Here is a 169858-nt window from a genome sequence, read left to right as displayed (position 1 = left end):
CGACCACCTGCGCATCCCCATCCCCGACGAAGCACTCGAAGCCGACCTCTACAACGCGCCCTACTACCACCCCGGACCCGACTCCCCCGAAATCAAATACCTCCTGGACGGGCGCCGTGCCCTGGGCGGATTTGTTCCTGAACGCCGTACCGAGGCGGCGGCACTGGAGCTGCCGGGGGACAAGGCGTACGAGGTTGCGAACCGTGGCTCGGGGAAGCAGCAGGCCGCCACAACGATGGCTTTCGTCCGCCTCCTGAAAGATCTCATGCGGGAGAAAGGGCTGGGGTCCCGGATTGTCCCCATTGTTCCGGATGAGTCCAGAACCTTCGGCATGGACGCCTTTTTCCCGACAGCGAAGATCTACAACCCGGACGGCCAGAACTACCTCTCCGTTGACCGGGAGTTGGTTCTCGCGTACAAGGAATCGATTCAAGGCCAGATCCTGCATCCGGGGATCAATGAGGCCGGTGCGGTGGCTGCCTTCACGGCTGCGGGTACCGCCTATGCAACCCACGGTGAGCCGCTGATTCCGATCTACGTGTTCTACTCAATGTTCGGATTCCAGCGCACGGGAGATTCCTTCTGGGCAGCAGGAGACCAGATGACCCGCGGGTTCATCATCGGCGCCACCGCAGGCCGCACCACCCTCACCGGCGAAGGCCTCCAACACGCCGACGGACACTCACCCATCCTTGCCTCCACCAACCCCGCCGTCATCACCTACGACCCGGCCTACGGGTATGAACTCGGCATCATCATGCGTGCAGGACTGGAGCGCTTGTACGGCGCGAATTCCGACGATCGAAACGTCATGTACTACCTGACCGTCTACAACGAGCCGATCATCCAGCCGCCGCTTCCCGCCGGGTTGGATGCCGACGCCGTGGTGCGCGGCGTGTACAGGCTGAAGCCCGGCAACGACGACGGCGGCCGGCCGAAGGCGCAGATCCTCGCCTCCGGCGTGGCCGTCCCGTGGGCGCTCGAGGCGCAGGAACTCCTGGCAGACCACTGGGGTGTTTCGGCCGATGTGTGGTCGGTGACTTCGTGGACGGAGCTGCGGCGTGACGCACTCGCCGCCGAGGAGGAGGCCTTCCTCAACCCCGATGCAGAGGCCCGCGTTCCCTTCGTCACCCAGCAGCTTGGGGACGCACCCGGACCGATCGTGGCCGTCACCGACTACATGAAGGCTGTTCCGGATCAAATCCGCCAGTTCCTGCCGCAGGACTTCGCCACACTCGGAGCGGACGGGTTCGGCTTTTCCGACACACGCGCCGCAGCCAGGCGGTACTTCAAGATCGACCCAGCCTCCGTCGTCGTACGCACTCTTCAGCTCCTCGCGAAGCGGGGAGAAATTGACGCGGACGCACCACGCCAAGCGATGGAGAAGTACGCACTCCTCACCCTCCCCTGACGTTTTTGTCGCCTAGTTGCGGCCTAGAAACACTTTTACCTGCAACTAGGCGACAAAAACTTCTGCAACTCAACGGGTGGATTACATGGAACGTCATCTTCGTGCGGCGTGATACTCCTGTGCCTACACTGGCCGTGGTCATGAGTGCCAGCACCAAGCCCCGGCTTGCTGGCCAGCAACCCTCCAGCTGCGGTGGGGTGCTCCGGGTGAAGACCTGGCCGCCCGGCACCAGCCGGACGGCAAGCGCGGCCCGCGGTGCTCCCACCATGCCGGGCCCATGCCAAAGGAGCCTTGAATGTCCAACCAATGGTCTTTCGAAACCCGCCAGATCCACGCCGGCCAGGAACCCGACAGCGCCACGGGAGCCCGCGCCCTGCCGATCTACCAGACCACGTCGTTCGTCTTTCCCAGTGCCGAAAGCGCCGCCAACCGGTTTGCCCTTGCCGAACTGGCTCCCATCTACACGCGGATCGGCAACCCCACGCAGGATGCTGTTGAGCAGCGGATCGCCAGCCTTGAAGGCGGGCTGGGCGCGCTGCTGCTCAGCTCAGGTCAGGCGGCGGAGACCTTCGCGATCCTGAATGTCGCGGAGGCCGGCGATCACGTCGTCGCCAGTCCGAGCCTGTACGGCGGAACCTACAACCTGCTGGCCCATACGCTGAAGAAGTTCGGCATTTCGGTCACCTTCGTGGCGGATCCGGACAATCTGGACCAGTGGCGGGACGCTGTGCAGCCCAACACCAAGCTGTTCTTCGCGGAGGTCGTCTCCAACCCGCGGCAGGACGTACTCGACATTGAGGGCGTGTCCCGGACCGCTCACGACGCCGGTGTGCCGCTGATCGTGGACAACACCCTTGCCACCCCTTACCTCATCCGGCCCCTGGAGTGGGGCGCGGACATCGTTGTCCACTCGGCCACCAAATACCTGGGCGGCCACGGTACGGCGATCGCCGGCGTGATCGTTGACTCGGGAAAGTTTGATTTCGGCAAGGATCCCAACCGTTTCCCGGGCTTCAATACGCCGGACCCGACATACAACGGTCTGGTGTACGCACGGGATCTGGGTGCGGATGGTGCCCTCGGGGCCAACCTGTCCTACATCCTCAAGGCCCGGGTCCAGTTGCTGCGGGACCTCGGCTCGGCGGTATCCCCGTTCAACGCGTTCCTGATCGCCCAGGGCCTGGAAACCCTGAGCCTGCGGATGGAGCGGCATGTCTCCAACGCGGTCGACGTGGCTCAGTGGCTGGAAGCGCGTGAGGATGTCGAGTCGGTCGCCTATGCCGGGCTGCCCTCGAGCCCCTGGTATGAGCGCGGCCGCACGTACGGGCCGAAGGGGATCGGCGCCATTGTGTCCTTCAACCTGGCCGGCGGCGCCGAGGCCGGCAAGCGCTTCGTGGATGCCCTGGAACTGCATTCGCATGTGGCGAACCTCGGCGACGTCCGTTCGCTGGTGATCCACCCGGCGTCGACCACGCATAGCCAGCTATCGCCTGAGCAGCAGGCCATTGCCGGTGTCACACCCGGCCTGGTGCGGCTCTCAGTGGGTATTGAACACATTGATGACATTCTGGCGGACCTTGAATCCGGTTTCAGGGCAGCCAAGGAATTCCTGGACGCCTAGAGTTCGGGAAGCTTTCAGGAGCGCGCCCAGGCGAGCAGCTTGTCCAACGGCCACGTCGTAATGATGCGGTCCGCCGGCACGCCGTTCGCCTCGGCGCGCTCCGCCCCGTACTGGAGGAAATCCAGCTGACCGGGGGCGTGCGCGTCGCTGTCGATGCTGAAGAGACATCCGGCTTCGAGTGCCAGCTGGATCAGGTCATCCGGCGGATCCTGCCGCTCGGGACGTGAATTGATCTCCACCGCTACGTTGTTCTCGGCACAGGCGGTGAACACCTTCCGGGCGTCGAACTCGGACTGTGGACGCTGGCCGCGGGAACCCTGGACAAGACGGCCCGTGCAGTGGCCAAGGACGTTGGTATGGGGATCGCGAATGCCGCCCAGCATGCGTGCGGTCATGGTGCGGCGGTCGGAGCGCAGCTTGGAGTGGACACTGGCGACAACGATGTCCAGCTCATCGAGCATCTCCGGCGACTGATCCAGTGTTCCGTCTTCAAGGATGTCCACCTCGATGCCCTTCAAAAGGCGGAAGCCGTTGCCGCCGTCGTCGTTGTTGATCTGGTCCACGATCTGGAGTTGCTCCGTGAGGCGCTCCGCGCTCAGGCCGTTCGCGATCTTCAGGGTGGGGGAGTGGTCCGTGAGCACCAGGTATTCATGATTGAGCGCACGCGCGGCGTCGACCATGAGCGGGATGGGACTCCCGCCGTCGGACCAGTCGCTGTGACTGTGCAGGTCACCGCGGAGGAGGGCCCTCAGCTCCGAGCCGCCGCTGGCCAGGGCTTCTTTCGAGCGCTCGCGGAGGTCGGCGAGATAGGCCGGCACTTCACCGTTGAGCGCTTGGGTGATGACCTCATGGGAGCGCGCTCCGATGCCCTTCATTCGCTTGAGCCGGCCGTCGCGGGCGCGTTGTGCGAGTTCGTCGGGCTCCAGCTCGGCAATGGCCGCTGCGGCCTTGCGGAACGCCTGAACCTTGAAACTCGGAGCCAGTTCCCGTTCCAGCCAGAAGGCGATCTCATTCAATGCGGCGGTGGCATCCATAGGCCCATCTTCCACCATTTACGCGGTGGTGGCCTGGTGCAGGGAAGCAGCTCTATCATGTGATCCAGGTAACGCTTGACAGCTACCATGTGATCAGGGCTACAATGAAATCGGAATAAAAATTCCACCATATAGAAACTGAACCAGAGCCACACGGTTCCTGGACTGTCGCCGGAAACATCGAGTCAAATCGAATTCGTTCGAGGGTAAGGGTGTTCAGCGCTGGCGATAGCGCTTCATAGAAAGCTGACACCCATGCCTCTTGCAACCCTCAATACCTGTACCCCCGAAGTGGCCGCTGCCCAACTCACGCCATGCGTTGACATCCCGCGCTGGGTTGAGGCCATCGTGGACGCGCGGCCCTTCTCCTCGGAAGCCGACCTGATTGCGTTCGCCGAAAAGGCAGCCTATCCCTGGACGGAAGCCGAGATCGACGGCGCCCTGGCGCATCACCCGCGCATCGGCGACCGGGCGCAGGGGAATACCACTGAAGCCACCATGTCGCGTGGTGAGCAGGCCGGCGTCAGCACCGCCGTCGAAACCCAGACCGCGCTCCAGGCAGGCAACCGTGCCTACGAGGAGAAGTTCGGGAGGGTTTTCCTCATCCGGGCCGCCGGTCGAAGCGCCGAGGACATCCTCGCCGCTCTCGATGAGCGGCTGCAGAATACGCCCGCGCAGGAGCTGGAAATCATCGCCCAGCAACTGCGTGAAATCGCCATCCTTCGACTCAAGGGGGTCCTCGCAGCATGAGCCGCAGCCACATAACCACCCACGTGCTCGACACCGGTACGGGACGTCCCGCCGCCGGCGTCGCTGCCGCACTGCACCGGCTGGGTGCGGATGGTTGGGAGGACATCGGGGAGGGAAACACCGACGACGACGGCCGCATCACCTCCCTGGGCCCTGAAGCGCTGGAGGCGGGCACTTACCGGATTGACTTCCAGACCGGCACCTACTTCGCGGCGACCGGCACGGAAACATTCTTCCCCTCCGTCTCACTGATCTTTGAACTTACCGACCCAGCGCAGCACTATCACGTGCCGCTCCTGATTAGTCCCTTCGCCTATTCCACCTACCGAGGAAGCTGACAATGACGACACCGACCATCGAAACAAATGCCAACACCAACGAGAACACCGCAGGTAACAGCGGCCGCATCGTCCTGGGCCGGAACCAGTACGGCAAGGCCGAATGCAGGCTCGTGAAGATCACCCGCGACACTGCGCGGCACCAGATCGAGGACCTGAACGTCACCTCGCAGCTGCACGGCGACTTCGAAACCGCCCACACCGAGGGAGACAACTCACACGTTGTTGCCACTGACACGCAGAAGAACACGGTGTACGCGTTCTCCCGCGAAGGTATCGGCTCTCCTGAGCAGTTCCTCCTGCGCCTCGGCAAGCACTTCACCGAAAGCTTCGACTGGGTTTCCGGCGGACGCTGGGAGGCGGAGCAGTACTTCTGGGACCGCATCAGCGACCACGATCACGCGTTCTCGCGCAACAAGTCGGAGACCCGCACGGCTGTGCTGCTCATTGAGAACGGCACGCGGCACATCGTCGCCGGCATCGAGGATCTCACCGTCTTGAAGTCGACCGGTTCTGAGTTCCACGGGTTCCCGCGGGATCAGTACACCACCCTCCAGGAAACCACCGACCGCATCCTTGCGACCGATGTGACCGCCCGTTGGCGCTACGCAGCGGACACCACGGACATCGACTTCAACGCGGTGTACGCCAGCGTTCGCAAGATCTTCCTCGATGCTTTCGCCCAGACCCACTCGCTCGCTCTGCAGCAGACCATGTTCCAGATGGGCAAGCAGGCGCTGGAGGCGCATCCGGAAATCGAGGAGATCAAGCTCTCCCTGCCGAACAAGCACCACTTCCTCGTGGATCTCGAGCCGTTCGGCGTCGACAACCCGGGCGAGGTCTTCTTCGCGGCCGACCGGCCGTACGGACTGATCGAGGCGACCGTAGAACGCGAGCGCGCCGAAGGATCAACCAACGAAGCAGCAATCTGGGCAAACATCCCCGGCTTCTGTTGAGAAAACGGTTGGGAACGGGCGCCTGCGCGGCAGGAACGCCGTCCTAACCGTGAACGGCCGGACACCTGCACGTGCCCGGCCGTTCAACCAACCACTCATGTGAGACAAGGAAGTCATACTCATGAAAGCAGTCAGCTCTATGAAACATCAGGCCAAACCCCAGCGCCCCGAGGATGAACGGCTGCCCCTCGGACGATCATTCGCCTACGGGTTCCAGCACGTCCTCACCATGTACGGCGGAATCATCGCCGTTCCGCTCATCGTCGGAACTGCCGCCGGCGTATCCCAGGACGACATCGCCGTCCTGATTGCCTCCTGCCTCTTCGTGGGCGGCGCAGCAACGATCCTGCAGAGCTACGGTGTGAAGTTCTTCGGCTCGCAGCTCCCGTTGGTGCAGGGCGTCTCCTTTGCCGGCGTTGCCACCATGACTGCGATCATCAGCGGCGGTGGAGGACTACAGACCATTTTCGGCGCAGTCCTCGTGGCCTCCGTGATCGGTCTGGTCCTTGCGCCGTTCTTCGCGAAGATCATCCGGTTCTTCCCGCCGGTGGTGACTGGCGTCATCATCACCACCATCGGCCTGACCCTCATGCCTGTCGCTGCCAACTGGGCAATGGGCGGAAACCGGACCGCTGACAACTACGGCAGCCTCACGAACATCGGGCTGGCCGCCGGAACGCTGGCTCTGGTTCTCCTCATGAGCAAGCTGGGCAGCGCGGCAATCTCCCGCCTGTCGATCCTGCTCGCCATTGTGGCAGGAACCATCATCGCGGCGCTCCTAGGTCTCGCTGACTTCTCCAACGTCGCTGAGGGCGCCATCTTCGCCTTCCCACAGCCGTTCGCCTTCGGCTGGCCTGTCTTTGATATCGCTGCGATCATTTCGATGACCATTGTGATCCTTGTCTGCATGACCGAAACCACGGCAGACATCCTCGCCGTCGGTGAAATCGCCCGGACCAAGGTCGACTCACGCCGTATCGCCGACGGCCTCCGCGCCGACATGCTCTCCAGCGCCATCGCCCCGATCTTCAACTCCTTCCCGCAGACTGCCTTCGCACAGAACGTGGGCCTGGTGGCAATCACTGGCATCCGCAGCCGCTACGTAGTGGCCGCAGGCGGTCTCATCATGGTTATCCTTGGGCTCCTGCCCATCCTGGGACGCCTGGTTGCCGCGGTTCCGACGCCGGTACTCGGCGGAGCTGGAATCGTTCTCTTCGGCACCGTGGCAGCGAGCGGCATCCGCACGCTGGCAAAGGTCGACTATGAGGGCAACATGAACCTCGTGATCGTTGCAGTGGCGCTCGCCTTCGGCACGATTCCCGTCGTTTCGCCCACCTTCTACGATGCCTTCCCCACCTGGTTCGGTATCATCTTCCACTCGGGAATCAGCTCGGCGGCCATCATGGCGGTGCTGATGAACCTGCTCTTCAACCACCTCAAGACCGGAAACAGCAAGAATTCCTCCGTCTTTGTTGCCAGCCCACCCCGCATGGTGCGGCAGGACGAACTCACCGCCCTCCAGGACGGCGACAGCTTCCAGGGCGGCAAGCTCGTGGCAGCTGACGGCACCGAGATCCCCGTGGTGACCGCGGCGCAGTACCACGTGGTCAAGGAAAAACTCGATAACGGCGAGATCAGCTGCGTCGAGGACATTCGCAAAATCTGCGACGAGACCCCCGGCCACCTGCACTAAATTCGAGCCCTGCCTGCCTTCGCGAGAGTCAGGGCAGGCAGGGACGAGAACCTGGATCAGCAGACAGGACCACTGAGCTGACGGCACACCCCGCCGTCATGCCGGTGGTCCTGTGCCGTTTCGTCCCCCTCGAACGTGATCCCCTGACAATCACGGAACGGAAATCCGATTATGCAACGCATCTGGTTACGCGACCCGCTCGCCATCTTTACCGCCAACGATTCCGACGCCGGCGGCGGGCTCGTGATCGAAGGCGCCACCATTATGGAACTGGTCCCGACGGGAGCAATGCCGGCCGAACGGTACGACTCCGTCTTCGACGCCCGGAGCCACGTGGTACTGCCCGGGCTCATCAATACGCACCACCACTTCTACCAGACGCTCACGCGCGCGTGGGCACCCGTGGTCAATGTGCCGCTTTTTCCCTGGCTGGTGAACCTGTACCCGGTATGGGCGAAGCTCACGCCTCGCGATCTAGAACTGGCGACGACGGCGGCGCTCGCTGAGCTCCTCCTCTCCGGGTGCACCACGGCAGCTGACCACCATTACCTGTTCCCGGGCGGCATGGAGGAATCCATCGACGTGCAGGTGTCCGTGGTGCGCAGGCTCGGCATGCGCGCCACACTGACGCGCGGTTCCATGACATTGGGGGGGGACGACGGCGGCCTGCCGCCCCAGCAGACCGTGCAGGACCCGGAAGTGATACTCGCCGACAGTGAGAGGCTCATCGAGCAGTACCACGAACGCGGTGCAGGCGCCCGGATCCAGATTGCGCTGGCGCCGTGTTCACCATTCTCGGTCACGACGGAGATCATGAAGGCCAGCGCGGCCCTGGCCGACCTCCATGACGTCCGGCTGCACACCCATCTCGCTGAGACGCTCGACGAAGAGGACTTCTGCCGGGAGCGGTTCGGCATGAGGACGGTCGAGTACCTCGACAGCGTCGGCTGGTTGGGGCCGAGAACCTGGCTGGCCCACGGCATCCACTTCGACGACGGCGAGATTGCCCAGCTCGGAGCCGCGGGGGTCGGCGTGGCGCATTGCCCCACATCGAATATGCGCCTGGCCTCAGGGATCTGCCGGGCCATCGAACTGGAGGAGGCCGGCGTAGCGGTGGGCCTTGGTGTGGATGGGTCCGCCTCCAACGATGCTTCCAATCTGATCCTCGAAGCGCGCCAGGCTCTCTATATCCAACGGCTGCGGTACGGCGCCGAGCGTGCCACCCCTTCCCGTGCTCTGGGGTGGGCAACGCGCGGATCGGCCGCCGCGTTGGGACGGAGCGACATCGGGGAACTGGCTGTGAGCAAACAGGCTGACCTTGCGATGTTCCGGCTGGATGACCTTCGATTCTCGGGCAGCCACGACCCTCTGTCGGCGCTGCTGCTCTGCGGTGCTGACCGCGCCGACCGGGTGATGATCGGTGGTCAATGGCGGGTGGAGGACGGCGCCGTTGTCGGGCTGGATCTCGAATCGCTGATCGCTGAGCACTCGGCAGCAGCAAGGCGGCTGGTTGGCTGAAAGCTGCAGCACCCCTGATCCTGGCAGGCGCATGCAGTGCATGCAGAGGATGCACTTTTCCGGAAGACCTTCCGCCTGCCAGGGCGGTTCCGGTGCTTGCGACTCGCCGTTCAATCGCTCTATCATCTGTTTCTCATCTGCGCTTCCTAGGCTGGGACAAGACGTTTCCCGCCTATCGGAAGGCCGTGTGGACACGCAGCCCAGAATTGATGACGCTTCACACGCGCAGCGCCGTGCACTGATCGTCAGCACATCCCGTGACCGCGGTGCGCTCGCGGCCGCTCGTTCGCTGCGCGCAGCCGGTTGGACCGTGGGGGTGGGCACGCCTGAGGGAAGGGGGATGCTCTGCTCCTCACGCGCCGTCGCCGTCTGTCACACAGTTCCTCGTCCCCGAGGCGACGGTAAGGCCTTCATCAACGGAGTAGCGGCCGCGGTGAAGGCCGGCGGGTATGACGTGGTTTTCGGCGGCGGCGACGACTGGATGGCTGCGCTCGCAACCTACCGGCACCAGATCCCGACGACGGTGGCACACCCTTCCCCGGACGCGGTCGAGCGGGCGCTGGACAAGGTCCTGCTCGCGGAGAGCGCCGGCCGGGTGGGAATGGCGGCGCCCCGCACAGTGCCTGCCACGCCGGAGGCGATCGCTGACTGGGAGGGTCCCGTTGTGGTGAAGTCGCGTGCGCACTGGTCTCCGGGGCAGACGAGGCCGCACCGCATCGAGGCGCGGTTGTTCGACAGCATGACCGCCGCCAAGGAACGCGTCAACCACATGGAGGAACTCGGCGCTGAGCCGCTCCTCCAGGAGCCCATACGAGGACAACTCGGTGCGCTCATCGGCTTTTTCCGCGACGGCCGCCTTGAAGGAAGGGTCCAGCAGGAAACGCCGCGGCTCTGGCCCACACCCAACGGAGCGTCAGCTCGTGCACGGACAGTCGCAGTCGACGCGGTGCTGGCGCAACAGGTTGACGCGCTGCTTACGGAGATCGGCTGGTGGGGACTGGTGGAGTTACAGTTCTTGACAGACGACGACGGCGTTTCCCACCTGATCGACTTCAACGGCCGGTTCTTCGGGTCCATCGCTCTCACCAATGCAGCCCGCCCCGGCCTGGCCGACGCATGGGGCAGGCTGGCTCTGGGCGAGACGGTGCCGCATCTTGCGGACGCGCCCGCCGGCTTTAGGTACGCGTGGACTGCGGGAGATTTACGCCGCGCGCGCATCGAGCGGCGGGGCGGGCTTGCCGCGGACCTCATCGACACCGTCCGTTGGGCAAGCCGTGCACAGCACAGTGTGTGGGACGTGAAGGATCCGGGCCCCACCCTGAACCTGATTTTTGCGCGGTTCACGCGGGACAAACCGGTGACGCTTCGCCCGTCCGCCGCATAAGCAACAGCGTCTAGTAAGCAACAGCGTCGAAGGCAGCACCCCCGCTCAGCGGCGTCGTGCCGCCCGCAGCATGTCGAGGGGCACCCGGCCCTCCGGAGCACGCAGCACAACCAGCCCGAGCGCGTAGGTGCCGCACACCCCAAACACCACGACGACGGACGTCATCAGCGCCGGACCGGCAACGAGGCTCGCCAGGACAACCCCGACAGCACCGGCAACAGCCGCCAACAGGGCAGCGCGGAGAAGGAGGACGAAAGCCTCGCGCAGGTTCACGCCGTCGTGCCTGCTTCTGAGAAGCCACGCATTCGCAACGGCGGCGAGGACCAGTGAGGCGCTGGTGGCCAGCGCAATGCCTGCGACTCCCATCACCGGTGCCAGCAGAATGTCACCCACAACGTTGACCACCATGGCCAGCACGGAGATCACTACGGGAGCCCTGGCGTCGCCCAGGGCGTACGCGGTACTCACTACTACCTGGCGGATGCCCAGGGCCAGGAGTGCCGGCGCGTACCAGAGCACTGCGGTGGCGGTGGCCTCGATGTCCTCCGGGGAAAAGGCGCCACGGCCGAAGGCCACTTCCACGAGCGGCTCCGCAGCGACCGCCAGGACAACGCAGAGTGGAACCAGGATGGTCACAGTCACTGAGAGGCCGCGGTTCACGAGCCGCCTGAGCTCTGTAAGGTCGCGCACCGAAGCGCTGATCGCCGGATACAGCGGCACGAGCAGGGAGGCGATCAGCAGCTGTTCGGGGAGGTTTACTAGCCGCCAACCGTAGGACAGCGCAGTGATAGCGCCCTCCTCAAGCGTGGAACCCACCGCCCGGTCCACCAGTGTGTTCACATTCCCGACGGCGCTGCCGACCAGCATTGCCGGGACCAGTACGGCGATCTCCCGGAAGCCTGGATCCTTCAGCTGCAGGCGGGGGCGCACCCGTGTGCCGAGGCTGCGCAGCGGGGGCAGTTGCAGCAGGAGCCGTGCGCCGGAGCCCACAACGAATCCCACGGCGAGAGCCGCAATGCCGTAGCGGGGGCCGAAGAGCCCGGCCGCCGCGATCATGATCAGGTTGAACGGGACGCCCTGGAGGGATGCCCAGGCGAAGCGTCCGTGCGATTGAGCCAGCGCGGCCAGCAGATCGGTACCCGCCACGAGCACCGTTGCCACCAGCACGATGCGCGTGAGCGTGGCAGCTGCGGCTGTGGTCTCGGCGTCGAATCCGGGTGCGAGCAGCGAGGCCACAGGACCGGCGAAGATCGCCATGACCACGCCGCCAATTCCAAGGACAACCATGGTGAGTGTGAAAGCAACGTCGAACCCGGTGTGCCCCTTGCATCCGTTGTCCTCTGCGGCCGCTTCGCGGGAGACCGCCGGTGTAGCTGAACGGGCCATTGCGTAGGCAACGAGCCCCAGCACGATGTTCATCAGGCCCTGCGCTACGAGGTAGGCGTCCAGCTCGGCGCCTGCGCCGAAAACTGCTGCGATGACGACGTCCCGAAGGAATCCGAGAAGCGTGGACACCGCGGTGAGACCGGTGACAAGCACGGCGACCCTGGAGATCGACTTACCTCCGGGTCTGGCCACGGGATCCCACGCTATCCTGTCTGCGCGGTGAAGCGCTGCATCCACGCCCGTTCCGTGCACGATTGGCGGGATACGAAACCGCTGTGTGCAGGTTTGCTGGCCAACGCCCCCTATCTTCGGCGTGTCTTGGAGGACACGCCGTACCAGCGCTCCAAACCTGCATGGAATGGTATGTGGCCGGCGATGCTTCCGCAGCAGCTTTGCGGCGAGGGGGTCAGGTGGCGCCCTGCTCGGCATGCCGGGCCGCCGTTTCGATCCGTTCCCAGTGCTCCGACCACTCCTCGGCGCTGCGCTGCGGCATGTTCGGATCATCCGGGCCGCGGCCGGTGGCGCCGTCGAGCTGTTCACGAAGGATGTCAGCGTGCCCGAGGTGCTGGGCCGTCTCAACGCACATGTGCACGAGCATCTGCTGCAAGGTCACCTGCCGGCGCTCAGGTGCCCACCATGGGACCTCCCCGACGGCGTCGAGCGGCAGTGCCTCGATGGTGGCGTCAGTGTGCGCCGCGGAGAAGTGGTGCAGCTCAATGATCTCCTCCGGGGTCTCCTCAGCGGTGAGCCACAGATCGGCTTCCGGGGTGGCGTCGTCGTCGAACCACGGCAGCTCCCGGCCGCTGGGCCGGTTGAAAACCTCACCGAAGTAACCCAGCTGCACGCTGGCGACATGCTTCACGAGGCCCAGCAGGTTGGTGCCCGTGGGGGTCAGCGGCCGGCGCGCGTCATAGTCGCCGAGGCCGTCCACTTTCGCGAGCAGGTCAGCGCGGCGCAGGCGCAGGTAGCGGTGCAGAACCTCTTTGTCATTCATGGGTGGCACTCTACTGGCTGCACCTAGCTTGCGAGGTTGAGGTCATCCGAGATCGCCTGCGCCGCGGAGCGCAGCAGTGGAATGGCCTTGTCAGCGAACCCTTCGTCCACGCGGGAGATTGGTCCTGAGACGGAGATGGCCGTAGGGGTGGGAGCGTTGGGCACGGCCATCGCGAAACAGCGAACCCCCAGTTCCTGCTCCTGCTCATCAATGGAGTAGCCGCGCTCGCGGATGTTGTCGAGTTCGGAGAGGAGCTGGTCCACGGACTTGATGCTCTTCTCCGTGGGCGTGGGCATGCCAGCCCTGGTCACGATGTTGCGCACGGTCTCATTGTCGAGCTGGGCCAGGATGGCCTTCCCGACGCCGGTGTCATGGGTATGCGCCCGGCGCCCCACTTCGGTGAACATGCGCATGGAGTGCGACGACGGCACCTGAGCAATGTAAACGACCATGTCGGAGTCGAGCACCGCCATGTTCGAGGTCTCGCCCAACCGGTCCACGAGCATTTTCAGCTGGGGACGCGCCAGCGCGCCGAGCTGCTTGTTGGCGCCCTCACCGAGACGAATCAGGCGGGGGCCGAGGGCGTAGCGTCGGTTGGGCAGCTGCCGGGCGTAGCCCTTCATCACCAGGGTGCGCAGGAGCCGGTGGATCGTGGGCAGGGGGAGATCCGTAGAGGAGGAGAGCTCGCTCAGCGTGACCTCACCGCCGGCGTCGGTAATCAACTCCAGCAGTTCGAACACGCGCTCCACCGACTGGACGCCGCCACCTGCAGCCTTCTCGGCCATTTGGCTCTCCTAGCTAGAAACTATCCGCACAGCGGAATAACTTCTCCAAAGATACCCTACTTCCGCAGAGTGGAAACTGGCGTTGGGGCCGCGGGCTGTGTGCCCTCAGCGCAGAAACTGCTCGCAGGCGCAGCCCCGCCGGTTCGAAGCGGCAGTCCTGCACCTCCGGGCCGTTTCTATGCTCCGGCCCCAAGGCGCCCCGCTTGCAATTCCACTTAGTAGATAATAATATCCACAATACGAAATAACTTATCTGGAGGATCATCAATGGCGAGTCCTAGCCCCGGTTACTCAATCACCCTGCGCGTTCAGGCGCCGTCGAGCTTCACAGCTACTGCTGAGCTGGCCGCCGCTGTCGGCTCCGCCGGTGCATCGATCACTGCGCTCGATGTCACTGAGTCGCACCATGACAGCATCGTGGTGGACGTCAGCTGCAACACCACCGACGCTGCTCACGGCGAGCGCGTCCGTGACGCCCTCAACGCCCTCGACGGCGTGAACGTGAAGAAGCTGAGCGACCGCACCTTCCTGATGCACCTCGGCGGGAAGCTGGAAGTTGTCCCCAAGGTTCCCCTGCGCAACCGTGACGATCTCTCCCGCGCCTACACCCCCGGCGTCGCACGCGTCTGCATGGCAATTGCAGAAAACCCCGACGACGCCCGCCGCCTCACCGTCAAGCGCAACACCGTCGCTGTGGTGACGGACGGCTCAGCGGTGCTCGGGCTGGGCAATATCGGCCCCGCCGCCGCACTGCCCGTCATGGAGGGCAAGGCCGCACTCTTCAAGCAGTTCGCCAACGTGGATGCCTGGCCGGTCTGCCTCGATACCCAGGACACCGAAGAAATCATCAGCATCGTCAAGGCACTCGCGCCCGTGTATGGCGGAGTGAACCTCGAGGACATCGCTGCTCCCCGGTGCTTCGAGATTGAGAACCGGCTGCGCGAGGAGCTGGATATTCCCGTCTTCCACGATGACCAGCACGGCACCGCCATTGTGACGCTGGCCGCGCTGACCAACGCCCTCCGCGTTGTGGACAAGAAGATCGAGAACGTGCGGATTGTCGTTTCCGGCGTCGGCGCCGCCGGTTCGGCCATCATCCAGCTGCTGCAGGCCCAGGGTGCGAAGAACATCGTGGCGTGTGACCGCAAGGGCGCCATCCACAGCGGGCAGAACCACACCGACGAGCACCGCCGCTGGATTGCCGAGAACACCAACCAGAATGCTTTCTCCGGGACGCTGCATGAAGCACTGAACGGCGCGGACGTCTTCATCGGTGTCAGTGCTCCGAACCTCCTCGGTGAGGAGCAGGTGAAGTCCATGGCTGACAAGGCGATCGTCTTTGCCATGGCCAACCCTGACCCGGAAATCGACCCCATCGTCGCTGCCCGGCACGCCGCGGTAGTGGCCACCGGCCGCAGCGATTTCCCGAACCAGATCAACAACGTGCTCGCCTTCCCGGGCTTCTTCCGTGGGCTGCTCGACGCAGGGGCGTCCGACATCACGCCGCAGATGCTGGTTGCCGCAGCGGATGCAATCGCCGCTCGGGTGGACGATGATGAACTCAATGCCAGTTTCATCATCCCGAGCGTGTTCGATCCGCACGTGGCAGGTGATGTGGCAGCAGCGGTTGCCGCAGCGGCGCACGCCGCTCATCAGGGTTCAGCCGCAGAATCAGCAGAGTAGGAGCAGGACATGTCGATTGAAGTCACAGATACGACGCCGGCACCCGGCGCGGAGGCCATCCTCACCACAGAGGCGCTCCAGTTCATCGAGAAGCTGCACCAGCAGTTCCGTGACACACGGAACGAGCGCCTGGCCGCGCGCGGCAAGCGCCGCGAGGACGTGGCCCAGAGCGGCCGCCTCGATTTCCTTCCCGAAACGGCCGAGATCCGCGCAGGCGACTGGACCGTCGCCGAAGCGCCTGCCCAGCTTCAGGACCGCCGCGTCGAAATGACCGGCCCGGCGTCGCCCGCCAAGATGGCCATCAACGCTTTGAACTCCGGCGCCAAAGTCTGGCTCGCCGACCTCGAGGACGCCAGTACCCCCACCTGGCACAACGTCATCGACTCACAGCTCAACCTCCACGGTGCCGCCCGTGGCACACTCAGCTACACCTCACCGGAGGGCAAGGAGTACGCGCTGCGCACGGACGCACCGCTGGCTGTCGTTGTTGCCCGTCCCCGTGGCTGGCACCTGCCCGAGAAGAACATCACCATTGACGGCGAGCCGGCCATCGGCGCCCTGGTGGACTTCGGTCTGCATTTCTTCCACAACGCCAAGCACCTGCTGGAGAACGGCAGCGGCCCGTACTATTACCTGCCCAAACTGGAGAGCCATCTCGAGGCCCGGCTGTGGAACGACGTTTTCGTGTTCGCGCAGGACTACGTGGGAGTTCCGCAGGGCTCTATCCGTGCCACCGTGCTCATTGAAACCATCCCTGCCGCCTTCGAGATGGACGAGATCCTCTACGAGCTTCGCGACCACGCCTCGGGCCTGAACGCCGGCCGCTGGGACTACCTGTTCAGCATCATCAAGTACTTCCGTGACGGCGGGGAGTCCTTCATCCTCCCGGACCGTGCGTCCGTGGTGATGACGGCACCGTTCATGCGGGCGTACACCGAGCTGCTTGTCAAGACCTGCCATCGCCGGGGCGCTTTTGCCATGGGCGGTATGGCGGCGTTCATTCCCAACCGCCGCGAACCTGAGATCACCGCCCAGGCCATCGATAAGGTCCGCGCGGACAAGACCCGCGAAGCCAACGACGGATTCGACGGCTCCTGGGTTGCGCACCCTGACCTCGTGCCCGTGTGTCGCGAAGTGTTCGACGCCGTTCTGGGGGATAAGCCGAATCAGATCGACCGGCAGCGGCCTGAGGTTGAGGTGACCGCCGAGCAGCTGCTCGACGTCGAATCCGCTGACGGCGATGTCACCGAGGTGGGATTGCGTGCCAACCTCTATGTCGCCGTCGCGTACGTGGCGGTGTGGCTGTCGGGTAATGGAGCTGTTGCCATTCACAACCTCATGGAGGATGCCGCGACGGCTGAGATCTCGCGCTCGCAGGTCTGGCAGCAGATCCGGAACAAGGTGGTGCTCGCGGACAGCGGCAACACGGTCACGCCGGAACTGGTGAACTCGATCCTCGCAGAGGAAACCGAACGGCTGCGCGGCGAAGTCGGCGAGGAAGCCTTCGCGAAGTTCTACGAGCCGGCCAGCCGCCTCATCGCGGACATCTGCGTCTCAGACGAGTACACGGACTTCCTGACTCTTCCCGCCTACGAGCTGGTGAGCTGAGTGGAGTTCGCTCTCGGTTTCGACGACTACGCCGCGATCGATTCGAAGCTCGCGGATACCGACCAGCTTCTGCGCTTCAGCTATCCCGGCGACAACGGTTCGCGCCAGCCGGTTCACACGGTGTACGTACCGGCGGACCGGTACCAGCCCTCGCTTCCCGGTGACTGGGGCAGGGAGGCGGCTGCCGCCGTCGAGCGCTCCGGTGGAATGAATGCGCTCTGCGCTGCTCTGGGCGTAAGCGACGACGTCGGCACGCTGGTGAGCGCGAAGCTCACCGCTGAGCCAATCGAGGACCTGCGCCTGGACTTCGAGGATGGTTACGGCAACCGGCCCGACGACGAGGAGGACGCCGACGCTTCCCGCGCGGCAATCGCGGTGGCCCGGGCGGTGCGCGACGGGATTGCGCCGCCGTTCATCGGCATCCGGTTCAAGTGCTTCGAGGAGCCCACCCGCCGACGCGCGCTGCGCACGCTGGATCTCTTCGTGGGCGGCCTGCTGGCTGAGGGTCCGCTGCCAGAGGGGCTGGTGCTCACGCTGCCCAAGGTCTCCACGGTGGCGCAGGTTGAGGCGATGGTCTTCGCCTGCCAGCGGCTTGAAGCGGTGCACGGACTCGCGCCGGGCAGGCTGCGTTTCGAGGTGCAGATGGAAACGCCGCAGCTGATCCTGGCCGCGGATGGCACCGTACCCGTGGCGCAGCTGCTGCACCGGGCCGAGGGCCGTGTCTCTGCACTGCACTACGGGACGTATGACTACAGCGATTCGCTGCAGATCGCGGCGGAATACCAGTCCATGGAGCACCCCGCTGCGGACTACGCCAAGCAGGTCATGCAGGTGGCGGTTGCAGGCACCGGCGTTCGGCTGTCTGACGGGTCAACGAACATCCTGCCCGTCGGCAGTGATGCCGAGGTATCCGCGGCGTGGGCGCTGCATGCCCGGCTGGTTCGGCGCTCGCTGGAGCGCGGCTACTACCAGGGCTGGGACCTCCATCCCGCCCAGCTGCCGAGCCGGTTCATTGCTACGTATGCGTTCTACCGCGAGGGCCTGCCGGCAGCGGCGCAGCGCCTTCGTAACTACGTGCATCAGATCGAAAGCGCAATCCTCGACGAGCCCGCAACGGCCCGTGCGCTGGCACGCTTTGTCCACCGCGGAGTGCTTTGCGGCGCCGTGACGGAGGCTGAAGTGAACGAGATGGCCGGCATCTCCCTTCCTGACCTGGACGCGCTCGCACACCCGCGGAAACTTCCTGAAAAAGCTGAAAACATCTAAGGATTGAACGTTGAGCAATTACTACGCACCTGAAACCGTCCTGCCTCCGCAGACAGATCTGCTGACCGGACGCGCAGTCGTCACCGAGGCCTATACGGTGATTCCGCGCGGAGTCCTCCGCGACATTGTGGTGAGCGAACTCCCTGAATGGACCGGTACCCGCACCTGGGTCCTGAACCGGCCGGTAGCAGGCGGAGCGACGACCTTCGCGCAGTACCTGCTCGAGGTCTCGCAGGGAGGCGGCTCTACCAATCCCGAGCCCGAAGCCGGGGTTGAGTCCTTCGTGTTCCTCCTAGAGGGCGCTTTGACCATCAAGCTCGAGGGTGAACTCCACGACCTCACCCCGGGCGGCTTCGCCTTCATCCCGCCGGGCGCTGAATGGGAAGTGTCCAACTCCGCGCCGGAGCTCGCCAAGTTCCAGTGGATCCGCAAGGCATACCAGCCGCTGGCCGGGCACACGCCGAAGGCCCGCGTTGGCAACGAGAAGGACATCGAGCCCGGCGCCATGCCCGGCACCGACAACAAGTGGCGCACCACCCGCATGCTGCCCACCGATGACATGGCGTATGACATGCACATCAATGTGGTCACCTTCGAGCCGGGTGCCGTCATCCCCTTCGCTGAAACCCACGTCATGGAGCACGGGCTCTATGTGTTGGAAGGCAAGGCCGTCTACCGGCTGAACCAGGACTGGGTGGAGGTCCAGGAGGGCGACTACATGTCCTTGCGCGCATTCTGCCCGCAAGCCTGCTACGCCGGCGGGCCGTCCAACTTCCGCTACCTGCTGTACAAGGACGTGAACCGTCAGATCAAGCTGACCTAAGCGGCTCAGGCTTATGGAGGGCCTGTCAACAAGTGTTGACGGGCCTCCTCGACGTCAACTAATGTTGACGTCGTGGAGGTGGAGCGAATGAAAACACTGGTGGCATCAATGGATGGGAAAGGTCCCGCCGACGCACTGCGTGCTGTCGCGGAGCTGCAGAAGGAAGTCTCACGGACGGAAGCGTCCCTGGTTCGTGCGGGGCGGCAGGCCGGCCTGTCCTGGGAAGCTATCGCGCTCTGTCTCGGCGTCAGCAAGCAGGCAGTGCACCGCAAGTACGGCAAGCGCTAACGCCTTCCCAGTTGGTCGCGCAGCTCGCGAACATCGGCTCCCTGCCCGAAAGCGCCAGACACCACCGCACCGCCCATCAGCGCTAGCCCAGCAAGGGCGGGGTAGGGAACCCGCCGGGTTCCTTGCCCCACTTCGGGAATTCTATGGGTTCGCGGTGGCAGCCTCCTCCGCAACATCGCCCAACCTTTTGCGGACCGCAGTTGGGGCTGACGTATGGGCCGTTATCGGCATCGCTCGAATTCCTAATCAGGGAGTGCAGACTTACCCTGTTTGGACGGGAGTTGATGGCCAGATTCGACCAGCGCAGCAACGACCCGTATGCCGAATACTGGTTCGCCGAGGGCCTTCTAAATCTGGTCGGAACTAAATCGGTCGGACCGCGGTAAGGCGGAAAGGGAACGGCGGGATCCAGTAGCACTCGCCATTGATCCGGGGAAGCTTGGTGCTCCGCCGTTCTCGCACCCAGTGCGGTAGCAGTGTGGGTAGCAGAGTCGAGGTCTTCTACAGTGACATCCAAGTACATCTGCTGATGTTATGGTCCTTCCGGCCAGGACGGGGCAGCGTAGTTATCGACGCGCATTAGCTGGTGCGGGGTCGACGCTAAGATCCGTACTGCACAGCAGTGCCGCGGTATTGACTATCGCGCCGATCGCGCTACAAACCGTCGTTGGAGGTTGCGTTCCATGAGTGGGCATAGATTTCGTGGTGAGTACTTCGCTTCTGCTGGGAGATCCTAAGACTCGAACGGCTGTTCGGCCTCATTGGAGCGTCCCGCCGTGGACCGACTGTGCCGCGCCGAGGAGGAAGATCAGCTCGCTCAAGATGTTGATCCCGAAGTCATGGTCGATCAGCTATGGGGTGCCTGCTATCACCGGCTCTTGATTCCGGATGAATCGCTGACCGGGGTTTTCGCAGATGCATTGACAAGGAACATTCTGCGCAGCGTCACGCCGAGGGAACGCCCGGCGCCCGGCACCCGGTGCCGTTGACGCCGAGACGTGACGCCGGGTGGCTGCCCAAAAAGTTGTCCAGCGTTTCCGCACCGGGGTTTTTGGCACGGTGGAAGGGCCCGGCGGGAATAGGACCATGCTATGGGCAGGCTATCGCTGCCTCGTTCGCGCCGATGGAGCTTGCGGACGGGGTTCCGCGCGCTGGTGTCCTTTGTGTAGGAAATGGGCTCTGGTTTGGTTCTGATCCCGACGCAACGGCCCTTCATCGACCTGCGGGCTGGAAGGGGCTCTCCTAGATAAGCCTGAGGCCGGCACTGGCCAAGGCGCCGAACGCGATCCCCCACAGGACGATGGAAATGCTCTGCCACAGAATGACTTTCTGTTTAGACGCGCCAGCGGTGACCATGAGCATCGAGGTGATCTGGCTGGGCAGGATTGCCTGACCAAGCAGGCTCACTCCGGCCACCCCATATTGGTCGAATCGGCGCATGAACTTCTCATGTCTTGGTGACGGCTTTGTGCGTTTTTTGGACCACCAGGAGTAAATATTGTGCCCAAAGGAGACCAGGAGAAACATGCTGATAAAGTTCCCCAGGACCGCAGCGCCCAGCGCGACCACGAACGGGAGCCCAGCAACAAGCCCCAACACCGTCCCAAAGTAGGACTCAACAAAGGGTAAGGCCCCGGCCAGGAATATTATCGTCCATTGAAGCAAAGGCGGCACACCGATGGTGGCATCCTGCAGTCCGTCGATCAGCTCTTGCACTTGGTCCCCTTCACTCAGCTTCTTGGTCCTCTTCATGAAATATTTTAGAAGTGCTAAAGTCAACTTATGAATCGTGACTACGAGGAGGCACAGGTGTCTTCAAATGAGCAGCCAGTCAGCCTGCAGGAACGTCAGCTCTACTCTGTTCAGCGCTCTCAATACCGCCTCACGAGGTGGTTCGGCGTATGGATGTGCGTCGTGGGTTTTGTCCTCATTCCCTCCGGTTTCGTGCTTCCGTGGCCGCTCGAACTGAGACTTCTCGTCATCGGCGTAACGATGGTTGTCCTATGGGCGGCTTCTTTGTTTTTCCGCGCACGCAAGGTTATTCCTAATTCCTGGCATGTAGGGCTGGCCATCGTGTTGTGGGTCTTGCTGTCGATAGCTCTCGATGTGCTGGTTCCGGCGAACTCCTCTCTTGCCGTTGCGGTTTCCGCTGCCGTCGCAGCGACGCTGCCCTTCTACGTGATCGGTTCCTACTTCCTTATTCGCCGGCCGGCAGGTAACCATGACACATACACGGCATGAGATAGATCCGGTTATCCATTCGCCGGTGCGTTTCTCCATAGTGGCGTTCCTCATCGGGCTTGATGAGTGTGAGTTCAGTGCGCTTCGTGATGCCATCGAGCTCAGCGACTCGAGCCTGTCCCAGCACCTGACGGTTCTGGAAACTGCGGGTCATATCGAAATTTCGAAGCGGAAGGTCGGCCGCCGTTCGCGCACATATATTCGTTGCACCGATGGTGGCCAGGGAGCCTTTCGGAAGAACCTGCAGGCGCTGGCTACCATCGCGTCGAGTAACGCGGAATCCCTGTCGGCGCAGAGTTAGGTATGGGTGCGCTTGAAGGCAGCGACGAACATGGCCGTTGTGAACTCGTCGTAGGGCGAGCGAGACCAGTCGCCGTAGAGGCCGGATAATTCGAGTCCGTTCTCCTGCACGATGCTTGAGATGATGTGTGGGTCGATGAGGTGAACCTGTTCGAGGAAGTTCCGGTCACCGCCGCCGTCGCTCCATGTGTGGTCCAGTGTTACCGACAGCCGATTATCGTCCAGTTTCCCTAGTGAGTGCAGCTGGGCGGCAGCATGCGGATATTCGGCTCTGGCTTCGAAGGAGGGGACCTGATCGAATACCCGGAGCAGCGGTGGAGGGTTGTAGGACTCGATGACTAGGTGTCCTTCGTCGGCCACGTTCGCGCAGGCCCGGATCAGGGCTGCCCGCTGCTGGTCCAGGGTGGGTAGGCAAGCGATGCTGCCTAGCACCGAATAGACCAGCTCAAATTTTTCCTCCCCTAGGGGTTCCCATGTGGCCATGTCACCGAGGTGTACCTCGACCGCGGACGTGTCAAACTCCGTCAGTTTTTCCTGCAGGACATCCAGCATGCCTTGTGAGGCGTCAACTCCGACTATGGGATGGCCTTTGGCGGCAAGGCGCAGGGCTACCCGCCCTGTGCCGATTCCGAGTTCCAGCGCTTTTGCCGAGTGCTCGGGCATTAGAGCGCCCAGGAAGTCCGCTGTGGAGCGCGCCATGTCTTCCTGGTGGAAAATCTGGTCGTACACGTTGGCGTAGTGCCCGTCGTAACTCATGCGTAGCTCCGCTCGAACGGTAAGGAGGGCTGTGGCGGGATCATGCGGCGATCCGTAGCGTTTGGTGTTCGCGCTGCACAGCTCGGCTGCTTTCGCGCGAAACGAACAGGACGCTCGGGCGGATGGTTTCGTCGTACCCGCCGGAGCCGACTATGCAGAATTGGTAGCGGTCGAAGCGTTCTATTTCGCTGGCGGATTCAGCCTTACTGAGAACGTAATCTTCGAGCACCCTGTAGGCGCTCAATTTGTGGATGGATTCTCCATCTACGTAAGGGAAGGCCCGCAACAGATCGGCCATGACGTCGAACATCCCTTTCTCTGTTCGATGTTCGGGGTGCCAGATCAGTTGTAGGGGTCGTCGTTGGCCGACTTGGTGGACGTCCACCCATCCAGAGAGCTCCTCGTCGTTCACGCCACGGCAGAAGAGGTGGTAGTCGGATCGTGCCGGTGTCGGCGCGAAGAACCTCCAGCTGGGCACGAGCGAGAAGAAATCGTGCGATTTCATCCTTGAGAACGCGTCGTTGGGGAACTGGGCCAGAAGGGTCGTGACAATATGCCCGCCCAAAGCGGCTGCTAGGACGTGCCGTACCGGTATGTTCATGCTGCTGTCTCCTCGTTCGTCGTTTGCGGTATCGCGGTGATGAACTCGTGAATGTGCTGAGCACATTTCAGGGAGTGTGCCCGGTTGCTGAGCATGGATTCGTGCGTGACGTCATCGACAACGACATGGCGCTGACCGGCGAGTTCCTGGTGGAGCCGGTCAAGGACACTGTCCGAGGTGATGGTCCGGCCAGCGGATATGACCAGGCTGGAATCGATCGTTGCGACTTCCGACGCGTCGTCGGGCATTTCTCCCAGCACAGCGTTCCACTCCATTTGGCCGCCGTACCAGAGAGCAGGGTCCGCGTACTGATCAAACGCTTCCTTCTTGACCTGGTCGGGAAGGGTTCGTACCCAGTCCGGGTGTACGAGAAATTCGCCGAGCCGCGCCGTGATCAGCGAACGAAAGAGTACAAGGTGGTCGGTGAAAGTTTGCTTGCTGCCCGCCTGAAGGGCCGAGGCGCGGAACTGATTGGGATGGGTGGGGTCCAACGCCACCGTCCCCACAACGGATTCGGGTGCTCTCAAACCAGCGCGCCTGATGAGTTCAGCGCCGAAAGAATGGCCGATAAGGATCAACGGGCGACCCTCCCGGCGACTCCGGACGTGCTCGATAACATCGACCAGCTCATCGACCGCATGATCAATCTGGTAGTGGCCCTGGGCTGTGCCCGCATCGGGAAGATATGCGGCACGGATGTAGGTTGCGCTGGATACGCCGCGGCTGTGGAGATCTTGCTGGATCCAGTGGAACTGTTCGGGCAGGCCAAGCAACCCGTTTTCGAAGACCACAACCGGACCGGTCCCGGTGTCAGCAGTCAGCTCAAGCGGCAAAACATTCCCGTGACGGGTTGCTACTTGCTCCCTCTTGGCCAGAACGTCCCGCAAGCGGCTCCGACGCCGCCCGTAACCTACCCATCCCATGGTGAGCGCCGCCGCCATTCCGGCGGTACAGTAAGCAGCCAGGGTGCGCAACGCCTCCCGCCGCGGGCTGCCTTCAATGGTATACCGCAGGGCGGGATGAAGGGATCCGAACGCGAAAGCAAACCGCCACAATCCCATGGCCGGACCGTTCACGATATGGAACAGCATGCCCGTAGCTGAGAAGGCCCGCGACAGGGGAGTGGGCAGGAAGTATATCGCCGGGAATGCGCACTCCCACACGAGGACTCCGTAATTGGCGGCCTTGGAGATCAGCGGGTGGCTTTCAAGTAGCTTCCAGAGCCCCTCATGGCCGTACGTCTTAGTTCGCACAATGTCCTTGACCGCGCTCCCGTCGCGCCAGGGCCTGCCACACATCTTGGCCCACCCGGCCACCGCGTAGGACATGGTGCACTGGATGGATTGGAACCACAGAATCACATCGCGGGATGCGTCATCGCTGACCAGGCGCGCAATCGCGTTCGTGCCCTGGGTGACGGTCGTGGCCTGGTCCGCGCCATCGGCCCCGTATCGGTCGATCGGAGAAAGCAACCCCGAAATGAGCGTGGAAACAACACTGGCCGCGGCCCGCGAACCGTTGTTGGTTGCGGTCGGCCAAGATGGCCCGGCTAGGAGGAACAGGTTCGCGCTGGCGCGCACCACGTGCAGGATGGTGTTCACTGTGGGTTGCGCAAGAGGATTCAGGACGGATACCAACCGTGGTGCCCGGACCGATTCGCTCTCTCGGCTGATCTGCCACGCGCCGATATTTTTTCGCTTCGTTGCACGGTTATACAAGACCTCACAGCTGGAGGCCAGAGCCGGTATGGCACCGATCCGCTCTGAAAGTGTTAAGACGCTGTTGTGAGCCGGGCTCACCACAAAATTGGGTATGGTCACGTTTCCCCCATGGGTGACATTGATATTCGCTCGATGCAATGATGGAACGTGAGCGGCCCAAGCGTTGACCAGGACCGCTCACGTCGTGAGTGCTTCCTAGAAGCTGGCCGAATTATCCCGTGCGGCCGCGTTCGTAGGCCTCCACCAGGAGGCAAATGACGCCGTAACCGGCAAAGACCGCGGCCGGGCATCCAAGAACCGGGTCCGTGCTGGCCTGCTCGGGCAAGATGCGGCTTTGCCCTCCGGTCCTCTGATCACCGATTCTCTGCAAGGACTGCGCAAGTACGCTTCCTGCTGTCAGTGAATCCCGCTTGTGGCCCCCCATGGAATGACGCATTCCGCTGCCTTTCATCCGTACCACCGTCCAATCTCCTCCGCGGCGGCGACCAGAGTCATTCCGCCCCAGAACGCCAGCCCGGGCGTTGCCATCTTCGGACTTGCTTCATCGACATAGATCTTCGAATGAACACCTGGGCTGAGGCGTTCGGGCGCCAGCTCCCCAAGGTAGCTCACGATCGTTCCTGACATATTCCCCCCTTGTTTGAACCCTGAACGGGTTGAGACCGACTCAGTCTCCGGTCAGACGGCTGATCAGGTCGCAAGCGACCATGCCGAGCGCGAATAGGGCCGGGTATCCAAGTTTCGGTTCGACCACATCCATTTGGATGCGCGAAGCTCCGGTCGGACGCGGAATCCCTGCTAGCTCGGTACCTAAGGCAGCATTCATTTACCTATCTCCTCTCAAAAATTGGATCCATAGGCCGATTGCCTATGCCCATTCAATTCGAACCGCGCCCCACCGGCCCGTCAATGGGTACCTCGCTGAAATGATTTAGTGGTTATAAAATCGTTACATCATGGGGGATCGCGGGACGGTTTCTGCCGCTCTAGTCTGGAAGCATGCTCACCACTTCACCGGAGATCCTCGTCTACGATGCCGACTGCGGATTTTGTAAACGTTCAGCGTCCGCGATCGCCCACCCCGGCATCGTCGAAACCAAACCATGGCAAAGTATCCGCGACCTTTCTGCGCTCGGCCTTCCTACCGAAACCAGCTGCTCAGCCGCCTACTGGATTCCCCCTCAAGGGCAGGTTCGGCGTGCAGAAGCGGCGATCTCGGCCGCGCTCGTCGCCCGAGGTGGGCTGTCCAGGATCCTCGGCGCTGTCATTGGCGTGAAACCGCTGCAACCGTTGGCCGCGTCCATCTACCGACTGATCGCGCGGCACAGACACTCCCTTCCTGGCGGTACAAACGCCTGCCGCCTGCCATGAAAACTGCCACGATCAGGAGTACGACAAGAGCCCTGGCATCGAAAGTCGTGTCGGTGCTGGGCGCCCTCAGCTGGCTTTGACGATGGGCAGTTCAGACTACTCGGTGGCGTAGCGGGGGATTGTTGTTTGCGACTTATGGTCCAGTCCGGTGGTTTGAGCAGGCCTGCGGTCCCTAAGTCGATGCTGGTAGGGCCGTACTTGTCTTTGATTTCGCCCATGAGGTTTCCGATTTCTCGGCGTTCGTGGACGGTGACGAATTCTCGAACAGGTTGCTGCCGGGTTCGATGGGAACTTCGGTCCCGGCATCGATGAGGTCAGCGCCTGTGTGTCGTTGAGGCCGTTGAAAAGGCTGATTCCCCGGAGCTCGTTGACGTCCATCAGATTGTCCCCAGATACCGGTGCACCAAATAGACGGACATTGCGCCCTCGCCGACCGCTGACGCCACCCGCTTCATTGAGTCGAGCTGCACATCTCCGGCCGCGAAGACGCCGGGGACACTTGTCTCGAGCGCGAACGGCGCCCGCGTCAGCGGCCAGCGCTGGGGATGACCGGCGTTGAGCAGGTCATGCCCAGTGACCACGAAGCCTCTGCTGTCGCGAACGACGTCGTCGCCAAGCCAGCTCGTGCGCGGTGAGGCACCAATGAAGATGAAAAGCCAGCTTGAAGCGACCTCCTCAGTCAGCCCGGTGTCCCTGTCCGTGATCTCCAGGAATTTCAGGTGTCCGTCCCCGCGAACGGCCCTCACCTCGCTTCGGTAGCGGACCTCAATGGTGGGCGAGGAGGTGATGCGCTGAATGAGGTAGGAGGACATCGTTGCCTCAAGAGTGCCGGATCGGACCACGAGCACTACCCGTTTTGCGAAGCGGGCCAGGTTCAACGCTGCCTGTCCGGCGGAGTTCGCGGCACCGACTACGTTGACATCGTCGCCCTCGCACTGGCCGGCTTCGCTCGCGTTCGCGCCGTAGTAGACGCCTCGTCCGCTGAGCGTCTCCAGGCCTTCAGCTTCAAGCCGACGGTAGGACACTCCGGTCGCGATGATGAGCGCCCGTGCCTCGATATCCCTGGAGCCGAACAGCACGGCGCGTACCTGGCCCCGGGATTCGAAACCCACCACGTCGTTAGCGAGCACCACTTCCGCTCCGAACCGGGACACTTGCGCCATGGCACGCTGGGTGAGGTCGGAGCTGCTCAACCCCTTCGGGAAACCGAGGTAGTTCGACTTCCAGTGCTTCAGCGCCCGACGACGCCCGCAGGATTCTGAACTCGGCCCATACCTGCTGCGGAGGTCCCGGGCGACCGCCGCGGAAACCTGCGGAACGTCGTCGACCGTCAGGATGCTCGGCTTCGTCATGACCGACGGTCCCTGGTACCAGCCATGTGGCATGACCCATCTGCTCAGGAGACCTAACGTGAAGCCTATCCAGAGCAGTTCCGCGAGTCCATGACTCTGTCCGTCTTGTTTGCAGGTCCCCTTACGGGATCATGCCGGCTGATAGACGGGATAGTCCGTATAGCCCTCGGCGCCGCTGGTGTAGAAGGTAGCCATGTTCGGCTCATTCTCCGGCAGACCCTCCTTCCAGCGGTACACCAGATCCGGATTGGCAATGGCCGCACGGCCGACGACGACGGCGTCAGCCAGGTCATTCTCGACCAGTGAGATGGCCTCATCCCGGGTAGTCATGACGCTGAAGCCGGTGTTCAGGAGGAATGGACCGTCAAACTGCTCACGCAGTTCCCGGACCAATTCACCGGCAGGCTCGTTATGAAGGACGCTGAGGTACGCCAGTCCCAGCGGTGAGATGGCCTGGGTCAGGGCGGAGTAGGTCCGGCGGAGATCCTCGCGGTCCAGCTCTGTTGCGCCCTGGACATTGTGCTCGGGTGAAACGCGGATGCCCACCTTCTCGGCTCCGACTGCCTTAGCGACGGCTTTGACCACCTCAACGACGAACCGCGCGCGGTTCTCCGGTGAGCCGCCGTACTGGTCCTCGCGCTGGTTTGCCGCGGGAGACAGGAATTCGTGCAACAGGTAACCATTGGCGCCGTGGAGTTCAACGCCGTCGAACCCTGCCCTGATCGCATTCAGTGAGCCCTGAACAAACTCCTCAATAACTCCGGGAAGCTCGTCTTCCGTAAGCGCGTGGGGGACCGGATAGGGCTGCTTTCCCTTGTAGGTGCGGGTCATGCCGTCGATCGCGATGGCGCTCGGTCCAACGACCGTGCGGCCTCCGTTGGTGTCCTCGTGTGTAACCCGCCCGGCATGCATGACCTGGGCAAAGATGCGACCGCCCTCGGCATGGACGGCATCAGTGACCTTGGTCCAGCCTTCGATCTGCTCGTCCGTCACGAGCCCTGGCTGACCTGGGAAGCCTTGGCCGGCGTGGCTCGGATAAGTTCCCTCGCTGACAATCAAGCCGAGCGACGCGCGCTGGCGATAATGCTCGACGACGATAGGTCCCGGAATGCCGTCCTGGCCGGAACGGCAGCGGGTGAGCGGAGCCATTACCAAGCGGTTGGGCAGTTTCAGTTCGCCTACGGTGATCGGGGAGAACAGCATGGGGGAGTCCTTTCGCGGAAGCTTTCACTGTGAAAGCGCAGTTGCCCCGGCAACTATTCCGAATGGGACGTGGATCACATGCTGTCCGTGGTCACCGCAGAACGACCGTGCGGTTGCCGAGCAGCACGATCCTTCCCTCACAGTGCCAGCGCACCGCATTGCGCAGCGCGGCGCATTCGGCGTCGCGGCCCACGGCAACCAGGTCCTCCGGCCCGTAGGTGTGGTCCACCTCGATAACCTGCTGGGAAATGATCGGGCCCTCGTCCAGTTCCGCATTGACGTAGTGGGCGGTGGCCCCGACGGTCTTTACGCCCCGCTCGTAGGCCTGGTGGTACGGCTTGGCGCCCTTGAAACTCGGCAGGAAGGAGTGGTGAATGTTGATGACCCTGCCCGCCATCCTGTTGGAGAGCTCATCGCTGAGGACCTGCATGTAGCGGGCAAGGACCACCAGCTCGACATCGAACTGGTCGACGATGTCCAGGAGCCTTGCCTCGGCCTCCGGCTTGGTGTCCTTTGTGACGGGCACATGGAAGAACGGAATTCCATGCCATTCGACCAGTCCTTCCTGGTCACGGTGGTTGGAGACGACGGCGACAATCTCTACCGGGAGCTCGCCCGTGCGGGTGCGGTAGAGCAGGTCATTGAGGCAGTGGCCCATCTTTGACACCATGACCAGGACACGGCGTTTGCGGCCCTGCGGCTCAAGCTGCCAGTTCAGCTGCCACTGTTCGGCCACCGGCGCGAAATCGCGGTGCAGGTCCTCCGTGGTGAAGGGGGCCGTGGCGACTGCGTCAGTTTGGGATCCAGAGGACCCGAAGGAGAAGTGGACGCGCATGAAGAAGTGCCGCTGCGCTTTGTCCCCGTACTGCTTGATGTCGAGGATGTCGCAGCCGTGCTCGAACAGGAATCCCGAAATGGCGTGGACGATGCCGGGGGACTCGACGCAATCGACCGTGAGGACATGCTCTTCCTGGGACGGCGGGGTTTCAGTTAGCACGGGATGCTCCTTTGATGTCTGACCCATGGTCAGTGCCGGAGGGCGTCGGATCAAGGCTGTTGAAGCTGTAGAGATGGATACCGGCGAGCCTCGCGGACTGGCTTTTCAGCTCGGCTATCAGGCTCTCCGGCGCATAATGGTCACCGACCAGCAGCTTGCGGGCCAGCGGCCCTTTGCGGCTGAGGAACTTCAGGGAGCTCCCGACGCCGATCTGCGCCGCCAGCGACACCAGGCGGGTTCGCGGAACCGCTCCTGCCACGCCGGCCCAGACGGGCAGCTGCACTCCTACCCGGCGCAGCAGTGCGACATAGTCAAGGATCCGCGGAGCTGAGAAGCACATCTGCGTGACTACGTGGGACGCAAGGTGCTGCTTGGCCAGCAGGGCATCCACGCCCGCCCCCGGATCGAGGAAGGGGTGGCCCTCAGGATAACCCGCGATTCCCGCCCGGATCAGGCCGCTTGAATACTGCTCGATGTCTTCCAGCAGTGGCAGCGCCGAGTCATACGGGCCGGCAGGATGTTTCCGGTCCCCGCCGATGACAAACACTTCCCCGATACCGGCGTCGCTGCAGTTCCGCAGGATCCCGGTGAGCTCCGCCCTGCTCTGAACGCTTCGCGCGGCGAGGTGCGGGATCGCCGTGTACCCGAGACCAGCCAGCTGCGTCGCGGTGCGAACCGTCCGTCCAACGCCGTGATGCGGAAGACAGGTCACGGTGATCGGGGTACTCGGGGCCACCGCAGCGGCAACCCGCTCAACAATTCCCTCGGAAGGGATTATTTCAATTCTGGTGGGGAACATCATTGGTCCTCTCAGTGCATCAGGATCCGGCTGGAACTCAGCCGTGTGCAGCCAGCAGGGTGCTGGCTTCCTGGCGGGTACTGCCGGAGCTTTCAATGTGCGCGAGTTCGGCGGGGATCTCCCACCCCTTCTTGCGCATCGCGGTGGCCCAGAGCCGGCCGGCGCGGTACGAAGAGCGCACCAACGGCCCGCTCATGACCCCGAGGAAGCCGATCTCGTCCGCTTCCTGCTGGATGTCGACGAACTCCTGGGGCTTGACCCAGCGGTCCACCGGCAGGTGGCGTTCGCTCGGACGCAGGTACTGCGTGATGGTGATCAGGTCGCAGCCGGCCTGGTGCAGGTCGGAGAGCGCCTGCGAAATTTCCTCCCGGGTTTCGCCCATGCCCAGAATGAGGTTGGATTTGGTGACCATGCCGAGATCCCGACCCTGCGTGAGCACGTCGAGAGAGCGCTCATAACGGAACGCCGGCCGGATCCGCTTGAAGATGCGCGGCACGGTCTCGACGTTGTGGGCAAAGACCTCGGGCTTGGAATCGCAGATCGCCTGGATGTTTTCCGGCTTGCCGGAGAAGTCCGGAATCAGGAGCTCGACGCCGGTGCCCGGGTTGAGTTCGTGGATCTTGCGGACGGTCTCCGCGTAGAGCCACACGCCCTCATCCTCGAGGTCGTCACGGGCCACGCCGGTCACAGTGGCGTAGCGCAGCTGCATGGCCTTGACCGAGCGAGCCACCTTGGTGGGCTCGAACCGGTCCACCGGGGAGGGCTTGCCCGTGTCGATCTGGCAGAAGTCGCAGCGCCGGGTGCACTCGGAACCGCCGATGAGGAACGTCGCTTCCTTGTCCTCCCAGCACTCGAAGATGTTGGGGCAGCCGGCCTCCTCGCACACGGTGTGGAGGCCTTCCTTCTTCACGAGGTTCTTGAGCTGGACGTACTCCGGACCCATCTGGACTTTTGCCTTGATCCAGTCCGGCTTGCGTTCCACCGGTACTGCAGAGTTGCGCTGTTCTACGCGGAGCAGCTTGCGGCCTTCTGGTGCCAGAGTCATGGGTTCTCTTCCTTCGACTTCCGATTCAGCATTCGACGACGTTCACGGCAAGGCCGCCGAGTGCCGTTTCCTTGTATTTGGAGCTCATGTCCTTGCCGGTTTCCCGCATGGTCACGATGACTTCATCCAGAGATACCCGGTGCGAGCCATCTCCCCAAAGAGCCATCTTGGCAGCATTGATTGCCTTCGCGGCAGCAATCGCGTTGCGCTCGATGCACGGCACCTGAACCAGTCCTCCGATGGGATCGCACGTCAGGCCGAGGTTGTGTTCCATGGCGATTTCCGCCGCGTTCTCAACGTGGGAAGGAGAGCCGCCCATCACCTCAGCGAGGCCGGCCGCTGCCATGGACGACGCCGAACCAACCTCGCCCTGGCAGCCCACCTCCGCTCCCGAAATGGAAGCCTGCTCCTTGTACAGCACGCCGATGGCGGCGGCTGTCAGCAGGAACTTGATGACGACGTCGTCCCGGTCCTCCTGCGTTGCGTTCTCCATACCGGGCGCGAAGTGGAGCGCGTAGTAGAGCACGGCGGGAATGATGCCGGCGGCTCCGTTGGTGGGCGCGGTGACCACCCTGCCGCCTGACGCGTTCTCCTCGTTGACGGCGAGGGCAACGAGGTTGACCCACTCCTGCCAGTACTTCGGATCCCGGTCCTTGTCCTCCTTGAGCAGCCGCTCATGCCAATCCGGAGCACGACGGCGGACCTTCAGACCGCCGGGAAGCAAGCCTTCTCGCTTGATCGCGGAGTTCTTGCACTCCTCCATCACCTGCCAGATCTGCAGCAGGCCGTCGCGGATTTCCTCCTCGGAGTGCGTTGTCTTCTCGTTGAGGAGCATGATGTCGCTGATCCCCAGGCCGGTGTTGCGGCAGTGCTCCAGCAGTTCAGCCGCAGTGCGGAAGGGGTAGGGCAGTTGTTCCTTCGACTCCTCGAGCTGTTCCGCAGCGGCATCTTCCTCGCCTTCCCGCACGATGAAGCCGCCGCCCACCGAAAAGAACGTTGCCTCGTGGAGTACCTCGCCGTCGTCGTTTTTCACCTGGAAGGTCATGCCGTTGGTGTGGCGGGGCAGCACGGTCAGCGGACGCAGCACCATGTCTTTCACGCCGTAGGGCAGGGAAGTGCCGCCGGCCAACTGCAGCATGCCGGTGTCGGCGATGGCAGCCAGCCGTTCCTCCACCTCGTCCGGCAGGATCAGCTCGGGGTGGAAGCCTTCGAGCCCGAGGAGGACGGCGGTCATGGTGCCGTGTCCGCGGCCCGTTGCTGCGAGGGACCCGTAGAGGTCCACCCGCAGTGACGCCGCCTCCGCCAGCCTGCCGGAGGCCTTGAGCTCCTCCGCGAAAACGGCGGCAGCCCTCATGGGGCCGACGGTGTGCGAGCTTGAGGGCCCGATCCCGATGGAAAAGAGGTCAAAGACTCCAACAGCCATTGGTCATTCCTTACTGCTTGGAAGGTCAGAACTTTTGTCCAGATATGGAGACCTAAACGTCTCCGAACTCTCGTTACCTGGACAAAAGTTCAGAGGTCAGGCGAGGTCGGCAACGTCGGGGTAGAGGGGGTGCGCGGCGGCGAGTGCTTCCACACGGGAGCGCAGGCCGGAGAGATCAGCGCCGGCGTCGGCAATCAAGGCCTCGGCAATGATGTCCGCGACCTCCGCGAAGGCTTCCTCGCCGAAGCCGCGGGTAGCCAGTGCGGGCGTGCCGATGCGCAGACCGGAGGTCACCATCGGCGGACGCGGATCAAACGGCACCGCGTTGCGGTTCACGGTGATATCGATTTCCGCCAGGCGGTCCTCGGCCTGCTGGCCGTTGAGCTCGCAGTTGCGCAGGTCGACCAGGACGAGGTGCACATCGGTTCCGCCGGAGATGACGCTGATCCCCTTCGCGGTGACGTCGGGCTGGACCAGTCGTTCGGCCAGGATCCGGGCGCCGGCAAGGACGCGCTCCTGGCGCTCCTTGAATTCCGGCGAGGCGGCGATCTTGAAGGCAACCGCCTTGCCCGCGATGACATGCTCCAGGGGCCCGCCCTGCTGGCCCGGGAAAACGGCAGAGTTGATCTTCTTGGCGATGTCGGCGTTGTTGCTCAGGATGATTCCGCCGCGCGGACCGGCGAGGGTCTTGTGCGTGGTGGAGGTGGTGACGTGTGCGTGCGGCACGGGGGAGGGGTGCAGCCCGGCGGCGACGAGGCCGGCGAAGTGCGCCATATCCACCATGAGGTAGGCCCCCACCGAGTCGGCGATCCGCCGGAACTCGGCGAAGTCCAACTGGCGGGCGTACGCGGACCAGCCGGCAACGATGAGCTGCGGCTTGTGTTCCTGTGCAAGGCGCTCCACCTCGGCCATGTCGATCCGGTGGTCATCTTCGCGGACCTGGTACGGAATGACGTTGTACAGCTTGCCCGAGAAGTTGATGCGCATGCCGTGTGTCAGGTGACCGCCGTGGGCCAGGTTCAGGCCCATGATGGTGTCGCCCGGCTTGATCAGCGCGTGCATCACCGAGGCGTTGGCCTGGGCGCCGGAGTGCGGCTGCACGTTGGCGTACTCAGCGCCGAACAGGGCCTTCAGGCGGTCGATCGCCAGCTGCTCGATGACGTCCACATGTTCGCAGCCGCCGTAATAACGCTTGCCGGGATAGCCCTCGGCGTACTTGTTGGTCAGGACGGAACCCTGTGCCTGCATCACGGCAGCGGCGGTGTGGTTCTCCGATGCGATCATTTCCAGACCGGTGCGCTGGCGGTTCAGTTCGTCGTCGATCTTCGCTGCGATCTCCGGGTCAAGGTCGGACAGCTGGGCGTTCAGCGACGGCGCCGCAACCTGCTCGAAAGCGATCGTGGCCTCGCTTGTGCCTGCCGGGCTCACAGCTCGCCGCCGTTGGCTGCTGCGTACTCTTCAGCTGACATCAGCGGGCCCTCTTCGGTCACGCTCACCTTGAACAGCCAGCCGTTGCCGTACGGATCGCTGTTGATCAGCTCCGGATTGTCGACGACGTCGGCATTGGTTTCGGTGACCTCGCCGCTGACCGGCGCGTAGAGGTCTGACACGGACTTGGTGGATTCCACCTCGCCGCACGTCTCGCCGGCTGTGACGGTGTCCCCGACCTCGGGAAGGTCCACGTACACGATGTCGCCGAGGGCGTCAGTGGCCACGGCGGTGATGCCGATCGAGACCGGTCCGGAGCCGTCGCCGGCGATCCATTCGTGCTCGGCGGAGTATTTCAGGTCGGCAATAACCTTGCTCATCTTGTTCTTCCTTTACAACGAGAAATCTATGGGTAAGAGAACTCCGGCAGAGCCGGCGTTTTCGAAAGCGTGCGTTAAGCGAAGCAGCACGCGTGAAAATGCCGACTCTAACGGAGGTGCCGCAGGGCTACTTTTCGCGCTTATAGAACGGCAGCGCGACGACTTCGAACGGCTCTGCTTTGCCGCGGAGGTCGATATCCAGCGCCGTGCCCGGTTCAGCGTGCTCGACGTCGACGTACGCCATGGCGATCGGGTAGCCCAGGGTGGGGGAGGGCTGGCCGGAGGTCACTTCGCCCACCACGTTGCCGTCTTTCAGGACGGGATAGTGGCTGCGGCCTGCGCGGCGTCCGAGGCCCTTGAGGCCTACGAGCTTGCGGCCGGTGGTGGAACCGGCGCCGGCGGCCTTGAGTTCGGCCAGCGCGGTCTTGCCGATGAAGTCGGATTCCTTGGCCAGCGAGACGACCGGGCCAAGACCTGCGGCGTAGGGGTTGCCCTCGCGGGAGAGTTCGTTTCCGTACAGCGGCATGCCTGCCTCAAGGCGCAGGGAGTCGCGGGATGCGAGTCCGGCGGGGATGAGGCCTTGCCCGGTCCCGGTCTCCAGCAGAGCCTCCCACAGAGCCGCGGCATCCTCGTTCGGTACGTAGATTTCGAAGCCGTCCTCGCCGGTGTACCCGGTGCGGGCCAGCAGCAACTGCTTACCCTGAATCTCAACCTCGACCGCCGCGTAGTACTTGAGTTCGGTGACGAGTGAATGCTGTTCGGCGGGCACCAGCGTGAGCAGGATTTCCTCGGCTTTGGGTCCCTGGACAGCGATCAGTGACGTCTGGGCAGAGACGTCGTCGATGGTCACATCGAAGTTGGCGGCCCTTTCAAGCAATTCCGCGGCGACCACGGGCGCGTTGCCGGCGTTCGGCACCACCAGGTACTTCTCCTCCCCTCGGCGGTAGGAAATCAGGTCGTCGATGATGCCGCCGTCTTCCTGGCAGATCAGCGAGTACTTGGCTTTTCCGACTGCCACTGCTGAGAGCTTCCCGGCCAGTGCGTAGTCAAGGAAGGCCGCGGCGTCCGGGCCGGTGACCCAGACTTCTCCCATGTGGGAGAGGTCAAACAGCCCGGCCGCTTTGCGCACTGCGTGGTGCTCGGCGAGTTCGGAGCTGTACTTCAGGGGCATCTGCCAGCCGCCGAAGTCGGTGAATGAGGCGCCGGCCAGCTTGTGCTGGTCGTAGAGTGCTGTGTACTTCTCAGTCATCGCGGAATCCTTAGTCTTCGAAAGCGGTGAGGGGAGGGCAGGAGCAGACCAGGTTACGGTCTCCCGCGGCGCCGTCGATGCGGCCAACCGGCGGGAAGTACTTGTCCTGCCGGAGGGATGGGACGGGGAAGGCGCCCTGCTCGCGCGGGTAACGGCGCTCCCACTCTGAGGTGACGACGGCGGCAGCCGTGTGCGGTGCGTTGCGCAGCGGCGATTCCTCGATAGTGAAATCTCCGGCGGCGACCTGCTCCATTTCCTTGCGGATGGTCACCATTGCTTCGATGAAGCGGTCGATTTCCGCGAGGTCCTCGGACTCGGTCGGTTCCACCATCAGCGTGCCCGCCACGGGGAAGGACAGCGTGGGGGCATGGAACCCGAAGTCGATGAGGCGCTTGGCAACGTCCTCGGCCGTGACCCCCGTGCGCGCTGTGAGCTCGCGAAGGTCCAGGATGCACTCGTGCGCCACAAGGCCGCTCTCGCCGGTGTAGAGGACCGGGAAGTGTTCGGTCAACCGGGCGGCAATGTAGTTCGCTGCCAGGAGGGCGGACTTGGTGGCTTCGGTGAGGCCCTGGCCGCCCATCAGCTTCACATACGCCCAGGAGATTGGCAGGACGCCCGCGGAACCGAAGCGGGATGCGGAAATCGCAACACCGTGCCCTGCCTCATGGGCGGACTTGTTCGCGTCGCCCGGCATGAACGGTGCCAGGTGTGCCTTTGCAGCCACCGGCCCGACGCCGGGACCGCCGCCGCCGTGCGGGATGCAGAAGGTCTTGTGCAAATTCAGGTGAGAGACGTCCCCGCCGAACTTGCCCGGCTGGGCAAGGCCAACGAGCGCGTTCAGGTTTGCGCCGTCGACGTAGACCTGGCCGCCGGCCTCGTGCACCGCATCGCAGACTTCACGGACGTCGGCGTCGAACACTCCATGGGTGGACGGGTAGGTAATCATGATCGCCGAGAGGGCATCCCGGTGGGCTTCGATCTTCGCCCGGAGGTCCCCGTGGTCGATGGTGCCGTCCGAAGCCGTGGCCACCACAACGACCTTCATACCCGCGAGAACGGCGGAAGCAGCGTTCGTGCCGTGTGCGGACGCAGGAATCAGGCAGACGTTGCGCTGTCCCTCGCCGCGGGAAGCGTGGTAACCGCGGATAGCAAGCAACCCGGCGAGCTCACCCTGTGACCCGGCGTTGGGCTGGATCGAGACCTGATCGTACCCGGTGATCTCAGCGAGGTCGGCTTCGAGTCCGTCGATCAGCTCGCGCCAGCCTTCGGTCTGGGAATCCGGGGCAAAGGGGTGGATGGAAGCGAACTCTGGCCAGGAGATGGCCTCCATTTCAGCGGTGGCGTTCAACTTCATCGTGCAGGAGCCCAGCGGGATCATGGTGCGGTCCAGCGCGAGGTCGCGGTCCGAAAGCCTGCGGATGTAGCGCAGCAGCTGGGTCTCCGAGCGGTGCGTGTTGAAGACCGGGTGCTGAAGGTATTCCGAGGTGCGCACCGCGGCGGCGGGCAGCTCGAAGCCCGCGGCTTCCCTTACCTGACCGGCACCGAAGGCGGCGGACACGGCGGAGAGGATTTCCGGCGTCGTCGTTTCATCGACCGAGATGCCGACGGTGTCGGCGTTGACGAGGCGCAGGTTGATGCCGCGGGATTCGGCAGCGGAGACTACCTTGGCGGCGTCGCGCGGTACGCGGACGGTGAGGGTGTCGAAGAAGGAGTCGCTCGTCAGTTCCCAGCCGGCGGCCTTCAGGGTGGTGGCGAGCGCACGGGTGTTGCTGTGGACGTTCTGCGCAATGGCTTTCAGTCCGTCCGGGCCGTGGTAGACGGCGTAGAAGGAAGACACGATGGCCAGCAGTGCCTGCGCGGTGCAGATGTTCGACGTGGCCTTTTCGCGGCGGATGTGCTGCTCGCGGGTCTGGAGGGCCAGGCGGTAGGCGGTAGCACCGGCGTTGTCCTTCGAGACGCCGACGATGCGGCCTGGGAGGGTGCGTTCCATGCCGTCGCGCACGGCCATGTACGCGGCGTGCGGTCCGCCGAAGAACAGTGGAACACCGAGGCGCTGGGTGGAACCGACGGCGACATCCGCTCCCTGCTCACCCGGAGGGGTGATGAGCGTCAGTGCGAGGAGGTCAGCGGCGACCGTGACCAGCGCACCGCGCTCCTTCGCTTCTGCGATGACGGAGGTCTGGTCCCAGACACGGCCGGAGACGCCCGGCTGCTGGAGGACGACGCCGTTGATGTCGCCTTCCGGGAGTCCCTGCGAGAGGTCAGCGACCTCAACCTCGAATCCGAGCGCCTCTGCGCGGCCGAGGACGATCGCAATGGTCTGGGGCAGGCAGTCCGCGTCGAGGACCGTTTTGCCGTCCTTGACGGCCTTGTTCTTGTTGGCCCGGCGCATGAGCAGCACGGCTTCGGCCACCGCGGTGGCTTCATCGAGAAGGGAAGCGTTGGCCACCGGCAGGGCAGTGAGATCCTGCACCATGGTCTGGAAGTTGAGCAGCGCCTCGAGCCGGCCCTGCGAGATCTCGGGCTGATAAGGCGTGTAGGCCGTGTACCAGGCGGGCGCCTCGAGGATATTGCGGCGGATCACTGCCGGCGTGACGGTGTCGTAGTAGCCCTGACCGATCATCTGGACGGCGGTCTTGTTCCTGCCGGCAAGCCTTCGCAGTTCGGCCAGCACCTGGACTTCGCTGAGCGCGTTGTCCAGCCCGAGCGGGCTTTCCTGACGAATGGAGTCGGGAACGGCACTGCCAACGAGGCCGTCGACGGTGTCATAGCCGACAGCCTTGAGCATCGTGTCGATGTGGTACTGGCGGCGCGCACCGATGTGGCGGTCTGCGAACGTGGGGACGAATGACTGGACTGTCATATGAGGAACTCCATAACTCAGGTGGCGCAAAACACCACGATGACTTGGGTTCCTCCCCGCTCTGTATTGGACCTGAGAGTTTCCGTTTTTCCTGATGTTCTCAGGATCCACTTGCACCGTCGGTGAGCCCGGTTTCCCGGACTGCTTTCCAGAGTTGCCTCGCCGCGGCGGTACGTGGGCCTGAGAGATTCCTGGGGAGGATTTGCTCCTACGGCGCCTGCTGAACGTACCGGCAGGACTCTCCCGCCGCGGATCGAAAGCGTGCGTCACTGACAGGTGACGCGATTCACAGACTACCGGTTGGTTGAGTCTTCACGCAACTCCTGTACGACTGGGTCCGTCTAGTTCAGTGACTTCTCTACGTCAGCCAGTTCTGTACGCTCCCAGAGGGCAGTCTCGTATCGATGGCCAGCGGCACTAGCGCTCGATGCCGCATCCACTGCCTCCCTGAACTTCAACAACCGAAGTCGCCGCTCTTCCTCGGCAGCAGGACTTGTTGTGCTCAAAACTTTGCTCCTTTCTATCGCATGGTGGAAACGAAGTTCCGCTCGGTGGGTGTACGCTAGGTCACACCGAAACTACGTAACGAACAGTTTGACACGCTTCAGGCAGTTCGGTTGGCGCGTCGGTCCGGTTAGTACGGGAGCGTGAATGATGGACGGAATCAAGGTAACCGTCAATGGCAAAGTCCGGGACTGCAGCGGAACAAACCCCCACATTCGATTACTCGACTGGTTGCGGGATGAAGGGCTTACGGGCTCGAAGGAAGGCTGCGCTGAAGGGGAATGCGGTGCCTGCGCCGTCCTCGTAGCCCGCCCGGACGGATCCGATCGCAGCCGATGGACCTCGGTCAATGCGTGTCTCCCGCCGGCACTGGCCTTCGACGGCCAGGAAATCGTCACCGCTGAGGGTCTCGGGAACGTCTCTGATGCGTGCACGCCGGAGGACCTCCACCCCGTGCAGCGCGAGATGGCGGAGCGCGGCGGCTCGCAGTGTGGCTACTGCACCCCGGGATTTGTCTGCTCGATGGCTGCTGAATATTACCGACCGGAGCGCTCGCCCGCGCAGGAAGACAAGGAAACGGGAACCGCCGTCGTCGGTGAAGAGCACGCAACTGACCACGAATGCGGCCCCAACGGGTTTGACCTCCATGCGCTCAGCGGGAACCTGTGCCGCTGCACCGGCTACCGGCCGATCCGCGACGCTGCTTACGCGCTCGAAACACCTTCGGGCTCGGATCCGCTGCTCGAACGGCAGAACCGGCCCGCCCCCGCGCCGCAGCACACCCGTGTCAGCGGTGAATCGGAGTTTATCCGTCCGCAGTCGCTCGATGAGGTCCACCAGACATTGCGCGAGAACTCGGACGTGAAGCTGGTTGCGGGAGCGACCGACCTCGGCGTTGAGGTTAATCTGCGGCATTCCCGCCCGCCGCTGGTCCTCGCGATTGATCGGCTGGAGGAACTCCGGGCGCTGACGTTCGACGCCGATTCCATCGAGATCGGCGCCGCGCTGACACTCTCTGAAGTCGAGCGGGCACTCGACGGCCGCGTCCCGCTGTTGGGTTACCTTTTCCCGCAGTTCGCCTCCCGGCTGATCCGTAACGCCGCGACCTTCGGTGGGAACCTCTCCACGGGTTCGCCCATCGGCGACTCCGCGCCGGTTTTCCTGGCGCTCGACGCAAGAATTGTCCTCTCCTCCACAGACGGAGAGCGCGAAGTTCCGTTGTCCGAGTACTACACCGGCTACCGCCAGAGTGTTCGTCAGCCGCACGAAATGCTCCGCGCTATTCGCATCCCGTTGCCGCTCGCCGAAAGCACCGCGTTTTACAAGATCGCGAAGCGGCGCTTCGACGACATCTCAAGTGTGTCCGTGGCCATCGCACTGCAACTCAGCGGCGGCGTCGTAACCTCCGTGCGCATCGGACTCGGCGGTGTGGCAGCGACGCCAATCCGCGCTCTCGCGACGGAAGAGGCGCTCGTCGGTCAACCCTGGACGTCGGACACGGTGGCCGCCGCCGCCGTCGTCATGGCGGGTGAAGGAACGCCGATCGATGACATGCGGGCCAGCTCGCTGTACCGCTCGGCGATGCTGAGACAGGCGCTGCTGAGATTCCATGCTGAGAACGCTGAAGATCTGGAGGTGGCCAAGTGAAGTCGCTGTCGGATCGCCCAGTAAACCCCGTGGTCGGTGTCCCCGTATCCCACGAAAGCGCCGCAGCCCACGTCACCGGTACGGCTCTGTATACGGATGACCTGGTTGTCCGCAGCTCGAACGCGCTGCATGCCTGGCCGGTTCAGTCGGCGCATGCTCACGCCCGCATAGCTGGCCTGCGCACCGAGCCCGCGCTGGAGGTTCCGGGCGTCGTCAGGGTACTAACGGCGACGGACGTTCCAGGCGTGAACGACGCCGGGATCAAGCATGACGAACCGCTCTTCCCCAGCGAAGTGATGTTCTACGGCCACGCCGTGTGCTGGGTGCTGGGGGAGTCGCTAGAAGCCGCGCGCCTCGGCGCGGAGGCGGTGGAGGTCGATTACGAGCCGTTGCCGTCGTTGATCACTGTTGAGGAAGCCATCGCGGCCGAGAGCTTCCAGGGGAACCGCCCGACGGTTGCTCGCGGCGAGCCGGACAAGGCGCTCGAGGATGCAGCGCACCGGTTCAGTGGCGAGTTCCAGTTCAGCGGGCAGGAGCACTTCTACCTGGAAACGCACGCATCGTTCGCCTACATCGACGAGTCCGGGCAGGTGTTCATCCAGTGCAGCACCCAGCACCCCTCCGAGACGCAGGAAATCGTGGCGCACGTGCTGAACCTATCCAGTCACGACGTCACAGTGCAGTGCCTCCGCATGGGCGGCGGATTCGGCGGCAAGGAGATGCAGCCGCACGGCTTCGCGGCCATCGCGGCGCTCGGCGCCACGCTTACCGGCAGGCCCGTCCGGCTGCGGCTGAACCGCACCCAGGACATCACCATGTCCGGCAAGCGCCACCCCTTCCACGCCACGTGGGAGGCAGGGTTCGACGACGACGGTCGCCTCCAGGCGCTGAAAGCCACCCTCACGAGCGACGGCGGTTGGAGCCTCGACCTCTCCGAACCTGTGCTGCAGCGGGCGTTGTGCCACATCGACAATGCCTACTACATCCCGAACATCGAGGTGAACGGTCGGATCGCGAAAACCAATAAGACGTCGCAGACGGCGTTCCGAGGCTTCGGCGGTCCGCAGGGGATGCTCGTGATCGAGGATCTACTTGGCCGGTGCGCGCCGTTGCTGGGGCTGGATCCGAGTGAGCTTCGTCATCGTAATTTCTATGAGCCCGGGCAGAGCACGCCGTACGGGCAGCCGGTGCGGCACGCCGAACGCCTTCAGGCGATCTGGCAGTCGCTTTCGGACCGTGCGGACGTTGCCCGGCGCCGCGAGGAGATCGCGAAGTTCAACGCCTCGCACCCGAATGTGAAGCGGGCGCTCGGTATGACCCCGGTCAAGTTCGGCATCTCCTTCAACCTGACCGCGTTCAACCAGGCCGGCGCGCTGGTGCACGTGTATAAGGACGGGTCGGTGCTCATCAACCACGGCGGCACGGAGATGGGCCAGGGCCTGCATACCAAGATGCGGCAGGTTGCGGCGACTGCGCTGGGGGTGCCGCTGTCCTCCGTCCGGCTCGCGCCGACGCGGACGGACAAGGTGCCCAATACGTCGGCGACGGCGGCCAGCTCCGGAGCGGACCTCAACGGCGGCGCGATCAAGAACGCTTGCGAGCAGATCAGCGAACGGCTGGCGGAAGTGGCCGCGCGGAAGCTGAACATCCACCCCGACGATGTCCGGTTCGATGACGGAAAGGTCACCGGCATCGGCTTCCATGATTCGGCGATGACCTTCGCGGAGTTGGCACGTGACGCGTACTTCCAGCGAGTTTCCCTGTGGGCGGCCGGGTATTACCGGACGGAAGGACTGCACTGGGACAGCGCCCGCATGCAGGGCGAACCGTTCAAGTACTTCAGTTACGGCGCGGCGCTCGCCGAGGTGGAAGTGGATCGCTTCACGGGTGCTTACCGCCAGTTGCGCACAGACATAGTGCACGACGTCGGCGACAGCCTCTCTCCGATGATCGACGTTGGGCAGATTGAGGGCGGTTTTGTGCAGGGCGCGGGCTGGCTGACGCTCGAGGATCTGCGCTGGGATGCATCCGACGGCGCCAACCGCGGCCGGATCACCACGCCGTCCGCCAGCACCTACAAGTTGCCGAGTTTCTCCGAGATGCCCGAGGAGTTCAACGTGCACCTGTTCGAGCGGGCGACCGAGAGCGGTGTGGTCTATGGCTCGAAGGCCGTCGGTGAACCGCCGCTGATGTTGGCATTCAGCGTGCGGGAGGCTCTTCGGGAGGCGGTCGCCGCCTTCGGGCCCGGTGATGTCGAAGTGGAGCTCGCAAGCCCGGCCACCCCGGAAGCGGTGTTCTGGGCGATCGAGCGGGTGTCCGCGCCGTCGTCGTCCTCTTCTTCCTCGGGTTCCGGTGACCTTGTCACGTCCACGAGTTCAGCGCAGTGACATGGACTGGCTGGAGGCTTTGCAACGCCTGAGGTCAACGGGACAGCCAGGTGTGCTGGCGACCGTGTCCGAAGTGCGTGGGCATTCGCCCCGGGAAGCCGGGGCGAAGATGCTAGTGGGGTCGTCGTCGAGTTGGGGGACCATCGGCGGTGGGAACCTTGAGGCGACCGTGATCGATCGGGCGCGGGAGATGATGGCGGGCGGCGTTTCAGCTGCCGAGAACGTCGAGTTTTCGCTCAGCGAGCACGCGGTGACGCAGCACGGGAGGCAGTGCTGCGGCGGGAAGGTTCGGGTGCTGCTGGAGCCGTTCCTGTCGTTGCCCACGGTGGCGGTGTTCGGCGTCGGGCATGTGGGGTATGAGCTCGGGAGGGTGCTTTCGCGGCTGCCGATGAACCTGTACCTGGTGGACAGCCGCGCCGAGCAGTTGCTGCCGGAGCGGCTGGCGGATGTGACCTCGGGTGTGGCGACCGTGCACCCGGTGCATACGCCGGTGCCGGACTCGTTCCTGGGGGAGCTTCCCGCCGGTGCGCACGCGTTCATCATGAGCCACGATCACTCCGAGGACTTCCTGCTGTGCGATGCTGCGTTGCGGCGAGGTGACCTGGGGAGCGTTGGGCTGATCGGTTCGAAGGCGAAGTGGTCGCGGTTCCGGCAGAAGCTGGCGGCGGAGGGGTACGCCGAGGCGGAGATCGGGCGGATCCAGTGTCCGATCGGGCTGCCGGACGTCACTGGGAAAGCACCGGCGGTCATCGCCGTGAGCGCGGCGGCGGATCTGCTGCGGCGGCTGTCTCTCCCTGCAACGATCCAGACAACACTGATGAAAAGAAATGATTCGCATGACTAAGTTTTCAGCGTAGCTCCGGCATCCCGAGGTTGGCCCGGTCCAGCGTGGTCTTGAGGGTTCATCGTTTGCTGGATTTGCAGCGCGAACCAAAGTTGAGCCAAAGATGAGGTCTCAGCCATATCGAGACCGGTTAGTTCACCGATCCTGCGGATCCGGTAGATGATCGTTTGCCTGTGTGTGAACAGGGCAGCGGCAGTCTTCTGCCATGACCGCTGTTGATCCAGATAGGTTTCCAAAGTCTTGAGCAAGTCCGCGTCTTTTCCTTGCTCATACTCCAAAACCGGTCCGAGCAACCGTTGAACCAATGCTTGTCCCTCTTCCATGTTGGTCAAGCCAAGCCAGGATGGACCGCTTGCGTAGCGGACCAGCGACTGGCCTGATGCGCCGGCCGTTCCCAGCGCCCACAGCGATTCCTGCAGAGCACGCTGCAGCTGGGACGCGGTCGCGGGCCGGCTAATACCGATTGTGACTTGGTCTGGCAGTACATGCCATAGCAATTCATCGCCGCAGTCTGGCGGGAGCACAATATGCAGGGTATCGAACTGGCGGAGCGAAAGGTGCGCAATCCCGTGACGCCAGAACCCCACGTGGGTGGCAGTCAAGTGGGCTTCTTCAAGTCCGGAAACAGAGACCAGGACGAACTCCCCACTAGAAAAATCAAGCCTCGCGAGACGGCTCTCCAAGTCGGACAGAGCGTAACGGTCCTCGAAAGCCTGGCTCAGGAATTCGGCTCCCAGCCGCCGCTGGTCTTCCAAAGCGAGCATGGTGCGCGAAAGCTCCAACCCCAGTACGGACGCGGCATGCAATAGCACGACGGCGTCCGGGTGCTGGTCTTCCTGCGGCAGGACAATCAACAAAGCGTTCTCGTGTGTTGGCACGTCAGTCAGTAGCACGTGACGATCCTCGACACGATGCCATTGAAACTTTCTCCCCGCACCGGGAGTCATATTGATCAACGGTTCAAGTCGCGCGGCAAGCTCGGCTGGCAACAATTCCCCGCCTGGATGCCACGGATGAAAACAGCGGCGGTCGATTACGTAGATTAGGGAGCCCAATTGTGCCGCGACGCCTTGCACCAGGGCGTGCCATTGGTGAGCGAGTGGTCCAGCGAGCCGCAGAAGATCGTAGATCCTTGCTGTCTGGCGGAGCTTACGCGATTCCTCCAGTAGGGAGGATTCAGCGACCGATCGTGCAATGGAGATGAAGGGCAAGGGGTAGGGCACGTTGATGACCGGAAGAGGCAGGCGGTCGCACGCTTCCAGAAAGGCAGCGGTCAACTCCGGCGCATGCATTTTTTCCCCGATGGCCAGGGCGCTCGCGCCGGCTGTTACCAAGGCTTCCGCCAGTCCGACCTGACCCGCGGCATCCGGCGGGATGGAGAGTCCGTTAGTCATGATGATTTCACCGCCGGTGACCCATTCCCACAATCGGGGTAGGTCGGAGGTGTGCGCCCACGTAATCCGTTGGTGCAATCCTTCCGAACCGGCGATAAGGGTCAGTCCCAAGTGTGGTTCGGCTAGAAGTTCGGCGACAGTCATCGACATCTTGGTGCTCCCAGTCTGGACTGAACGGAGTCATCGACGCCGCTCATACATATGTCTAAACTCTCTCGCACTTTGTAGTCAATCAGCGGATGGTTGGTATGGCGCCGATCACAAACAATAGAGGTATCAGGATCGAGCTCAAAGATGAGCACTCACGAGAGAGGGCGGCCATGACTGCAACTAGCAATCTCATTGATGATGCCCCGCTTACTAGATTTCATAAGAAGCTGACGTTCTTTGCGTCCGGTGGTCCGTTCATCGATGGGTACGCTCTGTCGATCATTGGGATCGCATTTATCACCATGACGCCGAGCCTGCAGCTCACGACAGCAGAAATAGGGTTGATCGGGGCTGCGAGTCTCATCGGGATCTTCTTCGGCGGTGCCATCTTCGGATGGTTAACCGACAAAATCGGGCGCCACAAGATGTATATCGCAGACCTCATCGCGCTTGCCCTGTTCTCGTTGCTGAATGGTCTTGCGACTGAGGTGTGGCAGGTCGTTCTCTGCCGGTTCCTTCTCGGCATGGCGATTGGTGCTGATTACCCGATCGCGACCTCACTCTTGGCGGAGTTCCTCCCCCGCAAGGTGCGCGGTCGTTTGCTCGGCGCCACCTTCGTCGTCTGGGCCGTTGGTGCGGCCGCTGCTTTCGCCGTCGGATACCTGCTGCGGGATATAGGTCCTGACGCCTGGCGTTGGATGGTGGCAAGCCCAGCAATTTTCGCGGTCGTGACGCTGCTGTGCCGGCTGGGTACTCCGGAGTCTCCTCGCTGGCTGCTCTCTCGCGGTCGTCAGGACGAGGCACGAGCTGTCATCAAGAAGGTTTATGGGGAGCAGTATGACCTCAGCGACATCTCATCCGACGTCGAGGGAGAATCAAAGCAGGGCCGCTTCACGGACATCTTCAAGGGTGAACTCCTGAAGCGCACGCTCTTCGTCTCGATCTTCTGGACGGCGCAGGTGATACCGCTCTTTGCCGTATATACCTTCGCGCCGGACTTGCTGGCTTCCTTCGGTTTGACGGGGGACGCGAACCTTTATGGCGGATCCTTCCTGATCTCCATGTTGTTCGTAATCGGCGGGATACCAGGACTGTGGTTGGTAGAAAAGATCGGACGACGCAAACTGCTGCTGTGGTCCTTCGGGGTCATTGTTGTAGCGCTGGGTATTCCAGCGTTCATTCCGAACGTTCAAGCCGCTCCGCTGTTCATCGCACTTGCCATCTTCGCGCTCGCCTCCGGTGCGTCAAGCTTCCTCGAGGTCGTGTACCCGAACGAGCTGTTCCCAACAGAGATAAGGGCGACCGCGGTTGGTTTCGGTACAGCAATAAGCAGGGTCGGTTCAGCCGCCAGCACATACCTCATGCCCGTTGCCATCATCAGCTTCGGGGCTGCTGGATCGCTGCTCATCGGGGCACTGGTTTCCTTGGTGGGACTTCTGGCTACATTCCTGCTGGCGCCCGAAACTGCCAACAAATCCCTCCACGAACTCACTGGAAAAAAAGCGCCGGGCATGATGCCGGCGGAATTAGCTAAAGAAGGATCACCGCTATGACTATCAGTAACCCTATCGGCCCCGTCGATGCGACAAAGGTTCCTCGCTACGCAGGCCTCGGCACATTTGCCCGGCTTCCCCAAATTGATCGGGTGCAGGACTATGACATCGCCATCGTGGGAGTTCCTTTCGACGGCGGAACGTCATTCCGGCCAGGCGCCCGCTTTGCTCCGGCAGCTGTCCGTGAAGCATCCCGGCTGCTGCGTCCTGGTTACCATGTGGAGCTGGACGTCGAACCAGTGAACGAGAGTCAGGTTGTTGACGCGGGGGACATCGCCTGCACGCCGTATGACATCACCCGCGCCGTGCAGGAAATCGAAGAGCAAGCCTTTCCGCTTATGGGACGGGACCGGAGGCTCATCTCGATCGGGGGGGATCACACCATCGCACTACCGATGCTGAGGGCGGTCAATAAGGTACACGGACCGGTAGCCCTGCTGCATTTCGATGCGCACTTGGACACCTGGGATACGTACTTTGATCAGCCGGTCACACACGGCACCATGTTCCGCCGGGCATTTGAGGAAGGGCTGTTGGTGGAGGACCGGTCAATACATGTAGGAATCCGGGGCCCCGTCTACGATCGCAACGATTTCCTTCGCGACCACGAGTTTGGTTTCCAGATCCTGCGCTGCTCCGATCTAGATGTCATCGGGGTTCCTGGTGCAATCCAGCGCGTCAAGGAACGGTTAGGGGGCACGCCGGTCTACGTCTCCATCGACATTGACGTCCTCGATCCCGCGTTCGCGCCGGGAACTGGCACACCCGAGATGGGCGGTCTGCACTCCCGCGAGCTGCTCGCGCTGCTCCGGGGCCTCAATGGAATCAACATCGTCGGCGCCGACGTGGTGGAGGTTGCACCCGCCTACGACCACGCCGATGTCACCAGCCTCGCTGCCGCAACCGTGGTCTTCGACCTTCTGGCGCTCATGGTCAACCGCGATAAAGGCGCTACTTTCGATGAGGAAGAGTTGTTACTGACGGTTGATCACTGAGAATAATGAGTCGGGACGAAAGCACCTAAAGGTGCGTTCCTCCCGACTCATTGTTAATCCCGCACACCTCGACGTCTCACGCCGTGATGGACAGCTCAAGCCCACAGCGTCGCCGTCGTCGATCCCTTCATCCTCTATGACGAAGTCTTAATCGGCACAATGTATCCACCGTTCTTCGAGAACGTGGCAGTGGTCCAGGTGGTGCCGCCGATCGTCACCGCTACCGGAATCATTCTCCAGCCGTAGCTCACGATCTTTGATACCGCCCGGAGCTCAGCGCACTGCTCCTCCGGCACCGTTACGAAGTGGAACGGTGCCGCCGGGCCCCGCCAGTACCAGATCTCGCCCTGAAAGGTCAGCTTCACGGGTGAGCATACTGCCGAGGGGACGGTCACCCGCCCATCCATATCGTGATTGGGCCGCGAGCGAAGTAGACGAGGAACCCGGCTGCCACCACCCAGAGGAGCGGATGGATCTTGCGGCCTTTCCGGAGGAGGCCCGGATGATGACCCAGCTGATGAAGCCGGCACCGATGCCGTTGGCAATCGAGTGGGTCAGCGGCATGGTGACGAAGGTGAGGAACGCGGGCAGCGCGATGGAGAAGTTCCGGAAGTCGGTCTCGCGGATCTGCGCCACCATCATGGCGCCGACGACGAGGGCTTCCGCTGCTACCTCCGGGGGTACCACTGCCGTCAGTTTGCACATCGAGTCGGCAGAAATAACTAGGCCGTCCCGGCGGGGACAAACTGCACCCGCGGAAGCTGCTCGAACACGGGCTTCGCGAACCAGTAACCCTGGAACAAGCGGATGCCGGCGGCAGCCAGGCACCTGAACTCCGCCTCGGTCTCGACGCCTTCTGCGAGAACAGTTATGCCGAGCTCCCGAGCCATAGCCAGGATGCCGGTCACTACGGCTTGGCGGGACGGACTGTTGTCAATGCCTCGAACGAGTTTCATATCGATCTTGATGAGGTCAGGTTGGAATTCAACCAGTAGGCCCAGCCCGGCGTGGCCGGCACCGAAATCGTCGATGGCCGTGGTGAAACCGTGCTTGCGGTATTCAGTGACGATGTTGGTGAGGTGAGCGGTGTCCGTCACCTCCTCGTTTTCCGTGAATTCGAACATGATCGACGACGTCGGGAAGCTGTATCGCTCTGCTGCCCGGAGGGTCGCCCGGAGGCATGCGGCGGGTTCGTAGACTGCATTCGGCATGAAGTTGATCGAGAGTTTCAGGTCTTCGCCTGCAGGAAACAGCCGCGATGCGAGTTCTATCGCCTTGACCCGGCAATCCTGGTCAAAGCGATACTTCTGCTCCGCGGAAACTTTGGACAGGACCTCAAAGGCGCCCTCGCCCGATACCCCTCTGACGAGGGCCTCATATCCCCACACGCGATGCTCAACCGCGTCATAGATGGGTTGGAAAGCCATGCTGAAGTCAAGGTCGAGTTTCGATGATGTCGCGCAGCCGTTACATGCCATGCGGAATGGCCCCCTCACTGGTCCCGTCCACAATAAGACACCTAGAGGGACATGGCACTCAACTGACGCGCCGCCGGATGAGTCGGTGGCGGCTCCGGCTAACGGGCCTTGTATACGCTGGATCGTCGATGTTCGATGCGATGAACATACAGAATGTGCTCTTTGACGTCGAGGGTGAACAGCACGCGGTAATCCCCCCGGCGTGCGGTGCGCATACCTAGGAGTTCATTCGTGAGGGGCTTGCTCAGCCGGTGAGGATTATCGGCCAGGACTCCGGTGACGAATTCGACGATTGCGGTGGCAGCCTTTTCCGGCAGCTGACGAAACCCCTTCAATGTGGGACTGGTGACTTTAATCTTCCATCGGTCAGGACCGTTCGACCGTGCTTTACTCACCGGGCGGCAGCCCAAACTCACGCCGCAGTTCATCGCCGCTCACCGTGTTGCCTTCCGCGATGTCACGTTTAGCCTGCTCGAGGTCTTCTCTTATGCGAGGCTGCGAGAGCCAGAAGATGGTTTCCTGAAGGGACTCCAGATCATCAGCGGACATCAGAACGGCAGATGGACGCCCGTGCCTAGTGATGTGGATGATTTCGTGCGTCCTGTCCGCCTCGTCGACCAAGGACGAGAGTTTGTCTTTCGCTTCGCTCAGCGGCACCGTTCTCATCCCCTTATTCTAGCCTGAAGTCTGGCTAGATTAGGAGGATGAAGCAGCCGTGCGCTTAGCCCACTCCTCGCAGAGGATAACCTGCTCCTGCTCGCTGAGCGTGTCATAGGAGCGCGCGCCTGCAGTAAGACGGTTGGGCTGGCTGCTTCTCGTCATATGGGAAGGGTAGCGCCGCGCCCGACTGATCTAATACCCGCCCATCGCCCTTCCGTCGTGCACGGCCCCAGCGGTCAAGCACCTATCGACAGCACAACCGTCACCGTGTCGCCGTCGTCAATCCGTTCGTCTTTCCTCACGAAGTCCTTGATCGGCACAATGTAGCCGCCGTTCTTGGGAAACAGGGACGTGGTCCAGGTCGTCTTACCGATCGTCACAGACGCCGGGATCATCCCCCAGCCGTAGGTGACGATCTTCGACACCGCCCGGATCTCCACGCACTGAAGGTCCGGCACCGTCACAAAGTGATACGGTGCCGGACCTCTCCAGTACCAGATCTCGCCCTCGAAGGTCAGCTCCACGGGGTCAGCCTAGACCCGATTTACACGAGGGGAAGGTCTATCCGCCCATCCAGATCGTGATCGGGCCTCGCGCAAAGTAGACGAGGAACCCGGCTGCCACCACCCAGAGGAGCGGATGGATCTTGCGGGCCTTCCCGGAGGGCGCCCGGATGATGACCCAGCTGATGAAGCCGGCGCCGATGCCGTTGGCGATCGAGTAGGTCAGCGGCATGGTCACGATGGTGAGGAACGCGGGCAGCGCGATGGAGAAGTTCCGGAAGTCGATCTCGCGGATCTGCGCCACCATCATGGCACCGACGACGACGAGAGCTGCCGCCGCTACCTCCAGCGGCACCACTGCCGTCAGAGGAGTGAAGAACATGGCGGCCAGGAAGAGAGCTCCCGTCACCACTGAGGCAAGGCCGGTCCGTGCACCTTCACCGATGCCGGAAGCGGAGTCGATGAACACGGTATTGGAAGAGGCCGACGTCGCGCCGCCGGCAACCGCACCCACGCCCTCGATCACCAGCGCGGACTTCAGGCGAGGGAAGTTGCCGCGCTTGTCAGTCAGACCCGCCTGTTTGGCAAGCCCGGTCATGGTGCCCATCGCGTCGAAGAAGTTCGTGAACACGAGCGTGAACACCAGCATGGTCGCAGCCAGGATACCGATGCGGTCGAACGCACCGAAGAGGTCGAACGCTCCCACGAGGCTGAAGTCCGGCAGCGAGACGATGTTCGAGGGGATGACGGGAGCATTGAGGTGCCACCCTGCAGGGTTGTCCGGTCCGCCCGCACCCAAACGCAGCGACATTTCGACGATGATTGCGATGACCGTGGTGACGATGATGCCGATGAGCAGCCCGCCCTGGACCTTCCGGGCGATCAGGATGCCCATGGTGACCAGGCCGATGATGAAGACGAGCGTCGGCACGGTGGTGATGGAGCCGCCGTCGCCCATTTGTACCGGCGGGCCGCCGGCCGTACGGGTGACGAAGCCGGAGTCCACAAAGCCGATGAAGGCGATAAACAAGCCGATTCCTACGGTGATTGCAGCCTTGAGCTGGCGCGGTACGGCGTTGAAGATAGCGGTTCGGGCTCCGGTCACCGCGAGCAGGACGATCAGCAGGCCGTTGATGACTACGAGACCCATGGCTTCGGGCCAGGTGACGTCGCCTACCACCGAGACGGCGAGGAAAGAGTTGATTCCCAGCCCGGCGGCGATGCCGAAGGGTAGATTCGCGACCACACCGAAGAGGATGGTCATGACGCCGGCGGTCAACCCGGTGACGGCGGCAATCTGGGTGGCTTGAAGCCAGCCGCCTTCGACGTCGAGTGCCGCGGCGTCGGGGCTGAAGCCGCCGAGAATCAGCGGGTTCAGAAAGACGATGTACGCCATGGTGAAGAAGGTGACAAAGCCGCCGCGGACCTCGCGGCTGTTTGTCGAACCGCGTTCGGTGATCTTGAAGAACTTGTCGAGCGGGCTAAGCGTCCCGGGTTGTACGGGCCGGCGTACTGAACGGGAACCTCGGGGCTCAGGGTGGCCGCCGGTCTCGGTGAGGATTGCCATGGCGTGCTCCTTAGTAATCCACGCGGGCAACGAGGTTGCTCCACGCTTCGAAGGGTGCCAGAGCAGTTACTTCCGCCGAGGGCGTGAGTTCGTAGTGGCGCACCGGCATGATCCGGTCCTCCACAGGGGTGGCGAAGAAGTCGTAGAAGACGGCGTCGTCAAACCCGGCCTGCGCGGCGTCGTTCCGGTCTGCAGCGAAGACGACGGCGTCCACCCGGGCCCACAGCGCGGCCGAAAGGCAGAGCGGGCACGGCTCGCAGCTTGTGTAGAGGGTGCTGCCGGATAGGTCGAAGGTTTCTAGCGCTGTGCAGGCGTTGCGGATAGCCATCACTTCCGCGTGCGCCGTTGGATCGTTGGTGGCGGTAACCCGGTTGGCTCCTTCGAAGGCCCGACCGTCGAGCGTCACGATGAGCGCACCGAACGGGCCGCCGGAGTTGTGGACGTTATCAGTGGCCAGGGAAATTGCCCTGGAGAGGAACTGCTCTTCTTTGGTGGTGGTAGTCACGGTGATTCTCCCGAACGTGGGGCAGCAATCACTCGAGTCCACGGGCGCCAACGATTCAGCGGTGTTCTGCGACCAGACTGCTGCGGGGTATGGGGATTTGCAGGTCCACCTGGTAGATAGCTCCGATTGGAGCCCGCCGTTGGCTTCGTTGTACGACGTTAGCAGTCAAATGTGACTTGGGCCATAGTTTCGATGAAACTTTCTTTTCATCCAGCGGAATTAATCTCCCAATGCTGGGTCACATTCCGACACGACATGCCGCAGGGCGCCCGGGCTCCCCGGTTCGGGAGCAATCGGCTGTCAAAATTTTCTCGGAAGTACAGCAAATTTGAGAGGTCCACACATGAGTGCCCAAGACAACACAGCAGCCCGCCTGAAGGCCATCGTCCAGGTCCTGGCGGAAGAGCCCGGCACCCCGGTGAAGGGTAGCGATGTGCTGGCAGCCGCGGTTGCCCGGATGCCGCTCAGCGCGTGGGAAAGCGAAGTCCTCAGCGGCGGCGTTGCACGCGGCGTGAAGCGTCTGTCCGCAGCGACAGCCACGCTGGTCAAGGAAGGCCTGATCCTGAAGGGCCGCACCGGATGGACCATCACCGAAGAGGGCTCCCGCTATGCAGCCGCGCCGGGCGCCGTGGCGCTCGCCGGTAACTTCGGCCACCGACTGGGTGCCGAGGACTGGGCACCCGCAGCCGACCAGGTGCAGATGGCGTACAGCCCCGTATCCCAGAGCTGGGAACTCACCGCACAACTGCCCGCCGGTACTTACGAGTACAAGGTCGCCATTGACCGCTCCTGGGAAGAGAACTACGGCGCGTTCGGCGTCAGCAACGGTGCAAACCACGTACTGCAGCACGACGGCGGTGTGGTCACCTTCCGCTACGACCACCGCTCAAAGGACGTGGAAGTGACCGTCCTGGACGGCGCGCTGGTCTAGCTCTCCTCAGGCTCTAGCTTTCCTCGTCGCCGGGCTCGCGGGCCGGGTTCTCCCGGCCCATTTCGTCCCAGTGGCCCGAGTTATCGGCGGCGTCTTCCGGCTTGTCTCCGGGTTGGTCGCCGCCGACGAAGGCCGCAGGAACAGCACCGGCTGCGTGTGTTCCCTGTTCTTCGCGGATGTTTTCAGCGTCTCCTGCGCGTGGATCAGGTTCCAGGACCGCCTCGCGGCGGTCGTCGTCGTGCGCTTGGGTACCGTCAGTGGTGTTGTCCGTCATGAGGGCGATCCTTCCACCCTTGCGGTGGGCGCGCTAGCGTAGCCGTACTCCGGCACACGGATGCTTGAGTATCCTCCTACACACCGGAAAGAGAGCTGTCATGTCTGTGCTGCCCACGGCCGAATTGCATCTGCACATCGAAGGAACGCTCGAGCCGGAGTTGATCTTCGCACTTGCCGGGCGCAACGGTATTGAGCTGCCCTATGCGGACGTTGAGGAGTTGCGCCGGCAGTACCAGTTTGCGGATCTGCAGTCCTTCCTCAACCTGTACTACGACAACATGGCTGTCCTGCAGACGGAGCAGGACTTCGCGGACATGACGCGGGCGTACCTCGCCCGCGCTCAGGCAGCGGGCGTTCGGCACGCCGAAATCATGATGGATCCGCAGGCGCACCTGTCCCGCGGCATTTCGCTGGCCACCTGCGTCAACGGTGTCGCGTCGGCGCTTGCGGGCAGCGAGGAAGAGCTCGGCATCAGTACTGAACTCATCGCTGCGTTCCTTCGTGATGAGCCCGCCGAGGAAGCGCTCGCCGTGCTCGAACAGTTGCTGGCGATGGAGGCTCCGATCATCGGGATCGGGCTGGATTCCGCGGAGGTGGGGCATCCTCCGCGCGACTTCGTTGCCCTCTATGAGCGTGCACATGAGGCGGGGCTGAAGTGCATCGCGCACGCGGGAGAGGAAGGACCGCCGGAGTACATCCGGGAGGCGCTCGATCTGTTGAAGGTGGCGCGGATCGATCACGGCATCCGGTGCATGGAGGACGAGGAACTGGTGCAGAGGCTTGCCGCCGAGCAGACACCGCTGACGGTCTGCCCGCTGTCGAACGTGCGCCTGCGCGCTGTCGATACCCTCGCCGATCACCCGCTGCCCCGCATGCTTGAGCGGGGGCTGAACGTCTCGGTGAACTCGGATGATCCCGCCTACTTCGGCGGATATGTGGACGACAACTTCATCCAGCTGCAGTCAGTCTTCAGTTTCGACGACGACCAGCTCGCGCAGCTTGCCGCGAATTCCGTGCGGTCCGCGTTCATCACAGACGCGCGGCGCAGGGAGCTTCTTGCCGAGATAGAGGCGTGGCGGGCTGAGCGGCCTTAGCCTGTTTGCATGACGCTCAGGCCAGAACGTCCTTGGTGCTGAACCGGCCGTAAGCCAGGGCGCCGAACACCACCACATAACCGGCCTGAAGCAGGGCGTTCGCGGCGAACGAGTCCCACACAATCGGATCCCGCAGCAGGTCCGCGAAGCCCAGCCAGTACTGCGTCAGCAGCCACGGGTGAATCCACTCGAGCTGCGGAAGCTGCCCCATCACCTGGCTGACGACGGACGCCACGACGGTCGCGGCCATCGCGCCCACCGGAACGTCGGTGAGCGTGGACATGAAGAGCCCGACGGCGCACAGTCCGAGCAGCGACAGCGTCACGTAGAGGCACACCAGCGCAATGCGCAGCAGCGCTTCCGGCACACCGATGCTGGTGCCGGAGAGCAGGGTCACCGGCCCAATCGGAAACAGCAGCGCTCCCATGAGGGTGCCGACTATCGCTACCGTGAAGGTCGCAGCCAGACAGAAGACGACGGCGCCCACATACTTCACTGCCAACAGCCGCCCCCGCGCCACGGGAGACATGAGCAGGTACCGCAGGGTGCCCGTGCTTGCTTCACCCGCGACGGTGTCACCGGCAACCACTCCGACGGTCAGCGGCAGGAACAGAGGGATCGCAACGATGGTCGCGACAACGGCGACAAAGAGTCCATTCTGGCTCACCTGATCGAGGAATGCGGGCCCGCGCCCGGGTGAGGGACCGGAGGACAACCTCACGGCAACGGCGATGAGCACCGGTATCGCGGCAAGGGCCGCCAGCAGTGCCCAGGTGCGGCGGCGACGGAAAAGGACAGACAGCTCAGACGCCAGGAAGCGGCCTCCGGCACTCTTGCGAGGCGCTGAAACAGCAGTACTACTGGACAACGTCGAATCCCTCCCCGGTGAGCGCTACGAACAGATCCTCGAGCCCGGCCTGGTCCACGCTGAACCCGTTCACCCGCACGTCCGCCTCGACCAGCGCCCGCACTACCCGATCCGGTGCCAGCCCTGCCGGAAGCAGCGCGGTGACGCTGTGCGCGCCGGAGGTGGCGCCGTCGTCGTCCGGGGTTGTCCCCAGCCGGTGAAGCACAGCGTGCGTCTGCGGCACATCAGGGGTGATCACGCGGATGCGCGGTTCACCGGAACGGCGCAGCTCATCGAGGCTGCCCTGGGCCACGAGCGAGCCGGCGCTGAGCACCGCGGCGTGGGAGCAAATCTGCTCGACCTCCGTCAGCAGGTGGCTGGACACGAAAACGGTAGTGCCTTCCTCGGTGAGGGAGCGCACGAGGTGCCGGACTTCGCGGGTGCCCTGCGGGTCAAGGCCGTTGGTGGGCTCGTCCAGGACGATCAGGTCGCGTTGCGTGAGGAGCGCGTTGGCGATGCCGAGACGTTGCTTCATCCCGAGCGAGTAGCGGCCCACCTTTTTGCCTGCGGCCTGCGAAAGCCCCACCCGTTCGAGTGCGGTCTCAACACGTTGCCGGCGTGTGGAGGGGGAGACGTAGCGGTCAGCGGCGTCGAGGCGGAGGAGGTTCGCGGTACCGGAGAGGAAGGGGTAGAAACCCGGGCCCTCCACGAGCGCGCCGACCCGGGGGAGTACCTCCTGCAGCGCTCGCGGGATGTCTTGCCCGAGTACCCGGACCTCCCCGGACGTTGCTGACGCGAGGCCGAGCAGGATGCGGATAGTGGTGGTCTTTCCGGAACCGTTGGGGCCGAGGAAACCGAACACTGATCCGCGCGGCACCGCGAGATCGATGCCGTTGACCACGTCCCGGCCGCCCAACCGCTTGGTCAGGCCTGCTGTCTCGATGACGAGGTCGGCGGCCCCGCTCACTGTCCGGAAGCTACTGCCTGCAGGCGTTCAACGGTGACGGAGCCGGCGAGGATGCGGCCGTCGTCAGTGATGAGGACGTTCACCAGCGCGGTGGACAGGAGCTGACCGCCGTCGACTGCTGTGCTGAGCTGCATCAGTTCCGCTGGAATCTCCTGCTGACCGGCAGGAACAACGACGACGGCGTCCCATCCTTCGCCTACCACTGTCGGCTTTTCTGCAGCTTCCTTGTCAGCGTGCTCGCGCTGGTGCTCGGCTTTGTGATCGCCTGGATCCACCTCGGTGACCGTTGCGCCTTCCGGCGGGGTGAAGGCGAACAGTTCTGCTGACGGTTCCTCGTAGCTGATTTCGGTGAACGTGGAGCTGTACGCCGGGTCGGTGGAGCCGGCGGCAGCGACGGTGACCCCGAGGGCAAGGCCGGTTTCGCCGTCGACTGCGATGCTGACCGAACCCACGAGGGTCTCGGTGGAGCGCGGAGTCAGCACGAGATCGTAGACGGCACGCCCGGCGACCATGCGGTCCGAGCCGACGGTGACCTCGGTGGACGGGTCGATCTTCTCGAGGAAGTGGGCGGCGACGTCGTTCGGGGCGGACGTGGCGCCGTCGGGCTTTTCATGGTCATCAAGCGTCGCGTGAATGGCCTCGTTCTCATCCGAGTCGTAGTACCAGAGGTCATCTCCGTTGCGGACGACGTTGCGTTCTTCAAGCGGATCGAGCACCTGAAGGCGGGCCTGATCAGGACCATTGACGAAAACCTGGGCGGTGTGGGATCCGGTGATGAGCCCCATGGCGGCGCTGGCCGGGGAGGGTTCGCCGCCGTCGTCGTTAGTTGTTCCGCCTGTTGTCCCGCCGCCAGGACTCATCGCGCCGAGAGCGGAGAGGTCCGGAAGGCCGAGGTTTGAGCTTTGTTCCACGGTGCCGGAGAAGGCGTCAGCGTCTTTCTCCTGAACCAGCGCGAGGACTTCGGCGGCGGTCTTGTCAGGAAGATCAACCGCCGCGTTGGCACTGAAGGGGGCCACGAGCGCTGCGGCGCCCACCGCCCCGGCGGCAACGACTGCCGGCGTCCACTGACGCCATGATTTTCGCCCTGTACGAGTCATTGCGAACTTCCTCGTTCTGGTGGTGGTTTTAGGATGCGGTCCTGCGCGCCACGCTACACCCGTAACCTGAGAATTGCGTTGGAGTTTCCGCCCTTCTCCACCCGGAAGTTTTGTGCAGGTCCGGTGGGTCGAGGGCGTCGTGAAGTCGCCATAAATGCGCAAAAGTTCCGGGTTCAGCTAGCGTGAACAACCATGGACAACGAGACGCAAGGACGCGTCGACGCGACCGCCCGCCCCAACCCGCATTCAGTGACGCTGCGGTTCCTGGCCGCACCGACGGACCTCGGGCACAGCGGCTCCGTGGACGCAGGCACTGTGCTGGAGTGGGTGGACAAAGCGGCCTATGCTGCGGCCGTCGGCTGGGCCAAGAGCTACTGCGTGACGGCGTACGTGGGGAACATCCACTTCGCGGACCCGGTGAACATCGGTGACATGGTCGAGGTCGAAGCAACAGTCGTCTACACCGGGAGGTCCTCGCTGCACATCCGGACCGTCGTCTCCTCGGGTGAGGTCAAGGGCGGCGCGGCAACGATGCGCAGCCAGTGCCTCGTGATTTTTGTTGCCGTGGGACCGGACGGCAAGCCTGTACCAGTGCCACAGTTCGTGCCCGTAACAGCTGCGGAAACAGAGCTTCGTGACCAGGCGGTTGCCCGGATAGAAGTACGGGATTCGATCGTCGCCGCCATGAGCGGGCAGCAATATACCGGCGCCGGAACCGCCGAGCGCGTCACGCTGCGCTTCCTTGCGGCGCCGACGGACGTGAACTGGGGCGGCAAGGTTCACGGCGGAACCGTCATGGACTGGATCGACGAAGCGGCCTACGTCTGCGCCACGCGCTACTGCGGCCAGGACACGGTGGCGGTCTTCTCCGGCGGCGTGCGATTCTACCGGCCGCTGTTGATCGGAGACCTGGTCGAGGTGGAAGCACGCCTCGTGTACACGGGAAACAAGGGCATGCACATTGCGGTGCACGTCCGCTCCGGCAAGCCCACGGGACGGGACATGCAGCTGACCACCTACTGCCTCACGGTAATGGTGGCCCGGGATGAGACGGGCACCGCCGTCCCCGTTCCGCAATGGATTCCGGTCTCGGACGAGGACAAGCGACTCGCTGCGCACGCCCGTGAACTGCTCGAAATCCGGGGCCGGGCGCCGGGGAGCAGCCTTCCGAGCCACCTGTCCGGATAGCGCTGCCGATCGGGCAGGCATCAACCATTCGGTTGATCGGCACATCAACCGACGGACAAGCCGCGAATCAACCGGCCTCCCGATGTAAGCACACCCGAACTGGCCGAGAGTTGAAGAGGCAACAAATGCCGAAACTGCAACTCGAAACCAGATCGGAAGAAGTGATACGGGATGTATCTAGCTCTGCGGGATATCCGCTTTGCCAAGGGCAGGTTCGCCCTGATGGGATCGGTGGTGGCGCTGATCTGCCTGTTGCTGGTAATGCTCTCCGGTCTCACGGCGGGGCTGGCCAACCAGTCGACGTCGGGCATTGAGCAGCTGAACGCTACGACCATCGCGTTCGGCGCCCCGTCCGGTAACGAACCCAAGGCTTCCTACACCGAATCACAGGTCACCTCTGAGCAGGTGAACGCATGGGTGCAGGCTGATGGAGTGAGCCATGCAGAACCGCTTGGCATCACGCAGACCCGGCTGGAGTCCGGCGGGACCGCCAACGTGGCAGTTTTCGCTGCCGATCCCGAGGGAGAGCTCGCGCCCGCGGGCTTGGAGCGCGGCGAGGCAGTCATCAGCGCACAGGTTGCCGAAGATCTCGATATTGCCGTCGGCGACACGGCAGCCATCAGCGGCACTGAGCTGACCGTCACCGGGATCATCGAAGACCAGTGGTACAGCCATACTCCCGTGGTCTGGACCACTCTTGCGGACTGGCAGGACCTTGCCCACGTGTCGGATCCGGACGTCGTCGGCACTGTGATCACAGCAAATTACGACGACGATGCTTCCCAGGCGACTCCGCTCGCGGCGATTGACGCCGCCGCAGACACGGTCAGTATGACAAAGACAGGCAGCTTCTCCGCACTGGGTGCGTTCTCCTCGGAGAATGGCTCGCTGACGATGATGCAAGGGTTCCTCTATGGGATCTCCGCGCTCGTGATCGTTGCTTTCCTCACGGTGTGGACGGTCCAGCGGACCAGGGACATCGCCGTGCTCAAGGCGCTCGGCGGCTCTAACGGCTATGTGCTGAAGGACGCCATGACGCAAGCCGCCCTCGTGCTGCTCGCGGGTGCAGCGCTCGGCGGTGGGCTCGGCGTCATCGGTGGACTATTTGCCGCGCAGGCCGCGCCCTTCCTCACCACCGCAGCCACAACGGTATTGCCCATCACCGGCGTCATCGTGCTCGGACTGGCCGGATCCGCGCTGGCCGTGCGCCGGGTGACCAAGGTCGACCCGCTGATTGCGCTCGGCGGGAACTAATCAGCCGGCACCGGCTCGTACCACTCATCAGTTCAGTGAAGGACATGCCATGAACACCACTCCCAGCCCAGCCCTCACCATGCAGGGCGTCACCCTTGAATACCCAGACGGCGAGAACGGAACGCTCAAAGCGCTCGACAGCGTGAACCTGACCGCCGAGGCAGGCACCGTCACATCGCTGGTCGGTCCATCCGGCTCAGGAAAGTCCAGCCTCCTGGCCGTGGCGGCAACTTTGATCCGGCCGACCAGCGGGTTGATCACCATCGACGGGACTGACGTTACGGCCCTGGATGACAAGGCTCGAACCACGCTGCGCCGCGAAAACATCGGCATCATCTTCCAGCAACCGAACCTGCTTCCCTCGCTGACCGCCGTCGAACAGTTGGTGATCGGAGAGCACCTCCGTGGAAACGCCGGCAAACGCGCTACCTCCCGCGCCATGGAGATGCTCGACGTCGTTGGCCTCTCCGATTCCGGCGGACGGCGCCCCCACCAGCTCTCCGGAGGGCAACGCCAGCGGGTCAACATAGCCCGCGCCCTGATGGGCCAGCCGACAGTGCTGCTCGTCGATGAACCTACCGCAGCGCTGGACAATGAGCGCTCGGAGTCCATCGTGCGGCTGCTGTGCCGCATCACGCGTGAATTCAATGTGGCCACTGTCATGGTCACTCACGACACCGAGTTCGTGCCCCTCACCGACGCCGTTGCCAGCATGCGTGACGGCCGCCTCACCGATTCCCGTCTCATCGCGGCCTAAGTTCGACAACCTCATCTCAGCCACTACTTACAGGAGAAAGAAGCACCATGGACACCATCCTGAACATCCTCCACGTCGCTACGGCCGTTTTCATCATTGGTCCGATGGCCATACTCCCGATGACCGCTCTGCGCACCATCCGCACTGGGGCGGCCAGCCAGGTGACGACGCTCGCGAAATCGACTGCGCTCTTCACCTACCTGTCTCTAGCCGTGGCCTTTTTCGGCTTCGGGGTGCTGGGAATGGCGGACCCGCAGTACGACCTCTCCGTCACCACCCCGTGGGTGATGGCGTCACTGATCCTCTACGTCATCGCCTTCGCGCTGAATCTTGTCCTCGTTGTTCCCGGTCTGCGGAAAGCAGCTCACACCATGAGCGTGAACGGTGGTCGCGGCGCCACCTACCCGGCGGTTGCCGCCGGATCAGGTACGGTCGCGCTCCTGCTCCTTGCCACTGTTGTCCTCATGGTGTGGAAGCCCTGACCGATAGCGGTCAGCCGATAGGGTTGAGCGATGCGTCACTATACGGCGGAAAGCTATGTTCGGATGCCGTGGAAAAATGGCGCCGGCTTCACTACTGAGGTGGCGCGCTCCGGCCCGGTGGAAGGGTACGACTGGCGGCTCTCCATAGCCGACATCGCCACCGACGGGCCGTTCTCCTCCTTTCCGGATTATTGGCGAGTCATCACGGTGCTTGAAGGTGCCGGGATGCACCTGACGGTGGATGGTCAGCCAAGTGAAGCGCTGGGTCCCTTCGAAGCCTTCACGTTCGACGGCGCCGGCAGGACTGAATGCGCGCTGGTTGGTGGCCCTATTCGCGACTTCAACCTGATTTACCGGAAGTGCCGCATAGACTCCCGGCTCACCTGGGTCGAATTGTCGAATGCGCAGCACCTGGTCACGGACGCGCCGACGATCCTCATCTTCGCTGCGGCGGGACAGGCGGCACTTAGATGCTCCCAGGGAAGTGGACTTCTACTCGGCGAGCAGGAACTCGCAAGAATCGAGAACGGCACCGGCGCGATGCTCTCCCTCGATATCGAGGGAGAGCGCGGCGGTCACGCTGCTGTCATCGAGCTATGGACCCGGGAGGGCGAAGGCGGGAGTCTGCCGGAGGGTTAGTAGCTCACCGTGGGTCCATCGCCGTCGGCAGCGGGTACAAACTGTGCAGCTAGGGCCTCAGATCCCCTTGCCAGCAGGGCAACGTCAGCGCCGACCAGGATAAAACCGGCGCCGGCGTCCATGTAGTGTCGAGCGGTGTCGGGATTGAAGGCGTTCACACCGGCAGGCTTGCCGGCCTTCTTCGCCGCATCAAGACAGCGTTCGACGGCGGCGCGCACCTTCGGATGCTCCTGCTGGCCGAGCAGCCCCATGGAAGCGGCGAGGTCGGCGGGACCCATGAAGATCGCGTCGACGCCCTCCACCGCCAGGATGTCCTCCACAGCTTCAACAGCTGCTGCGGACTCGATTTGAACCGCCACGCTGACCGTTTCCCCGGCCCGGGCAAGGTAATCGGGAACGCGGTTCCAACGGGCCGCCCGCGCCAGTGCCGAGCCAACGCCGCGCACACCCTCCGGCGGGTACCGGGTGGCAGCCACAGCGGCCTCGGCCTCGGCCGCCGAATGAACCATCGGGATGAGTAGGTTTTGCACGCCGAGGTCCAGGTATTGCTTGATCAGGACAGTGTCATTCACGGGTGGCCGCACCATGGTGTGCACCGGGTAGCCGTGGATGGCCTGGAGCTGGGCGAGGATTGTCTCCAGGCTGTTCGGGCTGTGCTCGGCGTCAATCAGGATCCAGTCGAGGCCCGCTCCCGCGCACAGCTCGGCGATCAGCGGGCTACCGGAACAAACCCACATGCCGGCGAGCGGACGCTCGGCCGTAGCCATCACGTCGCGGAAAGTGGTGGTTAGTGGAAGTGGCATGTCACAGCTCCAAGTGGCCCGTAGTCGGCGTGCACGGTATCGCCCTTATGAACCCAGAGCGGACGGGTGAAGGAGCCGGCGAGAATGATGTCTCCGGCTAACAGACTGTCTCCGTGGGCGGCGATCTTGTTCGCCAGCCAGTGGACGCCCGCGGCAGGATGGTCCAGAACGCCGGCTGCTACGCCGGTTTCCTCCACCGTCTGGTTCTTATAGAGGATGGCGGAAACCCAGCGAAGGTCGACGGCGTCGGGTTTCACCGGACGGCCGCCCACCACCATCGCGCCCATCGCGGCGTTGTCGGAGATGGTGTCCACGATGGTCCGGCCCTCCATCTCTATCCGGGAGTCCAGGATCTCGAGGGCCGGAACCACATAGTCCGTTGCATTGAGCACGTCGAAAATGGTGCAGCCGGGGCCCTTCAGCCCGTCCTTCAGCACGAACGCGAGTTCCACCTCAACACGTGGATGGGTGTACTTGTCCCACTCCACCGAGCACCCGGTCTCCAGCACCATGTCATCGAAGATGGCGCCGTAGTCGGGCTCTGTGATCCCGGTAGCGGCCTGCATCGCTTTGGACGTGAGACCGATCTTGCGGCCTACGAGTTTGCGCCCGGCTTCCTCGTTGCGGCGCCGCCACAATTGCTGGACAGCGTAGGAATCCTCCACCGTCATGTCCGGGTAGCGTGCGGTCAGCAGGGGAACCGGGGTGCGGCTGCGGCCGGCTTCCACCAGTTCGTCGGCGATGGCCTCGATTGTTGCGTGATCCAGCATGATTACAGCTGCGCCCCGAGCTTGAACCCCTGCGGCTGGCTGTCCGCGCCGTCGTCGTCCTGCTTCCGGGTGTAGGAGAAGCCGTCGGCGCCAACGGTGACCGCCATCTCGCTCTTCTCCTCACGCTCAACCACTGGCTGGGGGTTACCGTCAAGGTCCAGGACCAGGGAGGCTTCCGTATACCAGGACGGCACAACCGGATTGCCCCACCAGTCGCGGCGCTGGTTGTCATGCACGTCCCAGGTGATGGTGGGATTGTCGGGATCCCCGGTGTAGTAGTCCTGGGTGTAGATCTCGATGCGGTGGCCGTCCGGGTCCAGGATGTACAGGTAAAACGCGTTGGACACGCCGTGCCGGCCGGGGCCGCGCTCAATCCGGTCACTGATGCGCAGCGCGCCCATCTTGTCGCAGATCTGGATGATGTTGTGCTTCTCGTGGGTCGCGAAGGCAACGTGATGCATGCGTGGTCCGTTGCCGCCTGTCAGCGCCGTGTCATGGACGGTCTGCTTGCGGTGCATCCACGCGGCGTAGGTGACACCGTCGGAATCCTTAATGTCCTCGGAGACGCGGAAGCCGAGGTCCTCGAGGTACTTGCGGCCGCGGGGCACGTCCGGGGTCACCTGGTTAAAGTGGTCCAGACGGACAAGCTCACCTGCGGAGTAGAGATCATAACGCTGGGTCAGGCGCTCCACGTGCTCCACATCGTAGAAGAACTCGTAGGGGAAGCCCAGCGGATCCTCGACTCGGACGGAATCACCGATGCCCTTGGTGAAGCCTTCCTTGCGGCGTTCGGTGCGGCAACCCAACTCCTTGTAGTACGTTTCCGCAGCGTCCACCTCAGCGGGGGACTTCACGCGGTAGGCGAAGGCGGCCACGGCGGCAATCGGTCCCTTGCGCAGCACGAGGTTGTGGTGAATGAACTCTTCGAGGGGTCGCAGGTAGATGGTGTTGTCGTCTTCCTCGGTGACGTGCAGGCCGAGGACGTCAACGTAGAACTCGCGCGACCTGGCCAGGTCGGTGACCACGATCTCCATGTAGGCACAGCGGACAATGTCCGGAGCCGGGGCGGCGGGCGTGGGAACGAAGTTGGTCATGATGTTCTCTCTTCTTCGAGCAGTGCAGGAAAGTTACTAGCCCTCGTTGGCGGCGGAGTCTTCGACGCTGCCGAACTTCGGGGTGTGGACGGCGCCAAGGGTGATGTGTACGGCTTGCTGGTCGGTGTAGAAATCGATGGAGCGGTAGCCGCCCTCATGGCCCAGGCCGGAGGCTTTCACCCCGCCGAACGGCGTGCGGAGGTCACGGACATTATGGCTGTTGAGCCAGACCATGCCGGCCTCCACGTTCTGGGCGAAGTTGTGCGCGCGGGTGAGGTTCTGGGTCCAGATATAGGCGGCCAGACCGTACTTCGTGTTGTTCGCGAGGACCAGCGCTTCGTCGTCGTTCTCGAAGGGGGTGATTGCTACAACCGGGCCGAAGATTTCCTCCTGAAAGATCCGTGCTTCAGGCGCGACGTCGGCAAAGACAGTCGGAGCGATGTAGTTCCCTTCGGGCAGATTTTCCGGACGACCGCCGCCGGCAAGGAGCCGGCCCTCGGATTTGCCGATCTCCACGTAGGAGGCCACCTTCTCGTAGTGGTCGGGGTGGACCAACGCGCCGACCTGCGTCTTCGGGTCATGCGGATCTCCGACGACGATGGTCTTCGCGCGCGCCGCGTACCTCTCGCAGAAATCGTCGTAGATGGCGCGTTCCACGAGGATGCGGGATCCGGCGGTGCAGCGCTCGCCGTTGAGGGAGAAGACGCCGAAGAGCGCGGAGTCAATGGCGGCGTCGAGGTCCGCGTCGGCGAAAACCACGCACGGTGACTTTCCGCCGAGCTCCATCGACAGGCCCTTAAGGTTGGCCGAGGCATTGCGGAAGATCGTTTGCCCGGTGGTGGTCTCGCCGGTGAAGGAAATCAGCGGAACATCTGGGTGCTTGACCAGGGCGTCGCCCGCTTCCTCGCCGAGCCCATTGACCAGGTTGAAGACCCCGTCGGGGAGCCCCGCGTCCTTGAAGATCTGCGCCCAGAGGGAGGCGGAAAGGGGCGTGAACTCAGCCGGCTTGAGTACCACGGTGTTGCCGGTCGCCAGCGCGGGGGCCAGCTTCCAGGATTCGAGCATGAACGGTGTATTCCACGGGGTGATCAGGCCAGCAACGCCGATGGGTTTCCGGTTGACGTAGTTGATCTGGGATCCGGGAACCTTCATGGCGTCGTCGAACTGGGCCACGATGAGGTCGGCGAAGAAGCGGAAGTTCTCGGCTGCCCGCAGCGCCTGGCCCTTGGCCTGGGTGATCGGAAGGCCGGTATCGAAGGTCTCGAGCTCGGCGAGGCGGGCTTCCTGCGCTTCCACGGCGTCAGCGATTTTGTTCAGGACGCGGGCCCGTTCGCGGGGCTTCATCTTCGGCCAGGGACCGTTGAGGAACGCATCACGTGCGGCGGAAACCGCGAGGTCGATGTCTTCCTTCTGGCCCGCCGCTGCGGTCGCGTAGTTTTTGTTGGATACCGGGTCCAGGACATCGAAGGTCTTGCCACTGAGTGAGTCGACGAAGTTGCCGTTGATGTAGTGCTGGATGTGCGTGGGCAGGTCCTTCGGCACGTAATGGGTCTCAGAAACGGTGGACGTCATTGTTCTCTTCCTGACTGCTGGAATCTACTGGGTGGTGGCGGGCGCTTGCGCGAGGTAAGCGTCGAGAGTGGCAGAGCGGTGTCTTCGCGCCGCGCGTTCAATGGTGTCGGCGTCGGCATCCGATTCGATGAGTTGGAGCAGGTCTTCGTGTTCGCTGACCGATTCGCGTGCGCGTCCGGGGACAAACCGGAACGTTGAGGACCGCAGCGTTGCGAGTCGATTCCAGCCCCGATGAACCAGATCAAGGATGTGCGGGTTGGGGCAGTGCTCAAACAGAACGCTGTGAAAGTCCTGGTTGAGCCTTGTGAAGCGCACGGGGTCGAAGTGATCAAGGCAGTCGTGCATTTCCTTGTTGACGGCCCGCGCCCGCGCGACCGCCGCGGAGTCAATCAGCGGCGCGGACAGCGCGGTGGCCGCCCCCTCCACAATGCTGAGCGTCTGCATTGTATAGAGGTACTCCGTAGGGTCGATCCCGGAGACTGTGGCGCCGACGTTGCGCTCGAACTTCACAAGCCCTTCGGCTTCCAGCCGCCGAATCGCTTCCCGCACCGGCACCACGCTGAAGCCGAGGTCCTCGGCGATCTTCGCCAATACGAGCCGGTATCCAGGGGAGAAGGTCCCCTCGACGATGCGAGCCTTGATTGAAATGTATGCCTGCTCGGATTTGCTGCCGGGCTTGATGTCACCGGCGGTCTGTACAACGACGGATGGCCCGAAGGCGATATCAACCACCTGATGCTCCTTCCGAAGCTGAGGCCGCCCACTCCTGGTATTTCGCTTTCCACTCCGGGTTCATCGGAAAAAGCCCGTCAACGCCGTTGCCCTGCTTGACCATCTCGAAGATGAAAGTCTCTTCCTTTTCCTGCTGGATGCAGTCCTCGACGAGGTCTTCGGCCAGGGCCGGTGGGATTACGATGATGCCGTCGGAATCAGCCACGATGATGTCTCCGGGCTGCACGGTGGCTCCGCCGCATGCAATGGTGATGTCCGTGTCCCACGGAATGTGCCGGCGGCCTAAGACCGCGGGGTGGGGATTGGCGAAGTAGGTTGGCATATCAAGATCAGCGACGGCCGAGAAGTCCCGGACGCCGCCGTCCGTGATGATGGCTGCCGCACCGCGTACCTGGGCGCGCAGGGCCAGGACGTCACCCACTGTTCCCGTGCCCTTCTCGCCGCGTGCCTCCATAACGATGATCTCGCCGCCGTTCACTGAATCGATGGCGCGCTTCTGCGCATTGAAGCCGCCCCCATGGGTTTTGAAGAGGTCTTCACGATTGGGCACAAAACGCAGAGTGCGGGCCAGGCCCACAACCCGGCGGTCCGGGCGCGTGGTCTGCAGACCGTCGATGCTGACGTTGTTCAGACCGCGCTTGCGCAGCTGGGACGACAGGGTAGCGGTGGCAACGCTTTCGAGTTTTTTCCTGAGTTCCGGCGACAGTGCCTGCCTGCTCGGTTCCAAACCGGCGGCCTCGCGTGATCCGTACGCCTCTTCACGCTGGGCGTCATCCGCCTTGGGCTGCGCGCCGAAGTCCGCGAACGGCGCGGTTCCCTCCACCACTCGGGTGGTGAGCTTGCCGCTGCTGTAGCTGCCGGCGGTGACCTCGATCTCGACGACGTCACCGGGCTGGGCGACTGACGCTCCGGCGGGCGTGCCGGTGAGGATTATGTCGCCCTCCTCCAAAGTGAGGAGCTGCGAGAGGTCCGCAACGAGCTGGGCAAACGGGAAGAGGAGGTCCTCGGTGGTGTCATCCTGCACCAGGTCACCGTTGTGCCAGGTGCGCACCCGCATTGCGGCGGGATCGACCTCACCCGCGGGGATGAGCTGCGGCCCGACGGGGGTGAATCCGTCACCGCCCTTGGAACGGAGATTGGAGCCTTTGTCTGCGTAGCGGAGATCATAGACGCCCAGGTCATTGCTTGCGGTGATCCACTCCACGTGGCTCCAGGCGTCCTCCAAGCCGACCCGGCGTGCCGGCTTGCCGATGATGAGGGCGATTTCCCCTTCATAACCGAGCAGTTCGCAGCCGGCCGGGCGTTCGACCGAACCGGGCGCTTCGGAGGATCCCACCGCGAGCGACGACGGCGGCTTGAGGAAGTAGGAGGGCTTCTGGGGGGTGCGCCCACGCTGCGCGGCGCGGCTCGGGTAGTTGATGTGGACGGCGATGACCTTGCGGGTGCGGGCAAGGAGCTGGGTGCTTGCTTCGGTGGTCTGTGACTCCGTTGTCATGCCGCGTACTCCTCATTAGATCCAGGCAATGTTTCGATGTACGAAATCGTATACGATAACTCTGTCTTGTGAAGTGCGGCACGTCAACCCCCGTTCACGTGTTCGGAACGGTTGTGCTGTGCATCATGTTCGTCGTACAGTTTTGGCACCGTCATTCGATTATAGAAATAGCTGTTCAGATAGTGAACACGGTGACGGGCATCCCCAAAAGTTTCACAAAGAAGTGAGTGAGGACAGCGCGTGCACTTCCATCATCATGGCTACGTCTCCGGTGATCCACGTGTCCAGGCGGCAGCCGGCGTCGGCGTAGATCGGCCCGAGGAGTTGCCGGAGGAGGTCGATGTCCTGATTGTCGGCAGCGGTCCGGCCGGCATGCTTGCCGCTGCGCAGTTGTCACAGTTCGCGAATATCACCACGCGTTTGGTGGAGCGCCGCCCAGGGAGGCTCGCAATTGGGCAGGCGGACGGTATCCAGGCCCGTAGCGTTGAGACTTTCCAGGCCTTTGGGTTCGCCGAGCGCATCATCGCCGAGGCGTACCGGATCACCGAGATGGCGTTCTGGAAGCCGGATCCGGCGGATCCTTCACGCATCATCCGAACGGCTCGCCCGCTCGATGACCCGACGGGCATCAGCGAGTTTCCACACCTCATCGTCAACCAGGCGCGGGTGCTGGACTACTTTGCTGAGTTCATGGCAAACGCACCTACCCGCATGACCCCGGACTATGGACTCGATTTCCAAAGCCTTGAGGTCGATGAAGGCGGAGAGTACCCCGTGACCGTCACCCTGCTTCACACCGCCGGGCCCCGCGAAGGGCAGGAGCGCACGGTCCGCGCCAAGTACGTGATCGGGGCGGACGGAGCACGCAGCAAAGTCCGCCAGGCGATTGGGTGCACGCTCGCCGGTGATGCGGCGAACCACGCATGGGGCGTCATGGATGTCCTCGCCGTCACCGACTTCCCGGACATCCGGCTCAAGTGCGCCATCCAATCCGGTACGGGCGGAAGCATCCTGCTCATTCCGCGCGAAGGGGGCCATCTGTTCCGCATGTACGTGGACCTCGGTGAGGTGGACGCGCACACCAAGGGTGACATCCGCAGCACCACCATCGAGGAGGTCATCGAGAAGGCCAACGCAATTCTGCACCCTTACACGCTCGATGTCCGCAACGTCGCCTGGAACAGTGTTTACGAGGTTGGCCACCGACTCACGGACAGGTTCGACGACGTCCTTCCGGAGGACATTGGAACCCGCACCCCGCGCGTCTTCATCACCGGAGACGCCTGCCACACACACAGCGCCAAAGCCGGCCAGGGCATGAACGTCTCCATGCAGGACGGCTTCAACATCGCCTGGAAGCTCGGCCATGTGCTGGAAGGCCGGAGCAAGGAAAGTCTGCTGTCCACCTACTCGGCGGAACGCCAGGTGGTTGCGAAGAACCTCATCGACTTCGACAAGCAGTGGTCCTCGCTCATGGCGAAGAAGCCCGAAGAGTTCGAGGACCCCACCGAACTCGAGAACTTCTACGTCCGAACCATGGAGTTCCCCGCCGGATTCATGACGGAGTACTCGCCGTCGATGATCGTTGCCGAGGCAATACATCAGGAACTGGCAACCGGCTTCCCCGTGGGCAAGCGCTTCAAATCTGCACCGGTAGTCCGGGTGTGCGACACCAACCCGCTTCACCTCGGCCACCATGCAACGGCTGACGGTCGTTGGCGGATCTACGTCTTCGCGGACGAGCCACTGCCGGGCAATCCATCGAAGGTAACCAACTTCGCCGAGTGGCTGACGAACTCACCGGAGTCACCGCTCGCTGCAACGCCCGAGGGAGCCGACCTCGACGCGTGGTTCGACGTCAAGGTGATCTATCAGCAGGACCACCAGAGCATCGACATCAACGCCGTGCCAGCGGTCTTCAAGCCGGAAGTCGGGCCGTTCAAGCTGAACTACCTGGAGAAGGTTTTCGGCACCGACCAGGCGGAGGACATCTTCGAGTTGCGCGGGCTGGACCGTGGCGGCGTCGTCGTCGTTGTCCGCCCGGACCAGTACGTGGCCAATGTGTTGCCTCTGACGGCGACGGCGGAGCTGGGCGAGTTCTTTGCGGGAATGCGGGCGGGCGTGCCGCGCTGAATGTTGTCGCTACTGCTGCAACCTACTGAGTAGATATTCGTGCATGTAGGGAAACTCGAAGTCGACGAAGGCTGAATCGTTTCCAGGTCGACGTTATTGCCTTCCTTATACCGCGTGGTCTGAATGTAAATTTTGAGGTACCCACGCTTTGTCTACCTGCGCGCGCACTGTCCCGTTGATCACGCGTTCCAGCTTAAGGTGAGTCGGGGGCCTGCGCGGCACCTGTTGGTTCGAGCATGCGGGCCGAGCGCTCGTCGTCGAACTATTCCCTCACTGATGCCAGCCGATATACACTACGCGCGGGGGAAGCAACCGGGCGTCCCACTGCCCGGAGTTCCCGGGGGTCTCACTCCGAGGAAGCCAATGAGCCGTCCCCGTCTTGTCCGTGCTACGGCCACCGTTGTCGCGGCACTGATCGCCAGCCAACTTCTCAGTCTCCCGGCTAACGCTGATTTCCTGCCGGCCGTCCCGCACCGGACCCTAGAGTCGGAAGCCCTCACCTCGCCGACACTGGTGCTCGAATCGAACGCCGGGCACGTAGTGAATTCCACGCTTACCATACAGCCGGGCGACTGGAGCCCCCTCCCTGCCGACCTCGCCTACTCATGGACACGCGACGGCCGCATCATAGACGGCGCCGCCAGCGCCAGCTACACGCTGACCGATGAGGACTTGCACAGATTTATTCAGGGCTTCGCCACGGGCAGAGACGAGAGCGGCACCTTGCTTGCCCGCGCGACTGAGCAGATTGGCCCGATAAGACCCGCTCAAATGCTCACCCACCGGGGCCCCGTAATCACCGGCATCCCGCAGGTAGGTTCCACTCTCGCGGAGGTTGGACCGGAATGGGGGCCGGCACCGGTTACACGAGCTCACCAATGGCTGCGGAACGGGGTGGAGATTCCGGGAGCGACGGAATCTACCTACATTCCGGTGGAAGCAGATATCGGCGCGAACATCAGTGTCCGAGTGACGGGATCGAAGCCCGGATATGTCACCGCGGTTCAGCAATCAAGCAGCACGGGCCAAGTGCAACCGGAAGGCTTTTCGGTAACGGTCCCGACGATCCTGGGCACTGCCAAGGTTGATCAAACACTGACCGTCGTACCAGGGATATGGTCCCCTGCACCGGAAACGTTCACTTATCAGTGGAACCGCAATGGCGTCCCGATCGCCGGCGCCACCGCAGAGAAATTTACGACGACGGCTGCCGACTACATGAAGTACCTCACCGTCACGGTGACTGCGACCAAAGAAGGTCTCCCGCCGACCTCGCTGACATCCGCTCACACAGGCATTCATCGCGGGGAATTTATCTCGCCCGTTCCCACCATCGCGGGAGCCCCTCGCGCCGGCAGTACCCTCTCGGCTATCACTGGCGACTGGACGCCGGGAGCGACTCTCTCGATCCAATGGCAGCGTAACGGGGCCGACATCACCGGGGCGATCAGCGCTGACTACACCTTGCAGCGCGTTGACATCGGAGCCGCGATATCCGTGAGAGTAACCGCCACCAAGGCGGCATACTTTCCATACTCGACATCTTCCAAGCCCACACCTTTCATTACCGGCACCCTGAAGGAGTTTTCCGGCGACGGCCATTCAGACGTGCTCGCGCGTGACTCCGCGGGAAGGCTGTGGCTGTATGCCGGAAACCCACTGGGTGGATGGAAGCCCCGGAAGCAGGTGGGTTCCGGCTGGAACGTTCTCACCAGCATCGTTGCACCCGGCGATTTCAATGGGGATGGCTTTGCGGACGTGCTCGGCCGGGATGTCAAAGGCGGCCTGCACGTATATCCCGGAAACGGTGCAGGCGGTTGGGAGCCGCCCGCCGCTGTCGGCTCCGGTTGGAATGCGATGACCAGCATCATTGCACCAGGAGACTTCGATGGTGACGGCAACGCTGACGTGCTGGCGCGTGATCGGCAGGGCGCTCTCTATCTCTATCCCAGTGACGGCTGGCACTGGTGGCTTCCGCGGGTGCAGGTTGGTACCGGGTGGAACGCTATGACTGCGATCCTCGGGCCGGGCGATTTCAGCGGTGATGGCAACGTGGACATCCTCGCACGCGACGCCAGTGGATACCTTTGGCTCTACCCGGGCAACGGAGCCGGTGGGTGGAAGACTCGTGTGAAGGCCGGTTCAGGGTGGAACGGATTCACCAGCATCCTAGTCCCCGGTGACTTCGACGGAGACGGGCATGTCGACGTGATGGCGCGCAGCTCCGACGGAGCGCTCTGGCTGTATCCAGGTAACGGAGCCGGCGGCTGGAAGGCCCGTTCCAAGGTCGGTTCCGGATGGAACATTTTCAGTACAATCCTCTGACCGGACCACGTCCACCCACCTGAATCGTCACCGCCACGGATCGATGATCGTCATCCCCGCGGGCTTGGCCCGATCGAACCCGGGCAACAGGAAAGCGGCCTCCGCGAGTCCAACGGTGCGTTCAATCAACAGGTCCGGCCGCAGCGAACCTTCCTCGATGAGCGCCATCATTCCCGGATAGTCGGCGGCGGCCATGCCATGGCTGCCCAGCAGATCAAGCTCCCACGCAATCACCCGTGCCATCGGAACGCGGGGATTGCCGCCAACTGGAGGCAGCAGCCCGATCTGCACATGCCGGCCCCTGCGCCGAAGACTCAGAATGGCGTCAGCGCAGGTCTGCTCACTGCCCACCGCATCAATGGCGACGTGGCTTCCGCCGTCGGTCAGTTCAGCAACAGCGGACGGGATGTCACCGCCGTCGGCCGTGAGAACGTGCTCCGCGCCGAGGGCGGACGCCACGGCAAGGGCCTCGGCGTGACGGTCAACGGCGATCACACGTGCGCCTACCGCGCGTGCGATCATCACCGCGCTCAAACCCACACCGCCCGCACCTACAACGGTCACCCACTCGCCGGGTCTAACCTGCGCGCGGCTGACCAGCGCGCGGTACGCGGTAGCGAACCGGCAACCCAGGCTGGCCGCCGTCGTGAAATCTATCCCTTCGGGAATGGCCACCAGATTGGTATCGGCAGCATACAGGCCGACGTACTCGGCGAAAGATCCCCAGTGTGTGAAGCCCGGCTGCTGCTGGTTGGGGCACACCTGGGCATTTCCGGTCAGACACCATTCGCACCGGCCGCAGCCGCACACAAAGGGGACCGTCACACGGTCACCGGCCTTCCACCGGACGACGTCGGCGCCTACCTCGGTGACGATGCCGGCAAGCTCATGGCCGGGAACGTGGGGAAACGCTATGTCCTCGTGGCCCGCCCAAGCATGCCAATCACTGCGGCACAAACCTGTTGCCATCACTTTGACCACGACGCCGCCCGGAGTGACCGCTGGAGCCGGTACCTCCCGAACATCGGGCCGGCCCTGAACCTGGTCGAAAACTACTGCGCGCATCCTCGGAGTCTAAGCGTGGAATCGCCCTTACTTGTCCGCAGAGCGGTCAGGCGGAACAGGCGGGTAGTACGGGAAGGTCGGGTAGGCGTATCCGGCGCCCCAATACGGCACGTATCCGTAGTACCCGTACACGTCCTCGTAGTAGGAGGCCTCGTCGACGAGCTCAGGATCATAACCTGGAGCTCCGGCGACCAGTTCGCGGGACTGGTCAATCGTGACCTCATCGGCAATACGCGTGATCGCCTCGACCGGGATGAACGACTTCTCCTTGCCGATCCCGAGGAATCCACCTGAGGCGACCACCAGGAAGCGAACCTTTTTCTCGGCGTCGTCAATCAGCAGTGCATCGATCTGCCCCAGATCTTCGCCGTCCTTGTCCTTGACGTTGAGTCCGCGGATGTCTTCCTCGGCGGTCACCGTCTGATCGCTGTCGCTTAGCTTGATCAGTTTGGCGGGGTTGTTCGTAGCCATGTGCCTCTCCTACTCTCGGTTTCCTCTATGGATTCGGTGAGTCGGAACCCGACCGGGGCTGTCAGCCCCACTTCCCACCGAATCACGGGCCGGAGGATCAGGCAAGGGCGCGGTCAGATGTATGGCACGTCTACGCACCACGGAGAATCCCGGAGTAGTCCAGCGAGGGGCGAAGCTTCGCTACTGGATAGCTACGTAACGTCCAGCAATCTCGCTCAGCGCCCTAGATGACGCCGCAGCTCCTGATGGATTTCGTTCCGCTCGTTGATGACAATCACAAGTATGAGTAGCTCGCCGCCGTCTACGCGGTAGCAGATCCTGTAGTTGCCTACTCTGATACGGAATATGCCGGAGTAGCCCTTGAGTTGTTCGCATCCGGGCGGATGAGGTGATTCCGCCAGGCTTTGAATCGCTTCTTCAATATTCTGCGCATCGGACGGCTGTTGTCTCACTAACTTGGACAAGAATTTGTCTGCTGAACGAAGGAGCGCAATGGAGTAAGTCACTATGCGGGGTTAGCGCCACTGCGGCGGATGAAGGGCACTCGCTCGTCCTTCCCGGAGTCAAGGTTTGCGAGGGCAATTTCAACGCTCCTCGCGTCGATAAGATCCTCCAGTTGTTCGAGCAACTCGGCAGATGCTGCCGGCACCACGGCTGCGGCGCGATGCCCGTGTTTGGTGAGGTAGGTGGTCTCGCCGCCGAATTCTGCACGAGCGGTCACGGCGCTGAGTGCAGCCCGGCCCTGACTTACCGTCATGTCTGTGGTCATGTACAAATTGTACATCGCCACGCTGAAACGAGATGGCCCAGGACTAGCCGGAGCTAACGACGACGACGGCCGAGCACGAACCCGCCGACGCCCGCCGCCAGCGCCACTCCGGTGCCGAGCAACACCCCTCCCATCGTGGGACTGAGCAACAGCGGCCCATTGCTCAGGACGCCGTTCGAGGTGATGTGGAATTCCTGGCCCTGCCCTCCGACAAAACCGAAGTCCTGCGTGGGAGCCGGCTGGGAACCGATCACCAGAAACACGCCAAGAACCACCAGCAGCGCTCCCACAGACAACACCGCGATCGCTTTCCGCCAACCGGAATCAGTCCGCATCCGGAGCCTCCCTCGCGAGCCGGCCGCCGTAGGCGCCGGCGCTGATCATCAGGCCGCCCAGCACCAGCAGGCCAGCGGCGGTGGTGAGCAGATCGGAGGAGGAGGCGCCGTCGTCGTACGCGATCACGAGCTCCGAACCGTACGCGATGCTCGCTTCAGACTGAGCGGTGGGAAGCGGGAGAGCGGCTGGCGGCCGGCCAAACAGCAGCGACACTCCGGCCAGTATCAGGAGCGCGGCGACCCCCAGCAGCGAGATCAGCAGCGGCCTCATGTGCCGCGCCGTCCCCGCAGGTAACCGAGGGCTCCGGCGCACAGGATGAGACCCGCTCCGGCGAGGGACGCTCCGAAGATTTCACCCGCAGTCGGGCCGGGTGCTACGACGGCGTTGTTTGCCAACGGTGCATAGGCGAACCAGCCGAACGTCGCAGGCGGCGCGGTGGCCCCGGCAACAAGAACGAGCACAAGCCCGACGACGGCGATGCCAAAACCGGCTGCAATCAGCCGGTTGGCGCGGATCCAGTTCATTTCCCCCCTCGGCGCCCCTCCACAAGGAGCGGACTGTTCCGAACAATAACGGGTGGGAGAGCGGATGACTACAACTGATCCGATAACAGTTTTGCCATCCGATAGCGGAAGGCCGCTATCGGATGGCAAAAAAGCTAACGGGAGGCGCGAACGGTATCGCGCGAAGGTGAAACTAGACCGCGAACCCGCCCACGAGCGTCCACGCCACAAGGGTGAGTAGGAAGCCGGCAACGCCGAGGATGGTCGTCAGCACGGTCCAGGTCCGAAGGCCATCCGCCACGGAGAGGCCCAGGAAGCGGGTAACAATCCAGAAGCCGGAGTCATTCACATGGCTCAAACCGAACGCTCCGAAACCAATCGCGATCAGGATGAGCGCCGTCTGCACGGGGGAGTAGCCGCCGGCCGCGACGGCCGCGCTGAGAAGTCCCGCCGTCGTGATGATGGCGACGGTTGCCGAACCCTGCGACGCACGCAGAACTGCGGCCAGGATGAACGCCATGATAATGATGGGCAGACCAACGGCAGCGAGACCCTCAGCCAGCGCCGTGCCGATCCCGGAAACGGTCAGCACCTTGCCGAAGACGCCGCCGGCGCCGGTCACGAGGATGACGATCGCGGTGGGAGCCAGCGCTGAATCCATGACCTCGCCGGTGTGCTGGGAGGACCAGCCGCGGCGGATGCCCAGGAAGTAGTAGGTCAGGCCAAGAGCCGTCAGCAGCGCGATCAGCGGTGAGCCGATGAAGCCGGCGAGGTCGCGGCCGAAGGTATCTTCGGGCAGGAGGATGGCGCCGACCGTCCCGACCATGATCATCAGGATGGGAAGCACGATCAGGGAGATGATCATCGCGGGGCTCGGCGCGGTGCGGACCTGCGTGGCAACTCCACCCGTACTGCCGGCGGCTGTGTCGCGCTCGACGTCGGACTCACCGGTACCGAAAAGCCTGAACTGGGCGGCGGTTGCGGGAAGCATCTCGTACTCGCGGCGGTTCAGTCTCTGCGCAACGAAGTAGCCCAGTACGCCGACCGGGATGCAGAGCAGCAGGCCCAGCACAGTGGTCCACCCGATATCCGCGCCGAGGATCCCGGCTCCTCCCACAACACCGGGGTGCGGCGGAACAACCACGTGGATGGCGAGCATGATGGCGCCCACCGGCAGGCCGAACTTGACCGGGTTCACGCCGGCCGCCTTGGCGAAACCGTAGATAATCGGCACGAGGATGATGAAGCCGACATCGAAGAACACGGGAATGGCCAGCAGGAACGCCGCGGAGGTCAACGCTGCAACCACGCGGCGCGGGCCGAGCACCGAGGTGAACTTGCCTGCAAGCGCTTGGGCGCCGCCGGAGATTTCGATCATCTTGCCGAGCATGGCACCGAGGCCCACGAGGATCGCGACGTTGCCGAGCGTTCCACCCATACCTTCAGTGACGGTGCTGACGATGTCGCCGAGCGGAATGCCCGCGACCAGCGCCACCAGCACGCTCACCACCAGCAGCGCGAGGAACGCGGGAATCTTGAACTTGATAACTCCCACGAGCAGCAGGGCAACGCCCGCTACTGCAATGGCGAGGAGAGCGAGAGGGCTCATAAGGGGGTGTCTCCTATGACATGGGGCGCCTCACGGTGAGGCTGCTGATAAGAACGACGACGGCGGGAGCCGCCTGGAAGCGCGAACGGTGCGGTTCCGAATGGTGCAGTGAGCGACGACGTCAGGCGCTGCGCCTCGTGGGCGCAACAACTCGGATGACGGCGGAATCATCCGCAGCGGCGAGGCCCTGGGCCTGACCGAGAAGGTAGAGCTGTTCAGCCGCGGCCGCGACCGGCGTCGCCAGCCCGGCGCCCCGCGTGGCTTTGCCGACAATCCCCATGTCCTTGACGAAGATGTCGAGCCGGCTCAGTACTTCGGCGCCGTCCTCGCTGTAGGCCTCGAGGATCCGCGGGCCGCGGTTGGAGAGCATGAAGGATCCGGCGGCTCCAGCCTCGAGGGCGGCCAAGGTTTTCTGCTGGTCGAGGCCAAGGGCGTCGGCCAGTGCCATCGCCTCAGCGGCAGCGGCAATGTGAACGCCGCACAGCAGCTGGTTCACCGTCTTCAGGGCCTGGCCGTCGCCCGGCTTGTCGCCGACGATGCTCAGCGTTGACGCCAGCAGCTCCAAGACCGGGCGGGCCGCTTCCACAGCCGAAGGGTCGGCGCCCACGACGATGAGCAGGTCCCCCTCCCCGGCCCGCTTCGGTCCGCCGGACAGCGGCGCGTCAACGAGGGCAACGCCGAATTCCGCGAGACGCGAGACAGTGCCGGAGATCGCCTCGGTGCCGACGGTGCTGGTAAGGATGACGACGGCGCCCGGCTTCAGCGCTGCGGCGACACCGTTTTCGCCGAACAGGACCTCGGTGAGCTGCTCGCCGTTACGGACGGCCAGCAGGAGGGCGTCGGCGCCGTGCGTCGCGTCCCGCCCGGAAGCGAAGGTGCGCACACCGGCGTCGTTCGCCAGCTTGAGCCGCTCCTCGGCGATGTCGAAGCCGTGCACGGTCAGCTGTGTTGCGAGTCGGGTTGCCATCGGCAGCCCCATCGCGCCGAGGCCGAGGACGGTGACCTGGTAATCAGTGGTGCTCATCTGTATCTCCATTGGTACGTGCTGGGTTGAACTGCGCAGTGAGAAAGCTGTCAGAAGGTGGCGCTGAGGGTGCGCGTCACGTCTGCAAGGGAGCGGTCGTCGCCGACGTTCCCGGCAAAGACGATGTAGGGGATGCCCTTGGCGGGGCCGTCAACGGGCGCCCAGAGGCTGACGATTCCGGGCAGCATGGGACCGCGCACAATCGCGTGGCGGATCTCGAGGCCGTGGGCTGCAACATCGGATGAGGTAATGCCGCCCTTTGCAATGACGAAGCGGGGAGGGAACGCCTTCAGCGTCCGGTTGACGACGTCGACGACGGCGGCAGAAACGGTGCGCGCGATGCGCAGGCTCTCGGCCGGATCATCGGCGCGCACCAGGAGGCGGCTGGTGTGCATAATGACGTCCGCGCCGTTGAGGGCGGTGCTGACGGTGTCCACGACCTCGTCGAGGTAGCGGTCCGCGTCCGCGGTGAACAGGCGCTCGACATCGATCTCCACAATGCGGGCTGCGCTGTGTTCAGTGGTCAGCACGTTCAACTGCCGTGTAGTCACGCCCACGTGGGAGCCGACAACAATAAGGCCGCCCGCAGTGCTCGGGCTGGTACCGGCGAACGCCTCATCGCTGGTGAGCGGCTCGCGGACATCCTGCCCGATGCGGGCACGCATGAACGGCGGGCCCACCCGGTACAGGAGGCGCTTGCCGCGCCGCTCAGCTTCGGCGAGGCCGAGCGAGAGCGCGCGGAGATCGTTCTCGGTGACGATGTCCGCAACGATCGGAGTGGAGCCGGTAGCGCCGTCGAGCGCGTCTGCGATGGCTGTCGCCGAGAGCTCCGGATTGCTGGTTTCGCTGCCCGCGCGAATGATGTTCAGGTCGAGAACGATCACGTCACCGGCGGAGAACCGCCCGCCGGACTTCTCCTCCACATACTTCGGCAGCGCGGAGTTCGCGAAACCGAAGGTGGCATCCTTCGCAAATTCGGTCTCGGCGACCGGAATGAGTTCGTCATCGCTTCCGCGCGTGTAGTGCACTCCGCCGATGGTGATGCGGCCGGCGTCGGGAAAGGCGGGGATGATGACGACGCCGTCGGTAGCTTCACCGGACATCTCGGCCACGGTGGCGGCAATAACGTCCGGCTCCAGCGGGTAGTGCCCTCGTAGGGTGGAGTCGCTGCGGCTGACGAAACTCACGCGAAGGTCGGATCCTAGCCGGGTAGCGGCGTCGAGCGCGTTGCGGACCACTTCGTCATTGCGGGCGGCGGCTTCCGCGGGATCAAGGCTTCGGGTGTTGGTCAGCACGTACACCGCAGGCTTTCCCTCGCCGAACGCCCAGGTGAAATCCTCGGTCTCCCAGCGGGTGAGGACCGGCAGATCCGAGACCGACTGCGTGCCGGTGGGGTCGTCGTCGAGCACTACAAAGATGCGGTTCTCAAGCGTTTGCGCCACCGCGTTGGCGGATACGGCGAGCTCGGCCGGGTAACCGGCGAGGAGGTTCGTCTCAGTAGTCACTGTGCACTCCGTTGTGTATAGCTAGCCTTTATTCTAAATGTAAGATGTCAGACATCTTGCATATCCATTAGTGTGACACAGGCCATGCAGACGCGCAAGTACACTGGGCTGGTTACTGGAAGAGGGGGAGCATGGCACGCAAATCGCTGGTCGATGAAGTTGCTGATGAACTGCTCGACCGCATTGTTGCCGGTGAATTCCCGCCTGGATCAGGTGTCCCCGGCGAACTGGAACTGAGCGCGCGGCACGAGGTCAGCCGCATGACCGTCCGGGAAGCGATGAAGACCCTCGTGGCACGTCGCATCCTCCGGGTGGAGCGTGGGCGGGGGACGTTCGTGAACCCGCTGAACCAGTGGTCGTCCCTTGAAGCTGTGCTGCGTGCCGCGTCGGAGGGCCAGGAGGATGCTGCGGTGGCCGTCCAGCTGATCGAGTTGCGACGCATGCTCGAAACCGGCGCCGCCGAACTCGCCGCGAGCCGCATCACCGCCGAGGAACTCACCGAGATGGACGGGCAGCTGGCGCAGATGCGCGCCGCCCATGAAGAGAACGACGTCGACCGCTTCGTCGCTGCCGATCTCGCCTTCCATGATCTGATCCTGCATGCGTCCGGAAACGTGTTTGTTGCGGTGCTGTTTGAGCCGCTGACCCGGATCCTTGCCTCCCGGCGCGCGCAGACCTCGAAGGTGGTCCAGATTCAGATCAACGCCATTGCCGAGCACGCCAACATCATGGACGCCATGCGCTCGCATGACACCGAACGCGCCCGGCTGGCGATGGACCGGCACATGGAGCAGACGCTCAATGATCTGTTGGCGTACGTCCTCGAGCCCTGACGTTGTTGCCCGGCGCGCGGAATGCGCTTACCGTCGAAACCATGCCCGCCCTGAAGATCTCCCACGTTGGCTGGGACGCTCCCGAAACCCGCCCGCGGATGGCCAACGACGTCGACGCCCGCCCCGGCTTAGCGCTCACCAACCGCAGCATTCTCCGGAACGGTGAACCGTGGATTCCCGTCACCGGCGAGATGCATTACAGCCGCCAGCCGCGCGAACGCTGGGCCGATGCGCTGCGGCTGATGAAGGCGGGCGGCATCAACGTCGTCGCCACCTACATCTTCTGGATTCATCACCAGCCGGAGGAACACGGCACTCCAAGCTTCGAGGGCAACCTCGACCTCGCGGCGTTCGTGCAGCTGTGTGAGGAGATTGGCCTCGAGGTCATCCTTCGCCTCGGCCCGTGGTGCCATGGCGAGGTCCGCAACGGCGGTCATCCGGACTGGGTGGTCAACGCGGACTACACCGAACGCACCAACGATCCCCGCTACCTCGACGCCGTCAGAACCTGGTTCGGGCAGATTGGCCGTGAGGTGGCCGGTCTCTGCGGCAGCGATGGCCCGGTGATCGGCATCCAACTTGAGAACGAGATCTACGACCAGCCGGACCACATCCTCGCCCTCAAGGACCTTGCCCGGGAGAGCGGGCTCTTCGCGCCGCTGTGGACGGCAACGGCGTGGGGCAGTGCGGACATCCCGGTGGGCGAGGTGTTCCCGCTCTACGGCGGCTACTCGGACGGCTTCTGGGTGGACACGAACCAGGGCTGGGACGAGAGCTTCCAGGCCCACTTCACCTTTTCCCACCAGTGGGATGATCCCGGAATCGGCAAGGACCTCGCGGGTGAGAGCTGGACCGGCGTCGTCGGCGCCAAGCATCCCGACTTCCCGGCCGCCACCTGCGAACTCGGCGGCGGAATGGCGAAGGCCTACCACCGGCGTCCGGCGCCTACCGCACGGGATATTGCCGCCGTCGCGCTCTGCAAGCTCGGCAGCGGGTCCACCTGGCAGGGCTATTACATGTACGTGGGCGGCACCAACCCGCGCAAGGGCTTGCAGGAGTCCCACGCAACCGGCTACCCGAACGACCTCCCGGAGCTGAATTACGACTTCGGCGCACCCATCGGCGCCCACCTCCAAATTCGGGACAGCTTCCACCGGTTGCGGAACCAGCACTCCTTCCTTGAGGCTTTCGGCTCCCGCCTCGCGGCGATGAATGCCACCATCCCGGAAAACGACGACGACGGCGGCCTGCGCTGGTCACTGCGCAGCGACGGTGCGAGCGGATTTGTATTTATCAACAACCACCGGCCGCATGAGCCGCTGCCCGCCCGGACCGGCGTGCAGTTCGAGATCGGATTGGATGACCAGAGTGTCCTGTTCCCGCACCGGCCGGTCGATCTCCCAGCCGGGGAGTTCCTGTCCTGGCCGGTCCAGCTGGAGGTGGCAGGCGTCGTCGTCCGGTGGGCCACGCTCAACGTCCTGACGGTGCTTGAAGCCGCAGGGGAGCCGCCGGTTCTGGTCCTCACCGCGAACGACGGCGTCGATGCCCACCTGGCCGTGCCGGCCGCGTACGCGGTTGAGGGCCACCCCAGTGTGCCGGTGGGCGGGGAGCGGGTACTCGAAGACCTTCGCCCGGGTTTCTTCACCCTGACCAGTGAGAGGGGTGGGCGGTTGCGCGTGCTGGTTCTTTCGGCGTCCCAGGCGCTGGAAGCGTGGACGCCCACTGTCAGCGGCCGTCGTCGTCTGGTGCTTTCGTCTGCCCCTGTGGTGGAGCGGGATGGCGGACTTGCGGTGTATGCGCACCAACCCGGCACCGTGGCCGTATTCCCTCCCACGGGAGAAGCGGACGACGACGGTTTCTCGCGCGACCCGTTCACCGTATCGTCCGAGGCGCACGAAGTGACGATCACGCGGACAGCTCCCGCATCCGCACCGCCGGCACGGCCCGTAACCGTACCGGGGCGCGCCTCCGCGCCGTCCCCCGATGACTTCGCTGCGCATGCCGCCCGCTACACCATCAGCGTTAGCGGCCAGGCGAAGGCAGGGGAGCGCTCCCTGCTGCGCCTTGAGCTGGTGGGTGACACGGCGTCGTCGTTGTTTGAAGGCCGCGAGGAAGACGTCTTCTGGGACGGTTCGGTGTGGGACATCGACATCACGCCGGCTCAGGACACCGACCGGCGGGTGGTCGAGGTGGCGGTGTTTCCGCTCGCAGCGGATACTCCCGTGTGGCTGCCGGCGGACGCTGACCGGATCAGGGCATCGCTCGTGGAGCCGGCGGCGCAGATCACGGGTGCATGTGTCCTTACCTTCGAAGCAACGCAGCTATCCGGTTTCGCTTAGCTTCTGCTTTTGAAGTGCGCGATATCGAACACAGGCGTCCAGTCATGAAATTGAACTCGGGTGCCGCGATTTTCGAGGCTGCAGGTCAAGAAGTGAGCCGGTACACCGAGACGTGGCTTCGGGATTCCGCGGTAAATGGGCTGCGGTCCCAGTCCGCCCACCTGGACTCGAGTTCGAAGCCGGCCAGCCTCGCCATGAGATCGAGTTCGCTGGGCCAGATGTAGCGGTGTGGCGTGCGCCCGATCTGCGCGTTCCGGCCATCAGCGAGCTCCGGGCCGAAGGTTACGTGGTGGGAGATCACATGCTGCGTGAGTACGTTATAGGTATCAATGAGGAGATACCCCGGCTGGCTCACCTCGACTGTCCCACTGTGTCCGGGCGCCAGTGAACGCAGCTGCGGCACCCAAAGTTCAACAACGAAGCATCCGCCGGGTGCCAGGTGGCGAGCAGCGTTGCGGAAGCATCCCACCTGCTCGTCCTGCGTCAAGAGGTTCGCGATGGTGTTGAACACGAGAAACACGAGAGAAAAGTTTCTGCCAGCCGACGCTACGGTCATGTCGCCCTGAACCACCGGTATCCGGTCCTCGCCAACCTTTTCCCGTAGCCGCGAAATCATTGCGTGTGACAACTCGATGCCGCTGACCTGAACGCCGGCCTCCGAAAGGGGAATGGCGACCCGGCCCGTTCCCACGGCGAACTCCACGGCGGGGCCGCTGTGGGCGAGCTCGGACAGAACCTCCACTGTCGGAGCCAGAACATCACCCGAGAACATTCCCTCCCCGGGGGTGTCGTACTTGCTAGCGGCCTCGTCGTCCCAGAGCTGCTGCTGGTTGATCATCCCGCCACTATTCCACGGTCGCTGTAGCAACGCAGGCGTGGACGCTGAGACGTCTGATAGAGCGCTCTATTGACATGTGACCCAGGTCATCTGTAGATTGACTGAACCGCCGATGGAGCGCTCCATCAAACTTTCGCACCATTCTCCACGCAGGCTAATCGCGTCCGTTTCCAGAAGGCCAGCCAGTGGAATCCAGCACGCCCTTTCCCCATCGAAGCACGCACACAAAGGAGTGACCGTGAGCCTTTCACGACGCACCAAAATGATCACCGCCCTCACCGGCACTATGACCCTGGCATTCGTTGCCACGGGCTGCGGCAGCAGCAGCGATGAACCGGCCAGCGCCGAGAACCCCATCGAGTTGTCCATCACCACCTTCGGCAACTTCGGCTATGACGATCTGTATGCCGAATACGAAGAAGCCAACCCCGGCGTAACCATCGAGGCCAACAACATCGACGGCAGCGCCAACGCCCGCGTCGATGCGTTCACCAAACTCGCAGCCGGATCGGGTCTGAGCGACGTCGTCGCCGTCGAGGAGGGCTGGCTCGGCCAGATCATGGAGGTGTCTGACCAGTTCGTGGACCTCAATGAGCACGGTGCCCAGGACATCAAGGAGAATTGGGTGGACTGGAAGTTCGAGCAGGGCACCGATCCCAACGGCCGCGTCATCGGCTACGGCACCGACATCGGGCCACAGGCACTGTGCTTCAACCAGGACCTCTTCGAGGCAGCAGGTTTCCCCACGGACCGCGAAGAAGTTGCTGAACTCTTCGGCGGCGACGACGCCACCTGGGAGACCTACTTCGACCTGGGCCGGCAGTACAACGAGGCCACCGGCAAAGCCTGGTATGACCAGTCTGCGTTCGTGTGGAACTCCATGGTGAACCAGATGGAGGAGGGCTACTACACGGCCGATGGCGCGCTGAATGTCGAGGGTAACGAGGCCATGCGCGCCAAGTTCGATCTCCTTGCAGCCGGCACAGCCGACGGGCTGTCCGCCAACCAGAAGCAGTTCGACTGGGGCAAGGGTAAAGCTTTCGTTGATGGCTCCTTCGCCGTCCATGTGTGCCCCGCGTGGATGCTCGGCACCATTCAGGAGCAGCTTGAATCCGCAGGCGGTGGACCCGAGAGCGGTTGGGACGTAGCTGACGTCTTCCCGGGCGGCGCTTCCAACTGGGGTGGAGCTTTCCTCTCCGTTCCTGAAAGCTCGGAACACCCGGCAGAGGCAGCCAAGCTGGCAGCATGGCTGACCGCCCCGGAGCAGCAGGTCAAGCAGTCCGCCGCGGCGAACAACTTCCCCAGCACCATCGAGGCACAGCAGCAGATTGTGGAAGACGCCGTACCCAATGAGCTTTTCAATGACGCTCCCTACGGTGCCATCTTCGCCTCGCGGGCCGAGGGCGTCGTCGCGCAGTTCAAGGGTCCGAAGGACTCGGTGATTCAGGAGAACGTCTTCGCGCCGGCACTGAAGATCCTCGATACAGGCTCCGGTACGGCTGACGAAGCCTGGAACGAAGCCGTCAAGCTCCTCAACGAGCTCGTCGTCAACAACTAGCACACCGGCCGTGGGGCCTCCGGAGTACCGGAGGCCTCCTCATGGACTGGAATCGTCATGACCACGACACTGAATCGACCGGCAGCCGGGACTCCCGCTGCCAGCAAGACCGCACCGACCTTCCGCCAGCGCCTGAATGTTTTCGATGTGAAGGCGTCGCCGTACCTCTATATAGCCCCGTTCTTTCTCCTGTTCGGGCTCGTGGGGCTGTTCCCCCTCGGCTACACCTTTGTTGTCTCCCTCTTCGACTGGCATCTGTTGAAGGGTCAGGGCGAGTTTGTGGGACTGCAGAACTTCGTCGAGGTACTGCAGGACAGGTTCTTCTGGAACTCACTGTTCAACACCGTGAGCATCTTCCTGCTCTCCACCATCCCGCAACTGGTGGTCGCAACCGCCATTGCGGCCGTCCTGGACCAGAATCTGCGGGCCAAGACGTTCTGGCGCATGAGCATCCTGCTCCCCTACATCGTTACTCCGGTAGCGGTTGCCATGATCTTCGCGAACATGTTCGGCGAGCAGTACGGGCTCATCAACAACATTCTGGCCAGCATGGGCATTGACCGGATCATGTGGATGAACGAGACCCTGCCCAGCCACATCGCCATTGCCACCATGGTGAACTGGCGCTGGACCGGCTACAACGCCCTGATTCTCCTCGCAGCCATGCAGGCCGTGCCGCGGGACATCTATGAATCCGCCGCCATTGACGGCGCCGGGCCGTTCCGCCGCTTCTTCAGCATCACCCTGCCGAGCATCCGCCCCACCATGATCTTCGTGGTCATCACCGCAACCATCGGTGGTCTGCAGATCTTCACCGAACCCAAGCTCTACGATCCCAGGAGCGCCGGTGGAACTGCACGTCAGTTCCAGACCACCGTCCTCTACCTGTGGGAAATGGCGTTCCAGCGCCAGAATTTCGGCAAGGCTGCGACCATCGCGTGGCTCCTGTTCCTCATCATCGTCCTGTTCGGCATCGTGAACTGGCTGATCTCGCGCCGCATTGCAACCACGGGAGACGAACGCGGCTCTCGCCGCGGGGCACTCAGCCGGCGCAGGAAGAAGTCCTCGGCTCCCGCCGTCGTACTCCCTGCCGTCGGAACGCAGCCGCCGGCACCGTCGGGGGAATCAGCGGCTGGAAACCCAGCCAGCACAGACGACGCGACCACAAGGAGTGGAAAATGACCGTCATCGACAGGACGCAGACCACCGATCGCAAGAAAGGTACGCGCCCGCCGGCTCTGCGGAGAAAGCTGCTCGGCAATGGGTACCGTCCCGGGTTCCTGACCTACGGGTTGCTGTTTGCCTTCTTCCTCGCCTCGGCGTACCCGCTGTGGTGGTCCGTCATCATCGGCAGCCGGTCCAATTCGGCACTCGCCGGAACCTGGCCGCCGCTCCTGCCCGGCGGCAACTTCTGGAGCAACGCCGGCGAAGTCTTGGACACCATCCCGTTCTGGCTGGCGCTGGGCAACAGCGTCCTGATCTCGGGAATCATCACCGTTTCGGTGGTGTCCTTCTCGACCCTTGCCGGCTACTCCTTCGCAAAGCTTCGCTTCAAGGGGCGCAACGGTCTGATGGTCGCGGTGATCGCCACCATGGCGATCCCCACCCAGTTGGGCATCATCCCTCTGTTCATGATGATGCGGACCCTGGGCTGGACCGGCGAGATCGGCGCCGTCGTCATCCCCACGCTGGTGACGGCGTTCGGTGTGTTCTTCATGCGTCAGTACCTGGTGGACGTCATTCCCGATGAGCTGATCGAATCCGCGCGCATGGACGGGGCATCCATGATCTCCACGTTCTGGCACGTGGCGCTTCCCGCCGCGCGGCCGGCCATGGCGATTCTTGGGCTCTTCACCTTCATGACCGCCTGGACGGATTTCCTCTGGCCATTGCTGGTGCTCGACGCCGGCAACCCCACCCTGCAGACGGCGCTGAGCCAACTGCAGGCCGCCCGGTACGTCGATTACTCGATCGTGCTTACCGGTGCGGTTCTCGCGACACTTCCCCTGCTGGTGCTCTTCGTCATCGCAGGCCGACAACTCATTTCAGGAATCATGCAAGGAGCAGTGAAAGGCTAATGCCACTCGACGCAACCCGCCCCCTACCCATCAGCGGTGAACCCGTGTCAGGAAGCGCGACCAGAACCTGGCCGGAGGGGTTCCTCTGGGGATCAGCCACCGCAGCAGCGCAGGTTGAAGGAGCAAGCCATCAGGGCGGTAAGGAAGATTCCGTCTGGGACGCCTTCGCACGTGTACCCGGGGCTATTGCCCACGGCGACACCCTGAAGGACGCGGTCCAGCACTATGACCGCATGCCCGAAGACGTCCGCATCATGAAGGAGCTCGGGCTGGGCTCCTATCGGTTCTCCACCAGCTGGGCGCGCGTCCGGCCGGGGGACCGTGGGCCAAACCCGGAAGGCCTGGACTTCTACTCCCGGTTGGTGGATGAACTGCTCGACGCCGGGATCCTCCCCTGGCTGACCCTCTACCACTGGGACCTGCCGCAGGCACTCGAGGAGAAGGGCGGCTGGGCCAACCGGGACACCGCGTACCGCTTTGTGGACTACGCGAATGACGTCTATTCGGCGCTGGGCGACCGGGTGCAGCACTGGACGACCTTCAACGAACCCTTCTGCTCCTCCCTGCTTGGATACGCTGCCGGAGTGCATGCGCCGGGCCGGCAGGAACCGAGTGCTGCCGTTGCCGCTATTCACCACCAGCACCTCGCGCACGGCCTCGCTGTCAACACCCTGCGCTCTCGGGGGGCCGAGCAGATCGGCATCACGCTGAACCTGAGCAACTCGATCCCGAAGGACCCAACGGACCCCATTGACCTCGATGCCGCGCGCCGGTTCGATTCCCTGCAGAACCGGATCTTCCTCGACCCGATCCTGCGCGGGGAGTACCCCGAAGACACCCTCGCGGACCTCGAGCAGTTCGGCATCCGGGACGTCATCCAGTTCGGTGACCTGGAAATCATCGGAACGCCGATCGACTTCCTCGGCGTCAACCACTACCACGACGACCTCATCAGCGGTCACCCGACCGGGGGCGGCGACGGCCACTCCGGCGGCACCACCCGCAAGACGTCCTCATGCTGGATCGGCTCTGAGGACATCGCCTTCCCCAGCCGCGGCCTGCCGCGCACGGCGATGAACTGGGAAGTGAACCCGGACGGGCTCCGGAAACTGCTGGTCCGCCTCGGCGAGGAGTACCCCACCCTCCCACCGCTGTACGTGACGGAGAACGGTGCAGCCTACGACGACGCCGTCAGCAGCGACGGCGCGGTGCATGATACCGAGCGAACCGCGTTCGTACTCGACCACATTGCCGCCGTCGGTGAGGCAATCGATGCCGGCGCGGACGTCCGCGGCTACTTCGTCTGGTCCCTGCTCGACAACTTCGAATGGTCGTGGGGCTATGGCAAGCGCTTCGGGATTGTCCGGGTGGATTACAACTCCTTTGAACGGACCGTCAAGGACAGCGGCCACGCCTACCGGCAGCTGATCAGCTCCGCGAGGGCCAATGGGGAGGTGGAACAGTCGAGGGTGCAGGGGCTCACGCCGTCAGGAGCCTGAGCCAACCTAGACTGGACCCACAGGTTCCAGCACCATGCACGGAGATGATTGTGAAGACAGACGCAAGCCGGTCGCGGCCCGCGCCGACCCTCGAAATGGTGGCCGCGCTGGCCGGCGTCTCACGATCAACGGTGTCCCGGGTGGTCAACGATGCACCGAACGTTGACCCGGACATTGTGAAGTCCGTCCAGAGCGCCATCTCCACACTGAACTACATTCCCAACCGCGCTGCCCGTTCGCTTGCGAGCAGGCGCACCAACTCGGTTGCAGTGGTGGTTCCGGAGTCCACCTCGAAAGTGTTTGCCGACCCGTTCTTCGCCACCCTGGTGGAAAGCATCGCGCAAACGCTGGTGGAGACGAAGTACACGCTGAACCTGATCGTCTCGTCTGAAGCAAGGCCTGAAAAGACCAGAAGCTACCTGCTTGGCGGCAACGTCGACGGCGCGCTGGTGGTCTCCCACCACAGCGGGGACCACTCCTGGACGAGAATCAGCGATTCGCTCCCCGTGGTCTTCGCGGGACGTCCTTTCCGGGGTGAGGGTGACAGCTACTACGTCGAGGTGAACAACCAGGCCGCTGCGGCACGCGCCGCACAACACCTGGTTGACGCCGGACGCACCTCCATCGCCACCATCGCCGGTCCGCAGGACATGTACCCGGGGATCGACCGGCTGCGCGGCTGGGAGACTGCCCTGCGATCAGCTCGGCTGGACACCTCGCTGGTGGAAGTCGGCGACTTCACGCAGGCTTCCGGCAGGGAGGCGATGCGGCGGCTCCTGGACCGCGGGCAACGGATCGACGGCCTCTTTGCGGCCAACGACCAGATGGCGGCTGGTGCCTGCTCGGTGCTCACCGACCGGAACATCCGCATCCCGGCGGATATCGCCGTCGTCGGCTTCGATGATGACTCCTTTGCCACCTCCGTAACGCCCGCCCTGACTACCATTCACCACCCCATCGTCGAAATGGGACACCGGATGGCCGAGATCCTCCTCGCACTGATCGAGGGGGAGCCGGCGGACCGCGTGAACCTGCTGCCCACCTCGCTGGTGGTCAGGGACTCCGCCTAACCTTCCAAGGAAACCCATGCGCCAACACATCCTGCCCGTTCCGCCCTGCGCTGAGCCCGGAGCTGACCCGCTGAAAGCCACCGGGAAGAACCTGCGCTGGGGCGTCGTGGCCCCGGGCACCATAGCCCGACGGGTTACTGCAGACCTGGCGCTACTGGAAGACTCAGTGCTGCACGCGGTGAGCTCCCGCAGTGAAGCGAATGCTGCCGGCTTCGCCGCCGACTTCGGCTTCGCAACCAGCTACTCCGACACGAAGGGCGTGAGCGGTTATCAGCAGTTGTTCAATGACCCGGATGTGGACGTGGTCTACGTTGCCACGCCGCATAGCCAGCACCGCGAGGTGGCGGAAGCGGCCCTGGCCGCGGGCAAGCACGTCCTGTGCGAGAAGCCTTTCACCGTCAACGCTGCGGAAGCCCGGGCGCTCGCCGACGTCGCAGCGGCCAAGGGCGTCTTCCTGATGGAAGCGGTCTGGACGCGCTTCCTGCCGAGCATCAACCGGGCGTGGGACATCATTGCCTCGGGGGAGCTGGGAGAGGTCCAGTGGGTCCAGGCGGACCTGGGTTTCGTGTCCGGTTACGACCGGAACTCCCGCCTCTGGGATCCGGCTGCCGGCGGCGGCGCGCTGTTGGATCTTGCGGTCTACCCGCTGACGTGGGCGCTCGGAGCGCTGGGGGTTCCTACCGGCGTCGCGGCCCAGGCAACCCTCACTGACGACGGCGTGGACATGCGGAACGCCCTGACGCTTTCCTACGCGAACGGGGCAGTCGCCCAACTGCTCACATCGATTGTTGCCGCCTGCCCCGGCACCGCTACAGTGAGCGGAAACGCCGGATGGCTGACGGCCTCCACCCCACAGTGCAACCCTTCGAGCCTCACCATCACGACGGCGGACGGACGCTCCCGCGTCGAATCCTTCGGCCAGGTGGGAAGCAACTATGTGTACCAGCTTCGCGAAGTCACCCGCTGTATCCAGGACGGACTCACCGAAAGCCCCACCATGCCGTGGGCTGACTCGGTCGCCACGATGCAACTTCTCGACGACGTCCGCGGGCAGATCGGCATGCGGTACGGAAGCGATCAGGTCACGGTGTAGCGGGCGGTCATCTGGAGCGCAAGGGAACGGCCCTCCAGATGAGCGTGGGCGACCGGCGAGTCCGCTTTTGACGATCGGCGATGCAGTCACCAGATGGATGTGCGCGCTCGGTGCCGGCCGGTCCTACTGATCCGGCAGCAAGCGTCTCGCAACCTGCTCCACAGTCGCGGCTACCGGCGTGTCGCTATACCGTTGCTGGCTCAAGGGGAACTTCCTCAGATTCCGCTCTCGTATTCGTGGTCTAATTCTTATCCCACGATGAAGTGGTGGTCGGGCAACTCATCGCAAATGGTGCGGGGGACAGCTCACCGTGGGTGAGACGCCGGCAAACTGGTATAGATCCTGTCGGGTGGGAGGTTGGGCGCCTGCTCGGGAGACAGTGATCGCAGCTGCAGTCGCCGCAAGCGAACCTAGTGCTTCCAGCTCCGCCAGATCCCTAGGAAGGCGCTTCGTCGTGGCCACTAGATTCAGAACCGCGGCCATATATGAGTCACCTGCCCCGATTGTATCGACCACGTCTATCGAGTCTGCTGGCATCCGGCAGCGGTTTGCTTTGGTTGCGAGGTTCGCCCCGGCTGCTCCCCTGGTGATGATGATGAGTCCCGGTCCCCGTGTGAGGAGTTTTTCGATTACGCCGTCTATAGCGATCTGGGGATACAACCATTCCGCGTCCTCGTCGCTGAGCTTCACCACATCAACATTCTCGACCATCATCTCGAACATTCCGACCGAGACGGGATGTGGGGGCAGCAGTTGAGGGCGTATGTTCGGATCGAAGCTCAGGAGCGCACCATCCTTACTTGCCTGTTGGAATATCCGACGGACACTTGCCGCACCAGGTTCCAGGAATGCCGCAATGGATCCGGTGTGTATGACGTCGAAGGCAGCGTCCAGGGGCCGCGCTGGGAGCGTCCATTCCACATCGAAGTGGTACTTTGCCGCCCGATCGTTCTGGAGAACTGCGGTGGCTGAGGAAGTCCGGGCGGCGTGGAGTGATGATGGCAGTAACTTAACGCCCTGGCTCTCGAGATAACGCCAGATGGTGAGACCCATGGCATCCTCGGCCAGCCCGGTGAGAAGTGAGACGTCGGACCCAAGTCGCGCCAATCCGACGGCCACGTTGGCCGGTGAGCCACCAGGGTGTCGGTCTAGTCCTTCTTCCCTGCTCACGATGTCCATGAGGGCTTCGCCGACCACCAGGATCCGGGACTGGGGCATCACGCTACTCATCTTTCCGTGAGAGTTGGCGGACGAGGACCGGTGCGGTGCTGTCTACTGTAACTTTTTGGTCGGCTTGAAGGCCTGATCCCAATGCGAATGTCCCACGCGAGGTGAATAGCTCTAGGATGGGCCCGTCGATGATCATTGTGACTCGACCGTGGGTGTGGTCGATGTGTTGTTCATCGCCCCCGGTTGCGATGTAGAGGGTGCCAGCTTTTCCGGTGACCGTGACCTGCTGCACGTCTTCTTGAATAAGCTGCAGACTTGCCTTTTCTGTGCCGTCCCAGGTGAGGATGTAGGCGTTGTCGGCGGCAAGGTGGAATTCGCTTCCCTGATCCGATGAACCCTCATAGGCGGCGAGGTCTGGGTGCGGTTCGCTGATGAGGGTGTTGCCGATCAGTCGCAACCTGTGGGGGATGCTTAGGGCGCTGGCGCGGCCGGCGGTTTCGTCAAGGTAACCGCGGATCCAGAAAATGAGCCCGGGCGCTCCGTCTTTGTCTCGGAAGAATGAGGGGGCATAGTAGCCAGAGCCGTAGGTGAGTTGTCCCCAGCTTTCGGCCTTGAATTTCCCGTCTTCGTATGTGCCGATGCCGTAGGCGACGTAGTGCAGTACGTCGTCTTCCCACACGGATGTCACTAGCACTGAACGGCCGTCGATTTCGAATATCTGTGGGCACTCCCATAAGGTTCCGGTCCAGACCTGTGAGGTTTCGGAGCCCGATCGTTGTGCTGCGAGCCCGTCGTAGTCCCATTTGTTGAGATCGGTCGCGGAGAAGGAGGTGGCGGCGGCGGTGCCACCGCGTAGACCGGTTCCGACCAGCATCCGCCACTTCTCTCCGTCACGGAAGACAAAGGGGTCGCGGAATGCGATGGTGTCGAGTTCGGCTGGCACATCAACGACGAAGTCGCCTTTTATCCAGGTGTTCCAGGTGTCGTCGGTGGGGAACGCTTGGCGTACCCGACCGATCCCGAAATCAGGGACCGAGACTGAGGTGTAGAACATGGTTGCGTCCCCGGTTTCGGGGTGGACGGCTATGGATCCTGACCAGATGCCGTCGTCCCCCTCCCCGGGGGCGATAGCAACTCCTTCTTCCGTCCAGCTCATCAGGTCGGTGGATGTTGCATGGCCCCAATGGCAGTTGGGCCCCCACACGGTCGAGCCGGGTACGTATTGGTAGAAGAGGTGGTAGCGGCCGTCCTTATAGGTGAGCGCGAGGGGGTCGTTGATCCACCCCTGGTGCGGAGTGAAGTGGAACTCGGGTCGCAGTGGAAGTTTGGACACGTTGGTCGTGCCTTTCGAGAGGTTCATGGGTTGTCTTGTGCTGGCAGAAGGTAACGGTCAGCTGTTCTTGCTGTTGATGGAGGCGCGAATCCGTTGGGCATGATCGCGGTTTCCTGCCTCCCAAATGTCCACTTCTTCCGACCGTGCCTCGCGGAGGGCATCCCGGGCAGCGGTGAACTTCTCCATCCTCTCGGCGGTGTCCCTCCGTGCCTTCTGCTGGTCCTCGCTGAGGTCCGGCAGCGGTGTCTCGATGACCCGATCGACGGGCCGGAGCGGCAGCCGCTCCTCGACCCCGGGGATGGTCAGATCGGGTGACGGGAGGCTTTGGTACCAGTAGGCGGTCGAAGACCAGTCGTCGGAGAGGTGGTTGGCGTGGCCGTGTTCGAAGGTCACTTTGATGCGTTTTTTGAATCGGATCGGGTCGGTGAGGTGGAAACGGTAGCTGTGGTGGAAACCTGGCACATCTTCTTCGTGGACGATCGTTCCGTTCATGGCGTACGCGTTGCGCTGCATGCCCCAGGCGTGTCCGAAATAGTCCTCCATGCCGGTGCCGTGCAGGCTGGGTGGCCAAGTATCGTCGTCGATGAAGATCATGTCGTCGCCCTCGCCCCACCATGAGCCTTGGAAGTGGCGCACGGCGAGGTTGCAGCCTACGTAATGGCCCTCGCCCTCAGTTTCCAGGACGACGTAGTTGTCTTTGCCATCAAGGTTGGGAATGGTGACCTCGATGCTGTTGGTCTGCAGGTCAGGACCCCACCCTTTGTTGGGGAGCTGCCGGCGCCAGTGGCTATGGAAGTAGGCAGTTTCCTCGGAGAGGGGCTGGGTGTACAGCTCGTAGTCGATGTAGAAGTACTGCAGGTACGGAACGTCATTCTGGTTTTCCACGACGACGCGGGCGCGCTTGTTGAAGGGCATAGCGAAGTAGCTGTTGAAAGCTGCGCTTCCGCCGAAAGTGTGCAGTTCGGCTTCTTTCGCCGACACCGACAAGGGCAGCGAATCGTAAGATCCGGAGAGGGAGTTCATCAGCCCGAAGAAGTCCCCCAGAGGGGCGATAACGCTTGGGGTTTCCTGATCGTCCCAGTAGATCTTCAGTACGATCTTTCGATAGTAATCGGGGTCTACGACTTCCCAGCTCACGCCGAGTGCGTTGTGGATCTCGAGCATGGGGACGCCGACTGCCGCCGGATCGATTTGGCCCGGCCCGGGCTGGAGCCGGCATGACTGGGTCATCCAGATATGGGTAATGCATCCGGGACCTTCGATGTCGGCGAGCACCCGTTCCTGGCCGGGCATGACGATCCAGTTGTCCCGGTTCCGCCCGGTTTGGTCCCAACTTGAAGAGCGGGCCGAGCGTGCGTCCTTGATCCTGACCAAGTCGGCGAGCGGCCCCTGGGAAGGACCGGCGGTTCCCGTCGTGGGCATGGGGGTCATCCTTTAACTCCTGATTGTGTGAGGCTCGCGATGATCCACCGCTGAGCAATGATGAAAACGATGAGCGCTGGCAGGATTGCGATCACGGTGGCGGCCATGACCAGTGAGAGGTTCCCGGCACCGTAGGGTCCTAGCAGCAGCACGAGTGCCAGGGGGAGGGTGGCGGTCGATGTGTCGTTGAGGAAAATCGACGGGGCGAAGTATGCGTTCCAGCTCCCCAAGAAGGTGATGATGCCCAGTGTGCTGATGCCGTTTTTCGCCAAGGGCAGGGCGATCAGACGGTAGACCGTCCACGCGTTCGCTCCGTCCAGCCGGGCAGCTTCGAGCATTTCTTCCGGGAGGGAGAGGAAGAACTGGCGCATGAGGAAGACGCCGAGCGCTCCGGTGATGCCAGGCAGGATAAGGCTCAGGGGATTATTGATCAGACCCCATTCGCTCATCATGAGGAACAGCGGGATGATCGTCACCTGCGGGGGCACCATAAGGGAGGCCAGCAGCAGGATGAAGATGATGTTCCGGCCAGGGAACCGCAGCCTGGCGAAGGCAAATCCTGCCATGGGCGCCGTGATGATCATCCCAATGCTGACTGCTATAGCGATCACTGCGCTGTTGAACATGTTGCGCAGGATCGGCACCGGACCGTTGACTGCATCCGGGTAGTTCTCCCACTGGAATTCGTTGGGGAACCAGAGAGGAGGCAAGTCGTATGCGTTGCCGGGGGAGCGCAGCGACGTTGTGAACATCCATAGAAATGGGGCGATCATGGCTATCGCGCCCAACGTGAGCAAGACGAGCGAGATGGCTTTGCCGATCGACGGGCGACGGCGCCCGCGACGGTAGTTCCGCCGGGCCGCAGTTCCCAGTTTGCCCGTGCCCGCACTGTTTAGATCTTTGTCGTGGGGTGGTGCTGGGAGTGGTCCGCCGAGAGTGGAAACGGTTTGGTTACTCATAGTGCACCCAGGACTTTCTTACGCGGAACTGAATGAGCGTGACGAGCAGGATCAGCATGAAGAGTGAGGTGGCGATCGCTGAGGCGTATCCCATGTCGAAGTCGTTGAAGGCTTTTTCGGTGAGGTACATGACGACGCTGCGGCTTGAGTCGCCTGGTCCTCCACGGGTCAGCACAATGATGGATTCGAAGATCTGGAAGGCACCTATGGTGGTCGTGGTGACGTTGAAGAAGGTCGCTTGGCTGATCATCGGAAAGGTGATGCTCTTGAACCGACGCCAGGGCCCGGCGCCGTCAACTTCTGCCGCCTCAATCATTTCCTTTGGAACTTCCTGGAGGGCCGCGACATAGATCAGCATTGCGAATCCGATATTGCGCCAGGTATCGACGATGATGACGGAGAGTTTTGAAACCTCCGGGCTGTTGAGCCAATCGATCTCTGGAAGGCCGCTGCTGGTCAGGTAGTAGTTGATAACGCCGGTATCCTTCTGGAAAAGCGCCTGCCAGATAATGGACACGTAGACCAACGCGACAAGGTACGGGAAGAAGTACGCCGACCGGAAGATCGTGTTGAGCCACTGCGGCATGTTCTGGTTGATCAGAACCGCCGCCGCCAGCGCGATCGTATTGATGAGGACTACGGCGGCACCGACATAGATAAAGGTGTTTCCGTAGCTTTGTAGCAAGCGCGAATCCGTGAACATTCGGACATAGTTGTCGATTCCAACGAACTCCGGCGGCCTGAGAATGTTGTATTTTGTGAAGCTCAACGCCAACGCCGCGACGAGAGGGCCGAGGATGAAGAGGAGGAAACCGACGACGGAGGGGCCGATAAAGGCGTAACCGGTGAGGGCTTCCCGGCGGCGCCCGCCGGAGAGCCGACCCCAAAGCCTTGCGGCCGGCCTCTCCGACGGGTTAGAGCGAATCTCAGTGCTACTCACGATCAAGCGCTTCCTGTACTTCATCGTTGGCTTCGGAGAGTTCCTTTTGGGGGTCTCCGCCGGCGAGGATCTCGTCCATTGCCCTCATGAACGCCGGTTCCAGGGTGTTGTAAACCCGGGGCGCGGCCACCGGCTCGGCGTAGGTGATGGAGTCGTAGTAGAGCTCGGCATGTTCGGGGTAGGCCAGGAAGCTTTCGGACTGGGCCGCGTCCTTGTTAGCTGGAATGGCGGCGCCGGCGGCTGCCCATTCCTGCTGCGTCTTGATGTCGGTCAGCATTTTGATGTACTCCCAGGCGAGGTCCTTGTTGTCGGACTGCTCGGAGACAGCAAACCCGCCGCCGCCGAACACCGTGGATTTCTCGCTGTTCTGTGGCCAGGGCAGGATGTCGTAGTCGGAGAACCCTGCGTCTTCAAAAGGACCGACGACCCAATGGCCGGCACCGGTCATAGCCACTTTGCCCGCAGGAAAGAGCTGGTACGGGTCTGCTCCCTTTGGTTGCGGTGCTACACCTTCTTCGGTGACCAGATCTCGGATCCAGGTGGCGGATTCGACGGTGGCTGGGTCGTCCAGGGTTGGGGTTTCCCCGTCTTCGCTCATCTGGGAGGCGGAGTTCGAGTAGAGCCAGGGTGTGAGTCCGAAGTTGAAGTACGGAAGGCCGAAACCATAAACCTTGTCTTCGCCTTCACCGGTGGTGAGCTTCCTGGAAATTTCGAGGAATTCGTTCCAGGTCCAGTCCTCGGAGGGACGTTCGATGCCCGCTTCTTCGAACAGTTTGGTGTTGTAGTAGATCAGCATCGAGTTCCAGGTGTTCGGCATGAGGTAGGTGCTGCCGTCTTCGGTGAACCCCTCGACCAGTGCCGGGTCGAAGCTGGCGATAAGCTTTTCCCCCTCAGGGTCGTTCTGGATGTAGCCGTCCAGCGGGGCGAAGAGCTCGTTGTGGAGGCCCAGATCCACACCCTCAGTGGCGATGTTGATGACGTCTGGCGCGTTTCCAGCAGCGACCGAAGAGACTAGTTTGTTGACATATTCGGTCCAGGTTGTGATGGGGGTGAAGTCATTGTTGACCGTGACGTTGGGGTACTGCTCGTTGAACCGCTCAGATACATCGTCGTAAATAGCCTCATCGCCGGGATCCCCCCAATTGGAGATGGTGATTTCGGCTGTGATGTCCGATGCCGGTGCCTCATATGGTCCCTCGGCTGCGGGGACTTCCTGATCGTTTGAACCTCCACATGCGGTGAGGAGGCTGAGTGAAAGTACAGCAGCCAGGCTCAGGCCGAGGCGCGAAGTGATGGGGGACATGGTGGTGCTCCTTTGCATCTGTGGTTTAGAAGTTCGAGGGCGTCATACGGACGGTGGTGCCGCTCGAACTTCGGTACTCAATCGTGGGAGATAGCCGTGTGGTTGTGGGGGCCAGGCGTACGGGGGAGGAGCCTCGCGCCTTGTCTGCTAGCCGGTGGGCCAGCAATTCGGCCGCTGCTACACCAACTTCGAAAGCTGGTTGCCTGACGGTAGTCAGTTGCGGTGTGAAGAGGTCCGAGTAAGCGAAGCCGTCAAAAGTTGCGAAGGCGATGTCGGTGGGTAGCTGCAGATTCCGGTTCTGCACTATTTTGAGCGCCCGTGCCGCCAGCACAGTGCTGCAGGCGATCAAGGCCGTCGGTCTAGGACCGGCATCCAGTGCCTGCTCCAACTGACCGTCAATGACGTCGAAGGCCGGCACATCAGCGATGATTGTCTGCGCGGACGCGTCAAGATTCAGCTGGGCCATCGCTTCGACAAAGGCATCGCGTCTCTCACGCAGGGTGGGAACCCTGCAATCGCCCGCGACGAAGACGAACCGTTGGTGCCCTTGATCGACAAGATGCTTCACCAGCTCGATAGTGGGGAGTCGGTTCTCGACTCCTACCTGGTCGACCCGCATCCCGCAGAGACGGTCCATAAGGACCAGTGGCGTACCCTCGCCTTGGATGCCGTCAACAACATCCTGGCGCGACCCTGCAGCCCGCGCCAGAATCAGGCCGTCAACGCGCCGTTCCAGGAGAGCTTCTACGGCCTGCGCTTCCCGGTCGGGATCCTCAGCGGAATTGGCCAACAGTAGTGTGAGTCCGAGTCTGGCGACTGCATGCTCAACCCCATGCACCATCTCCGCGAAGGCCGGCTCGCCCGCATCCGAGACAATCAGGCCCACGCTGTCCGTCTGCGACCGGCGCATAGCTCTCGCCACGGCGTCTTGGCGATAGGAAGTCGCCTCGATAGCCTTCAACACCTTCTCGCGCGTCTCCGGTTCAACGTGGCGAGTCCCGTTCAAGACGTGGGAAACCGTCGAAATAGACACACCCGCCAGACTGGCAACCATCGCCATTGTGGTCATAGAGGCTCCTCAGAAAATCGTTTGCGCGAACGATTCGATAGTAGGGTGTGAACTTCAACACATGCAAGAGCAAAAGGGGAAAACTTTGAGAAGACCTCAAACGGAAAAGTGGTCCCACCTGCCAGTCTGGCTTCGACGACTGACCTTCTCGTATACGTCAGGCCCTCGCGCATCCGAGGAAGCCGAAACCCCCCAGAAATCCGCCTACTCTGCTTCAATCTACCCACATCTCTGGTAGCGCGTTCGCTCCTGAAGTGTCCGCGGTTCTCTAGTCCTTGCGTCCTACGAAGCCACTATGACCCCAACCCTTGACAACATGGTGCAGCTCACACTTAGATGCTCGAAGTTACGCAATCGTTTTTCTCGGCGACTGATCTACTGTCCACGAGTAGTGAGACAGAAACACAGGGCCCTCGGAAAAAGCGGCAACTCGACTATCAGTGCTCGAGGCACTTGGAGGAGCTGCGGGCCTTCTCGCATGCACCTTGGTGCAGCCACCGCAGGCACTCGCCCGTTCTGTGGAGATGGAAGCCCGTGCTCAGCCTGCGGCGAACCCCACTGCTGACACTGGCGCGAGCATTGTCGGCGTCCTGTAATCAGGAACGCCCGGCAACTTCGGCACTGACGAACCGAACCCCACCCGCACACACGAGATAAGACAGACATGGCCCAAACTGTTTATGACGTGACCACTTGGACCGGCGCCAGCGTGTCCCCGTATACCGATATCGGGAAGGTGATGAACGAATCGTCGCCGACATTAAGGCCACTCAGACAAGCCAGACCACCCGTCCGGGCGCGGTGATATACAGTCCACCCGGGCACTTCGATCTCAGAACCCGCGTGTTGATCGACATCAGCTACCTGCAAATAAAAGGCTCCGGGCACGGGTTCCTATCAGAAGCGATCCGCGATGAGAGCGACTCATCCCAGTGGGTGGAAACACTGCCAGGCGGCAGCCACATTCGTGTAATGAACACGGACGGGCACGGCGAAGCCTTCCTTATCGCTCGTTCCGGCAGTCCCGCAACTGTCGGGCGCCTCAACTCAGTTGAGTTTCGGGACTTTTGCATCGACGGAGTCGAAAGCTCTAAGCCGTACATTCCGGGAAACGGGAAGACCGGCATCCGCGCTCAAACCGACAATGACGCATTCCGGATCGAAGGATTGGGGTTCGTCTACCTCACGCACGCCATCATCCTCCGCGGCGCGGACGCCCCATACATAACCAACAACTTCATAGCCGAATGCGGTAGTTGCATCGAACTCCTTGGCGCTTGGCAGGTAATGCGCGTTACGAACAACTTCCTGATTAGTGCGTGGGCGGGTTCCGCGGTCTTCGCTGAGAACGCGGAGGGACTCCCCATCTCGGGCAACTCGATCCTTTGGTATGGCTCCGTGCGCTTAGTCAACAGCAAACGCTGCTCCGTCACTGCGAATAAGTTCGTCAGTTCCTGGCCGGGGATGGTGATTTTTGAACCTGGAAGCGAGGAGAACCTGATCTCAAGCAATCAGTTCTTGCGCACAGACACCGAAAGCTCTATCGACAACGGAAAGGACGACTACTTCGGCATGGTGCACCTCAACGGGAGTAACAACACCGTGAGCGCGAACCACTTCTCGTATCGGGTGGCTACGCAGTTCATTCGGCCATTATCTCGCGTCGAATAACATCGTGAGCAACGTGCCCTCCCGTATCGTTTTCGAGTACCACCTTTGACGAGCATGATGGTCGGCACCGCGCCTGCGGCCAACGGCGTCTTCCTGATGGAAGCAGTCTGGACGCGCTTCCTGCCGAGCATCAACCGGGCGTGGGACATCATTGCCTCCGGGGAGCTGGGAGAGGTGCAGTGGGTCCAGGCGGACCTGGGTTTCGTGTCAGCTTACGACCGGAACTCCCGCCTCTGGGATCCGGCTGCCGGCGGCGGCGCGCTGTTGGATCTTGCGGTCTACCCGCTGACGTGGGCGCTCGGAGCGCTGGGGGTTCCTACCGGCGTCGCGGCCCAGGCAACCCTCACTGACGACGGCGTGGACATGCGGAACGCCCTGACGCTTTCCTACGCGAACGGGGCAGTCGCCCAACTGCTCACATCGATTGTTGCCGCCTGCCCCGGCACCGCTACAGTGAGCGGAAACGCCGGATGGCTGACGGCCTCCACCCCACAGTGCAACCCTTCGAGCCTCACCATCACGACGGCGGACGGACGCTCCCGCGTCGAATCCTTCGGCCAGGTGGGAAGCAACTATGTGTACCAGCTTCGCGAAGTCACCCGGTGCATCCAGGACGGGCTGACCGAAAGCCCCACCATGCCGTGGGCTGACTCGATTGCCACGATGGAGCTTCTCGACGCTGTTCGCGGGCAGATCGGCATGCGGTACGGAAGTGATCAGGTCACGGTGTAGCGCGGGCGATCCGCTGGAGCGGAACGGAGCGGCCCTCCAGAGCGACCCGCGCGCGAGCTAAGGCCTCCGCCTCCGCCTCGGCTGCTTCCAGGGCCAGGAGGCCCGCCCCCACGATCGGGGGCGCGGTCACCAGTTGCAGGTGGGCGTTGGGTGCCTGTTCCTCCAGACCTGACCCGATTCTGGTGAGGAGCCGGCTGTCATTTGCAGCGAGCACCCCTCCGCCCAGAACAACGGGCACCGGTGCGTTGAGCAGATCGAGACGCCGAAGCGCAGTGACCACCAGGACAACGATCTCATCGGCTTGGCGGTCAACCACTGATGCGGCGACGGGATCGCCGGCCGTTGAGGCTGTGAACAAAACGGGTGTGAGGTCAGCAACCGAACGTGCGGGGATGCGCCCGAGGTGGATGGCCTCGATAACTTCGCGCACGGAGCCCAGGTTGTAGGCAGCCGGAACCAGCTCGTCCAGGGACGTCCGTGGCCCTCTGCCGTCTTCTGACCTCGCCGCGTGCCAGAGTGCAGCTGCGCCGAGGTCCCCTCCGCCGCCCCAGTCTCCGGACAGCGCACCAAGCGCGGGAAACCGCGCCGTCCGGCCGTCAGTACTTACTCCCACTGCGTTGATTCCGGTCCCACAGACAACCGCCACCGCGTCGGGGGAGTCGGTCCCGGCCCTGAGGAGAGCAAACAGGTCATTGTCGACGACCGCGCGTCTCCCATCGGCTCCTCCTGCCCAGGCCGAGGAGAATTCCTCGATCTCGACCGGAAGGTCCATACCGGCAAGGTAGACGCTTGTCTGCAGCAGCGGCCGGTCCCCAATAACTTCGAGCGCCTCGGCAGCAAGCGCCCGGACCACCGCGACAGATGCGTCGAGACCCACCGTCTGGGGATTCGCGCCACCGCCACGCGCGTGAAAGACCACCTCGCCCTCGAGTGAAAGAACTGCGAGGTCTGTCTTGGAACCGCCGCCGTCAACCGCGATGACAACAGGGCAGCCGGGCTGGTTCAACGGGCCCACGCCAGGTGGTCACGGTTGGCGGCAAGCAGCGCATCGGTGAGCTTCTCCGCCTTATCGAACTGGCCAACCAGCGGATGGGCGAGCATCGCCCGAAGCACGCGCTCACGCCCACCGTGCAGCGCAGCGTCGAGGGCCAGCCGTTCGTAGGACGCCACGTGGCTGATCAACCCGGCTATCTCCTCCGGGATCGTACCGATCGGAGGCACAGTCAGCCCGCCGGGCCGAATGACCGCGGGGACCTCGATCACGTGATCGTCAGGCAGGAACGGCAGCGTGCCGTCATTGCGGACATTGACAACCTGGACATCGCCCCGCCCGGAGATCAGTGACGACATGAGGTCAACCGCTGCTTCGGAATAGAAGGCGCCGCCCCTCAGGGACAGTTCCTCCGGTTTGATGTCCAGCGCCGGGTCCGCGTACTTTTTGAGCAGCGCATCCTCCACCTCCATGACAGCCTGCGCCCGGGATGGCTGGCTCAGCTGACCCCGGAGCACCTCGTCGTGGGCGTAGAAGTACCGCAGGTAGTAGGACGGCACAGCCTGTTGCAGCGACAGCAATGCGGGCGGCAACTGCACCTCCCGGGCCACTTCCTCGAGATGTTCTCCAAGGATTCGGGGGAGGACGTTCACGGAGCCGCCGTCCGTCTTCAGGTTGACGCCCAGTTCCCAGGTGAGGTGATTGAGGCCCACGTGATTCAGGGAAATACTGCTGTAGTCAGCGCCGAGGAGCGCTGCAAACCTGCGCTGGAAACCGATGGCCACGTTGCACAGCCCCACCGCCCGGTGGCCGGCCTGCAGGAGGGCCCGCGTCACGATCCCGACCGGATTCGTGAAATCAATGATCCACGCGTTCGGTTTCGCCTTCTCCCGGATGATTTCAGCGATGTGCAGCACCACCGGTACGGTCCGTAACGCCTTGGCGAACCCTCCGGGACCGGTGGTTTCCTGCCCCACGCAGCAGGCTTCGTGGGGGAAGGTCTCGTCGCCATGGCGTGCGGCCTGCCCGCCGACGCGCAACTGCAGGAGAACGACGTCGGCATCGCTGACCCCCGCTTCGACGCTGGAAGTGGTCCGGATCTGTCCGGGATGTCCGGCTCTCGAGAAGATGCGGCGGGAAAGGCCTGACACCAGTTCAAGCCTCGACGCGTCGGGATCAACCAGCCAGAGCTCCTCAATGGGCAGCATCTCCCTGAGGCGGGCAAAGCCGTCCACCAGTTCCGGCGTGTAGGTCGACCCGCCGCCGACAACAGCAACCTTCATGGTCAGCCCTTTCCTATAGCGCGAACCCCTGGCCCAATCCTTACATTCCGTTCAGCGGGGAAGCGGCGCGATGTCTTTCGGCGCGGGGTCGGTTGCCAGGCGGGCGTGGGTCTCCACGTCATAGCGGTCGACGCCGTAACGCAGTTTTGCGCGCTCAACGCCCTCCGCCTGGAATCCGGCGCGCGTTGCCACCCGGCACGAGGCGGGATTATTGACCCGGTGCCCCAACTCCAGCCGGAAGAGGCTTTCTGAAAAGGCCCATTCCGACGCCGCCACCAGACCTCGGGTGATCAGTCCGCGGCCGCGGAACTCCGCGCTCAACCAGTAGGAGACCCAGGCCGTGCCGTGATTGAACTCCATCGAAGAAATGCCAATATCGCCGACCGCAACGCCGTCGACCGCCACAGCGAAATGCCGCGCTGACGCGCTTTCGGTTGCCAACTGGTTTTCGATGTATTGCCTGCACGCGTCGTGGGTCGCCAGGTCCTGCTGACCAAACTGAATGAGCAGGTCCTCGCTGCCGGACACGGCGTCGTGGAGGGCGCCGGCGTCGTCGGGCATCCAGCGTCGAAGGACTGCACCCTCACTACCTTCCACGCCTGGTACTCCTTGAATGGTTTGTCCGGCCGGTGGCAGCGTCTCCGCAAACCCATCGGCACCTCTTCACAAAAATAGCAAGCGTGCTTATTATCGTAGGTGCACGTTTCCCTTCAGACGGAGGAGCCCGCCATGTCCACCGAAGGCGATGAACCGTTCACGGCCAATGATGCCGACCGGCTTGAGCAACAGCAAGCCGTCGGTGACGATTCCACTGATGACGTCGCTGAGCAGCCGCATGAAGCGGGGGCCCGCGAAGCGAACGAGGCCGACGTCGTCGAACAGGCACAGTCGGTATCCGGCGAGGATGACTATCCACGCGGCCCCGTAGGGGAAGAATTCGACTGACACCACCCCTCGGCCCGCCCGGTCCGGAGAAATGCTACCCGCCGGTAGCACATGACGGTATGATGAAGTCCTCAACTGCCCGGGCTATCGCCGAGGGGCACTTTCTCTGTACCGGCTGTCATCCTGTGATCGCCCCGGTCCAAGCACGCTAAGGATGATGGTTTCGTGGAGGCATTTCCCGGAGCGCACCGGCCTCTCTATGAGGTGAAAGCCAACCTGTTCAAAGGCATGGCGCATCCCGTGCGGGTGCGGGTTCTGGAGATTCTTTCTGCCTCGCCGGACGTCTCGGTGACGGACCTCATTTCCGATATGGGTGTCGAAGCGTCCCGCCTTTCCCAGCACCTATCCGTGCTGCGGACGCACCACCTCGTCGTGTCCGAGCGGCGCGGCAGCCAGGTCTTCTACAGCCTGGCGTATCCGCGAGTTGCCGATCTGCTGGCAACAGCGAAGATGCTGTTGGGCGAGGTTCTGGAGTCCACGCAGCAGCAACTGCGCACCGCGGAGTGGGCTGCGCCGGAACCCGTTGAAGCCGGGGAAGCCGAGTCCGCTCCCAGGCGGTAGCGCAACTAAGCCGTAGCGCGGCGCCGCGCATGCCGCACCCGCAGCGTCCGTGCGGAAGGGTCGGAGCAATCCTGGATATGTCCCATGGCGGCATGCTCACGGACGGCGGTTATGGCTGTTACCACGTCACCTTTGTGTCCGTACCCGGCTGAGGTTACGAGAATGCCGCCTCGCTCATCCATGAGGCGAAAGCGGTACAGCTTGTCGGCGTCCCTGAAAATTTCGAAGTTACCGGCCACGATTTCCTCCTCCGGCGCAGAGGCGCATCAGCGCGCCTGATGACTTTAGGATTTCATTAATTCGTAATATAAGAAAGTCCTGTGACGCCGGAGGACACACTCCTCCGACCTTTTCCCAAGGTTTGCGGCTCTAGCGGCTGGTCCAGCCCTGCCGCGACAGCCAGTTTCCGCACAGCGCCGTCCACTGATCAGGGCCCGATTCACCGCCGGCCAATCCCAGCCCGTGTGAGCCGTGAGGGAAGACGTGGACCTCGGCCGGCACGCAGTGCTCGATCAGCGCACGTGCATAGGCGAAGGTATTCTCCACGGGCACCGCGGCGTCGTCGGCCGTATGCCAGAGGAACGCCGGAGGCGTTGCGTCGGTAACGTTCAACTCCGGTGACATTTTTCGCAGCAGATCCGACGACGGCGAGCGGCCCAGCAGGTTGTCGATGCTTCCCTGATGCACAGCATCGGTAAAAGACACCACCGGGTAGCAGAGGATCGACAGGTCGGGGACGGCGGAGGGGACGTCAAGCGCTGGAGTCTTCGCGGACGTAGCTGTCGAGAGCGTGGCGGCAAGGTGTCCACCGGCTGAGAACCCCAGCACTCCTACCCGCCCGCCGTCCACGGCGATACCGTGATCCCCTCCCCGAATCCAGAGCATCGCTTCCTTGGCGTCGATCAGCGGCGCAGGATGTTGATGAGGTGCAACCCGGTATCGAAGGACGAATGCGTGGATGCCGAGCCCTGCGAGCCATTCGGCAACGGGCTCCCCCTCATGGTCAGATGTCTTGCCGTAGCCGCCTCCCGGAAGCACGAGGACCGCAGGTCTGCGAACGTCGGCTCCATCCACGGCTGGGATTACTGTCAGGTTTGCGGGAGAGGGGCTCGGCATAGGTTCACCGTACCCAGTGGGGATACGGGCTCAGCCACTCCGCGCAATAAATGACGCCGCCGCGGGAGCCAGCGATGCACCAATCTCCAAAGGGCTGCGCTTGGTGCCCTTGACCGCGAAGGAGTGATCGGCGTCGGGCACGTACTGCAGCGTTGCCCGGTCGCCGAGCTTCGCGACCACCGGATTCAAGAGCTCCTTCCGCGCGAACGCGTCGTTGCTTCCCTGCAGGAAGAGTATCGGCATGTGAATGTGGACCAGGTGTTCGTCGCGGACCTTCTCCGGCTTTCCCGGCGGGTGCAACGGGTAACCGAGAAAGATCAGTCCGGCGGCGTCCATCCCCTCCGCTGCTGCCATGGACGCCATTCGGCCGCCGAAGGACTTCCCACACGCCCACACCGGTCCCTCCCGCGTGCGCTCCTGCGCATGCGCCATCACTTCCCGCCAGGCAGCGATCGCCTTCGGAGGGCGGTCCGGGAATCGCCGACCCTGCTCCATGTAGGGAAAATTGAAGCGCAAGGTGGCAAAGCCGGCGTCGTTCATAGCATTGCTGAAGCCGAGGAGGAAAGGGTGGTCCATGCCCGCACCGGCACCGTGGGCGATGATCACGGTTGCCGTCGGAGTGTCCGGCTGTTCGTAGGTGCAGGAGAAGTCAGCATCGTCAACGCGCAGGGTGAAGTGCTCGGAGGAGGGCATCTGCCCATCATGCCGTAGGTCCTCCTGTGCAGGTGCCGATCAACGCATACTGAAGCCATGGGAACTCCGATAACCCGGGACCAGTTGCTGCAGCTTCGGCTCGCGCACCACTTCCCCGTGAGCGACGGCCGACCATCATCAGGATTGCCCGGCCCGGCCGGCGTGGTCGACAGGATGCTCGCAGTCCAGGCGCAGGACTTCGGCCAGGCGCTCTGGGCGGTTGGCTCGCGAGTCAATGGTTCCACTCGTCAACGAGTCCTCGCTGCCCTCGATAGTGCAGAGGTGGTGCGGTCAGCGCCGGTACGGGGCACGCTCCACTTTGTGCGGCCGGCTGACCTCCGCTGGATGCTCGGGCTGACGGCGGAGCGGATGATCAAGTCTGCGTCGCGGCGTCTGGCGGAACTCGACCTTGACCAGCGCACACTCCACCGGGCCCGGGATGTAGCCAGTGAGGCGCTCGCGGGCGGTATGGCGCTTAGTCGGGACGAGTTTCTGGATACCCTCGACAGGTCAGGGCTCTCCACCAGCGGGCAACGGGGTTACCACATCATCTGGTATCTGGCACAGACGCAACTGGTCTGCTGGGGACCAGCGGACCGGTCCCAGCAGGCGCTGGTGCTGCTTGATGATTGGGCTCCTGATGACAGCCCGCGGCCGGATCGGGAAGAGGCTCTGCGGTGGTTCGCCCTCCGGTACTTCACCGGGCACGGCCCGGCACGTCTGCAGGACTTCACCTGGTGGTCAAAGCTCACTCTCGCTGACGCGAAAGTTGGCCTGGCTCAGGCGCGCAGCGAGCTGGTGGAGTACGTCTACGATGGCGCGAGCTACTGGGCGCTGCCGGGCGTAACCGAGCCGGACCCGATGGCCGGAGGCGGGCTCCTGCTGGCTGGGTATGACGAGTACATCCTTGGCTACCAGGACCGCGCACCATCACTTCCGCCCGAGTACGCCTCCCGCATCCGGCTGGCCAAGAACGGTGTGTTCAAGCCGGCACTTCTGCAGGACGGCCGCGCCGTAGGAACCTGGCGGAGAAATCCGCGGGAGAACATGGCGGACATTGCTCCGTTTGCCGAGTCCGCAATCAGCGGCACCGAGGCGTTCGACGGCGCCATCACTGCTTATGAGCATTTTCTTGCCGATGAGCCGCACGCCAGAAAGCCGCGAGAACTCAACCGGACCCGAGGTTAGTCACCCGGACCAGTCTCCAGCCCTCCCAGCGCGGATCCCGGCAGACGTCGAAGACAAGGATGGGTGACGCCGGCCCCGTTTGTGCCCGGAACCGCCAGTACTGCTGTGTCATGATGCTGCCCTGGCCCATGATTCCCGAAGGGCCCGGCTCCCACCAGTTTCGGGAGCTTGTCCAGTGCATCGGGTCACCCAGAACCTGCCAGATGCCCGCCCTCCAACGAAGCGCGAGCGGCTCCCCGCGGGACGTGAAGCGGACGTCTGCCTCCTCATTGAGCGACCGCGACCCGGGCTGAACCTCGTCTACATGCTGCGCCGTCATTACCCTTCACCTTCTTCAGTGCCGGGTTTAAAAGTAGAACATATTTTCGATTAAGTCACCCCGGTTAAAAGAACATGTCCGGACCAGGCAGGCCAGCAGCCTGTCCAGTCCGGACGTGTTCCCGATGAAGGGGTTAGTTCTCCTGCTCGCGCCGGTTCAACTCCAGGTTGACCTCCTCAAGACGCGCCTCGGTTTCCGGCTCCGGGAGGCCTTCTGCATACTCAGCCTCGAGCTCGCGGTGAATTCTGCTGTTGAGTACCTCGACCTCGACATCATCCAGCACGGTCAAGTCTTCTGGGAATGGGTCTTCGGGGGAAATCTTGTGGTTGGTTTCCATGGGTCACTTTCGCGCTCATTACGGTTCTCTGTCGAAGTGTAACCATGCTGTTGAGCGTTGCGCGAGATCGTATGACCGAACGCGCTGTTCACACGCACACCGGTACCTTCAGGACCGCACCGCAGTCAGCAGGTCCTTCTCCTCCACCAGCGGCACAGACAGCGATTTGTAACCGTGCTCCCCGAACAGGACCGTGATCACATCGTTCTCGTATCCCATCACGACGCCCTCGCCCCACTCGCCATGCCGCACGGTGCTCTGCAGCGGGAAGAGGTGCTTCTCGCCGTCGTCGTCAGTGTGCTCCGCCGACCGTCCGGAATCGCAGTTGTCGCACGCACCGCACAGGCCCTCGTGCTCCTCGCCGAAGTATCCGAGCAGGAACTTCCGCCTGCAACCGCGGTACTCCGCGTACTGCCGCGCCATTTCCACACGTGAACGGTCCACTTCCTGCCGCCGCTTCTGATGCTCGACGACATCGGCAATGACCTGCCCGGCATCCGTTGCCACCGCGCGGTACTTCCCGGAACGCTCACGAAGCGCTCCCACCTCAACCAGCTGGTTCAGGAGCCCGGAGAGCTTGCGCTGGGTCAGCCCGGTCGCTTCCCGGATTCCGGCGGCATCGAGTGCCCTTTCCGCTGCGCGCAAAGCGGCGAACAGCTGACGAAGGCCGTCCTCCTGCACATTCTTCGCAGCAAAGAACCGGCGGATCCCAAGATCCTCAGGGCGGTAGTGAAGCACGACGGCGGCCGGCTCACCGTCCCGCCCGGCACGCCCCGCCTCCTGGTAGTAGCTGTCGAGGGAATCGGGAATGTCCGCGTGCACCACGAACCGCACGTCCGGCTTGTCGATGCCCATCCCGAATGCCGTTGTTGCCACCATGACGTCCAGCTCACCGGCGTGGAAGGCTTCATGCAGCGCGGTCCGCTCGGACTTCTTCCGCCCGGAGTGGTAGGCGTCAGCGCGCACTCCCGCACCCCGCAACTCCTGTGCGTACTGCTCCGTCTGCTTCCGGGTGGCGGCATAGAGCAGGCCCTGCCCCTCAAGGGAGGCCGCCTGCTCCAATACTGCGCGCTGCTTGTCGCGGTCGGACTCGTGCTGCTGCACGCTGAGGTGGAGGTTTGGCCGGTCGAAGCCCTCAGCGATCACGACGGCGTCCGTCAACTTCAGCCGCTCCTGAATCTCCTGCCGCATCGGGGGAGAGGCGGTGGCCGTCAGCGCGATGACCGGCCGTTTAAGACGCTCCACCAGCGAGCCGAGCTGGAGATAGTCGGGCCGGAAATCATGCCCCCACGCGGAGACGCAGTGCGCCTCGTCGATCACCAGGAAGGACACGTCCAGCGCCGTCAGCCGGGCCGCTGTTTCCTCGCGCGCCAACTGCTCCGGCGCCAGGAACAGGAACTTGGCGCGGCGCTCCTCGTCCGGATCTTCTGCGGCTGCCCATGCCTCATCGATCTCGCTGTCCGTCGCGGTGGAGTTCAGGACATAGGCGCGGATTTCGCCGAGTGTCTCATTGATGGCCTCCGCCTGGTCACGCTGGAGGGCGATCAACGGCGAAACAACGACGGCGACACCCGGCGCTGCCATTGCAGCCACCTGATAGATGGCGGACTTTCCGTAACCGGTGGGAAGGACGCAGAGGAGGTTCCGGCCGCCGTCGGCTGCCTCCAGCGCCTTGCGCTGTCCGGGAAGGAGCGAGTCCCAGCCAAAGTGCTCCCGCGCGGTGGCTTCGAATTTTCTGCTCATTCGGCGGCCGCTGTAATGAGGGCAAGCAGCACTGAGTAGATCACCATACCCGCAAGGAACCAGGGAAAACTCGAGCCGCGGTTTGACGGCAGTTCCTCTTTGAAGACGTTCAAGAGCACAGAGCCTCCCAGCAGGGCGGTCAGAATGGCGACGACAACCGTGCTGGTCGGCGCAAACAGGGCTGACAGCAGCCAGCCGAGAAGGAGCGCGCCCGCCAGAACCACCCGGCCGCTGGCAGCAAAGCGGTGCGGATAGTTCTCCTCGAGGTGCCGGTCCGTGAGCACAAAGTGCAGGCCCATGGCGATGGCGAACAGGATTGCGAAGAGGTACCCCGTTTCAACGCGCAGCGCCATCGTGTACGTGATCAGCGCGTTGTAGAACGCGAACGCTCCGAGGTGCAGCCAGTAGACGCCGGCGGAATCCGGCCGTTTGCTGGTCCGCCGCGAGGTTGCCAGCCGGTCCAGCCCGTAGAACACGGTGAAGCCGGTAAGCGCAACGACGAAGATCCCCAGGTCAAACAGCGGCGTGACCTCGATGGTGTCCTCGAGCAGCTCGCCGATCGCCTCGTTACCCTCCGCGATTTCCGGGAGCAGGTGAAGGAAGACGTACGCAACGGCGAGTCCTCCCGCGAAGGAACCGGTCACGCTCTCCGGAACCAACGGCAGCTTCCGGATGCGCGGGGCGGCGAGGTGCAGTGCCGCCAGTACGAGTGCGATGACCAGCGAAGCGATCAGGGCCGCGGTGAAGGTCATGACTATCCAGCTTCCGCCTGGAGCTTACGGTTGCTGCGTTTGGTCACCACCGCACTGATGAAATACAGCACGACGCCGACACCCACCAGAATCGCCGCCCGCAGCCAGATCTCCGCTGACTGCTGGGTGAGAAGAAGGACGCACGAGGCAACGCCGAGGTAGGGAATCACCGTCGGAATGCGGAAGTGTTTGTGCTCGACCCGGTCCCGGCGGAGTACCAGTACCGCGATGTTCGTGCTGATGAAGACGAACAGGAGCAGCAGCACCACCGTCTCGGCCAGCGAGGCGAGGTCGCCGGTGAGGGTCAGGACCATGGCAACCGCCGTCGTCGCAATAATTGCTACCCACGGCGTGCGCCGGTTGGGCAGAACCTTGCCGAGCACCGGAGGAAGGAGACCTTCCTCGGCCATGCCGAAAGTCAACCGGCTCGCCATGATCATGGTCAGCAGCGCACCGTTTGCAACGGCGACGAGGGCGATCAGGCTGAACAGCCACGGCGGGATCCCGAAGCCGGTGGCGGTGACCACGTCGAGCAGGGGTGCGGTGGAGCCGGCCAGGTCGTCGGCGGGTAGCGCGGCAGCGGATACCAGCCCGATTAGCAGGTAGACGGCGCCCGCCGTCGCGAGGGCGCCGAACAGGGCTTTCGGGTAGACGCGTGCCGGGTTCTGCACTTCCTCGGCGACATTAGCGGAGACCTCGAAGCCCACGAACGAGTAGTAGGCGATGAGGGACGCTCCCAGGACGGCAACGGCAGGGTTGGCGTTGGTCGGGAATTGGGAAATCTGCTCGGGGTTGCCGCCGCCCTGGCCGAGGAATACGGCAACCAGGACGATCACGAGCACCAACCCGGACACTTCGATGACGGTCATGACCACGTTGGAGCGCACGGATTCCTTGATACCGCGCGCGTTCAACAGTGCCAGCAGCGCGAGGAACACCACTGCCGCCCATCCGGGTGGAACGGCGATGAAGGCGGAGAGGTAATCACCCGTGAATGCGAGGGTGAGCCCGGCCGCGCTGGTCACGCCTGCGGCGAGCATGCAGAATCCCACGACGAAGGAGATGAAGGGGGTTTTGTACGCCCGCTGCGCGAAGACTGCAGCTCCGCCCGCCTTGGGGTACTTGGTGACCAGCTCCGCGTAGGACCCGGCGGTGAGGAGGGCCAGCGCGAGTGCAACGATCAGCGGCACCCAGATCGCTCCGCCGACCTCGGCAGCGATGACACCCACCAGTGCATAGATGCCGGCACCGAGCACGTCGCCGAGGATGAACAGGTAGAGCAGCTTGCCGGAGATGCCCTGGCGAAGTTTCGATGGAGCTGTTTCTGTGGTCATTCTCTCCCCCTCCTCAGATTGGTTCGGAGCCTGCGGGAGGCAGGTCCGGGTTCAGCGGTTCCATTCTTGGATCCTCATCGGTCCACACCTGCAGGACGGCCCAGGTGACGGCTGCGATCGGAACGGACAGCACGGCACCGATGATGCCGGCGAGGATGGTTCCTGCTGTCAGCGCGAGCAGAATCACCAGTGCATGGAGTCGCAGTGACTTCCCCATCACGATGGGCTGCAGGAGATCGCCTTCCAACTGGTTGACCGCGACGACGACGCCGACCACGATGAGCGCGACAATCGGCCCGTTGGCCACCAGCGCAACGAGGGCAGCCAGCACGCCGGCGAGGGTAGCCCCCACCAGCGGGATGAACGCACCGATGAACACGATCATGGCCAGCGGCAGGGCCAGCGGTACGCCGAGGATGAGCAGCGCGATGCCGATGGCCACCGCGTCAACGAGCGCGACGATTGCCGTTCCGCGGACGTAGCTGCCGAGTACCTCCAGGGTGCGGGCGCCTGAACGGCGCAATTTCTGCTCGCGCTCGCCCTTGAAGGGTCGGAGGAAAAACTCCCAGATCTTCTTGCCGTCCTTCAGGAAAAAGAAGAGGATCACGGCCATCAGGGTGGCGCCGGTGAGGAATTCAGCCACCACGGAAACACCGGAGATGGCGCCTGAGCGGAACTGGGCGCTGGTGGCGAAATCGATGATCGCGGTGCGCGCCTGGTCGAGCTGTTCCGGCGAAATAGGGAAGGGTCCGCTGGTCAGGAAGGCCTGCAGTTCGTCCAGGCCTTCGGTGGCCGCGGCAATCAGCTCATCGGCCTGGCTGCGGACCGAGAAAACGATGATGGTGATGACGCCGGAGATGGCGATCAGCAGGGCAAGGAAGGCGATGGCCGTGGCGAGTGCGCCGGGCACTCCGCGCCGGCGCAGCAGATTGACGAACGGCCCGATGGCGGCTGCGAGGATCAGCGCAATGATGACCGGAATCACGAGCAGCCGGATTTGGAGCAGCCCGTAGATGGCCACCACCGCAAGGGTCAGAATCAGCAGAATCTGCGCTGACCGGGAGGCGGTCCGGCCGAGACCGTCCGTCCAGGGGCTTGATCTGGTGCTGTGCAAGCGGGAGCCGGCCATAGGTTTCCCCTTCCCCGGAAGTATTCGATGTGCTGCGGGCAACTAAATGCTAAGCATACTGTGTAATTTCTGGAGGGACGTCAGCGCGGTGCTGCGGCAGCGGTAGGTCCGCACGTCCGCAGCAGGTGAAGCGGGGTCAGTACTCGATGCGGTTGGCCAGCTCGGCCCAGGCGCGGAAGGGGTTGGCGCCGGAGGAGTCCGGAAGGACAAGCTGCCGGACCTGCATGGACCGTTCCTCCACAGGTTGAGTGAAGAAATCGTGGAAGCGGGCGTCGTCGAAGCCGGCCCTTGCAGCATCGTGCCGGTCTGCCGCGTACACAATTCCGTCAACGCGGGCCCAGAGCGCGGCGGACAGGCACAGGGGGCACGGTTCGCAGCTCGTGTAGAGCACGCACCCGCTCAAATCAAAGGTTCCGAGCGATGAACAGGCGTTGCGGATGGCCATCACTTCGGCATGGGCAGTGGGGTCATTATTCGCGGTCACGCGGTTGGTTCCGTCAAACGGACGCCCATCACCGGTGACGATGACAGCTCCAAAGGGACCGCCGCCGTCGTGCACATTCCGGATTGCAAGATCGATGGCGCGGGCAATGAACTGTTCCTCTCCGATGCTCATTCCCGAACCCTACACCCGGCCATTGACCTTGACGCATCGTCAACCTATACGGTGAGGGAAAGGCGCACGGAGGAGCATATGGACAGGTCGATTCAGGACGTCGCGCGGCTGGTCGGGACCACCAGCCGCACCCTGCGGCATTACGACCGGCTGGGCCTGCTGCCGCCGTCCAGGGTGGGCAGCAACGGCTACCGCTATTACGACGACGGCGCCCTGGTCCGGCTGCAGCGGATCCTCCTGCTGCGCGACCTCGGGCTGGGGCTTCCTGCGATCGCGGAGGTACTGGACAGGGAAGCGGAGCCTGCCCATGCGCTGCACAAGCACCTGGAGCTACTGAGGCAGGAACAGGAGCGGCTGGCGCGGCAGATCGCGTCGGTCTCGCTGACCATTAAACAACTGGAAGGAGGTGGACAACTGATGGCTGAGAACATGTTCAACGGCTTCGACCACACGCAGTACAAGGACGAGGTGGAGCAGCGGTGGGGCAAGGAGGCCTATGCCTCGGGGGACCGCTGGTGGACCGGCATGAGTGATGCTGAGCGAGCCGGTTGGAAGGCCCGGTCGGCGCAGCTCGGCGCTGACTGGACATCCGCTGCGGAGCAGGGTGTCGCGGCTGACAGCGCTGAGGCGCAGGAGTTGGCGCGGCGGCACTATGAGTGGCTTGCCGGCGTGCCCGGCCCGCCGTCGTCGGGCAGCGGGTCCTCGGGCAACGGGCCCTCGAAGGAGTACGTCACCGGACTCGGTGACATGTACGTCGCCGATGACCGCTTCGGCGCGAACTACGGCGGCCGGAAGGGCGCGGAGTTGGTGCGCGACGCGCTGAAGATCTTCGCCGGCCGCCACCTCTAGCGGCAGAGACGACGACGGCGGCACCCATCGTGGCGCCGTCGTCGTCCGTTGTTCCTTTGTCGGTGTGAATCCGTAAGGTGCAGATATGACGATTTCCGCTGCTGCTGACCGCGCCTGGTCGGATGAGGCCATCCGGCGCATCGAGGCCGAGGGCAACCGGTCCGCTGACACCCACCTGCTTGCACTGCCTCTGCCGGAGAGCTGGGGGATTGACGTCTACCTCAAGGACGAGTCGACGCACCGGACGGGAAGCCTGAAGCACCGCCTTGCCCGGTCGCTCTTCCTTTTCGGACTCGTGAACGGCTGGATCCGGGAGGGCGCCACCATTGTTGAGGCGTCCAGTGGATCCACTGCAGTTTCCGAGGCGTACTTTGCGCAGCTGCTCGGGCTGCCGTTTGTTGCGGTGATGACCCGTTCCACCAGTCCCGAGAAGATTGCGCTGATCGAGCAGTATGGAGGAACGTGCTCCTTTGTTGACGGGGCCTCGGAAGTGTATGCGGCAGCCGAGCGCATTGCGGCGGAGACCGGCGGCCATTACATGGACCAGTTCACCTACGCGGAACGTGCCACGGACTGGCGCGGCAACAACAACATCGCCGAATCGATTTTCCGGCAGATGGAACACGAGAGGTTCCCTGTCCCCGAGTGGGTAGTGGTCGGCGCAGGAACCGGTGGAACCAGCGCCACCATCGGCAGGTACCTCCGCTACAACCGCTACCCCACGCGGCTTGCCGTGGTGGACCCGGAAAACTCGGCTTTCTATCCCACCTGGGCGGAAGGGGTCGCCGCTGTCGGGAAGCCGTCGAGGATCGAGGGGATCGGCCGTCCAAGGCCGGAGCCGAGCTTCATTCCCTCCGTGATTGACGCGATGATCCAGGTCCCCGATGCCGCCTCGGTAGCCGCTTCGCGGCACCTGCGCGCCTGGACGGGTATCTCGGCCGGTCCGTCCACCGGGACCAACCTGTGGGGAGTGTGGAAGCTCGTCGCCGAACTGAAGGCAGCGGGTCAGCAGGGGAGTATCGTTTCCCTTCTCTGCGACTCGGGTGAGCGTTATGCGTGTTCTTATAACGACGACGCCTGGTTGGCGACGCGCGGACTGGATCCGGAGCCTGCGCTCGGGCTGCTGGAGGATTTTTTCGAAACCGGGGAGTGGCCGGTTGCCACGATGAGGAGTGTCAGGTGAACCAGCTGTTGAGGGTCCAGAACTTCGGTGTGTCCAGCGACGGCTTCGGAGCCGGTGAGAACCAGAGCCTGGCCGCACCGTGGCCCGTGGCAGAACGAGGACTGGCAGGGCTGGTGGGGTAACGAACCGCCCTTTCATACTCCAGTGTTCGTGATGACCCACCATGAGCGGCCATCCTTCGCCCTTTCCGACACCACGTTCCATTTCACCGGCGCTGATCCGGCAACGGTGCTGGCCGAAGCGCGCAAGGCAGCCAACGGCAAGGACGTCAGGCTGGGCGGCGGCGCGACCACCATCCGGGAGTTTCTCGACGCTGATCTCGTAGATACGTTGCATGTAGCTGTCTCGCCGGTTGAACTCGGCGGCGGGTCGCGCTTGTGGGAATCGCCCGATGACCTGCTGGACCGCTTCCATGTCGACGTCGTTCCCAGCGCCAGCGGCGTAACCCATCACCTGTTCTGGCGGCGCTGAACCCTGGCCCGTGGACGTCCGCCCATCGAACGTCACCCGCGGTTGTACCCTGAAATACCAGGGAAATACAGGAGCGTGGCATGTCAACGGATAAAAACTCCCGGGCGCGGGAGGCCGCTGACACCGCAGAAGAGGTGTCGGACCATGCAGTGCTCGACGCCGTCGCGCGTTTCGGGTTCGCGGTTCTCGCCGTCGTCCATATCCTCATCGGCATCATTGCCTTGCAGATCGCGTCCGGGGGAAGCGGCGAGGCTGAGCCGACCGGTGCGCTGGAACAGTTGGCTGGTGGAACGTCCGGCCCGTGGGTCATGTGGGCCTGCGCGATCGGGTGCCTCGGACTCGCCGCCTGGCAATTGAGCGAAGCGACCCTGCGCGCCCGCCACCTGCCCACCGGGGAACGGGTCTCCAAGACAATATCTTCCGGATCACTGAGCATTATCTACGGCAGCATGGCCTTCACCTTCGCCCGGTTCGCCTTCGGCGGCGAAGTCGATTCGAGCGAATCCACTCGCGATTTCACCGCCGCGATGATGGGCTCGCCCTTCGGAGTCTTCGTGATCCTTGCCGTAGGCGGCACCGTCTTCGGCATTGGTGTCTACTTTGTCTTCAAGGGGCTCGCGCGCAAGTTCCGGCCTGAGCTCCGGCACTTCGAAGACACGCACCGCGGGGCCCTCATCGAGGTGCTGGGCGTCATCGGGCACGTTGCGAAAGGGATTGCCCTCATCCTGGTGGGCATCCTGTTCGGCGCCGCCGTGATCACCCATGACCCCAGCCGGTCCACCGGACTCGATGGAAGCCTGAAAGCGCTGACGGACCATCCCTTCGGCGATGCGCTGCTGGTCCTCATTGCCGTGGGTCTTATCTGCTACGGCATTTTTGCGCTGGTGCGGGCGAAGTTCGGGCGGATGTAACCCCCACCCGTTTCTGAAACTTTTGCGCAGGTCCGGCGACTTCGAAGGGGTAGGAAGCCACCGGATCTGCACGAAAGTTGCCGGGGTTGGACGCCTGGACGAGGTAACTCTGTTCGCTAGCGCAACTTCCAGTTAGGGTTGGCGGATGGGGAAATCCGGGGGACACACACTTGCCCGATTAGTCACTGCGGCAGCGTGGGGCGGGGCAGCGCTCATTCTTAGCTCGTGTTCGGCTATATCCGCCGCGGTGGGCGAGGAATCGAAAGACACTACCGAGGTTGTGGCGAGTGCACCCGAGGCGTCCACGGCGCCGTTGGATCTCGGACTTGATCCCGCGGACGTCATCCAGGAAGGCGCGGGTGATTCCACCACGCTGGGAACCATCGGTTGGCCGGACACCGAGCTTCCCGTGGGCGAGTACCTCGTCCACGCCCAGTGCCGCGGAACGGACCGGCTGACCTTCTCCTACACCACTCAATCTCGCAGCGAGGGCATGACCGGCTTCGCGTGCGGCGGGCCCACCTGGTTCAACGTGTCTGTGCCGGAGCCCGGCTACTTCATCACCTTCAGCGGGGACCCGGCCGCTGCCGCCGGCGTGGAGTACATCTTCGCTGTGGCTGAACAACCGAAGTAGGCCGAGTCGCCACGGATAGAGTGGCGTTGTGGATACCGACACTCTCCTGAATGCCCTGCTGGTTCTCGTCTTCGTGCTGATAGGCGGCGTTTTCGCAGGCACCGAGATGGCAATCGTCAATCTTCGCGAGGGCCAGATCAAGCGCATCGAGGAGTCCGGGCCCAGCGGCATGAGGACAGCCAAACTGGTTCGCAACCCGAATCTTTTTCTCTCCGCTGTGCAGATCGGCGTCACGCTTGCAGGATTTTTCTCGTCGGCCTACGGCGCCTCGACTCTTGCCCCCGATCTCGCGCCGCTGCTCATCAACATCGGCATACCGGACGGCACTGCCGACACGGTTGCCCTGATTCTGATGACCCTGGTCATCGCCTACCTGTCCCTCGTCCTGGGTGAGCTCGCTCCCAAACGACTGGCCATGCAGCGCGCCGTCGGCTTCACGAGGGTCCTGGCGCCTCCGCTCAACATGTTCGCGCGAGTGATGCGCCCCGTGATCTGGCTGCTCTCGGTGTCCACCAACTTCGTCGTAAAGCTCGTCGGCGGGGATCCGAATGCCACCACCGAGGAGTACACCGCCGCGGAACTGCGGCAGCTGGTTCAGGAGACCCCGGATCTGCGGAGGGAACACCGTCAGATTCTCTCTGACGCTTTCAGCGTCGGAGAACGCCTGATTGACGAGGTGAAGCGACCGCGCACTGACGTTGAATTCCTCGCTGAGACCATGCCGTTAAGTGAAGCTGCTGCGGCAATCCGTGACCTTCCCTACACGCGATACCCGGTGTACCGGGAGTCCATCGACGACGTCGTTGGTTTCATTCATATCCGCGACCTCCTCAGCCACGAAGGATCGGGCGGTGATGCCATAGCGTCGATTACCCGGCCGATCCTCGCTGTGCCGGGTTCGAACCGAATTCTGCCCACACTCAGCCAAATGCGTGGAGGAGGGCACCACATAGCCCTCGTCGTCGATGAATACGGAGGCACTGACGGTATTGCCACACTTGAGGACCTCCTCGAGGAACTCGTCGGTGAAATCTATGACGAGTATGACGACGAGAAGGTTGACGCATCCGCGCGGCACACGCTCAGCGACGGTGGCAGCGTCGTGCTGGACGGCGGTCTGATCATCGAAGAGGCTTCCGAGGAGATCGGCGTGGACCTTCCCGACGACGGCCAATATGAGACGCTTGCCGGCCTGGTTCTTGACCGGCTTGGCAGAATGCCGAAGACCGGCGATAGCGTAGAAATCGAGGGACTGCGTTTCGAAGCTGCGGAGATGGCGAGCCATCGGATCGAACGTGTCCGTGTCACCCGTAGTGAAGCGCCCGACGGGTCCAACGGTCCATCAGAGGGCTCCTAGGGAACGCCAACCGCTGTGCGGACATTGCGCCGCACGGGCACGGTGAGGACTGCAAGGCTCGCAATCACGAGTCCGACGCCGATCCATCCTGCCGCCGGCAGCCTTTCACCCACAATGACGACGGCGAGCATCGCCGCCACGACCGGTTCCGCCAAGGACAGCGTGGTCGCCGTGCTTGCCATGACCCGCGCGAGGCCGAGCCCGAAGAAGACGTAGCCCAGGAACATGGGCACCAGCGCCATGTAGGCGCCGACGGCAAAGTTGTGCCAGGACTCAAGCAGCGGCGCGCCGGTGAGGAAAAGCACCGGCATCAACAACACACCGCCCGCCCCGAAGATCGCACCCATTGCAACCCCGGAACGCACGCCCCGCTGCATAGTCCGGTGTGCCGCCCACGAGTACAGCGCGTACGTGACCCCGGCGAGCAGCCCCAGCAAAATCCCGGCAGTGGTGTTGCCTGCACCCGTGTCCTGCGCCGGCTCCACGAAGGTAAGCAGCACTACTCCCACCAGCCCGACGCCGGCACCCACCGCCCAGCGCCGCGTCAACCGGTGCCCGTCAATGACGCGTTCGATGACCGCCGACGCGATGGGCGCCGAGCCGATTGAAATGACGGTACCCACGGCAACACCGGCCAATCGCATGGAGCTGTAGAAGGCGAGGGGGTACACAGCTACGGCGACTCCGCCGAGCGCGATGGTGGGCCACCGCCGTCGTAATTCGTGGCGGGCGCGGACCAGCCCCGGTCCGGCGAGGGCTGCCTGAAGCAGGCCGCCGACCCCCATTGCCGCCGCGCCGATAGCGAGCGGGCCGACGCCTGGCGCGAAGCTGGCAACGGTGCCGGTGGTTCCCCACAGCACCGCCGCGATCAGGACAAACACGGCGCCGATGCCGGCACCCGGATGGTGGGTCACTGCTGCTCGCTCGGCGTCATGCGGATAAGCCTATCCACGCAAACATTCCCGGCGTGTCTTCCCGCAGAAGGGGTCTCAAGCCGCCGTCGGGCCCTATTCTCAATTCGTTCGCACGGTATCTCTCGGGGGAATCATGAAAAGCAAGGCACTGGTGGCGCTGTCCTTCTGCGCCATCTTCGGCGTTACAGGCTGCTACTCGCTGGATACGGGCGTGGTTGAGCGCGATGAATCCGGTCAGGTGACGGCGCCGGCGGAGTTTGACGCCATGAACATCGGCGTGGGCGACTGCGCAAACTACCCAAAGGAACAGGAAAAGGCCTCCGAGGAGGAAAGCTACAGCTTCTCCGAGATCACGGTGCTGCCGTGCAGCAGCGAGCACGACCTGGAAGCGTACGCCACAACCGATCTTCCCGACGGTGATTTTCCCGGCGACTCCGAGATCGTCGCTCTGGCAGAAGAGTTCTGTTACAACGAATTCCCCGGGTTCATAGGAACGGAGTACGAGGAGTCGTCGCTCTATTTCGAATCCTTCACGCCGACAAAGGCCAGTTGGGCGTTCGACGGTGACCGCGAGATCCTGTGCCTCGTCAGCGGCGATGAAGGCGAGCTGCTCACCGGAAGCATGAAGGGTTCCGGGCGATAACGTCTTAGCACGCAAACGCGCCGGTGATTGTCAGGATCGTGGGGACGTCCCCACGATCCTGCCGGTTACCGGCACTTTTGCGGTAGCGATGCGCAGGGTTCAGCGCCGGTCGGCGTCCCAGATCCCCAGGCGCCCGCACATTCCGAAGGCCCGCGGCTCAGGCCTCGGCACGGCACGGACGACGGCGGCATCACCCAGGTGCGAAGCGTCCCCTTCCGCAAGGGCTGCCAGCTGGGACCGGGTCGTCTCGACGTCGGCAAGCACCGTGTCCGTCCACAGCTTCGTCCACTCCTCCACACGAGGCTGCACCAGCGCGGACGCGGCGGCGTAGAACGCGTCGAGCGGTCCGCGGTCGCCTTCCTCCAGCGCTGAAAGCAACTCCGCATAGCCCTCGATCGCCAGATCACGACGACGGCGGGCCGCCTCGCCGCGCTCCGCCTCGGTGCCCTCGGGCAACGTGACCGCTGACCGGTACCTTTCGGCGTGGGAAACGATCTCGAGCGGAAACGTCAGCACAGCGTCGCCGGCCTCCGGCAGCCCTGAGTTCTGCATGACCGTGAGGATGCGGAGGTCCCCTGTATTGATGAGCCGGTGCACCGTCCCCGGGCTAAACCACAGCACCGATCCGGCACTCAGCGGATCCCGCGCATAGCCCTCGGAGGAGAGCGTGTGCACCTCACCTGATCCCCCGATCACCACGTATCCCTCGTTCGACACGGTGTGCAGGTGCGGCGTCCCGCCGTGGTGGCCGTCGTCGGTCTCCCACTCGTACACCCGCAGGTCGCTCATGCCGACCGATCCCGGGAAGAGAGGGAGCCGCGGCGATCCGCTCACAGGGAGGCGCCCTTCGCGATCCGCTCGATGTCGTCGCGCTCGCAGATCCGGTCCACGAAGACGTACCGGTGCTGCAGCCGCAGGGACTCGCTGGGCGCCAGCGTAATTTCCTCGTCGAAGGCGGGGGAGGGCGCCAGCGCAGCAAACGGCTCGCTGCGCACGAACCACTTCAAGGGAACCGACGACGACGACGTCCCGGCCAGCGCCACGATGGTGGCACCGCCGTCGAGCTCGTCATTCTGCCCGGCGAGGGCAATCCAGGGCGCAGAGGTGCCCATCATCGCTTCACCCTCAGCACCATCGGGACCGATGATCGAGCAACCGGTCCAGCTGCGCGGGCCGCGCCAGAAGAACCCGGTGTACCCGGCGTTGGCGCGGCCATGGGTGGTGGGGCTGCCGAACTCGAGGGAGCGGTCCGATACATTGGTCAGTTCCGTGGTGAAGTCCAACTGCCAGGACTGCTCCTGCACATCGACGCTGGAGAAGACGGTCTCGCGCTGCTCCGAGAGCCAACGCTCACCGGCAGAGTTGCGCCATGTCAGGGCTTCGCCGACCGATACACGGTCCGGTGCGGTGACCAGCGCGGGGAACCCCTCGTGTTCGATCGAACCGAGGTTGTCCCGCCACTGGTAGTCCGTCTCCGGAGAGAACGTTGGTCCGCCCCAGAAGTTCTGCCCCGAAACATGGGACCAGGTCATCTGCAGGCCCTTGTGCCAGCGGTGATCCCAGGGCCGGAAGCCGGTGAGCGGCGCACCGCTCAGGGTACGCAGCGGATGCAGGTACGGCTTCGGTGCTTCCGAGCGCGTGGCGGGCGGGATGAACACGTACGTCGCCAGGTCAACGGCGCCGCAGGAAATCACCAGCTCGCTGTTGGATGGACGGCGTAGCTGCAGTTCAGGCATCGAGTGTCTCCTTCAATGTGGCGGAAGCACCGTTCATCGACCAGTAGAACGGATTCTCCCGGGTCAGCTCGTTGCGCTGCACCCGTCGGCCAGTGATCGCTGACTGGTACAGGCCCGCAATCAGTTCAAGCACCCGCCGTCCGTCGTGACCGGAAGCCGCGGGGCGCTCACCGCGCTCGAGGGAGGACACGAGTTCCTCCAACTGCACAGCGTGTGAGCTGGCGAAGTTTTGCGTCGGCGCCCAGGTGCTCACTGTGTCCGTATCAACGTGCGGAGCCGGCGTCCATTTCCAGTGCGAATTGTCGTACCCGTAGAGGTGCTCCACCTCCACGGTGGCATCGGCGAAGTCGAACCGCAGGTAGCTGGTCTCCCGCGGCGACAGCACGCTGTTCACCACCGATACGATCGCTCCGCTTTCGAACGTGACGTGTGCAAAGGAGACGTCCTCGGTCTCAACATCACGGCGCAGGGTCGCCATGGTCGCGCTGATTTCGGTCCAGTCGCCCAGCAGGGACAGCAGCAGGTCCATCTGGTGGATGCCGTGGCCCATGGCGGGTCCACCGCCCTCGGTCTCCCACTTACCCCGCCATGCGACGTCGTAATAGGCGGTATCCCGGTACCAGAGCGTGTGGCAGACGCCCACCAAAGGAGCCCCGAGATCACCTGCGGCGATCTGCGACCGCAGCCTTCGCGCTGCTGAGCCGAAGCGGTGCTGAAAGACGTAGGACGCATACGGGCCCGCGGCGCCTTCGTGCTCGAGGATTGCGTCATACTCGGCCAGGGAAAGGGTCGGCGGCTTTTCGCACCAGACTGAGGCTCCGGCGTCGAGCGAGCGGATGACCGCGTCAGTGTGCGATCCGGGCGGCGTGCACACCAGCACGAGATCCGGCTGCACCTCCTCCAGCATCGCGGCCACGGAGGTGAAGGAGGAAGGCGCGCCCCACTCTGCTGCAACTTCCCGCGCCCGGTCGCCGTCCATGTCGACGATGGCTGCGATCTCCACCCGATCGCCGAGGACGCGCAGCCCGGGAAGGTGCTGCCCCTGCGCGATGCCTCCTGCTCCAACGACGGCGGTGCGGATGGGTCTGGTGCGAACTGCCACTGTGAATCCTTTGCTAGGTCAGTGCTGTTTCGGTTTGTCGGGAAGGTTCATAACGCGTGGTCTGGGCTGTGCTCCGGACGGCGGTACGGATGTCGTCCAGCGTGGCTCCCGTCCCGAGAGCTCCCGCGCCCAGTGCGCCGTCGGCACGCGCTTGAACCAGCACGTTGCCAAGGGCCGTGGCCTCCACCGGCCCGGCAAGAACGGGAAGCCCCGTGACGTCCGCGGTGAGCTGGCACAGCAGCCGGTTCTGCGAACCGCCGCCGACAATGTGCACGACGTCGATCGGCTTACCGCTCAGTTGTGCCGCCTGCTCGAGCGTGCGTGCATACACCTGCGCGAGGCTGTCCAAAATGCAGCGAACGACGGCGGCAGGAGACTCAAGCGCTTCGCCCGCCGCGCTGCGGATGCGGTGTGGCATCTTCTCCGGCGCGATGAAGTCGTCGGAATCGGCGTCGATTCGTGGACCGCCGGCGGGCAGCTCGGCAGCCTCAGCGAGAACTTGCTCGAGGGTCACGGATCGCCCCCACTCACGCAGGCACTCCTGGAGCAGCCACAGTCCGCCGCAGTTGCGCAGGTACCGGATGGTGCCGTCAACGCCGCGTTCATTCGTGAAGTTGGCGGCACGGCCGGCTTCGGTGAGGATCGGCTCCGACAGCTCCACCCCCACCAGCGACCAGGTGCCCGAGGAGATGTAGGCAAAGTTGTCTACTCCCGCGGGCACTGCGGCCACGGCGGATGCTGTGTCGTGGGAGCCCACGGCGATGACCGTGGTGGCGGAATCCAGCCCTGTCCGTTCGGTGATGGAGGGCAGCAGGGTGCCCAGCGTTTCCCCCGGTTCCATCAGCGTCGGGAAGATTCTCCGCGGAATGTCGAGGGCATCGAGAAGGTGGCTTGAGAAGTTGCCGGTCGAGGCGTCCAGAAGCCCGGTGGTCGAGGCGTTCGTGATCTCGGTCCGGCGCTTCCCGGTCAGCCAGAAGCCGAGCAGGTCCGGGATCAACAGCGCCTGGACGTTCTCAAGGGAGGGTTCGGCCGCCAGCTGGTAGACAGTGTTGAACGGGAGGAACTGCAGGCCGGTGGTTTCATACAGCCGGTCGAACGGAACCTTTCCGTGCACCCGATCGAGAACCCCAGTCGTGCGCGAGTCACGGTAACTGTGCGGCTGGGAGGCGAGAGCGCCGTCGTCGTTCACCAGGCCGTAGTCCACGGCCCAGGTGTCGACGCCGATGCTCACCACCCGTTCGCCCTTTGCGTCTGTGAGTTCGCGGGCGAGGGTGAGGCCGTGCAGCACCTCCACGAAGAGGGCGTCGATGTCCCAGCGGAGGGCGCCGTCGGTTTCCTGCACGCCGTTCGGGAAACGATGGATGACCTCAAGTGACGGGCCGTCGGTGCCCATCCGGCCGAGGATAACCCGGCCGGATGAGGCACCGATATCGACGGCTGCGTAGACCGACTTCATGCTGAGCCGATTACCGGAGGAAGGCGGCGGCTACGCCGGCATCGACCGGAACGTGCAGCCCGGTGGTGTGGGACAGTTCGGCGGAGGTGAGGACCGCGGCGGCGTTCGCCACGTTCTCGGGCAGCACCTCGCGCTTGAGGAGGGTCCGCTGGGCGTAGTACTCGCCGAGCTTTTCTTCGTCCACACCGTAGACGGCGGCGCGTTTGGCTCCCCAGCCACCGGCGAAGATACCGGAGCCGCGGACCACGCCGTCGGGGTTGATGCCGTTGACGCGGACACCGTACTCGCCGAGTTCAGCGGCCAGCAGACGCACCTGATGGGCCTGGTCGGCTTTGGTCGCTGAATACGCGATGTTGTTCGGCCCGGCGAAGACAGAGTTTTTGGAGGAAATGTAGATGATGTCCCCGCCCATCTCCTGGTCGATGAGCACCTTGGCGGCGGCCTTCGAGACCAGGAACGATCCCTTGGCCATCACGTTGTGCTGCAGGTCCCAGTCTTTCTCGGAGGTCTCCAGCAGCGGCTTGGAGATCGAAAGCCCGGCGTTGTTGACCACAAGGTCCAGTCCGCCGAAGGCCAGGACTGCGGCGTTGATTGCTTCCTGGACCTGCTCGGGATTGGTGACGTCGGCCTGTATGCCGATCGCGACGTCCGGCCCGCCGAGTTCCTCGGCGACCTTCTCGGCGTTTTCGAGGTTCAGGTCGGCGATGACCACGCACGCGCCCTCCGCTGCGAGGCGGGTGGCGATGGCCTTGCCGATGCCCGAGGCGGCGCCGGAGACCAGTGCGATGCGGGTGGCGTGGGACTTCGGCTTGGGCATCCGGGCGAGCTTGGCCTCTTCCAGCGCCCAGTACTCGATGCGGAACTTCTCGGACTCATCGATCGGGGCGTAGGTGGAAATGGCCTCCGCGCCGCGCATCACGTTGATAGCGTTGATGTAGAACTCACCGGCCACGCGGGCCGTCTGCTTGTTCGCACCGTAGGAGAACATTCCGACGCCGGGAATCAGGACGATGGCCGGGTCGGCTCCGCGCATGGCCGGTGAATCGGCGTCGGCGTGGCGCTCGTAGTACCCCTGGTAGTCCGCGCGGTACTCCTGGTGAAGTTCCTTCAGGCGTTTCACGGACTCCTCGACGGAGGCATCCGCGGGCAGGTCCAGCACCAGCGGTTTGACCTTGGTGCGCAGGAAGTGGTCCGGGCAGGAGGTGCCCAGCGCCGCCAGTCGGGGATGTTCAGCTGCGCTCAAAAAGTCCAGAACGGCGTCGTCGTCGGTGAAGTGCCCCACCTGCGCGCGGTCGGTGGAGGCCAGGCCACGGATCACCGGGGCGATGGCGGCGGCCTTCGCGCGGCGCGCCTCAGGCGAGAGCGCGGCGTAGCCGTCGAGGGGCTCACCGAACGCCTTTGGGTTTCCGTTCTCGGTAATGTAGCGCTCGGCGGTTTCGATCATCCACAGTGAATTGTTCTCGGCCTCGTCGGAGGTTTCGCCCCACGCGGTGATGCCGTGCCCGCCAAGGATGGTGCCTACGGCCTGCGGGTTTTCGGCCTTGATCGCGGCTATGTCCAGGCCGAGCTGGAAGCCCGGACGCCGCCAGGGCACCCACACCACCTTGTCGCCGAAGATCTTCTCGGTGAGTGCTTCGCCGTCGACCGCCGTGGCGATCGCGATGCCTGAGTCCGGGTGCAGGTGGTCAACGTGTGCGGCGTCGACGAGGCCGTGCATGGCGGTATCGATGGAAGGTGCCGCGCCGCCCTTGCCGTGCAGGGTGTAATCGAACGCCGCGACCATCTCGTCCTCGCGGTCAAGGCCAGGGTAGACGTTGGTCAGGGCACGGAGACGGTCGAGGCGGAGTACGGCCAGACCCTGTTCCTTAAGGGTCCCGAGGTCACCGCCGGAGCCCTTCACCCAGAGCAGCTCGACGTTCTCGCCGGTAACCGGGTCGGTATCGCTGCCCTTGGCGGAGGTGTTGCCGCCGGCGTAGTTCGTGTTGCGTTTGTCCGCACCGAGCCGGTTGGAGCGGTTGATGAGGTCCTGAACGGTTTGGTTAGTCATGGTTACGCGCCCCATCCTGCCTGCTGTCCGCCCTCACGGTCAGCGTTGATGATTTCCTGGTAGCCGCTGGCCGCGTAGGCAGCCATGGGGTCCGCGGGAAGTCCGCGGGATTCACGCCACTGGGCGAGTGCCGGACGGACGTCGGTGTAGAAGGCGTCCATGAACAGGGCGTGCGCGCCGAGGACGTCGCCTGCTTCCTGCGCCTTGGTCAACGACTCCCGGTCAACGAGCAGCGCACGGGCCGTCATCTCCTGCACATTGAGGACAGAGCGGATCTGGCCGGGGATCTTCTCTTCGAGGTTGTGGCACTGGTCCAGCATCAGCGCCACGTTGGCAGCCGGGTCGAGGGCGCCGCCGCGAGCCACCTCGTACATGATGCGGAACAGCTGGAACGGATCCGCTGCCCCCACGATCAGGTCATCATCCGCGTAGAAGCGCGAGTTGAAGTCGAAGGATCCGAGCTTTCCGAGGCGGATCAGCTGCGCCACGATGAACTCGATGTTGGTGCCGGGAGCGTGGTGGCCCGTGTCGAGGCAGACCATGGCCTTTTCACCGAGGGCCAGGGTGTGGGCGTAGGAAGTTCCCCAGTCAGGGACGTCGGTGTGGTAGAACGCCGGTTCGAAGAACTTGTACTCGAGAACCATGCGCTGGTCATCACCGAGGCGCTCGTAAACCTTTTGCAGGGAATCATGCAGCCAGTCCTGGCGTGAGCGCATGTCGCCCTGGCCGGGGTAGTTGGTGCCGTCAGCCAGCCAGATCTTCAGGTCCTGTGAACCGGTGACGTTCATGACGTCGATGCACTCGTACATGTGGTCGAGGGCCTTGTTGCGAACGGCGGCGTCGCTGTGGGTCAGGGACCCGAACTTGTAGATGTCATCCTGGAACGTGTTGCTGTTGATGGTGCCCAGCGTGATGCCGAGGCCCTGCGCGAAGTCAGAAAGCGCGCCGTAATTTTCCACCTTGTCCCAGGGAATGTGCAAGGCAACGGAGGGCGCAAGGCCGGTCAGCTCGTTAACCTTGGCGGCGTCGGCGATCTTCTCCTGCACAGTGCGCGGAGTGCCGGGAGTCTGAAATACCTTGAAGCGGGTTCCGGAATTGCCGTAAGCCCAGGACGGCACCTCAATAGCGAGGTTCTCCAGGGTTGGCGTTATGCGGCTCAGGTCAACCATTACTTCTCTCCATTTACAGCTGCCGGCTGCAAGCCCGCGCGCATCGTCGTTGTTTTGCACTGACTTTTCACTAGGCCTGAAGGAGGCGGCGGTGACGGTCAGGAGATGAATCAGATATTGAATCGATTCATTAGTACGTTTCAAAGGTATCCTTGGCGATAAGTGGTGTCAAGCATTCTCGTGAAGAGTGCAGATTTTCGTCCACCGCTTGTCTACAGCCCGTCACTTCCAGGAATCGAGGGTCTGCCCGGATGGTCAGTATCAAAGACGTTGCCGACCAGGCGCAGGTTGCCGTGGGCACAGTATCGAACGTGCTCAACAACCCGGACCGCGTAGCTGAAAAGACCCGTGAGCGGGTGCTCAGCGTCATCTCGGAACTGGGCTTCGTGCGCAATGATGCCGCTCGCCAGCTCCGTGCCGGGCTCAGCCGCACCATTGGGCTCATCGTCCTCGACGTCAGTAATCCGTTCTTCTCTTCGCTGGCGCGCGCCGCCGAAGACCGGGCGGCGGAGTCGGACAGCACCGTGCTGCTGGGGGACAGTGGGCATGACGCCGGCCGCGAAAGCCGCTATCTCGATGTGTTCGAGCAGCAGCGGGTCAAGGGTGTCCTGATTTCCCCGGTAGGTAACGTCGATTCCCGGCTCGAGCAGCTGCGGGCGCACGGCGTGCCGGTGGTTTTGGTGGACCGGGTGGACCCGCAGCGCCGGGTCAGTTCAGTGTCAGTGGATGATGTCGCCGGCGGTTACATGGCGGTGAAGCACATGCTCTCGCGCGGGCGGCGGCGCATCGCGTTCATCGGAGCGTCCACCGACATCCAACAGGTGGCGGACCGTCTGGCCGGAGCGCAGCAGGCTGTGGAGGAGTACCCGGATGCCGAGCTCGAGGTGGTGGAAGCCGCCGCAATGACCGTGCTGGCGGGGCGCGCGGCCGGTGAACTCCTTGCGGAGCGCGGCAGGGAAGGCCTGCCGGACGGCATTTTTTGCGCCAACGATCTACTGGCCATCGGCGTGATGCAGGCTGTGCTGCTCATCCGCGGGTTGCGGATTCCGGAGGACCTCGCGCTGATCGGCTACGACGACATCGACTTCGCCCAGTCTGCGGTTGTTCCGCTGTCCACAGTGCGGCGGCCAACGGAGCTGATGGGGCGCACCGCCGTCGAACTGTTGCTTGAAGCGATTGACCGGACCTCACCCGAAAGCCGGCAGGTCATCTTCCAGCCCGAGCTGGTCAGCCGCGGAAGCACGCTCTAGCCCTTCCTCCTTCGTGAACTTTTGTGCAGCTCCGGCGAGTCCGACGCCGGTTTGAGTCACCGTAGGTGCGCAAAAGTTGCGGGCAGGCGAGCTCCTTGGCAAGTCGCAGTGGTAGCATCCATGAAACGATTCATACCCGCTCGACGAGGAGAACTATGGAACGCGTCTGCTTCCAGTTGCAGGTGAAGCCCGACCGCCTTGAGGAGTACAAGGAGCGCCATGCCGCCGTCTGGCCGGACATGCTCCGCGCCCTCAAGGACACCGGCTGGAACAACTACTCGCTCTTCCTCCGGCCGGATGGCCTCCTGATCGGGTACGTCGAGTCGGATGACCTCGCCGCAGCCCAGCGCGCTATGGCCGAGACCGACGTCAATGCCCGATGGCAGGCCGAGATGGGCGAGTTCTTCGTGGAGCTCGACGGCCGGCCGGACGAAGGATTTGTGCGGATCGAGGAGGTCTTTCACCTCGAGGACCAGCTCGACGCCCACGCCGAATGATCATCAGCCCGCAAAGTAGCCGGAAAATGGCAGGTTCGCCGGGAAGACCCCACGAACGTGCCACGCACCGGCGATCCTGACTCGAAAGGTCCCTCCAATGACCCGTACCCTCCGCGCCGCCATCCTCGGCACCGGCGCCGTGGCGCACCTCCATGCCGAGGCGCTTGCCGCGATCGACGGCGTCACCGCGGTTGCCTCAGCCGACCCCAGCGAGGAGCGGGTCCGTGACTTCAACGCCCGGCACGGAATCGCAGCCGGGTACGGCACCCTGGAGGAGCTGTTGGCCAAGGAGGCTGTCGACGTCGTGCATATTTGCACTCCGCCGGCGGGACATGCGGAACAGACAAAAGCAGCGTTCGACGCCGGTGCTCACGTCATCGCCGAAAAGCCGCCTGCGCTCTCCCTCGCAGAGGTGGACGCCATGCAGTCGGACGCGGTGGCCGCGAACCGGAAGCTCGCCGTCGTCTTCCAGCAGCGAACCGGCACGGCCGCCGCTCATATCCGGAACCTGCTGCGGTCGGGTGAACTCGGGAGGCCGCTAACCGCCGTCTGCCATACACAGTGGTACCGCGGTCCCGAGTACTTCGACGTGCCGTGGCGCGGAACGTGGGAGACCGAGGGTGGCGGCACCACGCTGAGCCACGGCATTCACCAGATCGACTTGCTCGCCTACCTGCTCGGCGAGTGGAGCTCGGTGTCCGGCCAGCTGTTCCGGCTTGACCGGGAGTTGGAGACCGAGGACACCTCGTGCGGCGTCGTCGTCTTCGAGAATGGCGCCATCGCGTCGGTTCTGAGCACTGTGCTCGCGCCGCGGGAGTCGAGCCTGATCCGCATCGACACGGAGCACGCCACCATCGAGCTCGAGCACCTCTATGGCCACAACCACGCGAGCTGGAAGCTGACGCCGGCCCGCCACATCAGTGCGGAACGGGCGGCGTCGTGGGCGCTGCCGTCGAATGAGGTGCCGAGCGGGCACGATGCGCTCTTGTCCGAGGTCTACGAATCACTTCTTGCCGGGGCCGATGTCCCGCCGGTCGCCGCTGATCCTGCACGTGCTATCGAGATTGTTGCTGCCCTCTACGCATCGGCCGGGCGGGGTGCTCCCGTAACCCGCGGGGAACTCGCTGCGCCAGACTTTCGCGGGAGCATGCGCGCTCCCGTAACGGATCTGCGTCCCGGTCGGTGAGCGCACCGCTGCTCGCCGATCCGCTCGGCGGGCCGACTGATCCGTCGGTCATCCGCAACGAGCAGACCGGACAGTGGTGGATGTTTTACACCCAGCGGCGCCCCGCCGATTCGGGCGCGGGCGTCGAGTGGGTGCACGGCAGCCGGATTGGCACGGCCGTATCCGACGACGGCGCGCGCTGGCTCTACCGCGGTGTGGTCGACGGTCTCGACCCGGCTGGGGAGCCCGGCCCGAACACCCACTGGGCGCCCGAGGTCGCGTGGGACGGAACCCGCTACCACATGTACCTCACGTGGATCAGGGGCGTGCCTTCCACCTGGGCCGGCCATGAGCGGCGCATTGTGCATCTGGTCAGCGACGACCTCGAGCACTGGAAGCACCGGGGCTTCCTTGAGCTGAGTTCGAACTACGTGATCGATGCGGCCATCGCCCGGACCGCCGACGGTCTCCTGCGCCTCTGGTACAAGGAAGAGGCGGAAGCATCCACTACCTACGCCGCTGTCAGTCCCGACTGGGACAACTGGTCCGTCGAAGGGCAGGTCATCGGTGGTGCGCCCCATGAGGGCCCGAACGTCTTCGAGCTGGGCGGGTTCTTCTGGATGATCGTGGACGAGTGGCGCGGCCAGCGCGTCTACCGTTCGGATGATGGTCTTTCCTGGTTGGTGCAGGGCTTGATCCTCGATTCGCCCGGCGTGCATCCGGAGGATAGGCAGGTAGGCAGGCATGCCGACGTCGTTGTTTGCGGTGTTGAAGCCGTTGCGTTCTATTTCACCCACCCGGAATGGGACGGAAGCAACGACGTCGAACTGCAGGCTGGCGCGCTGCGCCGGTCGGAGGTGCATCGGGCGCGGCTGTGGGTTGCGGCCGGCGTGCTGCTGTGTGACCGTGATGCGCCGGTAATTGCGTTGGGCCGACGCATGCCGGAAAGAAATATGCGGGACAAATAGCGCCAGAGGGTAGCTTTCCGGCGTAACAGGCGATTTACTGGCATTAAGTTGTTCGAATCAACAATCTCCGTTTATGGTGAGGTGGGTGTTGAACCGGCAGCTGATCCTGGTGCCCGTCCCCAGTGTTTCGGCGACTTAGGGCACAGCCACAACAAAGGAGCGCAATGAAGCGATACACCAGTAAGGCAGCCCTCGGAATACTTGGAGCGGCACTCGTTGTGCCGGCCCTGACGACGGCTCCGGCGCAAGCCGAGTCCGCGCCGGTCCAGACCGAGGTGACTGAGGACTACGACGTCCTCGTTGTCGGCAAAACCACGGGCTTTCGTCACAGCAGCATCGATGAGGCGACTACGGCGATTATCGCCCTCGGCGACGCGAACGGTTTCAGCGTCGACGTCTGGGATCCGCCAACCTCGCCGAGAAACCAGGGGCAGCCTGACCGCACGCTGCCAAGCACACCGTTCACCAGCGCATCGGACCTTGCAAAGTACGAGACCATCGTCTTCGTTTCCACCGTCGATGGCACCAACAGCCTCAACCCTGCGACACCGACGCTGCTCGACGAGGGTGAACTGGAGGCGTTCCAGGGTTACATCCGCTCCGGCGGTGGCTTTGCCGGCGTCCATGCGGCAACGGATTCCATGCACACCGTTCCCTGGTACAGCGAACTCACCGGCGGGGGTGCGCGGTTTGTCAGCCATCCTGCCCAGCAAACAGCCGTTCAGGTAGTGGAAGACGGCACTCATCCTTCGACCGAGCACCTGTCAGGAACCTGGACGCGCTTCGACGAGTGGTACAACTTCAACCAGAGCCCACGCGATGCCGTCCGCGTTCTCACGAACCTCGACGAAACCACGTACAACCCGGGCGGTAACGCCATGGGTTCCGACCACCCGCTGTCCTGGTGCCATAACTTTGAGTCCGCCCGCTCCTGGTACACCGGTGGCGGTCACACTGAGGCATCGTACGTTGACCCGGTCTTCCTCGAGCACCTGCTGGGCGGCATTGCGTGGTCAGCCGGAGCGGTGAACGGCGGCGGTGACTGTGTCACCTGGAATGAGGTCGAAACAACGACGGCGGACCTGCTCGCTGAAGGAGCTATTTCATCGAAGGCGGCAACCCAGATTGGAAAGCAGCTGGATAAGGCGCGGGCACTCGCCGAGGCCGGTTCGCATGACGATGCTGCGGAGAAGCTCAACGCGGCTGCCGCCCAGGTTCGGGCGCACGTCAACCGTGGCTCAGACGCCCACAGCTTGCTGCTCGGCAAGGTGCAGGACCTGCAGGTTTGGCAGAGCGAGTTGAAGTAACCCCGGCCTCCGCCGCGCTGGCCGCTGCGTAACGCGCCAGTTCGGCGGCATCGCCGATTATCCTCACGCAGCATGGCCGGAACTGGTTGCGCAGCATAGCCGCGCAACCAGTTCTGGCCGCACGTCGCTCATTCAACGTCGGAAGGTCATCGATCCTCGTGAGAAATTCACTCCGTCGCTCCCGCAAGGCGCGGGTCCTTACCGTCGCCGCCGCGGCCTCGGTCCTGATAGCCGTTATCGTTGTGCTCACCGTTGCACTTGCCGCAGGAGGTGCCGGTCCTTCTGAAGCCGGTCCTTCTGAAGCCGCTTCGCCCGAAGCCGGTTCCATCGAAGCGATAGCTGAACAGTTGGCCGCGGGGCAGGAGCGCGAAAGGGCTGAGCTCAATGCCGATCTGGCCGAAGCAGCCGAAGAAGCGCAGGGGCGGATGGCGCAGGTGCTGCAGGAACTCGCTGCCGCTGTACCGGTGCAGGAGGGCGAGGGTCCGGCCCCAGCCAGTGTCAGTGACGTGGACCGGTGGAACCACGAGCTGGTCCTTGCCGTGTCTGCATTGGAAACCGTCGACGAAGGAACATCTGAACAGACGGTTGCGCGGGAGGCCTTCATCGGCGCCGCGCAGTTGCTCCTGTCGACGGCGGCTCACTATGAGCAGTTGCTGATAGCGCCCGCGGAGGAGCGGGTAGCGCTCACCGTCACGGTGGCTGAGCAACATGACGCGGCCGTGCGCCTATGGCAAGCCGGGGCAGCGCAGCTCGATACCCTCGCCGTAGAGTCAGGCGGCTCGCACGTACACCTTTTCCTGGCTCCGGATGGTGACCCCGACGCGGTCCCGGCGGAATTCCGGGAGCCCGAAGAGCCAGAGGAGTAGCCGCCTAACCACGCGGAGCTAATCCGCTCGTAAGCACACGGATGCGGGACGCAGGTCCGGTCGAATTTCGAGCCGTCAGCGGATTCAAACCAGATTGCCGCCCGGCGAACGGGAACCCCAGCACATCGACCTTGGAAAAACCTTGACCGGTCGCGAACCTTCACCTAGCGTTGAGAAAGCGCTTTCCGTTGAAAGGATTCAAAGATGAACCCGCGCCTTCGCGTCATCCCCGTACCCGCAACGCTCGCACTCAGTGCAGCCCTGATCGCCGGAGGTGGCGGCGTTCCAGCCGCTGCAGCTCCGGCCCCCGATGCCCAGGTAGGCATCCAGCTCGAACACCTCGACCGCGGCCTCGTTGCGGCAGCAACCTCCGAGGGAACCTTTCTCAGCTGGCGTCTTCTCGCCACGGAGGTCACCGGTGCCAATGGAACCGGCCAGACCGGCGCGGACTTCGCCGTCTACCGCAACGGCGAGAAGATCGCCACGGTCACCGACAGCACCAACTACCTTGACCCCGACGCGACGGAAGGGGCCACCTATCAGGTTGCCGCCGTCGTCGGCGGTGTGGAACTGCAGCGCAGTGAAGAAGTGGACCCCTGGGCACAGGGCTACACCGATATCCCGTTGCAGAAGCCGGCCGACGGCGTAACCCCCGCCGGTGAAAGCTACACCTACTCCGCGAATGACATGAGCCTTGGCGACGCGGACGGCGACGGCGACTACGAGTACGTAGTCAAGTGGGATCCCTCGAATTCGAAGGATGTCTCGCAGGTCGGGTACACCGGCAACACCTACATCGACACGTACACCATGGACGGAACGCTGCTCCATCGCATCGACCTCGGTGTCAACATCCGCTCCGGCGCCCATTACACGCAGTTCATGGTCTACGACTTCGACGGCGATGGCCGCACCGAGATGATGATGAAGACGGCGCCGGGCACCTCAGTCACGCAGTACACGGACGGTGTAGCCGGCGAGCCTGAGTACATCACGATGCCGGCCGATGACATCGCCGCCGGTTACAGCAACACCGACGATTACCGGAAGAGCGCGGCCGACTACTACGAGCACGTCGTGGACATGTTCGCCACCTGGCACGAGCACCCCGAGGTGGTCGCGGGCAACTGGCCCGCCACACTCGAGGAAGCGTTCGGCATCGAACAGCGCTACGAGTACCCGCTCTCCGACGCCGATGCGCGCGCCATGGCGGACTACTTCATGGATGTCTACGCGCCCAGCCGCAGCGGCAGGAACAACCTCCGCGCCTTCGAGGGCTTCATCCTCAGCGGCCCTGAATACCTGACCGTGTTCGACGGCGCCACTGGAGACGAGCTTCAGACAGTGGACTACGAGCCGGGCCGGCACGACGACGGTCTCATGTGGGGCGATTACGCTATGTCCCGCATCGAGCCGGGCAACCGTGTGGACCGCTTCCTCGCGGGCGTCGCCTACCTGGATGGCCAACGCCCGTCAGCCATTTTCGCCCGCGGCTACTACACCCGCTCCACCATCGCCGCCTACAACTGGGACGGCACGAACCTTTCCAAGGTCTGGAACGTGGACAGCGGCTGGACGCCGATGACAAACCCGTTCAATGACGGCCCGCACGGCCGCCTCGGCACCGACCCCGAGTTCGGTTCCATCACCACGCAGGGCTTCCACTCGCTCAGCGCCGCGGATGTGGACGGCGACGGCAAGCAGGAGATCGTCTACGGCTCAGCAACAATCGACGACGACGGCTCCCTCCTCTACAGCTCGTTCGACACCATGCCGGAAGGCAGTGCAACGCCGGGTGCCGAGGCCGGCCTCGGTCACGGAGACGCGATGCACGTGACGGACATCGACCCGAACCGCCCCGGTCAGGAGATCTGGACGGTCCATGAGGGCGGACGGTTCGCCCCGTACGGTTCCGCCATGCGTGACGCCGCAACGGGCGAAGTGCTGTTCGGTGCGTACTCCGGCAAAGACACCGGCCGCGGCATGATCGGTGACGTGCGTTCCGATGTCGATGGCATTGAGGTCTGGGCGAGTATGCCGGGTGGCAGTGATGGCTCGGGTCTGCTGAGCTCCGACGGCGAGCAGCTGGAAGCCCGCACCCCTGGCACCAACATGAGCATCAAGTGGGCCGCCGACATGACCACCCAGATTGTGAACCGTTCCGGCAACGGATCACCCACCGTCGACGACTGGACCCGCGGCACCCTGCTGAGCGCTGAAGGCACCCAGACCAACAACGGCACCAAGGGCAACCCCGCCCTGGTCACGGATGCCTTCGGAGACTGGCGCGAGGAACTGTTCGTCCGCACGGCCGACAGCTCCGCGATCCGTGTGTTCCTGAGCACCGAGGTCACCGACCACAAGCTCACCACCCTCATGCATGACCCGCAGTACCGCGCGGAGGTGGCCCGCCAGAACACGGCCTACAACCAGCCGTCCTACACGAGCTACTACTTCGCGTCGGACATGAACTTCGCCGAGGTGCCGGTCCCCGATGCGTGGACTCCGGGTCTCATCGGGTACCTGCAGGCCACGCTTGAGTCGTTCATCGAGAGCGGGGATGTTGCGGGACCGGTCGCGAAGCAGCTCCAGGCTTCGCTGGCCCAGGCGCAGGAGAGTGTCGAGCAGGGCAACACGGCCAACGTCGGGAAGGCAATGGATCGCTTCGAGAAGTTTCTGAACCAGGGCAAGAAGCCCGACGTCGTTTCAGATTCGGCTCGCGCCGTCCTTGAGAACGGGGTGCAGACGGTGCTTGGAATGGTGAGGTAAGCCAGGGCCAGGTTCCCGGAACTTTCGGGCAGATAAGGCGGGTTCAGCGCAGCTGAACCCGCCTTATCTGCGCAACACTTCCGTTTTCCAACGGTATTGCTCTGTGCTACGAAGCCGAGCCGTGGACGCTTGGTAGCCAGTCTCCCGTCGCTATTTCAATTGAGCGCGGGAGTGTCCTTCGGAATGACCCCGTTCGCATAGAGATCCTCGGCGATATTCTGCAGCGCGCGCAAAGCCACGCGTTGCGTGAGCGGGCCGTAGGAGATGCGAGCCACGCCCAGTGACTCGTACTCGGCGGCGGACAGCGCCCCCGGCAGGCCGATGACGCTGAGCTTGCGCTCTCCGAGACCGGCGACGAGGCGGTCGGTGGACTCCCGGTCCAGGACCCCGGGTACGAACACGAGGCTCGCGCCGGCGTCGAGGAAGGCTCTGCCGCGCTCGATCGCATCGTCGATGCTGTCGGAAAGGGGGCGATCACCGCCGCGCACGATCGCATCTGTGCGGGCATTCAGCTGGAAGGCCACACCCTCCTGCTCCGCAACCCGCACGATGGCCTCTACGTTGGCGACCGCCTCGGCCAGCGGAACCAGTCGGTCCTCGACGTTCGCGCCGACGACGCCGACTCCGATCGCTTGGCGGACGGACTCGCCTGGGTCTCCGAAACCGGCGTCCAGATCGGCGGTCACCGGCAGGTCGGTCGCTTGCACGATCCGAGCCAAGGCAGACAGCGCAAGATCGAAAGGAATGGTGCCATCCGAGAATCCGTGACTTGCCGCGATCGAGTGCCCGGCGGTAGCTATTGCGCGGGTTTCGGGCAGGTCAGCAACGGCTCGGGCGCTAATTGCGTCCCAAACGTTGACGACACGGAGAATTTCGGGGGCTTCGTGCAGGGCCTTCAGTGAACTGGCCTTCTCAGCGGTTGTCATGATGGTGACTCTACTTGAGCGGCGGCGCCCCGCACCGTCGACGTATGGGTGGAGTGAGCCGGCCTGGGGATAGTGAGTCCGTGTCTCTGCGTCAGCATTTGACGCGGTCGGGCTGGATCAGGGAAGTTGTAGTTCCTTCAGCTGCCTACGAGAGGTGATGTCCAGCTTCCGGAAGATGTTGCGCAGGTGAGCTTCGATCGTGCGTGGACTGAGGAATAACTGCGCGCCGACTTCCCGGGAGGTTGCGCCGGTGCTTACCAGCCGCGAGATGTGCAACTCGTGGGCGGTGAGCGCGTCGGCCGGATGCGAGGTTCGTTTGCGCGGATGCTCCCCGGTTGCCCGCAGCTCGTTCGCGGCACGTGCTGCAAAAGCACCCGCTCCCATGTCCGACAGCAGTTGGTGGGCGGTGCGGAGTTGTTCACGGGCGTTGTGCCGGCGGCCATCGCGACGCAGCCACTCGCCGTAGACGAGGTGTGCGCGGGCAGCGTCGGTCGCTATTCGGCAGCCCTGAAGCCGTTCGATCGCCTCGCGGTAGTGCTCTTCGGCAGCGGGTCCGGTGGTAATCAAGGCCCGTGAACGCGCCTCCAGTCCGAGCGCCCACGATGTACCGCAGGCACGAGTTCGCGAACTCAACCGTTCGAGGGCGAGTGCGGCTCCTTGGGAGTCGCCGGCGCGGACGGACGCCTCAACGAGCTCGGGCAGGCCGACCGTGCTGAGCGAGAGTTCCACTGAGTCGCACGCCCTTCCAGCTGCCTGCTTCGCGGCCGAGTAGTTGCCGAGGCCGTTGTGAAGCACGGCCGTCGCGTAATGGGCCAGCGCAACCTCAGTGCCCTCCTCCGGGTAGCTGGCATCCCGAAATGTGAGGTCGTTTAGTTCGGTTGCTGCGGCGCGGTCACCACGCCAGGCGGCCAGGATGGCCTGGGCGTGGCGCAGGTGTACGCCACCGGTCGACTCCGTGATCGCCGTCGCCTCGGCAGCCAGCTCGCCGGCCCGGGCGAGCTGGCCGCTGATGATCAGGACGTTGGCCTGGAAGCTCAGAGCGGCTGGGAGCCCGGCGAGAGCACCGGCGGCTCGGCCCAAACGGACGTTGCAGTCGGCCAGTGCGTGGGCAAGATCGTCGTCGAGGATCCCCACAGCTACTCGCCCGGCCAGCCAAAGCCACGGTCGGCTTTGATAGTGCAGCACGCCTTCGACGCGAGCACAATCAAGCAACGTTTCAAGTGCGAGCCTCAGGCTGGGCACTCCTGCTGCGTATCCCCGGGCCACGGTAGTCGCGAGCCCTTCCAAGAGCAGGTCCACGGGTCGCGGCGAAACCCCGATGGCGGAAGCGGCAAGCGCTACCTCGGCAATACCGGCCCCAGCCGAGCCGCCATTGATGATCGCCGCATCCAGAGCGTGCAGGTAAGTTTCACGGGCCAGCGCTGCGTCGAACGGGGCAAACCTATCTGCGGCATCCAGCAGCATCGTTGGTGCCTCTTCGTCTCGCGTCAGGTGGAATGCGATCTGGGCGCGTAGCAACTTCAGGCGAGCGTCCTGAAGTGCGTCCAACGGCCCATCCGCAGCTATCGACAGCAGCTTAAGGGCGTCCTCGGATGCACCGGCCCCGTGCTTGGCGTGTGCGGCTTCCAGTGCCCGTCTCACTCGCTGGGCCGGATCCGGAGTCAGCTCGGCCGCTTGCTGCAGGAACGCTGCCCCGGCAGCCAATCCGCCGCGGGCCCGTGCCCGGTCCGCGGAGCGCTCCAGCTCCGCGGCAACTTCCTCGTCGGCGCCCAGCACCGCTTGCGCTCGGTGCCAGGCGCGCCGATCAGGGTCCAGATGCGGGTCCGTTGCGACGGCCAATGCATGGTGTGCCCGGCGGCGATCGGGTGGTGTCGCGGCTTTATAGATAGCCGACCGCACCAGTGGGTGACGGAACCTCACTCGCGTGTCGATCTGGAGCAACTCGGCAGCCTCGGCCTCCGCCGCCACCTCGCGGGCGATCTCCAGCTTCGCGACCGCGCGCCACAGCAGCGCCGCATCGCCGGTCGGCTCTGCCGCGGCCACCAGCAGCAGCAGCTGGGTTTCGGCGGGAAGGCTGCCTGAGCGGCTCCTGAAGCTGTTCTCGATGCGGCGCGGGATGCTCAATACTCCCGGCAGTTCGAAGCCGCCGGCCAACTGCGCCGCCTGCGCTCCCTGTGGAAGCTCAAGCAGGGCCAGAGGATTACCGCGGGCTTCTGCGATGATTCTGTCACTCACCTCGTCATCCAGCGGGGCGCGGAACGCGGCGGCAAGTAACGTCCGGGCGTCGCCTTCATCCAGCCCCTTCAAGTGCAGTTCCGGTAACCCGGCGCACGGGTCAACCACCTCCCCGATGTCACTGTCACTGGAGTCGCGCACCGAGAAAACCAGCAGTACTCGCTCGGCCGCTACCCGCCGCGCCACAAAGGTCAGTACCTGGGCGGACGCCGAGTCCAGCCACTGCGCATCGTCGATGAGGCACAGTAGAGGACTCTCGTCGGCTATCTCGGCCAGGAGACTGAGAACGGCCAGACCGACCAGGAACCGGTCAGGCGCGGCACCTTCGCGGAGCCCGAAGGCCACGCTCAAGGCGGCCTGCTGCGGGTCGGGCAGTGCGCCCGCGCGGTCCAGCAGGGGCGTGCAGAGCTGGTGCAAGGCCGCGAATGCGAACTGCGACTCGGACTCCACTCCGACTGACGTCTCTACCCGGAAGCCTAGTGGGGCTGCTGCTTTACGTGCGTGCTCCAGCAGCGCTGTTTTCCCGATTCCCGCTTCGCCACGCACTACAACCGAGCCGCTGCGTCCGGCCTGCGCACGGGTCAGCAACAGTTCTATAGCCTCGCGCTCTGCGCGCCGACCCAAGAGTTGCGCCACATTCGCTCCCGCCTGGGTCCGTCGTCGAAATGCTAGGTGTACTAGGCAATTGTCACCGATGCGAAGGAGGACTGCCAAGCAGTCAACTCGCTGCGGGCGAATGGTCCTCGACTGGCTGGCTCCTCCTTGTTGCACCGTCGTTGAAACGTTGCGCCGTCGTTGAAACAACACCGTGGCTATGGATGCCCGTGTAGGTGGCTTTCACCGACGCGTACTGACTTGTTCGAATGCGAGCCTGATCATGCGGCACGGACGGCATCTTGCTGACGAGCCCAAACTGACAACCGGACGACGGGCCACCGAAGGGAAAGAACCATGGGATTCATCACCGTTGGGGAAGAGAACAGTACGCCGATAGAGCTGTATTACGAGGATCACGGAACAGGTCAGCCGGTGCTTCTCATCCACGGGTATCCGCTGAACGGACACAGCTGGGAACGCCAAACCCGAGAGTTGCTGGCCAACGGGTACCGTGTCATCACCTATGACCGTCGAGGGTTCGGGCGGTCCTCGAAGGCCGGCTCAGGCTACGACTACGACACGTTCGCCGCGGACCTGAACACAATCCTGGAAACTCTCGACCTTCGGGACGTTACTCTCGTCGGGTTTTCCATGGGCACCGGTGAGCTTGCCCGCTACGTTGCCCGTTACGGACACGAACGGCTGGAAAAACTGGCATTCCTCGCTTCATTGGAGCCGTTCCTCCTCGCTCGCGAGGACAATCCCGAGGGCCTTCCTCGAGAAGTCTTCGACGGAATCGAAGCCCGGGCTAAGGGCGACCGGTACGCCTGGTACTCATCGTTTTTTGCTGACTTCTACAACCTCGACGAAACCCTCGGTAGCCGTATCAGTCAAGAGGCCGTAGACGGAAGCTGGAACGTCGCTATCTCCAGTGCACCTGTGGCGGCCCACGCCGTAGTGTCCTCATGGATCGAAGACTTCCGCGCGGACGTCGATGCTATCCGCGCCAGCGGCAAGCCGGCACTGATCCTGCACGGCACGGCCGACGGAATTCTCCCTATCGACGCCACAGCCCGCCGCTTCCGCCCGCTCCTGCCCGATGCGCAGTACATCGAAATCGAAGGCGCTCCGCACGGGTTGCTCTGGACGCATGCAGCCGAGGTCAACAGGGCGCTTCTCACGTTCCTCAAGACCGAACAAGAAACGGCGGGCTCGGCAACCGGTCAGGAAAGAAAGAACCCCCGCGGATCGCGACAAGCGTCGCCCGCATTAGCAAGGAGCCTTGGATGAATCCCATCGAGGAACTCGTCAATAACTTCCGAGAATTCGTGGCCCAGGTGCCCGAACTAATTCAGCCGCTGATAGTGATGCTGGCTGGCGCCGTCCCCTTTATCGAGGGCGAGGGCGCGTCCATCATCGGCATCGTCGGTGGCGTCAATCCCGTTGTTGCGGCAGTAGCCGCGGCTGCTGGAAACTTCATCTGCGTGCTCCTCGTGGTGCTTCTTACATCACAGGCACGCACCGCCGTCGTAAACCGCCGTTCGGATCGGGTTGGCGCGACCATGGGGGCAACCGCCGTCTCAGGCTCTGCGGGTGGCGTCGCCGCGGTTGCCGACAATCAGGCACCAGCCAAGCCCAGCTCCAAGGGCCGGAAGCGCTTTGAAAGGTGGCTTGTCCGCTTCGGCGTGCCCGGCGCGAGCCTCCTCGGGCCGCTCGCCATCCCGACGCAGTTCACTTCGGCGATCCTGGTGGCCAGCGGCACTCCGCGCGGATGGGTTCTGCTGTGGCAGGCGATTGCGATCGCGCTGTGGACCACCATCGCCACGGTCTCGGTCCTGCTTGCGCTCCAAGTCGTCACGATGGCCTGATCCCATGGGGGAAATCCGTCTCGGGCTGGCGGTCGCTAGCGCAGTGTGGCAAATAACGAGACGATGCAGTAGGAAGCAGCAGGAGAAGGCAGCATGAAAACCACGACGATCCAACGGGTAGAGAATGCGGCGATTGCGTCGTCGATCATGATCGCGGTCATCGCTTACAGTCAGCCTTGGTGGCTGCTTTTCGCCGCGTTTCTCCTGTTCGACCTGTCAGCCCTCGGCTATTTGCGCAGCTCCCGGGCTGGTGCAGCCACCTACAATCTGATGCACAACTACACTGGTCCGGCACTCGTGCTGTCGCTTTACTTCGCCCTTCTGCTCGGCGGTCGTCAGGCGACCTGGCTTGCGCTCCTCGCTGCATGCTGGGCTTTTCACGTCGCGGTTGATCGGGCCCTCGGCTACGGACTCAAGCTGGAGGACTTCACGCACACGCACCTCGGGCGGATCGGTCGGAAGCCGATTGCTGCCGACCGCCCACCTGTTCCGATGACCAGCCGGGAAAAGAGCCAGATCAATGACTGAGACTGACAGCACCGGGCCCGCCGCGACGGCGGACGCTAATCAAGCCGATCCCCCGTCCTTCGACGGACTGCGCGCCCTCTTCATCAACGCGACCCTCAAGCGCTCGCCGGACCCGAGCCACACAGACGGACTGATACGCCGTAGCAGCGGCATTATGCGTGCCCGCGGGGTCGAGGTGGACGAGATTCGGGCGGTTGATCATGACATCGCCACCGGAGTGTGGCCTGATATGACCGAGCACGGCTCGCAGACTGATGCCTGGCCTGCGATTTTCGAGCGGGTGCTGGCTGCGGACATTCTGGTCCTGGCTGGTCCTATCTGGCTGGGTGACAACAGTTCGGTGATGAAGCGCGTAATCGAACGGCTTTACGCCTGCTCGAGCATCCTCAATGCGCATGGTCAGTACGCCTACTACGGCCGCGTGGGCGGCTCTTTGATCACCGGCAACGAGGACGGCGTCAAACACTGCGCAATGAATGTGCTCTACAGCCTGCAGCACCTCGGCTACACCATCCCGCCGCAGGCGGACGCCGGCTGGATCGGAGCAGTCGGCCCGGGCCCCTCCTACCTCGACCCGGGTTCAGGCGGACCGGAAAACGACTTCACCAACCGCAACACCACTTTCATGACCTACAACCTGCTGCACCTCGCCGCGATGTTGCGTGCTGCAGGTGGCGTTCCGGCGTATGGGAACCGGCGCAGCGAATGGGACGCCGGCTGCGCACCGGATCAGCAGAACCCAGAGCACCGCTAACCGAAACGGTAAGGAACAAGCATGACCGCAAAACAGATGTCCGACGCTGATGTGTGGCCCTCATTGCGGGTGGCGGATTGGACAGCGACGCGCGATACCCTGCACATGTGGACCCAGATTGTGGGCAAGATCCGGCTGGTGAACGCGCCCCTGCTCAACCACTGGTGGCAGGTCACGCTCTATGCCAGCGCTAGAGGGCTAACCACATCAAGGATTCCGTACCGAGCAGAGGCCTTCGATATGGAGTTCGATTTCATCGACCACCGGCTCGTCATCCGCAGCAGTAATGGTTCGAGCAAATTTGTGTCACTGGAGCCGAAACCGGTCGCGGATTTCTACGCCCAGACCATGCAAGCCCTTGCTGATTTGGGGATTGAGGCGGAGATTCAGTCGCGGCCAAACGAGGTTGAGCCGGCGATTCCGTTCGCCGAAGACTATGAACACGCCTCTTATGACGCCGAAGCAGCGCACTTGTTTTGGCGGCAGTTGCTCCAAGCCGACCGGGTTCTGGGCGAGTTTCGGTCGCACTTTGTCGGGAAGGTCAGCCCGGTCCACTTCTTTTGGGGAGCGATGGATCTTGCCTGCACCAGGTTTTCGGGGCGTGCGGCCCCGCCGCATCCGGGCGGTGCCCCGAACTGCGGCGATTGGGTGATGGTGGAGGGATACTCCCGGGAGCTAAGCAGTTGCGGGTTCTGGCCCGGTGGCGGGGACGAGGGAGCGTTCTACTCCTATGCCTATCCAGAACCGGAGGGATTCTCTGCCTATCCAGTCATGCCGCCGGGTGCTTTCTACAGCTCCGAGTACCGCCAGTTCCTGTTGCCGTACGAAGTTGTGCGCAGCGCTGAGGATGCGGACCGCATGGTGAGCGAATTCCTTCACTCCACCTACCAGGCTGCCGCCGATGGTGCCGGCTGGGACCGCGAGGCCTTGGAGGACCATCCTGACCGGTGGCGTGATGAGCAGTCTCGCCGCCGCTGACCGGAAGTTTTGCGCAGATAAGGCGGGTTCAGCGCAGCTGGATCCGCCTTATCTGCACAAAACTTCAGACGTCGTTGCGCGTGAACGCGGCTGCCCGGACCACGTCGTCGCTCTCCAAACCCGCACCCAGCGCGCCGCCCACGGTCGCCAGGGCTGCGGTGAGCAGGCTCAGCTGCGCGTACTCCGCCAGTCCCACAGACTCACCGACGACGGCGGCGAACACTCCCGCGTCGACCAGCAGCACCGCTGCCAGGAATGAGAGCACGAACAGCGCCCCGAAGAAGGTCACCACACCGATCACTACGGTCGCCGTCGTCGCCAGATTGAACAGGGTGACCTGCTCCCGCTCGACCCTCCGGCGTGGACGCTCCCATAGGTCCGCGCCGATCATCAGGGTGAGCGTGACGGCACCGACCGCGAGCACGGTCAGCAGGATCAGACGAAGCGGACCGTAGGCGGTGGCCAGCAGCCAGAGGTCGCTCGTCGCGAGGGTCACCACGCCGGCGGCCGCCGCAGCCGTCAGCGCGCGGGACAGGGTAACCGCAAGCCGCCACGGCCGGTTCGCGAGAATGAGGCCGAGCAGCACCCGCGCATTCCCAGCAACCACCCGGCCGGTGAACTGGAGTGGGTTTTCGTCGGCGTGGTCGGGTAGGTCGTCAGCCATTTCGCGGGCGCGGCGGGCGCGGTCTTCCGGTTCGTCGTCGTCGTCCCAGCCGGCCAGTGGGCCCACCAGCCGGGCCACCGCCGTCGTCATGCTTTCCCTGCGGCCCACCGCACGGAGCGCCGGCAGCGCCACGAGCCCCACCCGGTGGACGGGGCTGATTTGGGTGAGCACCGGCTTCCGTCCGCTGCGCAGCGCCAGATCACTGACGACGACGGCGAGATCCCAGTCTTCGTCCAGCAGCCGGTCGCGCGCGGTTTCCAGCAGTTCCGACGGCGCGCGTCCGTCGAGGGTTTCGACCATCATTGACACGCGCCACCCAACGCCCGGGTATGACTCGCGGAGCAGGCGGGGCAGCGCATCAGTCAGATCCTGAAGCGAAGCCGGGTCAAGCGAGGGGGGAATGACGACGCCGAGCGTCAGCTCAGGAACATCGCCGGGCTGCGGCGGGGGAGTATCAGGCACCGCTCAATGATCCACGTTTCGGAAGTTTCGTGCAGCTTTGGCGAGTTGGAGCGCATCCGAATCCGCCGTAGCTGCGCAAAACTTCCCAGGGGGTCAGGCCGAGGCGAACACCTCGCGCTGAAACCGGATGTGCTCAGCGGCCTGGACCGCGCCGCCGTTCTCATGCCCGTTGTAGGGGAAGACGTTCATGGATTTCGGCCCGGCGTAGGAGTTGTAGGCGGCGTAGACGCAGGACGGCGGACAGACGTCGTCGAGCAGTCCTACCGAGAAGAGCGCCGGCATGGTGGCGCGGGCGGCGAAGTTGACGCCGTCGAAGTAACCCAGAGTGTTGAAGACTTCCTCCTCGCGCCCGCGCTGGATGCCGAGATAGCGCACCAGCTCGCTGTACGGAGCGGTGTTCACGATCTCCGTTGCACGCCGGACGTGGGAAAGGAACGGCACGTCCACGATCGCGCCCAGCGGTGCATGCTCCAGGAAGGTGGGGGATAGGGCGGCGGAGGCCAATGCAATCGCCCCGCCCTGGCTCCCGCCGGAGATTAGCACTCGCGAAGGATCAACGAACGGGTGCGCCTGCGCCGCTTCGACCGCGCGCACCGCATCGGTGAACAGCCGCCGGTAATAATAGGTCTCAGGTGAGTCAATACCCAGCGTCAGGTGCCCCCCGAAGTGAGGCCCGCCCACACCGGGGTCGGGAGTGTCTCCACTGCGGTGACCGGCGCCCTGTCCGCGAAGATCCATAACAAAATGCGCGACGCCGGTGCTTGGGATGGCAGTCCACTCACCGAGCAGACTCCTGCCGCCGCCATAACCGATATAAGTGACGACGGTGGGCAGCGGACCGGAGGCCGAGCGCGGCCGGAGCATCCATCCCTTGATGGCGTGCCCGCCGTAGCCGGCAAAGGTGACATCCTCAGTGACCAGTTCTGAATAACCGGCGTCAACCTCGTCGAAACGGGCATCGAGTGAGAAGGCCGCCGTCTCCGCGAGGGTCTTCTCCCAGAACGCGTCAAAGTCTGCGGGTTCAGTGCGATCCGGTGCGTACTGCTCGAGCTCGCGGAGGGGGAGGTCAAACTGCGGCATCTGAAGAATTCCTTCGCTCATTGTGTCTCGGAAGTATCACAGCTCACATTATTCTAGGAGTAGGCCTTGCGCATTGAGACGATTCAATTTACTCTCGATGGAGAGCGCTTTCCCGTGATGTACACCACTGTACCAGCGGCCCAAAGAGCTTCACCTCAAATCTGAGCCGTTCCCAGGAGGACAAAGATGTTCAATAAACTTTCACGACGCGCCGGGTCCGGCGTAGCGCTCACCATGGCAGCAGCTTTCATGCTGACCGCGTGCGGCGGCAACGGCGGCGGCGAGGCCGGCGGCACCCCCGATCCGAACGAGGAAGTCACCCTCAACTTCACCTGGTGGGGCAATGAGGACCGCGCCGAGCGTTACAACGAGGCCATCGCTCTGTTCGAGGAGCAGAACCCGAACATTGACGTTAACGGAACCTTCATGGACTTCCCCGCCTACTGGGAGAAGCGCCAGACCGAAGCAGCGGGCGGCGGCCTGCCGGACGTCATGCAGTTCGACTACAGCTACCTGCGCCAGTACGGACAGAACGGGCTGCTGATGGATCTCACCGAGTACGTCGGCAACGGGCTGACCACCGACACCATCGACGAAACCCTCCTGGCAACCGGCAAGCTTGAGGACCAGACCCTCGCTGTGCCCACCGGCTACAACGCCTGGTCGCTCTTCGAGAACCCTGCGCTGATCGAGCAGGCCGGCGTCGAGGGCTACGAAGGCGGCACCTCGTGGGAAGACTACGAGGCGTACATGGCCAGCGTGAGCGAAGCCGGCGACGAAATCTGGGGCGGTACCGACTACACCGGCCGCATCCAGAACTTCGAGCTGCAGCTCCGGCAGGAAGGTCGCGAACTTTTCACTGAGGACGGCCAACTGAACTTCACCCAGGAGGAACTCGCTGAGTTCTGGGCCAGCGCATCCGATCTGCGCGAAAGCGATGCAGTGATCCCCGGCCGCAAGCTGGAGGAAGTGGCCCCGAAGTCCGGTTTCGGCGCAAATCTGACCGCCAGCGAGATGACCTGGTCCAACTTCATGGGTGGCTACCTTGGCGACACCGGTGCTGAGGACTTGACCATCCTCGCACCGCCCACCAGCGATCCTTCCGTGAAGGACCTCTACCAGAAGCCCTCCATGCTGCACGCGGTTGGCGCTCAGACCGAGCACCCTGAAGCTGCAGTGGCTCTCGTTGACTTCCTGATCAACAGCCCCGAGGTCGGCGAGATCTTCGGCGCTTCCCTGGGCGTTCCGGCTTCGGAAACCGCTCTCGAAGGTGCCGCGCTCGAAGGCCCCGAGCTTGAGGTCAAGGAGTACCTGGATTCAGTGTCTGACCGCATCGGCGAGCCGCCTGCAGCTCCGATCGTGGGTTACGGCGCACTGGAGAACACCTTCCTGACACTCGGTACCTCGATCGGACTGGACGCCATCACTCCTGAAGAGGCCGCCCAGCAGTTCTTCGACGAGGCTGCCGTTACGCTCGGCAGCTGAACACCGACCTTAGCTATCACCGCTATTAGGAGCAGGCTATGACCACGGGATCGGCGCACGCGCCAACACACACCCGCACTACCGCCGAACCCGGCACCCGTCCGGCGGGCAACCGCCGGACGGGTGGGCAGCCCCGACGCAAAGGCAACAGGGAGAACGTGGCGGGGTACCTTTTCCTCTCCCCATGGTTGCTTGGGCTTTTCGCGCTTACTCTGGGCCCGATGCTGTACTCGCTGTACCTCGCATTCACGGACTACAACCTCTTCACAGCCCCCGAGTGGACCGGCCTGGGCAACTTCGAACGGATGGCCGGCGACACCGTCTTCTGGGGCTCGGTCCAGATCACCATGATCTACGTCCTTGTCGGCACACCCATCAAGCTGGCCGCCGCACTCGGTGTGGCTATGCTGCTGAACTACAAGACCAAGGGCACCGCGTTCTTCCGCTCGGCGTTCTATGCACCGAGCCTCATTGGCGCATCGGTCAGCATCGCCATCGTGTGGCGGGCAATGTTCTCCGCGGACGGCCCGGTGGACAGCGGCCTGAGCCTCTTCGGCATCAACCTCGGCGGCTGGGTGGGTGTCCCGGCCCTGATCATGCCGATGATGATCCTCCTCGCGGTCTGGCAGTTCGGAGCCCCGATGGTCATCTTCCTGGCGGGCCTGAAGCAGATACCCACCGAGCTGTATGAAGCGGCGTCAGTGGACGGCGCGAAGGCATGGCGCAAGTTCCTCAGCGTCACCCTACCGATGCTCTCTCCGGTGATCTTCTTCAACCTGCTGCTCGAAATGATCGGCGCATTCCAGATCTTCGCGTCCGCCTACATCATCGGTTCAGGAACCGGCGGACCTGCCGGCGCCACCAACTTCTATACCGTTTACCTCTACACCCGCGCCTTCACGAACAATCAGATGGGCTATGCCTCGGCAATGGCCTGGGTACTCCTGATCGCCGTAGGCATCCTCGCGTTTATCCTTTTCCGCACCTCCAAGAGCTGGGTGCACTACGGAGGTGACACAAAGTGACCACGATCGAAACCAATCCGACCGCACTTCCACCGGTCGAGGCAAACCGGAAGCGACGCCAGCCCCGGCGGAGGACCGCAGCAACGGTGGCCTGGATCATCGGCATCGTGCTGCTGACCGCCGTCGTGCTCTATCCGCTCCTGTGGATGATCTCGGCTTCGTTCAAACCGAGCGCCGAGTTCGGTGCGAACAACAGCTTCCTGCCCCAGAACCCTACCTTCGATAACTTCTTCAAGGTCATGGAGGGCGTTGCCGGTATTCCCACCTGGAAGTTCTTCTGGAACTCCACCATCCTCGGCATCGGCGCGGTGATCGGCACCGTCATCTCCTCATCCATGGCCGCCTACGCGTTCGCCCGCCTGGACTTCAAGGGCCGCCCGCTGTTCTTCACCATGATGATCGGCACCCTCCTGCTCCCGTTCCACGTGCTGATCATTCCCCAGTACATGATCTTCCGTAACCTCGGGATGATTGACACGTTCTTCCCCCTCCTGGTCGGCAAGTTCCTGGCCACTGAAGCGTTCTTCGTGTTCCTTATGGTCCAGTTCATCCGTAACCTGCCCAAGGAACTCGACGAGGCAGCGCGCATTGACGGCTGCGGCCACTGGCGCATCTTCTGGTCCATCACCATTCCGCTAATCAAGCCGGCGCTGATCACCTCCTCGATCTTCGCGTTCATCTGGAGCTGGAATGATTTCCTCGGCCCGCTGCTGTACCTGAATTCGCCGGACAACTACCCGCTGCCGCTGGCACTGCGGGTGTTCAATGACCAAACCAGTGGTTCCGACTACGGCGCCACGGTGGCGATCGCGGTGCTGGCACTGCTGCCGGTCATGCTGTTCTTCGTGATCTTCCAGCGGTTCCTCGTCGACGGCGTTGCCACCCAGGGCCTGAAGGGATGACACCCCGCAGCGTCCGCAAACGGCGTGAACGACCCCAACCAGACGGCACCCAGCTCAAGTGGCCGGGTGCCGAGGGGAAGTTTGCACTGTTCGCGGAAGTGCTGTGGATAGGGATCCTTACGGTCGCCGGCGGCCTGCTGCTGGTCACGCTGCCGGCGGCGATCGCAGCCTCCAGCCGGCACCTCCACCGCTATCTACTGGCCGAGCGTTCCACGCTCGGCCAGTGGTGGTCGGACTTCCTGTCTGCTCTCCGCACTGGTTGGGTAGTCGGATTGACGACGACGGCGCTCGCCCTGGTCCTGCTCTTCAACCTCCTGCTCGCCGGCACCCAGGTGCTGCCCGGCTGGCAGGCGGTATTCGTCGTCGGGCTCCTGGCACTGGCCGCTTTCGCGCTGACGCTGCTGCAGTCGGCGGTCCGCTGGACGCCCGAGAAGGGCTGGCGGCAGGCAGTGCGGGACGGTGTGCAGGCTTTCGGCTCGGACCCGGGCGCGATTGTCCCGCTGCTCGTCGCACTGACGCTGACCGTCATCGTGACCTGGCAGTTGCCGCCGCTGATTGTGCCCGGGATGGGCTGCCTTGTTTTTGCTGTGCTCGTTGTGAAGGAACGCGAGCGCAAGCGCTAGATCCTCAACACTCCCGAAAGGAACACCGTGCACTACGGCGGCGATTACAACCCCGAGCAGTGGCCTGAGTCAGTCTGGCCGGAAGATGTCGAGCGGATGCGTGAGGCCGGGGTCACCATGGTGAGCCTCGGGATCTTCGCGTGGTCGCGGATTCAGCCTGCGGAGGACGTCTACGACTTCGAGTGGCTTGACCGGGTCATCAATCTGCTGCATGAGGGTGGGATTGCCGTTGACCTTGCTACTGCGACGGCGTCGCCCCCACCGTGGATGACCGTTGCCTATCCGGACATCCTTGCCGCAGACGAGAACGGCGCACCGTACTGGCACGGAAGCCGGCAGCACTACGCGCCGTCGTCGCCGTCGTACCGTCGTCTTGCCTCGGCCCTGGTGCAGCGCCTCGCCGAGCGGTACGTGGACCACCCGGCGGTGGTGCTGTGGCACGTCAACAACGAGTACGGCTGCCACCTCAACCTGGACTACTCCGACTCCGCGCGCGATGCCTTCCGCGTCTGGCTCGAGCGGAAGTACGGCACGCTCGATGAGTTGAACGCTGCCTGGGGCACCTGGTTCTGGGCGCAGCACTACGAGACCTTCGACCACATCTTCCCGCCGCGCAAAGCCCCCTACAGCCACAACCCCGGTCAGTTGCTCGATTTCCGCCGGTTCACCTCGGACATGCTGCTCGAGTGCTACACGATGGAGCGGGACATCATCCGCGCCGCCGGAGCAACGCAACCCGTCACCACGAACTTCATGGGTGCCTTCAAGCCCGCCAACTACTGGGAGTGGGCGGCGGAGATGGACGTCATCTCCGACGACTGCTATCCGGACCCGAACGAGCCCGAGAGCTTCCGTGCAGGTGCCTTCCAACGGGACCTGATCCGCTCCTTCAAACCGGACACCCCATGGCTGCTCATGGAGCAGTCCACGAATGCGCTGAACTGGCGGCCCACCAACGCACCCAAGGCGCCCGGGCAGATGCAGGCGTTGTCCATGCAGAGCGTCGGCCGCGGCGCGGACGGCATCCTGTTCTTCCAGTGGCGGCAGTCCCGTGCGGGCGCCGAGAAGTTCCACTCAGCGATGCTGCCGCACGCCGGCACGTCCACCCGCACCTGGCGCGAGGTCGTCCAGTTGGGCGAGGAGCTTGCGTCCCTGCCCGCGCTACCCGCCGGCTCGAAGGATGCCCGCGTGGCCATCGTCTTCGGCTGGGAGAACTGGTGGGCCATCGAGAACCCGGACCACCCGGTTGTCCTCGATTACGTGGAGTGCGTTCAGCGCTGGTACAACGCCATCCATCGTCAGCACGTGCAGATCGACTTCGTGCAGCCGACGTCGGAGCTTGGGCAGTACGCCGTCGTCGTTGCACCACAGCTGTACCTGCTGACAACCGACGGCGCCGCGAATCTCACGAGCTTCGTTGAGGGTGGCGGGCACCTGCTGGTCACCGCGTTCAGCGACGTCGTCGACGAGCACGACCGTTTCCGCGAGGGCGGGTTCCTCACCCAATTGGGCGCGTTGCTCGGTGTCACGCTGGAGGAATTCGGCGCGCTGGTGCCGCCTTCCGCTGCCGGACCGGGTCAGCGCACTGCCCCTGTCACTTTGAGTTCTGACGCCTTCGACGGCCTGTACCTCGCGGAGGAGATTGCCGCCGTCGACGCGGAGGTGCTCGCATCTTTCAGCGGCGGGCGCACCGAGGGTCTGCCGGCCTTCACTGGTCGCAAGGCCGGCGCTGGCCGCGCCTACTACCTCGCAACAGTGCCCGACGACGACGGCGCTCGCCTGGTGAGTGCGCACGTGTTCGCAGGTGCCGGCGTCGTTCCTGTGCTTGAAGGGCTGCCGGAGCTGGTGGAAGCAGCGCAGCGCGGCGACGTGGTGACGCTGATTAACCACGGTACTGACGCCGTCGCAATCGAGGTGTCCGGTGTGGACCTGCTCACGGGGGAGGCCGTGGACAAGGTGCATCTGGAGTCGTTCGGGTACGCGCTGGTGCGCCGGGGGTAGGTCATCCGCCCGCGGGCCTGGTCGCTTTCCCGTCCAACCACAGCTCAGCCGATTCGTCCCGATGCGTGCCGTCGGAACCGACGTGCTTTTCGCTGATCTGCGGACCTTTCTTGATGACGTGGACCAGCGCCATGGCATGCCCGCGGCCCAGGCCGTAGTCCGCGTTCAGCCAGTCCACTATTTCCCCCGCTTTGACGGCAGGGCTATCAAAACCGCGCTCCTTCGCCTGCTCAACCAGCTCACGTGGAGTTCTGCCGGTCTTGTCTTCAATAGCGTCGAGGTAAGCCTGGAACGACATGCGGTTTCCTTACTGGCTTTTGTAGGCCGGGTTGTCGGGACTGAACTTCCTGAGCCTAAGGCAAAGTCCCTTGCGCTGTGGCGGGCTAGCCGCGATGCGGGAGCACTACCCGGGAGCACCTAACCTAGTGAGGACGCACACGAAGGAGTGGACTTAAACCATGACGACCGCCAGTACCCAGGACCAGCCGACCGGCGATACCCCGATGCTTCCCGACGAGGGCCACGTTTCGGCAGCTGTGGCCGACGCGGTGGCGGAGCGGGCCGGTCACCTGTTTGGGCTCATGGGCAATGGCAACGCACATCTGATCAGCCGGCTCACGAGGCGCGGCTTCCCGTTCACCTCCGCCCGGCATGAATCCGCAACCGTTGCCATGGCGGATGCGTATCACCGGGCAACGGGTGGGGTGGCTGCGGCGACCACCACGTACGGCGCCGGCTTCACGAATACCTATACGACCCTGGCCGAGGCACGTATCGCCCGCATCCCGCTCGTTTTGGTGGTCGGGGACGCACCGGCGGCCGCCCCGCGGAACTTCGACATCGACCAGACGAAAGCTGCCGAAGCGGCTGGGGTGACCACCCTCGTTGCCCGCCCCGGCAACGCCGCCGAGATCACTCACCGCGCCTTCGACCTCGCCCTGCAGACGGTGCAGCCCGTCATCGTCGCCATCCCGTATGACCTCGCCACTGCGCCGCTCACCGACCCCGAGCCGCTCGAACCGCTGCCCGCCAAGGCTGTGTGGCCGCCGGAAGAGTCGGACCTTGAGCGCGTGACCGAACTGCTAGCCTCGGCGAAGCGTCCGGTGGTAATCGCCGGCCGCGGGGTTGTCCTCGCGGACGCCGCGGCGCCGCTCAAGGAGATCGGTGACCGCCTGGGCGCCCTCTTCATGACCTCCGTCATGGCGATCAACGCCTTCGATAGCGAGTGGGACCTGGGGGTCGCCGGAGGCTTCACCCGCCGCCACCGCCTCGAAGTGGCGCGCCGGGCCGACGTCGTGCTGGTGGTCGGGGCCAGCATGAACATTTTCCAGACCCGGTATGGAACCCTGTTTCCGGAGGGAACCCGGATCATCCGCGTGGACAACGAGCCCGACGAAAATCACCCCATCGTTGTCGATTACATCCGCTCCGATATCCGCCCGTTCGTTGAGGGCCTTCTGGAGCAGGTGGAGCCGGCAGCCACGTCCACCTGGCGCCAGCAAATCCCCGAGGTTGCCGGTGAGGATTTCCGGTCCTCCCATCCCATCGAAGATCCCGTCGAGTTCGGTCCCGACGGACGCCTCAACCCGCGGGCCGTCGTCGCGGCGCTCGAGGACATCCTCCCGGCAGAGCGCTCCGTGGTCATGGACGGCGGGCACTTCATCGGCTGGGCGCCCATGTACCTGTCCGTGCCCGATCCGCACGCCATGATCCTGGTCGGCACCGCCTTCCAATCCATCGGCATGGGCTTCGGATCCGCAGCCGGCGTGTCGGTGGCACGGCCGGACCGCACCACCGTCCTGGTCAGCGGCGACGGCGGCGGCCTTATGGGCCTGGCCGACTTCGAGACCTTCCTCCGCGCCACCCGTCGGGGCGTACTGATTGTGCTCAACGACTCCGCGTACGGCGCCGAACTCCACCAATATGCCGCCAAGGGCCTGCACAACCAGGCGATGCTCATCGATGAAGTGGACTTCGCCGCCGTCGGGCGCGCCCTCGGTGCCAAGGGTGCCAAGGCGCACGCCCTCGCCGACCTCACCGAACTGAAGACCTGGCTGGCGAGCGACGACGACGGCGTGTTCGTCCTCGATGTCGCCATCTCCCAGCAGGTGGTTGCTGAGTTCATGGCGGAGTCGGTGGCGATCAAGAAGTAAGCCGCGTCCGGCTACTGCCCTGCGCAGTCGCGTAAGGCGGAAGCTTCATAGTCAGGCACCGGCCGGGCTTGTGCCTCCTCCAGTGTTTCCGCTATGCCGTTCTCCTCGATATCCTCGATCAGCCAGTCCATCTCGCTAATTTCCCGCCGCTGGGCCTCGCTGATCTCGACGGCGAGCTGGCACACCCGCACGTCGGCCAGTTCGGCGCGTTCGGACCGGGTGATGGCCAGCGAGTGGTGCGGGATCATGGCGCTCATGTAGTCCTGATCATCCACGGTGGTCTGGCTGCGGTCGAGGAAAGCGCCGCCGCCCAGCAGCAGGAGGCTGACCACCACCACGGCCACGTTCGCCTTTGTGTTCTTGTACATGTTCAGCATCCAGCCGAGCATGATCAACCCCATCGTGCCGCCCATGGCGAGTGTCATGAACACGCGACTCTCGCTGAAACGGATATGGCTCCATTCCCAGGAGCCGATGAACATGACAAAGTACATCACCACCATGGCGGTCAGGATCATAGCGCCGAACCGCAGGTACATGTTTCGCATCTGGTGGGATTTCCGCTCGTCCTGCCCCTGTTCGTTGGACTGCTTCTTCTCCGTGCTCGACATTGGACTCCTCCTTCAGCATCGGAGCCGGCGCCGCCGGGTACGGCTGCTCTTACCGGCTGTAATTCAACAGTAGGCTGATGAATCGATGCTCGCACCTGCGTGCCCGCCGTCCGAGGCGATCAAGGAACGACGACGGCGCTCACCTCTCCCTGTGCCACGGTCACCTCATAAGTGGTCGACGAACCGTCGGGGGAGGGCACCTCAACCCTGGAGCGATGCCCCTCCTCGACTGCAAAGGCGCTGAACTCGACATTGGCTGCCCAGTCATAGTCCGGCCGGTTGGAAACGGTGCCCAGGGGCAGGATGGTTCCTGGCCGAACGAACACGGGAGCTTCCATGACCGAGAAGGAGCGGCTGTGCCAGCGGGGGCCCTCGAGGGTGTCACCCGACTCGAGATGGATCCACGTTCCTTCCGGGAGGTAGAACGAGTGCTCGCCGCCGGCCTCCAGCACCGGCGCAACCAGCAGGCTACTGCCGAGCATGTACTGCCGGTCGAGGTGGGCACACCCCTGGTCCGCAGGGAACTCCAGGAACATGGGCCGCATCACCGGGGTTCCGGAGGAATACGCTTCCTCGGCTGCGCCTGCCAGATACGGCATCAGATGCATCTTCAGTTCGGTGAAGTGCCGCAGCACATCCACCGACTCCTCATCCACGAGCCACGGCACCCGGTAGGAGTTGGATCCGTGCAGGCGGGAGTGTGATGAGAGCAGCCCGAACGCGATCCACCGCTTGAACATCTCCGGCTCCGGCGTGCCCTCAAACCCCCCGATGTCGTGGCTCCAGAACGCGAAGCCCGAGGACGCCAGAGACAAGCCGCCGCGCAGGGATTCGGACATTGCGGCGAAAGTGGATTCGCAGTCCCCGCCCCAGTGCACGGGCAGCTTCTGACCGCCGGTGGTCGCGGACCTGGCAAACAGGACCGCTTCACCGACCCCCAGCTCCTTCTCGAGCAGCTGGAACACCGCTTCGTTGTACAACTGGGTGTAGTAGTTATGCATCCGCTGCGGGTTCGAGCCGTCATGCCAGGTGACGTCGGTGGGGATGCGTTCGCCGAAGTCGGTCTTGAAGGAGTCCACTCCCTGCCCCAGCAGGGTGCGCAGCTTGTCCTGGTACCAGAGGACGGCGTCGGGATTGGTGAAGTCAACCAGCGCCATCCCGGCCTGCCAGAGATCCCACTGCCACACGGAACCGTCAGCCCGCTGCACCAGGTAGCCGAGCTCGCGGCCCTCCCGGAATAGGTGGGAGCGCTGTGCAATATAGGGGTTGATCCACACGCACACCTTGAGCCCGCGCTCGTGCAGGCGCCGCAGCATTCCCTCCGGGTCGGGGAAGGTGGCCGGATCCCAGACGAAGTCGCTCCAGTGGAAAGCCCGCATCCAGTGGCAGTCGAAGTGGAATACGGAGAGCGGCAGGTTGCGCTCCGCCATGCCGTCGATGAAGGACATGACGGTGTCCTCGTCATAATCCGTGGTGAAGGACGTGGACAGCCACAGACCGTAGGACCACGCAGGAATCCGCGCGGGCCTGCCGGTCAGCTCCGTGTACCGGCGCAGGATCTCCTTCGGTGACGGCCCGTAGATCACGAAGTACTGAAGCTTCTGGCCCTCCACGCTGAACTGCGCACGGGAGACCACCTCCGAGCCAATCTCGAATGAAACCCGCTCAGGATGATTCACGAACACCCCGTACCCGGAGTTGGTCAGGAAGAACGGCACGTTCTTGTAGGCGAGGTCACTGGAGGTTCCGCCGTCCTCGTTCCAGACGTCCACCGACTGGCCGTTCTTGACGAACGCGCCGAAGCGCTCGCCGAGCCCGTACACATTGGTGCCCACACCGAGGGTGAGCTGCTCGTGCACAAAGGAGCGGCCGGCGTCGTCGGTAATGAAACCGACGCTCCGCGGCACCGAACTGGTGAGCAGCTTTCCGTCGCCGGTGAAGTCAACCGTCCAGTCGCCGCTCAGGCTGACGGACGCGGTGAGCGCACCGGAGGTCAGGGTGGCGTGGGTGTCCCCGACGGACACGTCGACGGCGGGGTGCGCGTCCTGCAGTTCGAACCGCGGATTGGGGTCAAGGGCGCCCTGGAAGTGCTCGATCGTCACGCCGATGACGCCCTCAAGCGGCGACGAAAAGGACACCGTCAGCTGCGGGCAGTTCAGCGCATCGCCGCGGGCATTGATCCGCTGCGTTGGAGCGTAGATCTCGAGTCCGGAATCGGTGGCCACGGCGTCCGAAATGTCCCGCGGATGCAGGGCGGTGAGGCCCTTGCGGTACATCCAGTATCCGTCAGTGAATTTCATGCTGTTCCTTTATGTGGTGCGTTCAAAGTGAGTGTGCAGTTGTCGAAACGCTTCTCTTTCGCAGCCGGTTGAATCGTTGCGAATGGGAATCGAAGTGTGTCGAAGCTAGGATGGAAGCCGTGGCCACCATGAATGATGTCGCCCGGGAAGCCGGGGTATCGCTGAGCACTGTTTCCTACGTACTGAGTGGAAAGCGAACCATCTCCGAAGAGACCCGGCTGGCTGTCCAGAGTGCTATCCGGAAGCTCGACTACAGTCCGCATTCCGGTGCCCGGGCGCTCGCCTCCAACCGCTCCAACGTGCTGGGACTGATGGCACCGCTTCGCGCGGACGTGAACGTCAGCGTGATCATGCAGTTCGTGGCAGCCGTGGTCACCACGGCGCGCACCTACAACCAGGACGTCCTTCTCCTGACCCAGGACGACGCCGGCGGACTGGAAAGAGTCACATCCCAGTCCATGGTGGACGGACTCTTGATGATGGACATCGAAGCGCGCGATCCCCGCATCCCCCTGCTCGCCAAACTGCGCAAGCCGGCAGTGCTGATCGGCCTCCCGGATGATCCGCAGGGGCTCAGCTGCGTCGACTTCGATTTCGCGGGCGCCTCCCGGACTGCTGTGCGGCACCTCGTGGACCTGAATCACCGCAGTATCGGTTTCATTGGATCCCCACAGGCTTCGCTTGAGCGCCATGCCACCTACGCGGACCGCGCACGGAAGGGTTTCACCGAGGCGTGTGAGGCCGCGGGCGTTGGTTCCGTGTTGCGTGCCTGTGAGGCTTCCATGGCGGCCCTCACCGAGGCGCTCACTGCAGTGCTCGACGACGACGGCGCCGCCACCGCAGTCACTGCCCTCGTGGTGCATAACGAGGGACTGCTGCCGCTGCTGCATGAGGCCCTGGCCGGGCGCGGCCTGCACATTCCCGAGGACATATCGGTAGTGGTGATCGCACCGGAGGACGTGGCGCTTGCCGCCGCCAGGCCATGGACTGCCGTCTCCATTCCGGCGCACGACATCGGCCGCGCGGCCGTTGAAATGGTCATGGACCGGCTCAACTCGGACAAGCCGGTTGAGGTGCGGCTGATCGTTCCGACGCTGGTCCAGCGGGAGACGTCGAGCGCGCGCTGACCTGCACGACGCCGTCATCCCTTCACCGCGCCGATCATGACGCCCTTGGTGAAGTGCTTCTGCACAAACGGGTAGACCATGAGGATCGGCACCATGGCGATCACGATGACCGCCATCTGCAGGGCGAGCGATGGCGCCACGCCCTGGCCGACGTCGATCTGCCCCGGCACGGACACACCTTGCAGCACGTAGGAGCGCAGGACCACCTGTAGTGGGTTCTTGGAGCTGTCATTGATGTAGAGCACCGCGTTGAAGAAGGCGTTCCAGTAGCCGACGCCGTAGAACAGCGCGATCACGGCAGTCACCGCCTTGGACATGGGCAGCACGATCTGGGCGAGGATGCGCCACTCGCTGGCCCCGTCGATGCGCGCGCTGTCGAGGATGCCGCGGTCAATCCCCATGAAGAATCCGCGCAGGATGATGATGTTGAAGACGGACACCGCACTCGGCAGGATCAGTGCCCAGTAGGAGTCGATGAGGCCGAGGCCGGAAACCAGCAGGTAGGACGGGATCATTCCGGCGCTGAAGAACATCGTGATCAGCAGGGCGAACAGGATCGGCGTATGAGCAAAGGAGCCCGGCCGTGAGAGACCGTAGGCGCACAGGATCGACACCACCATGCTGAGCAGGGTTCCGGTGACGGTGATGCAGACACTCACCAGCACGGCGCGGGTCACCACGCCGCCGTTCAGGATCTGGCGGTACGCGTCGAGTGAGAATTCACCCGGGATGAGGACGAGGCCGCCCGCCTGGGTGATGGTGCCCTGCGAGGAGATGCTCGTGAGCAGGATGGTGTAGAGCGGGCCGAGGACTGCGAGCACCACGAGGGTCAGGATCACTACCTTTCCCGCCTTGGTCGCAATTCCCGGTTCTTCTTCCCACGCGGGCCGCGAAGGACCGCTACGGCGGGGCCGGGCTGGCTTGATGATCGTTGTCATGACTTGGAATACACCCCGTTTTCACCGAAGAGATGGGCCACCTTGTTGGCGGCGAGAATGAGCCCGAGTGAGATGACGCCCTTGATGAGCCCGGCGGCAGCTGCGTAGCTCCAGTCACCGTTCTGGATGCCGGTGTAGTAGACGAAGGTGTCCAGCACCTCCGCAGCCTCGGCGCCAACGGCGTCGCGCTGCAGGATCATCTGCTCGAACCCGACTGTCAGTGCATCGCCGAGGCGCAAGATGAGCAGCAGGACGATGACGGATCGCAGTCCCGGAAGCGTCACGTGCCACATGCGGCGCCAGCGGTTGGCGCCGTCAACAGCCGCCGCCTCGTACTGCTCAGGATCGATCGCGGCCAGGGCGGCCAGGAAGACGATGATTCCCCACCCCGCGTCCTTCCAGACCGCCTGGGAAGTGATGAGGAACAGGAAGGTGTCCGGATTGGTCATGATGTCCATGCCGCTCCAGCCGTTGGCCCGGAGCATCTGACTCAGGAGCCCCGCGCCGCCCAGCAACTGCTGGAAGACGGACACCACGAGCACCCATGAGAAGAAGTGCGGGAGGTAGACGATCGCCTGAATGGTGGCACGCATGGCCGGCCGAAGCAGGGAGTTGAGCAGCAGTGCCAGCGCAATCGGGACGGGAAAGAAGAACACGAGCTGGAAGCCCGTGATGACCAGCGTGTTGCGGACTGCGTTCCAGAAGTTCGGATCGCCGAACACCCGCGCGAAGTTCTCCAGGCCCACCCAGGGGCTGGCCGGGATGCCGATAAACGGCGAGTAGCTCTGGAACGCAACCACATTGCCGAGCAAGGGCACGTAGGCAAACACAACCAGAAGGACGACGACGGGAAGCGCCATCAGCACCAGCGAGCGGTCGCGCCGGAACCGGGCTTTCAGACCCTGCTTGCGCCGGACAGGCGGCGGGGCGGGCAAGGTCGGAACGTCGTCGTCGTGCTTGTCTGCCGCCCGGTTGCCGCGGCGGATGAAATCGGTGGTGGTCATGGCCGGTGCTATGCGGTCAGGAAGCCGGCGTAGAACTCGCGGAGTTTTTCGCCGCCGTTCTGCTTCCAGGTGGCAATCTCCGAATCGAGATCCTTGAGGCTCTTGCGGCCGCGGGCGATGTCCTTGGCGAGGTCGTCGAACGGTGCGCCGAGGGATCCGTACTGCGGCGGCTCCTGGATCTGCATGCCGAAGAAGACGTCTTCCTGGACGAAGGGGGCCTGGCGGGCTTCCCACTCGGTCTTGGCCTCGACGAAGCCGGGATACTGGACCTGCGAGTTGACGGTGGGCGGGCTGACGAGGAACTGGTACGTGCTCGTGACTTCCGCGCGTCCGAGGTCAGTCATCTGCGGGATGTTCTGGGCGTCGCGCTTGAAGTGCTTGCCCTCGACGCCGCTCGTGATGAGGAGGTTCTCTTCCGTTCCGAAGGGTGCGGCCATGAAGTTCGCGAGTGCCAGGAGTTCTTCAATCCTGGCGGTGTCCTCGGTCTTTTTGATGAAACTGAAGATTCCGGCCGGTTGGCCGCTGAATAGGGTGGGATCACCGCCGTCGGGCGCAAAGAAGTCCATCGGCTGCATGTTGAAGTCCGGGTTGGTGGGCAGTACGCGGCCGAGTGCCTCGTGCCAGCCGCCGACGCCGTCGACCGTCATCAGCGTGGCACCGGACTCGAAGCGCGGCTTTGCCTGCTGGGCGTTGCCCGCAACAGCGTCCGGGTGGACAGCGCCGGACTTGAAGAGCTTGATGATCCACTCGAGGGCGGCCCGGTATTCCTCGGTCTCGAACTTGTTCACCAGCGTGCCGTCCACGAGCTTCCACTTTGGGACGACCCCGTGCATGATCTGCGCGCCGTTCCAGACGTCCTCGGAACCCCAGCGGTTCTTCGACGGGTCAGTGATTTCCTTGGCGATGGTGATGTATTCATCTGCGGTCTTCGGCTGTTCGAGTCCCATCTCCTCGAACAGGTCCGTGCGGTAGAAGAACGCGTCATTGACCAGCGGCGTGGGCATGGGCAGCCCGTAGAGTCCGCCCTCGAAGCAGCTGTACTTCCACGCGGCCGTCGGAATGTTGGCCAGGTTGGGGTACTTCTCCACCTTGTCGCCCGCGAGGTAGGGGGAAAGGTCCGTGAACAGACCCTTGGCCGCCTGTCCAAACCGCGGCGGGATGTTCCAGGAGGGGATGACCACCCAGTCGGGAACGTCGCGCGGGGAGGCGAGGACGGTCTGGATTTTATCGCCGTAGGTATTGCCGTCATTGGCCTGGAACTCGACGGTGGCGCCAAGGCGCTCATTCACCGCCTGGTAGTACGCGTTGTCCGGCAGGCCGCGGGGAATGGCCCACCACGCGGGCGACATGGCCGTGTAGGTGCCGCCGCTTCCGGGAGGCTTCGGGACGGACTTCACCAGTTCGGTGGGGATGGTAGTGAATCCCGGCGTGGACCCGTTGACACCCGGGATGTCCGGCTGGACCAGGTTCATCGGAATGTACTTGGGCACCAGCTTGGCGACGGCTTCCGCCAACCCGCCCGCGGTCGTTGCCTGCGGAGCTGAAGCACCGGTGCTGCATGCGGTCAACAGTGCCGGGGAGGCGGCGAAGAAGGCAGCTCCGCCCAGCAGGCCGAGGAAAGACCGGCGACCGAGGGGCTTGCGGGTGATTGTGCCGTTCGCGGCGTCCGAGATGTTTGGCATGGTGCACTCCTTCGTGTCCAGGCGCGCCGATAGGGGCGCTTGCATGGTTGCAATCAGAATTGGCGGCGCGTCGTCCGGGTCGATTAGTCGAAGCGCTTCGATTGATCCAACCGTAGGGCATCTTTTGTCTCGAGACAAGAGGAAATCGTGTTGCGTATCACAGCGCGTAATGTCAGCATGGTGGTCGAACAGCGCTGTGCAAGCGCTTAAACAATTCTCCCAAGGATCGGAACTTTTTCGTGACCGAAACCCGTATGGCCATCCGTACCGCGCAGAGCATCCTCGCAACGCTCGCCCGGGCCGAGAAGATTGCTCTACTCCATCAGCACTCGCCGGCACTTCCCGACGCCGGTCTGGCCTACTTCCATACCGGCGCGGAGGCGGCGCACGGGGTTGCCTGGCTCGGTGACGCGACGGTCTTTCCGCAGACCGTCGGTCTCGCGGCCAGCTGGGACGAGGACCTGCTGCGGCGGGTGGGGCGGGCTGTCGGCGTCGAGATGCGCGCAAAAAAGGCCGCCGATCCCACCGTGAGCCTGAACGTCTGGGCGCCCGTGGTCAATCCGCTCCGGCACCCGCTGTGGGGGCGGAATGAGGAGGGATTTTCGGAGGATTCCGGGCTCACTGCTTCGCTGGCCACCGCTTACTGTGAAGGCCTGAAGGGTGATTCCGCCGAGCAGTGGCTGACCGTACCAACGCTGAAGCACTTCCTCGGGTACAACAATGAGCGTGACCGCAACGTCACCTCAAGCCAACTGCCGCCGCGCGTCCTCCACGAGTATGAGCTGCCTGCCTACCGGCTGCCCATCGAATCGGGGGCTGCGGGCGCCGTCATGCTTTCCTACAACCTGGTGAACGGGCGGCCTGCGCATGTGTCCGACCTGGTGACCGAGCATCTGCGCACGTGGCGGAACGGGGAAACGCTCGCGGTGGTGACGGACGCCGGCGCGCCGTCCTCCCTGTTCACAGCGGAGAAGTATTTCGACGACGGCGCCTCTGCCTATGCGGCTGCCCTGTGTGCCGGCGTTGACAGTTTCACGGACGACGGCGACGACTCCGCGCCGTCCATTGCCTATCTTGAGGAGGCGCTGGATCGCGGGCTCATCTCTGTTGCGGATATCGACGCGGCGGTCCTTCGCTTGCTCACGCTGCGTGAACGCACGGGTGAGTTCGAGCCCGACGGCGGCGTGTATGGATCCATTCCTGCTGAGGCGCTGCTGACCTCCGAGCACGCTGCGCTGGCGCGGGAAGCCGCTCGCAAGTCCGTAGTGGTTCTCCGCAACGCCGCTTCCTCCGTTGGAATCTCAGCTGATGCCGGTCCTGTCCTTCCCCTGCGGGACGAGCCGGGCGCCATCGCCGTCATCGGATCGCTGGGGGCCCACGTGCTGAGCGACTGGTACAGCGGAACTCTTGTGCATCCCGTGAGTATCGCGGCGGGCATTAAGGAGCGGTACGGCAGCGTGATCGCGGAGGAAGGGCTGGACCTCGTTGCGCTTCGCAGCACCCGCACCAACCGGTATGTGGGAGTGCCGGATGGCTCTGCGGCGCTGACAGCTTTGGCGGGGTCACCGGGTTCTGCGGAATCACTGGTGCTCAATGACTGGGGGAATGGCGAGTACACGCTGCGGTCCTCGGTGAACGGACGCTTTGTCTCGGGTGAGAGCGGGTACCTCCGTGCCACCTCGGAGCGGGTTGGTGGCTGGGTGGTTCAGGAGACGTTCGCGCTGCACCGCTCAGTTGAGGGCTCGGTCGCCCTGCGGCACATTGCCTCCGGAAAGTGGGTCCGGGCGGAGGAAGGAACAGGCAGCGCCGTGCTCGTGACGGGATCCGAGCAGGACGCGGACCGCTTCGCCCTGCGCACCATCCGGTCCGGAGCTGAAGCGGCACGCAAGGCAGCGGCGTCCGCGGATGTCGCCGTCGTCGTCGTCGGTAATGATCCGCACCTGGGCGGGCGGGAGACAATCGACCGCACCACGCTGGACCTGCCGCAGAGTGAGCAGGAGCTGATCCGGGTGGTGCGGGAGGCGAATCCGCGGACGGTGCTGGTGATCGTCTCGTCCTACCCCTACGCGCTCGGGGAGCTGGCGGAGGTGCCGTCAATAGTGTGGTCCTCGCACGGAGGGCAGGAGCTTGGGCGCGGAGTGGCGGACGTGCTCAGCGGTGACCATGAACCATCCGGGCGGCTGCCCCAGACGTGGTGGGCGCGGGATGCGGACCTCGCTGACATCCTCGACTACGACATCATCGGGTCCCGGTCCACCTACCACTACAGCACTGCTGAACCGCTCTACCCGCTGGGTCACGGGCTGGGTTACGCCGCTGTGGAGTACGAGTCGGCATCGTATGGTGACGGTGCGCTCGCGGTGTCCGTGCGGAACGCCGGTGGGCGGGATGTTCATGAACTGGTGCAGGTGTATGGCACCTCGGATCTGCCGGGCTACCCCAGGCGGCGGCTTGTTGCGCACGCGAGGGTGTCGCTGAAGCCAGGGGAACGGACGGTGGTTTCGATTCCGGTGGCCGAGGAGAAACTTGCAGTCTTCAGCCCGGCTGCGGGGCGAATGCTGGTGGAGCCGGGAACGTATGACCTGCTGATTGGACGTTCCGCGGTGGACCTGCCGTTGGCGGTTGCCCTCGAGGTGTCCGGCTCGGGTAGTCCGGCGCGGACGCGGGGCTCCTGGATCCGGGCTGAACTCTTCGACGAATCCGTGAACGCCCTGCTGGTGCCGGAGACGCCCCTGCAGGGGACTGCCGTGACCGTCGCCGACCCCGCCCTGCTGCGTGCTTTGCTGACTTACCGCGGGTGGGGCGGGGCTGCGCCGGCGTCGGTCTCGGTGCGCATTGCCCGGAGTGCCGGTGGGTTGCTGCGGATTGTGGTTCCCGGGCCTGCGGATACGTGGCGGGAATGGGGTAGGGCGTCCGTTGCGGCTGGGTACGCCGGGGACGTGGAGATTCCTCTTGCCGGGGGTTGTGATGCCATGCCGGCGGTGGTCCGGCTGGTTATTGAAGGAGGCGTCACCGTGAGCGAGCTTCTGGTTCCTGCCGCCTGATCCAGCTCCGGTTGCTGGCTACTTTTCCTCGGGCGCTGCCGGTCCCTCGCGTTCCTCGTTTCGTTCCTCGTTGGCGTCTCCGTTGCGTTCAGCGGCTCGCCGCCGCAGGAAGCGCCGCGCCGGTCCGGCCCAGGACAGGAGGAGGAGAATCGTGAAGAGGTGGTTGACCAGACCGCCGAGCACCTGAAACGGAATGATCTGCACGAGCGCGGTGACAACCAGCACACCGAGCAGGACGTTCTTGATGATCTTGAGTGCCTGCGGGCTCAAGGGTCGCGGCCATTCGATCATTGCCGTAAGTTCGTCATGCCTGTGCGCGCGTTGCATCGGTCCCCTCTCCTCCCTTAAGGCTATCGCGCCGGCGTGCGGCCCGCTGCCCGTGCCGCCCGCTGGCTGCCCGCAGAAACTGCCCGGAGGTGCAGGGCTGCCGCTTGGAATCGGCAGCCCTGCACCTCAGGGCAGTTTCTGTGTCCGAATCCTCGGCGACTTATCCACATACCCCAGGTACTCGGCCCGCGAGGCCCAACGGCGTTCCATCCTGAGGAGATGAAATCGACTGACTGGCTCACCCGCGGGGACGCTCTCTGGCTCACGGAGACGCTCCTGGACAAGGGGCTGACCACGCGGAACATCCAGGCTCTGGTGAAGTCGGGCCAGCTCGTGCGGCTTCGGAGGGGCTGCTACATGTCAGCCCGAGCCTGGAAGAAGCTGACGCCCAATGCCAGCGCTCTCCGACTGGTTCACGCCCACAAGCACGCCACGGTTGCAACGGCTTCAGGCTCCGGAACGTACAGCCACGCTACTGCTGCCCGGGCCCATGGGCTCCACCTGTGGGAGGTGGACTCAGTCATACACCTGACACAGCCGTCGAACATCTCAGCCACAAGTCATGCGCCGGACGTCCGTAACCATCAAGCGCGGCTGGAGCACTTCGAGGTGACGCGCTGTGCCAAGCTGCGGGTCACGTCCCTGGAGCGGACGGTAGTGGATTGTGCCCGAATACTCCCGTTCAAGCAGGCGCTGATTATCGCTGAGCATGCGCTTCACCTCGGCGCAGATCCGGAATTGATCTGGAAGACCATCGACCGTTTGGCCGGCTACAAAGGCGTCGCCCGGGCCAGGAGGGTAATGACGCAAGCCAGTGTGCTGTCGGAGTCCCCCGGCGAAACGCTCACCTGGTACTTCCTGAGGAAGATGCGCCTGCCAATGCCGGTTCAGCAATTCACCGTCCACACGAACAACGGGGCGCATCGATTGGATTTCGCCTGGGAGGGCATCAAGCTCGCGCTGGAGTTTGACGGTCGAACGAAGTACTTCGACTATGCACCGACGGACGAGGTGCTCTTTCAGGAACGGCGCCGGGAGAAGGCGCTCATGGAGCAAGGGTGGACGTTCATCCGCATCGAGTGGAAGGACCTCTTCGACGAGGCTCGCCTTAAGGAAAGGGTGCTAAGCGCGATCCGCCGAGCAG

General features: G+C 63.6%; 163 protein-coding genes, 1 pseudogene and 2 riboswitches. Of the genes and pseudogenes, 73 read left to right on the top strand and 91 right to left on the bottom strand.

The window, feature by feature from the left end; genetic code table 11:
- A partial coding sequence (locus ABFX19_RS05200; RefSeq protein WP_428831012.1) for a transketolase-like TK C-terminal-containing protein occupies positions 1-1411 on the top strand: 1411 nt, incomplete at its 5' end.
- Positions 1412-1547: 136 nt separating this feature from the next.
- Positions 1548-1663, top strand: a riboswitch (SAM riboswitch).
- 43 nt (positions 1664-1706) lie between these two features.
- Positions 1707-3032, top strand: a complete 1326-nt coding sequence (locus tag ABFX19_RS05195) for a bifunctional o-acetylhomoserine/o-acetylserine sulfhydrylase (RefSeq protein WP_346027734.1) — start codon at positions 1707-1709, stop codon at positions 3030-3032.
- Positions 3033-3046: 14 nt separating this feature from the next.
- Here ABFX19_RS05195 and ABFX19_RS05190 read toward each other — a convergent pair whose 3' ends face one another.
- Positions 3047-4066, bottom strand: a complete 1020-nt coding sequence (locus ABFX19_RS05190) for a PHP domain-containing protein (RefSeq protein WP_346027733.1) — start codon at positions 4064-4066, stop codon at positions 3047-3049.
- A gap of 255 nt (positions 4067-4321) precedes the next feature.
- Here ABFX19_RS05190 and uraD point away from each other — a divergent pair, with 255 nt between their 5' ends.
- The 6 genes from uraD to ABFX19_RS05160 all read left to right on the top strand — a co-directional run bounded on the left by uraD (position 4322) and on the right by ABFX19_RS05160 (position 10705).
- The gene (uraD, locus tag ABFX19_RS05185; RefSeq protein WP_346027732.1) at positions 4322-4816 is read left to right on the top strand and encodes a 2-oxo-4-hydroxy-4-carboxy-5-ureidoimidazoline decarboxylase; all 495 of its coding nucleotides are present in this window, start codon (positions 4322-4324) and stop codon (positions 4814-4816) included.
- Positions 4813-5154, top strand: a complete 342-nt coding sequence (uraH, locus tag ABFX19_RS05180) for a hydroxyisourate hydrolase (protein WP_277357574.1) — start codon at positions 4813-4815, stop codon at positions 5152-5154. Before uraD ends, uraH begins: the two co-directional genes overlap by 4 nt.
- Positions 5155-5156: 2 nt before the next feature.
- Positions 5157-6110 carry a factor-independent urate hydroxylase gene (pucL, locus tag ABFX19_RS05175; RefSeq protein WP_346027731.1) on the top strand — a complete coding sequence of 318 codons (954 nt, stop codon included), beginning with the start codon at positions 5157-5159 and terminating at the stop codon, positions 6108-6110.
- Between the two features lie 121 nt (positions 6111-6231).
- A complete protein-coding gene (locus ABFX19_RS05170) occupies positions 6232-7803 on the top strand; it encodes a nucleobase:cation symporter-2 family protein (protein WP_346027730.1) in 1572 nt (523 codons plus the stop codon).
- 171 nt (positions 7804-7974) lie between these two features.
- Positions 7975-9321, top strand: coding sequence for an 8-oxoguanine deaminase (locus ABFX19_RS05165; protein WP_346027729.1), 1347 nt, complete (start codon positions 7975-7977; stop codon positions 9319-9321).
- 187 nt (positions 9322-9508) lie between these two features.
- Positions 9509-10705, top strand: coding sequence for a hypothetical protein (locus tag ABFX19_RS05160; RefSeq protein WP_346027728.1), 1197 nt, complete (start codon positions 9509-9511; stop codon positions 10703-10705).
- Positions 10706-10750: 45 nt separating this feature from the next.
- Here ABFX19_RS05160 and murJ read toward each other — a convergent pair whose 3' ends face one another.
- From murJ to ABFX19_RS05145, 3 genes are all read right to left on the bottom strand, one after another.
- Positions 10751-12328 (bottom strand): murein biosynthesis integral membrane protein MurJ, encoded by a 1578-nt coding sequence (gene murJ, locus ABFX19_RS05155; RefSeq protein WP_346027727.1) that lies wholly within the window; start codon positions 12326-12328, stop codon positions 10751-10753.
- Between the two features lie 169 nt (positions 12329-12497).
- Positions 12498-13085, bottom strand: coding sequence for a DinB family protein (locus ABFX19_RS05150; protein ID WP_346027726.1), 588 nt, complete (start codon positions 13083-13085; stop codon positions 12498-12500).
- Positions 13086-13108: 23 nt separating this feature from the next.
- Positions 13109-13870 (bottom strand): IclR family transcriptional regulator, encoded by a 762-nt coding sequence (locus ABFX19_RS05145; protein ID WP_277357567.1) that lies wholly within the window; start codon positions 13868-13870, stop codon positions 13109-13111.
- 267 nt (positions 13871-14137) lie between these two features.
- On the opposite strand from ABFX19_RS05145, the gene ABFX19_RS05140 reads away from it, so the two are divergent.
- The 5 genes from ABFX19_RS05140 to ABFX19_RS05120 all read left to right on the top strand — a co-directional run bounded on the left by ABFX19_RS05140 (position 14138) and on the right by ABFX19_RS05120 (position 19538).
- Positions 14138-15553 carry an NAD-dependent malic enzyme gene (locus tag ABFX19_RS05140; RefSeq protein ID WP_346027725.1) on the top strand — a complete coding sequence of 472 codons (1416 nt, stop codon included), beginning with the start codon at positions 14138-14140 and terminating at the stop codon, positions 15551-15553.
- A gap of 9 nt (positions 15554-15562) precedes the next feature.
- A complete protein-coding gene (gene aceB, locus ABFX19_RS05135) occupies positions 15563-17161 on the top strand; it encodes a malate synthase A (RefSeq protein ID WP_346027724.1) in 1599 nt (532 codons plus the stop codon).
- The gene (locus ABFX19_RS05130; RefSeq protein WP_346027723.1) at positions 17162-18427 is read left to right on the top strand and encodes a DUF6986 family protein; all 1266 of its coding nucleotides are present in this window, start codon (positions 17162-17164) and stop codon (positions 18425-18427) included.
- 10 nt (positions 18428-18437) lie between these two features.
- Entirely contained in the window at positions 18438-19250 is an 813-nt protein-coding gene (locus ABFX19_RS05125) for a bifunctional allantoicase/(S)-ureidoglycine aminohydrolase (protein WP_277357563.1), read from the top strand.
- 87 nt (positions 19251-19337) lie between these two features.
- Positions 19338-19538: an AsnC family protein gene (locus ABFX19_RS05120; protein ID WP_346027722.1), complete on the top strand. Its 201-nt coding sequence runs from the start codon at positions 19338-19340 to the stop codon at positions 19536-19538.
- Here ABFX19_RS05120 and ABFX19_RS05115 read toward each other — a convergent pair.
- Both ABFX19_RS05115 and ABFX19_RS16075 read right to left on the bottom strand, forming a co-directional pair.
- Positions 19535-19669: a hypothetical protein gene (locus tag ABFX19_RS05115; RefSeq protein WP_277357561.1), complete on the bottom strand. Its 135-nt coding sequence runs from the start codon at positions 19667-19669 to the stop codon at positions 19535-19537. The genes ABFX19_RS05120 and ABFX19_RS05115 overlap by 4 nt on opposite strands.
- Positions 19621-20061, bottom strand: coding sequence for a VOC family protein (locus ABFX19_RS16075; RefSeq protein ID WP_404800695.1), 441 nt, complete (start codon positions 20059-20061; stop codon positions 19621-19623). The genes ABFX19_RS05115 and ABFX19_RS16075 overlap by 49 nt, the downstream gene beginning before the upstream one ends.
- A 253-nt stretch (positions 20062-20314) precedes the next feature.
- On the opposite strand from ABFX19_RS16075, the gene ABFX19_RS16070 reads away from it, so the two are divergent.
- On the top strand, positions 20315-20527 hold the full coding sequence (locus ABFX19_RS16070) for a TetR/AcrR family transcriptional regulator C-terminal ligand-binding domain-containing protein (RefSeq protein WP_404800694.1): 213 nt from the start codon (positions 20315-20317) through the stop codon (positions 20525-20527).
- 253 nt (positions 20528-20780) lie between these two features.
- Here ABFX19_RS16070 and ABFX19_RS05110 read toward each other — a convergent pair whose 3' ends face one another.
- Complete coding sequence (locus ABFX19_RS05110; protein WP_346027721.1) at positions 20781-21290, bottom strand: hypothetical protein; 510 nt, start codon at positions 21288-21290, stop codon at positions 20781-20783.
- Between the two features lie 30 nt (positions 21291-21320).
- Between ABFX19_RS05110 and ABFX19_RS05105 the strand changes: the two genes are divergently transcribed.
- Both ABFX19_RS05105 and ABFX19_RS05100 read left to right on the top strand, forming a co-directional pair.
- Positions 21321-21779 carry a hypothetical protein gene (locus tag ABFX19_RS05105; protein ID WP_277357560.1) on the top strand — a complete coding sequence of 153 codons (459 nt, stop codon included), beginning with the start codon at positions 21321-21323 and terminating at the stop codon, positions 21777-21779.
- Positions 21760-22080, top strand: a complete 321-nt coding sequence (locus ABFX19_RS05100; RefSeq protein WP_277357559.1) for a transcriptional regulator — start codon at positions 21760-21762, stop codon at positions 22078-22080. The genes ABFX19_RS05105 and ABFX19_RS05100 overlap by 20 nt, the downstream gene beginning before the upstream one ends.
- On the opposite strand, the gene ABFX19_RS05095 is transcribed toward ABFX19_RS05100, so the two are convergent.
- The 4 genes from ABFX19_RS05095 to ABFX19_RS05080 form a co-directional block, all read right to left on the bottom strand.
- Positions 22077-22835: a class I SAM-dependent DNA methyltransferase gene (locus ABFX19_RS05095; RefSeq protein WP_277357558.1), complete on the bottom strand. Its 759-nt coding sequence runs from the start codon at positions 22833-22835 to the stop codon at positions 22077-22079. The two genes, ABFX19_RS05100 and ABFX19_RS05095, sit on opposite strands and share 4 nt — an antisense overlap.
- A gap of 40 nt (positions 22836-22875) precedes the next feature.
- Positions 22876-23436 (bottom strand): hypothetical protein, encoded by a 561-nt coding sequence (locus ABFX19_RS05090; RefSeq protein ID WP_277357557.1) that lies wholly within the window; start codon positions 23434-23436, stop codon positions 22876-22878.
- Positions 23433-25037, bottom strand: a complete 1605-nt coding sequence (locus ABFX19_RS05085; protein ID WP_277357556.1) for an alpha/beta fold hydrolase — start codon at positions 25035-25037, stop codon at positions 23433-23435. The genes ABFX19_RS05090 and ABFX19_RS05085 overlap by 4 nt, the downstream gene beginning before the upstream one ends.
- A gap of 567 nt (positions 25038-25604) precedes the next feature.
- The gene (locus tag ABFX19_RS05080; RefSeq protein ID WP_277357555.1) at positions 25605-25769 is read right to left on the bottom strand and encodes a hypothetical protein; all 165 of its coding nucleotides are present in this window, start codon (positions 25767-25769) and stop codon (positions 25605-25607) included.
- A 387-nt stretch (positions 25770-26156) separates the two neighbouring features.
- Here ABFX19_RS05080 and ABFX19_RS05075 point away from each other — a divergent pair, with 387 nt between their 5' ends.
- Complete coding sequence (locus tag ABFX19_RS05075) at positions 26157-26528, top strand: thiol-disulfide oxidoreductase DCC family protein (RefSeq protein WP_346027720.1); 372 nt, start codon at positions 26157-26159, stop codon at positions 26526-26528.
- 377 nt (positions 26529-26905) lie between these two features.
- Here ABFX19_RS05075 and ABFX19_RS05070 read toward each other — a convergent pair whose 3' ends face one another.
- The 11 genes from ABFX19_RS05070 to ABFX19_RS05020 all read right to left on the bottom strand — a co-directional run bounded on the left by ABFX19_RS05070 (position 26906) and on the right by ABFX19_RS05020 (position 39773).
- The gene (locus tag ABFX19_RS05070; protein WP_346027719.1) at positions 26906-27880 is read right to left on the bottom strand and encodes an NAD(P)/FAD-dependent oxidoreductase; all 975 of its coding nucleotides are present in this window, start codon (positions 27878-27880) and stop codon (positions 26906-26908) included.
- Between the two features lie 129 nt (positions 27881-28009).
- Positions 28010-29083, bottom strand: coding sequence for an alkene reductase (locus tag ABFX19_RS05065; RefSeq protein WP_346027718.1), 1074 nt, complete (start codon positions 29081-29083; stop codon positions 28010-28012).
- Between the two features lie 91 nt (positions 29084-29174).
- Positions 29175-30107, bottom strand: a complete 933-nt coding sequence (gene purU, locus ABFX19_RS05060; RefSeq protein WP_346027717.1) for a formyltetrahydrofolate deformylase — start codon at positions 30105-30107, stop codon at positions 29175-29177.
- Complete coding sequence (locus tag ABFX19_RS05055; RefSeq protein WP_346027716.1) at positions 30070-30879, bottom strand: methylenetetrahydrofolate reductase; 810 nt, start codon at positions 30877-30879, stop codon at positions 30070-30072. Before ABFX19_RS05055 ends, purU begins: the two co-directional genes overlap by 38 nt.
- Before the next feature lie 37 nt (positions 30880-30916).
- On the bottom strand, positions 30917-31924 hold the full coding sequence (gene lipA / locus ABFX19_RS05050; RefSeq protein ID WP_346027715.1) for a lipoyl synthase: 1008 nt from the start codon (positions 31922-31924) through the stop codon (positions 30917-30919).
- Between the two features lie 25 nt (positions 31925-31949).
- The gene (locus ABFX19_RS05045; protein ID WP_346027714.1) at positions 31950-33347 is read right to left on the bottom strand and encodes an L-serine ammonia-lyase; all 1398 of its coding nucleotides are present in this window, start codon (positions 33345-33347) and stop codon (positions 31950-31952) included.
- Between the two features lie 96 nt (positions 33348-33443).
- Positions 33444-34775, bottom strand: coding sequence for a serine hydroxymethyltransferase (gene glyA, locus ABFX19_RS05040; protein WP_346027713.1), 1332 nt, complete (start codon positions 34773-34775; stop codon positions 33444-33446).
- Positions 34772-35155, bottom strand: coding sequence for a glycine cleavage system protein GcvH (gcvH, locus tag ABFX19_RS05035; protein ID WP_346027712.1), 384 nt, complete (start codon positions 35153-35155; stop codon positions 34772-34774). Before gcvH ends, glyA begins: the two co-directional genes overlap by 4 nt.
- Positions 35156-35282: 127 nt before the next feature.
- Positions 35283-36404 (bottom strand): glycine cleavage system aminomethyltransferase GcvT, encoded by a 1122-nt coding sequence (gcvT, locus tag ABFX19_RS05030; protein WP_346027711.1) that lies wholly within the window; start codon positions 36402-36404, stop codon positions 35283-35285.
- Between the two features lie 10 nt (positions 36405-36414).
- The gene (gcvP, locus tag ABFX19_RS05025) at positions 36415-39267 is read right to left on the bottom strand and encodes an aminomethyl-transferring glycine dehydrogenase (protein ID WP_346027710.1); all 2853 of its coding nucleotides are present in this window, start codon (positions 39265-39267) and stop codon (positions 36415-36417) included.
- Positions 39268-39425: 158 nt separating this feature from the next.
- Positions 39426-39523: riboswitch (glycine riboswitch) on the bottom strand.
- An 85-nt stretch (positions 39524-39608) separates the two neighbouring features.
- Positions 39609-39773: a hypothetical protein gene (locus ABFX19_RS05020; RefSeq protein WP_277357541.1), complete on the bottom strand. Its 165-nt coding sequence runs from the start codon at positions 39771-39773 to the stop codon at positions 39609-39611.
- A gap of 148 nt (positions 39774-39921) precedes the next feature.
- Here ABFX19_RS05020 and ABFX19_RS05015 point away from each other — a divergent pair, with 148 nt between their 5' ends.
- From ABFX19_RS05015 to xdhC, 3 genes are read left to right on the top strand one after another with little or no spacing between them, the layout of a single operon-like run.
- Complete coding sequence (locus tag ABFX19_RS05015) at positions 39922-41418, top strand: xanthine dehydrogenase small subunit (protein WP_346028040.1); 1497 nt, start codon at positions 39922-39924, stop codon at positions 41416-41418.
- Positions 41415-43805, top strand: coding sequence for a xanthine dehydrogenase molybdopterin binding subunit (gene xdhB / locus ABFX19_RS05010; RefSeq protein ID WP_346027709.1), 2391 nt, complete (start codon positions 41415-41417; stop codon positions 43803-43805). Before ABFX19_RS05015 ends, xdhB begins: the two co-directional genes overlap by 4 nt.
- Position 43806: 1 nt before the next feature.
- Positions 43807-44649 carry a xanthine dehydrogenase accessory protein XdhC gene (gene xdhC / locus ABFX19_RS05005; protein ID WP_346027708.1) on the top strand — a complete coding sequence of 281 codons (843 nt, stop codon included), beginning with the start codon at positions 43807-43809 and terminating at the stop codon, positions 44647-44649.
- On the opposite strand, the gene ABFX19_RS05000 is transcribed toward xdhC, so the two are convergent.
- A complete protein-coding gene (locus ABFX19_RS05000; protein ID WP_346027707.1) occupies positions 44646-46193 on the bottom strand; it encodes a PucR family transcriptional regulator in 1548 nt (515 codons plus the stop codon). The genes xdhC and ABFX19_RS05000 overlap by 4 nt on opposite strands.
- Positions 46194-46363: 170 nt before the next feature.
- Between ABFX19_RS05000 and ABFX19_RS04995 the strand changes: the two genes are divergently transcribed.
- Together ABFX19_RS04995 and speB are read left to right on the top strand one after the other, a co-directional pair.
- Positions 46364-47746, top strand: a complete 1383-nt coding sequence (locus ABFX19_RS04995; protein WP_346027706.1) for an MFS transporter — start codon at positions 46364-46366, stop codon at positions 47744-47746.
- Positions 47743-48741, top strand: a complete 999-nt coding sequence (speB, locus tag ABFX19_RS04990) for an agmatinase (RefSeq protein WP_346027705.1) — start codon at positions 47743-47745, stop codon at positions 48739-48741. Before ABFX19_RS04995 ends, speB begins: the two co-directional genes overlap by 4 nt.
- A 134-nt stretch (positions 48742-48875) precedes the next feature.
- On the opposite strand, the gene ABFX19_RS04985 is transcribed toward speB, so the two are convergent.
- The 9 genes and pseudogenes from ABFX19_RS04985 to ABFX19_RS04945 form a co-directional block, all read right to left on the bottom strand.
- Positions 48876-49148 carry a DUF1905 domain-containing protein gene (locus ABFX19_RS04985; RefSeq protein WP_346027704.1) on the bottom strand — a complete coding sequence of 91 codons (273 nt, stop codon included), beginning with the start codon at positions 49146-49148 and terminating at the stop codon, positions 48876-48878.
- Positions 49133-49437, bottom strand: a pseudogene (locus ABFX19_RS04980) (NCS2 family permease); the annotation flags it as partial. The pseudogene ABFX19_RS04980 and the gene ABFX19_RS04985, both read right to left, overlap by 16 nt.
- Before the next feature lie 26 nt (positions 49438-49463).
- A complete protein-coding gene (locus ABFX19_RS04975; protein ID WP_346027703.1) occupies positions 49464-50168 on the bottom strand; it encodes an EAL domain-containing protein in 705 nt (234 codons plus the stop codon).
- 149 nt (positions 50169-50317) lie between these two features.
- Positions 50318-50554, bottom strand: coding sequence for a type II toxin-antitoxin system RelE family toxin (locus tag ABFX19_RS04970; RefSeq protein WP_346027702.1), 237 nt, complete (start codon positions 50552-50554; stop codon positions 50318-50320).
- Positions 50555-50606: 52 nt separating this feature from the next.
- Positions 50607-50885 (bottom strand): type II toxin-antitoxin system Phd/YefM family antitoxin, encoded by a 279-nt coding sequence (locus ABFX19_RS04965; protein WP_346027701.1) that lies wholly within the window; start codon positions 50883-50885, stop codon positions 50607-50609.
- Positions 50886-50915: 30 nt separating this feature from the next.
- Complete coding sequence (locus ABFX19_RS04960; RefSeq protein WP_346027700.1) at positions 50916-51041, bottom strand: hypothetical protein; 126 nt, start codon at positions 51039-51041, stop codon at positions 50916-50918.
- A gap of 74 nt (positions 51042-51115) precedes the next feature.
- Positions 51116-51403, bottom strand: coding sequence for a DUF1905 domain-containing protein (locus tag ABFX19_RS04955; protein WP_346027699.1), 288 nt, complete (start codon positions 51401-51403; stop codon positions 51116-51118).
- Positions 51404-51440: 37 nt separating this feature from the next.
- Positions 51441-52949 (bottom strand): NCS2 family permease, encoded by a 1509-nt coding sequence (locus tag ABFX19_RS04950; protein ID WP_346027698.1) that lies wholly within the window; start codon positions 52947-52949, stop codon positions 51441-51443.
- 10 nt (positions 52950-52959) lie between these two features.
- The gene (locus ABFX19_RS04945; protein WP_346027697.1) at positions 52960-53454 is read right to left on the bottom strand and encodes a nucleoside deaminase; all 495 of its coding nucleotides are present in this window, start codon (positions 53452-53454) and stop codon (positions 52960-52962) included.
- Positions 53455-53797: 343 nt separating this feature from the next.
- On the opposite strand from ABFX19_RS04945, the gene ABFX19_RS04940 reads away from it, so the two are divergent.
- Positions 53798-54385 carry a pullulanase X25 domain-containing protein gene (locus ABFX19_RS04940; RefSeq protein ID WP_346027696.1) on the top strand — a complete coding sequence of 196 codons (588 nt, stop codon included), beginning with the start codon at positions 53798-53800 and terminating at the stop codon, positions 54383-54385.
- Between the two features lie 13 nt (positions 54386-54398).
- On the opposite strand, the gene ABFX19_RS04935 is transcribed toward ABFX19_RS04940, so the two are convergent.
- A complete protein-coding gene (locus ABFX19_RS04935; protein ID WP_346027695.1) occupies positions 54399-54659 on the bottom strand; it encodes a hypothetical protein in 261 nt (86 codons plus the stop codon).
- Between the two features lie 100 nt (positions 54660-54759).
- Here ABFX19_RS04935 and ABFX19_RS04930 point away from each other — a divergent pair, with 100 nt between their 5' ends.
- On the top strand, positions 54760-55755 hold the full coding sequence (locus ABFX19_RS04930) for an adenosine deaminase (RefSeq protein WP_346027694.1): 996 nt from the start codon (positions 54760-54762) through the stop codon (positions 55753-55755).
- Positions 55756-55771: 16 nt separating this feature from the next.
- On the opposite strand, the gene ABFX19_RS04925 is transcribed toward ABFX19_RS04930, so the two are convergent.
- The 3 genes from ABFX19_RS04925 to ABFX19_RS04915 are packed head-to-tail and all read right to left on the bottom strand — an operon-like array spanning position 55772 to position 58666.
- On the bottom strand, positions 55772-56623 hold the full coding sequence (locus tag ABFX19_RS04925) for an ABC transporter permease (RefSeq protein ID WP_346027693.1): 852 nt from the start codon (positions 56621-56623) through the stop codon (positions 55772-55774).
- Positions 56613-57569: an ABC transporter ATP-binding protein gene (locus tag ABFX19_RS04920; protein WP_277357528.1), complete on the bottom strand. Its 957-nt coding sequence runs from the start codon at positions 57567-57569 to the stop codon at positions 56613-56615. The genes ABFX19_RS04925 and ABFX19_RS04920 overlap by 11 nt, the downstream gene beginning before the upstream one ends.
- On the bottom strand, positions 57566-58666 hold the full coding sequence (locus ABFX19_RS04915) for a LolA family protein (protein WP_277357527.1): 1101 nt from the start codon (positions 58664-58666) through the stop codon (positions 57566-57568). Before ABFX19_RS04915 ends, ABFX19_RS04920 begins: the two co-directional genes overlap by 4 nt.
- A gap of 192 nt (positions 58667-58858) precedes the next feature.
- Here ABFX19_RS04915 and ABFX19_RS04910 point away from each other — a divergent pair, with 192 nt between their 5' ends.
- The 5 genes from ABFX19_RS04910 to ABFX19_RS04890 all read left to right on the top strand — a co-directional run bounded on the left by ABFX19_RS04910 (position 58859) and on the right by ABFX19_RS04890 (position 62986).
- Complete coding sequence (locus tag ABFX19_RS04910; protein ID WP_346027692.1) at positions 58859-59854, top strand: acyl-CoA thioesterase; 996 nt, start codon at positions 58859-58861, stop codon at positions 59852-59854.
- A 171-nt stretch (positions 59855-60025) separates the two neighbouring features.
- A complete protein-coding gene (locus ABFX19_RS04905; RefSeq protein ID WP_346027691.1) occupies positions 60026-61108 on the top strand; it encodes an ABC transporter permease in 1083 nt (360 codons plus the stop codon).
- A gap of 49 nt (positions 61109-61157) precedes the next feature.
- Positions 61158-61865: an ABC transporter ATP-binding protein gene (locus ABFX19_RS04900; RefSeq protein ID WP_346027690.1), complete on the top strand. Its 708-nt coding sequence runs from the start codon at positions 61158-61160 to the stop codon at positions 61863-61865.
- A 47-nt stretch (positions 61866-61912) separates the two neighbouring features.
- The gene (locus ABFX19_RS04895) at positions 61913-62347 is read left to right on the top strand and encodes a DUF2269 family protein (RefSeq protein WP_277357523.1); all 435 of its coding nucleotides are present in this window, start codon (positions 61913-61915) and stop codon (positions 62345-62347) included.
- Between the two features lie 30 nt (positions 62348-62377).
- Positions 62378-62986 (top strand): HutD/Ves family protein, encoded by a 609-nt coding sequence (locus ABFX19_RS04890; RefSeq protein WP_346027689.1) that lies wholly within the window; start codon positions 62378-62380, stop codon positions 62984-62986.
- On the opposite strand, the gene ABFX19_RS04885 is transcribed toward ABFX19_RS04890, so the two are convergent.
- The 6 genes from ABFX19_RS04885 to ABFX19_RS04860 are packed head-to-tail and all read right to left on the bottom strand — an operon-like array spanning position 62983 to position 69452.
- A complete protein-coding gene (locus ABFX19_RS04885; protein ID WP_346027688.1) occupies positions 62983-63789 on the bottom strand; it encodes an HpcH/HpaI aldolase family protein in 807 nt (268 codons plus the stop codon). The two genes, ABFX19_RS04890 and ABFX19_RS04885, sit on opposite strands and share 4 nt — an antisense overlap.
- Positions 63774-64559, bottom strand: coding sequence for a 2-oxo-hept-4-ene-1,7-dioate hydratase (gene hpaH, locus ABFX19_RS04880; protein ID WP_277357520.1), 786 nt, complete (start codon positions 64557-64559; stop codon positions 63774-63776). The genes ABFX19_RS04885 and hpaH overlap by 16 nt, the downstream gene beginning before the upstream one ends.
- 2 nt (positions 64560-64561) lie before the next feature.
- Positions 64562-65653, bottom strand: coding sequence for a 3,4-dihydroxyphenylacetate 2,3-dioxygenase (hpaD, locus tag ABFX19_RS04875; RefSeq protein WP_056545274.1), 1092 nt, complete (start codon positions 65651-65653; stop codon positions 64562-64564).
- A gap of 36 nt (positions 65654-65689) precedes the next feature.
- A complete protein-coding gene (gene hpaE / locus ABFX19_RS04870; protein WP_277357519.1) occupies positions 65690-67225 on the bottom strand; it encodes a 5-carboxymethyl-2-hydroxymuconate semialdehyde dehydrogenase in 1536 nt (511 codons plus the stop codon).
- A gap of 24 nt (positions 67226-67249) precedes the next feature.
- Complete coding sequence (locus ABFX19_RS04865) at positions 67250-67948, bottom strand: GntR family transcriptional regulator (RefSeq protein ID WP_277357589.1); 699 nt, start codon at positions 67946-67948, stop codon at positions 67250-67252.
- 1 nt (position 67949) lies between these two features.
- Positions 67950-69452 carry a fumarylacetoacetate hydrolase family protein gene (locus ABFX19_RS04860; RefSeq protein ID WP_277357518.1) on the bottom strand — a complete coding sequence of 501 codons (1503 nt, stop codon included), beginning with the start codon at positions 69450-69452 and terminating at the stop codon, positions 67950-67952.
- A gap of 240 nt (positions 69453-69692) precedes the next feature.
- Between ABFX19_RS04860 and ABFX19_RS04855 the strand changes: the two genes are divergently transcribed.
- Positions 69693-71585 (top strand): FAD-binding monooxygenase, encoded by a 1893-nt coding sequence (locus ABFX19_RS04855; RefSeq protein WP_277357517.1) that lies wholly within the window; start codon positions 69693-69695, stop codon positions 71583-71585.
- 363 nt (positions 71586-71948) lie between these two features.
- Positions 71949-73910, top strand: a complete 1962-nt coding sequence (locus ABFX19_RS04850) for an FG-GAP-like repeat-containing protein (protein ID WP_346027687.1) — start codon at positions 71949-71951, stop codon at positions 73908-73910.
- Positions 73911-73937: 27 nt separating this feature from the next.
- Here ABFX19_RS04850 and ABFX19_RS04845 read toward each other — a convergent pair whose 3' ends face one another.
- From ABFX19_RS04845 to ABFX19_RS04800, 10 genes are all read right to left on the bottom strand, one after another.
- On the bottom strand, positions 73938-74975 hold the full coding sequence (locus ABFX19_RS04845) for a zinc-dependent alcohol dehydrogenase family protein (RefSeq protein ID WP_277357515.1): 1038 nt from the start codon (positions 74973-74975) through the stop codon (positions 73938-73940).
- Between the two features lie 27 nt (positions 74976-75002).
- Positions 75003-75446 carry a PRC-barrel domain-containing protein gene (locus ABFX19_RS04840; protein ID WP_277357514.1) on the bottom strand — a complete coding sequence of 148 codons (444 nt, stop codon included), beginning with the start codon at positions 75444-75446 and terminating at the stop codon, positions 75003-75005.
- A gap of 215 nt (positions 75447-75661) precedes the next feature.
- Entirely contained in the window at positions 75662-75952 is a 291-nt protein-coding gene (locus ABFX19_RS04835; RefSeq protein ID WP_277357513.1) for a type II toxin-antitoxin system RelE family toxin, read from the bottom strand.
- Positions 75952-76215 carry a hypothetical protein gene (locus ABFX19_RS04830; protein ID WP_277357512.1) on the bottom strand — a complete coding sequence of 88 codons (264 nt, stop codon included), beginning with the start codon at positions 76213-76215 and terminating at the stop codon, positions 75952-75954. Before ABFX19_RS04830 ends, ABFX19_RS04835 begins: the two co-directional genes overlap by 1 nt.
- A 53-nt stretch (positions 76216-76268) precedes the next feature.
- Complete coding sequence (locus tag ABFX19_RS04825; RefSeq protein WP_277357511.1) at positions 76269-76550, bottom strand: hypothetical protein; 282 nt, start codon at positions 76548-76550, stop codon at positions 76269-76271.
- Entirely contained in the window at positions 76540-76821 is a 282-nt protein-coding gene (locus ABFX19_RS04820) for a hypothetical protein (protein WP_277357510.1), read from the bottom strand. The genes ABFX19_RS04825 and ABFX19_RS04820 overlap by 11 nt, the downstream gene beginning before the upstream one ends.
- Positions 76818-77075, bottom strand: coding sequence for a hypothetical protein (locus ABFX19_RS04815; RefSeq protein WP_277357509.1), 258 nt, complete (start codon positions 77073-77075; stop codon positions 76818-76820). Before ABFX19_RS04815 ends, ABFX19_RS04820 begins: the two co-directional genes overlap by 4 nt.
- Before the next feature lie 172 nt (positions 77076-77247).
- Entirely contained in the window at positions 77248-78663 is a 1416-nt protein-coding gene (locus tag ABFX19_RS04810; RefSeq protein ID WP_277357508.1) for a GntP family transporter, read from the bottom strand.
- A 121-nt stretch (positions 78664-78784) separates the two neighbouring features.
- Positions 78785-79687, bottom strand: coding sequence for an NAD(P)-dependent oxidoreductase (locus tag ABFX19_RS04805; RefSeq protein WP_346027686.1), 903 nt, complete (start codon positions 79685-79687; stop codon positions 78785-78787).
- 50 nt (positions 79688-79737) lie between these two features.
- A complete protein-coding gene (locus tag ABFX19_RS04800) occupies positions 79738-81192 on the bottom strand; it encodes a four-carbon acid sugar kinase family protein (RefSeq protein ID WP_346027685.1) in 1455 nt (484 codons plus the stop codon).
- A 131-nt stretch (positions 81193-81323) separates the two neighbouring features.
- On the opposite strand from ABFX19_RS04800, the gene ABFX19_RS04795 reads away from it, so the two are divergent.
- Both ABFX19_RS04795 and ABFX19_RS04790 read left to right on the top strand, forming a co-directional pair.
- Positions 81324-82025: a FadR/GntR family transcriptional regulator gene (locus ABFX19_RS04795; RefSeq protein WP_056545251.1), complete on the top strand. Its 702-nt coding sequence runs from the start codon at positions 81324-81326 to the stop codon at positions 82023-82025.
- 41 nt (positions 82026-82066) lie between these two features.
- The gene (locus ABFX19_RS04790) at positions 82067-84364 is read left to right on the top strand and encodes a beta-galactosidase (RefSeq protein WP_346027684.1); all 2298 of its coding nucleotides are present in this window, start codon (positions 82067-82069) and stop codon (positions 84362-84364) included.
- 85 nt (positions 84365-84449) lie between these two features.
- On the opposite strand, the gene ABFX19_RS04785 is transcribed toward ABFX19_RS04790, so the two are convergent.
- Positions 84450-85202, bottom strand: a complete 753-nt coding sequence (locus ABFX19_RS04785) for a class I SAM-dependent DNA methyltransferase (protein WP_346027683.1) — start codon at positions 85200-85202, stop codon at positions 84450-84452.
- Positions 85203-85464: 262 nt separating this feature from the next.
- Between ABFX19_RS04785 and ABFX19_RS04780 the strand changes: the two genes are divergently transcribed.
- The 6 genes from ABFX19_RS04780 to ABFX19_RS04755 are packed head-to-tail and all read left to right on the top strand — an operon-like array spanning position 85465 to position 92500.
- Positions 85465-86760 carry an ABC transporter substrate-binding protein gene (locus ABFX19_RS04780; protein ID WP_428831024.1) on the top strand — a complete coding sequence of 432 codons (1296 nt, stop codon included), beginning with the start codon at positions 85465-85467 and terminating at the stop codon, positions 86758-86760.
- 57 nt (positions 86761-86817) lie between these two features.
- The gene (locus tag ABFX19_RS04775) at positions 86818-87942 is read left to right on the top strand and encodes a carbohydrate ABC transporter permease (protein WP_277357504.1); all 1125 of its coding nucleotides are present in this window, start codon (positions 86818-86820) and stop codon (positions 87940-87942) included.
- The gene (locus ABFX19_RS04770; RefSeq protein WP_277357503.1) at positions 87939-88838 is read left to right on the top strand and encodes a carbohydrate ABC transporter permease; all 900 of its coding nucleotides are present in this window, start codon (positions 87939-87941) and stop codon (positions 88836-88838) included. Before ABFX19_RS04775 ends, ABFX19_RS04770 begins: the two co-directional genes overlap by 4 nt.
- A complete protein-coding gene (locus tag ABFX19_RS04765; RefSeq protein WP_346027682.1) occupies positions 88838-90337 on the top strand; it encodes a GH1 family beta-glucosidase in 1500 nt (499 codons plus the stop codon). Before ABFX19_RS04770 ends, ABFX19_RS04765 begins: the two co-directional genes overlap by 1 nt.
- 50 nt (positions 90338-90387) lie before the next feature.
- Positions 90388-91407 (top strand): LacI family DNA-binding transcriptional regulator, encoded by a 1020-nt coding sequence (locus ABFX19_RS04760; RefSeq protein ID WP_428831011.1) that lies wholly within the window; start codon positions 90388-90390, stop codon positions 91405-91407.
- A 16-nt stretch (positions 91408-91423) separates the two neighbouring features.
- Complete coding sequence (locus tag ABFX19_RS04755) at positions 91424-92500, top strand: Gfo/Idh/MocA family protein (RefSeq protein WP_346027681.1); 1077 nt, start codon at positions 91424-91426, stop codon at positions 92498-92500.
- Positions 92501-92779: 279 nt separating this feature from the next.
- Here ABFX19_RS04755 and ABFX19_RS04750 read toward each other — a convergent pair whose 3' ends face one another.
- The 7 genes from ABFX19_RS04750 to ABFX19_RS04720 are packed head-to-tail and all read right to left on the bottom strand — an operon-like array spanning position 92780 to position 100696.
- Complete coding sequence (locus ABFX19_RS04750; protein ID WP_346027680.1) at positions 92780-93730, bottom strand: carbohydrate kinase family protein; 951 nt, start codon at positions 93728-93730, stop codon at positions 92780-92782.
- Complete coding sequence (locus ABFX19_RS04745; RefSeq protein WP_346027679.1) at positions 93723-95003, bottom strand: glycoside hydrolase family 32 protein; 1281 nt, start codon at positions 95001-95003, stop codon at positions 93723-93725. Before ABFX19_RS04745 ends, ABFX19_RS04750 begins: the two co-directional genes overlap by 8 nt.
- Before the next feature lie 57 nt (positions 95004-95060).
- Positions 95061-96434, bottom strand: a complete 1374-nt coding sequence (locus ABFX19_RS04740) for a glycoside hydrolase family 172 protein (protein ID WP_277357498.1) — start codon at positions 96432-96434, stop codon at positions 95061-95063.
- Positions 96431-97384 carry a carbohydrate ABC transporter permease gene (locus ABFX19_RS04735; protein ID WP_277357497.1) on the bottom strand — a complete coding sequence of 318 codons (954 nt, stop codon included), beginning with the start codon at positions 97382-97384 and terminating at the stop codon, positions 96431-96433. The genes ABFX19_RS04740 and ABFX19_RS04735 overlap by 4 nt, the downstream gene beginning before the upstream one ends.
- Positions 97377-98324: a carbohydrate ABC transporter permease gene (locus ABFX19_RS04730; protein WP_277357496.1), complete on the bottom strand. Its 948-nt coding sequence runs from the start codon at positions 98322-98324 to the stop codon at positions 97377-97379. The genes ABFX19_RS04735 and ABFX19_RS04730 overlap by 8 nt, the downstream gene beginning before the upstream one ends.
- Positions 98317-99627: an ABC transporter substrate-binding protein gene (locus ABFX19_RS04725; protein ID WP_277357495.1), complete on the bottom strand. Its 1311-nt coding sequence runs from the start codon at positions 99625-99627 to the stop codon at positions 98317-98319. Before ABFX19_RS04725 ends, ABFX19_RS04730 begins: the two co-directional genes overlap by 8 nt.
- 25 nt (positions 99628-99652) lie before the next feature.
- Entirely contained in the window at positions 99653-100696 is a 1044-nt protein-coding gene (locus ABFX19_RS04720; protein ID WP_277357494.1) for a LacI family DNA-binding transcriptional regulator, read from the bottom strand.
- An 843-nt stretch (positions 100697-101539) separates the two neighbouring features.
- Between ABFX19_RS04720 and ABFX19_RS04715 the strand changes: the two genes are divergently transcribed.
- Positions 101540-102367, top strand: a complete 828-nt coding sequence (locus ABFX19_RS04715; RefSeq protein ID WP_346027678.1) for a NosD domain-containing protein — start codon at positions 101540-101542, stop codon at positions 102365-102367.
- Between the two features lie 54 nt (positions 102368-102421).
- Positions 102422-103099, top strand: a complete 678-nt coding sequence (locus ABFX19_RS04710) for a Gfo/Idh/MocA family protein (RefSeq protein WP_428831023.1) — start codon at positions 102422-102424, stop codon at positions 103097-103099.
- On the opposite strand, the gene ABFX19_RS04705 is transcribed toward ABFX19_RS04710, so the two are convergent.
- Genes ABFX19_RS04705 through ABFX19_RS04695 form a run of 3 tightly spaced genes read right to left on the bottom strand, consistent with a single transcriptional unit; the run spans position 103089 to position 105970 of the window.
- Entirely contained in the window at positions 103089-104105 is a 1017-nt protein-coding gene (locus tag ABFX19_RS04705) for an N-acetylglucosamine kinase (protein WP_346027676.1), read from the bottom strand. The two genes, ABFX19_RS04710 and ABFX19_RS04705, sit on opposite strands and share 11 nt — an antisense overlap.
- Positions 104102-105373 (bottom strand): 6-phospho-beta-glucosidase, encoded by a 1272-nt coding sequence (locus tag ABFX19_RS04700; protein WP_346027675.1) that lies wholly within the window; start codon positions 105371-105373, stop codon positions 104102-104104. The genes ABFX19_RS04705 and ABFX19_RS04700 overlap by 4 nt, the downstream gene beginning before the upstream one ends.
- 51 nt (positions 105374-105424) lie before the next feature.
- Positions 105425-105970, bottom strand: a complete 546-nt coding sequence (locus ABFX19_RS04695) for a GNAT family N-acetyltransferase (RefSeq protein WP_346027674.1) — start codon at positions 105968-105970, stop codon at positions 105425-105427.
- Positions 105971-106102: 132 nt separating this feature from the next.
- Between ABFX19_RS04695 and ABFX19_RS04690 the strand changes: the two genes are divergently transcribed.
- Entirely contained in the window at positions 106103-106318 is a 216-nt protein-coding gene (locus ABFX19_RS04690; protein WP_346027673.1) for a hypothetical protein, read from the top strand.
- A 165-nt stretch (positions 106319-106483) separates the two neighbouring features.
- A complete protein-coding gene (locus ABFX19_RS04685; protein WP_346027672.1) occupies positions 106484-106879 on the top strand; it encodes an ArsR/SmtB family transcription factor in 396 nt (131 codons plus the stop codon).
- Positions 106880-106884: 5 nt separating this feature from the next.
- Here the strand turns inward: ABFX19_RS04685 and ABFX19_RS04680 are convergent, their stop codons facing one another.
- From ABFX19_RS04680 to ABFX19_RS04670, 3 genes are all read right to left on the bottom strand, one after another.
- Positions 106885-107118: a YegP family protein gene (locus ABFX19_RS04680; protein ID WP_346027671.1), complete on the bottom strand. Its 234-nt coding sequence runs from the start codon at positions 107116-107118 to the stop codon at positions 106885-106887.
- A gap of 130 nt (positions 107119-107248) precedes the next feature.
- Positions 107249-107995, bottom strand: coding sequence for an alpha/beta hydrolase (locus ABFX19_RS04675; RefSeq protein ID WP_346027670.1), 747 nt, complete (start codon positions 107993-107995; stop codon positions 107249-107251).
- 30 nt (positions 107996-108025) lie between these two features.
- The gene (locus tag ABFX19_RS04670; RefSeq protein WP_346027669.1) at positions 108026-108688 is read right to left on the bottom strand and encodes an alpha/beta hydrolase family protein; all 663 of its coding nucleotides are present in this window, start codon (positions 108686-108688) and stop codon (positions 108026-108028) included.
- 57 nt (positions 108689-108745) lie between these two features.
- Between ABFX19_RS04670 and ABFX19_RS04665 the strand changes: the two genes are divergently transcribed.
- Positions 108746-109876 (top strand): winged helix DNA-binding domain-containing protein, encoded by a 1131-nt coding sequence (locus ABFX19_RS04665; protein ID WP_346027668.1) that lies wholly within the window; start codon positions 108746-108748, stop codon positions 109874-109876.
- Here ABFX19_RS04665 and ABFX19_RS04660 read toward each other — a convergent pair.
- From ABFX19_RS04660 to ABFX19_RS04630, 7 genes are all read right to left on the bottom strand, one after another.
- A complete protein-coding gene (locus ABFX19_RS04660) occupies positions 109857-110195 on the bottom strand; it encodes a hypothetical protein (RefSeq protein ID WP_056545215.1) in 339 nt (112 codons plus the stop codon). The two genes, ABFX19_RS04665 and ABFX19_RS04660, sit on opposite strands and share 20 nt — an antisense overlap.
- Before the next feature lie 133 nt (positions 110196-110328).
- Entirely contained in the window at positions 110329-110532 is a 204-nt protein-coding gene (locus tag ABFX19_RS04655) for a hypothetical protein (protein ID WP_056545214.1), read from the bottom strand.
- Between the two features lie 108 nt (positions 110533-110640).
- On the bottom strand, positions 110641-112275 hold the full coding sequence (locus ABFX19_RS04650; protein ID WP_346027667.1) for a RecQ family ATP-dependent DNA helicase: 1635 nt from the start codon (positions 112273-112275) through the stop codon (positions 110641-110643).
- A complete protein-coding gene (locus ABFX19_RS04645) occupies positions 112272-113027 on the bottom strand; it encodes a ZIP family transporter (protein WP_277357481.1) in 756 nt (251 codons plus the stop codon). Before ABFX19_RS04645 ends, ABFX19_RS04650 begins: the two co-directional genes overlap by 4 nt.
- Before the next feature lie 2 nt (positions 113028-113029).
- Positions 113030-114361 (bottom strand): APC family permease, encoded by a 1332-nt coding sequence (locus ABFX19_RS04640; protein ID WP_277357480.1) that lies wholly within the window; start codon positions 114359-114361, stop codon positions 113030-113032.
- 13 nt (positions 114362-114374) lie between these two features.
- A complete protein-coding gene (locus ABFX19_RS04635) occupies positions 114375-115490 on the bottom strand; it encodes an AI-2E family transporter (RefSeq protein WP_277357479.1) in 1116 nt (371 codons plus the stop codon).
- 136 nt (positions 115491-115626) lie between these two features.
- Positions 115627-116106 (bottom strand): nucleoside deaminase, encoded by a 480-nt coding sequence (locus ABFX19_RS04630; protein ID WP_346027666.1) that lies wholly within the window; start codon positions 116104-116106, stop codon positions 115627-115629.
- A 78-nt stretch (positions 116107-116184) separates the two neighbouring features.
- On the opposite strand from ABFX19_RS04630, the gene ABFX19_RS04625 reads away from it, so the two are divergent.
- The 7 genes from ABFX19_RS04625 (at position 116185) to ABFX19_RS04595 (ending at position 121511) form a co-directional block, all read left to right on the top strand.
- A complete protein-coding gene (locus ABFX19_RS04625; RefSeq protein ID WP_346027665.1) occupies positions 116185-116955 on the top strand; it encodes a MerR family transcriptional regulator in 771 nt (256 codons plus the stop codon).
- An 85-nt stretch (positions 116956-117040) separates the two neighbouring features.
- The gene (locus ABFX19_RS04620; RefSeq protein ID WP_277357476.1) at positions 117041-118138 is read left to right on the top strand and encodes a PLP-dependent cysteine synthase family protein; all 1098 of its coding nucleotides are present in this window, start codon (positions 117041-117043) and stop codon (positions 118136-118138) included.
- Positions 118135-118260: a hypothetical protein gene (locus tag ABFX19_RS04615; RefSeq protein ID WP_346027664.1), complete on the top strand. Its 126-nt coding sequence runs from the start codon at positions 118135-118137 to the stop codon at positions 118258-118260. Before ABFX19_RS04620 ends, ABFX19_RS04615 begins: the two co-directional genes overlap by 4 nt.
- Positions 118261-118282: 22 nt before the next feature.
- Positions 118283-118609, top strand: coding sequence for a dihydrofolate reductase family protein (locus tag ABFX19_RS04610; RefSeq protein ID WP_428831010.1), 327 nt, complete (start codon positions 118283-118285; stop codon positions 118607-118609).
- A gap of 80 nt (positions 118610-118689) precedes the next feature.
- Positions 118690-119520, top strand: coding sequence for a DUF1206 domain-containing protein (locus ABFX19_RS04605; RefSeq protein ID WP_277357473.1), 831 nt, complete (start codon positions 118690-118692; stop codon positions 119518-119520).
- Between the two features lie 145 nt (positions 119521-119665).
- Positions 119666-120154 carry a hypothetical protein gene (locus ABFX19_RS04600; protein ID WP_277357472.1) on the top strand — a complete coding sequence of 163 codons (489 nt, stop codon included), beginning with the start codon at positions 119666-119668 and terminating at the stop codon, positions 120152-120154.
- Positions 120155-120182: 28 nt separating this feature from the next.
- Positions 120183-121511 (top strand): hemolysin family protein, encoded by a 1329-nt coding sequence (locus ABFX19_RS04595; protein WP_346027663.1) that lies wholly within the window; start codon positions 120183-120185, stop codon positions 121509-121511.
- Here ABFX19_RS04595 and ABFX19_RS04590 read toward each other — a convergent pair.
- Positions 121508-122425, bottom strand: a complete 918-nt coding sequence (locus ABFX19_RS04590; protein ID WP_346027662.1) for a DMT family transporter — start codon at positions 122423-122425, stop codon at positions 121508-121510. The two genes, ABFX19_RS04595 and ABFX19_RS04590, sit on opposite strands and share 4 nt — an antisense overlap.
- A 133-nt stretch (positions 122426-122558) precedes the next feature.
- On the opposite strand from ABFX19_RS04590, the gene ABFX19_RS04585 reads away from it, so the two are divergent.
- Positions 122559-123068 carry a septum formation family protein gene (locus tag ABFX19_RS04585; RefSeq protein WP_346027661.1) on the top strand — a complete coding sequence of 170 codons (510 nt, stop codon included), beginning with the start codon at positions 122559-122561 and terminating at the stop codon, positions 123066-123068.
- 99 nt (positions 123069-123167) lie between these two features.
- Here ABFX19_RS04585 and ABFX19_RS04580 read toward each other — a convergent pair whose 3' ends face one another.
- The 6 genes from ABFX19_RS04580 to rhaI are packed head-to-tail and all read right to left on the bottom strand — an operon-like array spanning position 123168 to position 130578.
- On the bottom strand, positions 123168-123857 hold the full coding sequence (locus ABFX19_RS04580; RefSeq protein WP_346027660.1) for a cupin domain-containing protein: 690 nt from the start codon (positions 123855-123857) through the stop codon (positions 123168-123170).
- A 41-nt stretch (positions 123858-123898) separates the two neighbouring features.
- Positions 123899-124804 (bottom strand): DUF6807 domain-containing protein, encoded by a 906-nt coding sequence (locus ABFX19_RS04575; RefSeq protein WP_346027659.1) that lies wholly within the window; start codon positions 124802-124804, stop codon positions 123899-123901.
- A complete protein-coding gene (locus tag ABFX19_RS04570) occupies positions 124797-125906 on the bottom strand; it encodes a Gfo/Idh/MocA family protein (protein ID WP_346027658.1) in 1110 nt (369 codons plus the stop codon). Before ABFX19_RS04570 ends, ABFX19_RS04575 begins: the two co-directional genes overlap by 8 nt.
- Positions 125907-125919: 13 nt before the next feature.
- A complete protein-coding gene (locus ABFX19_RS04565) occupies positions 125920-127362 on the bottom strand; it encodes a rhamnulokinase (protein WP_346027657.1) in 1443 nt (480 codons plus the stop codon).
- Positions 127363-127372: 10 nt separating this feature from the next.
- On the bottom strand, positions 127373-129409 hold the full coding sequence (locus tag ABFX19_RS04560; protein WP_346027656.1) for a bifunctional aldolase/short-chain dehydrogenase: 2037 nt from the start codon (positions 129407-129409) through the stop codon (positions 127373-127375).
- 2 nt (positions 129410-129411) lie between these two features.
- Positions 129412-130578 carry an L-rhamnose isomerase gene (gene rhaI, locus ABFX19_RS04555; RefSeq protein ID WP_346027655.1) on the bottom strand — a complete coding sequence of 389 codons (1167 nt, stop codon included), beginning with the start codon at positions 130576-130578 and terminating at the stop codon, positions 129412-129414.
- Between the two features lie 251 nt (positions 130579-130829).
- On the opposite strand from rhaI, the gene ABFX19_RS04550 reads away from it, so the two are divergent.
- The 7 genes from ABFX19_RS04550 (at position 130830) to ABFX19_RS04520 (ending at position 139400) form a co-directional block, all read left to right on the top strand.
- Positions 130830-131828 carry a LacI family DNA-binding transcriptional regulator gene (locus ABFX19_RS04550; RefSeq protein WP_277359408.1) on the top strand — a complete coding sequence of 333 codons (999 nt, stop codon included), beginning with the start codon at positions 130830-130832 and terminating at the stop codon, positions 131826-131828.
- Positions 131829-131983: 155 nt separating this feature from the next.
- Positions 131984-132325, top strand: a complete 342-nt coding sequence (locus ABFX19_RS04545; RefSeq protein WP_277359407.1) for an L-rhamnose mutarotase — start codon at positions 131984-131986, stop codon at positions 132323-132325.
- Between the two features lie 97 nt (positions 132326-132422).
- A complete protein-coding gene (locus ABFX19_RS04540) occupies positions 132423-133511 on the top strand; it encodes a Gfo/Idh/MocA family protein (protein ID WP_346027654.1) in 1089 nt (362 codons plus the stop codon).
- Positions 133508-134458 (top strand): glycoside hydrolase family protein, encoded by a 951-nt coding sequence (locus ABFX19_RS04535; RefSeq protein ID WP_346027653.1) that lies wholly within the window; start codon positions 133508-133510, stop codon positions 134456-134458. The genes ABFX19_RS04540 and ABFX19_RS04535 overlap by 4 nt, the downstream gene beginning before the upstream one ends.
- 164 nt (positions 134459-134622) lie before the next feature.
- A complete protein-coding gene (locus ABFX19_RS04530; RefSeq protein ID WP_346027652.1) occupies positions 134623-135765 on the top strand; it encodes a ThuA domain-containing protein in 1143 nt (380 codons plus the stop codon).
- A 158-nt stretch (positions 135766-135923) separates the two neighbouring features.
- Positions 135924-136631 (top strand): hypothetical protein, encoded by a 708-nt coding sequence (locus ABFX19_RS04525; RefSeq protein WP_346027651.1) that lies wholly within the window; start codon positions 135924-135926, stop codon positions 136629-136631.
- 204 nt (positions 136632-136835) lie between these two features.
- A complete protein-coding gene (locus ABFX19_RS04520) occupies positions 136836-139400 on the top strand; it encodes a rhamnogalacturonan lyase (RefSeq protein WP_346027650.1) in 2565 nt (854 codons plus the stop codon).
- Between the two features lie 155 nt (positions 139401-139555).
- Here ABFX19_RS04520 and ABFX19_RS04515 read toward each other — a convergent pair whose 3' ends face one another.
- Together ABFX19_RS04515 and ABFX19_RS04510 are read right to left on the bottom strand one after the other, a co-directional pair.
- On the bottom strand, positions 139556-140326 hold the full coding sequence (locus tag ABFX19_RS04515) for an isocitrate lyase/PEP mutase family protein (protein WP_277359401.1): 771 nt from the start codon (positions 140324-140326) through the stop codon (positions 139556-139558).
- A 117-nt stretch (positions 140327-140443) separates the two neighbouring features.
- Positions 140444-143197 (bottom strand): ATP-binding protein, encoded by a 2754-nt coding sequence (locus tag ABFX19_RS04510; protein ID WP_346027649.1) that lies wholly within the window; start codon positions 143195-143197, stop codon positions 140444-140446.
- Between the two features lie 315 nt (positions 143198-143512).
- On the opposite strand from ABFX19_RS04510, the gene ABFX19_RS04505 reads away from it, so the two are divergent.
- From ABFX19_RS04505 to ABFX19_RS04485, 5 genes are all read left to right on the top strand, one after another.
- Positions 143513-144448, top strand: coding sequence for an alpha/beta fold hydrolase (locus tag ABFX19_RS04505; protein ID WP_346027648.1), 936 nt, complete (start codon positions 143513-143515; stop codon positions 144446-144448).
- Entirely contained in the window at positions 144445-145026 is a 582-nt protein-coding gene (locus tag ABFX19_RS04500) for a small multidrug efflux protein (RefSeq protein ID WP_346027647.1), read from the top strand. Before ABFX19_RS04505 ends, ABFX19_RS04500 begins: the two co-directional genes overlap by 4 nt.
- A 93-nt stretch (positions 145027-145119) precedes the next feature.
- Entirely contained in the window at positions 145120-145554 is a 435-nt protein-coding gene (locus tag ABFX19_RS04495; protein WP_346027646.1) for a DUF4260 domain-containing protein, read from the top strand.
- Positions 145547-146308 carry a flavodoxin family protein gene (locus tag ABFX19_RS04490; RefSeq protein WP_346027645.1) on the top strand — a complete coding sequence of 254 codons (762 nt, stop codon included), beginning with the start codon at positions 145547-145549 and terminating at the stop codon, positions 146306-146308. The genes ABFX19_RS04495 and ABFX19_RS04490 overlap by 8 nt, the downstream gene beginning before the upstream one ends.
- Before the next feature lie 21 nt (positions 146309-146329).
- Entirely contained in the window at positions 146330-147286 is a 957-nt protein-coding gene (locus ABFX19_RS04485; RefSeq protein ID WP_346027644.1) for a DUF5996 family protein, read from the top strand.
- 64 nt (positions 147287-147350) lie between these two features.
- Here ABFX19_RS04485 and ABFX19_RS04480 read toward each other — a convergent pair whose 3' ends face one another.
- Together ABFX19_RS04480 and ABFX19_RS04475 are read right to left on the bottom strand one after the other, a co-directional pair.
- Positions 147351-148412: a hypothetical protein gene (locus ABFX19_RS04480; RefSeq protein WP_346027643.1), complete on the bottom strand. Its 1062-nt coding sequence runs from the start codon at positions 148410-148412 to the stop codon at positions 147351-147353.
- Between the two features lie 93 nt (positions 148413-148505).
- Positions 148506-149492 carry an acetylxylan esterase gene (locus ABFX19_RS04475; RefSeq protein WP_346027642.1) on the bottom strand — a complete coding sequence of 329 codons (987 nt, stop codon included), beginning with the start codon at positions 149490-149492 and terminating at the stop codon, positions 148506-148508.
- Positions 149493-149678: 186 nt separating this feature from the next.
- Here ABFX19_RS04475 and ABFX19_RS04470 point away from each other — a divergent pair, with 186 nt between their 5' ends.
- The 5 genes from ABFX19_RS04470 to ABFX19_RS04450 are packed head-to-tail and all read left to right on the top strand — an operon-like array spanning position 149679 to position 155528.
- On the top strand, positions 149679-150977 hold the full coding sequence (locus ABFX19_RS04470) for an ABC transporter substrate-binding protein (protein ID WP_346027641.1): 1299 nt from the start codon (positions 149679-149681) through the stop codon (positions 150975-150977).
- 38 nt (positions 150978-151015) lie between these two features.
- Positions 151016-152002 carry a carbohydrate ABC transporter permease gene (locus ABFX19_RS04465; RefSeq protein WP_056545161.1) on the top strand — a complete coding sequence of 329 codons (987 nt, stop codon included), beginning with the start codon at positions 151016-151018 and terminating at the stop codon, positions 152000-152002.
- A complete protein-coding gene (locus ABFX19_RS04460) occupies positions 151999-152904 on the top strand; it encodes a carbohydrate ABC transporter permease (RefSeq protein WP_277359153.1) in 906 nt (301 codons plus the stop codon). Before ABFX19_RS04465 ends, ABFX19_RS04460 begins: the two co-directional genes overlap by 4 nt.
- Positions 152901-153527: a hypothetical protein gene (locus ABFX19_RS04455; protein WP_346027640.1), complete on the top strand. Its 627-nt coding sequence runs from the start codon at positions 152901-152903 to the stop codon at positions 153525-153527. The genes ABFX19_RS04460 and ABFX19_RS04455 overlap by 4 nt, the downstream gene beginning before the upstream one ends.
- 27 nt (positions 153528-153554) lie before the next feature.
- Positions 153555-155528: a beta-galactosidase gene (locus tag ABFX19_RS04450; RefSeq protein ID WP_346027639.1), complete on the top strand. Its 1974-nt coding sequence runs from the start codon at positions 153555-153557 to the stop codon at positions 155526-155528.
- 1 nt (position 155529) lies between these two features.
- Here ABFX19_RS04450 and ABFX19_RS04445 read toward each other — a convergent pair whose 3' ends face one another.
- Positions 155530-155826: a DUF4287 domain-containing protein gene (locus tag ABFX19_RS04445; RefSeq protein ID WP_346027638.1), complete on the bottom strand. Its 297-nt coding sequence runs from the start codon at positions 155824-155826 to the stop codon at positions 155530-155532.
- A 160-nt stretch (positions 155827-155986) separates the two neighbouring features.
- On the opposite strand from ABFX19_RS04445, the gene ABFX19_RS04440 reads away from it, so the two are divergent.
- On the top strand, positions 155987-157681 hold the full coding sequence (locus ABFX19_RS04440; protein WP_346027637.1) for a thiamine pyrophosphate-binding protein: 1695 nt from the start codon (positions 155987-155989) through the stop codon (positions 157679-157681).
- A gap of 11 nt (positions 157682-157692) precedes the next feature.
- Here the strand turns inward: ABFX19_RS04440 and ABFX19_RS04435 are convergent, their stop codons facing one another.
- Positions 157693-158292, bottom strand: coding sequence for a DUF305 domain-containing protein (locus ABFX19_RS04435; protein WP_277359157.1), 600 nt, complete (start codon positions 158290-158292; stop codon positions 157693-157695).
- 119 nt (positions 158293-158411) lie between these two features.
- Complete coding sequence (gene yicI, locus ABFX19_RS04430; RefSeq protein WP_346027636.1) at positions 158412-160592, bottom strand: alpha-xylosidase; 2181 nt, start codon at positions 160590-160592, stop codon at positions 158412-158414.
- A gap of 128 nt (positions 160593-160720) precedes the next feature.
- Here yicI and ABFX19_RS04425 point away from each other — a divergent pair, with 128 nt between their 5' ends.
- The gene (locus ABFX19_RS04425; RefSeq protein WP_428831022.1) at positions 160721-161719 is read left to right on the top strand and encodes a LacI family DNA-binding transcriptional regulator; all 999 of its coding nucleotides are present in this window, start codon (positions 160721-160723) and stop codon (positions 161717-161719) included.
- Between the two features lie 14 nt (positions 161720-161733).
- Here the strand turns inward: ABFX19_RS04425 and ABFX19_RS04420 are convergent, their stop codons facing one another.
- The 3 genes from ABFX19_RS04420 to ABFX19_RS04410 are packed head-to-tail and all read right to left on the bottom strand — an operon-like array spanning position 161734 to position 165343.
- Positions 161734-162657, bottom strand: a complete 924-nt coding sequence (locus ABFX19_RS04420) for a carbohydrate ABC transporter permease (RefSeq protein ID WP_346027634.1) — start codon at positions 162655-162657, stop codon at positions 161734-161736.
- Positions 162654-163661, bottom strand: coding sequence for an ABC transporter permease (locus ABFX19_RS04415; protein ID WP_346027633.1), 1008 nt, complete (start codon positions 163659-163661; stop codon positions 162654-162656). The genes ABFX19_RS04420 and ABFX19_RS04415 overlap by 4 nt, the downstream gene beginning before the upstream one ends.
- An 8-nt stretch (positions 163662-163669) precedes the next feature.
- Entirely contained in the window at positions 163670-165343 is a 1674-nt protein-coding gene (locus ABFX19_RS04410; RefSeq protein WP_277359162.1) for an extracellular solute-binding protein, read from the bottom strand.
- A 239-nt stretch (positions 165344-165582) separates the two neighbouring features.
- Between ABFX19_RS04410 and ABFX19_RS04405 the strand changes: the two genes are divergently transcribed.
- Complete coding sequence (locus ABFX19_RS04405; protein ID WP_346027632.1) at positions 165583-168387, top strand: glycoside hydrolase family 3 C-terminal domain-containing protein; 2805 nt, start codon at positions 165583-165585, stop codon at positions 168385-168387.
- Positions 168388-168405: 18 nt separating this feature from the next.
- On the opposite strand, the gene ABFX19_RS04400 is transcribed toward ABFX19_RS04405, so the two are convergent.
- On the bottom strand, positions 168406-168714 hold the full coding sequence (locus ABFX19_RS04400) for a hypothetical protein (protein WP_346027631.1): 309 nt from the start codon (positions 168712-168714) through the stop codon (positions 168406-168408).
- A gap of 219 nt (positions 168715-168933) precedes the next feature.
- Here ABFX19_RS04400 and ABFX19_RS04395 point away from each other — a divergent pair.
- A partial coding sequence (locus ABFX19_RS04395; RefSeq protein ID WP_346027630.1) for a hypothetical protein occupies positions 168934-169858 on the top strand: 925 nt, incomplete at its 3' end.

The sequence above is a fragment of the Arthrobacter parietis genome (assembly GCF_039530425.1).
In the GTDB taxonomy this organism is placed as follows: Bacteria; Actinomycetota; Actinomycetes; order Actinomycetales; family Micrococcaceae; genus Arthrobacter_D; species Arthrobacter_D parietis.
The sequence above is the reverse complement of the archived record's forward strand: the minus strand, read 5'-3'. Positions and strand labels throughout refer to the sequence as shown.

What these genes read in the sequence shown, in the direction of transcription:
- ABFX19_RS05195 (WP_346027734.1), top strand. Translation starts at nt 1,707, where the DNA reads ATGTCCAACCAATGGTCTTTCGAAACCCGCCAGATCCACGCCGGCCAG.
- ABFX19_RS05190 (WP_346027733.1), bottom strand. Translation starts at nt 4,066, where the DNA reads ATGGATGCCACCGCCGCATTGAATGAGATCGCCTTCTGGCTGGAACGG.
- uraD (WP_346027732.1), top strand. Translation starts at nt 4,322, where the DNA reads ATGCCTCTTGCAACCCTCAATACCTGTACCCCCGAAGTGGCCGCTGCC.
- uraH (WP_277357574.1), top strand. Translation starts at nt 4,813, where the DNA reads ATGAGCCGCAGCCACATAACCACCCACGTGCTCGACACCGGTACGGGA.
- pucL (WP_346027731.1), top strand. Translation starts at nt 5,157, where the DNA reads ATGACGACACCGACCATCGAAACAAATGCCAACACCAACGAGAACACC.
- ABFX19_RS05170 (WP_346027730.1), top strand. Translation starts at nt 6,232, where the DNA reads ATGAAAGCAGTCAGCTCTATGAAACATCAGGCCAAACCCCAGCGCCCC.
- ABFX19_RS05165 (WP_346027729.1), top strand. Translation starts at nt 7,975, where the DNA reads ATGCAACGCATCTGGTTACGCGACCCGCTCGCCATCTTTACCGCCAAC.
- ABFX19_RS05150 (WP_346027726.1), bottom strand. Translation starts at nt 13,085, where the DNA reads ATGAATGACAAAGAGGTTCTGCACCGCTACCTGCGCCTGCGCCGCGCT.
- ABFX19_RS05145 (WP_277357567.1), bottom strand. Translation starts at nt 13,870, where the DNA reads ATGGCCGAGAAGGCTGCAGGTGGCGGCGTCCAGTCGGTGGAGCGCGTG.
- ABFX19_RS05140 (WP_346027725.1), top strand. Translation starts at nt 14,138, where the DNA reads ATGGCGAGTCCTAGCCCCGGTTACTCAATCACCCTGCGCGTTCAGGCG.
- aceB (WP_346027724.1), top strand. Translation starts at nt 15,563, where the DNA reads ATGTCGATTGAAGTCACAGATACGACGCCGGCACCCGGCGCGGAGGCC.
- ABFX19_RS05120 (WP_346027722.1), top strand. Translation starts at nt 19,338, where the DNA reads ATGAAAACACTGGTGGCATCAATGGATGGGAAAGGTCCCGCCGACGCA.
- ABFX19_RS16075 (WP_404800695.1), bottom strand. Translation starts at nt 20,061, where the DNA reads ATGTACTTGGATGTCACTGTAGAAGACCTCGACTCTGCTACCCACACT.
- ABFX19_RS05110 (WP_346027721.1), bottom strand. Translation starts at nt 21,290, where the DNA reads ATGAAGAGGACCAAGAAGCTGAGTGAAGGGGACCAAGTGCAAGAGCTG.
- ABFX19_RS05105 (WP_277357560.1), top strand. Translation starts at nt 21,321, where the DNA reads ATGAATCGTGACTACGAGGAGGCACAGGTGTCTTCAAATGAGCAGCCA.
- ABFX19_RS05100 (WP_277357559.1), top strand. Translation starts at nt 21,760, where the DNA reads ATGACACATACACGGCATGAGATAGATCCGGTTATCCATTCGCCGGTG.
- ABFX19_RS05095 (WP_277357558.1), bottom strand. Translation starts at nt 22,835, where the DNA reads ATGAGTTACGACGGGCACTACGCCAACGTGTACGACCAGATTTTCCAC.
- ABFX19_RS05090 (WP_277357557.1), bottom strand. Translation starts at nt 23,436, where the DNA reads ATGAACATACCGGTACGGCACGTCCTAGCAGCCGCTTTGGGCGGGCAT.
- ABFX19_RS05075 (WP_346027720.1), top strand. Translation starts at nt 26,157, where the DNA reads ATGCTCACCACTTCACCGGAGATCCTCGTCTACGATGCCGACTGCGGA.
- ABFX19_RS05070 (WP_346027719.1), bottom strand. Translation starts at nt 27,880, where the DNA reads ATGACGAAGCCGAGCATCCTGACGGTCGACGACGTTCCGCAGGTTTCC.
- ABFX19_RS05065 (WP_346027718.1), bottom strand. Translation starts at nt 29,083, where the DNA reads ATGCTGTTCTCCCCGATCACCGTAGGCGAACTGAAACTGCCCAACCGC.
- purU (WP_346027717.1), bottom strand. Translation starts at nt 30,107, where the DNA reads ATGGGTCAGACATCAAAGGAGCATCCCGTGCTAACTGAAACCCCGCCG.
- ABFX19_RS05055 (WP_346027716.1), bottom strand. Translation starts at nt 30,879, where the DNA reads ATGTTCCCCACCAGAATTGAAATAATCCCTTCCGAGGGAATTGTTGAG.
- lipA (WP_346027715.1), bottom strand. Translation starts at nt 31,924, where the DNA reads ATGACTCTGGCACCAGAAGGCCGCAAGCTGCTCCGCGTAGAACAGCGC.
- ABFX19_RS05045 (WP_346027714.1), bottom strand. Translation starts at nt 33,347, where the DNA reads ATGGCTGTTGGAGTCTTTGACCTCTTTTCCATCGGGATCGGGCCCTCA.
- gcvH (WP_346027712.1), bottom strand. Translation starts at nt 35,155, where the DNA reads ATGAGCAAGGTTATTGCCGACCTGAAATACTCCGCCGAGCACGAATGG.
- gcvT (WP_346027711.1), bottom strand. Translation starts at nt 36,404, where the DNA reads ATGACTGAGAAGTACACAGCACTCTACGACCAGCACAAGCTGGCCGGC.
- gcvP (WP_346027710.1), bottom strand. Translation starts at nt 39,267, where the DNA reads ATGACAGTCCAGTCATTCGTCCCCACGTTCGCAGACCGCCACATCGGT.
- ABFX19_RS05015 (WP_346028040.1), top strand. Translation starts at nt 39,922, where the DNA reads ATGGACGGAATCAAGGTAACCGTCAATGGCAAAGTCCGGGACTGCAGC.
- xdhC (WP_346027708.1), top strand. Translation starts at nt 43,807, where the DNA reads ATGGACTGGCTGGAGGCTTTGCAACGCCTGAGGTCAACGGGACAGCCA.
- ABFX19_RS05000 (WP_346027707.1), bottom strand. Translation starts at nt 46,193, where the DNA reads ATGTCGATGACTGTCGCCGAACTTCTAGCCGAACCACACTTGGGACTG.
- ABFX19_RS04995 (WP_346027706.1), top strand. Translation starts at nt 46,364, where the DNA reads ATGACTGCAACTAGCAATCTCATTGATGATGCCCCGCTTACTAGATTT.
- speB (WP_346027705.1), top strand. Translation starts at nt 47,743, where the DNA reads ATGACTATCAGTAACCCTATCGGCCCCGTCGATGCGACAAAGGTTCCT.
- ABFX19_RS04985 (WP_346027704.1), bottom strand. Translation starts at nt 49,148, where the DNA reads ATGGATGGGCGGGTGACCGTCCCCTCGGCAGTATGCTCACCCGTGAAG.
- ABFX19_RS04975 (WP_346027703.1), bottom strand. Translation starts at nt 50,168, where the DNA reads ATGGCTTTCCAACCCATCTATGACGCGGTTGAGCATCGCGTGTGGGGA.
- ABFX19_RS04965 (WP_346027701.1), bottom strand. Translation starts at nt 50,885, where the DNA reads ATGAGAACGGTGCCGCTGAGCGAAGCGAAAGACAAACTCTCGTCCTTG.
- ABFX19_RS04960 (WP_346027700.1), bottom strand. Translation starts at nt 51,041, where the DNA reads ATGACGAGAAGCAGCCAGCCCAACCGTCTTACTGCAGGCGCGCGCTCC.
- ABFX19_RS04950 (WP_346027698.1), bottom strand. Translation starts at nt 52,949, where the DNA reads ATGGCAATCCTCACCGAGACCGGCGGCCACCCTGAGCCCCGAGGTTCC.
- ABFX19_RS04940 (WP_346027696.1), top strand. Translation starts at nt 53,798, where the DNA reads ATGAGTGCCCAAGACAACACAGCAGCCCGCCTGAAGGCCATCGTCCAG.
- ABFX19_RS04935 (WP_346027695.1), bottom strand. Translation starts at nt 54,659, where the DNA reads ATGACGGACAACACCACTGACGGTACCCAAGCGCACGACGACGACCGC.
- ABFX19_RS04930 (WP_346027694.1), top strand. Translation starts at nt 54,760, where the DNA reads ATGTCTGTGCTGCCCACGGCCGAATTGCATCTGCACATCGAAGGAACG.
- ABFX19_RS04915 (WP_277357527.1), bottom strand. Translation starts at nt 58,666, where the DNA reads ATGACTCGTACAGGGCGAAAATCATGGCGTCAGTGGACGCCGGCAGTC.
- ABFX19_RS04910 (WP_346027692.1), top strand. Translation starts at nt 58,859, where the DNA reads ATGGACAACGAGACGCAAGGACGCGTCGACGCGACCGCCCGCCCCAAC.
- ABFX19_RS04905 (WP_346027691.1), top strand. Translation starts at nt 60,026, where the DNA reads ATGTATCTAGCTCTGCGGGATATCCGCTTTGCCAAGGGCAGGTTCGCC.
- ABFX19_RS04900 (WP_346027690.1), top strand. Translation starts at nt 61,158, where the DNA reads ATGAACACCACTCCCAGCCCAGCCCTCACCATGCAGGGCGTCACCCTT.
- ABFX19_RS04895 (WP_277357523.1), top strand. Translation starts at nt 61,913, where the DNA reads ATGGACACCATCCTGAACATCCTCCACGTCGCTACGGCCGTTTTCATC.
- ABFX19_RS04890 (WP_346027689.1), top strand. Translation starts at nt 62,378, where the DNA reads ATGCGTCACTATACGGCGGAAAGCTATGTTCGGATGCCGTGGAAAAAT.
- ABFX19_RS04885 (WP_346027688.1), bottom strand. Translation starts at nt 63,789, where the DNA reads ATGCCACTTCCACTAACCACCACTTTCCGCGACGTGATGGCTACGGCC.
- hpaH (WP_277357520.1), bottom strand. Translation starts at nt 64,559, where the DNA reads ATGCTGGATCACGCAACAATCGAGGCCATCGCCGACGAACTGGTGGAA.
- hpaD (WP_056545274.1), bottom strand. Translation starts at nt 65,653, where the DNA reads ATGACCAACTTCGTTCCCACGCCCGCCGCCCCGGCTCCGGACATTGTC.
- hpaE (WP_277357519.1), bottom strand. Translation starts at nt 67,225, where the DNA reads ATGACGTCCACCGTTTCTGAGACCCATTACGTGCCGAAGGACCTGCCC.
- ABFX19_RS04860 (WP_277357518.1), bottom strand. Translation starts at nt 69,452, where the DNA reads ATGACAACGGAGTCACAGACCACCGAAGCAAGCACCCAGCTCCTTGCC.
- ABFX19_RS04850 (WP_346027687.1), top strand. Translation starts at nt 71,949, where the DNA reads ATGAGCCGTCCCCGTCTTGTCCGTGCTACGGCCACCGTTGTCGCGGCA.
- ABFX19_RS04845 (WP_277357515.1), bottom strand. Translation starts at nt 74,975, where the DNA reads ATGCGCGCAGTAGTTTTCGACCAGGTTCAGGGCCGGCCCGATGTTCGG.
- ABFX19_RS04840 (WP_277357514.1), bottom strand. Translation starts at nt 75,446, where the DNA reads ATGGCTACGAACAACCCCGCCAAACTGATCAAGCTAAGCGACAGCGAT.
- ABFX19_RS04830 (WP_277357512.1), bottom strand. Translation starts at nt 76,215, where the DNA reads ATGACCACAGACATGACGGTAAGTCAGGGCCGGGCTGCACTCAGCGCC.
- ABFX19_RS04825 (WP_277357511.1), bottom strand. Translation starts at nt 76,550, where the DNA reads ATGCGGACTGATTCCGGTTGGCGGAAAGCGATCGCGGTGTTGTCTGTG.
- ABFX19_RS04820 (WP_277357510.1), bottom strand. Translation starts at nt 76,821, where the DNA reads ATGAGGCCGCTGCTGATCTCGCTGCTGGGGGTCGCCGCGCTCCTGATA.
- ABFX19_RS04815 (WP_277357509.1), bottom strand. Translation starts at nt 77,075, where the DNA reads ATGAACTGGATCCGCGCCAACCGGCTGATTGCAGCCGGTTTTGGCATC.
- ABFX19_RS04810 (WP_277357508.1), bottom strand. Translation starts at nt 78,663, where the DNA reads ATGAGCCCTCTCGCTCTCCTCGCCATTGCAGTAGCGGGCGTTGCCCTG.
- ABFX19_RS04805 (WP_346027686.1), bottom strand. Translation starts at nt 79,687, where the DNA reads ATGAGCACCACTGATTACCAGGTCACCGTCCTCGGCCTCGGCGCGATG.
- ABFX19_RS04795 (WP_056545251.1), top strand. Translation starts at nt 81,324, where the DNA reads ATGGCACGCAAATCGCTGGTCGATGAAGTTGCTGATGAACTGCTCGAC.
- ABFX19_RS04790 (WP_346027684.1), top strand. Translation starts at nt 82,067, where the DNA reads ATGCCCGCCCTGAAGATCTCCCACGTTGGCTGGGACGCTCCCGAAACC.
- ABFX19_RS04785 (WP_346027683.1), bottom strand. Translation starts at nt 85,202, where the DNA reads ATGATCAACCAGCAGCAGCTCTGGGACGACGAGGCCGCTAGCAAGTAC.
- ABFX19_RS04780 (WP_428831024.1), top strand. Translation starts at nt 85,465, where the DNA reads ATGATCACCGCCCTCACCGGCACTATGACCCTGGCATTCGTTGCCACG.
- ABFX19_RS04775 (WP_277357504.1), top strand. Translation starts at nt 86,818, where the DNA reads ATGACCACGACACTGAATCGACCGGCAGCCGGGACTCCCGCTGCCAGC.
- ABFX19_RS04770 (WP_277357503.1), top strand. Translation starts at nt 87,939, where the DNA reads ATGACCGTCATCGACAGGACGCAGACCACCGATCGCAAGAAAGGTACG.
- ABFX19_RS04765 (WP_346027682.1), top strand. Translation starts at nt 88,838, where the DNA reads ATGCCACTCGACGCAACCCGCCCCCTACCCATCAGCGGTGAACCCGTG.
- ABFX19_RS04755 (WP_346027681.1), top strand. Translation starts at nt 91,424, where the DNA reads ATGCGCCAACACATCCTGCCCGTTCCGCCCTGCGCTGAGCCCGGAGCT.
- ABFX19_RS04750 (WP_346027680.1), bottom strand. Translation starts at nt 93,730, where the DNA reads ATGAGTAGCGTGATGCCCCAGTCCCGGATCCTGGTGGTCGGCGAAGCC.
- ABFX19_RS04740 (WP_277357498.1), bottom strand. Translation starts at nt 96,434, where the DNA reads ATGACCCCCATGCCCACGACGGGAACCGCCGGTCCTTCCCAGGGGCCG.
- ABFX19_RS04735 (WP_277357497.1), bottom strand. Translation starts at nt 97,384, where the DNA reads ATGAGTAACCAAACCGTTTCCACTCTCGGCGGACCACTCCCAGCACCA.
- ABFX19_RS04725 (WP_277357495.1), bottom strand. Translation starts at nt 99,627, where the DNA reads ATGTCCCCCATCACTTCGCGCCTCGGCCTGAGCCTGGCTGCTGTACTT.
- ABFX19_RS04720 (WP_277357494.1), bottom strand. Translation starts at nt 100,696, where the DNA reads ATGACCACAATGGCGATGGTTGCCAGTCTGGCGGGTGTGTCTATTTCG.
- ABFX19_RS04710 (WP_428831023.1), top strand. Translation starts at nt 102,422, where the DNA reads ATGATGGTCGGCACCGCGCCTGCGGCCAACGGCGTCTTCCTGATGGAA.
- ABFX19_RS04700 (WP_346027675.1), bottom strand. Translation starts at nt 105,373, where the DNA reads ATGAAGGTTGCTGTTGTCGGCGGCGGGTCGACCTACACGCCGGAACTG.
- ABFX19_RS04690 (WP_346027673.1), top strand. Translation starts at nt 106,103, where the DNA reads ATGTCCACCGAAGGCGATGAACCGTTCACGGCCAATGATGCCGACCGG.
- ABFX19_RS04675 (WP_346027670.1), bottom strand. Translation starts at nt 107,995, where the DNA reads ATGCCGAGCCCCTCTCCCGCAAACCTGACAGTAATCCCAGCCGTGGAT.
- ABFX19_RS04670 (WP_346027669.1), bottom strand. Translation starts at nt 108,688, where the DNA reads ATGCCCTCCTCCGAGCACTTCACCCTGCGCGTTGACGATGCTGACTTC.
- ABFX19_RS04665 (WP_346027668.1), top strand. Translation starts at nt 108,746, where the DNA reads ATGGGAACTCCGATAACCCGGGACCAGTTGCTGCAGCTTCGGCTCGCG.
- ABFX19_RS04660 (WP_056545215.1), bottom strand. Translation starts at nt 110,195, where the DNA reads ATGACGGCGCAGCATGTAGACGAGGTTCAGCCCGGGTCGCGGTCGCTC.
- ABFX19_RS04655 (WP_056545214.1), bottom strand. Translation starts at nt 110,532, where the DNA reads ATGGAAACCAACCACAAGATTTCCCCCGAAGACCCATTCCCAGAAGAC.
- ABFX19_RS04650 (WP_346027667.1), bottom strand. Translation starts at nt 112,275, where the DNA reads ATGAGCAGAAAATTCGAAGCCACCGCGCGGGAGCACTTTGGCTGGGAC.
- ABFX19_RS04645 (WP_277357481.1), bottom strand. Translation starts at nt 113,027, where the DNA reads ATGACCTTCACCGCGGCCCTGATCGCTTCGCTGGTCATCGCACTCGTA.
- ABFX19_RS04640 (WP_277357480.1), bottom strand. Translation starts at nt 114,361, where the DNA reads ATGACCACAGAAACAGCTCCATCGAAACTTCGCCAGGGCATCTCCGGC.
- ABFX19_RS04635 (WP_277357479.1), bottom strand. Translation starts at nt 115,490, where the DNA reads ATGGCCGGCTCCCGCTTGCACAGCACCAGATCAAGCCCCTGGACGGAC.
- ABFX19_RS04630 (WP_346027666.1), bottom strand. Translation starts at nt 116,106, where the DNA reads ATGAGCATCGGAGAGGAACAGTTCATTGCCCGCGCCATCGATCTTGCA.
- ABFX19_RS04625 (WP_346027665.1), top strand. Translation starts at nt 116,185, where the DNA reads ATGGACAGGTCGATTCAGGACGTCGCGCGGCTGGTCGGGACCACCAGC.
- ABFX19_RS04620 (WP_277357476.1), top strand. Translation starts at nt 117,041, where the DNA reads ATGACGATTTCCGCTGCTGCTGACCGCGCCTGGTCGGATGAGGCCATC.
- ABFX19_RS04605 (WP_277357473.1), top strand. Translation starts at nt 118,690, where the DNA reads ATGTCAACGGATAAAAACTCCCGGGCGCGGGAGGCCGCTGACACCGCA.
- ABFX19_RS04600 (WP_277357472.1), top strand. Translation starts at nt 119,666, where the DNA reads ATGGGGAAATCCGGGGGACACACACTTGCCCGATTAGTCACTGCGGCA.
- ABFX19_RS04585 (WP_346027661.1), top strand. Translation starts at nt 122,559, where the DNA reads ATGAAAAGCAAGGCACTGGTGGCGCTGTCCTTCTGCGCCATCTTCGGC.
- ABFX19_RS04580 (WP_346027660.1), bottom strand. Translation starts at nt 123,857, where the DNA reads ATGAGCGACCTGCGGGTGTACGAGTGGGAGACCGACGACGGCCACCAC.
- ABFX19_RS04575 (WP_346027659.1), bottom strand. Translation starts at nt 124,804, where the DNA reads ATGCCTGAACTGCAGCTACGCCGTCCATCCAACAGCGAGCTGGTGATT.
- ABFX19_RS04565 (WP_346027657.1), bottom strand. Translation starts at nt 127,362, where the DNA reads ATGAAGTCGGTCTACGCAGCCGTCGATATCGGTGCCTCATCCGGCCGG.
- ABFX19_RS04560 (WP_346027656.1), bottom strand. Translation starts at nt 129,409, where the DNA reads ATGACTAACCAAACCGTTCAGGACCTCATCAACCGCTCCAACCGGCTC.
- rhaI (WP_346027655.1), bottom strand. Translation starts at nt 130,578, where the DNA reads ATGGTTGACCTGAGCCGCATAACGCCAACCCTGGAGAACCTCGCTATT.
- ABFX19_RS04550 (WP_277359408.1), top strand. Translation starts at nt 130,830, where the DNA reads ATGGTCAGTATCAAAGACGTTGCCGACCAGGCGCAGGTTGCCGTGGGC.
- ABFX19_RS04545 (WP_277359407.1), top strand. Translation starts at nt 131,984, where the DNA reads ATGGAACGCGTCTGCTTCCAGTTGCAGGTGAAGCCCGACCGCCTTGAG.
- ABFX19_RS04540 (WP_346027654.1), top strand. Translation starts at nt 132,423, where the DNA reads ATGACCCGTACCCTCCGCGCCGCCATCCTCGGCACCGGCGCCGTGGCG.
- ABFX19_RS04530 (WP_346027652.1), top strand. Translation starts at nt 134,623, where the DNA reads ATGAAGCGATACACCAGTAAGGCAGCCCTCGGAATACTTGGAGCGGCA.
- ABFX19_RS04520 (WP_346027650.1), top strand. Translation starts at nt 136,836, where the DNA reads ATGAACCCGCGCCTTCGCGTCATCCCCGTACCCGCAACGCTCGCACTC.
- ABFX19_RS04515 (WP_277359401.1), bottom strand. Translation starts at nt 140,326, where the DNA reads ATGACAACCGCTGAGAAGGCCAGTTCACTGAAGGCCCTGCACGAAGCC.
- ABFX19_RS04505 (WP_346027648.1), top strand. Translation starts at nt 143,513, where the DNA reads ATGGGATTCATCACCGTTGGGGAAGAGAACAGTACGCCGATAGAGCTG.
- ABFX19_RS04500 (WP_346027647.1), top strand. Translation starts at nt 144,445, where the DNA reads ATGAATCCCATCGAGGAACTCGTCAATAACTTCCGAGAATTCGTGGCC.
- ABFX19_RS04495 (WP_346027646.1), top strand. Translation starts at nt 145,120, where the DNA reads ATGAAAACCACGACGATCCAACGGGTAGAGAATGCGGCGATTGCGTCG.
- ABFX19_RS04490 (WP_346027645.1), top strand. Translation starts at nt 145,547, where the DNA reads ATGACTGAGACTGACAGCACCGGGCCCGCCGCGACGGCGGACGCTAAT.
- ABFX19_RS04485 (WP_346027644.1), top strand. Translation starts at nt 146,330, where the DNA reads ATGACCGCAAAACAGATGTCCGACGCTGATGTGTGGCCCTCATTGCGG.
- ABFX19_RS04475 (WP_346027642.1), bottom strand. Translation starts at nt 149,492, where the DNA reads ATGCCGCAGTTTGACCTCCCCCTCCGCGAGCTCGAGCAGTACGCACCG.
- ABFX19_RS04470 (WP_346027641.1), top strand. Translation starts at nt 149,679, where the DNA reads ATGTTCAATAAACTTTCACGACGCGCCGGGTCCGGCGTAGCGCTCACC.
- ABFX19_RS04465 (WP_056545161.1), top strand. Translation starts at nt 151,016, where the DNA reads ATGACCACGGGATCGGCGCACGCGCCAACACACACCCGCACTACCGCC.
- ABFX19_RS04455 (WP_346027640.1), top strand. Translation starts at nt 152,901, where the DNA reads ATGACACCCCGCAGCGTCCGCAAACGGCGTGAACGACCCCAACCAGAC.
- ABFX19_RS04445 (WP_346027638.1), bottom strand. Translation starts at nt 155,826, where the DNA reads ATGTCGTTCCAGGCTTACCTCGACGCTATTGAAGACAAGACCGGCAGA.
- ABFX19_RS04440 (WP_346027637.1), top strand. Translation starts at nt 155,987, where the DNA reads ATGACGACCGCCAGTACCCAGGACCAGCCGACCGGCGATACCCCGATG.
- ABFX19_RS04435 (WP_277359157.1), bottom strand. Translation starts at nt 158,292, where the DNA reads ATGTCGAGCACGGAGAAGAAGCAGTCCAACGAACAGGGGCAGGACGAG.
- yicI (WP_346027636.1), bottom strand. Translation starts at nt 160,592, where the DNA reads ATGAAATTCACTGACGGATACTGGATGTACCGCAAGGGCCTCACCGCC.
- ABFX19_RS04425 (WP_428831022.1), top strand. Translation starts at nt 160,721, where the DNA reads ATGAATGATGTCGCCCGGGAAGCCGGGGTATCGCTGAGCACTGTTTCC.
- ABFX19_RS04420 (WP_346027634.1), bottom strand. Translation starts at nt 162,657, where the DNA reads ATGACAACGATCATCAAGCCAGCCCGGCCCCGCCGTAGCGGTCCTTCG.
- ABFX19_RS04415 (WP_346027633.1), bottom strand. Translation starts at nt 163,661, where the DNA reads ATGACCACCACCGATTTCATCCGCCGCGGCAACCGGGCGGCAGACAAG.
- ABFX19_RS04410 (WP_277359162.1), bottom strand. Translation starts at nt 165,343, where the DNA reads ATGCCAAACATCTCGGACGCCGCGAACGGCACAATCACCCGCAAGCCC.
- ABFX19_RS04400 (WP_346027631.1), bottom strand. Translation starts at nt 168,714, where the DNA reads ATGCAACGCGCGCACAGGCATGACGAACTTACGGCAATGATCGAATGG.